Source organism: Methylobacterium gossipiicola (assembly GCF_900113485.1).
In the GTDB taxonomy this organism is placed as follows: domain Bacteria; phylum Pseudomonadota; class Alphaproteobacteria; order Rhizobiales; family Beijerinckiaceae; genus Methylobacterium; species Methylobacterium gossipiicola.
In genome coordinates this window covers 111,827-314,393 of record NZ_FOPM01000002.1, presented here as the reverse complement: position 1 = coordinate 314,393, position 202,567 = coordinate 111,827, and the positions used below count along the sequence as shown (strand labels likewise).

The window sequence follows — 202,567 nt, the reverse complement described above, 5'->3', positions numbered from 1 at the left end:
CGCGGCGACTTCACCGCCGATCTCCTCGAGGTGGTCGACGGCGAACGCCACCTCTTCATGCCGATCCGCATCCGCTACGGCGAGCCGTCCGGAATCCTGGCGTTCCTGTCCCGCGCCTTCGCGGTCGCCTATGCGGCCTCGCGCCAGCCCATCGTCACGTCCATCGGTGTGCCGGGGCGCCAGGGCTCGCCCGGCGCCACGATCATCACCGGCACGGTCCCGCCGGTGCCGGCCGACGGCAAGGATGGGGATTACTGGATCGAGGATCGGGCCGAGGCGGGCCTGGGCCGGCGGATGTACGGGCCGAAGGCCGGCGGGGCGTGGCCCGGATCGCCCTTCACCATCCAGGTGGCGCGCTATCAGGACGTGCCCGGCCTCACCGTCGCCCTGGGGGGGAAAGCGGCCATCGGCCATACTCCGGCGCCCGATGCCGATTACCAAGCCCTCGTCACCGACGTGCAAATCGGCTTTGCGGTCCTGACTGCCGCGCGCACGGTCACGCTGCCCGATGTGGATCTCTATCCCATCGGTCAAGTGCTGTTCATCGCGGACGAGTCGGGCCAGTGCTCCGTGGATCGCCCCATCACCGTCACGACCGGTGCCGGCACGAACGACACCATCGCTGGCCAAGTCGCCATCCAGATCACCGACGCCTATCAGGGCCTTGGCTTCCGCCGAGGCGCCGCCAACGTGTGGATCATCGCCCGATGAAGACGCTTCGCATCCTCGCAACGGCCCTGGCGCTCCTCCAGGCCGGTCCCGTGCTCGCCCTCGATCGCGTGCTGCCGGCCCCGCGCATCAAGGACAACGGCGACGTGCGCCTGTCCGACGATCTCAAGATCGGGCGATACCAGGGTGGCAAGTACATCGGCACCCCTGACGCCCTGACGATCCAGACCCTCAAAGCTCCCCTGTTTTCCGAGGCGGCCGGCGTGCTCGGTCGCGGCATCATCTTCGACAGCGGCGGAAGCGTCGACACGCCGACCACGTTCACGATGCCGGCGAACAAGCAGTTCGATTACATGGGGTGGCGCCAGACGATCCAGCAGACCGGCGGCTCAAAGGTCTCGTGGCTGGATTACGACCTGATCGTCAACGGCGGGCGCGCCGACGCACCGGGTGTTCCGGGCTCGAATGCTTACGCGAGCATCGGCAACCTGACCAACAACGGCCCCGGCACCGTTGCGGGGTACTATTCCCGCGTCACCATCGGGGCCGACAATACCGGCGGCAACGCCCTTGCCTACAAGGGAGGCGTCACCACACGGCCCGGCGCCGGATTGACTGCCGGGTTCCAGATGAACATCGACACGACGAGCGCCGCAAAGCCCGTCGATTACGGTTACTATCTCGGGACCAACAACTATGGCGGGTTCGGCTACGCGCCATTGAATTACGGATTTCTTGCTACTCAAAACATCCGCATTGAACAAGCCCTTGTCCAGGGCTTTGCAGGCGGTGCGGGCGATGCGCTTCGATGGTTGTCCGTAGACGGCAGCACCTATCTCGCCCGCATCGACAAAGCGGGGGCCGCCTCGTTCACTCGTCTGGATATTCCGAACGGACCCACGCTTCGGTCTGACCGGCTCACGATGCCGGTCCAGGGCGTCGTAAGCCTGCCCAATGCCAACCGGGAGTTCCAGTTTCAGGGCGTGGACGCTGGCGACCGCTTCCGCGTGATAGCCGGCGGCGTGGGCGAGGTCATCTCGCTCGATGCCAACCAAAACCTCGGCGTTGCCGGGTTCACGGACCGCCAGGGTGCCACCAAGTCGATCCTCATGCCGAACGGCACATGCGCCACGGCGGCGCCGACCGGCGGCGGTGTCCTGTGCGTCGAGGGTGGCGCGCTGAAGTATCGGGGCTCCTCCGGCACGCTGACGACCATCGCGCCGCCGTAGCCCGCTCGCCGCGCCGCCCGGCTCGCGCCTGACAGGCCCACTGCGCCGCGCCGCGAGGCGGGTCGCAAGGTGAGGGCCCTTGAGGCTGTTTTAGGCCCCTAATTTGACATAAAACCTAATCCACAAAACAACTTAGCGTGCGGGCCCCTCGGCCCAGTCTGCGAACTACCGCGAAATCTGCGGTAGTTGCCCTGCGCGCCGCCTCCCGCCGCGCCTGAGATACCCCTGACAATCTGGAGAGAACCATGACGATCGCTGAGATCCAGCGCGCTCTCTTGGCGCGCGGGTACGACCTCGGGCCGGCGGGCGCGGACGGTGACGCTGGCCCCCGCACCATCGCCGCCGTGACCGCGTTCCAACGCGCGGCTGGCCTCGTGCCGGATGGCATCGCCGGCCCCCTGACGCGAAAGGCCCTCGCCGTAGCCGATGTCTCGGAAAAGCGAGCCGAGCCCGAACAACCGGGTTGGCTGACTCTCGCGGCGGCTGAGCTCGGTGTGAAGGAGGGGCCGGGCGCGGCCAACAACCCGCGCGTGGTGCAGCTGTTCGCTGATGCCGGGTTCGCCGGGATCAAGCAGGACAGCGTGGCGTGGTGCGCGGCGGCCGTCGGCGCCATGCTGAAGCGGGCCGGGTTCAAGCCTTCGGGCAGCCTCGCGGCGCGTTCCTACGAGGGCTGGGGCGTCGGCCTGAAGGAGCCGGTGCTGGGCTGCGTCGCCACGAAGAAGCGGGGCAACTCGGCCTGGCAGGGTCATGTCGGCTTCGTCGTCGGCGCGAACCGCGACCAGATCTTCCTGCTCGGTGGCAACCAGGGTGACGCTTGGTCGGTGGCGGCCTTCAAGCGTTCCGAGTTCACGTCATTCCGCTGGCCCGCCGATCTACCGATCCCGGCGGCCTCCAAGCTGCCCACCACTGTGGTGGGCGCTCTCTCCGGCGTGTCGGAGGCGTGATGCGCCAAGATCGCCCCGTCTTCCCGGCCGCACCCCGCCGCGCCGCCGACCCACTCCCGCCAACTGAGCCCCTGCCGCCGCCGCGCTACCCCGAGAACCCGTCCCCGTGGGCGCGCCTCGGCCGGTGGCTGTTCGACCGGCTCACGCGGCGCTGAAGCCGGTCCAGCGCCGCCTTACCCTGGCGCGCAAGTCCTTCCCGAGCCGGCCGGGTCAGCCGCGCAACTCCCCACATCGAGAGCACGACCATGAACAGCGAACAGCTGACCTCCCTGCTGCGCACTGTCCTCCAGTTCGCGGGCGGCATCGCCGTCGGCCGAGGCTGGATCGACGCCGAGACCTCCACCGCCATCATCGGCGCTCTGGTGACCATCTCCGTCACGGCCTGGAGCCTCTACACCCGCCGTTCCGCCGGCCTCGTCGCGTCCGCCGCCGCAGTGCCCGGCGTCACCAGCATCACGGCGGCGCCCAAGATCGCGAACGCGGTCGAGAGCGCCAAGGTCCAGGCGGCGCACTGATGCCGTTCTGGGCCAGCGCCGGGATCAGCTTCCTCGTCCGGCTGATCACCGAATACCTGGCCAACCGTCGTGCCGAAGCCGCCCTGCGCGACCTCGGCGCGGCGACGCAGGCCAATGCCGCCCGCGTCGAGGCCGAGCGCCAGGAAGCCATTGCCCGGCGCGCGGGCGAGGCCGCCGCCGACGAATCCGACGATCCTCGTGACCTCCGGAGAGACCCATGACCTTCACCTGCGCCGCCGCCGGGTTCTTCGTGTTCACCTGCACCGCGCCCGATCCGGTGCCGGCGGCGGCCCGGTTCTGTGAGACCTCCGCCCTGGTCCGGTACTCGGCCCAGGACACGGCCGAGACGCGGCGTCAGCTGCGCGTGGCGAACGCCAAGTTCCGGGCCGTGTGCGGGGACCGCTGATCCGTGGCGCCGGAGGCCGACCCCATGGGCGCCGTGGCTATCGCCGGCCTAATCAAGGACTACGGCGTTGTCGGCGCCCTGGCCCTATCCCTCGCGGCCATCGCCGTGCTGGTGAAATGGCTGAAGGAGTCGTGGCAAGCCCGCCTCGACGACGGGCGGGCCATGGTGGAGCGCGTCGCCACCGCCATCGAGCGGTCCTCGGCAGCAGGGATCGCGCATACCGAGGCGGTCAAGGAGCTCCAGGACGGTCAGGCCGCCACGCTCAAGACCGTCACCGAAGCCGCCCTCACCAGCGCCGCCAACGACAAGGCCATTCTCAAGGAGATCGAGCGGAGTGCGGGAGGGCGTACGCCATGATCCTCGAACGCCTCCGCGAGCGGGTCTGCCGGGCGCTCTGCCTACACTGCGTCGAGCGCCACGACGTGATCAAGGAAGACCGCCTGGACCGGGCGGAGAAGCTGCACATCATGTCGGCGCAGGACGCCGCCAACGCGAGCAAGAGGACCGGCCTGCGGGTCGGCGACATGAGGAGGGTCGCGAACTCAGCGGTCGACCGCCTCCGACACGAGCGGATCGAAAGCGAGGGCGCCGAACCATGATGCCGCGATACGACGACACTTCGCCGGAGACCATCAAGAAGCAGATCGTGTTCGCCACCATCGTGCTCGTCGGCACGGTGTTCATGCTCAACTTCTTCGTGCCGAACGCCGATCTCATCCTGGCCGAGCGCATCTTCCAAGCGTCGGTTGCCGCCACCGTGGTCGTTGTCTACTGGCCCGATGCCAAGGCCGCGTGGCGGTCGGAATCGCCCGAGCGCGGGGACTACCTCATCGTCGGCGTCACGCTCGGGTGGTGCGCGACGTTCTGCCAGGCGATCTTCTCCGTGGTGTTCCGGCTCGCCGGGATGCCGCTGTGGTTCACGAACATCGACGCGAACTCGCTCTGGATCCTCATGAGCGCGATTTCCGGCATCATGCATATCGTGGCGCCGGGGGCGGTCGATGGCGTCGTGCCCCGGCGCAACCGGATCGTGCTGGGCCTCGGCATGGGCGTCGCCGTCATGGGCATCTGCATCGTGCTGTGGACGCGGCCGGATATCTCCACCTACCTCGAAGCCTGCCGGTTCTTCCTCGAGGACACCGCCTCGTGGTTCCTGGGGCTGCTGGACCGGGCGGCTGCCGGGGCGTGGTCTTGGTTCGCGTGACCTGCGCCACCCTCGAACAAGACCTCACCGCCGTCTATGCCCTGATGGCGTTTCTGGTAGGGATGATCACGGGCGGGGTGGCGAGGCGGTAGGCCGGAACCACCCGACGGTCTGAGCCGTTCACCCTGCATCTTCCTCCCGAGGATCGCCTTTCGCCCGCCCGGCTCACGCCGTGGCGGGCTTTTCGTCAGCGTCGTTAAACCGCCGCTAACCAAGCGTACATAACCCAAAGGATGTCTGCCGACGGATTGCGGCGGATCGCCATATCCTGTTAAGCGTTGTCAACCCACATTTCCGGCGACTCAACAGGAATCGTTTATGCTCCGGGAGGACGTCATGCCCCCACTTGATCGCGAAATCGCAACCTTCAATGCCAAGCTGCCAGAGCTTCTGGCGGACGTTGGTAAATTCGTTCTGATCAAGGATGATCGAATCGAGGGTAAGTTCGAGACCTACGCCGATGCTTTGAAAGCCGGCTATGAGTCTCATCGCGCGGGAGAGTTTCTCGTCAAGAAAATTGCGCCTGCTGAGCAGGTCGCATTCTTTACACGTGATCTTGTGTTCGAATGCCGTCAATAACTCTGCCGTTCGGGCAAGCTGGTCCCTTGGTCCAGATTAATGTCGGCTTGAGCAAGCCCCATCGTGAGGCACTGATCGCCGCTGGGCAGCCGGTGCCGAATTTCGTGCTGGGCACGTTTCTAGCTGATACCGGCGCTTCGGTGACATGCGTAGACCCAGGCTTGGTTGCTCCCCTGAGCCTGACACCCACTGGCGTCGCTAACATGATGACGCCATCAACGAATGGCGGCACGCATAGCTGCTATCAGTACGACGTGGCTCTCTTCATACCTCCGACCAAGCCGACGGACCTCGGCCATTTCGTTGATGCCCTGCCCGTGATGGAGACACACCTCCGCTCGCAGGGGATAGACGGGCTCCTCGGTCGAGATGTCCTGCAAAGCTGCGTTCTTATATCAAATGGCCCTTCTGGTATCTGGACGCTGGCCTTCTGATAGTAGACGTTACCCTCAATCAAAGCCCCGCCGGCCAGAGCCATGCGAGGCTTTTTCGTTCTAAGCCTCCATCGCCTTCATTAGCTGCCGCCGAACCTCGGCTATCTTCTCCAGCAGCAGGCGCTCCACGGCGATGTCGACGTCACCCATCATCGCCCGACCAGCCAGATCGGCACGGCGCCCGTGGGCCGACCTCTCAACGGCGTAAGTCTGACGACCGAAATCTAACGACCCCACCGCCCGATCTGATCACGGGGCCAGCGGGATGTGACGTCAATCTCACACCCTTTGGCCGGATCCGCCAGCGAGGCAAAAGCCTCCGTCTCATTCATGCAATTCGGAGCGTGCGGGCTCCATTCTATCTCTAGCCGCTCCATTGACTGAATCGATATCGACTATCAATCTAATCTGTTTGAGTGATGGTGCGGTGCGAAGCATATTCCTCTCATGAAACGGGGACTGGCCCCGGATCACGATAGGAAACAACCCGATGACCGTCCGTACCTTCGCTCTCGCTACCCTGGCGTCCATCATCCTCACCGGCGCTGCGGCAGCCGACGAGCGCATTAACGTCACGCCGACGCTGTACCGCGATCAAGCCCGCGTCACGGCTGCCGTGCGTCCTGCTTCCGAACTGACGACGACGCCTTCCCTGACCCCTGGGGCACCTGCGCCCCGGCGCGTCGTCGCTGAGGTTTTGGCTCGATAGGCCGGGCTCACCTCTCGGTGTCCGGGAGCCATCACACCAGAGCGGCAGGGCCTTCGCCCTGCCGTTTCACGTTCGGATCACCCGTTGAGCTTCGAGGTGTGGCAGTCCGGAAGCGTCAGGCCAGACGGGCTGAGGATCGAACGTGATCATGATCGGCGGAACCGATGGCCGCCAATTGTCGTCTCCTCCGGCACCACCCCGTAGGAATATTCAATGATCGACCTCAACGCCGCCACCGCTGACGAACTCGATCAAGTTCCCGCCCTGAAGGGCCATGGCTTCGAGATCGTGCGCTACCGCGAGGAACGCGGACGCTTCACCAGCCTTCGTCAATTGAACGAGGTGCCGGGCTTGGCGGGCAAGGTCGATGAGATCGATGCGGCGGTCACGGTTGGCGAGGGGTAGGCGCTGGGCGGGCTCCGTTTGGTATCCCCGCTGCTTTTCAATCCAACCCACGCACCCTCGGGGGCTTTTCGAAGAAAAGCAGAGGGCTCACCGCATCAGGCCGCCGGGTCTCTCCGAGCTCCCTGCGCCACGATCCGCATCATGGCATCCGGCAACGGGCGCTGCAGCTCCAGGGCGATCTCCGTCGGCACCGCGAGCCACGTGCTCCATTCCTCGGGCGTCGTCAGCAGCACCGGCATGGCCTTTGGGTGAATCGGTCCGACCACACCGTTCGCCTCGCACGTGAGGAACGCGAACAAGCGATGCTCTTCCTCGACGCGGTCGGGGTTCTCGGCCTTGGTGCCACGCACGCCGGTCCAGGGGCGCCAGATGCCCGCGAAGGCGAATAGGGGGCGCTCCTCGTCGAGAGCGAACCACGTCGGGGTCTTCTTCGGCTTGGTGTCGGCGTACTCGCTGAAGGACGACACCGGCACGAGGCAGCGGAACTCGGGCTTGAGCCACGGCCGCCAGTGCGGGCTCTTCACGTTGCGCACGTTCGTGACGGGATGCTCACCGAACTGCTTCGGACCGGGAATACCCCAGCGGAACATCTCCATCACCCGTGCGCCGTCCTCACCCACACGCACGATGGGGGCGCGCTGATCCGGAAAGATGCCCGGCATCGCCGGCAGGTTGCCGGTGTGATCGGCCGAGACGTCGAAGACGGTTCGGATCTCGGCCTGGGGAGTCACGAGGCTGTAGAGGTTACACATCCGCTCACGTCCTCGAAGGCAGCCCGTTCCTCGCCGACGTGCCCGTGGTATCGAGCTTGGCTCGGCAGCCCACACCGTACACGTTGGGCTGTCGGCTTCCGACCTCGCGCTGATAGCGGCAGGTTTGGGGGAGCTGCAGGTAGACGTCCAGCACCGAGGCATGGTTGCCGAATCGCCGCCGCAAGCCCTCAAGACCATAGACGCCCCGGCGGTCGCAGGGGCCGCAGGTGATGACGAGTTGCGCTGCCCGAACGTCGCAGAGGCGTTCCACTTCAACGCCGCTCGCTCGCGAGGTCGCCACGGACGAAGCCGTATGAAACGAGGCGCTCGGCCTCCGCAAACTTTTCCTCGAGCACGAGGAGATCGTCGATGGCATCCCGCAGGGCACGACCGGCATCGCCACCGGCCGCTTCCTCGTAAGCCAATGCGATCATCTCGGCTTGGCTCATCGATGCCATTTCGGCGATCTGGGCAGCGGTCATGGGTGGGCTCCTCCTGAGAACAAAGAAGGAACATACGGTTCGAGTTCCGCGGTCAATCAGGAATTCAATCCCTTGTGCGAACCGGGGAAAACCGCAAACGAATCGTCACCAGGGGATCGTCACGCCCGTTCCCGCTAAGGAGAGGGGAGGGCGGGGGCAAAACCGCTTTGGATGGTGCGGGCGCTCGGGGAAATAAACCTTATCGGTCAAAGGTCGGTTTCATCCCGCACCTTTGCTTAGATGCATTGAATTTACTCGGATATTTTACATCTTTCCTGGGCACCAATGTTCTGAGAAGCGTCTACGCCTCAGAAACTTAAGCCGGATGAGGTAGTTGCGACAGGCAGACCGTGCCACAACGGCGTGCCACATGCTCCTCAGGCTTCCCCGTCCGATGAAGCGGTCAGGTTCTTCTCTCCCGCAGTTCAAGCAGCGCATTCCCGCTGACGTTCAGCCACTCGCGGTAGGCCGTACCCTTTCGGTGCAGCTCGGCGCCGAGACCACGCACATCACCATCACACCCCGTATGATGATCGACGTCAGGCTGTGATCATCTCGCGGATGCGGGCCGCCAGGACGTCGACGGCGAACGGCTTGGTCAGCACGGCCATGCCGGGGGCGAGCTGGCCGTCGCCGAGCAGGGCGGTCTCCGCGAAACCGGTGATGAACAGGATTTTCAGATTCGGCCGGCCGACCCGGGCGGCATCCGCCATCTGCCGTCCATTCATGCCGCCGGGCAGGCCGACATCCGTCACCAGCAGGTCGATGCGCGCATCCGATTGCAGCACCCGCAATCCGCCGGCCCCGTCCGCAGCCTCGACGGCGGTGTAGCCGAGATCGCTCAGGACATCGGTCACCAACATGCGCACGGTCGGCTCGTCATCCACGATCAGAACGGTCTCGCCGGCCACGGCCTGGGCCATCGGGTGCCGCTCGGGCGCGTGGTTCGCGTCCGCCACCCCGTGATGCCGTGGCAGGGAGAGGCAGACCGTCGTGCCCTGACCGACCTCGGAAACGATCCGCACCTGCCCGCCCGACTGCTTGGCGAAGCCGTAGACCATGGACAGGCCTAGCCCCGTTCCCTCACCCATGGGTTTGGTGGTGAAGAACGGGTCGAACGCGCGGGCGACGACCTCCGGCGACATGCCGGTGCCGGTGTCGGACACGCTCAGCGAGAGGTATTGCCCCTCGGGCAGATCCTGCATCTCCCCCTGCGCGCGGTCGATCCGGCGATTGGCGGTCTCGATGGTGATCCGGCCCCCGTTCGGCATGGCGTCGCGCGCGTTGATGCAGAGGTTGAGGAGTGCGTTCTCGAGCTGCGACGGGTCGACCAAAGCGGGCCAGAGATCGTCCGCTCCCCGGTGTCGCACGTCGATGGCCGGGCCGACGGTGCGCTGGATGAGGTCGAGCATGCCGTCCACGAGGTTGTTCGCGTCGGTGGCCTTGGGCGCCAGGGTCTGGCGGCGCGAGAACGCCAGAAGGCGGTGGGTCAGCGCCGCGGCCCGCTGCGCGGCGCCCTGGGCGGCGGCGATGTACTTACCGACATCCTTGGACCGGCCCTGGCCGAGGCGGGTCTCGATGAGTTCCAGGGAGCCCGAGATGCCCGCCAGCAGATTGTTGAAGTCGTGCGCCAGCCCACCGGTGAGTTGGCCCACCGCTTCCATCTTCTGGGACTGGCGCAGGGCCTCTTCCATGCGGGCGCGTTCGTCGCCGGCTTGGCGCAGGCGCTCGGCCGCGTCCCGCAGGTCGCGCGTCCGTTCCTCGACCCGGACTTCCAGTGACATGTTGAGCCGGCGGATCTCGTCCTGCGTCCGACGCTGGCGGAACGCGGCGACGCCGAGCAAAGCGGTGGCGAGGAGCCCGCCGCCGCAGACGAGCCCGATCTCCGAGAGCGCCGACGCCCGTTGCGGGGAGACCCGTTGCTCGAACACCACGGTCCAGGTCCGGCCACCGATGTCCAGGCCCGCCTCACGGCTGAGGCGGCCGGCCGGCGCATTCGCGGTGCGCGCGGAGCGGTGCAGCAGCGTCGCTTCGCTCGGGCGTCCATCGTAGATGGCGAAGGCGGCGTCCTCCTCCGCCCGGGCCGCCACGATGCTGTTGAACAGGTCGTTGGCGCGAAACGCACCGAAGACGAAGCCGAGGAACCGTTGCCGCCGCACCGCGAGATCGGCCGGCACGGTCCCGCCGGCATAGACCGGCATGGCGACGAGGAAGCCGGCCTGCTTGTTCGCGTCGATTTCCTGCACGAGCTCGATGCGGGCCGAGACGGCCGGCAGGCCGGTGTCGCGGGCACGCTCGACCATGTCGCGGCGGACCGGATCGGACATCACATCGTAGCCGATGGCCGCGAGGTTGCGCGGGTTCGGCGGCTCGGCGAACAGGACTGGGCTGATCAGGGGATTGTCGGAGGCCGGGCGCACGCGGAATCCGGCGACGCCCAAGGCTTCGGCCTGCGCGGCGAACCGCTCGCGCTCGGACGCCGGGAGGGTCGGCGTGAAGCCGATCCCGAGCACGCCGGGATAGAGGGGTTGGAACTCGATCCGTTGCACGTAGGCCCGGAACTCGGCCAGGGTAACCCGGTCGCCGCTGGCGGCGAACAATCCTGCGCCGCCGCGCAGCAGGGCGGTGTAGGTGCGGAACTGGTCCTCGACCGTGCGCAGCTCGATCTCGGTGGCGTGCTGGAAGTTGAGGCTGTCGCGCAAGTCCGCCGCCCGCCGGATCAGGGCGGTGCTCACGCCCGTCGCGAGCAATCCCGCCACGAGGATCGCGTGGGGAATCCAGCGGGCCGCCCTGGGGGCCGGAGGGAGCAGAGTGGCGGCGTCCGTGACGCGACCCGGCGATGGAGAGAGATCGTTCAAGGAAAGACCGGGGGGGCGCGGCGACCCGTCGAGCGGGACGATGCTGAAAGGCTGGCCCACCATGGCGTCGCCGCGGCGGATGGGTGAGCTTTACCCGAACGGCGCGCCGTGGGCGATCCGCATCGGGACAGCGCCTCGGCCGGGCGTTCCCGCGATCGCGGCGCAGACCGATCGAAGCATCCTGCCTCAGAGCCGATGAATTCGCGCGCCTGGGTTTCGCCACGACGCCCGGGCGTCGGTCAGCGGCCGCCTCGGTTCGTCCTCAGGCGACAGGTTCGGCCCATATCCTCATAGCCTGCGGGACAGCGGCGCACGCACGCCCCGGCGGCGTATTTCAGGGGCGGACGGCAGGCCCGGCTGAACCGCTGCTCCTGAAACAGGAAGTCCTTGGAGGGACTCTGCGCCTGCGCCGGCATCGCTAGGCCCATGGACACGATGGCCGGCAACGCGACGATGACGGTCGTCAGCGCGGCGCGGAATGGAAAGACCCACGGGCGTTCCGGGGAAGCGAACATGCTGGCGATCCGGTCTGTCTCGACTGGTCAAGGCCGAGGGTTGTACTGGGAAAGGCGGGGTCGGGGAGAGAAGACCTCAGCACGTCGGAGCGCCGGTGCCCCGGCCGGCGGCGCCGGGCGTCGCGCCTGAACCGGCATCGTTGGCGCCCGTGTTGTTCGTGGTTCCCGAGCCGCCTTCCGCGGCCTGAGCCGCCGCGCCGAGGACCAACGTGGCGGTGACGATGAGCGCGAGGGCCTTCATGATGCATCTCCCTGGGCGTTCGGCTGTCCGCCGGTCCGTGGTAACGCGTCTGTGAGATGCGGCGTTCCGGCATCCGGATCCCGCATCGGGACGGACGAAGCGATGGGGCCGACCCGGCGCCGACGCCCTCAGGTGTGTTCGTCGCCTTGGCTCTCCTCCATCGCCGCGTCGTATCCGGCGATCCACCGGGTATGCGGCTCCGTCCCCTCGGCGTAGGGACAGTCCTGGCGGCGTAAGCCCTTCCGGGGGGCGTGGAAGCCCAGGGCATAATGGTCGAGGTTGTCGTCTGGAATCTCGGTCATGGGCGTCAAGGTAGGGCGCCGCCTCGGCGCTCCAAGGACGCGCGTGCGACCTCGGACCCGCCGGGTTCACGTCAGCAGATAGCGGTTCGGCTTGAGGGACGGGGGCCTCGGCTCGCCCAGGGCATCGAGGACGATCCCGTCGAGGGTGTGGAGGAGGGCGTCGAGGGGAAGGTCGTTCGGGTCGGTGCCGAATGGCTCCTCGAGTTCGTCACCGAGGGCGTCGAGGCCGAAGAACGTATAGGCGACGAGGGCCACGGCCAGCGGCGTCGCCCAGCCGAGGGAGGCGGCGAGCCCGAAGGGCAGCAACAGGCAATAGATCCAGGCTGTCCTGTACAGCAGCAGGGTGTAGGCGAAGGGCAGCGGCGTGGTGAGGATGCGCTCGCAGACGATCTGGGCCTGGGACAGGGCGGCAATGCGGTGTTCCAGCACCCCGAACAGCACGTCCGTGAGCGCGCCCGCCCTGTAGGCGTCGCCGAGATCGGCGGTGAGGCGCCCGAGCACGGCATCGGCCGCATTGGCTCCCCGGGCGACACTCTCCGCTTCGTCCGGCGAGAGCCAGGGGCGGGCGGCATCGGCTTCGTGTCCACCCCGCATCTGCGCATGGAGGGCATGGGCGAAGCCCGAGATCCGGCGCAGCACGCGGCGGCGCAGGTCGGCATGCTCGGGCTCCGGCAGCAGGGCCGACAACAGCCGGGCGATCCCCCGCGTCTCGCCGATGAGGGTGCCCCAGGCCCGACGCGCCTCCCACCACCGGTCGTAGCAGGCGCTGTTGCGGAAGCTGAGGAAGATCGACAGGGCGAGGCCGATGAGGGTGAACGGCCCGACGCCGGCCGTGATGGGAAAGGCTTCCGGCCAGCGGCTCTCGGCGGCCACGACGGCGACGGCGATGGCCGTGATCGCCAACACCTTCGGCGCCACCTGCGGCAGGATCGAGCCGCGCAGGGTGAACAGGATCGTGAGCAGACCCGGACGCGAACGGACGATCATTGGCCTGGCGTTTCGGTTCGGAGGGGGCGCGTCGCCTCAAGCCCCGGGGCGGGGGCGGAACGACCCGGAACGAAATCCCACAAATGGCTCGGGCGGGAAAGGTCGCCCCCTCCCGCCCGAGCCATGAACGCTCTCCCCTGAAAGGGGGGACCTGCCCACGAAAGGGCAGGGGCCTGTCTTGCCTAGGCCGCCGACGCGATGGCCGTGGAGGCGCGGCGGATTTTCTTGTCGAGCCCGTCCACGAAGGCGTGGGCATCCTCCTTGCGCTCGAACACGTGGGGCGCGAGGCCGCGACGGTTCAGGGCTTCTTCCATCTTGAGGCGCAGGAAGGCGCTCGTCGCGTAACGGGTCGTCGTCGCGTAGTAGTTTGCCGCGAGATACTGGATCATGCTCGCGTAGTCGTCGTACAGGTTCTCGTTGATCCGGAACCCGTCGTGGTTGACCACGCAATTGACCCGCTGGCCGGCCTTCTTGCAGGCTCCGACCAGCACCTTGCGCAGGTCGTCGATGTCGCTCTTCACGCGGGCGTGCCAGCCCTCGAGGTTGACGAACAGGATGTTGCGCTCGGAATCGTAGCTGACGCGCTCCGACAGGTTGAGGTTCAGGAGGTCGGCGAGGAGCTCCATCGGCTCGTCGCGGAACAGGCGGGCATCCATGAGCGCCGGCTGCCGGATGATCGGCCGGAAGCCCATATGGGGCAGGATGTCCCGCTCGATGTCGATGCCCGGCGCCACCTCAATGAGCTCCAGACCCTCGTCCGTGAGCTGGAAGACGCAGCGTTCGGTGACGTAGATCACCGGCTGCGAGCGCATCTGCGCGTAGGAGCCGCTGAATGTGATCTGCTCGACCTGCGGCAGGAATTTCTGCGAGCGGCCCTCGGTGACGATGCGCAGCTTGCCGTCCTCGATCACCGTCTCGAGGCCGCCCACCGTGAAGGTGCCGGCGAACACCACGCAGCGGGCGTTCTGCGAGATGTTGATGAAGCCGCCGCAGCCGTTGAGGCGGCCGCCGAACATGCTGGTGTTGACGTTGCCGTATTGGTCGCACTCGGCGAGGCCGAGGCAGGTCATGTCGAGGCCGCCGCCGTCGTAGAAATCGAACATCTGGTTCTGGTCGATGATGCAGTCGGCGTTGGTGGCCGCGCCGAAGCTCGATCCGGAGGCGAGCACGCCGCCCACGGCCCCGGCCTCCGTGGTGAGGGTGATGTAGGGGGTCACCTTCTCCTCGTTGGCCACCGCCGAGATGCCCTCGGGGGCGCCGACGCCGAGGTTGACCACGCCGTTGGGCGGAAGCTCGAAGGCCGCCCGCCGGGCGATGATCTTGCGGGCATCCAGCGCCATCTTCTTCATGCCGGCGACGGGCACGCGGATCTGGCCGGCGAGGGCCGCATCGTGCTGCACGCCGTAGTTCATGCGGTGCATCTCGGGTTCGGCCAGCACCACGCAATCGACGAGGATGCCGGGCACCCGCACGTCCTTCGGCAGCAGGAAGCCGTCATCGACGATGCGCTCGACCTGGGCGATGACGATGCCGCCGTTGTTGCGCGCCGCCATGGCCTGGGCGAGGCAATCGAGGGTCAGGGCCTCCTTCTCGAAGGAGATGTTCCCCGACGGATCGGCCGAGGTGCCGCGGATGAAGGCGACGTCGATCTTCGTGGCGGTGTAGAACAGCCATTCCTCGCCATCGACGTCCACCACCTTGACGATCTCGTCCTGGGTCACGCTGTTGACGCGACCGCCGCCGTGGCGCGGATCGACGTAGGTGTGGAGACCGACCTTGGAGAACAGGCCGGGCTGGCCGGCGGCGCAGGCGCGGTAGAGTTGCGAGATCACGCCCTGGGGCAGGTTGTAGCCGGTGATCTTGTTCTCCTGGGCGGCCTTCGCGACCTTCGGCATGCGGCCGAAATTGGCCGCGATGACCCGCTTCAGCAGGCCCTCGTGGTGCAGGCGCCCTGTGCCGAGGCCTTTGCTGTCGCCGGCCCCGGCGGTCATGATCAGGGTGAGGTCGCGGGGGGCGCCGGTCTCGACGAAACGCTTTTCCAGGGCGGCGTGCAGCGCCTCCGGAATGCAGCTCTGAACGAAGCCCGTGGTGGTCACCACGTCGTTTTGCCGGATGAGGGCGATGGCCTCTTCCGCCGAGATGACCTTATTTTTCTTCATCGCCCGCTCCCTCCCGCGTCCCCCACTTTCGATATCCGTCGGCAGGATTTATCCTGCCGATTTCGGTGTCGTGGAAGTCTTGTTGACTAGAGACAGGGTAGAGGTCGGCTTTCAACTTCGCAAGAGTGTCGCGTCGGCTGCTGCGGTGCGTTTTCCCTATGTTGCGCTGCACATATCACCTGCGCCCGGACTGCCGGGGCAGGGCATTTGAAGGCTGCGCCCGGACGGGTGACGGTTCCAGATCATGCCAAGACTGGGCCATACGGTGAAACGCGCTGAGTTATTCATTATTCAGTTTGGATGGCGCCGCTCAGGAGGCGGTCCTTGTCGACGCCGAGGGCGGTGGCGATCTCGGCGAGGGCGGCATGTTCGACGGCGCTGATCCCGGCCTGATCGGCGACATCGGCGGCGATGAGAAACACGGCCTCGCGCTGCACCGCCTCGCGCCCGGCGAGGGCCGCGACATGGCGCAGGTTCTCGGCCCTTCCGGCCCGCGTCCGCGCCCGATCCAGCCCCTCGAACAACTCGGCCTCGAGCTTGAGGGTGTCGTAACCCTTTTCGAGAATCGGGTTGGCCCGCATGCCGGCCAGCGCCGTCTCGACCTCTTCCTCGTCGATCTCGCTATCGGCCAGGATGACGTTGGCGGCGGCCGACACCGCCGCTTCCATGAGAAGCCGGTCGCCGACATAGGCGCCGACGCCCCGGGTGAAACGACCGACGAGATCCTGGAACAAGCTCATGCCGTCTCCTTGGCGACCGGCGCTCCGCGCCGGATGCGACCCCCGCCTTCGCGACCGAGGCGCTTCATATAAAGCATCGCCCCGACCGTGGTTTCCGGCTTTCGGGAAAAGACGCGGCTCGCGTGTCCCTTGGGCCGGGCGAAAGGTCGGCCGGGCGTCCGGGGGCGGGGTTCAGGAAACCGCCGCCAGCTTGTCGGCCATGGTCTGCGCCTTGTCGCGGCGGGACGAGAACGTCATGGTGAAGAACACCCGCTCGACGCCGAGTTCGGCGAGACGCGCCTCGCAGCGTTCGGCGAGGGCGCAGATCTCGCTCAGTTCTCCCTCGATGTTCGTGCCGTTGGCGTGCATTTCGGCCTGGAGGGGGCTGGCGTCGATGATCGCCTTGATCGCCCGGACATAGGGCGAGACCGAGGGGCCGACGCCCATGGGGACGATGCACAAATCCGCGACGACCTTCATCCCTGACCTCCCGGACCGCCGCCCATGGGCGGGCGACGACCGATTGTATCATGCTCCGTCGTCGGGCGAAGCGACCCCGGCGGGACTCGTCCGCCGGAATCCGGGGCTGCTCACTTCAGGCGGGCGGCCGCCCAGGCGATATGGCTGTCCATGAAGGTGGAGATGAAGAAGTAGGAGTGATCGTAGCCCTCGCGCATGTTGAGGGTCAGGGGGATGCCGGCGGCCTTGCAGGCCTCTTCCAGCAGCCAGGGGCGCAGACCGTCCTGGAGGAAGCTGTCGGCGGTGCCCTGATCGACGAGGAACTCGGAGAAGCGACGACCGTCGGCGATGAGCAGGGTTGCGTCGTGGGCGCGCCAGGCGGCCGGATCGGTGCCGAGATACTTCTCCAGGGCCGGCTTCGACCATCCGGCCGTGGACGGCTGGGCGATGGGGGCGAAGGCCGAGCAGGACTTGAAGCGGTCGGGATAAGTCAGCGCGATGGTCAGCGCCCCATGGCCGCCCATGGAATGGCCGAAGATGCCCTGCCGGCTCATATCGGCGGGAAATTCTTTGGCGATGAGGGCGGGCAGCTCCTCGGTGACGTAGCTCCACATCCGGTAGTTCGTGGCGTAGGGCGCCTGCGTCGCGTCCACGTAGAAGCCGGCGCCGGAGCCGAACTGCCAGTTGCCTTCCTCGTCGGGGATGCCGGGGCCGCGCGGGCTGGTGTCCGGGGCGACGACGATCACGCCGTGCTCGGCGGCGGCCTTGCGGTACTCGCCCTTGTCCATGACGTTGGCATGGGTGCAGGTGAGGCCCGACAGATACCACAGCACCGGCACCGGGCCGTGCTCGGCCTGGGGCGGCACGAACACCGCGAAGGTCATGGGGCAACCCGTGGTCTGGGCATCGTGCTTGTAGACGCCCTGCGTGCCGCCATGGGCGCGGGCCTTCGAGATGGTTTCCATGATGCTCTCCTGATGGGGCCGAGGTAATCGTCGTTGCTGAAATCCCGGCGGGGGACGTGTCTCCCCCTTGTCGGAAAGGGCGCCGAGGCGGCAGCCGAAGGTGAGGGGGGAATTTGGAAGGCGCCGCGTCCGGCGGCGCTCCCTCAGCGTTGCTCCGGCTTCGCCCCTCGCTCGCCGCAGACACGATGTGGTGCCCGCGATCCTCTCCCCGCGTGCGGGGAGAGGGGAATGCTTACCGACGCCGTCGAGAACACAGCGTTGGAAGTCGGCTCAGTAAACCACCACCGACCGGATCGACTTGCCCTCGTGCATGAGGTCGAAGCCGTGGTTGATCTGCTCCAGCGGCATGGTGTGTGTGATCAGATCGTCGATGTTGATCTTGCCCTCCATGTACCAGTCGACGATCTTCGGCACATCCGTCCGGCCGCGGGCGCCGCCGAAGGCCGAGCCCTTCCAGACGCGGCCGGTGACGAGCTGGAACGGACGGGTCGAGATCTCCTTGCCGGCCTCGGCGACGCCGATGACGATGGACTCGCCCCAGCCCCGGTGGCAGCACTCGAGGGCCTGACGCATGACGTTGACGTTGCCGGTGCAGTCGAACGAGAAATCCGCGCCGCCGCCGGTGGCGTCGAGGATCGCCGCCACGACGTGGTCGTTGCCGACTTCCTTCGGGTTGATGAAGTGAGTCATCCCGAATTTGCGGGCCATCTCCTGCTTGTCCGGGTTGATGTCGACGCCGATGATCTTGTCGGCCCCCACCATCCGGGCGGCCTGGAGCACGTTGAGGCCGATGCCGCCCAGGCCGAACACCACGACGTTGGCGCCGGGCCAGACCTTCGCGGTGTAGAGCACCGCGCCGATGCCGGTGGTGACGCCGCAGCCGATGTAGCAGACCTTGTCGAACGGCGCGTCTTCGCGAATCTTGGCCAGGGCGATGGCGGGCAGGACGGTGAAGTTCGAGAAGGTCGAGCAGCCCATGTAGTGGAACACGGTGTTCGCGCCGCCCGGGCTTCCGCCCGTGGACACGCACGAGAACCGTGAGGTGCCGTCCGGCATCACGCCCTGGCCCTGCGTCGCGCGGATCGCGGTGCAGAGGTTGGTGCGCTGCGACAGGCAGGACTTACAGCCGCGGCATTCCGGGGTGTAGAGCGGGATGACGTGATCGCCGGGCTTCAGATCGGTGACCCCGGCGCCGACCTCGCGGACGATGCCCGCGCCCTCGTGGCCGAGGATCGCCGGGAACTTGCCCTCGGAATCGAGGCCCGACAGGGTGTAGGCATCCGTGTGGCAGATGCCGGTGGCCATGAGTTCGACGAGAACTTCGCCGGCCTTGGGACCTTCGATATCGATCGTCTCGATGGTGAGGGGCTTCTTCGCCTCCCACGCCACCGCTGCGCGCGTCTTCATAATAGGGTTTTCTCTTGTGCTGAGCGATTTCGGGCGGCGTCGAACGGCCGACTCTTCGGTTCGCCCCATCGGCGGGATGGCGATCCGAACGGCCCGGAAATCTGGATCGCGTGATGCTGTTTATGGCGCGCTTATGCAACGCCTTGACCGTGCGGTCGTCGTCCGTGGGGGGCTCGGTGTGGCTTTGAGGCGGCAATGACCGCCACGCGACGGCCCGAACGCGCATCCGCCTCGTCGCCGGCGTCGCGCTCTTCCGGAGAGCGGCCCCACCGCGCGGCCGATTTGCGCGGGGTGCGGCCGGCGTAAGTCTAAGGTTCCGGCCGGGTTCGGTGTCGCCCGCCGACGGGGGTCGCATCCGCTTGCTCCCCCGTTCGTCCCCGGGCCGGAGTAGGGAACAGGACGGCGCCGGCGATGAGGCCGAGGATCGCCGCGAGGCCGAGCCGTCCCCGGCCCGCCGCCGGGCGGGTGGGATCGGGCGGCGTCGCGGGCCTCGGGGTGGGGGATCGCGAGCGGATCGGAGTCTCCATTGCCGTCAACGTCCGGCGGGCGCCCGCGTTGCCACGTCGCACCGCCCCGGCCTATAAACGCCGCCCCTTACCGTGTTCCCGCGCCGTCGAGGACGCTCTCCTCCGGCGCCGCCCCTTATCGAAGAGTCCGTCACGCCATGGCCGGCCATTCCCAGTTCAAGAACATCATGCACCGCAAGGGCCGCGTCGATGCGGTCCGCTCGAAGATCTTCGGCAAGCTCGCCCGCGAAATCACCGTCGCGGCCAAGCTCGGCCTGCCCGATCCGGCCATGAACGCCCGCCTGCGGGCCGCCATCATCGCGGCTCGGGCCGAGAACGTGCCCAAGGACAACATCGAGCGCGCCATCAAGAAGGCCCAGAGCGCGGATTCGGAGAATTACGACGAGATCCGCTACGAGGGCTACGGCCCCGGCGGCGCCGCCCTCATCGTCGAGGCGCAGACGGACAACCGCAACCGCACCGCCTCCGACGTGCGCTCGGCCTTCACCAAGTCCGGCGGCAGTCTCGCCGAGACCGGTGCCGTCTCGTTCATGTTCGACCATGTCGGCGTGGTTGCGTTCGACGCCCACGTGGCGGATGCCGACACCATGCTGGAGGCCGCCATCGAGGCCGGCGCCGACGACGTCCGCTCGGACGCCGATGGCCACGAGGTCACCTGCGCCCAGGAGGCCTACGGCGAGGTGTCGAAAGCCCTCGAGGCGCGGTTCGGCGAACCCCGCCGCACGGCCCTGATCTGGAAGGCACAGAACACCATCGAGGTCGACGACGAGACCGGCGAGAAGCTCATGCGCCTCGTCGAGGTGATCGAAGATCAGGACGACGTGCAGAACGTCTTCGTGAACTTCACCCTCTCGGATGCCCTGATGGAGAAGCTGGCCGGTTGACGGTTCGGCGGAGTTCGCGTCGAGAAAGCTTGGCAGCTTCGTTGCGTCGGGGATGGCCGCCCGTCAGACCGCGTGAGACCGCCCGTGCCGTATAGCCCAACCCCCGACCTGCAAACCGTGGTGCGGGAGATCGCCGAGGAGATGCGGGCGCGGCCCGACCGGGGCGAGGTCGCGACCTACATCCCGGAACTCGCTCGGGTCGATGCCGGTGCCTTCGGCCTTGTAGTCATCGACGCCGACGGCACGGTGGCGGCCGGGGGCGACGCCGACGTGGCGTTCTCGATCCAAAGCATCTCGAAGGTGTTCACCCTCACCCTCGCCCTCGGCATGGTCGGCGACCGCCTGTGGCGCCGGGTCGGGCGCGAGCCCTCGGGCAGCCCGTTCAACTCCATCGTCCAGTTGGAGCGCGAGCGCGGCATTCCGCGCAATCCCTTCATCAATGCCGGCGCCATTGCGGTGACCGACGTGATCCTGTCGGGGCATCAGCCACGCGAGGCCCTGGGCGAAATCCTGCGTTTCATGCAGTTCGTCGCCGAGGACCCGAGCATCACCATCGACGAGGCGGTGGCGGCGTCCGAACTCCGCACGGGGTTCCGCAACATGGCCCTCGCCAATTACATGAAGTCCTACGGCGTCATCGACAATCCGGTGGATTTCACCCTCGGCGTCTACTTCCACCACTGCGCCATCGCGATGACCTGCCGGCAACTGGCCATGGCGGGACGCTTCCTCGCGCATTCGGGACGAAGCCCATCGACGGGGTATTCCGTGGTCTCGGCCGAGCGGGCCCGGCGCATCAACGCCGTGATGCTCACCTGCGGTCACTACGACGGCTCCGGCGAATTCGCCTACCGCGTCGGCCTGCCGGGCAAGAGCGGCGTCGGCGGCGGCATCCTGGCGGTGGCGCCGGGGCGTGCCTCCATCGCCGTCTGGTCGCCCGGCCTCGATGCCTCGGGCAATTCCCATCTCGGCCGCATCGCCCTCGAAACCCTCACCAAGCGGCTTGGCTGGTCGATCTTCGGGCTCTGACCGGCCCGTCAGGATTTGCGCGAGCGATCAGCGTCCATGAGGGCGGCTTCGTGATAGCCGCACAGGGCGGGAACCACCGGACCGGCCGGTGCCGCTTTCGCGTCCACGACCGGGCGACCGGCTTCGCGACGGTCCAGACCGAGACGACCCCCGGTGGGAAAGGCATAGATCTTGGCGGTTTCGCGGGTGGCGGACGGTGTCATCGAACTCGGACTCCTTGCGTGGCGGGGCCGGTGATCCCTCATGGATACGGAACGCAACATAGGCCATCCCCGCCGGCATTGCGCGTGGGAATGCGAATAAAACCGCCATTTGCCGGAAATATGCGCAGGGCGATGATTGCAAATTTGGCGGGCGATAGTCCGTGATCCAAGATCCCAGGGCCGCGTATCCTGATTTCGCCTCAATGAGACTATGGGTTTGACCGTTAAATTCTGCTTATGATCGCAGCATTCGGGCTTATTGATCATAAAATAGGCATTATGCCCGCTTCGTGGGCGACCGTGGCGGCGAACTTGCCCGGATCGGAGCAAATCCCGCAGAAGCGGAGGTAGGACGGGTGACGGCGGCGTGTCGGGGTGAGAAGCGAAGTTGGCACAGGAAATGCCTAACGGGAGGCGGTAGTTCCCTGAGGCGCCGAAGGTCCGTGCTTGCCGCCGGTCCGTCTCTCGAACGAAAGCGAGACTTCACGATGACGAAGTACAAACTCGAGTATATCTGGTTGGACGGCTACACGCCCGTTCCCAACCTGCGCGGCAAGACGCAGATCAAAGAGTTCGACAGCTTCCCGACCCTCGAGCAGCTCCCCATGTGGGGCTTCGACGGCAGCTCGACCCTGCAGGCCGAGGGTGGCTCGTCCGACTGCATGCTCAAGCCCGTGCGCCACTTCCCCGATTCGACCCGTAAGAACGGCGTCCTGGTCATGTGCGAAGTGATGATGCCCGATGGCGTCACCCCGCACCCCTCGAACAAGCGCGCCACCATCCTGGATGACGACGGCGCCTGGTTCGGTTTCGAGCAGGAATACTTCTTCTACAAGGACGGTCGTCCGCTTGGCTTCCCCGCCACCGGCTATCCCGCGCCGCAGGGTCCGTATTATTGCGGCGTCGGCTACAGCAATGTCGGCCCCATCGCCCGCAAGATCGTCGAGGAGCACCTCGACCTTTGCCTCGACGCCGGCATCAACCACGAGGGCATCAACGCCGAGGTGGCCAAGGGCCAGTGGGAGTTCCAGATCTTCGGCAAGGGCTCCAAGAAGGCCGCCGACGAGATGTGGGTCGCCCGCTATCTCCTCCAGCGCCTGTGCGAGCAGTACGAGATCGACGTCGAGTACCATTGCAAGCCGCTCGGCGCGACCGACTGGAACGGCTCCGGCATGCACGCCAACTTCTCCACGGAGCACCTGCGCACGGTGGGCGGCAAGGCCTACTTCGAGGCGCTGATGGCCGCCTTCAAGGAGAATCTCGACGATCACATCGCCGTCTACGGCCCCGACAACCACATGCGTCTGACGGGCAAGCACGAGACCGCGGCCATCGACCAGTTCAGTTACGGCGTGGCCGATCGCGGCGCCTCGATCCGCGTGCCGCACAGCTTCGTCAACAACGAGTACAAGGGCTATCTGGAAGACCGCCGTCCCAACAGCCAGGGGGACCCCTACCAGATCGCGTCGCAGATCCTGAAGACCATCGCGTCGGTGCCGACCACCGCCGGTGTCTCGGCTGCGGCCTGAAGCGAACCCGCCTGACGCCTTCCTGCGGCGCGGTCCCTCACGGGGCCGCGCCATTCGCGTTTCGCGGGGCGGGGGTTGGCGAAGCCTCTCGTTCACGGCAGGGGGTTTCGTGAAACCCCTCGTTCACGGTATGTGCCTAACGCTCGACGTGAGGGCGATGGGCGCCCCAGGGCTTCACCGTGCATGACCGAACCCGTCCGCATCCTCGGCATCGATCCCGGACTGCGCCGCACCGGCTGGGGCGTCGTCACCGTCACGGGGACGAAGCTCGCCTATGTCGATTGCGGGGTGGTGACGTCGGACGGGGACCTGCCCCTGGCGTTGCGCCTGCGCGAGTTGCACGAGGGCATCAGCCGGGTGGTCCGGGGCTTTGCGCCCGATGAGGTCGCCGTGGAGGAGACCTTCGTCAACAAGGATGCCCAGGCGACGCTGAAGCTCGGGCACGCCCGCGCCGTCGCGTTGCTGGTGCCGGCCTTGGCTGGACTGCCGGTGTCCGAATACGCCGCGAACCTCGTGAAGAAGACGGTCTGCGGCGCCGGACACGCCGACAAGGTCCAGATTCAGGCGATGGTGAAGTTCCTGATGCCGAAGGCCGAGTTCAAGACGGCGGATGCCGCCGACGCCCTCGCCATCGCGGTCACCCACGCCAATCACCGCGCCTCGCAGGCGCTCACCCGCCGCCACGCCCCGATGCCGGGCGTGAGCGCCCTGGCTGCCGCCCGCATCGCCGCCGCCCTCGCGAAAGCCTGAGCCTTCAAGCCCGGGATCCCGTAGGGATCATCCCTTCGGCGGGTGTCGGGCGGAGCCCGACAACTTGCCTGGACCCGCGAAGGGCTTGGTCCTTGGAACCCGAACTTAAGGCACCGCCTTGAACTCGCCTTCGAGGCGCAGGGTCACCTCGTCGCCCACCATCGGCAGATAGGCAGTGATGCCGAAATCCGAGCGTTTGATCACTGCCCGGCCGTCGAAGCCGACGGTGTAGAGCTTGTCGACGGGGTGCAGGCCAGCTTGGTTGAAGGTGGCATCGAACGAGATCGGCTTGGTGACGCCCTTCAGGGTGAGGGTGCCGTTGACGCGTGCCGTCGTGGGGCTCGTCGGCTCCACGCTCGTGCTGACGAAGGTCGCCGTGGGGAATTTGGGGGTGTCGAAGAAATCCGGGCTTTTCAGATGCGCGTCGAGCTTGTCGTTGAGGCCGGTGATGCTTGGCGTGCCGATGGTGACGGTGATGCGGCTCGACCCCGGCGCCTTGGCGTCGAGGGTCGCCTCGGCGGAGACGTCGGTGATCGCCCCGTAATAGGTCGAGAAGCCGAGATGGCTGAGCGACCACGTGATCTTGCCGTGGGCCGAATCGAGGCGGTAGGCGCCGGAGCGGACCTGCGTCGGATCGGTGGTTGGGGCGGGCGGCGCCGCGTCCTGGGCGCGGGCGGCCCCCGACAGCATCAGGGCGAGAACGATGGTACTGCGCAGGGCAACGCGCGGGCTCGTTCGAGACTTTGTGACGACGGATCCGCGCTTCATGCTGTTCCCCTCTGCCGGCCGCCCGGCCATCCCCCGGACGGTGCTCCGTCCCCTCTGATAAGTGACTTCGCATGATCGGCAAGCTGAAGGGTGTGGTGGATTCCTACGGTGAGGATTTCGTGATCCTCGACGTCCAGGGCGTCGGCTACGTGGTGCATTGTTCGGCGCGGACGCTGCAGCGCTTGCCGCCCGTCGGCGAACCGGCGCAGCTCGCCATCGACACCCATGTCCGCGAGGACATGATCCGTCTCTACGGATTCCGCTCCGATCCCGAGCGCGAGTGGTTCCGCCTGCTCCAGACCGTCCAGGGGGTCGGCTCCAAGGTCGCCCTCGGTCTGCTCTCCGTGCTGGAGCCCGAAGCCCTCGCCTCGGCCATCGCCATGGGGGACAAGGCCGCCGTCGCCCGCGCGCCCGGCGTCGGCCCGCGCCTCGCTGCCCGCCTCGTGGCCGAACTCAAGGACAAGGCCCCGGCCTATGCGCCCATCGACCCCTCCGTCATCGCCCTGAACGGGTCCGTCGCGGATCGCTCCGCGCCGCAGCCCGTTGCCGACGCGGTCTCGGCCCTGGTCAATCTCGGCTACGCCCCGGTCCAAGCCTCCGCCGCCATCGCGGCCGTGCTGGCTGGTGCGGGCGAAGGGGCGGAAGCCAAGACGCTGATTCGATTGGGGCTTCGCGAATTGGCCCGGTGAGAGGCTTTGGAGAATTCCATCGCGCACAATGCGATTGTGCGCTTGACGTTTCGCCCGCCGCTTGTCAGAAAGGCGGGAGCACGCTAAGGTATTGAAAATGTTGCAGTTTTCAATTGTTCTAATCTAGCGTTCCATCGAAGAACGGGGTCATGACTCTGGATCTTCCCCACCGGCACGATGCCTAGCGCGAGTTCCGATTCCGCATGATCGTCTGCTCCTGTAACGTCCTGTCCGACAACGCCGTGCGTGCGTGCCTCCATCGCGGTCCCGATTGCCCGCGTACGCCGGCCCAGGTTCAGGCCTGCCTTGGGTGCAGTCCGAAATGCGGACGTTGCGCCCGGACCATCCGGTCGATCATGCAGACTGCGCTGCAGGCCGCCCTCGATGAGGCAACCCATGCGTGCTCCACGGGTTGCGCAACGGGCTGTAGTTTGGTCAAGGTCCAAACAGCGGAGGAGGGGATCGCCGCCTGAGCGTCCATACGGGACGCCACGTTCCCTTCCGGCTGCAATGCCTCAAGGGAGATTGGGCGGATGAAGGGTGATGCGAAGGTCGTCGAGTACCTCAATCGGGGACTGCGCAGCGAACTGACGGCGGTGAGCCAGTACTGGCTCCATTTCCGCATGCTCAATGACTGGGGTTACATCGATCTCGCCAAGTTCTGGCGCAAGGAATCCATCGAAGAGATGCAGCACGCCGATCGCTTCGTCGATCGCATTCTGTTCCTCGACGGCTTCCCGAACCTGCAGGAACTCGATCCGCTGCGGATCGGCCAGAACGTGCAGGAAATCATCGAGTGCGATCTCGCCGCCGAGACCGAGGCGCGCGCGCTCTACCTCGAAGCCGCGCAGTACTGCGACTCGATCAACGACCGCGTGTCGAAGAACCTGTTCGAAGCGCTGGCCGCCGACGAGGAGGGCCATATCGACTTCCTCGAGACGCAGCTCGAACTGATCAAGCAGATCGGCCTGCCGCTCTACGCGCAGAAGCACATCGGCGGCCTCGAGGCCATCGCGCCGGAAGCCGATTGATGTGATGCCCCCGCGGCGCCTCGCGCGCCGCGGGACGTTAGCCGGAAAAGACCCGCCGGTAAATTGCGTGAAGCGGGAGAGACACGCGGATCGCCGGAAGGTCGAGAGCCGCGTCCAGTCCGTCGAGGACGCGAAACCCGTTCTACACACCGTACACCGTCCACCCGGTCGTAGACTTCTAGATGGGGCCGGTCCCGCGCGACGACAACATAGTGCCGGAGCGCAGGAAATTGCTGGTAGATCCGCCATATTTCGAAGCGGTCGCGAGCTTCCGTTTCGGGGGAAAGCACCTCGAACAGCACCGTGGGATTGTCAAATGACGTCGCCCCCGGTTCGAGGTCGCCACAGGCGACCAGGACATCGGGCAGCATCGCCGCGTCGAGGGGGCGACTCTTGAGGTGGAATGTCTCCGTAAACACCCGGCAGGGCGAATTCACGTCCTCGAAGCGATTGCCGAGATGGCGCGCGACGTTCTGAACGATCTGCGCGTGCTCCCACCAGGCGCGCACCATCATCCGGACGACACGCCCGCCGATCAGTTCCCAGCGCTCGTTGCGCGGCTTGTCGGCCAGCAATTCCTCGGAATCGTCGAACGCCATGGTTTCGAAATCGGCGGAGGCGTTGCCCATGGCGCGCGTTCCCGGGCGGCCGGTCGCCGCTGGCGCGAATGTAGCGCGAAACGTCCCGGTGTGCGACATCGGCCCGGAGAACAGATGCTGGACATGAGGCCCCGCCGGGCCCGCCGGGAGCCCGTGTGAGCAAGCCGCCGAAACCCCCGAAATCGCCGACCCTGCACCCGCTGCCGGACTCGCTCCTGACCCCGGAGCGCCGGGAGGACGACCTCGAATCGTCGATTCGCCCCCTGAGTCTCGCCGAATTCATCGGCCAACGGGCGGCGCGGGCCAATATGAGCATCTTCATCGAGTCGGCGAAGAAGACCGGCTCGGCCCTGGACCACGTGCTGTTCGTCGGGCCGCCGGGGCTCGGCAAGACCACCCTGGCGCAGATCGTCGCCCGCGAACTCGGGGTGAACTTCCGCTCCACCTCCGGCCCGGTCATCGCGAAGGCCGGCGATCTCGCCGCCCAGCTCACCAATCTCGAAGAGCGCGACGTGCTCTTCATCGACGAGATCCACCGCCTCAATCCGGCGGTGGAGGAAATTCTCTATCCGGCCATGGAGGATTATCAGCTCGACCTCATCATCGGCGAAGGCCCGGCAGCGCGCTCGGTGAAGATCGAGCTGCCGAAATTCACCCTGGTGGGGGCCACCACCCGCGCCGGCCTGCTGACGACGCCGCTGCGCGACCGCTTCGGTATCCCGATCCGCCTCGAATTCTACGACGTGGACGAACTCGAACTCATCGTCCGGCGCGGCGCGCGGGTGCTCGGCCTCGGCATGTCGGAGGAGGGGGCCAACGAGATCGCCAAGCGCGCGCGCGGCACCCCGCGCATCGCCGGGCGTCTCCTGCGCCGGGTGCGGGACTTCGCCATCGTGGCCGATGCCCCGACGGTGACCCGCGCCATCGCCGACCGGGCGCTGCAACTCCTCGACGTCGATCCGGCCGGCCTCGACGTGATGGACCGCAAGTACCTCACGATGATCGCGAAATCCTTCAACGGCGGTCCCGTGGGCATCGAGACCATCGCGGCGGCCCTCTCCGAGCCGCGCGACGCCATCGAGGACATCATCGAGCCCTATCTCATCCAGAAAGGCTTCGTGCAGCGCACGCCGCGTGGTCGGATGCTGACGCCGCACGCCTTCCGCCACATGGGATTTCCCGAGCCGCGGCGGGAGGCGCCAGGACAGTTCGGACTGTTCGGCGGCCAGGACGAGCCGGAGGCGTAAGGCGCCGCGTATCATTAGGAGACCCGCCCTTGAGCGAAATCGAGTCCGCCGGAATCCACACCCTGCCGGTGCGCGTCTATTACGAGGACACCGACTTCTCAGGCTTCGTCTACCATGCGAGCTACCTGCGCTTCATGGAGCGGGGGCGTACGGAACTGCTGCGGGGCCTCGCCGGTGATCAGTCGGACCTGCACCGCGACGCCGCCGGCCTGCATTTCGTGGTCCGCCGGATGGTGATCGATTACGCCAAGCCCGCCCGGATGGACGATCTCCTCGCGGTCCGGACCTGGACTGCGCAGATGAAAGGGGCGTCCATGCACCTCGCCCAGGAAATCTGGCGCGGGGACGAACGCCTGGTGCGGGCCGAGGTGGTGGTGGCCTGCGTGCGTGACGGCCGGGCCATCCGCCTGCCCGACAGCCTGCGGATGGCCCTGAGTGGCGCATCGGGCGACATCTCAACCAAACCTTAACCTTGACGGGTGCCTAAACTGACGAACCGCAAGGGTTTGCCGCACCGCAATCACGGGATGGCACGGCCCTTACTTTCGACAGATTCGCGGACCATTGAGCGTTGAAATACCTCATGGTTCCGGTTGAAGCGCGACGGCCGGGCCACCGGTCCGGCGGCGGCCCCGACATGGGGTTTTGCGAGGATGTTGCGATGAACCCAGCCGATGCCATGCAGGCGATCCCGGCCCCCGACATGACCCTGCTGGGCCTGTTCCTGCAGGCCCACTTCGTGGTCAAGGTCGTGATGCTGGGTCTGCTCGGCGCCTCGGTCTGGTGCTGGTCGATCATCGTCGACAAGACCCTGCTGTTCCGCCGCACCAAGGCCGAGATGGATGCCTTCGAGGAGGCATTCTGGTCGGGTCGCTCCCTCGAGGAACTCTACCGCTCGTTCAACGACCGCCCGGCGGTCGGGCAGGGCGCCCTGTTCGTGGCGGCCATGCGCGAGTGGAAGCGTTCGTTCGAGGGGTCCGGCCGGCAGATTCAGAGCCTGTCCCAGCGCATCGACAAGGTGCTCGACGTCACGATCCAGCGCGAGGTCGAGCGCCTCGAATCGCGCCTGCTGTTCCTCGCCTCCATCGGCTCGGCGGGCCCCTATATCGGTCTGTTCGGCACGGTCTGGGGCATCATGACGGCGTTCACCTCCATCGCGGCGTCGAAGAACACCTCCCTTGCCGTGGTCGCCCCCGGTATCGCCGAAGCCCTGTTCGCTACGGCCATCGGGCTGTTCGCGGCCATTCCCGCGGTGCTCGCCTACAACAAACTTCAGGCCACCGTGTCGAAGCAGCAGTCGCGGCTCGAAGGCTTTGCCGACGAGTTCTCGGCCATCCTCTCCCGCCAGATCGACGAGCGCCTGTCGCTCGCCGCCTGACACGGCCGCGATAGCCAAACTCCAAGCTTAAACCGAGGGACGATCATGGGCATGGCCCACGGAGCGGCACAGGGCGGTGGCGGCCGGCGGCGGCGCGGACGGCGCCAGGGCGCCATCAACGAGATCAACATGACGCCGTTCATCGACGTCGTGCTCGTGCTGCTCATCGTCTTCATGGTGGCCGCGCCGATGATGACCGTCGGCGTGCCCCTCGATCTGCCGCAATCGAAGGCCGGTCCCCTCAATTCCGATACCAAGCCCGTGACCCTCTCCATCCGCCAGTCCGGCCAGGTGTTCCTCGGCGAGGACGAACTCGGCGACGACAGCATCGTGCCCAAACTCACCGAGGCCTCGAAATCCGGCTTCGAGGAGCGGGTGTTCGTGCGCGGCGACAAGCGGGTGGATTACGGCCGGGTCGCCCAGGTGATGGCCATCGTGACCGGCGGCGGCTTCAAGAAGGTCGCCCTCGTCACCGAGCCCGACCAGAAATAGCGGGCGCGCTGCCGTGAAGCATCCTTTCAAGCGCAACGAACCGGGCGTCTGGATCTCGGCGGGCGTGCACGTGGCCGTGTTGACGGTGGCGATGCTCACCGTCGCGGCTCCGGCCCTGCCCGACGCGCAGGAGGGCGTGCCCGTCGAGGTGATGACCGAACAGCAATTCTCGGAGCTGACGAAGGGCGAGACCAACGCCGACAAGCCCCAGACGGATGCGAAGCCCCGGGCCGACCGCAAGGCGGACAAGGTCGAGGAGCGTGAGCCCGAGAACGCCAAGGTCGACGCACCCGCCCCGCCGAAGCGTCCCGCCGACATGAAGGTGGCGAGCGCCGAGGAAATCCCCCTGCCCGCCGACGCGCCCGATCCGGAGGAGGCGAAGGCCAAGGCGGCCGAAGCGAAGGCGGCCGAAGCCAAGGCCGCTGAGGCGAAGGCAGCGGAAGCGAAAGCCGCCAAGGCGGAGGCCGCGCGTGCCAAGGCCGAAGCGGCGGCGGAGGCGAAGGCGGCCGAAGCCAAGGCTGCCGCCGCCGCCAAGGCGGAGGCGAAGGCGGCCGCCGTGAAGCGCGAGCAACTCGCGCAGCTCATCGAGAAGGAAGAGGCCGAGGCGGAAGCGAAGGCCGAAGCCGAGAAGGCGGCCGAAGCGAAGGCGGCCGAAGCCAGGGCCGCGAAGGCGAAAGCCGAGGCAAAGGCGCGCGCCGAGGCGAAAGCCCGCGCGGAAGCCGAGGCCGAAGCGAAGGCCGAGAAGGCAGAGGCCGAGAAAGCGCGCGCCGAAGCGAAGGCACAGGCCGAGAAGGCCGCCAAGGCCCTCGCCGAGAAGGCGGCCAAGGCCGAGGCCGAGCACCAGAAGGAGGTCGCCGAAGCCGCCGCTAAGGCCGAGGCAGCCGCGAAGGCCAAGGCGGAAGCCGCCGCCAAGGCGAAGGCCAAGGCGATGGCGGACGCGAAAGCCAAGGCCGATGCCGAGGCCAAGGCGAAGAAGCAGGCCGAACTCGCGGACAAGTTCAGCGCCGGCGATATCCGCCAGCTCCTCGCCTCGAAGTCCCCGTCGCAATCCACGGGCGCCACCGGCCGCGAAGTCCAGCGCACGGCCTCCCTCGGGGCCGCCTCCGGCAATGCGCCGCGCCTGTCGCCGTCGCTCCGCGAGGCTCTGGTCGGCATGCTGCAGCAGCAGATCGAGCGGTGCTACGTCGCGCCCCCCGGGGCGTCACAGGGCGTGATCCTGCCGATGCTCGACATCCGCCTCAATCCGGATGGGGGACTCACCACCGAGCCCCGGATCATGCGCGGCGGCGCCAACGCCGTCGACCGCTCCATCGCGGAGGCCGCGCAGCGCGCGGTGCGGCGCTGCGCCCCCTACAAGATCCCGGCCCAATACGCGCCGTATTACAACGACTGGAAGGCGATCAACGCGGAATTCGAGTTCTCGCGGGTCTGATGCCCCAGCCTCCTCCCACCGATCCGGGCCGCCCGCCCGTGCCGTGAGCCTTTCCGCGCGCCGGTCTTCACGGCGTGCCCGACGGACCTCATCCAGAACTCGGACCCCACCATGATCTCAACACCGATCCCGCGTCTGGCGCATCTCTTGGCCGTCCTGGCCCTGGCGCTGTTCGGCCTCGCCGGGCCGGCCCGGGCGCAGCTCAACCTGCGCATCGGCGGCGGCGCGTTCCAGCCCATGCCCATCGCCATCACGGACTTTTCCGGCGATCCGAGCCTCGGCCTGCTGGTGTCGAGCGTGGTGACCAACAACCTGCGCCGGTCGGGCTATTTCACCCCCGCCGAGAAGGCGAAGTTTCCCGAGGCGCCGGGCTTCGATGCGGTGCCGGGGTTCGACAAGTGGCGCGCGGCCGGTGTCCAGGCCCTGGTGACGGGGCGGGTGTCGCGCGAGGCTTCGGGGAAGCTCAAGGTGGAGTTCCGCCTCTGGGACGTGACCTCGGGCCAGCAGATGACAGGCCAGCAATACGGCGCCGACACCGCCAACGCGCGGCGCATGGGGCACCTGATCTCGGATGCGGTCTACACCAAGATCACCGGTCTCGGACCCTGGTTCGACAGCCGCATCGCCTTCGTGGACGAGTCGGGCTCGAAGGAGAACCGCCGCAAGCGCCTCATGGTCATGGATCAGGACGGGGCCAACGTGCGCGCCCTGACGAACGGTGAGACGGCCGTGGTCGCCCCGCGCTACTCGCCCGCCACCCAGGACATCGCCTTCATGACCCAGGCGACGGGCCAGCCGCCGCGCATCCAGGTGATCAACCTCGAAACCGGCTCGCGCCAGGCTTTGGGCAAGGCCGGCTCCATGAGCACCAGCCCGCGCTTCTCGCCCGATGGCCGACGCCTCGTCATGAGCGTGCAGGAGGGCGGCAACGCCGACATCGTGGTGATGGATCTCGCCTCGAAGGCGCAGACGCCGATCACCAACGGCAACGCCATCGACACCTCGCCGACCTACTCGCCCGACGGCAGCCAGATCGTGTTCGAATCGGATCGCGGCGGCTCGCAGCAGATCTACGTGATGAGCGCCACGGGCGGGACGCCGACCCGCCTTTCGTTCGGCGAGGGCTCGGCCTCGCAGCCGGCCTGGTCGCCGCGCGGCGACCTCATCGCCTTCACCCGCCAGCGCAAGGGGGGCTTCGCCATCTGCGTGATGAAGCCGGACGGTTCGGGCGAGCGCGTGCTCACGGAGGGCTTCCACAACGAGGGGCCGACCTTCGCGCCCAACGGCCAGTACGTGCTGTTCTTCCGCGATCCCGGCGGCCAGGGCGGCGGCAAGCTCTACATGGTCGACATTACCGGCAAGGTGGAGCAGCCCGTGCCAACGCCGTCCTACGCGTCGGACCCGACGTGGTCGCCGCTGCTGTCGGGGAAGTAAGCGTGCCTCACACAACTCCCGGTCCCGGGCGGTTGTCGCCTTGGGCCTGACGGCGCCCCGCGAGTTGTGTGAGAGACACCAAGACGCATACCCCATCCGTTTGAAGGCTTCGCAATGCGGATTTGGGCTTCGCTCACGCGCCGCGCGGACATCGTATCACCAGTCCGGTTCGAGACGGGACGGCTCCGGTGCCGCCTCCCGTCTCGCGGGGGCAAGACGCGCGGCCTCATCGCGCAGGGCGCGCGGCAAGGCGGCCAGGGCCGGATCGTCGAAACGCAGATGCGGCAGGTGCTTCGCCAGGAGACCAACGATCAATCCGGCTTGCGCTTCGTCTCTTCGGCGCTTTGCGGGATTTCGGTCGTCCCGCTTCGACAGCCAGAACTTGTGCAGGGCGAAGGCACGGGGATCTGGAACGATCATGGACGCGGGGTAGCCGCGCTGGTCCATGACGATCTCCGTGATCTTCGGGGCGTTGACGAGCCAATTCAGGCCTTCGATCTCGACGGCAGTCAAATCCCCCGCCTCCGATCCGATCCGTTTGCGTCCACGCGAGAGCATCGGATCTTTCGGGGCCGGAGTAATCAAATCGACGATATAGCCGTCACGGTTCGTCGCCCGAAATCCATCCTTGCCGATGATTTCGAAGGATCGATCAACCTTCCGGAGCAATCCGGCGACGCCCGTCGCGGCGACATCCGGGGCCAGCAGCTTCAGGCTTGCGCGGGCATCATACAAGAAGTCGATGTCTTCGGTTGCGAGGATCGCATCGGCGATCTGGACCCCGGCCATCCGCTCATAGGCATAGAGCGCATTCGTTCCCACCGTGAGAATGGCCGTCTCCGTGAGGCGTGCGTCCGATAGAGCCCGCAGGATGCGGGCGGCAATCACGGGAATTCGACCGAGATCGAGGGCGCGATTGACCGCTGCCATGCGATCCAATCGCTTCGCGAGGGATGTCATGCGCGCGCGGGTCCGAAGCCGACCGGCCCTGAAGCTGACCAGCGCCTCCTCCGTTTCCGGTGTCCGGGGGCCAAGCGATTTCCAGATGCCCCGCTGCCCGCGATAGAGGTAGGTGATGCCGGCGATCGTCTTCCAGGCCATGGAGCCGGCGAAGCGATGTTTCAGCTCGTCACGCGCCGCGCGATAGGCCTCGAAGGCCTGTTCCGTGTTGAGGGTCTGTCGCGTCTGCTCGCCATCGAGATCGCTGTAAGACATCGCACCAGCTCGGACATATGGGGGCGGACGGCTCAGAATTCATGGATTAAGTATATGACAAAAAAGAATTTATCCATATTCGAGTGAAAAATCGTCGTCCCAGGGATAACGCCGCTTTGTGCCGTTGGGCCAGCCCCGGTTCACCCGATCGGCAAAAGCCTGTCCCGCGCCCGGAGCGCCGGAAAGATCCGCCCCCAGGCGAAAGCGACCGCCACCGTGGCGAGGCCGCCCAGCGCCACCGCCGGCACGGCGCCGATGGCGGCGGCGAGGAGGCCGGATTCGAATTCGCCGAGTTCGTTGGAGGCGCCGATGAACACCGTGTTCACGGCCGAGACCCGGCCGCGCATGGCGTCGGGCGTCTCGCCCTGCACGAAGGTCTGTCGGATGTAGACGCTGATCATGTCGGCCGCGCCCGTGACGAACAGGCAGGCCATGGAGAACGGCAGGGAGGTCGAGAGCCCGAACCCCAGGGTGGCGAGGCCGAAGACGCCCACCGCCTGGAGCATCCGCAAGCCGGCATGGCGCTGGAGCGGGCGGTAGGCGAGGAGGATCGCCGTCAGCACGGCCCCCGCCGCCGGCATGCTGCGCAGGATTCCAAGGCCGAGGGGACCGACATGCAGCACCTCCGCGGCGAAGATCGGCAGCAGGGCGGTGGCGCCCCCGAGCAGCACCGCGACGAGGTCGAGGCTGATGGCCCCGAGCACCACGGGGTGGTCGCGGATATAGGTGAGGCCGGCCGACAGGGTCGCCCAGGTCACGGGCGGGCGTTCCGAAACGGGGGCGGGCCGGAAGCGGATGGCGGCGACGAGGGCGCTGGCGAGGGCAAAGCTGAGCGCTGCCGTGCCGAACACCACGGCCGGGCCGAGGGCATAGAGGAAGCCGCCGAGCGCCGGTCCGAGGATCGAGGCGCTCTGCCAGAGCGAGGCGTTCCACGCGATGGCCGACCCGAACAGCGGGCGGGGCACCAGCGTCGGCAACAGCGCCTGCAGGGCTGGGTTGGCGAAGGCGCGTCCGGTGCCGATGATCACCACGAGGGCGTAGACCGGCCAGACGGCGCCGGTGCCGTAATGGGCGAAAGCGAGGAGCCCGAGGTCGGCCAAGGCCAGGATCGCGTAGGCGACGGCCGCGATCATGCGCCGGTCATAGGTGTCGGCGACATGCCCGGTGATGGGAGCCGACAGCATGGCGGGCAGGAAGCTCGCGAGGCCGACGAGGCCCAGCGCCAGGGCCGAGCGGGTCAGATCGTAGACGAACCACCCCACCGCCACGGCCTGCATCTGGAAGGCGAGGCCCGTGAGGAAACGGGCGCTGCCGTAGCGGCGGAAATCGCCGTTGGCAAACACGGCCCAGCGGGGAGCGGCGGCGTCGGTCATGGGGTCCGTAGGATCGACGTGGGGATGATCAGCGCTCCGGTGTCGCGAGGGCGGCTTTGCGCGGCGCGGTCGGCAGGGCGGCCAGGGCATCGAGCACGAGACCCGAGGTCAGGATCTGCGGCAGGATCGTGGGTTCGCCCCGGCCCGCATAGAGGAGGTACAGGGGTACTCCGCTGCGGCCGTGACGGGCGAGGAAGGCGGTGATCTCCGGGTTCTGGTTCGTCCAGTCGCCCTTGAGATAGGTCACGCCGCGCGCCGACAGGGCATCGCGCACGGTCTTCGTGCCGAGGGTCGTCCGCTCGTTGACCTGACAGGAGATACACCACGCCGCCGTCATGTTGACGAGGACCGGCCGCCCCTGGGCCAGCAATCCGTCGAGCTTCGCTTGGGCGAACGCCTCCGTTCCCTCCGCTTGCGCCGCCGTGGCGGCGCGGTCCTGCGTCAGGCCGAGGGTGAGGAGGGCGAGACCCGCCAGAGCCGCCGCCGCCATGCCCCGGGCGATCCCGGCCCAGAGCGGGCGCGCTTCGCGGGCACGCTCCCAGGCCCAGGCGGCGAAGCCCACGAGGACGAGGCCGAGCAGGGCTGCGAGCAATCCCGAGGGGCCGACCTGCTGGGCCAGCACCCAGATCAGCCACGCGGCGGTGGCGTAGATCGGGAAGGCCAGCACGCCCTTGAGCGTGTCCATCCAGGCGCCCGGACGGGGGAGGGCCCGTAGCGCAGCGGGCCAGACGGTGAGGAGCAGGAAGGGGAGGGCGAGGCCGAGGCCGAGGCTCGCGAACACCGCTAGCCCCACGGCCGGCGCCTGCGTCAGGGCGAAGCCCACGGCCGAGCCCATGAAGGGCGCCGTGCAGGGGGTGGCGACCACGGTGGCGAGGACCCCGGTGAAGAACGAGCCCTCGAGGCCCGCCCGCCGGGTCAAGCCGTCGCCGAGGCCGGCGATGCCGCCGCCGAGATGGACGACGCCCGACAGGCTGAGGCCCATGCCGAACAGGAGGTAGGCGAGGGCGGCCACGACGACGGGGGATTGCAGTTGGAAGCCCCAGCCGATGCCGGCGCCGGCTTCCTTCAGGCCGATGAGCAGCCCGGCGAGGCCAAGGAACGCCGCGAGCACGCCGGCCGTGTAGGCAAGGCCGTGCAGGCGCACACGGCGCGGCGTCTCGCCGGAATGTTGCACGAGACTCAGGACCTTGATGGACAGGACCGGGAACACGCAGGGCATGAGATTGAGGACGAGGCCGCCGAGGAAAGCGAGGCCGACGGCGCTCCAGAGGGTGAGGGTGTCGTCCGGCGCTGGCGCCGCCACCGGGGCGACCTCGGCGGTGTTCGCCACGGGGGCGGCTGGGGCGGGTGGTTCGCCGAAGGCGTAGGCGCGCCGGACCGGGCCATCGGGTGTGGCCTCGTCGAAGGTCAGTACGCCGGGGAGGGAGGCGGGCGGCGGCGCGTCGGCGTCGCCCCGCACGAGGCCGAGATGCAGGCCGGCGGCATCGATCCGCACCTCCTGCGAGGCGGCATTCTCGATGACGGTCTCGGCATAGGGAAAGAACGCCACCGCGCTCACGCCGTCGCCCGAGAGGTTCGGCGCCTCCACCGTCAGGTCGAGGCGGGTCTTCGTGGCGGTAAGACGCGTCGGCCAGGGCGCGGGCTGGGGCAGGGCCGCGCGGGCCTTTTCGAACAGGAGGCGGGTCTGCGGATTGGCGCCGGTGCTGGTTCCGGCCTGAGCCACCGGCAGGGTGAGCTGGAGCTCCGCCGTGCCGGGAACGCATTCACGCTCGCAGACGAGGTAGCTCAAGCGCGCCCGTAGGGTCACGGGCTTACCCGGCGTCAGGGTCGCGGGCGGTGTCACGGCGCTGAGCAGGACCGTCTCGCCCTCGTAGCCGAAATTCATGAGCTGGGCGACGGGGATGCGGTGCGGCGCGGGCCAATCGAGGCCGCCGGCCGTGAAGCCCGCCGGAAGGGTCCAGGCGACGTCCGGCGGCAGGCCGGAATCGCCCGGATTGCGCCAGTAGACGTGCCAGCCCGGCCGCATCACCATCCGCAGGCCGACGCTGAACGGTTCGCCCGGCCGGATGGCGGCGGGCTCGGCGACGAGGCTCGCGGTCACGAGGTCGGACGGGGGCTTGAGCCCTTGCGCCGAGGCTCCGGCGAGACCGGTGAGAACGAGGGCCAGCGAGGCGAGGAACCGGATCATGGCATCCTTCGAGCGTCGCCCATGACGATGGGCGTCGGCCGTCGCTATAGCACGCCGCAGCCGGGTCGGAGCGCATCGACTTGCCGCGCCGCATGGGGCAGGGTTCGCCCGAAACGGACCTGGCGCGTCCTTCAGGAGATCCGCATGACCCTCAAATCCAGAACCGCCGTCGTGACCGGCTCCACCAGCGGCATCGGCCTCGCCATCGCACGGGCCTTCGCGCAGCAAGGAGCCGACGTGGTGCTGAACGGTTTCGGATCGCCCGACGCCATCGAGGCGGCGCGGACGGGCATCGAATCCGAGTTCGGCGTGCGGGCGATCCACTCAGCGGCGGACATGACCAAGCCCGACGAGATCGCGGGCCTGATCGCTCTTGCCGAGGAGACCTTCGGGGCCGTCGACATCCTGGTGAACAACGCGGGCGTTCAGTTCGTCTCGCCCATCGAGGAGTTCCCGCCGGAGAAGTGGGAACTCATCATCGCCCTCAACCTGTCGTCGGCATTCTACACCATGCGGGCGGCGATCCCCGGCATGAAGACGCGCGGCTGGGGGCGGATCATCAACACCGCCTCGGCCCATTCCCTCGTGGCCTCGCCCTACAAGTCGGCCTACGTGGCGGCCAAGCACGGCATCGCGGGCCTGACGAAGAGCGCCGGGCTCGAACTCGCCACCCACGGCATCACGGTGAACTGCATCTCGCCCGGCTACGTCTGGACGCCGCTGGTGGAGAGCCAGATCCCCGATACCATGAAGGCGCGGGGGCTCACGGAGGAGCAGGTGATCAACGATGTGCTCCTGAAAGCCCAGCCGACCAAGGAATTCGTCACCGTCGATCAGGTGGCGGCGCTGGCGGTGTTCCTGTGCTCGGACGCGGCGAGCCAGATGACCGGTGCCAACCTCGCCATGGATGGCGGCTGGACGGCGCAGTGAACGAGGAGGTCGCGCCGCCCCCGTAAGGGCGGCGCTGAAAAGTTCAGCGGCGATGCAGCAGCAGGGCGAGGCCGTAGCCGACGGCCCCGGCGAGCATCAGGGCGATGAAGGGGTTCTCCTCCACGCGGGTTTCGACCGCCCGGGTGCCATCGCGAAAATAGGTGCCGCCGCGATCCTGGAGCCGGTCGTAGGCGTCACCCGCGTAATCGCTCACGTTGTCGGCGAGGTCCCGCGCGGTGTCCTTGGCCTGCCCGTAGGCGTCCTGGGCGCGCCCCTGCGCCTCGCGAAAACGGCCCTCGACGGAGTCGCCGTGCGATCCGAGGGCGTCGCCCAAGGCGCCCTGTACGCGGCCGCCGAGATCCTTGGCGGTGCCGACGATGCGATCCGTGTCCACCATGGTCATTCTCCTGTGTACGCTTCGATGCGGGTTCGGTGCCGCCGGGGCGCAGCACGCCCGCATCCGACCTTCACAGAACGCCCGAGATCCGATCCGGCACCGCAGCGAGTGGATTTTCCTCAAGGGCTTCAGCCGCAGGGAGAACGCGCCCCTACACGAGGAGGCCGCGCGCGACCGCGACCAGGGCCGCCGCCAGGGCTTCGGCGGGCGGTTTGTCCCGTTGATACGGCCCGGGGCGCCCGACTTCGGCCAAGGGCGGGATGTGAATGAACAGAACGGGGATGTCCTCGGCGAGGGCGTGAAAATACGCGGCGTTGCAGAGGTAGCGCCCGGCATCGTGCGACGGGATCGCCGCGATGCCGTGGCGGCGCAGGCTCGCCAGCGCTTTCGCGGCACCCCCGGCCCGGCGCTCGGCCGGTCCGCCGGCCAGGAGTGTGAGACGCTGCGCGATCGCGCCGGAAGCGTCCGGGAACAGCCGGCTCACCCGGTTGCGGGCGCGGAACTCGACGCGGACCCGCTTGGCCCTCCGCGCGACGCCGAGCATCAGCACCGCACTCGGGCCCTCGGCGAGGGCGGGGAACAGATGCGTGGGAATCGCCCCATAGGACGTCGGCAGGATGAGAACGCGGACATCGCCCCCGGCGAGGCCGTGCCGGCGGGCGTGGATCCCGAGAAGGCGCGCCACGACGGCGCTCGGGTTGCGGGGCACGCCGGGAAACGGCCCGAACCCGGTGACGAGGAGGGGCTTGGCCCTCAAAGGCCGATGAGGGTGGCGATGGCCTCCGCCCCGGCGGCCGGCGAGGATTCGCCCCGTGCGACGCCAGCCTCGGCCTCGGCCGTCTGGCGGCGGACATCGGCCGAACCGACGAGGCGTTGATGCAGGCGCTCGTGGACCAGCGCCCACATCCACTTCACGTCCTGGGCCCGTCGTTTCTTGGCGATCTCGCCCGTAGCGGTAAGCTTGTTGCGGTGGTCGACCACCTTGTCCCACATCCCGTCGAGGCCCTTGTTGTTCAGGCCCGAGATGGTGACGACGGGGGGCGTCCAGGTGGAACTCGGTGCACTGAGGATATGGAGGGCGGCGCGGTATTCCGAGGCCGCCGCATTGGCCCGGCGCTCACCCTCGCCGTCGTCGGCCTTGTTGACGGCGATCATGTCGGCGAGTTCGATGATCCCCTTCTTGATGCCCTGCAACTCGTCACCGGCGCCGGGCAGCATGAGGACGAGGAAGAAATCCGTGAGATCGGCGACCGCCGTCTCCGACTGGCCGACGCCCACGGTCTCGACCAGGATGACGTCGAACCCGGCCGCCTCGCAGAGCAGCATGGTCTCGCGGGTCTTGGCCGCCACACCGCCGAGGGTGCCCGAGGAGGGGGAAGGGCGGATATAGGCGTTCGGATCGAGGGCGAGGCGGGCCATGCGGGTCTTGTCGCCGAGGATCGAGCCGCCCGTCCGGGTCGAGGACGGATCGACGGCCAGGACGGCGACCTTGTGCCCGGCGGCCGTGAGATTGGCGCCGAGGGCGTCGATGGTCGTGGATTTCCCCACCCCGGGCACGCCCGTGATCCCGACCCGGATCGCCCGGCCGGTCTGCGGCAGCACGGCGTCGATGAGGTCCCGCGCCACGGCGCGGTGATCGGCCCGCTTCGACTCGGCCAGGGTGATGGCGCGGGCGAGCGCCGCCCGGTCGCCGGCCAGGAGCCGGGTGCGCAGGGCGTCGATGTCGAGGGCGGCTGCGGGGGCGGGGGATGGAGCGGAGGAGAGGGCCATGCCCACTTCTTGCCGGGCCAGCCGGCATTCGTCGAGGGGGGCGTGCGATCGTATTCCGCGGGGTGTCGTGGATGCGCCCCCTTCGACCGGACGACCGTGGCGGGTGTGGGAGCTGCGCCACATGCGCGTCTCTGCCCGCAATCCACACGGGGCACGGCCACGGTCGTGCCCCGCCATGGTCACGATCGTCCGCGACAGGTTAGCCCAACGCGACGGCCGGTCCCCGGCCCCCACAGGTTGTCTGACCGCATGAACCGCTCTCCTCGGCCGTCCCGTCGCGGCCTCGTGCGCCTCGCCGCCCTCATGGGGGTGGCCGCCCTGACTCCGGGGCTCTCCGCTTGCGTCACCGACGAACTTTCCACGGCCTCGGCCGCCCCCGAACGTCAGTCGAACATCGATGTCAGCCCGATTCTCCTCGTCGCCACCACCCGCAAGCCCGTGGGCAATCCGCCGAAGAGCCCGTATTTCAGTTCCGACCGTGGCCGGGGCCTCAGCTTCGCGGAGGTGCGTCTCGCCGCGCCCGACCGCTCGCTCATCGGCAAGGTCTCGTCCGTCGTCACCGGTGATTGGGGAATCGCGGCCGTACCGCAGGTCGAGACCGGGCCGGGGGCGGCGGCGGCCTTCACCCAGGCTGCCTTCGGCCGCGATGTCCTCATCTACGTCCACGGCTACCGCGAGAGCTTCGAGTCGGCGGCGCTCAGCGCGGCGCGGCTCTCCGACGGCATCCGCTTCAAGGGCGCTTCGGCCCTGTTCACCTGGCCCTCGGCCGCCGCGACCTTCGATTACGGCTACGACCGCGAAAGCGCCCTTTGGTCGCGGGACGCCTTCGAGGATTTGTTGAAGGCCCTGGCGAATTCACCCTCCGGCGGACGCATCAACATCGTCGCCCATTCCATGGGGACGCTCCTGACCCTCGAGACCCTGCGCATGTTGCGGGCCGAGGCGGGCGAGGCGGCCATGGCCCGCATCGGCGCCGTGGTGCTGGCAGCCCCCGACATCGACATCGATCTCTTCACCACGGCCGTCGAGCGGCTGGGGCCCGACGTGAAGAAGATCACCGTGATCTCGTCCACCAACGACCGGGCGCTGGAACTCTCCGGGGCCATCGCGGGCGGCGTGGTCCGGGCGGGGGCGGCCGACCGCGAGCGCCTGGAGGCCCTCGGTGTCCGCGTCGCCGACGCGTCCGATTACGGCGGCGGCCTCATCAACCACGATCTGTTCCTGTCGAACCCGGAGGTTCAGGGCGTGGTGAAGCGCGCCATTGCCCGGGGCGGCGGCTGAGATCCAGTCCCCTCCGGGGGGCGGCGAGCGGGATGGCCACGGAGTGGGGCTTGGCGTGCACGCCGTTGCCCCCTACACGGGCGGCGGGACCCAGGTCGGCGTCTTCCGACGCCGCGCGGCCGGCGCATCCCTGCGCAACGACGTTCGAGAGGAATTCGCGATGTTCACACTCGAGATCGATGGCGTGGCCATCGCCGTCATCAACGGCTCCGAGGAGGTCGCCCGCGATCTCTTCACCTGCGACGGCTTCAAGGACGACATTCAGGCCATGAAGAGCGAGGGCAAGGTGCTGTGGAACGGCACCTCCCCGCTGAAGATCCGCCCCGCCACCGAGGAGGAGACGGAGATCTTCGAAGATGCCCTGGCCGAGGACGATTCGGAGGAGGACGAGCCCTTCGAGCCGGATGCCCGCCACGCCGAGGCCGCCTCGAACGACGACGATGCGGATGAGGACGACGCGGACGAGGACGACGAAGAGGAAGGCGAAGACGAAGCCGATATCGTCTTCCTCGTGGATATCGACGAGGATTCGGGTCTCGATTCCTGAAACCGTATCGGCCCTCCTTCCCTCGGGAGGAGGGTCGACCTCAGGTCCGCAGGCCGGCGGCGATGTTGTGATTGATGCTGATCAGGGCCGTGAGCTTGTCGGCGTTCGGCTCGATCAGCGTATCGACCATGCGGCGGAACACGAACACCGACAGCTGCGCGATGCTGGTCTTGATCGGCTCGGGCAGCGGGCTGTCCGGCTCGGTCGCGGCGCCGGCGATGATGGCCCAGACCTTCTGATTGAAATTGAGGGCGTCCGCGAGAACGTCCTTCTGATTCTCCCAATCGGCCTGCACCGCCTGAAGGCGAGCCGCGGCCTTGATCAAAACGGCGGCTTCTGCCTCGCGCGGCGACATGGCCGTCTGTGAAACTTTCGCGTAGGCGTTGGCACCGTACGACATACTGCTCTCTCCCCAGACACCGCACTAAGACTGAACTCGCGGCGGGAGGAGCCTATGGGGGGCATCGTTAACGGAGCGTAATTCGCGCCCTCGCCGTATTCATGCCGAGAAGCTTGAGCAGGGAGAGGCCGGTGATCGCGGGCCGGCTCATGCCGTGCGGCGAGCGCGGGATTTCCGAACCCATGATGAACTTTGTCTTCGGCACGGTGGCGGGCGCGCTCCTGGCCTCCCTGGTAACCATCGTCGCCGTGCGTCAGCCTAGCGTTCAGGCACGGCTCGGCCTCTTTCCCGTGTCCACGGCGCCGATTCTACCAGCGGCCCGGACGCCCGGGCCGGCGTCGGACCTGCACGCCGAGGCGCCCAAATTCTGCCCGGCGGCGCGGGGCGGGGTCGGCAAGGCCGATATGCTGTTCGACCACAGGCGGTTCTGGCTCGTGGCGCCTTGAGCGCGACGTCGGGCCTCGTCGGCGCCCTGACGGATGGGCGCCCCGTTCTCAAACGCTGCTGAGCAGGAACATCACCATGGTGGTGGCCACCGTGGTGCTAAGGAAGCCACAGAGGGCTGCGGCGAAGGACGGACCGGTCTCGGCGCGCAAAGTGGCGGTGGGGCCGAGGACGGCGTCGGAGAGAGTCATATTCGAGGACAGGACGTTGCGGTTCATGGGACGGGGACCTTTGGGACAGCGAGCTCTGCGCCGCCTGTTCAGACTTGTGAAACGATTGACGCCGGGCCTAAGTGCGGGGCCGCACGCGCTCAGTCGCAGCGGTTGACCTTCTTGGCGATGCGCAGGTTCCGGGCCTCACTGCGCAGATCGATGGCGACGACGCCGGCACCGCAATCCTCGAACGCGTCACGGGCATCCGCATAACGGTCGCCGATCTCGTCGAGGGTGTCGCAGACCCGGTCGTGGTTGCCGATCCGGGCTTCCTCGCGGGCCTGGAACTTCAGGGCGTTGGCTTCGTCGACCTTGCGTCGTCCCTCGAAACAGCCGGGAGCGGCGACGGCCGATCCGGCGACGGCCAGCATGAGGCCCAGGGACAGAAGCGGCGTGACACGAGCATGACGCATGGAACAACCTCGGCGGTGCACGTCTCGAGGGACAGGGTGTGCAGGTGAAGGGTGGACTTTCCGAAGTCTCGGAAGAGGGCCGACCAATCATCCCGCGTTCATGCCCCAAGAACCCATGACCTAAGGCGAAGGTTCCGTGCCTCGCCCGCCCGCTTTTCGGCCACGGCGGGAGGCCAGGATTGCGGGGAGATTCACCGGCCGGAACCCCTGCGCATCGACGCCCACGTCGTATTGCCTCCGGATCGGTGTGAGCTTGCCATGGGAGTGGCCGTGCAGGTCGACGGCACCCCGGCCCATGCCGTTCCAGGTTCGGAAGGCGTAGTGGCACAGCACCAGGGGGCGCTCGTCCACGACGATCTCGGCATAGTGCCCGACGCTGGCCCAGCCCGAGGCGGCGAGGGTCTCCGGCCCATCGTTGTTGCCGACGATGAGGTGCTTGGTGCCGTTGAGCGCCCCGAGCAGTTCGGCGATGCAGTCCGGGCTCGGCCGCAGGGCGACGTCGCCGAGGTGCCACACCGTGTCGACGGGGGAGACGACGGCGTTCCACGCCGCGATGAGCGCGGCATCGTGCGTGGGCAGATCGGGATAGGGACGCTTGTCGATCCGCAGGATGCGCGGATCGGAGAAGTGGGTGTCGCTCGTGAACCAGACGGTCATGTCAACCGAACCGCCATGCGAACCGAATGGTCATGGCGCCCCGGCGCTCACCGGCCGGGGCTGAAGCGCAGGGGTACGGTGACGGCAAGGCTCGGAATGGTCACGCCCGCCGGGGCGGCCGGCAGGGAACCGCGCACCGTGGCCAGGGCCGCGCTGTCGATGGCGCCGATGCCGCTGCTGCTGGACAGGCCCGAACTCAGGACCTGACCGGAGCGCGAGACCGTGAACCGCACCACGGCGACGCCGCCGCTGGTTCCCGCCGCCGCGTTGGCGTTCATGCGGCCACGGATCGCCGAACTCAGGGCGCCTTGCCAGGCGCGGAGCGCGTTCGCGTCGTTTCCACCGGCCGCCGCACCGGTGCTGCTCTGGCGCGAGGCGGAGGCCGAGTTCTGCCGGGCGCGGCCTTCGCTGGCCGCCGCTGCAGCGCGGCGCGCGGCCTCGCGGGCGGCCTTGGCCTTCGCCTCGGCCCGGGCCTCCTCCCGTGCCTCGCGGCGTTCCTCTTCGCGCTCGGCCTTGAGCCGTGCCTCGCGGTCGGCCTTGCGCTTCGCCTCGCGCCGCGCCTCGAGGATCTTGGCTTCGTCGGGCTTCGGCTTCTCCACGGGCTTCGGCAACTCCCGCGCCACGACGGCCGGGGGCGGCGCCAGGGCGGGGGCGGTCTCGCCCGTGGAGGTGATGACCTGATCCTCCGGCGGCGGCTCGACCGCCTCGGCGACGGGGGGCACGGGCGGTGCGTCCGGCGGCTCGGCGACGGTGGTGGCCTCGGGCGCCACCATCGCGGTGTCCGGCGGCGGAGGCGCCGTCGCCTCGGGCGGGGCGACCTCCGTGGTCTCCAGGGGCTTTTCCTGCTCCACGGTCTCGGGTGTTTCCACCGGATTGGCCTCGGGCGGCGCCGAGACGGAGGCCGCCTGCTCGGCCGGCGCCTGGGTCTCGACCTCCGCCATCTGCGGCGCGAGGTCGATGGTCACGATATTCTCGCCCGGAGGCGCCTTGGGCTCCGGCTGGAACAGCGTGAGGGCGACAAGGGCGGAGCCATGCAGGCCGAGGGCGACGAGGAAGGCCGTGACGAGCGTGGAAGAGCCGCGACCATCGGGATCGCCCGTCGGAGCCGGGGCGCTCATGCGACCTGCGCTGGGAGTTGCGCTCATGGGATCAGGGGGCCGTTCCGGTCGCGGGGGCTGCGGCGGGCGCCGGCGCCGACGGCAGGGCGCCGCCGGGCGACTGGGCGATGAGCGAGACCTTGGTGAACCCGGCCTGACCGACGAGGCCCATCACTTCCATGATCTTGCCATAGGGCACGTCACGGTCGCCGCGCACGAGCATCACCTGTCCCGGATCCTCGGCCGCGAGGGCGCGTAGGCGCGGCATGAGGGTCTCGGGCGTCAGCTCCTCCTTGGCGAGGTAGGGCTTGCCGTCCTTGTCGATGGAGATTTCCAGGGGCTTCTTAGCCTGGGCGACCTTCTGCGCCGTGGTTTTGGGCAGTTGCACCGGTACGCCCGTGGTCATGAGGGGCGCCGCGACCATGAAGATGATGAGCAGCACCAGCATCACGTCCACGAGGGGCGTGACGTTCATCTCGGACATCGGCGCGCCGTCGAGGGCATCCTCGTCGTCACCGCCGCCGCCGGAGCGGATCGAACCCATGGCCATGCATCGCCCTCCAGGGCTACGGGCGGGCAGCCGGTCGAGCGGCGCCCCCTCCTCGCGAAAAATGAAAATCGGTTCGGAGCCGGCGCCCATGGACGAGGCCGGCCGTGTTCCGTGCGTCCGGTCCCCGTCCCCGACGCGGGACGGTCGGTCGGCGGCTATTCAGCGGCGGCGGCGCGGCCATGCACCGTGCGGTCGCGGGCAAGGCGGTTGCCGAGGATGCCGATGGAGGAGACGAAGCTCGCCTGCACGCGACCGATATCGGTGGTGAGTTTGTTATAGGCCATGACGGCCGGGATCGCCACGACGAGGCCGATGGCGGTGGCGAACAAGGCCTCGGCGATGCCGGGCGCCACCACGGCGAGGGAGGTGTCCTGGCTTTTCGCGATGGACGAGAACGAATTCATGATGCCCCACACCGTGCCGAACAGTCCGATGAACGGCGCGGTGGAGCCGGAGGTGGCCAGAAGCGGCAGCCCCGTCTGCATCGCCTTGAGGCGTGTCGTGAGGGCGGCGCGCATGGCCCGCTCGATGCGGTCGCGTCGTTCGGCCCGGGTTTCGCTGCTGTCCTGGTCACGCCACGCCTCGATGGCGGCGGCCGCCACCTGGGCATCCATGCCCTTACCCGAGGCTTCGAGGCTGCCGCCCGAGCGGACCAGGGCGTCGAACGCCTTGGCTTGACGCTTGGCGACGGCGATCCGCACGATCTTCTCGAACACCACCGTCCAGCATGCGATGGACGCCACCACCAGCAGGATCATCACCGACTTCACGATGGGGTCGGCCTGGAGGAACAGGCCGAGGAACGACATGTCGTGGGAGACGCCTGCGGGCGCAGTGGTCGGATCCATGGGAATGTCTTTCGGTTCGGTTCGGGGCGGATCAGCGGACGAAGGGCGCGGAGGTCTTGCTATCGGTCTCGATGCGCTCGAGGCAGGTCTCGCGGCTGGCCTCGCCGCCTTCGCAGGTCAGCACATCGTTGAGGAGGACCCGGCCGATCTTGGCGCAGGCGAGGCCGGGGAAATCGAACAGCCGGACCACGGTCTTGCGCTCCTGCACGGGGCCGAGTTCGACGGCGAGGCGTTTCTGGGCAACGCTGTCCGTGTCGAAGGCGAACAGATCGACCTTGAGGGACTTCAGGGCCGGGCCGCGGCTGTTGTCGACGAGGAGATAGGTGCGGCAGGCTTCGCCGGCCTGCTCGAGGCGATTGAGTTCGAGCTTGAGGGGCGCGGGCTTCGTCTCCTGCGCCATCGCGGCGCCCGTGACGCTCCCCAGGACGACAATGCCGAGACCGGCGGTCCATCCCGCTTTCCGGAGCTGTTCCCTGACCACGCCGCGCACTCCCACCATGACAGTTCCGTTTCCTCGAACGATGAGCGGTGCCGATTCCGCTTCCGGCCCCCTCGCGAGCGACCGTGACGTCCGGCCGTGCGAGTCGCGACCGCTCGTCACGACCCCTGGCCCGCGTCTCGGTTCGAGGGGAACACGACCCGGCTCGACATGGACCGAAGCCCATGCGGCGACTATCCATGTCGTGCGACGCAATATCCGAGTTCGCGGCGGCAGATCAAGCACAGGACTGAATATCAGAGTAGTTCCAAACTGTTACCGGGGCTGGCACGGATTTGCCGAGGCGTCTTGCCGAAAGATCCCGCCGTTGTGTTCCGAAGCGTCCCGCCGTTTCCGTGGCGTGTCGGACCCGGCCCGGATATGCGCCTCTGCGGAAAAATCCGGATTTGCGTCGGGCGGCTCCGGATCGACCGGCGGGCAAGCCCTTGATGGGCCTCGGTTCCAATTCCATATCCCGTTCACCGGCGGGCGTCGCCGGAGGACGGCGCTGCCTCCGGCGGGCTTTCCGAACACGGCGCGGCGTCCCGCCGGGCCGAGTGTCTCTCCACGAAGTGCCTCTCTATCCTCTCCGGGGCTTCGCCAGAAGGACAATCATCCGTGACAGCGCGGCCTTCTCCGTTCGGACATCCTTTCCTCCTCGGCTTCGACGAGATCGAGCAGGCCCTGGATCGCGTTTCCAAGGCGGCCAACGATGGATATCCGCCCTACAATATCGAGCGGGTCGTCCGCAGCGAGCAGGAGCCCGACCGTCTGCGCATCACCCTGGCGGTGGCGGGCTTCACCCGTGACCAGCTCGACGTGATGCTGGAGGAGAACCAACTCGTGGTGCGCGGCCGGCAGGTGGACGAGAAGGCGCGCCAGTTTCTCCACCGCGGCATCGCGGCCCGGCAGTTTCAGCGGACCTTCCTCCTCGCCGACGGCATGGAGGTGATGGGCGCCGATCTCTCGAACGGTCTGCTGTCCATCGATCTCACCCGCCCCGAGCCCGAGCGGGTGGTGCGCAAGATCGCCATCGCGTCCCGCGACGACGTGTGAGGGGACGCCGGTTTTCGAGCCGGTCGGGACGGACCCGGCCGAACATCATCACGCTCTGCCAGAAGGAGAGCCGACCATGACTGCATTCAGCCAGAATCCCATCACCGGCGCAGACCTCGATCCGGCCGAGTTCGATGCCGCCGACCTCGCGGCCCTGGGCGAAGGCCATATCGCCTATGTCCGCGCCATGCGGTCCGACGAGGTTACACGCCTGTTCCCGCAGGCGCCGGAACTGACGCCCGGCCTCGACCTCTTCGCCCTGCTGTCCGCCAGCGGCGCCCCGATCCTGCTCGCCGATTCCCGCGACGCCGTGGTCGCCAACGCCATGGCCAACGACCTCCAGACCGTCAGCCTCCACTGATCCCGGCCACCGCCGCCAGCAGCCGCGCAAGGTCCTGCGGTCGCGACAGGCGGTGGTCGCCATCGGCGATGAGAGTCAGGACGGTACCGGCCGGGGGCAGGCGCTCGACGAGGCGCAGGGCGTGGGACCACGGCACGTCCGGATCGGCCATGCCCTGCAGGATGTGAACCGCGCAGCCTGGATCGATGGCGTCCCCCAGCATCCGGTGCCGACGCCCATCCGCGATCAAGGCACCGGTGATCGGCACCGGCACGTCGCTGTACTCGCTCGGCCGAGCCCAGAAGCCGTCGCGCTCGATGGTCGCGCGGATCTCCGGCGTGAATCGCGCCCACATCAGGTCCTCGGTGAAATCGAGGGCGGGGGCGATGAGCACGAGACCCGAGGGCGCGACCCCGTTTCGCGCCGCCAGGCAGGCGATCCAGCCGCCCATGGACGAGCCGACGAGGAGGGGGCGCTGCGGCGCGAAGGCCGCGATCACCGCCCGGGCATCCTCCAACCAGGTCGAGATCGTGGCCCCCGCGAAATCGCCGCTCGATTCGCCGTGGCCCGTATAATCGAACCGAACCAGGGCGCGGCCGGTCTCGCGGGCCCAGCCGTCCAGGGCCTCCGCCTTGGTGGCGCGCATGTCGGAGCGGAAGCCTCCGCACCAGACCAGCGGCGGACCATCGCCGGGGCGGACGAGCACGGCGATGCGGCGCGCGTCCGGACCGCTCCCGACATCCAGGAAGACCGGGGCCTCGGCGGCGGGTTGCGGCATCGGTTTATCCCCGTTGTTCTGAACCATCGAAAACCAATCCTTTGCCTTTGCCTTTCGTTTACCGGGCCGTAAAGCACCGCGCCCATGCTGGCCCCATGACCGACATGCGCGATGGACGCTCCTGCCCCCGCTCTCACCCTTCGCGCCCCGTCACGGGGCCGGATTGCGGGTTCGCGTCGTGACTGGCGAGCCGCGCGGCGGCGCGTTTCCGGTGGAATCCGCTCCCCTCTCGGGCCGGACCATCCTGCAGATCATCCCGGCCCTCGACGCGGGCGGGGCCGAGCGCACCACCGTGGACGTGGCGGCGGCCCTCGCGGCGGCGGGCGCGCGCGCCCTCATCGCCACGGAGGGCGGACGGTTGGTGGGGGAGTTGCAGGCGAAGGGCGGGATCTGGCTGCCCTTCCCGGCGGCCTCGAAGAACCCGCTCTCCATGGCCCTCAATATCGGCCGTCTCGCCCGCCTATGTCGGCGCGAAGGCGTTGAGATCATCCATGCCCGCTCCCGGGCCCCGGCCTGGGTCGCCCTCGGGGCGGCGCGCCGCCTCGAAATTCCGTTCGTGACCACCTATCACGGCAGCTATTCCGGCCGCACCGGCGTGAAGGTGCTGTACAATTCCGTGATGGCGCGCGGCGACGTGGTCATCGCCAACTCGCATTATACCGCCGACCTCATCCGGACCCTCCACCCCGAGCAGGCCGGCGACCGGGTTCGGGTGATCCACCGGGGCACGGACCTCGCCCTGTTCAAGCCCGGCGCCGTGGCACCGGCCCGGGTCGAGGCCCTGCGGCGGGCCTGGGGCGTCGCGCCGCACCAGCGCGTCGTGCTCCTGGCCGCCCGGCTCACGGCCTGGAAGGGGCAGCGCGTGCTCATCGAGGCCGCCGCGCTCATGCGCGACCGGGGCGTGAGCGACGTCGCCATCGTCCTCGCCGGCGATCCGCAGGGCCGCGTCGCCTACGAGCGCGAACTTGATGCCCTCATCGCCGTGCGGCGACTCCAGGGCATCGTGCATCGGGTCGGGCATTGCACCGACATGCCGGCGGCGTTTCGCGCCGCCTCCGTGGTGGCGGTGCCCTCCGTCGAACCCGAAGCGTTCGGCCGCTCCGCCGTCGAGGCGCAGGCCCTGGGCACGCCCGTGGTCGTGTCCGATCTCGGGGCCGTGCCCGAGACCGTGCTGGCCCCGCCCGAGGTTCCGGCGACCCAGCGCACGGGCTGGCGGGTTCCACCGGGCAACGCCCCGGCCCTGGCCGACGCCCTAACCGAGGCCCTGTCCCTCGGGGCCTCGGCCCGCGAGGCCATGACTCGGCGTGGCCGGGCGCATGTGGAGGCGCACTTCTCCCTCGAAGGCATGGTCGGCGACACCCTCGGGGTCTACGCCGACCTCCTCGCCGGGCGGGCGGGACTTCGGACCGCATGAACCAAACCGGTTCGTCAGAGTTGACTTGAAGAAAAGTTCAGCCAAGGTGTCGATCCGGATTCCGGAGCGATTGGTGGCCAGGAACAGCCTTGCGGGGTTGGTGTTCATAGGCTGCCGTTTCGTCGTTTCATCAGGAGATTGAAGCCATTCGTAGACCTATGAGAGCCATGCCGGCCCCGCAGAAGGACGGGCCGCGCGCCAACCGGGACATCCGTGGCGTTCGCGAAGTGCAGCTCATCGACGACACCGGTCAGAACCGGGGTGTGGTCGCCTTCTTCGACGCCCTCGCTCTGGCCGAGGAAGCCGGCCTCGACCTCGTCGAGATCGCGCCCAACTCCGTTCCTCCCGTCTGCAAGCTGCTGGATTACGGCCGCTTCCGCTTCAACGAACAAAAGAAGCAGAACGAAGCCCGCAAGAAGCAGAAGACGGTCGAGGTCAAGGAGATCAAGCTCCGCCCCGGCATCGACAAGCACGATTACGACACCAAGATGAAGGCCGTGGTCCGGTTCTTCGAGGAGGGCGACAAGGTCAAGGTGACCCTGCGCTTCCGTGGCCGCGAGATGGCGCACCAGGATATCGGCCTGCGCCTTCTCGAACGGGTGAAGAACGAGACCCAGGAGATCGCCAAGGTGGAAAGCGAACCGATGCTCGAAGGCCGCCAGATGATTATGATCCTGGCGCCGCGCTAAGGCGCGTTCGCATCGTCGTCGCACGATCCACGCCGCTTTCCTTCGGAAGGCGGCGTTTTTCGTGTGTCGTGTTTCATCAACGGCCCCGCCGTTGATCGCAGACCACCGGCGGGGGAGGGGCCTATTTAACCACCGAGACCTGCGCATCCCCAGTCCGTCGCAGGACGTTGACGGTGACGTCGCCGCCGTAGCGCTGAAGCCGAAGGTCCACGCGCGAATCGCCGAGCTTCAAGTTGAAGATCGAGACCCCGTCGAGGAAGGCCGGCAGCGTTGGGTTCCGCAGGCGGATGCGGTTGCGGTCGTGCTGGAGCTCGAGGCCCATGCAGGCGGCGAGGAACGCGAAGGGCGCCGCCGCCGCCCAGGCCTGGGGTGAACACGCCACCGGGTAGGCGACGGGGCCGCGCTGATGCCGCCGCATGAAGCCGCAGAACAGTTCCGGCAGGCGCTTCTGCTCCTGATACAGGGCGGTGTCGAACATGCCCTCGAAGATCCGCGACGCTTCCGGCTTGAGATCGTAGCGGGCGAGGCCCAGGGCCACGAGGGCGTTGTCGTGCGGCCAGATCGAGCCGTTGTGGTACGACATCGGATTGTAGCGCGCCTCGCCGCGCGCGATGGTGCGCACGCCCCAGCCGTTGAACCCGTCCTTCGACAGGAGGTTGGCGGCGACGCTGGCGGCCCGCTCCGGCAGGGCGATGCCGGTGAACAGGGCGTGGCCCGCATTCGACGAGCGCACGGCGCATTGACGCTTCTCGCCGTCCAGCGCCAGGGCATAGGTGCCGATGGCGTCGCACCAGAACGCCTTGTCGAAGTTCTCGCGCAGGGCGCGGGCTTCGTGCTTCAGGCGCTCGGCCAACTCCGCATGGCCGAGGAGCTTGGCGAGCTTGGCCATGCCGTTCTTGGCGGCATAGACGTAGCCCTGGACCTCGCAGAGGGCGATGGGACCCTTCGCCAGGTTGCCGTCGGTGTGGAAGATCGAATCGTGGCTGTCCTTCCAGCCCTGGTTCTCCAGGCCCTTGTCGGTGTCGCGGGCGTACTCGACAAAGCCGTCGCCGTCCCGGTCGCCATACTTGTTCATCCATTCGAGGGCGAGTTCGAGGGCCGGCCAGATCCGCTCGATGGTCTCCCGGTCGCCCGTGACGGAGTAGTATTCCCACGCCAGCATCACGAAGAGCGGCGTGCCGTCGATGGTGCCGTAATAGTGCCGGAACGGCACCTCGCCGAGCATCGCCATCTCGCCGCGCCGGGTCTCGTGCAGCACTTTGCCGGGCTGGGCGTCGGCGGCGGGATCGATGGCCTTGGCCTGGGTCGAGGCGAGGTAGCGCAGGACGCCCTTGCCGAAATTCGGGTCGATCCATAAGGCCATCATCGCCGTGATGATGCCGTCGCGCCCGAACACCGTGGAGTACCAGGGGATGCCGGCGAAGGGGTAGATGCCCTCCGGTGTGCGGCTCGCCAGCATGTAGAGGTCGGCGGTGGCGCGGCAGGCGGCTTCGTTGAACTGGTCATTCGACGAGATGATCGTGGTGATACCGGCGGTGAGCTGGCGCAGGTCCCGGCGCGAATCACGGTAGGCGCGGGCGAAGATCACGCCCTCGGCGAGACCCTTGGGGTGGCGAACGGCGGCGGAAGAGCCCGAGGCCCGCGACAGCCCGGCGGCGGCGTCCTCGCCGACCTTCTCGGCGGCCGGCGCGCTGGTATAGGCCCGGTGTGATTCGAACACCGTCCGGATGAACAGGGAGGCGCGCCCGCCCGGCGGCAGCGAGACCTCGAAGCTCGCCTTGCCGGGCTCGATGTTCTTCGGCTTGGGACCGAAATGCAGGCTCGTGGTCCGCACCACCTCGTCGAGGCCGACGTACCGGAACTGCACCTCCGTCTCGCTCGCCACCTCGACGGTGCGCTTGCCGCGCGCGGTACGGGCCGTGCCGCGAACCTCGAACAGGTCGCGGAAATCCGCGTCGAAGGTCACACCGATTCGCAGTGTCCAGTGGCGGGAATCGTAGTTGCGCAGGCCGATCCGGTCGTAGCACGCGCCCTTGAACAGGAACTTGGTGCGCTCGATGGCGATGAGCTCGCGCGGGATCGTGGTCGCGTCGTGGGCGTCGATGCGGATGTCGGGCGTCGTCATGTCGACGCTCAGCGCACCGTTGTCGTCCTGCATCACCGACGACAGGAGCAGCGGACGCTGGTCCTCGATGGTGAGGTGCAGGCGCGAGAGATAGCGGGTGTCCTGAAAGAACAGGCCCTCGGGGCCGGGCAGGACGCCGATATCGCCGTAGCTGTCGAGGACGGCGAAAGCCTCGCCGTACTTCAGCGAGCGCAGGGGGCGCTCGACCAGGGAGGTCTGCGCCTCGATGTGATACTGCGGCAGGACCGCGTCGGCATCCTGAAAGCCATGGCTCGACGGCCCATTCAGCGGGCCGTTTGCGTGTTCTGCATCCGCCGTGGAAGTGTCAGCTGCCATGCCCGAGCGTCTCCGGATGGGTGGGGGGTCGCGGTTGGATCTGGAATCGAAAGGCCGCCCGTCGCGATCTGCGACGCGGGCGGCCTCATCGTTGACAGGTAGTGCGGCAATCGTACGACGTCACCCCACGGGGCCGAACCGAACGCCCGGCCCGGGAGAGGTCAGGCCGGCATCGCCGCCACGGGGATCGGCGCCAGGGCCGAGCCGTTGAGATCGCCGTACCGGGGCGAGAAGCTCATCGCCTGGGGCATTTTGATCACGTCGCTCTGGGCCGCGAGGAGGCTCTCGTAGACGGCGACGTATTTCTGAACCATCCGCTCGGCGGTGAACTGGGTTTCGAAATGGCGACGGACGCCGGCCCGGCTCATGGCCTGCACCTTGTGGACGGCCGCCACGGCATCATCCATCGAATCGCACAGGACGCCCGAGACGCCGTCGGCGATCACTTCCGGCACGGAGCCGTTGCGGAAGGCAATGACCGGCGTGCCGGCCGACATGGATTCGATCATCACGAGACCGAAGGGCTCCGGCCAGTCGATGGGGAAGGCGAGCGCCAGGGCGTTGCCGAGGAAGTCCTTCTTCTGCTCCTCGTTGATCTCGCCGATGAACTCGACCAGCGGATGGTGGATCATCGGCTCGATGACCTCGTCCCAGTAATCCTGGTCGGCCTTGTCGACCTTGGCGGCGATCTTGAGCTTCACGCCCGACCGGATTGCCATCTCGATGGCGCGGTCGGGGCGCTTCTCCGGCGAGATGCGGCCGAGGAACGCGAGATAGCCGCCCTTCGCTTCTGGGTAGAACGGACAGTTCTGGGCCGGCAGGCCGTGATGGATGGTGGATGCCCAATTCACGTTCTTGGGCATCGGCTCGCGCTGGTTGTCGGAGATCGACACCAGGGGCATGCCCGTGAAGGTGCGGTAGACCGGCATGAAGTCCGGCACGTCGAGGCGTCCGTGCATCGTGGTGACGCACTTGTGGTTCAGGTCCTCGAACATCGGATATTGCAGCAGATCGATGTGGAAGTGCAGCACGTCGAACTCATGCGCGCGCTTGTGCACGTGGTGCAGCATGGCGAGGTGGCTCGCCGTGTGATCGCGGTAGCCGAGGAGGCGCAGGCCCTCCGGCGTGCAGGCCGCAAGCTTGGCCGAGGTCTCCGAATCACCGCTGGCGAACAGGGTGACGTCGTGGCCCTGGCGGACGAGCTCTTCCGTGATCCAGGATACGACGCGCTCGGTGCCGCCGTAGAACTTCGGGGGGACCGCCTCCGAAAGCGGAGCAATCTGGGCAATGCGCACGAAGCGTCTCCTTGAGGTCGAATGTGCGTCGACCTAACGCGATCCGGCCTGAGTGGGACATGAATGAAACCCACGGCCAAGGTTTATGGTTCCTCGGCTTTCGCGGTGCGACGGAATTTTTGCGTCGCGTCACGGATGTCCCCGTTATCCCGGGGTGAGATGCCTGCGCGGATCGGTCGTGTTGCCGGTTCTGCCCGCGAGCCTACCTCCCTGACATGTGCGAATTTGTGCAATGCGCGCCGCCCTTGTTTCACCTCCGGGGGTCGTCTAAGCCTCCCGCCGGCGCAGTCTGGGATTGGAGCAATTCCATCCGGCGGGGCGCCCCCGGGACATTGCGGTCGCCGGTGCACATGAGAGGTCCCGCATGACCGGCCTGATGGCGGATTATCTGCCCCTCATCGTTTTCATCGGCGTGTCGCTGTTCATCGCGGCGGCTTTGCTGGTGGCGCCCTTCCTCGTGGCTTACAACAGCCCCGATCCGGAGAAGCTCTCGGCCTACGAGTGCGGCTTCAACGCTTTCGATGACGCGCGCATGAAGTTCGACGTTCGCTTCTATCTCGTGGCGATCCTGTTCATCATCTTCGACCTCGAGGTCGCGTTCCTGTTTCCCTGGGCGATCACCTTCGGGGAACTCGGCTGGTTCGGCATGTGGTCGATGATGGCCTTCCTCGGCGTTCTGACCGTCGGCTTCGTCTACGAATGGCGCAAGGGCGCCCTCGAGTGGGACTAGCGCCCCCGAATCGTCGCGTCGCCCCATTGTCCGAAGCCTGATCCCGAGAAACCGATGGCCTTCAGCCCCGACCTCTCCCGAGCCCCAGCCATCGCGCCGGCCCCCAAGGGGATCATCGATCCCAACACCGGTCGGCCCATCGGAGCGGACGATCCGACGTTCCTGTCGATTAACAGCGAGCTTGCCGATCGCGGCTTTCTCCTCACCTCGACGGACGATCTCATCAACTGGGCGCGCACGGGCTCGCTGATGTGGATGACGTTCGGCCTCGCCTGCTGCGCCGTCGAGATGATGCAGATGTCGATGCCGCGCTACGATTGCGAGCGCTTCGGCTTCGCCCCACGCGGTTCGCCGCGCCAGTCCGACGTGATGATCGTCGCCGGCACGCTCACCAACAAGATGGCTCCCGCCCTCCGCAAGGTCTACGATCAGATGCCGGAGCCGCGCTACGTCATCTCCATGGGCTCATGCGCCAATGGCGGCGGCTATTACCATTATTCCTACTCGGTCGTTCGTGGCTGCGACCGGGTCGTGCCCGTCGACATCTATGTGCCGGGCTGCCCGCCAACCGCCGAGGCGCTTCTGTACGGCGTGCTGCTGCTGCAGAAGAAGATCCGCCGCACCGGCACCATCGAGCGCTGAGGGGCTGATGAGCAACGGCATCACCATTCGGGCGCACACCGCCTCCGCCACCGGGCCGGACGCGCTTGCCGCCCTGAGCGATCACATCGGCGCCGCCCTCGGCCCGGCGGTCGTGAGCCGCACCATCGCGTTCGGTGAACTGACCCTCGTGGTGCAGGCGAGCGACATCGTCTACGCCCTGACCTACCTGCGCGACGATCCGGACTGCGCCTTCCGCTGCTTCATCGACATCTGCGGCGCGGATTATCCGAGCCGCGCCAAGCGGTTCGACGTCGTCTACCACCTGCTGTCCCTGCGCCATAACGTCCGCATCCGCGTGAAGGTGCAGACCGACGACCAGACCTCGGTGCCGTCCGTCATCGACGTGTTCCCGGCGGCGAACTGGTTCGAGCGCGAGACCTACGACCTCTACGGCATCCTGTTCTCGGGCCATCCCGATCTCCGCCGCCTCCTGACGGATTACGGATTCGAGGGGCACCCCCTGCGCAAGGACTTCCCCCTCACCGGCTTCGTCGAGGTCCGGTACGATCAGGACGAGGCCCGCGTCGTCTACGAGCCCGTGAAGCTGACCCAGGAATTCCGAAACTTCGACTTCCTGTCGCCGTGGGAGGGCACGGACTACGTGCTCCCGGGCGATGAGAAGCGGTCCCATTGAGCGGCGGAGCGAGGCCATGACCGAGCACAACATCCGCAACTTCGCGATCAATTTCGGGCCGCAGCACCCGGCGGCGCACGGCGTGCTGCGCCTCGTGCTCGAACTCGACGGCGAGATCGTCGAGCGGGTCGATCCGCATATCGGTCTGCTGCATCGCGGCACCGAGAAGCTCATCGAGCACAAGACCTACCTGCAGGCGACGCCCTATTTCGACCGGCTCGACTACGTGTCGCCGATGAATCAGGAGCACGCCTTCTGCCTCGGCATCGAGAAGTTGCTCGGGCTGGAAGTGCCGCGCCGCGCCCAGCTCATCCGAGTGCTGTTCTGCGAGATCGGCCGTATCCTCTCGCACCTCCTCAACGTCACCACGCAGGCGATGGACGTCGGCGCCCTCACGCCGCCCCTGTGGGGCTTCGAGGAGCGCGAGAAGCTCATGATCTTCTACGAGCGCGCCTCGGGGGCGCGGCTCCACGCCAACTACTTCCGGCCCGGCGGCGTGCATCAGGACCTGCCGCCCGCCCTCATCGACGACATCGAGGCGTTCATCGACCCGTTCCTGCAGGTGGTCGACGACCTCGACAACCTCGTCATGGGCAACCGCATCTTCAAGCAGCGCAACGTCGACATCGGCATCGTCACCGTCGACGAGGCCATGGCCTGGGGTTTCTCGGGCGTGATGGTGCGCGGCTCCGGCATCCCGTGGGATCTGCGCAAGTCGCAGCCCTACGAGTGCTACGAGGAAATGGAGTTCGACATCCCCGTGGGGAAGAACGGCGACACCTACGATCGCCAGGTCATCCGCATGGAGGAGATGCGGGAATCCGCGAAGATCATGCGGCAATGCTGCGTGAAGCTGCGCGAGCCCGCCGGCCAGGGTCCCATCGCCGCCACCGACGGCAAGTTCGCGCCGCCGCCGCGCCGCGAGATGAAGCGCTCGATGGAAGCGCTCATCCACCACTTCAAGCTCTATACCGAGGGTTTCCACGTGCCGGCGGGTGAAGTCTACGCCGCCGTCGAGGCGCCGAAGGGCGAGTTCGGCGTCTATCTCGTCGCCGACGGCACCAATAAGCCCTACCGCTGCAAGATCCGCGCTCCGGGCTTCGCCCACCTCCAGGCCATGGACTGGATGTGCCGGGGCCACATGCTGGCCGACGTGTCGTGCGTGCTCGGCACGCTGGACATCGTGTTCGGCGAAGTGGACCGGTGAAGGGACGCAAGGTTTCGGACTGATGGCCAATCGCAGACTCGCCCCCGCCGCCGAGCAGCCCCAAAGCTTCGCGTTCTCATCCGAGAACGCCGAGTGGGCCAAGGGACAGATCGACAAGTATCCGGAAGGCCGTCAGGCCTCGGCCGTGATCCCGCTGCTGTGGAAGGCGCAGGAGCAGAACGGCGGCTGGCTGCCGCAGAAGGCCATCGAGGCGGTGGCCGACGAACTCGGCATGCCGCATATCCGCGTCCTCGAAGTCGCGACCTTCTACACGATGTTCGCCCTGGAGCCGGTGGGCCGGTTCTGGATTCAGCTCTGCGGCACGGTGCCGTGCGATTCCTGCGGCGCCCGCGAGCTGAAGGACTATCTGCACGCCCGTCTCGGCGCGCCGGGCCATGTGAGTGCGGACGGCAACTTCTCCTGGCTCGAAGTCGAGTGTCTGGGCGCCTGCTGCAACGCGCCCATGGCCCAGATCAACCAGGATTACTACGAGGACCTGACGCCTGAGCTTCTGGGTAAGCTCATGGACGACCTCGCTGCCGGACGCCCCGTCAAGGTCGGCTCGCAGATCGGACGCACCTCTTCCGAGCCGAAGGGCGGCCCCGATACGCTGACGGATGCGAGCCTGTTCGATGGTTCCCGCGTCGGTGCCTGGCGCAAGCGCTTCGAGACGGCCGATTCGAAGCAGGACGAGGCCGGCGGCAAGGCGGAGGCCGCCTCGTCCGAGCAGCGGGCCGCCGTCGATCCGAAGCCCGCCCGCCCCGATGCTGGCCGCGCCGTCGGCACAGCCACCACCGATGCACCCGCCCAGCGCAACGCCGCCGGGGAGACTCCGGTGCCGGCCGGCGCGAAGGCCGATGCGGCTGACACGACGGAATCGACGGCCCAGCGGAACAAGCCGGCGGCACCCGAGGCCATTGCCAAGGCCGAGGCGGCCGGTGCGGAGGCCGGCACGCAATCCGATCTGCCGCGCAACGAACCGCCGCCGCAGCCCGTCGCTTCGGGCGCGAACGACGATGCGGCCGCCACCTCCGCCCCGCAGAAGGGGAACTAGCATGCTCTCCGATCAGGATCGTATCTTCACCAACCTGTACGGCCTGCATTCGCCGGATCTGGCGGAAGCGCAGAAGCGCGGCGCCTGGGACGGCACCAAGTTTCTCCTCGAGATGGGCCGGGACTGGATCATCGAGGAGATGAAGCAGTCGGGTCTGCGCGGGCGCGGCGGTGCTGGCTTCCCCACGGGCCTGAAATGGTCGTTCATGCCGAAGAAGTCGGATGGGCGCCCGCATTATCTCGTGGTGAATGCCGACGAATCGGAGCCGGGCACCTGCAAGGACCGCGAGATCATGCGGCACGATCCGCATCTCCTCATCGAAGGCTGCATGCTCGCCTCCTTCGCCATGGCGGCGCATGCCTGCTACATCTACATCCGCGGCGAGTACGTCGCCGAGAAGCACGCCCTGCAGCGGGCCGTCGACGAAGCTTACGCGGCCCGCCTCGTCGGCAAGGACAACATTCACGGTTATCCGTTCGACATCTACGTCCACCACGGCGCCGGCGCGTATATCTGTGGCGAGGAGACGGCCCTGCTCGAAAGCCTCGAGGGCAAGAAGGGCATGCCGCGCATGAAGCCGCCCTTCCCGGCCAATATGGGCCTCTACGGCTGCCCGACGACGGTGAACAACGTCGAGTCGATTGCCGTTGCCGGCACAATCCTGCGCCGGGGTGGCGCGTGGTTCGCGGGATTGGGTGGCAAGAACAACACCGGCACGAAGCTGTTCTGCGTCTCCGGCCACGTCAACAAGCCCTGCAACGTCGAGGAAGAGCTGGGTATCACCTTCCGCGAGCTCATCGACCGGCATTGCGGCGGCATGCGGGGCGGCTGGGACAACCTGCTCTGCTCGATCCCCGGCGGCTCGTCGGTGCCCCTAGTGCCGGCCGAGCAGATCATCGACGCCAAGATGGATTTCGACACCCTGCGCAACCTCGGCTCCGGCCTCGGGACGGCGGCGGTCATCGTCCTCGACCGCTCCACCGATATCGTCGCCGCCATTGCCCGCATCGCCTACTTCTACAAACACGAGAGCTGCGGCCAGTGCACGCCATGCCGCGAAGGCACCGGCTGGATGTGGCGAGTGATGCTGCGCATGGCCGAGGGCCGGGCCCAGCGCCGCGAGATCGACATGCTCCTCGATGTGACGAAGCAGATCGAGGGCCACACCATCTGCGCGCTCGGCGACGCCGCTGCCTGGCCGATCCAGGGCCTGATCCGGCACTTCCGTCCCGAGATCGAGAAGCGGATCGACCGCTATAGCGCCAACCCGCATTCCGACCCGGTGCCGATGGCGGCGGAGTGATCCGCCCCGGCGGCGGAGTGATCCCCCGCCCGCACCCACCCGAATTCGAACCCGAGACCCACGCATGACCAAGATCGTCGTCGACGGCACCGAGGTCGATGTTCCCGCCGATTACACGCTGCTCCAGGCGTGCGAGGTCGCGGGCGCGGAGATTCCGCGCTTCTGCTTCCACGAGCGGCTGTCCATCGCGGGCAATTGCCGCATGTGCCTCGTCGAGTTGAAGGGGGCCCCGAAGCCCGTCGCCTCCTGCGCCTACGCGGTGAAGGATTGTCGGCCCGGCCCCAACGGCGAGCCGCCGGAGGTGCTGACGCGCTCAGGGACCACCAAGAAAGCCCGCGAGGGGGTGATGGAGTTCCTCCTGATCAACCACCCCCTCGATTGCCCGATCTGTGACCAGGGCGGCCACTGCGACCTGCAGGATCAGGCCATGGCGTACGGCGTCGATTCGACCCGCTACGGCGAGAACAAGCGCGCCGTCGAGGAGAAGTATATCGGCCCCCTCGTCCGTACGGCCATGAACCGCTGTATCCATTGCACCCGCTGCGTCCGCTTCCTCGCGGAAGTCGCCGGCGTGCCGGATCTCGGCGCCATTGGGCGCGGCGAGGACATGGAGATCACGAGCTACCTCGAATCCGCCATGGGCTCCGAGCTTCAGGGCAACGTCGCGGATCTCTGCCCCGTGGGCGCCCTCGTCCACAAGCCGCAGAGCTACGAGGTCCGTCCCTGGGAGCTGTCGAAGACCGAGTCCATCGACGTGATGGATGCGGTGGGCTGCGCCATCCGGGTCGACGCCAAGGGCCGCGAAGTCATCCAGATCGAACCCCGCATCAACGAGGCGATCAACGAGGAGTGGATCTCCGACAAGACCCGCCACGCCGTGGATGGCCTACGGATGCAGCGCCTCGACCGGCCGTATCTGCGCGAGAACGGCCGCCTGCGCCCGGCCTCTTGGGGCGAGGCTTTCGCCGCCATCGCGGCGAGGATGAAGGGCACCGACCCCAAGCGCATCGGCGCCATCGCGGGCGATCTCGCCGGCGTAGAAGAGATGTTCGCCCTCAAATCCCTGATGACCGCTCTCGGGGTGACGAATCTCGACGGCCGGCAGGCCGGCGAGGCCATCGATCCGGCCTGGGGCCGGGCGGCCTACACCTTCGGGACCACCATCGCGGGGATCGAGGAGGCCGACGCGATCCTGCTGGTCGGAACGAATCCGCGCCTCGAAGCATCGCTCGTCAACGTGCGCATCCGCAAGCGCTGGCGCATGGCGCCGCTCGCCGTCGGCCTCATCGGCGAGGCGGTCGACCTCACCTATCCCCACACCTATCTCGGCGCCGGCCCGGAGACTCTGGGCGAGATCGCTGCCGGTCGGCACAGCTTCGCCGAGGTCTTGAGGGCCGCGAGCCGTCCCCTCGTCATCGTGGGCACGGGCGCGCTCACCCGTCCGGACGGCGCCGCCATCCTGTCGGCCGCTGCGGCGCTCGCCAAGGACATCGGCGCGGTGACCGCAGACTGGAACGGCTTCGGCGTCCTTCAGACGGCCGCCGCCCGCGTCGGCGCCCTCGATCTCGGCTTCGTGCCGGGGGAGGGGGGGCTCGATGTCGCCGCCATGACGCAGGCCGGCGCCCTCGACGTCCTCTTCAACCTCGGAGCCGATGAGGTCGAGGTCGGTCCGGGCGCCTTCGTGATCTATCAGGGCACCCATGGCGACCGGGGCGCGACCCGGGCCGACGTTGTCTTGCCGGGAGCGGCCTACACCGAGAAGAGCGCCACCTTCGTTAACCTCGAAGGCCGGGTGCAGATGACCAACCGCGCCGGCTTCCCGCCGGGCGATGCCCGCGAGGATTGGGCGATCCTGCGCGCCCTGTCCGACGTGCTCGGCCAGCGCCTTCCCTACGATTCGCTGGTCGCCCTGCGCCGGGCCCTCTATACCGCCCATCCGCACTTCGCGGGCCTCGACGCCGTGGCGCCGAGCAACACCGTGGCGACGGTCGAGACCTTGGCGGGGCTCGGGGGGGCGCCCGACCGCGCGGCCTTCGCGCCGGCCGTACCTGACTTCTACCTCACCAACGCCATCGCCCGCGCCTCGCGGGTGCTGGCCGAATGTTCGAGCCTCGCACGCGTGCGTGGCCTCGAAGCCGCCGAATAAGGGTTTCCTGCGATGACCTTCTGGGAAGCCCTCGGCGCCGTCCTGCTCATGGCCCTCAAGAGCTTCGTGCTCCTGGCCCTGCTGCTCGTCTTCATCGCCTACGCCCTGCTCGCCGATCGCAAGATCTGGGCGGCGGTGCAGCTGCGGCGCGGTCCCAACGTCGTCGGGCCGTGGGGCCTGTTCCAATCCTTCGCCGATCTTCTGAAGTTCGTCCTGAAGGAGCCGGTGATTCCGGCCGGCGCCAACAAGGGGCTGTTTCTCCTGGCGCCCCTCGTCTTCGCCACCCTGGCGCTCGCCGCCTGGGCTGTGATTCCCCTCGCCGAGGGCTGGGCGCTCGCCGACCTCAACGTCGGCATCACCTACATCTTCGCCATCTCGTCCCTGGGGGTCTACGGCGTGCTCATGGGCGGCTGGGCCTCGAACTCAAAATACGCCTTCCTCGGCGCCCTGCGCTCGGCCGCCCAGATGATTTCCTACGAGGTCAGCCTCGGCTTCGTGATCATCTGTGTGCTGCTCTGCGCCGGCTCCCTCAACCTGTCGCGCATCGTCATGGCGCAGGACACGTCCCTCGGCATCCTCGGCTGGTACTGGCTGTGGTTGTTTCCGATGTTCGTGGTGTTCTTCGTCTCGGCGCTGGCCGAGACCAACCGCCCGCCTTTCGATCTGCCGGAGGCCGAATCGGAGCTCGTGGCCGGCTACATGGTCGAATACTCCTCGACGCCGTACCTGCTGTTCATGCTCGGCGAGTACGTGGCGATCATGACCATGTGTGCCCTCGGCACGGTGCTGTTCCTCGGCGGCTGGCTCTCACCGATCCCGTTCGCGCCCTTCACCTGGGTGCCGGGCCTGATCTGGTTCGCCCTGAAGGCCAGCTTCCTGTTCTTCATGATCGCCATGGTGAAGGCCATGGTGCCGCGCTACCGCTACGATCAGCTCATGCGGCTCGGCTGGAAGGTGTTCCTTCCGCTCTCCCTCGTCTCGGTCGTCGTCGTCGCCTTCGTTCTCAAGCTCACCGGCCTCGCGCCGGGTGCCTGACATCACCCACAGGGAGATCGTGGCATGAAGCTCGATCAGGTCGCCAAGGGTCTTCTGCTCAAGGAGTTCGTGACGGGGTTCGCCCTCGCCATGCGCTACTTCTTCAAACCGAAGGCCACCATCAACTACCCGTTCGAGATGGGTCATCGCGGGCCGCGCTTCCGGGGCGAGCACGCCCTGCGCCGCTATCCCAACGGCGAGGAACGCTGCATCGCCTGCAAGCTGTGCGAGGCGATCTGCCCGGCGCAGGCCATCACCATCGAGGCCGGTCCACGTCGGAACGACGGCACCCGCCGCACCACGCGCTACGACCTCGACATGGTCAAATGCATCTATTGCGGCATGTGTCAGGAGGCCTGTCCGGTGGATGCCATCGTCGAGGGACCGAATTTCGAGTTCTCCGTGGAGACCCGCGAGGAGCTTCTCTACGACAAGGAGAAGCTTCTCCTAAACGGCGACCGGTGGGAGCGCGAGATCGCGCGCAACCTCGCCGTCGACGCCCCTTATCGGTAAGGCGCGACGGCTCCGCGGTTGTGCACCGCAGGGGCGGGATCTATAGACGGGCGGCATCACCTGCCCGGCTGACGGCCTTCCCGGCCATCAAGGCGGCTCGCAAGGGCCATAGACGAATCAACGGCAGAAGGGGCTGTCCTCCGGACGGCTGATCTCCACAATCGCATGAGCGCAGCCGCAGCCTTCTTCTACCTGTTCGCCGGCGTGACCGTCGCTTCGGGTTTCATGGTGATCGCCTCGCGCAATCCCGTGGCCTCGGTGCTGTACCTCATCCTCGCCTTCGTGAACGCCGCCGGCCTCTTCGTCATGATGGGGGCCGAGTTCCTCGCGATGATCCTCGTCGTCGTCTATGTCGGCGCCGTCGCAGTCTTGTTCCTCTTCGTCGTGATGATGCTCGACGTGGATTTCGCGCAGCTGCGCCAGGGCTTCCAGCGCTACCTGCCCATCGGCGCCCTCATCGGCGCGGTGTTCCTCATCGAACTGGTGCTCGTCGTCGGCACCTGGAACATCGACCCCGACCTGCTCCAGGCGCCGCTCGGCCCGCTCGCCAGCACCGAGGGCCTGACCAACACCCAGGCGCTCGGCCGGGTGCTCTATACGGACTATGTCTTCTACTTCCAGCTCGCCGGCCTCATCCTGCTCACCGCGATGATCGGCGCCATCGTGCTGACCCTGCGCGACCGTCCCGGCGTCAAGCGCCAGAACATCGCCGTGCAGAACGCCCGCACCCAGGCCGCCGCCGTCGAGACCCGCAAGGTGCCGTCGCGCCAGGGCGTGGAAGTCTGATGCCGAACCACGGGAGACCCATCCGATGATCGGCCTGAGCCATTACCTCACAGTCGCCGCGATCCTGTTCACCCTCGGGGTGCTCGGCATCTTCATCAACCGCAAGAACGTCATCGTCATCCTGATGTCCGTGGAGCTGATCCTGCTCGCGGTGAACATCAACCTCGTGGCGTTCTCGACCCATCTCAACGACATCACCGGCCAGGTCTTCGCCCTGTTCGTGCTCACTGTGGCGGCGGCCGAAGCCGCCATCGGCCTTGCCATCCTCGTCGTGTTTTTCCGAAACCGCGGCTCCATCGCGGTGGAGGACGTGAACATGATGAAGGGCTGACGCACCCCGCGCGAAGACCCGACCGAACGGGGCCGTCAATGGCCCCGCGCGGTGACACGAAGACAGGGCTCGCTTGCTCGAGGCCCCGCGCGAAGCGCGCGGGGCCGGGCGCGACCCAGGAGGCCGGACAAGCCAGCGATGTATCACGCGATCGTCTTCTTTCCGCTCATGGGCGCGCTCATCGCGGGCCTGTTCGGCCGCCGGCTCGGCCCCAAGATGTGCGAGGCCATCACCACGGGCTTCCTCGCCTTCTCGGCGCTGTTGTCCTGGGGCGTCTTCCTCGACATTCCCGGCACGGATCACGCCACCCGCGTCCAGGTCGCGAACTGGTTCACCGCCGGTGACCTCGTGGTCGACTGGGCGTTCCGGATCGATACCCTCACGGCCGTGATGCTGGTGGTGGTGACCTCGGTCTCGACGCTCGTGCACCTCTACTCCATCGGCTACATGGAGGAGGATCCGCACCGGCCGCGCTTCTTCGCCTACCTGTCGCTGTTCACCTTCGCCATGCTCATGCTGGTGACCTCCGACAACCTCGTGCAGATGTTCTTCGGCTGGGAGGGCGTCGGCCTCGCCTCCTACCTGCTCATCGGCTTCTGGTACGAGAAGCCCTCGGCCAACGCCGCGGCCATGAAGGCCTTCATCGTCAACCGCGTCGGCGATTTCGGCTTCTCGCTCGGCATCTTCCTCGTCTTCGTGCTCACGGGCTCGGTGGCGTTCGACGGCATCTTCGCCCGCGCCGCCGAGATCAAGGACGCCACCTTCCACTTCCTCGGCTACGATTGGAGCGTCTGGACGCTCGCCTGTCTGCTCCTGTTCATGGGCGCCATGGGCAAGTCGGCGCAGTTCCTGCTCCACACCTGGCTGCCCGACGCCATGGAGGGCCCGACTCCGGTCTCCGCCCTCATCCATGCCGCCACCATGGTGACGGCGGGCGTGTTCATGGTGGCGCGCCTGTCGCCGGTCTTCGAACTCGCCCCCAACGCCCTCGTGGTGGTGACGGTCATCGGCGGAATCACGGCGTTCTTCGCCGCCACCGTCGGCCTCGTCCAGAACGACATCAAGCGGGTCATCGCCTACTCGACCTGTTCGCAGCTCGGCTACATGTTCGTGGCGCTGGGCGTCGGCGCCTACTCGGCCGGGGTGTTCCACCTCTTCACCCACGCCTTCTTCAAGGCGCTGCTGTTCCTCGGCGCCGGCTCGGTCATCCACGCGATGCACCACGAGCAGGACATGCGGAACATGGGCAATCTGCGCCGCTACATCCCGTTCACCACGGCGATGATGACCATCGGCACCCTGGCGCTCATCGGCTTCCCGTTCACGTCCGGCTACTATTCGAAGGACGCGATCATCGAGGCCGCCTACGCCTCGACGCGGCCGGGCCACACCCTGGCCTTCCTCGCGACCGTCGTCGCCGCCCTGTTCACATCGTTCTATTCCTGGCGCCTGTTCTTCCTCACCTTCGAGGGGCCGGCGCGCTGGGCCCATCACGGCGCGGCGCCTACCGACGCGCATCATGCCGTGGCGCATGCCGCGAACGAGGCCGATGGCGCCCCGGGTCACCACGAGGGCGTCGCCCACGACGACCATGGCCACGACGTCGAGCCCGCTTCGCACAGCGCCATCGAGCATCACGATCACGCCCATACGCCGCACGAGAGCCCCCTCGTGATGACGATTCCCCTGGGCATCCTTGCCTTCGGCGCCCTATTCGCCGGCCTGATCTTCAAGAACCGCTTCATCGGTGAGGGCATGGACCGGTTCTGGGGCCATTCCCTGGGCCACGGCCCCGACAACCACATCATGCACGACATCCACCACGTTCCGGCGCTGGTGTCCTACGCGCCCTTCATCATGATGGTCGCCGGCTTCGTCCTCGCGTTCTGGATGTATATCCGCCGTCCCGAACTGCCGGGCCAGCTCGCCGCTCAGCAGCCGAGTCTGTACCGGTTCCTGCTCAACAAGTGGTACTTCGACGAACTCTACGACCGGATCTTCGTCCGTCCGGCCAAGGATTTTGGCAAGTTCCTCTGGAAGGAAGGCGACGGCCGGATCATCGACGGAATGGGACCGAACGGCATCGCCGCCCGTGTGCTGGATGTGACGCGCGGCGTTGTCCGGCTCCAGACCGGCTACGTCTACCACTACGCCTTCGTCATGCTCGTCGGGGTCGCCGGCCTCATCAGCTGGTACATGCTCGCCGGCCTGCCCAAGGTCGGACACTGATGGTCGCGGATAAGAACGGGAGCGCCCGCTAGATGTTCGGCCTCGGAATCCTCTCCGGCCTTCTGATCGTGCCCCTGTGCGGCGCGGCCTTCATCCTCACCCTCGGGGATGAGACGGAGGCCGCCAAGCGCAACGCGCGTTGGGCGGCCCTCGCCGCCACGGTCGCCACCTTCCTCCTGTCCCTGGTGGCCTGGAGCCGCTTCGACACGAGTACGGCGAGCTTCCAGCTCGTCGAGAGCCATGTCTGGCTGAGCGAGGCGACCCGGTTCAAGCTCGGCGTTGACGGCTTCTCGATGCCGCTGATCCTCCTGACCACCTTCCTGATGCCGTTCTGCATCGGCGCGTCGTGGCTCTCCGTGACCAAGCGCGTGAAGGAATACTACGTCGCCTTCCTCGTCCTCGAGACGACGATGATCGGCGTGTTCCAGGCCCTCGATCTGGTGCTGTTCTACCTGTTCTTCGAGGCCGGCCTGATCCCGATGTTCCTCATCATCGGCATCTGGGGCGGCAAGCGGCGCATCTACGCGAGCTTCAAGTTCTTCCTCTACACCCTGCTCGGCTCGGTGCTGATGCTGCTCGCCATCATGGCGATGTACTGGCACGCCGGCACCACCGATATTCCGACCCTGCTGCAGACCCGCTTCCCCGTGGAGATGCAGACCTGGCTGTGGCTCGCTTTCTTCGCCTCCTTCGCGGTGAAGATGCCCATGTGGCCGGTCCATACCTGGCTTCCCGACGCCCACGTGGAGGCACCCACCGCCGGTTCGGTGATCCTCGCCGGCATCCTCCTGAAGATGGGCGGCTACGGCTTCATCCGCATCTCGCTGCCGATGTTCCCGGATGCCTCCCAGGCCTTCGCCCCGATGGTGTTCGCCCTGTCGGTGATCGCCATCATCTTCACGTCGCTCATCGCCATGGTACAGAGCGACATCAAGAAGCTCATCGCCTACTCGTCCGTGGCGCATATGGGCTTCGTGACCCTCGGCCTGTTCACCCTCAACGAGCAGGGGATCCAGGGCGCGCTGTTCCTCATGATCTCCCACGGCATCGTGTCGGGCGCGCTCTTCCTCTGCGTCGGCGTGGTCTACGACCGGATGCACACCCGCGAGATCGCCGCCTATGGCGGCCTCGTGAAGCGCATGCCCCTCTACGCGGCGGCCATGATGGTGTTCACCATGGCCAATGTCGGCCTCCCCGGCACGTCGGGCTTCGTCGGCGAGTTCCTCGCCATGATGGGCGCCTTCAAGGCCAATCCGACGGTGGCGTTCTTCTCGGTCTTCGGCATCATCCTGTCGGCCGGCTACGCCCTGTGGCTCTATGCCCGGGTGATCTACGGCAAGCTCGAGAAGCCGAGCCTCCAGGGCATCCTCGACCTCGACTTGCGCGAGAAGATCATCATCGCCCCCCTCGTCGCCCTGACGATCTATTACGGGGTCCATCCGGCGCCGATCCTCGACACCTTCGCTCCCTCCACGGAAGCGTTGATGCAGAGCATGAAGACCGCGCTGTCGAACACGCAGACGGCGGCTGCCCTCCCGCCCGCCGCGCGCTGAAAGCACCGCTCCGATGATCGCTGCCCAATCCGTCCTGCCCGCGCTCTGGCCCGCTCTGCCCGAGTTGATCCTCGCCGTCGGCGTCCTCGTCCTCGTCCTCTACGGATCGTTCCGGGGTGAGCGGTCGGCGGAGGGTGTCAGCGTCGGCGCCCTGCTGCTCATGATTCTCGCCCTGTTCGTGGTCATGTCGCAATCCGGCGCAAAGGTGACGACCCTGAACGGCTCCTTCATCGTCGACAATTTCTCGAAGGTGATGAAGGCGCTGATTCTGCTTGGCTCCGCCGCCTCGATCCTGCTGGCTCGGGACTACTTTCAGCGTGCCCGCATCGACCGGTTCGAGTTCCCGATCCTCATCGTGCTCTGCACGCTCGGCATGATGGTCATGGCCTCGGCCAACGATCTCATCTCCCTCTATCTCGGCCTCGAACTGCAGTCGCTCGCGGCCTACGTCATCGCCGCCTTCCACCGCGACAACCTGAAATCCACCGAAGCCGGTCTAAAATACTTCGTCCTCGGCGCGCTCTCCTCGGGCATGCTGCTCTACGGGTCGTCCCTCGTCTACGGCTTCACCGGCACCGTCTCGTTCCCCGGCATCGTCGCGGCCCTGAACGACACGACTGTCGGTTTCGGCCTCGTGCTCGGCATCGTGTTCGTGGCGGCGGGCGTCGCGTTCAAGCTCGCGGCCGTGCCGTTCCACATGTGGACCCCGGACGTCTACGAGGGCTCGCCGACGCCAGTCACCGCCTTCTTCGCCTCGGCACCCAAGATGGCCGCCATGGCGATGACGATCCGGATCTTCATCGGCGCCTTCCCGGACGTCACCGCCGTCTGGCAGCAGATCATCGTGTTCGTCGCCATCGCCTCCATGGCTTTGGGCTCGTTCGCCGCCATCGGCCAGCGCTCGCTCAAGCGCCTCATGGCCTATTCCTCCATCGGCAACGTCGGCTACGCCCTGGTTGGGCTCGCCGCCGGCTCGCAGGACGGTGTCCGCGGCGTGGTGATCTACATGATCATCTACCTCGCCATGACGCTCGGCGCCTTCGCGGTGATCCTGTCGCTCCGTCGCGGTGGTCAGATGTTTGAGACCGTGGACGACCTCTCCGGCCTGTCGCGGACCCACCCTGTCCTCGCCTTCTGCCTTGCCGCGATGATGTTCTCCCTCGCCGGTATTCCGCCGCTGGCCGGCTTCTTCGCCAAGTACTACGTCTTCGCCGCCGCCATCCAGGCGAACCTCGTGACGCTCGCGGTGATCGGCGTCGTCACCAGTGTGGTCGGCGCGTTCTACTATCTGCGCCTCGTCAAGGTGATGTACTTCGACGAGCCGGTGGCCGCTTACGAGCCGATGGCACCGGGCCTGCGCATCGTTCTCGGTTTCACCAGCGTCGTCGTGGTTCTGTTCTGGATCGTGCCGGCCCCCCTCGTGGGCGCCGCCGGTGCCGCCGCGAAGTCGCTCTTCGCCGGCTCCTGAGGCCGCGTCCTTGAGCGGGTATCGTCTGGGGGAGCGGGCGCGGGCGGCGGGCCATCGCCTTCACGTTCACGAGAGCCTCGGCTCTACGAACACGGAGGCCCTGGAGCGGGCGCGCGCCGGAGAGACCGGCCCCCTCTGGGTCGCGGCCCACCGCCAGCTTGCGGGACGTGGCCGGCGCGGAAATGCCTGGGCATCCGAACCGGGCAATCTCACCGCGAGTCTGCTTTGGCCGGTGGACGACGTCGAGCCGGCCGATGTGCCGACCCTGGGGTTCGTGGCCGGTGTCGGCCTGATGGCGGCCCTGGACAGGGTGGTCCGCGTCCCGCCACCGCGTCACATGGAAGGCGGGTCACCTCTCCCTGGGGGAGGGGGACAGGGTGCTGTTGGTGAACTTTTCGACGGGGGCATACCCCGCTCCATCGAGGAGAGGGAGCCCGGCGGGCTCGACGACGCGAAGGGTGGGGTAGGGCAGGCATCCTTCCGGTTGAAGTGGCCCAACGACGTCCTGGTCTCGGGCGCCAAGCTCGCCGGGCTCCTCCTTGAAGCGGAAACCCTCCCCGGCGGGCGTCGCGCGGTGGTGATGGGCTTCGGCGTCAACGTCGCGGCGGCACCGGAGGGCTTGCCTTATCCGGCAACCTGCCTCAGGCAGTTGGGGCACGCCACGCGCGCCGAGGATCTGTTCGTGTGCCTAACGAATGGAATCGTCGAGGCGGCGCGGGATTGGGACCGGGGCCGGGGATTTTCGCGAATCCGCGAACGCTGGATCGCCGACGCGGCCGGGATCGGCGCGCCGGTGACCGTTCGAACCGGCGACACCCATGTGCATGGAATTTTCGAGACGATCGACGAAGCGGGACGCCTCGTCATCCGATCGGACGAGGGAACGCGACGGACCGTGACGGCGGGCGAGGTGCATTTGGGAACGGCCGCGACGGCGGCTTGAGGTTTGGGTGAAGATGACGACAGGGCAAGACGAACTCGTCTTCGTGCCGCTCGGCGGCGTGGGCGAGATCGGCATGAATGCGGCATTGTACGGGTTCGGGCCGGCCAAGCGCCGCAAATGGATCATGGTCGATTGCGGTATGGGGTTTGCCGGGGAAGAGGGCTTCCCGGGGATCGACCTCATGTTCCCGGACCTGAGCTTCATCGAGGAGCGCAAGGACGATCTGCTGGGCATCTTCATCACCCATGCGCACGAGGATCATATCGGTGCCATCGGTGAATTGTGGCCTAAGCTCAAGGCGCCGGTCTACGCCACGCGCTTTGCGAAAAGCCTGCTGGAAGCCCGCCGCCTCAGCGAGCCGGGTGCGCCGAAGGTGGTGCTGAAGGAGATCCAGGCCGGACGCCGGGTTCAGATCGGTCCGTTCGAGATCGAGTACGTGCCCGTCTCGCACTCGATTCCGGAATCGAACGCCGTCGCCATCCGCACGCCGCACGGTCTGCTGCTCCATACCGGTGACTGGAAGCTCGATCCCACCCCGATCCTCGGCGATGTGACCTCCGAGGCCGCGTTCCGGGCTTTGGGTGACGAGGGCATCCTCGCCATGATCAGCGACTCGACCAACGTCGTGCGGGAAGGCCGCTCCCCGAGCGAGGCCGAAGTCGCCGCCACCCTGCGCGAACTCATCACCGAGGCGCCGAACCGCGTCGCCGTGACCACCTTTGCCTCCAACGTCGCCCGCATGCGCGCCGTGGCCGAGGCAGCCCAGGCCTGCGGCCGTGAAGTGGTCGCCGTCGGGCGTGCCATGGACCGGGTGATCGGCGTCGCCCGCGAATGCGGCTTCCTCGACGGCCTGCCCGATTTCCGTTCGGCGGACGCCTACGGATACCTGCCCCGCGACAAGGTGGTGTGCCTGCTCACCGGTTCGCAGGGCGAGGAGCGCGCGGCGCTCGCCCGCGTCTCGCGCGACGACCATCCCGACGTGACCCTGGCGGCGGGCGACCGGGTGATCTTCTCCTCCCGTGCCATTCCGGGCAACGAGCGGGCCGTGGGGGCGATCATCAACGACCTCGTCAATGCCGGCATCGAGGTCGTGACCGACCGGACCAAGCTCGTCCACGTCTCGGGCCATCCCCGGCGCGAGGAGATGGCAGAGATGTACGCCTGGACCCGGCCGCAGACGGCGATCCCCGTCCACGGCGAGGCCCTGCACCTCGACGAGCACGCCCGCTTCGCCCGGGCGCAGGGCGTGCCGAACATCGTGAAGGCCCGCAACGGCAGCGTCGTGCGCCTCGCCCCCGGCACGCCCGAGGTGATCGATCACGTCAAGGCCGGCCGCCTGTTCAAGGACGGCAACATCCTCATCGACGCCAAGGACCGGGCGATCCCTGAGCGGCGCAAGCTCGCGCAGGCCGGTCTCGTCTCGGTCGCCATCGCCATCGACGAGCAGGGCGAGGTGTTGGGTGAGCCCGCCATCGATATCATCGGCCTGCCCAATCGCGGTCGCGGCGGCCAGCCGATGCTGGACGTGGTGATCGAGTGCGTCGCCCGGACCCTGTCGGGCCTGTCGAAGGTCAAGCGCCGGGACGCCGAGGCCGTCGAGAAGGCCGTGGACCGGGCGATCCGCTCCGGCGTCAACGAAGCCTGGGGCAAGAAGCCCGCCTGTCACGTGCAGGTGGTGGAAGTCTAGAACCGCGTCGCGCCCTCTTCCCCTACAGGGAGGAGGGCTTTTTCGCGCATGCCATGAGCTTGGAGGGAGCCAACATGATCGGACGCCTCAATCACGTCGCCATCGCGGTGCGCGACCTCGACGCCGCCTGCGCGATCTATCGCGACACCCTCGGCGCCACGGTGACCGAGCCGCTGCCGCAGCCCGAGCACGGCGTCACCGTGGTGTTCGTGAACCTGCCCAACAGCAAGGTCGAGCTCATGGCGCCCCTGGGCGAGGGGTCGCCCATCGCGAGCTTCGTCGAGCGCAACCCGCAGGGCGGCGTCCACCACGTCTGCTATGAGGTCGACGACATCCTGGCCGCCCGCGACAAGCTGAAGGCGCAGGGCGCCCGCGTGCTCGGCACCGGCGAGCCCAAGATCGGCGCCCATGGCAAACCTGTCCTGTTCCTCCACCCCAAGGACTTCCTCGGCACCCTGGTCGAACTCGAGCAGGTCTGAGCCGCTTGAACGCCGTCCTCGTCAGCCTCGCTGCCTCCACCCTGCGGACGTTGGCCGTCATGCTGGCAGTCATCGCCCTCGTCGTCGTGGTGGCGGTGAGCCAGTTCCGGCTCACGGTGTTCGGGGCCGTCGCCCTTTACTTCGTGGTGTGGTGGACGCTGCTGTTCGTGATCCTGCCGATCCGGAACCAGGCCGAGACCGATCCCGCCCTGGTCGTTCCGGGGCAGGATCCGGGCGCGCCGGCGACGCCGCGTCTGCGAGAGAAGGCGCTCTGGACCACGCTCCTCGCCAGCGTGGTGTTCCTCGGGGCGATTCCCTTGTTCGAATTGGCTGGACTCTGAAGCTGTCCTGATGGCCATCCGCAGCCGGCGAAAGGTTTGCCGGCGTCCGGGCATAAAAAAAGCAAGGCCGAAGCCTTGCTTTTGACGAAGACGATTGTCGGAACAGCCTCGTTATCTCGCGCATCTTGACGGCGCGGCGGCTGATTGTTCCTCCCAAGACCCGGGCCTGTCGCGGCTTCTCAAGAGCCTTGCGACCAGCAAGCGTGCTTATAGGAACAGAAATTCCCATTGTCACGTCGGGGATAGGAAAAACCGGTGCTTTTCTACCGGATATGGCAGTCCGTCCGAGCGGTTTATCCGGGTTGCTCGCTTCGTATCGTCGAGGGCTTGTCGAAGGGGGGGCGGCTCCTGCCGCTTCGGTGCATCTCCTGAGGTCGCGAGGATCGCGTCACCGCGCGGAACGAACCGGGCGCATTCTGCGCTCAAGGGGATGCCGGTCCGATGGAGGGGGCGGGCGTCGCGCAGCCGAAGATCGCACCGCGCGCCTGCGTTTCGGGGCGATGCAGTCCAGGTGTCGCCCGGCTGCGCTTGTATTTTCCCGAAGCAATGTGTTGTGTGCCCCGGCGCGTCCGACGGTTCGGCACGCCGGTTCCAGGGCCTTCCATGCGTCTCTCCCGCTACTTCCTCCCCACCCTGCGCGAGACGCCCAAAGAGGCGGAGATCGTCTCGCACCGGCTCATGCTGCGGGCCGGCCTCGTGCGCCAGGAAGCCGCCGGCATCTACGCTTGGCTGCCGCTGGGTCTGCGGGTTCTGAACCGGGTCTGCGCGGTGATCCGCGAGGAGCAGGACCGGGCCGGGGCCATCGAGATCCTGATGCCGGCGATCCAGTCGGCCGAACTCTGGAAGGAATCCGGACGCTACGAGGCCTACGGCAAGGAGATGCTTCGCATCGCCGACCGTCACGACCGCGAGATGCTGTTCGGCCCCACCGCCGAGGAGGTCGTCACCGAGATCTTCCGCGCCAGCGTGAAATCGTACAAGGACTTGCCGAAGAACCTCTACCAGATCTCCTGGAAGTTCCGCGACGAGGTGCGGCCGCGCTTCGGCACCATGCGCTCGCGCGAGTTCCTGATGAAGGACGCCTACTCGTTCGACATCGATCAGGCGAGCGCCCGCCATGCCTACAACCGCATGTTCGTGGCTTACTTGCGCACCTTCGCGGGCCTCGGCCTCAAGGCCATCCCCATGCGGGCCGATACCGGCCCCATCGGCGGCGATCTCAGCCACGAATTCATCATCTTGGCCCAGACCGGCGAGAGCGAAGTGTTCTGCGATCGGCAGTACCTCGATTTCGAGATCCCGCCCGTGACCACGGATTTCGAGGATGTCGCCGGCCTCCAGGGCACCGTCGATCGCTGGACATCGCATTACGCCGCGACGAGCGAGATGCACGAGCCGGCCGCCTTCGCCGAGGTTCCGGCGGACAACCAGATGGCCGCGCGCGGCATCGAAGTCGGTCACATCTTCTATTTCGGCACCAAGTATTCCGAGCCCATGGGCGCCAAGGTCACCGGGCCCGACGGTATCGAGCGCCCGGTGCATATGGGCTCCTACGGCATCGGCCCGAGCCGCCTCGTGGCGGCCATCGTCGAGGCGTCGCATGACGAAGCCGGCATCATCTGGCCGGATGCCGTGGCGCCGTTCGATGTGGCGCTCATCAACCTCAAGACCGGCGATGCCGCCACCGACGCCGCCTGCACGGAGATCCAGGCGAGCCTCGAGGCCGCTGGCCTCACGGTGCTGTACGACGACCGCGACGAGCGGCCGGGGGCCAAGTTCGCCACCGCCGATCTCATCGGTCTGCCCTGGCAGGTGATCGTCGGTCCGCGCGGCCTCGCCGAGGGCAAGGTCGAACTCAAGCGCCGGGCCGGCGGCGAGCGCGAGACCATCGCGCCCATCGATCTCATCGCCCGCTTGAAGCGGGCCTGAGGCCGCCATGCGGGCGGCGTTGATGGAGCGGCTGAAGGGGGCCGGAGCCCTGTTGCGGGGCGGCGGCACACCCCCGTTCGCCGGGTTCGAGTGGATTCTGGCCGGGCGCTACCTGCGCGCGCGGCGGCGCGGCGGCGGCGTCTCCGTGGTGGCGTTCTTCTCGGTCCTGGGTATCGCCCTGGGCGTCGCCACCCTCATCATCGTGCTCTCGGTGATGAACGGCTTTCGCACGGAACTGCTGTCGAAGATCGTCGGCATCAACGGCCACGTCTTCGTTACCCCCATCGACCGTCTGTTCGCGGATTTCGAGGACCTGTCGGACCGCTTGTCGAAGGTCGCCGGCGTCCGCTCCGCGATTCCCCTGGTCGAAGGCCAAGCCTTCGCGTCCTCGCCCTATGGCGGCAGCGGCGTCCTCGTGCGCGGCATCCGGGCGGAAGATCTCGACAAGATCACCGCCGTTGCCAAGAACGTCCGGGGCGGCAGCCTGGAGGGATTCGACGACGGCAGCGGCGTCGCCATCGGCCGGCGTCTGGCCGAATCCCTTGGCCTCCAGGCCGGCGATTCCATCACCCTCTCGACGCCGAAGGGCGCGACCACGCCGTTCGGCACGGCGCCGCGCACGAAGTCCTACACCGTCAAGGCGGTGTTCGAGGTCGGGATGACCGAGTTCGATTCGACCTTCGTGTTCATGCCGCTGGCCGAATCGCAGGCGTTCTTCAACCGCGAGGGCGATGTCAGCCTCATCGAGATCTACCTCGACAACGCCGATGGGGTGGCGGCCATGCGGCCCGACCTCGAAATGGCGGCCGAGCGCCCGGTGCTGCTCACGGATTGGCGCCAGCGTAACCGCACCTTCTTCGGCGCCCTGGAGGTGGAGCGGAACGTGATGTTCCTCATCCTCAGCCTCATCGTGGTCGTGGCGACCCTCAACATCGTCTCGGGGCTCATCCTTCTCGTGCGCGACAAGTCGAGCGACATCGCCATCCTGCGCACCATGGGGGCGACGCCCGGCACGGTGATGCGGGTGTTCCTCATCAACGGCGCCCTCATCGGCATCGTCGGGACGTTGAGCGGCCTCGGCCTCGGCATCCTCATCACCCTCAACATCAAGCCGATCCAGCGCGTGCTGTTTCCCTCGGCCTGGGACCCGACGGTGCGGTTCCTGGCCGAGATCCCGGCCGAGATGAACAGCCAGGAAATCACCGTGGTGGTGGTCACCTCCATCGCCCTGTCGCTCATCGCCACCCTGTATCCGTCTTGGCGCGCCGCCCGGCTCGATCCGGTGCAGGCCCTCCGTTACGGCTAGGGTGCTTTCGCGCGAGGCAATGCCTGGTCCGTGTGAAGAGATCGCGACCCCACCACGACGGAGGGCGCCTTTCGTGCTTCATGAATCACGGAAGGCGCTTTAAGGGCACGAACCGAGCGGCCGCGAGCGGCTTCCCCAAGAGGACTTCCATGGACACGAAAGCCGAGGCGCCCGGCGCGCAGCCGGTCCCGGCCCTGTTCTTCGCCAAGGTCGAACGGCGTTATGCGCAAGGGGCGGGGGCACTCGACATCCTGCGCGGCGCCGAGTTCGCCCTGTGGCCCGGCGAACTCGTCGCCCTGGTGGCGCCGTCGGGGGCCGGCAAGTCGACGCTGCTGCACGTCGCCGGTTTGTTGGAACGGCCCGATGCGGGGGAGGTCTATGTCGGCGGGCGGCCCACCGCCGCCATGGCGGATTCCGAGCGCACGCGCATCCGCCGCGAGGAGATGGGATTCGTCTATCAGTTCCATCACCTCCTGCCGGAGTTCTCGGCCCTGGAGAACGTGGTGATGCCCCAGCTCATCCGGGGCCTGTCCCATAAGGAGGGCAAGGCGCGGGCGACGGAACTCCTGGAGTTCCTCGGCCTCAAGGACCGGCTGATTCACCGCCCCGCCGAACTCTCCGGCGGCGAGCAGCAGCGCGTCGCCATCGCGCGGGCGGTGGCGAATGGCCCGCGCCTGCTGCTGGCCGACGAGCCTACGGGCAACCTCGATCCGCACACCGCCGCCCATGTGTTCGGCATCCTCGTCTCCCTGGTGCGCGCCTCCGGCCTCGCCGCCCTGGTGGCGACCCACAACATGGAGCTTGCCGCCCGCATGGACCGGCGCGTGACCATCCGCGACGGGTTGATCGTCCCCCTCGACTGATCGGGGCCGGGGGCGATGACCTTGATCGTCGTTCCGGGGCGCGATCGGGGAACCCGGTCCCAGGGGCGCTGACGGCAGAACACCGTGCGGCACCTGTAGTTCTGCCTCCCGGGTTCCGCTGCGGACGCCGGGCCAGGGATCTTCCGACGGGCCAAGATCCCCCCATGAAATCGCCCTGCCTCGCAGGCGACGGAGCCTGCGCGGACTCGGAATGGAATAGACAAGCCGGTCACGGATCGTGGTTCCGGCTCAGTCGATGGATCGGTTCTGCATCGGCGAAAGTGGCCTGTACGGTTCGCATCCGGCCCGCCATCACGGCCCATTCGATGATCGTTTGCCGATGGACCGGTTGAGCAGCGCGATTCACCGCTCGTTGACTCCGATCGACGTGAAGCGCGATTTTTCCCTTTACATGGAACAAACGAGGAACAAAAATAGAACCGTCAACGAAAGGCAGGGCCGATGTTCAAGCGGATGTTCCTGACCGGCATGGTCGAACTCATGGCCTTTGGGCTCCTGGCGGGTGCCGTCGCGATCTGGGCCGTAGCCCTGTCGCCGTTAAGATAGGCGTTGCACCGGCGTCACGCGCGGGACCTCTCCACAGCGAATCGGGGCGATGGGTCGAACGCGGCCCAATTTCTTCATCTTGGCGCGGTCAGGTGGAGCATGGCGCGCATCCTCAAAGACCCCGGTTTCGTCCATCTCCACGTCCACTCGTCGTTCTCGCTCCTCGAAGGGGCGCTGAAGGTCGGGGACATCGTCAAGGCGGCGGCCGCCGACCGGCAGCCGGCCCTGGCGCTCACCGACACCAACAACCTGTTCGGAGCCCTCGAATTTTCCGAGAAGGCTTCGGGGTCCGGCCTTCAGCCCATCGCAGGCCTGCAGGTGACGGTGGCGTTCGAGACGCCCGATCCCATGGTGCGGGTGGCACCGGGGCAGGCGGGCTGCGCCAACGTCGTGGTCCTGGCGCAGGACGAGGCGGGCTACGCGAATCTCCTCAAATTGGCGAGCCGCGTCTATTTCGATGGGGCGCTCGGCGACGCCCCCCGTGTCGGCGCGGCCGGTCTCGCCGAATGCGCCGGCGGCCTCATCGCGCTCACCGGCGGCAGCACCGGCCCCCTCGATACGGCCCTGCGCCAGGGCCGGGTGGACCTCGCCGCCGCGCGCCTCGGCCAGCTGAAGGCCGCTTTCGGGGAGGACAATCTCTACGTCGAGATCATGCGCCACGGCCTGTCCGACGAGCGCGCCGTCGAGCGGGAGCTGCTTCGCCTCGCCGACGCCAACGGCCTGTCCATCGTGGCCACCAACGAGCCGTTCTTCGCGAAAACCAGCGATTACGACGCCCACGATGCCCTGCTGGCCATCGCGGACGGGCGCCTCGTCTCCGACGAGCGCCGCCGCAGGCTCACGCCGCGCCACGGCTTCACCACCCGGGCGCAGATGGCGGAACTGTTCGCGGATCTGCCGGACGCACTCAACGCCACCGTCGAGATCGCCATGCGCTGCGCCTATCGCGTGCGCACCCGCAAGCCGATCCTGCCGAATTTCGGCGTGGTCGCGGCCCTCGATGCCGCCGTGCCCGAGGCGGAGGTCGCGCCCCCCCTCGACGAACCGGAAGAGCTGCGTCGCCAAGCCATCGCGGGCCTCGACCTGCGTCTCGCCCAGCACGGCACCGCGCCGGGCATGACCGAACAGGTCTATCGCGACCGCCTCGCTTTCGAGCTCGACGTCATCGTCGGCATGAAGTTTCCCGGCTACTTCCTCATCGTGTCGGACTTCATCAAGTGGGCGAAGGAGCATGACATTCCCGTCGGCCCGGGCCGCGGATCGGGTGCCGGCTCCCTCGTCGCGTGGTCGCTCCTCATAACCGACCTCGATCCCCTGCGGTTCGGCCTGCTGTTCGAGCGCTTCCTCAACCCCGAGCGCGTCTCGATGCCGGATTTCGACATCGACTTCTGCGTCGATGGTCGCGAGCGGGTGATCCAGTACGTGCAGGAGCGCTACGGGCACGAGCAGGTGGCCCAGATCATCACCTTCGGTACCTTGCAGGCGCGCGGCGTGCTGCGCGACGTCGGCCGCGTCTTGGAGATGCCCTACGGGCAGGTCGACAAGCTGACGAAGCTGGTGCCACAGAACCCGGCCAATCCCGTGACCCTGACCCAGGCCATCGAGGGCGAGCCGAAGTTGCAGGCGGCCATGGAGGAGGAGCCCATCGTGGCCCGCCTCATGGAGATCGCCAAGAAGCTCGAGGGCCTGCACCGCCACGCCTCGACCCACGCCGCCGGCGTGGTCATCGGCGACCGGCCCCTCGAACAGCTTGTCCCCCTCTACCGCGATCCGAAGACCGGAATGCGGGTGACCCAGTTCAACATGAAATGGGTCGAGCAGGCGGGGTTGGTGAAGTTCGACTTCCTCGGCCTCAAGACCCTGACGCTGCTGCGGTATTGCACCGATCTACTGGCCAAGCGCGGCATCATCGTCGACCTGGCGAGCCTGCCGCTGGACAACGAGGCGACCTACGCGCCGATGAAGCGCGGCGAAACGGTGGGCGTGTTCCAGGTGGAATCCGCCGGCATGCGCAAGGCGCTCGTCGAGATGCAGGCCGACCGGTTCGAGGACATCATCGCCCTCGTGGCTCTCTATCGGCCCGGCCCCATGGCCAACATCCCGGTCTATTGCGAGCGCAAGCTCGGCCGCGACGCTGGCAACGAGGCGAGCTGGTATCCGCACGCCAAGCTGGAGCCGATCCTGCGCGAGACCTTCGGCATCATCGTCTACCAGGAACAGGTGATGGAGGTGGCCAAGGTCCTGGCCGGCTATTCGCTGGGCGAGGCCGACATGCTCCGCCGCGCCATGGGCAAGAAGATCAAGGCGGAGATGGACGCCCAGCGCGACCGCTTCGTGAAGGGCTGCCTAGAGCGCGGACTGACGGAAGCGAAGGCCAATGAGATCTTCGACTTGCTCGCCAAGTTCGCCGATTACGGCTTCAACAAGTCGCACGCCGCCGCCTACGCCCTGCTGACCTACCAGACCGCCTATCTCAAGGCGAACCATCCGGTGGAATTCCTGGCCGCCGCCATGCAGCTCGACATCGACGTGACGGACAAGCTCGCGGAGTTCCGCCAGGACGCGCAGCGCCTGAAGATCACCGTCGAGCCGCCCTCCATCAACACCTCGGGCGTGAATTTCGAGGTGCGGGAGGGGCGCATCATCTACGCCCTGTCGGCGATCAAGGGCGTCGGGCGCGGCGCCGTCGAGGCCGTGGTCCAGGCGCGCGGCGAGAAGCCGTTCAAGGAACTCGCCTGTCTGGCCCGCCGCATCAACCCGCGCCTCATCAACAAGCGGACGCTGGAAAACCTCGTCGCCGCCGGGGCGCTCGACGTGTTGGAGCCCGACCGGGCGCGGGCCTGGGCCGCCATCGAGCCGATGATGAAGCTCGCGCAAGGCGCGGCCGAGGCCGAGAGCACCGGCATCGTCGACATGTTCGGCGGCGTCACCTCCGCGGATGTCACCCTACGGGTGCCGGCCTATGACGGCTGGCCCATGGCGGAGAAGCTCAAGCGCGAATACGACGCCATCGGCTTCTTCCTCTCGGGCCATCCGCTCGACGAGTACGGCGATCTCCTGGGCAAGCTCCGGGTCCAGACCTGGGCCGAGTTCTGCCGCGCCGTGCGGGCGGGCACCACCAGCGTCGGCCGCGTCGCCGCCTCCGTCCTCGACCGGTCGGAGCGGCGGACGAAGACAGGCAACAAGCTCGGCATCGTCATCCTGTCCGACCAGACCGGGCATTTCGAGGCGATCATCTTCTCGGAAGGCCTCGGGCATTACCGCGAGATCCTCGAGCCCGGCAGCCCCCTGGTCCTCCAGCTCCAGGCCAACCTCGAAGGCGAGGATGTCCGCGCCCGCATCATGACGGCCGAACCCCTCGACGCGGCGGTGGCCCGCCACCAGAAGGGCATGCGCGTCTACCTGCGGGACGAGCGCCCGATCCCGTCGGTGCAGCAGCGCCTGCAGGTGCGCGGCGAGGGCGAGGTCTCGCTCATCCTGCTCCTCGACGGCGGCGACCGCGAGGTCGAGGTGAAGCTGCCGGGCAAGTATCAGGCGACGCCGCAGATCGCTGGGGCGCTCCGGGCCGTGCCGGGCGTGGTGCAGGTGGAGGTGAACTGATCCGGGGTTCCGAGGGGATCATTCCCTCGGCGGGTGTTGGGCAGCGCCCGACGTTTGTCCGGGGCTCTGCCCCGGCCCCGCGAAGGGCTCGCCCTTCGAACCCGGATTCAGCAAGCGGCCCGTGCCTCCAGCCGCTCGGCCACCAGCGCCTGGAGAGTCCACAGGTGCAGGTCCAAAATCCCCTCGCGGGCGCAGGCCTCGGCGGTGCGGAACAGGTATTCGGCGCTCGGGCCGAGATGCCCGGCGCCTGTCGCGATGCGGTCGGCGATCTCGGGCTCCGTGAGGCGGCCGGTGTAGCGGTCGCTGGCGCGGTTGACGACGAAGGTCAGGGCCGTCACCGGGCCTTGGTCGGTCTCCACCGTCACCCAGCGGCCGAGATAGCCGTTGCCGCGCATTTCCCGGCGCCAGACCGGCAGCAGGGTGGCGTGCGGATCATCGTCCGCGAGCCGGAAGGCGACGCCCCGGCACAGGCCGCCGCGATCCAGCGCCAGGACGAGGCCCGGCCGTTCGACGCTGCCGCGAAACCGGCGCTGCAGCAGACAGAACCGGCGGTGGTAGCCCCGCACCGTGCCGATCCGCCGTTCGGTGAAGGCGAATTCCGGTTGCCAGATGAGGGAACCGTAGCCGAACACCCAAAGACTCTCGCCCGCCTTCGGCCGCCGCGCGAGGGCCTGGGTCAGGCCGGGGCCGAGTTCGTCGTCGGTGAGAAATGTCTGTGCCGTCGGATCGTCGCGGACGGGGTCGGGATGGGCGCGGGCGATGAGGTCGAGGGTCAGGCTCAGGGGGCGTTTGGGCATACTCCATGGTTCCATCGTGCCCTGTCCGGAACAAGGCCCTCAGGCTCGGTTGCCGAGGGTCTCCAGTTCCGAAAACGGCTCCGTGCGATGGCCGGAGCAAACTTCCTCGTCGTCGGACAGCACGCTGAGTGCGCCGCCCGTGTCCCGAATCACCGCCTTGGCCCGCTCGCCCTTGTCGAAGGTCCGGCCCTTCATCCGGGTGGAGACGCAGTAGAGGGTGCGCCCGCCATCCTCGAACGGCCCGGCGATGCGGCTATGCTCGAACCGCACCGGAATCACCGACACCGCGCCGAAATCCGTTTGGCGCAGGGCGAGGGCGGCGATCCGGGTGCGCAGGGTCGCGCCGGGCGGCGGTGCCGGGTGGGACGTGCAGGCGGAGAGCAGCGCCAGCCCGGAGAGTAGCGCTGCAGCCGGAAATGCTCGTCCGCCTTGCCGCGTCGCGGGGAGGGGCTGTACGCGACGAAGACATGGTGCCATCCGAGGTCTCGCTCTCGAATCGGGAGGATCGCGCGAGCGTAGCCGTTTTCCCGCAGGGCGAGAACGACTGGCGCAGATGCTATCACATCGATCCCCGTCGTTTCCAACGCCGCCCCCACGGCCTAAGACGATCCGATGCAATGGACCGATGACGGCATCGTGCTCGGCCTGCGTCGGCAGGGTGAGACGAGCGTGGTGCTCGAACTCATGACCGCCGCCCACGGGCGCCATCTCGGCCTCGTCCATGGCGGGCGCTCGCGGCGGATGCAGCCCGTGCTCCAGCCCGGCAACCGCGTGCAGGCGACGTGGCGCGCCCGCCTCGACGAGGGCCTGGGCGCCTTCGCCGTAGAGCCCGTCGAATCCGTCGCCGCGCGCCTCATGGGGTCGGGCCTGGCCCTCCACGGCATCGCGCATCTCGCCGGCCTGCTCCGGCTCCTGCCCGAGCGCGATCCCCATCCCGAACTCTACGCGGCCGCCCGTATCCTCATCGACCACTTGCACGATCCCGACATCGCCCCCCCGCTCATGGTACGGTTCGAACTGGCGATCCTGTCCGAACTCGGCTTCGGCCTCGACCTCTCGGCCTGCGCCGCCACGGGGGGCAACGACGCCCTAATCTACGTCTCGCCCCGCTCCGGCCGGGCGGTGAGCGCGTCGGCCGGCGAACCCTACCGCGACAAACTCCTGGCATTGCCCGACTTCCTGCGGGCGCGGGAGCCGGGGACGCCCTTGCCGATGACGCCGGATGAGCGCGACGTTACCGCCGGGTTTACCTTGACGGGCTACTTCCTCGACCAGCACTTCTGGGGGCCGCGCGCGATGCAACCCCCGGACGCACGCACACGCTTCGTTGCCTTGGGCACCGGAAACGCCTAAGTCGTGTTCCTGATTTGTTCTGATTTGGGGCGTGGACGCCCCTGGAGATGGTGATGGGCCAGCCCTTCGAGCCGCCGTCGGGCTCCGACGGCATCGAGAGCGTCGAGCTGAAATCCGCGCTGGAGGATCGCTACCTCGCCTACGCGCTCTCGACGATCATGCACCGGGCCCTGCCCGATGCCCGGGACGGCTTGAAGCCCGTTCATCGGCGCATCCTGTTCGCCATGCGGCTCCTGAAGCTCGACCCGACCTCGGCGTTCAAGAAATGCGCCCGTATCGTCGGCGACGTCATCGGCAAGTACCATCCGCACGGCGACACGGCGGCCTACGACGCCCTCGTGCGCATGGCGCAGGATTTCGCCCAGCGTTATCCGCTGGTGGACGGCCAGGGCAATTTCGGCAACATCGACGGCGATAACGCCGCCGCCCAGCGCTACACCGAGGCGCGGATGACGGAGGTGGCCCGCCTCCTCCTCGAAGGGCTCGACGACGATTCGGTGGATTTCCGCCCGAACTACGACGGGCAGGAGGAGGAGCCGGTGGTGCTCCCCGCCGCCTTCCCGAACCTGCTCGCCAACGGCTCCCAGGGCATCGCCGTGGGCATGGCGACCTCGATCCCGCCCCACAACGCCGCCGAACTCTGCGACGCGGCGCTCTACCTCATCACCCACCCGGAGGCGACATCCGCCCAACTCCTCACCTTCGTGAAGGGGCCGGATTTTCCCACCGGTGGCATCCTCATCGACAGCGCGGACTCGATCACCGAAGCCTACCGCACGGGGCGCGGCGGCTTTCGCGTCCGCGCCCGCTGGACGAAGGAGGATCTGGGACGCGGCACCTGGACCATCGTGGTCACGGAGATCCCGTATGGCGTGCAGAAAGCCCGCCTCATCGAGAAGCTCGCCGAGCTGCTGCAGGAGCGCAAGCTGCCGCTGCTCGCCGACGTGCGCGACGAATCGGCCGAGGATGTCCGCATCGTTCTCGAACCGCGCGCCCGCAACGTCGATCCCGTCATCCTCATGGAATCGTTGTTCCGGCTGACGGAGCTAGAGGCCCGCATCTCGCTCAACATGAACGTGCTGGTGGGCGGCCTCGTCCCCCGGGTCATCGGTCTGGCCGAAGCCCTGCGCGAATGGCTCGACCATCGCCGCGTCGTGCTCCAGCGCCGCTCGCGCCACCGCCTCGGACAGATCGACCGCCGTTTGGAGATCCTGGGCGGCCTGCTCATCGTCTACCTCGACCTCGACGAGGTGATCCGTATCATCCGCGAGGAGGACGAGCCGAAGACCGCCCTGATGAAGCGGTTCGAACTCACCGAGGTGCAGGCCAACGCCATCCTGGACACCCGCCTGCGCGCCCTGCGCAAGCTCGAGGAGATGGAGCTCAAGCGCGAATTCGACGCCCTGACCAAGGAGAAGCAGGGGATCGAAGACCTGCTCGGCTCCGACAAGCTGCAATGGGCCGACATCACCAAGCAGATCCGCACGGTGAAGAAGACCTTTGGCCCCGACACCAAGATCGGCGCCCGGCGCACCACCCTGGAGAACCCGCCCGACACCGCGGGAATCGACTTCACCTCCGCCATGGTCGAGCGCGAGCCGATCACCGTCATCGTGTCGGCCAAGGGCTGGATCCGCGCCCTCAAGGGCCACGTGGCCGATCTCTCCGGCGTCGCCTTCAAGGGCGACGACAGCCTCAAGATCGCCTTCCCGAGCGAGACGACGGCGAAGCTCTTGGTGCTGGCCTCCAACGGCAAGGTGTTCACCCTGGAGGCGGCCAAGCTCCCCGGCGGGCGCGGCTTCGGCGATCCGATCCGCCTCATGGTGGATTTCGACGACGGCACCGAGATCGTCGCGGCCTTGCCGTATCAGCCCGGCACCAAGCTCCTCGTCGCGGCCTCGGACGGGCGCGGCTTCATCGCCCCCGCCGACGCGCTGGTGGCCAACACCCGCAAGGGCAAGGGCATCATCGGCCTCGACGAGCCGGCGACGGCAGCCCTGCTGGTGCCTGCACAGGGCGACCACGTCGCCGTGTGCAGCGCCGACCGGCTGCTCCTCGTCTTCCCGCTCGCGGAAATGCCCGAACTGGTGCGCGGCAAGGGGGTGCGCCTGCAGCGCTGCCGCCAGACCACCCTGACGGATGCCTGCGTGTTCACCCTCGCGGAGGGCCTGCCCTGGCGCGAGACCGGCGGCGAGGCGCGGCTGGCCAGCGCCAGCGTCCTCGAGAAGTGGATGGGCCACCGCTCCGACGCCGGTACCCTGATGACGCGGAGCTTTCCGAAATTCGAGCGGTTCGGGAAGTGAGACACGGGGGATAGGACCGAAAATGGCGATGCCCGCCGAAGCGGGCATCGCCATTCTGGACCATCCAGTTTCGAAAGGCGCCCGGGGCGCCCCTCGTTTAGCGGCGGCGGAACTGACCGCGCATGGGCGGGCGCGGACCGGCGGAACGCTCGTCCTTGTGGCGGAACACGAGGCGGCCTTTCTCGAGATCGTAGGGCGACATCTCGACGGTGACGCGGTCGCCGGCCAGAGTCTTGATGCGGTTCTTTTTCATCTTGCCGGCCGTGTAGGCCACGATCTCGTGCCCCTGGTCGAGTTGCACGCGGTAGCGTGCGTCCGGCAGGATCTCGATCACGAGACCGTCGAACTGCATCAACTCTTCTTTCGCCATCCACACTCTCCAGCCGGACAGCCTGAACGGGGCGACCCGGGAAATAAAACGAAGCCGTTCGGCAGAACGCGGCGGGCGGCGGGTCCGATCCCATCGGATGCGCAACACCGGCGAGCGTTGCCCCGACATAATGTTCGGACTCGCGCGAAGCAAGCATTTCCCGTCGAACCCCGCCCGTCATCGACAAGAGATCGTCCGAACCGCCGCGTCCAGGACAGTCGTGGGGCGATTCTCTGTCGCGAAAGCCGCGATGTCAGGGCTCGACGGTGTTGCCGGCGTAGTCGAGCCGACCGTCCGGGGTGCGGCGCCAGACCTGCAGCGCGTAGGTAGGCCGGCGCGAATCGGCCTTCGGGTCGCCGTTCCCCTCGAAGGCGAGGGGCCCCAGGACGGTCTTCACCGGCTGTCCGCCGTGGAGGAAGGCGGCCACCGCCCGGCCCTCCGTCGCGCGCGCGCCGACGAGGCCGGCGCGCAGCACCTCCACGGCGGCGTAGCTCTGGGCCGCGAAGAGCTCGGTTTCCGGCGCCCGGGGTTTGGCCGCGGCGCCCTTGGTCTCGGGCAGGCGCGGGGTGGGGGCCAGGGTCATCACCGTGCCGTCGGCGGCGGGATTCTGGGACAGCTCCCGGTCGAGGAGCCCGTCGCTGCCGACAAGGGGGGCGGTGAGCCCGGCTTCACGCATGGCGCGCAGCAGGACGGTCGCCTCCGCCGCGAGGCCGCCAAAATACACCGCCTCCACCCGCGCCCGCTTCAGGCGGGCGACGAGGCCGGACGGGTCCTTGTCGCCCCGCGCCAGGGCCTCGAAGGCGGCTTCGCCCTGTCCCGATGCCTTCAGGGCGCGGGCGACCCCGTCGACGAGGCCGCGTCCGAAGCTCGTTTTGTCGTGCACCAGGCCGATGCGCTGGCCGGCGAAATGACTAACGAGATAGGCGCCCGCCACCGCGCTCTGTTGCGCCTCGTTGGGGCAGGTGCGGAACACGTTCCAGTGCCCGCGCGCCGTCAGGGGCGCCCAGGTGACGCCCGGCGTCACCGCGACGACGCCCGCTTCGGCGTAGACCGGCACGGCCGCGCTCGCCACGGCGGCGTTCAGGGGGCCGACGACGAGGCCGACCCGCTCCGTGGCGAACCGGCGGGCCACGGCGAGGCCCTGCTTCGGATCGCCGGCATCGTCGGCCACCACCAGGGCGAGGCGTCGGCCGTCGACCCCGCCGGCCCGGTTGATGTCGGCCACGGCCTGTTCGGCGCCCGCTCGCATGCCCTGCCCGAAGGCGGCATCCGGGCCGGTCAAGGGCGCCGACAGCCCGATGGCGATGGGGGCCGGCTCGGCCTGCGCGGCCCCGGCGAGCAGGGTGAAGGCCAGGGCCAACCGTCTCATCCGCGTCGTTCCCGCATGTCGTCGTCCCGAGAATAGGCCGTGGCGACCCGTGCGCAATGGCACGCCCGGGCGTATGGACCGCATTGTGGCCTCGTCGGCGGAGCCTAACTGTCCGTCACCGTGTTGCGAGGAGAGGGGCGGGTGTCCCGATCCGGAGTCTCCCATGCTCTCCACCGAAACCGATATCCTCAGCGCGGCCGAGGCGTGGCGCCGGGCCGGACGCGGCGTCGCCGTGGCGACGGTCATCGAGACTTGGGGCTCGGCACCCCGACCCGTCGGCAGCCACCTCGTCGTCGATGCCGACGGCAACTTCCTCGGCTCCGTCTCGGGCGGCTGCGTCGAGGGCGCCGTCATCACCGAGGCGATGGACGCCATCGCGGATGGCCGCCCGCGCGTCATCGCGTTCGGCGTCGCCGATGAGACCGCCTGGCGGGTCGGCCTCTCGTGCGGCGGGCGCATTCGTGTCTATGTCGAGCCCGTGACCTGAGGTCGCCACCATGCAGCTCGATATCCTCGCCCTCCTGAATGCCGAGCGCGCCGCCCGGCGGGCCGCCATTCTGATCACCGACCTCGATGGGGGCGACCAGCGCGTGGTGCGCGAGGCAGAAATTGCCGCCGATCCCCTTGGCGATATGCTTGCCCAGCGCCTCGCCTCGGGCCGGAGCGGCCTCGCCGAGGTCGAGGGCCGCCCACTCTTCCTCACCGTCCAGGCGCCCCCCGTGCGGCTCGTCATCGTCGGGGCCGTGCATATCAGCCAGGCCCTGAGCCCGATGGCGTCGGCCCTCGACCTTGCCGTCACGGTCATCGATCCGCGCACGGCCTTTGCGACGCCCGAACGCTTTCCCGGGATCAGCCTCGTGCCCGAATGGCCCGACGAGGCCCTGGGGGGCGCCGTGCCGGTCCTCGACCGCTACTGCGCCGTCGCCGCCCTCACCCACGATCCGAAGATCGACGATCCCGCCCTCGCGGCGGCCCTGCGGGCGGAATGCTTCTACGTCGGCGCCCTCGGCTCGCGAAAGACCCACGCGGCCCGCGTCGCCCGCCTCGGCGCCGCGGGATTCTCGCCCGAGGCCATCGCCCGGATCGCCGCCCCCATCGGGCTCGACATCGGCGCCATCAGCCCGCCCGAGATCGCCGTCGCGATCCTGGGCCAGATCGTGGCGGCCCTGCGGACGCCGCGCGGGGGAACCCCGGCATGAGGTTCGGTGCCGTGCCGACCCGCGAGGCGGCGGGTCTCATCGCCGCCCACACCGTGCGGGCGCACGACGTGACCTTGCGCAAGGGGCGGCCGATTCCGGCGGAGGACGCGGCCCGTCTCGACGCCGCCGGCATGGGCGAGCTTGTGGCCGTGAGCCTGGAGCCGGGCGATGTCGGTGAGGATGCGGCCGCCGGCCACCTCGCCGCGCGCCTCGCCGGGCCGGGCCTGCGGACGGAGCCGCCCTTCACCGGCCGCTGCAACCTGTTTACGACGCGGGCGGGCCTCCTCCTCATCGACCGGGCGGGCATCGATGCCGTGAACGCCGTCGACGAGGCCATCACGGTGGCGACCCTGCCGGCCTATCGGCCGGTGGTGGCCGGCGAGATGGTGGCGACGGTCAAGATCATTCCCTACGCCGTCGCGGGCACGGCGCTGGACCACGCCAGCCGGATCGCCCCGGACGCAGCCCTTCGGGTCGCGCCCTACGGCCGGACCCGAGTCGGTGTGGTCTCGACCCTGCTGCCCGGCCTCAAGGACGCGACGGTGGACAAGACCCTGACGACCCTGCGGGCCCGCCTCGCGCCCACGGGGGCGGCCATCGTCGCGGACCTGCGGGTGCCGCACGAATCGGACGCCGTGGGCTCGGCCATCCGGACCGTGGCGGCCGAGGGCGCCGACGTCGTGGTGGTGTTCGGCGCCTCCGCCATCACCGACCGGCGCGACGTGATCCCGGCCGGGATCGAGGCCGCCGGCGGCCGCGTCGACCACCTCGGCATGCCCGTCGATCCGGGCAATCTCCTGCTCGTCGGCCGGCTCTGCGACGTGCCCGTCATCGGTGCTCCCGGCTGTGCCCGCTCGCCGAAGGAGAACGGGTTCGATTGGGTGCTGCACCGCCTCCTGGCGGGGCTCGCCGTCACCCGCGCCGACATCGTCGGCCTCGGCGTCGGCGGCCTTCTCATGGAGATCGTGTCGCGGCCCCAGCCCCGGTCCGGCGGGACTCCGGCCGACGACGATGCCTGATTTCGGGCTCGTGCTCCTCGCCGCCGGGCGCGGCACCCGGTTCGGACCGGCGCCGAAGCTCCTGCAGAGTCTCGAACGGGAACCCCTCGTGCGCCACGCGGCGCGGGCGGCCCTTGGCTCCCGCCTCGGCCCCGTGGTGGCGGTGCTGGGCGCCCACGCGCCGGCCGTGCGCGCCGCCCTCGATGGGCTCGCTCTCACCTTCGTGGAGAACCCGGCCCATGCCGAGGGCCTGTCCACCTCCCTGCGCGCCGGCCTCGCGGCCCTGCCGGGGGCGGAGGCCGTCCTGGTGCTGCTGGGCGACATGCCGCGCATCGGCGCCCATCATCTGCGCGCCCTGGCGGACGCCTATGTGGAAGGCGATGCCGCGGTGGTGCCCGTCCATGCCGGGCAGCGCGGCAACCCGGTGCTGCTCCACCGGCGGCGCCTCGCCGCCGAGCTCACGGCCCTCACGGGCGACCGGGGCGCTGGCCGCCTCCTCGCCGAGCGTGGGGACGTGCGCGAAGTCCCTCTCGACGCCGCCGTGCTGGCGGATGTCGATACGCCCGCCGCCCTGGCGCGCCTCGCCTGATCGCGCCGCTCAGGACGCTGCTTGCGGTCGAGCCCGTTTCGCCTCGGCCCGACATCGGTCGGAGCAGTAGCGGACCTCGTCCCAGACTCGCTCCCATTTTTTGCGCCACGCGAACGGCTTGCCGCAGGTGGCGCAGATTTTCGTCGGAAGGTCGGCTTTCTTGCGCATCCGCGCCATGGGGATCTTGCTCCGAGACGCGGAAGGAACGCGTCCCCACCGAGTCCGGTCCCCAGCGCATCCGGGCCTGGGACATACGAACGCAGGCCCTCACCGCCCCAGATGCCCGGCCTCCGTCACGGCCACGGGGCTCCAACGGTTGAGTTGGATAAAGCCGTCGCGGGCCGCGACGACGATCTGACGGCGGTAGCGATGGATTACCGTGCCGGGCTTGTGGCGGTGGGCTTCGCGCCAGCCCTCCGCTGCGGCCACGTAGATCCGGTTGTCCCCGAGGCGCGCGATGGTCTCGATGGTCCCAAAGGCCCTGACCCGGCGCAGGATCGCGTCGACGTCGCCGCGAAAATCGAGGGTGCGGTCGGCATCGGTGGCGCGAGGCCAGTACGAGCCTTCGCCCTGGGGTTGTGCATTGCGCCAGTGGGCGGGCAGGTCGCGCGCGATGGGACCGGTGGCGAGGCGACGGGCGGCGAGCTGGCACTTCGTGAGCAGGCTTTCGTGGGTCTCCCGGTCGGAGAGGGCGAAGCGCTCCTGGGCGAGGATGCCGCCGGTGTCGAACCCCTCCTCGGCCAGCACATGGGCGGTGACGCCCCATTCGGTGTGTCCGTCGGCCACCGCCTTGAACAGCGGGTAGGGACCGCGCCCCGTGGGCAGGGGCGAGGGATGAAAGTTCACCCCGTAGGCCGCGAGCCCCTGCCAGCCCCGGATCAGCCAGGGGTAGCCCGCCACCACCAGGGCCCAATCCCGTCCGTGCGCCTGGGCCAGGGCCTCGAGATCACCGACCGTGATCCGCGAGAGTTGCATCGGCAGGCGACGCTGGCGGGCCTGCGCCACCACGGTCTCGTTGTGATCGTAGAGTCCGTCGCAGGGGCGGGTGAACAGCTTGATCGGGGTCCAGCCCGCCTCCACGAGGCCGTCGAACACGCCGCCGAGGAAATCGATGCCGGCAAAAGCGAACTTCATGGGGACTCTCGCTGGAAGAAAGGCGACTCCAGGAATGGGACGATCTGGGCTGAATACGTTCCGCATTCTCCTATGCGCCCTACCTAATCCCGCTGCAACGAAATCGGAGCGGGCATGAAACGGGTCATTATCTACGGTGGGACCGGCGGCATCGGGCGGGCGACGGCCGGGGCCCTGCGTCGGCGCGGCTATGCCTTGCATCTGGCCGCCCGCGACGGGGCGCGCCTCGCGGCGGCGGCGGCCGAACTCGGCGACACCACCGTCACGGCCGGCGACGTCACCGATCCGGACTTTTTCGCGCGCGTGACGGAGGAGGCCGGCGGTGACCTCGGTGGTCTCGTCTATGCGGTGGGCACCATCAACCTGAGACCCCTGGCCCGCCTGACGGCGGCGGATGCCGAGGCGGATTTTCGGATCAATGCCCTCGGGGCGTTCCTGGCGATCCAGGCCGCCGCCCCCGTCCTCAAAGCCGGCGCCGGCGAAGGGGGCGCCGGCGTGGTCCTGTTCTCGACGGTGGCGGTGGCGCAGGGCTTCACCGGCCACGCCTCCGTCGCCATGGCCAAGGGCGCCGTGGAAGGTCTCGCCCTTTCGCTCGCGGCGGAGTTGAGCCCCCAGGTTCGAATCAACGTCGTGGCGCCGTCCCTGACCCGCACGCCCCTCTCGGCCGCCATCACGGGGAGTGGAACCCTCGCGTCCGGCATCGCGGCGATGCATGCGCTCCAGCGCCTCGGGACCCCGGAGGACATCGCCGGTCTCGCGAGCTTCCTCGTGTCGGAGGAGGCGGGCTGGATCACCGGCCAGATCATCGGCGTCGATGGTGGTCGCTCCGCCCTGCGCACGAAAGGCTGATCCGGCGTCCATGCGAGCGCCGGATCGGCAAGCCCGCGCGGCGCTCGAACGTCGCCGAACCGTGACGCGGACAGGGCTTCACCAGGGTGTCCAGGCGGTGAGGCTCACATACGGCGCCGGTTGGCCCTGGGGTTCGAACTGGAGACCGACGGAGCTGCGCAGGCTGAAGCGACCGAGGGTGAAATCCGTCGCATGGAGGCCGAGATTCCACTTCCGGTAGCCGGTTCGATCGACGTAGAGGGCGAGTTCGGGGCCGAGATAGGCGCCCCAACCGGAGCACGGCTCCACCCGCCAGCCCCAGGACAGGCGGCCCCAGGCGGCGGTGCGGGACGTGTCGAGGATCGCCGTCGCGGTCAGGAGTGTCGCCTCGCCGGGGCGGGCCCAGATCTCGCCCTGGAGTCGGGCGCCGACGCGAATCGGGTCCAGGCGCGTCACGCTGCCCGCCGTCAGGGCGGTGAGGGAGCCTTCGACGCCCGCATAGGCGGCGATCACGCCCCAATCCCGGAACCATTGGTAGCCGAAAACCGCCGCCCCGGTGGCGGTGTCGCGCCGGCTCGTCCCCTCGCGGCGCGTCCCTGCTCCGAGGGTCGCGAGCCCGACGAAGCCCTGACGATCGATCCGGTCGAGGGCGAGCTTGGCGCCGCCGGTGAGGAAGGTGGACGGACCGGCTTCGAGCGTGCCGAACAGGAGGCGGGACGCCGGCTCGGTCTCGGCTCGCGCCGCTCCACGATTCGGGGAAGCGACGGCCAAGCCCGCGATGGTATAGAGCAGTGTCGTTCGGAGTGCCCGTCCCGATCCCGTCACATCTCGCGATCCTCGCAGCGTGCAACGAAGTATCTTCGGAATTTGTGATTGTACGAGTCCTGCGGGACGCCGGGGCGTATTTGTTCACGCCAAATTGCTGGGGTGAAACGATCCCATTCTATACCTTAGGTTTTCTTTCTAGACAAAATGACCTTGAGTTATATTTTGGCGGACGGTGTGGTGCGGCACGGGGGCCGGGCGCCCTGGCGCCCGTCCGCTTGGCGCCCGTCTCGGACTAGGCTACAGCCCGCGACAGGACCGTCGCCATTGGCCGAGCTCTCTTGTCTCCAGGTGCCCGAACTTCCGAAGTGCTCACCGTCCTCTCCGAACAGGAGAGTGAGCGGCTGACCGTCGGCGACATCGTCGCGGTGCTGAAGGACCGTGCCTTCGCGTTGCTCATCGTGATCCTCGGCTTGCCGAACTGCTTGCCGATGCCGCCGCCGATCCCCCTCGTATGCGGGTTGCTGTTGCTCCTCGTGGCGGTCCAGATCACCGCCGGCATGTCGGCGCCGTGGCTGCCGAGCACGCTCCTGCGCCGCTCCGTGGCCCGCAAGGATGTCGAGCGGGCGGCCAATCGGGCGGTGCCGCTGCTGCGGCGCCTCGAACAATGGTCGCGCCCGCGCATGAGTCTGTTCGAAACCGGCCTCGGCCTGCGCGGCGTCGGGCTGATCCTTCTCACCCTGTCGCTCGCCCTCATCGTGGCGGCGCCCATCGTCGGGCAGATCCCGCTCGGCCTCGCCATCTGCCTCGTGGGCCTCGGCCTCGTCGAGCGTGACGGGGTGGTGGTGATCGCCGGCCTCGTGGTGGGTGCCGTGGGGGTCCTGCTCAATGCCGGCTTCGTATACGCCCTGGTGTCGGGCATCATGAGCCTGTTCAACCTGTAGCGGGTTTGGCCGGAACCGCCCGCTATCCTTCGAGGTGGCGCGGCCGGATGAAGCGCCGAATGAGGCCGCCGCGCGGCCCGAACAGCAGCGACACGCCATAGAGCGCCCCCGCCGCCAGCACGATGGCGGGCCCCGTCGGCAGGTCGGCCCGGTACGAGAGGGTCAGACCGGCCAGACTCGACGCCATGGCGCAGGCGATGGAGACCGGGATCATGCCGCCGAGATCCGTCGCCCAGAAGCGGGCCGTGATGGCGGGAAGCAGCATCAGGCCGACCGCCAGCAGGGTGCCGAGGGCCTGAAAGCCACCGACGAGGTTCAGCACCACGAGGCCGAGAAAGGCGTAGTGGACCGGGCCGCCCGCCCGGCTCACGGTGCGCAGGAACAGCGGGTCCACGCATTCCATCACCAGGGGCCGGTAGAGGGTGGCGATCCCGAACAGCGTGACGGTGGCGATGCCGCCGAGCAGCAGCAGGGCCGGGTCGTCGAGGGCCAGAACGGTGCCGAACAGGATGTGCAGCAGGTCGATCTGCGAGCCGCGCAGCGAGATCAGCACAACGCCGGCGGCGAGCGAAATCAGGTAGAACGCCGCCAGACTCGCATCCTCCTTGATGAGGGTGGAGCGGGTCACCATTCCGGCGAGCAGCGCGACGGCGAGGCCGGCGGCGAGACCGCCCAGCGTCATGGCCGGCAGGGACAGGCCCGCCACGAGGAAGCCGATGGCCGCCCCCGGCAGAACGGCATGGCTCATGGCGTCGCTCATGAGGCTCATACGTCGCAGCATCAGGAACACCCCCACGGGAGGGGCCGACAGCGACAGGGCGAGGCAACCCACGAGGGCGCGCCGCATGAAGCCGAATTCGAGGAAGGGGCCGAACAGCGCGTCGATGAGGGTGGCGGTCACGGAGCGTTCCGGTGGTGGTGGCTCTGCCCAGGCCCGTGGTGATGGCCGTGCTCATCGCCGTGCGTATGCGCGTGGAGGGAGGCCGGAGGGCCGGCCGGCCCGTCGCAGATCGCCGCGTCCTCGTCCCAGGCTTCCGACAGAGTCTGGGCGCGGGCGAGGTTGCGCGGGGTCAGCACCGCTTCCGTCGGCCCCCACGCCACGGGTTCGCGGGCGAGCAGCAGGGTCTCGGGGAAATGCGCGCGCACCTGTCCGAGGTCGTGCAGGGCCGCCACGATGGTGCGGCCCTGGCCGTGCCAGGTCGCGATGAGGCGCAGGAGGTCGGCGCTGGTGCGCCCGTCGACGCCCGTGAACGGCTCGTCGAGGAGGATGACGCGGGCGTCCTGCACGATGAGGCGCGCGAACAGGGCCCGCTGGAACTGTCCGCCCGACAGGGTGCCGATGAGCCGGTCCTCGAAGCCGACGAGTCCGACGGTGCCCAGAGCTCCGATCAGGCGGTCGCGGTAGGGGGCGGCCCGGCGCCAGGGACCGATATGGCGCCACAGGCCCATGGCGACGAGGTCGAGGACCCTCAGGGGGAACCCTCGGTCGATCTCGGCCGATTGCGGCAGATACGCGATGGCGTCGGCCAGCCCCGGCCGGTCGATGCGCCCGTCAAGGCACGGCACCTCGCCGACGATGCCCTTCAGGAGGGTCGACTTGCCGGCGCCGTTGGGGCCGACGAGCGCCAGCAGGGCGCCGGGCCGAATGGTCCCGTCGAGGTGGTGCACGGCCGGGTGGCGGTCGTAGCCGAGGGTGAGGCCATGAAGCGCGATGGCGCCGCCCGGCGCGGTCATGCCAAGACCCACAGGATGGCGCCCCATAGCAGGACGACCGCGAGGGCCGCCGTGGCGAAGCGGAGGGATGCCCCCGCCTGGAACAGCGAGCGGCGGGGCAGGGGGCTGGAACGGGTCACGGAGGGGCAATCGAACCGAACGGGCGCATCGGCTTACGTTGCGCGCTGATACACTGTAACATCGTGAGACTTCAACGGGCCGGCTCGAACCGACCCGCCCTCACCGTCAATCACTGGGATCGGGAGCCCATGCACGACCACGCGGGCACGCAGGCCGGATCGGGAGGATGCGGACATCACCACGGCCCGGAAGAAGCCCTGGCGCGGGCCGAGGCCGTCTGCCGGGCGCGCGACCTACAGTTCACCCGCCTGCGCCGGGACGTCCTCGAAGTGGTGGCGTCACAGGCGCGACCGCTCGGGGCCTACGACATCGCCGAGCGCCTCAGCGCCACGGGCAAGCGGGTGGCGGCGGTCTCGGTCTACCGCGCCCTCGACTTCCTGACGGAGAACGGCCTCGTCCACCGCATCGCCAGCCGCAACGCCTTCGTGTCCTGCGGCCATGCGCACTCGGACGGCGCCGGCCTCGTTTTCCTCATCTGTCGCTCCTGCGGCACCATCGACGAGACCACCTCGCCCGAGGTCGAGGATGGGCTCGGCCGCACCCTGGCCAAGCTCGGTTTCAAGCCGGCGAGCCGGATTCTCGAGGTCGAGGGCGAGTGCGGTGCGTGTCTCGAACGGGCCGCGGCCGAGGACTGAGCGTTCCAAAACGGGACGGTCGCTCAAAACGCGTTGTTGTAGGCGCGGGGCGAGATGACCGTCTGGACCATGATGCGCAGGTCGAGCCAGATCGACCAGTTGTCGATGTAGTACAGGTCGTGGGCGACCCGGCGCTCCATGTCGAGGTCGGTCAGGGTCTCCCCGCGCAGGCCGTTCACCTGAGCCCAGCCGGTGATACCCGGCATCACGTTGTGACGGCGCGCGTAGTGGGCGATGCGCCGCTCGAAGCTGCGGTCGTGGGCCAGAGCGTGCGGGCGCGGCCCGACCAGGGACATCTCGCCGCGCAGGACGTTGATGAGCTGCGGCAACTCGTCGATGTTGGAGCGGCGCAGCACCGCCCCGATGCGGGTGATACGGGAATCGTTGCGCGAAGCCTGCCGGAAGACGGTGTCGCCCTCCGTCTTCATGCTGCGGAACTTGTAGACGCCGAAGGCCTGCTGGTTGAAGCCGTAGCGCCGCTGTCGGAAGAACACCGGACCCGGACTGTCGAGCTTGATCAGCACCGCGACGGCGGCGAAGAGCGGCGCCAGCATGACCAGGGCGGTGGCCGCGAGGGTAAGGTCGACGGCCCGCTTCAGCAGGATCTCGCCGGCCTGCAGCGGACGCCGGCCGATGCTGAGGCCGGACAGGCGGCCGATGCGGCCGACCTTGATATCGGGAAAGCGGTCCATCACCGAGCCGGGGCGCAGGTGCAGGGCGGCGGGCACGCGCAGGAACGCGTCGATACAGCGCTCGATGTCGCTCGCCTCCGTCCACGGGACCAGGATGAACACGTCGTCCGGGCGCAGGAAGCGTACCACCGACACGGCGAGATCGAGGTCTTCGGCCATCTGCGTGGCGCGGCCGAAGGCGTCGGCCTTCTCGTCGGCGCGGCGCAGATAGCTCGTGCCGATGACGCGAAGCCCGAGGGCCTCCGGATCGTTGTGGGCATAGAACCGGGTGATGTCCTCCTCGAACCCGACGAGGTGGATGCGGTTGATGGAGGCCGAGCCCGGCCGGATCGCGCCGCGCACGAGGGCGGTCATCCCGGCGCGGACGCCGAGCATCACCGGCAGGCCAGCGAGGAAGAAGCCGAGGGAGACGAGGCGGGAAAAATCGTTGGTGGTCTTCGTCGCGAAACCGAGGATTAGCACGACGGCCCAGGCCGACACCCACAGGGTCGCGGTGCGCCGCAGGTAGGGGCCGTACGAGAGGGCCGTCTCGATGCTGTACTCCTCCCGTGCCAGCCGGGTGAGGAGCACCAGCACGGCCACGAGTCCCGCGATCTGCAATCCGCCGCTGGTGCCGTCGGGCGGAAAAGATCCGGGCACGCCGAGGGAGTACGCGATGTCCACGGCATAGGCCGTGCTCAGGATGGCCAGGAGATCGGCCACCGCCATGGATACGCTGAGGCCGAGGCGAAAGGCGGCGCGCCGCCGCTGGGGAAGAAGGGCTGCCCAAACGTCCCGTCGGGCAAGCTTGTTCAACGGGACGGCTTGCGGTGCGGCGGCGAAGACTTTCTGGACCGGTTCCTGAAACATCCGAATGCCATGTCCCGTCGTGAAGCGGAAAGTGTTCAGGATCGACGCAACAGGCCCGTCGGTCCCGGATTCTTCGCATCACGGCGCAAGCTTCGGACCTCGTATCCCCGGGCGGGCGTGAGCCGGATGGTCGAGACGCAACAGATTATGTCGTGTGTGGGACTGCGTTCTCTGCATCGGCCTTAAGAAAGGCTTTGGCTTTCAGCAATCGTCCTCAGACTTATCCACCGGAAAGTCTTCGAATATGGCGCGGATGAGACGTCGAGGACGCGATCGAAACGCATCGCGCAGGTGCGCTGTCTGCCGTGGTCTGGCTGCCATGCACGGCCCATTTATGCCATGATTATGACATGAAATGAGAGCAGCGCCGGCATTCGGAGTGCCGGCATGGAATGGTTTCTTTCATAACATTTGAGTGTGTCGGTTCATTTCGTCAGCGGTGTGACAAGGCTGTTTTCGGGGAATCCGGGAGACGTCGGAAAGCGTTCATGGTGAACATCAACGGCCAAGTCGCCGCGCGCGAGCGAATCGACGCGGCGACGCCCTTCGCCCCGTCGCCGCCAATCCCGTCGCCCTCCGTTTCAGTCGCGAGGGTCGGTCCGTCCGTTGCGGTGCTGGCGGCTCTGAGCCTGTCGCATCTCCTCAACGATCTCATCCAGTCCCTGCTGCCGGCGATCTATCCCCTGCTGAAGGCGCAGTTCCGGCTCGATTTCGGGCAGATCGGCCTCATCACGTTTGTGTTCCAGCTCACCGCGTCGGTGCTTCAGCCCGTCGTGGGCCTTTACACCGATCGCAAACCGCTCCCGTTCTCCCTGGCCATCGGGATGGGCTCGTCCCTTTTCGGCCTCCTGCTTCTTTCGGTGGCCTGGGAATACGCCCTCCTGCTCTTCGCGGCCGCCCTCGTCGGATTCGGTTCGGCGGTGTTCCATCCCGAGGCGACGCGGGTCGCTCGGCTCGCCTCGGGCGGGCGATACGGTTTGGCACAGTCGGTGTTCCAGGTCGGCGGCAATGCCGGAACGGCCCTCGGTCCCCTGCTCGCGGCCTTCGTAGTGGTGCCGCACGGGCAGGGAAGTGTCGCGTGGTTCTCCCTCGCGGCTCTGGCCGGCATCGGCGTCCTCGCCTTCGTCGGTCGCTGGTACGCCGGGCGGCTTCGGGCGACGACGCGTCCGGCATCCCGCGCGGGCGTCCGGGCCGCGCCCCTGTCGCGCGGGCGGGTCGGGCTCACCATCGCCATCCTGCTGACGCTGATCTTCTCGAAATATTTCTACCTCGCGAGCTTCTCGTCCTACTATACGTTCTATCTGATCCAGCGATTCGGCGTGTCCGTGGCCCAGTCGCAGGTCTACCTGTTCGTCTTTCTCGGCGCCGTGGCTGCGGGAACGATCCTGGGCGGCCCCATCGGCGACCGGTTCGGCCGCAAGCCCGTGATCTGGGGCTCGATCCTCGGTGTCCTGCCCTTCACCCTGGCCCTGCCGCATGCCGGCCTGACCGGAACCGTGCTGCTCACCGTCCCCATCGGGATGATCCTGGCCTCGGCGATGCCGGCGATCCTAGTCTATGCGCAGGAATTGCTGCCCGGACGGATCGGCCTCGTCGGTGGCCTGTTCTTCGGCTTCGCGTTCGGGATGGGCGGCCTCGGCGCGGCGATCCTGGGCGAGGTGGCGGACCACGCCGGCATCGTCACGGTCTACGCCCTCTGTGCCTACCTGCCGCTCATTGGACTCGCGGCGGCATTCCTGCCTCGGATCGTCCGATGACGCCGCGCCGGGCCGGCCCCGCACGGCATCATCCGTCCGCGTCAGTCCGGCGTGGCCGCCGACCCGTTCAAGGTCTGGATCGTCTCGAACCCCTCGAATTGCGGGTGCCCGAGGTAGAGGGGCTTCGTGGTCGGGACCCGGCCGTGAGCCTTGCGGAACTGCTCGGAGCGGGTCCAGGCCTCGAAATCGGCCTTCGAGGCCCAGATCGTGTGCGAGGCGTAGAGCACATGGTCTTCATGCTCCGGTCCCCGCAACAGATGGAATTCCACGAAGCCTGGCATCTCGCCGAGCTGACTGTCGCGTCCGAGCCAGACCTGCTCGAAATCTTGTGTGGACTCCTTGACGACTTTGAAGCGATTCATCGCGATGTACATGATACTGGTCCGTGCTGTCCGCGCGGGGCGGGGGTCCCCCACCCTAGCCCAGGTGAAGTCGGAACCCAAAGGATGTGGCGTGGCGCCGCCGGACGGGGTGGATGTCGCGAGCGAGTCGCTTGCTTTCCGTGACGGCTTTATGGTCAATCTGAATGGATATAGAATTTCGTTAGAAATCGCATACAAAGTCACGGTCGGTGCTGCGGGTGACGCAGGGATGAGCTGCTTCAAAAACTTGAAAGAGCGCGTCGCCTCCAAGAATCGGCCCCGAACACGGACGGATTTGCGCGATATCGTGCGGGTTTCTTCCTTTTGTCTGCTTCCTTCGCCGATCCAGACGGTGGTGCTCGCGAACTTCAGGGACTGAATCGAAATATGATGCCCAAACAGACCACCGATGTTGACCGCCTCGTCGGATTGCGGATCACTGCCCTTCGCAAGGCCCGCGGCTTGAGCCAGACGGCCCTCGGTACCGCCGTCGGCGTGACGTTCCAGCAGGTTCAGAAGTACGAGAAGGGGCAGAACCGCGTCGGCGCCGGTCGCCTGCGCGAGATCGCCCGGCTCCTCGAAGTCCCGGTCTCGGCGTTTTTCGAAGAGGACGACGCCGACGGCACCCAATCCGACGTATTCGGATTTCTCAGTGCTCAGGGCGCCATCGAATTGCTGCGGGCCTACGCGTTGATCGACAACGCGGATCTGCGCCGCGACGCCCTCGCCATCGTCCGCACCATCTCGAAGATGGGCAAGGTCTCGACGCCCGACGTCGTCGTCGAATAGGCCGGGCCGTCGCCCGTCGGACCTCTGGAGACGTGATCCGATTCCGTCGGATCACGTCTCCAGAGGCCGATCCGGGACCATTGTTATCCTTGTCTCACGAATGCCGTTCGATTTCTCTGGAATGGCGGCGTTTCGTTGTCCTCCAGCGACATACGGGTCAGCCGATGAGGTGGAAGAAGCTGCCCGTCACCCGGCCGGCGCGGTGGCCGGCGAGTCCGATGGCAACGCCCTCCGCATCCGTGACACGGGCGAGGGCGATGTCCTCGCCGGGCGGCGGTGTGCGCTCGCTGGCATAGTGGAACTCGTGGCCGACGAGGCGGGTGCCGGCTCGTCCCAGGGGGCCATCCGCCAGCAGGGTCGCGACGCGGTAGCCGAGGTGCAGCTTGCGCATCCGGTATGAGGTCGCCACCGGCAGCAGGCCCGCCATCGGATGCGTGACGCCCTCGGCATCCTCCAGGCTTTCGCCCAGCACCATGTAGCCGCCGCACTCGCCGTGGACGGGTTTGTCCACGGCGAAATCGCGCAAGGCCCCGAGGAAGGTCGCGGCTCCGGCGAGGCGCCCGGCATGGAGTTCGGGGTAGCCGCCCGGCAACCAGGCGGCGTCGCAGCCGGCGGGCGGCGCCTCGTCGGCGAGCGGCGAGAACGGCACGAGTTCGGCGCCCCGCGCCCGCCAGCCCGCCGCCATGTGCGGATAGAGGAACGAGAAGGCGGCGTCGGACGCGACGGCGATGCGCTGGCCCGGCGGGGTCGGCAGCGCCGCATCGGCGTCGGGACGGGGCGTCGCTCCGGCTGCGGCGGCCAGGATGGCGTCGAGGTCGAGGCCGGCTTCGGCGAGATCGGCCAGCCGGTCGAGGCGGGCGTCGAGGTCGCCGGTCTCGCGGGCCTGGACGAGGCCGAGATGCCGCTCCGGCAGGGTCAGGTTGGTGTCGCGCATGAGGGCGCCGAGCACCGGCAGGCCGATCTTGGCCAGACCCGCTTCGACGAGGCGGCGATGGCGCGGGCTCGCGACCTTGTTGAGCACCACCCCGGCGATGCGGATGCGCGGATCGTAGTGCACGCAACCGAGCGCCACGGCGGCGGCCGATTGCGCCGCCCCCGACACGTCGAGGACGAGGAGCACGGGCCAGCCGTAGCGGGCGGCGATGTCGGCATTGGCCCCCGTGCGGCCGGCCCCGGCCACGATCCCGTCGAACAACCCCATGGAGCCTTCCGCCACCACGAGGTCGGCGTTCGTGCCGGCGAGGCCCGCCACGGCGTCGAGCATCGGCTCCGCCATGGCGAAGCTGTCGAGGTTGAAGCTCGGAAAGCCCGTGGCGGCGGCGTGGAAGGCGGGATCGATGTAGTCCGGTCCGCATTTCGCGCCCCGCACGGCGATCCCGCGCCGGGTCAGCGCCCGCATGAGCGCGAGGGTGAGGGTGGTCTTGCCCGAACTCGAACGCGGGGCGGCGACGAGGAGGCCCGGCACGCTCACGCGCGCTCTCCCCTGACCGTCGCGGCGTTCGGCCGGAACCGCCGGTCGTAATCGGTGGCGTAGAGGGCGCTCTCGCGAAACTCCACCGGGTCGAGGGCGGGGCCGACGAGGATGAGGGCCGTGCGTTCGAGCTTCGCGTCCGCCACCTGTCCGGCGAGGGTCGCGAGGGTTCCGGTGAGGACGCGCTCGTCGGGCCAGGTGGCGCGGAACACCACCGCCGCCGGACATTCGGCGCCGTAGAACGGCGTCAGCTCGGCCACCACGGCGTCGATGACATGGATCGAGAGGTGCAGGGCCAGGGTCGCGCCCGTCGCGGCGAAGGCCGCCAGGGTCTCGCGCTCCGGCATGGCGCTGGCCCGCCCCGACGTGCGGGTGAGAACCACGGACTGCGCCAGACCCGGTACGGTCAGTTCGCGCCCGAGCACGGCGGCCGCGGCGGCGAAAGACGGGACGCCCGGTGTCACCGTGTAGGGAATCCCGGCTTGCCTGAGCCGGCGGGTCTGCTCGGCGAGGGCACTCCAGATGGAGAGATCGCCCGAATGCAGCCGGGCGACGTCCTGGCCCGCCGCATGGGCGGCGGCGCATTCGGTGATGATCGCGTCGAGGTCGAGGGGGGCGGTATCGACGATCCGCGCGCCCGGCGGGCACCAGCTCAAGATTTCCGGCGCCACCAGAGAGCCGGCATGGAGACAGACGGGGCAGCGGGCGATGAGATCGCGGCCGCGCACGGTGATGAGGTCGGCGGCACCCGGGCCGGCGCCGATGAAATGGATGGTCATGGCGCCTGAGTGACGGATTCCCCGGGGAGTGCAAGGGCGCATGTCGCCCCGGCGCTGGCGATGCGGGGGCCGAGGAGGGTGGCGCCGGGGCCGGCCGCCGCGAGGGCGGCGGCTTCCGCCACGGAGCCGACGCCGCGCGTGGCCGTGATACGGGCCGAGCGCGTGACGACGCGGTCGTCCACGGCGATCAGGTCTTCTGCCGGAACGCCGATCAGGGGAACGCGCAAGGCGGCGGCGGCGGCGCGGATAGCCGGTTCGTCCGCCCGGTCGGCAGCAGTGACGAGGCAGCCGAGGGGGAGGGGCTGCGGCACCAGGGCTCGCGCCACGAGGGCGAGGATCTCGTCCGCCGCCGTGGCACGGCGAAAGCCGATGCCGGCGACGACTCCGCCGGTCACGGCTTCGTCCAGACCCATTGCGTCACCGGCATCGCCGTGCGCCAGCCGTGGAGGTGTCCCACCGGATCGGCTCTCGCCACTGAGAGGCGCTTGAGCGCGCCGCCATGTTGGGCGAAGGCGGCGAGCAGCACGGTCTCGCCCTCCAGGGTGACGACGTTGGCGACGAGGCGGCCGCCGGGAACGAGGGCGTCCCGCGCCCGGTCGAGGAGCCCCGGCGCCGTGACGCCACCGCCGATGAACACCGCGTCGGGGCGTTCGAGGTCGGCCAGGGCCTGCGGGGCGGCGCCCTCCACCACGGCGAGGCCCGGCACGCCGAGATGGCTGGCGTTGCGCCGGATGCGGGCGGCGCGGGCCGGGTTGGCCTCGATGGCCAAGGCCCGGAGACCCGGCCGGCGCAGCATCCATTCGATGGAGATCGAGCCGGCCCCGGCGCCGATGTCCCAGAGGAGCTGGCCGGCGCGGGGCCGCAGGGCCGCCAGGGTCACGGCGCGGATGTCGGATTTGGTAAGCTGGCCGTCGTTCTCGAACCAGGCATCGTCGAGGCCCGGCGCCAGGGGCACCACCCGCGCATCGGGGGCCGCCGCCACCGCGATGGCGAGGGTGTTGAGCGGATCGATCCCGTCGAGGGCAAAGGTTTTCGCGGTGGCTTCCCGTCGCCTCTCCCGCGGGCCGCCCATGGCCTCGAGCACCGTCAGGGTCGATTCCCCAAAACCCCGCTCCGTCAGGAGGGCGGAGACGGCCGCCGGGGTCGAGCCGTCCCAACTGAGGACGAGGAGGCGGGCGCCGGGCTGGAGATGGGGAATGAGGTTCGGCAGGGCCCTTCCGTGCAGGGTGAGGCAGGCGGTCTCGGCGACCGCCCAGCCCAACCGGGCGCAGGCGAGGCTGAAGGCCGAGGGTTGGGGAAACACCCGAAGTTCGTCGGCCGGGACGAGGCGGGCGATCTCGGCGCCGATCCCGTAATGGAACGGGTCGCCCGTGGCGAGGATACAGGTGGGCTGTCCGCGCCGCGCCAGGATACCGGGATAGGCGTCCGAGATCGGGCTCGGCCAGGGCCGCGTCTCGGCATCGAGCGGCCCGGCAAGCTCCATGTGGCGTCGCCCACCATACACGCAGGTGGCTTCGTCGAGGGCGGCGGCGGCGGCGGGGCTCAAGCCCGCGCGGCCATCCTCGCCGATGCCCACGAGGGTGAGCCAGGGTTGGCTCGACACGGGCTCAGGGCTCATGGACAAGGCTTTCCATGCTCACGCGTTGTCTCATCCTCGGCGGCACCGGCGAGGCCAGCGCCCTGGTGCGGGCCCTGCCCCCCGGCCTCGACGTCATCCTGTCGCTCGCCGGTCGCACCCAGGCGCCGAAAGCCGAACCCGTTCCGACGCGCATTGGCGGCTTCGGCGGCGTCGAGGGGCTTGCCGCCTACCTCGCGCAGAACCGCATCGGCTGCGTGATCGACGCCACCCACCCGTTCGCCGCCCGCATGAGCGCCCATGCGTGGGAAGCCTGCACCCGCACCGGTACGCCGCTGCTCGCCATCCGCCGCCCGGCCTGGGACCCGGTGCCGGGGGACCGCTGGACGGTCGTTCCCGACATGGAGGCCGCCGTCGCGGCTTTGGGAGACACGCCCCGCCGGGTGTTCCTGACGGTTGGCCGCCAGGAGGTCGGGGTGTTCGCGAACGCGCCGCAACACGACTATGTCGTCCGCTCCATCGAGCCCGTGGACCTGCCGGTGCCGCGTCTCACGGCGTTGTCCGCGCGCGGCCCCTTCGCGGAGGCCGACGAGGGGGCGTTCCTGAGCGAACAGGGCATCGCCGTCCTGGTCAGCAAGAATTCCGGCGGGGCGGCCACCTACGGCAAGATCGCCGCCGCGCGCGCCCTCGGCTTGCCCGTCGTGATGGTGGCGCGACCGGAGAAGCCCGAATGCCCGAGCGTGCCCGAGGTGGCGGGCGCCTTGGTCTGGCTCGCCGCCCTTTGAAGGGGACGTTTGCGCGGCGGAAGAACCAAGGCGGCGCCCCGCCTTTTCGCATTCGCCGACTCTCTTTCCGGATTTCTTCGAATCCGTATTCGCAGAGGCCTCCAGAGTGGCGCAGGGCGCAACGCGCTCCCTCTCCTGGAAGGAGAGGGTGGGGGTGAGGTGTGTGACCTTTTCGGAGAAGCCCCGCACCTCACCCTGTCCCTCTCCTTCCAGGAGAGGGGACCCGCGCCGCCCGCGTGTCGCGTGAAGCCGCGCGCCGAAAGTGGGGGGAAGGTGGTGTGCGTGAACGATCCGAATGGGATTGCGATGGGATATGTCCAGGCCCGAGCGCGGTGAGCCGTACCAGCCGCGCGTGAGGTGAAGACCGTCGCCCCCGACGGACAACGACCGACCGGCCGATCTCACGCCGGCACGCTGCGCGGGGTGTAGACATACGGGCGCACCCCGTCCCCGCGCGGAATCAAACGCGTGCCCGAGGCGCCGATGATCACCATGGTGGCCATGTCGGCCGTGGTCTCGCGGGCCTCCGCCAGGGTGAGGACCCGGATCGCCTCGTCGGGGCGCGAGACCGCGCGGGCGAAGATCACCGGGGTCTCGGGGGCGCGGATCTCGGCCGTCAGCGCCAGCGCCCGGCCGAGCTGCCACGGCCGGGCCTTCGAGATCGGGTTGTACAGGCTCACCACGAAGTCGGCCCGCAGCACCGCCTCCAGCCGGGCGGTGACGACCTCCCAGGGCTTGAGGTTGTCGGAGAGGGACAGGGCGCAGAAATCGCCGCCGAGGGGCGCGCCGAGGCGGGCGGCGGCGGCCAGCATGGCGGTGATGCCGGGTTCCACCGTGATGTCGAGGGTCCGCCACGCGGGATGACCCGCCTCCACGGCCTCGAACACGGCCGCCGCCATGGCGAACACACCGGGATCGCCCCCCGAGACAACGGCGACGTGGCGGCCGGCGGCGGCGAGTTCGAGGGCGTGGCGGGCGCGGTCGACCTCGACGCGGTTGTCGGTGGCGTGCCGGGTCAGGCCCGGCCGCTCGGGCACGCGGGCCACGTAGGGAATGTAGCCGATGAGGTCCTGCGCCCGGGCAAGCGCCGCCTCGGCGGCGCGGGTGAGGAGATCGGGATCGCCCGGCCCGAGGCCGATGACCGTGACGGAGCCGGTCACGGCCGGCGGCCTTCGCCGGGCAGGAGCACCATGGAGAAATAGGGCGCCGTGTCGTCGGGCTTCTCGTGCAGGGGCACGACGCGCTCGCCCGCCATGGTGCCGCGCTCGACATAGACGGCGCGCTCCAGCACGCCGGCTTCGGCAAGCGCCGCGCGGACCTTCGGCAGATGGCGCCCGAGCTTCATGATCACGGCGGCGTCGGTGCGGGCGAGGCGCTCGACCAGGGCCGCGTGCGGCAGGGTGGCGGGCAGGACGGTGAGCACGTCGTCGCCCCAGGTGATGGGGGTGCCGGCCCGCGTCCAGCAGCCCGACATGCCGGTGACGCCCGGCACCACCTCCACGGGGAAACGGTCCTTGAGGCGGCGCCACAGGTGCATGAACGAGCCGTAGAAGAACGGGTCGCCCTCGCTGAGGATCGCCACGTCGCGCCCGGCGCCGAGATGGTCGGCGAGCTGCCCGGCCGCGTCGTCGTAGAACGTGGCCAAAGCCGCGACGTAGTCGGGATGCTCGGGGTGCAGTTCGGTGGTGTAGGGGTAGACGAGGGGAAATTCCCGCGCCGGCTCCGGGGCCAGCACCGCATCCGCGATGGTACGGCCGTTGCCGCGCCGGCCCTTCTTGCAGAAATGCACGAGAACGGGCGCCGTTTGCAGGACCTTCATGGCCCGCACGGTGAGGTAATCGGGCTCGCCCGGCCCCATGCCGACGCCGAACAGGGTCCCGGTGAGTTTCACCACCGGGCGCGCGGCTTCGTCGTGAGGCGCGGCGGGGGGAGGGGAAGCGCCCGCGTCCATCACTCGATCTCCTGCGCCAGGGCGTTGATGGCCGCCGCCGTCATGGCGCTGCCGCCGCGCCGGCCATGCACCACCACGAAGGGCACCCGGCCATCGCGGGCGAGTGCCTCCTTCGACTCGGCGGCGCCGACGAATCCCACGGGAATGCCGATGACCGCCGCCGGCGGGGCGACGCCCTCGTCCAGGAGTTCGAGGAGCCGGAACAGGGAGGTCGGAGCGTTGCCGACCGCCACGACGCTGCCGGGCAGGTGCTCGCGCCACAGTTCCATGGCGGCGGCCGAGCGGGTGGTGCCCATGCTGGCGGCCATCTCGGGCACGCGCGGGTCGCTCAGCGTACAGATCACCTGATTGTTCGCCGGCAGGCGTGCGCGGGTGACGCCGTCCGCAACCATGCGGACATCGCAGAGGATCGGTGCCCCGGCCTTCAAGGCGGCCTCGCCCGCTCGCGCGAAATCGTCCGAGAGTTCGACGTCGCGGGGCAGGTCGGTCATGCCGCAGGCATGGATCATCCGCACCACCACCCGCTCGGCGGTGCCGTGGAAGCGGGCGAGGTCCGCCTCGGCGCGGATCATCGCGAAGGAGCGGGCGTAGATCGCCTGCCCGTCGCGCAGATAGTCGAGGCGCGAACTCATGTGTCGGAGATCCTGAAGGCGTGAGCGAGGGAAGTGGCCGAATCCGCACTCCTTACGCGGTCCAGCGCGGCCTCGAAAGTGAGTTGGATCGCCGGCTCGGCATCGGGGCGCCCGTCGAGGACGATGCCGTAATGCCCGCCCCGGCCCACGAGGGTGAGGGCGGCCGAACCCGGATGGGCGCAGCCCTTGGCGCAGCCGGACACGTGGGCGTCGATCCCCGAACCCCGCAGGGCTTCGGCGAGGCGGGCCGCATCGGCCAGCGTCGGCGTCGAGCCGGAGGCGCAGGCGGGCGCGCCGGGGCAGGCCGCGACCCGTCCGCGCGGATCCTCGGCCGCGTCGATGAACCCGTATGCGCCCAGGGCGTCGCGGGCCTGCCGGGCGGCGTCGCGATCCGGTGAGACGAGGACGGCGCCACGGGTCGCGCTGAAGGTGAGGTGGGGGGCGTCGAGGCGTTCGCTCCAATCGGCGAGGTGCAGGAGGCCGTCCGCCGTGCAGCGCCCGAACGCAGCCTCGACGGCCAGCGCCGTGCGGTCTCCGAGCGCGTGCAGGCCCGGCGTCAGGGGCGGAAGGGCGGCGGGCGCCGCCATGGGGTCGGCGGGCCTCGCCTCCCGCCAGAGGTCGAGGTCGCGCAGGCGCCGGGCGCCGCTCGCCGCCAGGGCGCGCAGCCACTCGGCGACGGCGGCGAGGGCTTCGGTCGATGACACGGGTGCGAACCAGACCAGACCGTCCGACCCGGCGAGGGCGGGGGCGATCCGGTCGGGACCGAGGACGCGTAGGGCGATGTCGGCTTCCACCGCGCCGAGGCCGAAGCCGTCCGCCGCTTCGAGGAGCACCAGGGTTTTTGCCGGCAGGCTGGGAACCGCGCGCCCGGCCGCCTCGACGGCGTCCGCCAAAGTGTCGTGGTCGAACAGGGGGGGCGTCAGGGTGAGGCGCTGCGGGCCGCCATCGGCCCGTACGTCGCCGAGGCCGACGGCCGCGAGGTGGTCGGCGAGGGGGCCTCGCGTCTCAGGTGTGACGCCGCGGATCTGGAGATTGGCGCGGGCGGTCACGTCGATATGGCCGTTGCCGAAACGTCGCGCGCCTTCCGCCACGGCCCGCGCCTGAGCGGCGGTGAGGCGACCGAGGGGCAGGTGGACGCGGGCGAGGAGGCCGTCGCCCGTGGGCATCGGCCGGGCGAGGCTCGGGCACCAGCCGCGTCGGTTCGGGGCTTCGGGCAGGGCGCGGCGGCCGGGGGAGGGGGGCGCGGTGGGGCAGGCCGTGCTCATTCCGCCGCCTCGGGCATCAGTTCGTCCGCCGCCATGGCGTTGCGGCGGGTCTGCCACATCCCCCGGCGGCGGGCCTCGTCGAAGCGTTCGAGGATGGCGCGGGCGGCTTCCGGATTGGCGGCGCGCAGGGTCTCGAAGGTGTCAGGATCGGCGATGAGGGCGCCGTAGAGCCGGTCGAGGTCGGCATCCGACACGGCGTCCGTGGTGGCGGCGAGGACGAACACCGCATCGACGCCCTGCGCCAATTCCTGGGCCCCGCGATAGCCGTGGCGCAGCTGCGCCGCGATCCAGCGCGGATGGCTGAGCTTGCCCCTGATCAGCCGGGCCGCCTCCTCGCGAGCCGTGCGGGTCTTCGGGGTGTCGGGCGTCGCGACGTCGAGGCTGTAGAGGGCCGGTTGCGCGCCACTCAACGAGGCGGCCGCCGCGAACCCGCCCATGGCCTCCACGGCGGCGTCGCCGTCGAGGAGGTCGCGCTCGGCGACGTCGAAGGCGTGCACATAGGCGTCGGCCTGCGCCACGCGGGCGGCGAACCCGGCATCGGCGCGGTCTTCGGCGCCGCCATAGGCGTGCGAGGTGGCGTCGAGATAGGCGCGGCCGAGGTCGTCCCGGCTCTCCCAGGCACCGTCGAGGGCAAGGCCGCCGGCCCCGGCGCCGTAGCGGCCCGGCGCGGCGCCGTAGACGCGGGACCCGGCCTCGCCCCGCCGCCGGGCGGCGGCGAGGGGGTTTTCGGAATCCTCCTCGTCACGGCCGGCGACCGCTTCGGCGGCGCGGGCGAGGAGCGCCAGGGTCTCGGGGAAGGTGTCGCGAAACGCGCCCGAGACCCGCACCGTCACGTCGATGCGCGGCCGGTCGAGGAGAGCGAGCGGCAGCACCTCGAAGCCGGTGACGCGGGTCGAGGCGTGGTCCCAGACCGGGCGGACTCCCATGAGGGCGAGGGCATGGGCGACGTCTTCGCCGCCCGTGCGTAGGGTCGGCGAGGCCCAGAGATCCATGACGATCCGGGCCGGATACTCGCCCTCGTCCTGCAGGTAGCGCCGCACCACGGCGTCGGCGGCCTTGGCCCCGAGGGTGGTGGCCGCCCGCGTCGGCAGGCTGCGCGGATCGAGGGTGGTGAGGTTGCGGCCCGTGGGCATCACGTCCGTCCGTCCGCGCGACGGCGAGCCGGCGGGACCGGGGGGCACGAAGCGCCCGTCGAGGGCGGCGAGCAAACCGTCGCGCTCGGCCGTGGCGCAGGCGGCGACGTGCGCAGCGACATCGGGGGCGGCGCGGCCGAAGACATGGAGGCCGACGCGGGTGGTGACCTCGCCGAGGTCGCACAGGTGCGCGTCGAGGGCGCTCAAAGCGTCGGGCATGGCCGTCTGCGCGTCGATGCCGGCGGCGGCGAGCAGCCCGGCCGATTCGGCCTCCTCCAGGATGGTGCGGGCCAGGATCGCGGCGCGGCGCGGATCGAGGATGCTCGCGGCCGAATATTCTTCCACGAGTTCGCGTAAGTGGGCCGCGTCCGGGTCGAGGCCGGCGCATTCGATCTGGGGCGTGAGGTGGCCCAAAGCCACCCCGCCGAGGCGCCGCTTGAGGGGCGCGGCCTCGCCCGGATCGTCGACGATGAACGGGTAGATCACGGGCAGGGACCCGATGGCCCGCGCCGGCCAGCAATCGGGCGACAGGGCCACGGCCTTGCCGGGCAGCCATTCCGTGGTGCCGTGGGTGCCGAGGTGGATCAGGGCGTCGAAGTTCCTTCGCAGTCCGAGGTGGAACGCGAGGTAGGCATGGGTCGGGACGGCGTCGGGGTCGTGATACCCGGCCTTGCGGTCAGTCGACCGCCCCCGGTCGGGTTGGAGGAACAGGGCGACGTTGCCCGGCTGGCCTGTACCACCCGCAGACTGATCCCGGTGTGAGCGCTTTCCATTGGCTGAATCGAGCGCGAGTCCCCTCTCCTGGGAGGAGAGGGACGGGGTGAGGTGGGTGGATTCTCTGGAAAGGTCACACGCCCTACTCCAACCCTCTCCTTCGAGGAGAGGGGGCTCCGTGCGGGCGTTACCTTGCGCCGAGGCTTCCCCCGAAGCGTCTTTCCCACGGTCGGTCGCCAAAATCATGGGAAAGTGAAACCCGCCGTCCCGGCACAGGGGATCGGCTTCGGGCTCCCCCCAGGCTTCGATCAGCTCGGCGCGCGCGCTCTCCGGCAGCCCATCGAACCACGCCCGATACGCGTCGAAGCCCACGAAAAAACCGCGCGGCCCGTGCGTGAGGGCGCGCATCAGCCCATCGGCGTCGGGCAGGGGGCCGGCGGCGTAACCCGCTTCGCGCAGGTCCGACACGATGGCGCGCGCGCTCTCGGGCGTGTCGAGTCCGACGGCGAAGCCGGCCCGGCCGCCGCGCGCGGGGTAATCCGAGAGCACCACGGCGAGGCGGCGGTTCGGACGAGGCGTTTGCGCGAGCCGCACCCAGGCCGCCGCCCGGTCGGCCAGGGCGGCGATGCCTTCGGGGTAGGGCCGGGCCCGGCGCTCGGAGAACCCGTCGATCTCCGGGCCGTCCTCCTTGAACGAGATGGGGAAGCCCGAGAGGCGCCCGTCGAATTCCGGCAGCGCGACCTGCATGGCGAGGTCCGCCGCCGCCAGCCCCCGGGCCGAAGCCTCCCAGGCGGCCCGCGCCGCGCCGACGGTGTAGGCCTGGATCACCGGGCAGTCGGCGGCGTCGAGGACAAAGCCCGCATCCTCGCGGGCGGAGAACGCCGTGGCGGCGATGAGGATGGCGGGTCCGTCGGCCGCGAGGGTTTCACGCAGGACGCCCAAAGCCGCCGGGTCCTTGAGGCTCGACACCGCCACCATCGTCACCCGGAAGCCCCGCGCCTGCAGGGCATCGCCCAGGGCGGCCAGGGGCGCGGTGTCGCCCGACAGGATGGCCGAGCGGTAGACGACGACGAGGGCGAGCGGCGCCGCACCGGCCCAGAGGGGGCGCCCGGCGGCGGCCGCGCGGTCGCGGTCGATGGGGCCGCAGCCGGGGCAGCAGACGAAGCCGCGCGGCAGGGCCTGGGGCTCCTCCACCGCCACGGGAAACCCGATCTCGGCCGCCAGGCGCCCGAGCATCCGGCGCAGGTTCTCAGCGCCGCCCGCCCGGAAATAGGCGTCGAGGACCGGGGCGAGGGCGGGGGCCGTCGAGAAGGCGTCGAGGCGCGGATCGGGCCGGTCGTCGCCCGGCAGGACCACGAGGGTGACGCCGCCCGCCCGCGCGGCCGCCGCCGCCCGCTCGATGCCGTAGCGCCAGTAATCGAGACCGCCGAGGCAGCGGATCACCACGATCTTCGAGCGCGCGATCACCCCATCGACGTAGAGATCCACCGACATGGGGTGGCGCAGCTTCGCGAGCTTCGCGAGGCGTAAGGTCGGGCGTGGAGGCGCTTCGGGAAAACACGCGACAGGCTCCCTCCCCTGGAAGGAGAGGGCTGGGGTGAGGTGCGGGACATGCTCGGAGATGTCACACACCTCACCCTGCCCCTCTCCTTTCAGGAGAGGGGACCCGCGCGCGACGGTCTCGGATGCGGAGGGTGAAAAGGCCTGTGCGTAGGCGCCCGCGACCCCGAACAGGTCGGAATCCGTGAACGACAGAAAGACGATGTCACCCGGTGCCTGACCGAGATCGATGGCGGCTTCGCCCTCGTCGAGGGAAACCGTATCGACGCGGATCAGGTGCATGGGTTCATCCCGCCAAGGTTCATCCCGCCAAGGCGGCGGCCACCGCGTTCCGATCGAAGCCCTTCAAGCCGATGACGACGAGGCGGCCGTCACGAGCCTCGGTGCCCTTCCAGGGGCGGTCGTAATGGTGGGCGATGCGGGTGCCGACGCCCTGGACCACGAGGCGCATGGGCTTGCCGGTGACTTCCGCGAAGCCCTTGATGCGCAGGACGCCGGGGGTCTCGGCGGCACGGGCCACGCGGATCGCCAGATCCTCTGCGGTCTCGGTGGCGCGGACCGGCAACGCGACGGTGTCGAAATCGTCGTGGTCGTGGTCCTCGCCCTCCCCGTGATGCGAGGGCCGGGCGTCGAGGTCGTCTTCCGCCGCCGCGCCGAGGCCGAGGACCACGCGCGGATCGAGGCGGCCATGCTCGGCCTCCACCATCTTCACGGCGCGGGGCAGGTGGGCGTTCACTTCCGTGCGGACCTTCTCGCGGCCAGCCTCGTCGAGGAGATCCGCCTTGTTCATCACCACGAGGTCGGCGCAGAGGAGCTGATCCTCGAACACTTCTTCGAGGGGATTGTCGTGATCGACGTTGGCATCCTCGGCGCGCTGGGCGGCGGAGGCCGCCGGATCGTCGGCGAAGAAGCCCGCCGCCACGGCCGGGCCGTCGATGACCGCGATGACGCCGTCCACCGTCACCCGCGAGCGGATCGCCGGCCACTGGAACGCCTGGACCAGGGGTTTCGGCAGGGCGAGGCCCGAGGTCTCGATGAGGATGTGTTCGGGCGGGTCGGCCCGGTCCAAAAGCTTGTTCAGGGCCGGCACGAAATCGTCGGCGACGGTGCAGCAGATGCAGCCGTTGGCGAGTTCGACGATGTCCTCGTCGCCGCAGCCCTCGATGCCGCAGGCGGCCAGGAACGAGCCGTCGAAGCCGATGTCACCGAACTCGTTGACGATGATGGCGAGGCGCTGGCCGTTCGCGTTCTCCACGAGGTGGCGCACGAGCGTCGTCTTGCCGGCCCCGAGGAAGCCGGTGACGATGGTGCAGGGGATCTTGTCCACGAGGCTCATGGGGCGTCCGGGGTCGCGAGGGGCGGGATGCGGGCAACGACGCCCTTGCGGAATTCTTGCGGTCGCGCCTTCCATGGCACGATGCCGTCGGGCGTCTGCCCGTAGAGGCCGACGCCCTCCAGGATGGTGCGGGCGGAGTCGGCCGGGTCGAGGTCGCCGTAGACGTAGGTCCAGCGCCCGCGCGAGGCCACCGCGACGGTGCAGGGCCGCTTGCACACGGAGAGGCACTCGACGCCCTCGATGCGCAGGCCCGGGCCGGCGTGATCGCCGGCCGCGTCCCGAAGGGCGTCGAGGAGTCGGGCGCCCGCCCGAGGCTCGTCCGCCTCGCCCGCCACGCGGCAGGTGGTGCAGACGTAGAGGGTGACGGTGTCGTCCGAAGGATCGGGCGAGGTTTCAGGCAAGGGATCAGGCATGCGCCGTCGCCTTGCGCTCGAACAGGCCCCAGGCCCAGCCATAGGCGAGGCCGATCACCGCCCAGAACACGAAGGCGATGCCCAGCGACCGCGCGGCGAACTGCGCGGCGTAGCCCGCCGGCAGGGCGGAGGCGGCGTGGCTCGTTTCCGGCGCGCCGGCGAGATGCGGCGCCACGAGGAGCACGAGGCCCCCCGCGATGGCGATGGGGGAACGGCGCAGGGCGATGAGGTAGAGACCCATGGCGGTGGCCGCCGCCGTCATCACCCACCAGAACTGGCGCTCGGCGAGCGGCGCCGCCTCCATGCCGGGCAGTTCCGGCGGCAGCCCGAGGGCCGGCGCCAGGGCCACGGCGAGGAAACCCGCGATGGCGAATCGTAAGCCCGTCTCGGGCGTCGGCTCACGCCCGCAGGCGAGGAGTACGGCGCCGAGGAGCAGGGCGTAGCCGACGCCGCCGACCAGGGTGGCCAAGGCCGTGAACGCCATGCGGGGCAGGCCGGGACCCGGCTGCCATTCGGGCGCGACTTCGCCGCCGGACACGGACGGGTCCTTCGACCCATGGTCGTGTCCGCCATGGACACGCACCACGAGGGAAGCAAACTGGGGGGCGGTGGTCGAGGCCTGCGTCTCGTAGCGCTCGGCCGCGATGATCAGCGGTGAGGTGAGCGCGAATTGCAGGCCCGCCGCGACGACAGCCGCGAGGAAGCCGGCGACCAGGGCCGCCGACACGAGCCGGATGATCATGGGGTGTCTGCCTGTGGCGCGGTGCGCTCAGTGGCAGGGAAAGTTCTGGGTATGACGGAAGTCGTGCGCCGCGTTGTGCAGGGCCATCGCCGGAGCGAAGCCCGCCATGAACACGAGGCCGAGGCCGAGGAAGGCGGCGACGAGCACGGCGCCGAGGCGCTCGTTGGTGCGGGTGCCGGCAAGAGCGAGGGTGTTGGTGGTCATCGGTGCGTCTCCTGGCCGCCCCGCCGGCGGCCGCGATTGAGGTGAGGATGGTGGTCCCCGGTGCCGGACGGCAGGTCTCCTGGCTCGCGGGTCGTCCGGTCCTGCCGCCTTCCCGGATCGCTCCAGTGGCCGATGGCAGACCCGTCTCCGCTCACAGTTGCGGGGGCAGCCGTGGTTTCGGGGCTCGTCGCCCCTCACCGCGTTCCCTTTTCACCCCGTCACCGGGGCACCGTCCTAATCGTGAGCTTCTACGCCCTTCGCGGACCGGTGACAACGCGGGGGGCGCCGTTTCCGGCTTCTTTGACCCCCGGCGCGTGTTTTGGGTTAAAGCAGCCCGATGCCGCAGCCTCCTCCTCACCTGACCCTGGTCCTCGGCGGTGCCCGTTCGGGCAAGAGCGTCCATGCCGAAGGGCTGATCGAGACCTGCCCGACGCCGTGGCTCTACCTCGCCACGGCGCAGGTCTGGGACGACGAGATGCGCGACCGCATCGCCCTCCACCGCGACCGGCGTTCATCCTCCTGGATTACGCGGGACGTGCCCCTGGCCCTGCCAGAGGCGGTCGCTGCCGCGACGGGGCCCGTGCTGGTGGATTGCCTCACCCTGTGGCTCACCAACCTCATCCTGTCGGAGGCCGACGTCGAAGCCGCCACGGGGGCGCTCATCGAGGCTTGCGCCGTGGCCCCCGGGCCCCTGGTGCTCGTCGGCAGCGAGGTCGGCCTCGGCATCGTTCCCGACAACGCCCTCGCCCGCCGGTTTCGCGACGCCGCCGGGCGCCTGCACCAGCGTTTGGCCGCCCAGGCCGACCGTGTGGTGTTCATGGTGGCGGGGCTGCCGATGATCGTGAAACCGCAAACATCCCCTCTCGCGCCTGGAGATCCCGCATGAGCGACGCCGACCGTCACCGCGAAAAGATGGAGAAGCGCAAGGCCGTGCAGGATGCGGAGGTGGCGGGCAAGACCATCGAGAAGGGCCTGCTCATCGTCAACACCGGTCCCGGCAAGGGCAAGACCACGGCGGCCCTCGGCCTGATGCTGCGGGCGCTCGGCCATGGCTGGCGCGTCGGGGTGGTGCAGTTCATCAAGGGGGCCTGGGACACGGGCGAGAAGCACGCCCTGAAAGCCTTCGGGGACCGGATCGACTGGCACACGCTGGGCGAGGGCTTCACCTGGGAGACGCAGGACAAGGCCCGCGACATCGCCGCCGCCGAGCACGCCTGGGCCAAGGCCCTCGACCTCATGGCCGATCCCAGCATCCGCCTCGTGGTCCTCGACGAGCTGAATATCGCCCTGCGGTACGATTACCTCGACCTCGAGGCCGTAGTGACGGCGTTCCGGGCACGCCGGCCCGATCTCCACGTCATCGTCACCGGCCGCAACGCCAAGCCGGCCCTCATCGAAGCCGCCGACCTCGTCACCGAGATGGGGGCGGTGAAGCACCACTTCGCCGCCGGAGTGAAGGCGCAGGAGGGCATCGAGTTTTGAAGCGGGTGGCCCTCATGCTGGCGATCCTGACGACGGCGGCCCCGGGCGTCCATGCCGAACCCGCCCCGGCCTGGCCCGACACCTATCTCGGCCGGGTCGAGGCGATGGCGGTGATGCAGGATCTCAACGCGCGGCTGCTGGCGAGCCGCAGCGCCACCGCCACCCTGGAGGCGTGGTGCGGCGCCCACGGCATGGCCGAACCCGCCCGCCTCGCCGCCGAGCTTCAGCGCGGCCTCGACAAGCCGGCGTCGCCCGAAACGCGCGCCCGCCTCGCGGTCGGCCCGGACACGCCCCTGCGCTATCGCCGGGTCCGCCTCGCCTGCGGCGACCATATCCTATCGGAGGCGGACAACTGGTACGTGCCCGACCGGCTTACGCCCGCGATGAACCGGAGTCTGGAGACGACCGACACGCCGTTCGGCCGCGCCGTCCAGGCCCTGGCGCCGACCCGCCAGACGGTGGCGTCGGAAGCCCTGTGGCAGCCCCTGCCGGGGGGATGGGATCAAGCCCCGGAGCCGGCCGCGACCTGCGGCGCCCTCGCCATCCCGGCGCAGCTCTTCCGCCACCGGGCGGTGCTGTTCACGGGCGAGCGGATGCCCTTCGCCGAGGTCGTCGAGACCTACGGCTCGGCGATCCTCGATTTTTCCCGCCCCGTGCGTCCGTCCGACCCCGCCTGCACCCCGTCGCCGGCCCGGTGACGCCGTGATAGGGGCGTTGCCTCGTCTTGCCCGAACTCGGAAGCCACCCGCATGACCCGCGCCATCATGATCCAGGGCACGGGCTCGGATGTCGGTAAGTCCCTGGTCGTGGCGGGCTTGTGCCGCGTCTTCGTGCGGCGCGGCCTGCGGGTGCGGCCCTTCAAGCCGCAGAACATGTCGAACAACGCCGCCGTCACGACTGACGGCGGCGAGATCGGCCGGGCGCAGGCGCTCCAGGCGCGGGCGGCCGGGGTGGCGCCCTCCGTCCACATGAACCCGGTGCTGCTCAAGCCCCAATCCGAGACCGGAAGCCAGATCGTGGTTCAGGGCCGGATGGTGGGGCAGGCGGGTGCCCGCGACTACCAGGGCTGGAAGCCGCGCCTCCTCACCGCCGTGCTGGAGAGCTTTTCGCACCTCAAGGCAGAGGCCGATCTCGTCATCGTGGAAGGCGCCGGCTCAGCATCGGAGGTGAATCTCCGGGCCGGCGATATCGCCAATATGGGCTTCGCTCGCGCATCGAACACACCGGTGGTGCTGCTGGGCGATATCGACCGGGGCGGCGTCATCGCCAGCCTCGTCGGCACCAAGGCGGTGGTCGCGCCCGAAGACGCGGCGATGATCCGGGGCTTCCTCGTCAACCGGTTCCGGGGCGATCCGAGCCTGTTCTCCGACGGCATGGCTCTCATCGCGCGGCACACGGGCTGGCCAGCCCTCGGCCTGATCCCGCATTTCCCGCCTGCCGCCCGCCTGCCGGCCGAGGACGTGCTCGGCCTGATCGGCTCCGAATCCGGGGCGTCCGGCCGCAAGGTCGTGGCCGTGCCGGTGCTGCCGCGCATCGCCAATTTCGACGACCTCGATCCCCTGCGGGCCGAGGCGAACGTGTCCGTGGTGCTGGTGCGGCCGGGCGAGCCGATCCCCGTCTGCGACCTCGTGCTACTACCGGGCTCGAAGACCACGCTGGCCGATCTCGACGTGTTCCGGGCGGAAGGCTGGGACATCGATCTTTCCGCTCATGTCCGCCGGGGCGGCAGGGTGCTCGGCCTGTGCGGCGGCTACCAGATGCTCGGGCGGACCCTGTCCGACCCGCACGGGATCGAGGGCGCCCCCCGGACGGTGCCGGGCCTCGGCCTCCTCGACGTCGCGACCGTGATGACACCGGTCAAACGCCTGGAGGCCGTGACGGGCACCACCCTGGCGGACGGGGTTCCGTTCGCCGGCTACGAGATGCATGTGGGCGACACCACCGGCCCCGATGCCGGGCGCCCCCTCGTGCGCCTCGCCGATGGCCGAACGGACGGGGCGGTCTCGGCCGATGGCCTCGTCGCCGGCACCTACGTCCACGGCCTGTTCGCCGACGACGCCCAGCGCGCCGCCTGGCTCACCCGCCTCGGGGCCGCGCCGGGCGGCCTCGCCTACGAGGCCGGGATCGAGGCGGTGCTCGAAGCCCTCGCCGACCACCTCGAAGCTCATGTGGATTGCGATCGCTTGCTTGATTTGGCGTCGTAGTCCGATCGGGCATTCCTACGGGATCGCCACCGCGTATTCGCGCGGTGCGCCATTGAGGGCGCTGTCGAACACCACCAGCACCCGGCCGGGGCCGAGGCGGACGATGCCTTCGGGTTTCGACCGCGCATCGTCGTCGTCGAGGGGCGCGATCGTGCCGAGCGGCGTGACCTTGCCGGAGGGCAGTTCGGCGAGGAACAGGCCGTAGGGGACGCTCAATCCGTTGCGGGTCGGCCCCGAGAGCACGAGGAGGCGACCGTCGGGTAGGGCGGTGAGGTCGCGGATGCCGGCATCCGGCCCGAGGGCGAGGGGAATCGTCACGGGTTTTGCCGCGAGCGGCCCGTCGCCCGGGGCGAACAGGGGGGCGACCGGCACGGAGACGAGGAAGGCGGCGCCGTCGAGAACCGGCGCCCGCAATCCCGCATAGAGCGTGTCCCCCACAACCGCGAGGCCCTCGACGTTGAGGCCGGACAGGGGCTTGCCGCCCTCGCGTGGTTCGAGATCCTTCAGGACGTAAGGTCCCACCGTGTCGGCCGCCCGCAGGGCATCGCCGAGGCGATAGGTGGTCTCGACGCTGGCCCCCGTGCCGGCGGCGTCCGGGTGCAGGCGGGCGAGGAGGGCCGTCGAGAGCTTGAACTCGCGCCCCCGCCGGCTGCAGCCATGCGAGCCGGTGACGTAGAAATCGGGGGCCGCGTAGGCCACGGCCTCGCCGTCGAGTTCGCGGTACGCGCCTTGGCCCAGGGTGCAATCCCCCGTGGTCGGGGGCGCGCCGACGGCGGCCTTCGGCGGCTTGCGGCCGGCGATGTCCACGATGGCGCCGGGCTTGAGCGTGGTGCCGTCGAGGGTGACGAACTGGGCGCCCGCCGCCTCGTCGTCCACCACCATGCAGGTGCGTGGGCCCGATGGGGCCGGTGCGCAGGCGATACCGGAAACATCCTCCGCCGGCTTGCCCTCGCCCTTCTTGTTGACCTCCCCCATGAGGCCGGGGGCGACGGTGTAGGGCTGGCCGACGGGCCGCAGCACCTGGGCGCCGGCCGGGGACAGGAGCGCCAGCCCCGAGGCCAGGGTGAGGAGGGAACGACGCATCATTGGGGGGCTCCGGTGGAGGGGCAGGTTCGGGATCATGACACGCTGAGCGCGAGGGCACCGAGGGCGAGGGCCGTGAGGCCGAACAGCAGCCCACAGGCCGTGCGGTAGAGAGCGAGGGCCCGCTCCACGTCGGCCGGTCCGGCTTCGGCGCGGCCATCCCCCATCCAGGCATCCTCGACCCGCGTGGCGCCGTAGACGCGCGGACCGGCGAGGCGCAGGCCCAGCGCCCCCGCCATGGCGGCTTCGGGCCAGCCGGCATTGGGCGAGCGATGGCGGCCGGCATCCCGCAGGAGGGCGCGCCATGCCGCCCCCGCCGAGGCGCCGGGATGGAACAGGGCGGCGACCACGAACAGGCCGCCGGCCAGCCGGGACGCCGGCAGGTTCACGAGGTCGTCGAGGCGCGCGGACGCCCAGCCATAGGCTTCGTGGCGCGGGGTGCGATGGCCGATCATGCTGTCGGCGGTGTTGATCGCCTTATAGAGGGCGCCCCCCGGCAGGCCGCCGACGCCGATCCACAAGGCCGGGGCCACGATCCCGTCGGAAAAGTTTTCCGCCAGACTCTCGATGGCGGCCCGGCAGATGCCGGCCTCGTCGAGGCTTTCGGGGTCGCGCCCGACGATCATCGACACGGCGACGCGTCCTCCGGTCAGACCGTCGCGACGCAGGTCGGCGGCGACGCGGGCGACGTGGTCGTGGAGGCTGCGCTGGGCCGGCAGGCTGGCACACACGAGGGCGAGGGCCGCGAGGCCGCCCCATGGACCGAGGAACGACGCGAGGGCGGTGAGCCCGGCGGTCACGGTGCCGACCCCCGTCAGAAGGACGAGAAGGCCGATCACCCCCATGGCCCGGCGCCGGTTCGGGCCGCCCCGGTTCAGGCGCCCGTCGAGGCCGGCGATGAGGGCGCCGATCCAGGTGACAGGGTGGCCGAGCGCCCTGTAGAGCCGGTCCGGATAGCCGCATGCCGCTTCGACGGCCAGCGCGAGCAGCAGGACGATGAGCGTGTCGGGCGGATGGGTGAGGGCGGTCCAGGGCATTCGGTGTCGGTGAGCGGGGCGCCCCCCATCGCGCATGGCGGCGATCTCGACGCGGCCCGCACCCTGTTTCCGGATGCGCCCGCGCCGTGGATCGACCTCTCGACGGGGATCAATCCCGTGCCCTATCCCTGTCCGCCCCTGGAGGCCAGTGCGTTCCGGCGCCTGCCGTCGCCCGCCGACCTCGCGGCCCTCAAAGCGGCGGCGGCCACGGCCTACGGCGTCGCCGATCCGGCCGGGATCGTGGCCGCGCCCGGCACCCAGATCCTCATCGAGACCCTGCCGCGCCTCGTGGCGCGAGCCCGCGTCGCCGTGGTGGGGCCAACCTATGCCGAGCACGCGGCCGCCTGGGCGCGGGCCGGGCACGCCGTCGTCCCGGTGACGGATCTCGACGCGGCGGCCGACGTGGTGGTGGTGGTCAACCCCAACAATCCGGACGGGCGGAGCTGGGACGCCGCGACCCTCCTCGCCTGCGCGGCGCTGCAGAACGCGCGGGGCGGGCTCCTCGTGGTGGACGAGGCCTTCGCGGATCTCGAAGCCGTCGAGTCCCTGGCGCCCCGTCTCCGGCCGGGCCTCGTGGTCCTGCGCTCCTTCGGCAAGACCTACGGGCTCGCCGGCCTGCGCCTCGGTTTCGCCCTGGCGGAGCCGGATCTCGCCGCCCGCCTCGCCGAGGCGCTCGGACCCTGGGCGGTGTCCGGCCCGGCGCTGGCTATCGGCGGCGCGGCCTTGGCCGATACCGCGTGGCGTGAGGCCGCCACGGTGGCGCGGGGCGCCGATGCGGACCGCCTCGACCGAATGATCGCGCGCGCCGGCGGAACGGTCGTCGGCGGCACCCGCCTGTTCCGCACGGCCGATTTCCCGGACGGGCCGGGCCTGTTCGGGCGCCTCGGCGCCGCCGGAATCTACGTCCGGCGGTTCGAGGCCGCTCCGTCCCGCCTGCGCTTCGGCCTGCCGGCGGACCGGACCGAATGGTGCCGGCTCTCGCGGGTTCTCAAGTAGCCTTCGCCCGCCGCTCCAGGAGCGCGACGAGGAGACCGCTCCCCGAGAGCAGGAGGCCCACGACGCAGACGCCGGACCAGCCCGCCATCAGGAAGGCTTGGCTGCCCGCGAAGGCGCCAAGCGCTCCGAATACGAACATCACGGTGAACAACACGGTGTTGACCCGTCCGCGCGCCCCCGGAACCAGGGCGTAGACCCGGGTCTGGTTGGCGATGAGCGCGCCGTTGAGGCCGATATCGATAAGGAGGACGCCCAGCCCCACGGCGAGGAGCGAAACGGTGCCGCCGGCCCACAGGACCGCGAAGGCCGCCACCACGAACAGGGAGCCCGCCACCACCACGGGCCGGGCGCCGCGCCGGTCGGTGTAGCGCCCCGAGACGGGGGCGATGAGGGCACCGACCACCCCGATCACGCCGAACAGGCCGGCGCCCGCCGCCGTCAGGTCGAAGGGCGGCGCCTCCACCAGGAGGGCGAGGGTGGTCCAGAACGCGTTGAAGCTCGCGAACAGCAGGCCCTGGCACAGGCTGGCGCGGCGCAGAACCGGCTGTGTCCGCACGAGGTGGAGGATCGACACCATCAGGGCACGGTAGCGAAGCGGCTTCGTCTGGGCCGTGCGCGGCAGGGTCGCGGCGGCGATGGCCGCGATGACCAGCGCCACGGCGCCGGCGGCGAAGAACACCGCGCGCCAGCCATAATGGGCGCCGACGAATCCGCTCACCGTGCGGGCGAGGAGAATGCCGCTGAGGAGACCGGTCATCACTTGTCCCACCATCCGCCCGCGCGTCGCGTCGGGGGCGAGTTCGGCGGCGAACGGCACCGCCTGCTGCGCCGCCGAGGCGAGGAAGCCGATGGCGAGGCTCGCGGCCGCCAGGGAACCGAGATTCGGGCTCAGGGCCGCCGCGATGAGCGCGACGGCGAGGCCGAGCATCTGCATCAGGATGAGGCCGCGCCGGGGCAGGCTGTCGCCGAGGGGCACGAGGCAGAGGATGCCCAGCCCGTAGCCGACCAGGGAGGCCGTGGGCACGAGGGTAGCGGCCCGGTCGCCGAACTCAGCCACCAGCAGGGCGAGGAGCGGCTGGTTGTAATAGATGTTGGCGACGGCGCCCCCGGCGATGAGGGTGAGGCCGAGGCGGGCCTTGAGGGTGAAACCGTGGCCCTCCGGATCGGGCGTCCCGCTCATGACGCGCGCCGGGAGGCCGCCGGGCGGGGGGCGAGCGTCGCTGTCATGCTGGTGATGTTCCGGTTCTAATGAGGACCGCGTGAGTACGGCGCCGCCTGCCGCCGCCGCAAGTCCGACGGAGAGGCCGGGCCGGACGTGTCGTCGCAGGTCCGTTACCAGGGCGTGAGTCCGATCGCATCTCTTCGAGTGATGATTCGCATAAATCGGCGGCCAAGGAGTCGAAATTGCTCCGGCAAAGCTCGGGCAACACCTTGGAAAACGCGGGGATTTGCGATCTGATCACCAATGAGGCCAACGAATCGCGCCCGTTTCGATGGTGCGCGGTGCGGGTCTCGACGACGGAGTGACGAATGCCGAATTATCGTGTCGAGTTCGCGAAGGAAATCCTGGGCGTTCCCTTTCCGGTCGGGTCCGTGGCCATCGTCCGGGCGCGCGACCCCATGCGTGCTCTACGGGCCGCCGAACTGCGCTTCGCGCGCCAGCATGGCGTCGAGGATTGGCGCGAGCGCGCCGACCGGGCCGATCTCGTTCCGGGCGGAGCGGGCTGATCGGTTTCGTCCCGCTCTGGCCCTTCGAGCTTGGCCGTCATAAGGTGTTCGCCGAGGCGTGCGCGGATGCGCGCGGCAGGATCGCCCGGTTCGGGCATCGATACGGGGACGGGCGGTTTCCATGGCGGCGATCTCTTTCTTCGGCGATCTGCTGCAGACCATCAGCGAGCGGGGCCGAGACCTCATCGGCCTCGGGCGCGGTGATCTCGGCGCGCGCGCCAGCGCGCAGGAATTGCTCAAGCTCTGCGAGGATTTGATCTCCCGCCGGGGCGAGGCCTCGGGCGTCGCCCTCGCGCGGCTGATCCTCGACCGCTACGCCAGCCTCGCCCGGCCGGAGCGCGCGGATTTCCTGCGCATGGTCGCCACGGAGTTCGCCGCCGACCACGAGGCCGTGGACGAGGCCATCGCGGCCTACCGGGCGGCGCCGAGCCGGGCCGCCCTCGGCGTCCTCCACGACGCGGCCGAGCCGCGCAGCCAGGAACTCATACGGCGCCTCAACCTCGCCCGCGACGGCACCCTCGCCCTCGTACGGATGCGCGAAGACTTGTTCGGCCTGCGCCGGGCCTTGCGCGACGAGGAGGCCGACCCGGACGTCATCGACGCCGCCGATAGCCTCGACAGCGATTTCGAACACCTGTTCGCCTCGTGGTTCAACCGGGGCTTCCTCGTGCTGCGCCCCATCGACTGGACCACGCCGGCCCATATCCTGGAAAAGATCATCCGCTACGAGGCGGTCCACGCCATCGCCGATTGGGACGACCTGCGCCGCCGCATCGCGCCGCAGGACCGGCGCTGCTTCGCCTTCTTCCACCCGGCCCTCGTCGACGAGCCGCTGATCTTCGTCGAGGTGGCGCTGACCGCCGGCATCGCCCCGGCCATCGCGCCGATCCTGGCGCATGAGCGCGAGCCCTTGCCGGCACGCGAGGCCACGACGGCGATCTTCTACTCCATCTCGAATTGTCAGAAAGGATTGGCGGGCGTCACCTTCGGCAACTTCCTCATCAAGCAGGTGGTGGAGGACCTCGCCCGCGAGATTCCCTCGCTCAAGACCTTTGTGACCCTGTCGCCGGTGCCCGGCTTCGCGGCGTGGCTCGACCGCGAGCGCCGGGCCGACGCGCCCCAGGGGCTGACCCGCGAGGATGTCGAGGCCCTGCGCCTCATCGACGAGCCGGATTGGCACGCCGACAAGGCCAAGGCGGAGATCGTCCGCAAGGCGATGATCCCGGCGGCCGCCGCCTATTTCCTGCGGGCCAAGAACGAACGCGGCAAACCGCTGGACCCCGTCGCCCGGTTTCACCTCGGCAACGGCGCCCGGCTGGAGCGCCTGAATTTCCTCGGCGATGTCTCGCGGAAAGGGCTGGCCCAGTCGCGCGGTCTCATGGTCAACTACCTCTACGACCTGTCCGCCATCGAGAAGAACCACGAGACCTTCGCCAATCTCGGCACCGTCGCGGCGTCCAGCGCGGTCAGCCGCGAGTTGCGCAACAACCTGCCGCCCGCCCGCGCCGTCGCCCTGGCGGACGCCTGAAAGCAGTCCGAACCCCGCATGTCCAACCATCTGTTCGACCTCGTTCGCGCGAACCTGCCCGCCGATCCCGCGGGCAAGACTTTCATCGAGACGGGGGAGGGCGCGCGCTTCACCTATGCGGACCTCGTGGCGCGCTCGGGCGCCTACGCGGCGTCCCTCGTCGGGCTGGGGGTGAAGCCGGGGGACCGGGTGGCGGTCCAGGCCGAGAAGAGCCCGGAGTTCCTGTTCCTGTATCTCGGTGCCGTGCGGGCCGGCGCCGTGTTCCTGCCGCTCAACACTGCCTATACCGCTCCCGAGATCGCCTACTTCCTCGGGGACGCCGAACCGGCCCTGTTCGTGTGCGATCCGGGCAAGCGCGAAGCCCTTGAGGCAGTGGCGAAGGCGGCCGGCGTCGCGCAGGTGCGGACCCTCGACGCTGCCGGACGCGGCAGCATGGCTGAGGCCGCCGACGCGGAAGCGCAAGACTTCGCCGACGTGGCGCGCGGCCCCGACGATCTGGCCGCGATCCTCTACACCTCGGGCACCACCGGGCGCTCCAAGGGCGCCATGCTCACCCACGAGAACCTCGCGTCGAACGCCCGGACCCTGGCGCAAGCCTGGCGCTTCACGGCCGACGACGTGCTCATCCACGCCCTGCCGGTGTTCCACACCCACGGCCTGTTCGTGGCGACCAACGTCATTCTCGTCACGGGCGGCACCCTCCTGTTCCTGGCGAAGTTCGACGCCGCCCAGGTGCTCCGCCTGATGCCGCGCGCCACCGCCATGATGGGAGTGCCGACCTTCTACACCCGCCTCCTCAAGGAGCCGGGCCTCGATGCCGACGTGACGAAGACCATCCGGCTGTTCGTCTCGGGCTCGGCGCCGCTGCTGGCCGAGACGCATCGCGACTGGCAGGCCCGCACCGGCCACGCCATCCTCGAACGCTACGGCATGACCGAGACCAACATGAACACCTCGAACCCGTACGAGGGCGCGCGGGTGGCCGGCACCGTGGGGCCGGCCCTGCCCGGCGTCGCCGTCCGGGTCGTGGACCCCGAGACGGGGGCGACCCTCGGCACCGACGCCGTCGGCATGATCGAGGTGAAGGGAGCGAACGTGTTCCAGGGCTACTGGCGCATGCCCGAGAAGACGGCGGCCGAGTTCAAGGCCGACGGGTTCTTCATCACCGGCGATCTCGGCAAGATCGACCGTGAAGGCTACGTCCACATCGTCGGACGCGGCAAGGACCTCATCATCACGGGCGGCTACAACGTCTACCCGAAGGAGGTCGAGAACGAGATCGACGCCCTGCCGGGCGTGGTGGAATCGGCGGTGATCGGGGTGCCGCATGCCGATTTCGGCGAGGGTGTCACGGCCGTGGTCGTCGCCCGCGAGGGGGCGCCCGACGAGGCGACGATCCTGCGCACCCTGGAGGCGCGTCTCGCCCGCTACAAGTGTCCGAAGCGGGTGCTGTTCGTCGACGAGTTGCCCCGCAACGCCATGGGCAAGGTGCAGAAGAACGTCCTGCGGGACATCCACGGGAAACTCTACGGCGCCTGAGGCGGCGCCTCGGGAACGTCCGCCCGCGCGTTGACGTTGGGACCGGCGTAAGCTCAAGCTTGGCTTTTCTGCCCGACGGTTCCCGAAGCGATGTCCTCCTCCCCCGAACCGGCGCCCGCCCCGAAGGGCGCCGCCCCCGTGCTGTGGACCCTGGCCCTCGGAACCGCCCTCGTCGTCCTAGCGGCGGGGAGCCGAGCCCGGCCACGAGGGGCAGGTTCGGCGGTCGCTCCGCCGGAGCCCGGCCGAACCGAGGGCGCGCAATCCCACACGGGCCCCGCCGCCGAATGGGTTGCCGCCACGCAGCCCGAGCGGGGCCGCGATGCGCGCACCCCCCTCGAGATCACCCGCCTGGGCTGGAAGGACATCCTCGTTCGGGTCTACCGCGAGTTCATCGCGGATCGGGTGCTGTCGGTGGCCGCCGGGGTCACGTTCTACACCCTCCTGTCCCTGTTTCCCGCCATCGCCGCCCTGGTCTCGTGCTACGGCCTCGTCGCGGACGTGAACTCCATCAACGAGCATCTGGCGAGTCTGCAGGGCGTGTTGCCGTCGGGCGCCATCGAGATCGTCGGCGATCAGGTCAAGCGCATCGCCGCGAAGGGAACCGGCACCCTCGGGGTGACCTTCTTCACCAGCCTCTTGATCTCCCTGTGGAGCGCCAACGCCGCCATGAAGGCGATGTTCGATGCCCTGAACGTCGTCTACGAGGAGGAGGAGAAACGCTCCTTCGTGATGCTCAACCTGCGCTCCCTCACCTTCACCATCGGGGCGCTGCTGTTCACGATCTTCGCCCTGTCGAGCATCGTCGTGCTGCCCATCGTGTTCACCTTCGTGGGCTTCAGCGATACGGCTTGGCTCCTCGCCCTCCTGCGCTGGCCGGCCCTGCTCCTCGTGGTATTGGGCGTCCTGTCGCTGCTCTACCGCTACGGCCCGAGCCGGGAACACGCACGCTGGCGCTGGGTGGGGACCGGCAGCGTCGTCGCGGGTTTCCTCTGGCTCCTCGCCTCGATCCTGTTCTCCTGGTACGTCTCGAGCTTCGGCAATTACAACGAGACTTACGGGTCGCTCGGCGCCGCCATCGGCTTCATGACCTGGATCTGGATTTCCACCACCATCGTGCTCGTGGGCGGCGAGATCAACGCCGAGATGGAGCACCAGACCGCGCGTGACACCACCACGGGCGCGGAGCTTCCCATGGGCGCGCGGCAGGCCCGCATGGCCGATACCCTCGGGGCGGTGGCTTAGCCACCGCCCCGGGGCGCGACCTGACGTCTGGAATGCCAGGTCTCCCAGGACTGGGGGCGGAACCCCATATAGGCGGCTGACGGATGCCCCGAGAGCTTGAATCATGACCACAGCGAATCCTGAGACCCGCACCGAAGCCGAGTGGCGGGAGATCCTCACGCCGGAGCAGTACCGGGTCCTGCGCGAGCACGGCACCGAGCGCGCGGGCACGAGCTGCCTCAACGCCGAGAAGCGTCCGGGCATCTTCCACTGCGCCGGCTGCGACGCGCCGCTGTTCGAGAATGGCACGAAGTTCGAGTCCGGCACCGGTTGGCCGAGTTTCTTCGCCCCGTTTCCCGACGCGGTGGAAACCCAGGTCGACCGCTCCCATTGGATGACCCGCACGGAAGCCCATTGCGCCCGCTGCAAGGGCCATCTCGGCCATGTATTCGATGACGGCCCGCCGCCCACCGGCCTGCGCTACTGCATGAACGGTGTGTCCCTGCGGTTCGAGCCGGAGGCTTGATCCGGTTTACCCTCGATCGGAACGGGAACCGTCTCGCGGTGCCCTTGCGGCGCTTGAGCGTCGCCGAACGCCGTCGTTCCGGAAGGAATCGAACGGCGTTCGTGTGAGGGGCGCCGGGAGGGGCGGTTCCGCCGCGAAGGTGGGGACGAAGGCTCCGATCGAAGCGTCGAACGGGCGTAGAGCCTTGATTTCCGCGATGTTTTGCTTAGTCCCGTAGAGACTGTTTTTCGATGAGTACGGGGCATCCGTCGTCGGGTGTCGCCTCAAACCGTTCCGGTCGCGCGACCGGAGCGTCCTCCCCCATCAGTCCGGCGGAACATGAGACCGTGGGACGAACGAATCCCGGAGAGTCCGTATGAGCATCGTTCGCCGGTTCCTCGTCGCCCCCTCCCTCGTGCGCCTCATCCGCAAGGAGCGTGGCGGCGCGCGGATCACGGAGGGCTACTTCGCGCCCCAGGGCGGCCGCGTCTCCTACGTGCGGGTCGATGGCCAGCAATGTCACCTCGTCCTCGTCAATACGGGGCCGGACGGGGTTTCGAGCGAGGAGCGCACGGACGTGCCGCGCGCCCACGGCGACGCGCTCCTCGACGTCTGCGGCGGCAAGGCCCTGTATGACCGCACGGTGCTCGCCCTCGGTGGCGGGCGCGAGGCGCGGATCGACCGCTACGTCACCCCCGGTGCCCTCGACCTCGTCAGCGTGGTGTTCGAGGAGATCGGGGATGCCAACGCCTTCGCCGTCCCCGCCTGGTTCGGCCCCGAGGTGACGGGTGATGCCGCCTACGAGCGCCATGCCGTCGCCCTGCAGGGTGTGCCGCAGCCGGGCGAGATCGCCCTGAGCAACGCGGCCCTCGAAGCCGTCCTCGACCTCGTCGAGCCTCGCTTCGGCTTCGGCCGTTTCGGCGGCGGCACGCCGAAGCCCGCGGAGGACGATGGCATGAAGGCCCTGCGCCGGCCGTCTCCCCCGCCCGCCGCTCCGCCGGCCCCCGCTCCCGTCGAGCCGGCGCCGCAGGATGCCGGCCCCACCGACGCGCGGATCGACGAGGTGATCGAGAGCCTGTCGCAGGCCCTCGGCAACCCGCAGCCGCAGCCGACGGAGGGTGAGGCGGCCCAGCCGGCTCGCGCGGAGGAGACGGCCGAGTTCGAGCGCTGGACCGTTCGGCCGCGCCGCAATCAGACCTGATCGTCGGTCGAATCGGTCCTCGGAGGCGCGCGGCGCGCGTCTCCGAAGGTGGTCGCACGTACGGGAATGTCATTGTCATCCCGAACCGCGTGATTGAGTGGCACCCGCAACTTCGCTAGCTTCGCCGGCAAGAAGCAGAGAGATGCGCGGGTTCCGGCGCGCACGGGCGAGGAAACGATGTCCCAGGCGATAACTCACGGCACCGTGGCCGAGCCCCCCCGCGTGGCCGAGCCCTGGTACAAGGTTCTCTATATTCAGGTGCTGATCGCCATCGCGCTCGGCATCCTGCTCGGCTACGTCGCTCCGGAATGGGGCAAGTCGGTCAAGTGGCTCGGCGACGCCTTCATCGCCCTCATCAAGATGATGATCGCGCCGATCATCTTCTGCACCATCGTGCACGGCATCGCGTCCATTGGCGACCTGAAGAAGGTCGGCCGCGTCGGCCTCAAGGCCCTGGTCTATTTCGAGGTGGTCTCCACCATCGCGCTCCTCATCGGCGTCCTCGTCGGCGAGGTGGTTCGCCCCGGCGCCGGCTTCAACGCCGACGTGACGAAGCTCGACGGCAAGTCGGTGGAGAAGTACGCGAAGCTGGCCGCCGACGATTCGGTGACCGGCCATATCATGGCGCTGATCCCGAAGAGCTTTTTCGACGCCTTCGCCACGGGCGACCTGCTCCAGGTGCTGCTGATCTCGATCCTCACGGGTGTCGTCGTCACCGGCATGGGCCAGCGCGGCGAGGCCATCGCCCACGCCATCGACACGGCGGGGCAAATCTTCTTCCGCATCATTGGCCTCGTGGTGAAGCTCGCGCCCATCGGCGCCTTCGGCGCCATGGCGTTCACCATCGGCCAGTACGGCATCGGCAAGGTGGTCGATCTCGCTTGGCTGGTCGGCACCTTCTACGTCACCGCCTTCCTGTTCGTGGTGCTCGTGCTGGGCGGCATCGCCCGGGTGGCCGGATTCTCGATCTTCCGCTTCCTCGCCTACATCAAGGACGAACTCCTCATCGTCCTCGGCACCTCGTCGTCCGAGACGGTGCTGCCGCACATGATGACGAAGATGCGCCGGCTGGGCGCCTCGGATTCCGTGGTCGGCCTCGTGATCCCGACGGGTTACTCGTTCAACCTCGACGGCACCAACATCTACATGACCCTGGCGACCCTGTTCCTCGCCCAGGCCGTCGGCGCCGATCTGTCCATCAGCCAGTACGCCACCATCATCATCGTGGCGATGCTGACCTCGAAGGGGGCGTCCGGCGTCACCGGCGCCGGCTTCATCACCCTCGCGGCGACGCTCTCGGCCATTCCCAACAACCCCGTGCCCGTCGCCGCCATGACCCTGATTCTGGGCGTCGACAAGTTCATGTCCGAGTGCCGGGCCATCACCAACCTCATCGGCAACGGCGTCGCCACCGTGGTGGTGAGCCGCTGGGAGGGCGAACTCGACCGGGAGAAGCTGCGTCAGGTGATGGAGCACCCCGTCTCCATCGGCACCGATATCTCGGATCACGCGCCCAACATGGACCCAATCACCACGCCGTCCGCCGCCGCCGCGCCGACCCCCGCGCGGGTGCGGTGAGCGACCGCCTACGGCTCGGCATCGATCTCGGCGGCACCAAGATCGCCGGGATCGTCCTCGACGGGGCCGGGGCGACGCGGGCGGAAGCCCGGGTTCCGACGCCCCGCGACGATTACGACGCCACGCTCGCGGCCATCGCCGCCCTCGTGGCCGATCTCGAAGCCCGGTCCGGACCCGCGCGGAGCGTCGGGGTCGGGATGCCGGGCGCCCTCGCGCCGGAGACGGGCCGCGTCAAGAACGCCAACTCGACCTGGCTCAACGGTCGCCCCTTCGCGACCGACCTGGCCCAGCGCCTCGGTCGGCCCGTGCGCGTCGAGAACGACGCCAATTGCCTCGCGGTCTCCGAGGCCGTGGACGGGGCGGGCGCCGGGGCCTCCATCGTGTGGGCGATCATCCTTGGCACGGGTGTCGGCTCCGGCATCGCCCTCGACGGGCGGGCATTGGCCGGTCGCGGCCGCATCGCCGGGGAATGGGGCCATAACCCGCTGCCCCGCCCCCGCGACGACGAGCGACCGGGGCCGGCCTGCTATTGTGGCCGCAGCGGCTGTATCGAAACCTGGCTCTCGGGGCCGGGCCTCGCCGCCGACCATGCCCGCCGAACCGGGGAGGCCCTCCCGGCCGAGGCCGTCGTGGCCGCCCTGCGGGCGCATGATCCGCGCGCCGAGGAGACCTTCGCACGCTACCGCGACCGCCTCGGCCGGGCACTCGCTCATGTCGTCAACATCCTCGATCCCGACGTCATCGTCATCGGCGGCGGCCTCTCGCGCCTACCCGAACTGTTCGACGGTCTCGGCGACCTCACGGCGGCGCATGTGTTCTCCGATCGGTTCGACACCCCGATCCGTCCGAGCCTACATGGCGACGCCTCGGGCGTGCGCGGGGCGGCGTGGCTGTGGGACGACGGCGCGGACGCATTCTGACCTCAGGCGGACGCCCCTTGCCAGGGCTTGCGTTTGCACATAAAGATATCTTTATGTCTCACGCGAGTTCCCCAGTGCAATCGTCGGTGCCGTTCGCGCATGCCCTCGGGGTGCTGCGCGCGGCGGCCGAGGAGACGCGCCTGCGCATCCTCGCGCTGTTGGCGGAGGGTGAATTGTCGGTTTCGGACCTCACCGACATCCTCGGCCAGTCGCAGCCGCGCATCTCGCGCCACCTCAAGCTCCTGGTGGAAGCCGGCCTCGTCGAGCGTCACCGCGAGGGCGCCTGGGCGTTCTTTCGCCTCGTCGATGGCCGCGCCGGCCTCGTCGATCCGCTCATCGCCGGCCTCGATGCGGGCAGCCCGCCGCTCTCCGAGGACCGGGCGCGGCGCGACGCCGTCCGGGCCCAGCGCGCCGAGGCCGCTCAGACCTTCTTCGCCCGCCTCGCCCCGAAATGGGATCACCTGCGCTCCCTCCACGTCCCCGAGGCGACGGTGGAAGCGGCGGTGCTCGACGTGCTCGGCACCAAGCCGATCCACAACCTCATCGATCTTGGCACCGGCACCGGCCGGATGCTCGGTCTCCTCGCCGGGCGCGCCACCCGTGCCACCGGCCTCGATTCCAGCCACGCCATGCTGTCCGTCGCCCGCGCCAACCTCGAACGCGCCGGCCTATCGCGTGTCGATCTGCGGCAGGGCGACATCCACGCGCCGCCGTTCGGTCGCGGCAGCTTCGATCTCGTCCTCGTGCACCAGGTGCTGCATTACCTCGACGATCCGGCCCGCGCGCTTCGCGAGGCCGCGCGCCTCGTGGCGCCGGGCGGACGGCTCCTGGTGGTGGATTTCGCGCCGCACGGCCTCGAATTCCTGCGCGAGACCCAGGCCCATCGTCGTCTCGGCTTCGCGCCCGAGCAGGTGACGGGCTGGCTCAACGATGCGGGCCTCGGCACCGTCACCACCCGCGATCTCGCGCCGCCTCCGGGGGAAGCCGAGCACCAACTCACCGTCACGCTCTGGCTCGGGTCGGATGTTCACGCCCTGCCCGCGCGGACCGTTCTGCCCGAACGGGCCGTCGCCTGAGCGGCCCCCGCCCCCTTTCCCGCCTCGTCTGAACCGACCGACATTGAGGACGTCCCCGATGCCCACCGCCTCCCAACACCGCGCCAGCCGGGACGGCTACCGCCCCATCCGCGTCTCCATCGAGTTCTTCCCGCCGAAGACCGACGAGATGGAACAGATCCTCTGGAAGTCCATCGAGCGTCTCGCGCCGCTCCAGCCGAAATTCGTCTCGGTCACGTACGGCGCCGGAGGCTCGACGCGTGAGCGCACCCACAACACCGTGGCGCGCATGGTCCGCGAGACCACGCTGAAGCCCGCCGCCCACCTCACCTGCGTCGATGCCACCCGTGAGGAGATCGACGCCGTGGTGCAATCCTACTGGGATGCCGGCGTGCGCCACATCGTGGCCCTGCGCGGCGATCCGCAGGACGGCATCGGCACCGCCTACCGGCCGCATCCCGGCGGCTATGCCACCACCGCCGATCTCGTCGCCGGCATTAAGCGCATCGGCGACTTCAAGGTCTCGGTCTCGGCCTACCCCGAGAAGCACCCGGAGGCGTCTTCGCTGGACGCCGATATCGACGCCCTGAAGGCCAAGGTCGATGCCGGCGCCGATCAGGCGATCACGCAGTTCTTCTTCGAGAACGACATCTATCTGCGCTACGTCGACAAGGTGCGCGCCGCCGGCATCGACATCCCGATCATCCCCGGCATCCTGCCGGTGCAGAACTTCAAGCAATCGGCGAACTTCGCCCGTCGCACGGGCGCCTCGGTGCCGTACTGGCTCGCCGCCCGCTTCGAGGGCCTCGAGAACGATCCCGACACCCGCCGCCTCGTGGCGGCGGCGGTGGCGGCCGAGCAGGTGCTCGACCTCGTGGACCGGGGCATCGAGGATTTCCACTTCTACTCGATGAACCGCTCCGACCTCGTCTACGCCATCTGCCACCTCCTCGGCCTGCGTTCGCAGGCCCCGAAGGTGGAAACCGCGAAAGCGGCCTGAACACCCGTCATCCCGGGGCGCGATGAGCGCACCCGGGGCTTTCCATACGCCCGCGTCGCCGGACGGAAGCGTTCGGCCGCCATCCCAGATTTTCCCGGACCGTCGCGGTTCCGGATCCCGGGTTCCGCTGCGCGGCCCCGGGAGGACGCCGAGAGAGCCATGACAAACCTGCGCCCCGTCGACGGACAAGAGATCGAAGCGGCCCTGCGGCAGCGGGCTGCGGAAAAAATCCTCGTCCTCGACGGGGCGATGGGCACCGTGATCCAGCGCCTCGGTTACGGCGAGGCGGATTTTCGCGGCCAGCGGTTCCTCGATCACGGCCACGATCAGAAGGGCAACAACGACCTGCTGATCCTGACCCAGCCCGATGCGATCCGGCAGATCCACCTCGACTACTTCCTCGCCGGCGCCGATGTCTGCGAGACCAATACGTTCTCCGGCACCACCATCGCCCAGGCCGATTACGGCATGGAATCGATCATCCACGAGCTGAACGCGGAGGGCGCCCGCCTCGCCCGCGAGGCCGCGGCCCTCGCCGAACAGCAGGACGGGCGCCGCCGCTTCGTTGCCGGCGCCATCGGGCCGACGAACCGCACCCTGTCGATCTCGCCCGACGTGAACAATCCAGGGTTCCGGGCCGTGACCTTCGACGAGGTCAAACAGGCTTACGTCGAGCAGGTGCGCGGCCTCATGGATGGCGGCGCCGAACTCATCCTCATCGAGACCATCTTCGACACCCTCAACGCGAAAGCCGCCGTGGCGGCCGCCTGGGCGGTGTTCGAGGAACGCGGCATGGTCCTGCCGATCATGATCTCGGGCACCATCACGGATCTCTCCGGCCGCACCCTGTCGGGGCAGACACCGGAAGCGTTCTGGAATGCCCTCCGCCACGCCACCCCGCTGACCATCGGCCTCAACTGCGCCCTCGGCGCCCGCGAGATGCGCGGCCACATCTCCGAACTGTCGCGCATCGCCGACACCCTGGTCTGCGCCTATCCGAATGCGGGCCTGCCCAACGAATTCGGCCTCTACGACGAGAGCCCCGAGGCCATGGGCAAGCTGGTGGGCGAGTTCGCCACCGCCGGCCTCGTCAACATGGTCGGCGGCTGCTGCGGCACCACGCCGGACCACATCCGCGCCATCGCGCAGGCCGTCGCGGGGGTGAAGCCCCGCGCCATTCCCGAGGTACCGCCCCTGATGCGCCTCTCGGGTCTGGAACCGTTCACCCTCACGAAGGAGATCCCCTTCGTGAATGTCGGCGAGCGCACCAACGTCACGGGCTCGGCCAAATTCCGTAAGCTCGTCACCGCGGGCGACTACGCGGCGGCCCTCGACGTCGCCCGCGATCAGGTGGCGGCGGGTGCCAGCATCATCGACATCAACATGGACGAGGGTCTGCTCGATTCCGAGAAGGCCATGGTCGAGTTTCTCAACCTCGTCGCCGCCGAGCCGGACATCGCCCGCGTGCCGGTGATGATCGATTCCTCGAAATTCCACGTCATCGAGGCCGGCCTGAAATGCGTTCAGGGCAAGGCCATCGTGAACTCGATCTCCATGAAGGAGGGCGTCGAGAAGTTCATCCAGGATGCGCGCGTGTGCCGGTCCTACGGCGCCGCCGTGGTGGTGATGGCCTTCGACGAGGAGGGGCAGGCCGACTCTTACGAGCGCAAGGTCGAGATCTGCACCCGGGCCTACAAGGTCCTGACCGAGGAAGTCGGGTTCCCGCCGGAAGACATCATCTTCGATCCGAACGTCTTCGCCGTCGCCACCGGCATCGAGGAGCATAACGGCTACGGCGTCGCCTTCATCGAGGCGACGCGGACCATCCGCGAGACCCTGCCGCACGCCCACATTTCGGGCGGCATCTCGAACCTCAGCTTCGCGTTCCGCGGCAACGAGCCCGTGCGCGAGGCGATGCACGCGGTGTTCCTCTACCACGCCATCCAGGCGGGCATGGATATGGGCATCGTCAATGCCGGCCAGCTCGCCATCTACGACGAGCTGCCGCCGGAACTGCGCGAGCTGTGCGAGGACGTGGTCCTCAACCGCCGCGCCGATTCCACCGACCGGCTCCTCGACGCCGCCGCGCGCTTCAAGTCCGGCGGCGGAGTCCAGGCCAAGACCGCCGACCTCTCGTGGCGTGAGGCGTCCGTCGAGAAGCGCCTGGAGCATGCTCTGGTCAACGGCATCACCGAATACGTGGTGGCCGACACGGAAGAAGCGCGCCAGCAGGCGGAGCGGCCCCTCCACGTCATCGAAGGCCCGCTCATGGCCGGCATGAACGTGGTCGGGGATCTCTTCGGCTCGGGCAAGATGTTCCTGCCCCAGGTGGTGAAGTCCGCCCGGGTGATGAAGCAGGCGGTCGCTTATCTCGAGCCCTTCATGGAGGAGGAGAAGCGCGCCAATGGCGGCGACGGCAAGCGCCAGGCCGCCGGTAAGATCCTCATGGCGACGGTGAAGGGCGACGTCCACGACATCGGCAAGAACATCGTCGGCGTCGTGCTGGCCTGCAACAACTACGAGATCATCGATCTCGGCGTGATGGTGCCGGCGGCCAAGATCCTCGATACGGCCCGGCGCGAGAACGTCGACATCGTCGGCCTGTCTGGCCTCATCACCCCCTCCCTGGACGAGATGGTGCATGTGGCGGCCGAAATGGAGCGCGAAGGCTTCGACGTGCCGCTCCTCATCGGCGGTGCCACCACGAGCCGCGTCCACACGGCGGTGAAGATCCACCCGTCCTACAATCGCGGGCAGACCGTCTACGTCACCGATGCGAGCCGGGCCGTCGGCGTGGTGTCGAGCCTGCTGTCGAAGGAGACGCGCGACGCCACCATCGAGGGCATCCGGGCCGAGTACCGGAAGGTCTCGGACGCCCATGCCCGTTCGGAACGCGACAAGCAGCGCCTGCCGCTGGCGAAAGCCCGCGCCAACCCGTTCCGGATCGACTGGGAGGGCTACGCGCCGAAGAAGCCGACCTTCACGGGGGCCCGTGTGTTCGCCTCCTACGACGTCGCGGACCTTGTGCCGTATATCGACTGGACGCCGTTCCTGCAGACCTACGAGTTCAAGGGCCGCTACCCGGCGATCTTCGAGGACCCGGCCCAGGGCCCGGCGGCCAAAGCCCTGTTCGACGATGCGCAGGCGATGCTGAAGCAGATCGTCACGGAGCGCTGGTTCAATCCGAAGGCGGTCATCGGCTTCTGGCCCGCGAACAGCATCGGCGACGACATCACGCTCTATACGGGCGAGAGCCGTTCGGAAAAGCTCGCCACCTTCCACGGCCTGCGCCAGCAATTGTCGAAGCGCGACGGGCGCGCCAACACCTGCCTGTCCGACTTCGTGGCTCCCGCCGGGAGCGGGGTGGGCGATTATGTCGGCGGCTTCGTGGTCACGGCCGGGTTGGAGGAGGTTCGCATCGCCGAGCGTTTTGAGCGGGCCAACGACGATTACCGCTCGATCCTGGTGAAGGCGCTGGCCGACCGCATCGCCGAGGCCCTGGCCGAGCAGATGCACGAGCGCGTGCGCAAGGAATTCTGGGGCTACGCCGCCGACGAGACCTATACGCCCGAGGACCTCGTTCGCGAGGACTACGCCGGCATCCGCCCGGCCCCCGGCTACCCGTCGCAGCCCGACCACACCGAGAAGACGACGCTGTTCGATTTGCTGAAGGCCGAATCGCGCATCGGCGTGAAGCTCACGGAGAGCTACGCCATGTGGCCGGGCTCGTCGGTGTCGGGCCTCTACATCGCCCATCCGGAGGCGCATTACTTCGGCGTCGCCAAGGTCGAGCGCGATCAGGTCGAGGATTACGCCGCCCGCAAGGGCATGGATCTCGCCCAAGTGGAGCGCTGGCTCGGGCCGATCCTGAACTACGATCCGGCGAGCTATCTCGTGGCGGCGGCGGAGTAACGTCGAACGTCTTTGGGATCCCGAAGGGATCATCCCTTCGGCGGATGTCGGGCTTAAGCCCGACATCTGTCCCCGGGCCGGCTTGTCGTTTGCCCGGGAGTGTGGCCCGGCGAGGCTTGACCGTGGCGGTGCTGGCCCTCCAATGCTCGGCCGGAACTCGGCACGGAAGGGCGCCTCGAAAGTGTACCGGCTGACCAGCGTCCTCGTCCTCGGCCTCCTGGCCTCGGGCTGCACCGGCTTCGCCTACCTGTCGAAGACCTATGTGGCGCTCACGCCCCAGGTGGTCACGATCGGCTGCAAGGACCCGTACGAGGTCTACGACCAGCGCCGCATCCGCAAGATGCTCATCGTCTCGAATTCCCTGCGGGAGATCACCGGCTGCGGGATCGATGACCGCCTCGACGGCGGCGACCCGGCCCTCACCCGCGCCAAACGTTTCCGCGAGGCGGCCCGCGCCTACCTCGACGAGACCGTGCGGGAGGATTGCAAGATCACCGGCGAGACCGTGTTCACGGATCTGCAGACCGAGTTCACCTATACCTGCGCCGGCCCCATCGAGCCACGCGACGCCAAGGTGCCGCGCCTGCCCGGCCGCTCCCGTGTCGGACTTTGATCGTTAGAGTTCCGGCGGCGTCGAGAACGTCCGCTCGATGGCGTCGCCCGCCGCCGACAGGAGGGCGCGGGCGAGGAGGCGGGCTTCCTCGCGGTCGAGGGCCAGGATCGCCGTGAACGGTTGTCCGGCGACATCGGGCAGACCGATCTCGAGCCGAACGCTGTCCGCCCCGGCGGCGACCGACAGGCTCCAGTCCCGGTCGTGTGCCCCTGCGCTCATCGTCCGTGATCCTTCCGCACCCCACCGTCCCCGCATACGCGGAACCGATTCCGCCCTCCATGACCGATCCCGTGCCGGGAGGCCAGGGCATTCCATCCGAGCCCCGCGATTGACGGCGCGCCGCCCCGTGGTGTTTGTGCGCCCCGAGCCGTCCGGCCCGTCGCCGGCCCTCTCCCTCCTAGGAAACACGCCCATGTCCGAAATCTGGTTCCGCACCGGCGAAGCCACCGTGCTGGCCGCCGAAGGTCAGTACACCGATGCCATGCCGGAGGTGCTCATCGGCTCCACCCGTGGCCCCGTCGGCCAGGCGTTTGCCGGCATGATGGGTCAGGTGCAGGGCCACACCCGCATGTTCGTGGTGCGCGACCTCAATCAGCTCGTGCGCCCGGCCACGATGATGACCACCAAGGTTACGATCCACACGGCCGAGTATGCCGAACTCCTCGGCGGTGTCGTCCAGGCGGCCACGGGCGACGCTATCATCGACAGCGTCATCGAAGGCGTGCTGCCGAAGGACGGCCTCGACGAGCTGTGCATGATCATCATGATCTGGCTCGACGAGCGCTGCAGCTCCGATCCGAACGTCGACCGCAAGGACCTCTACCGCACCAATTACGAGGCGACGAAGCTCGCCATCGCCCGCGCCATGAAGGGCGAGCCGTCCATCGACGAGCTCATCGCCAACCGCAAGACGGTGAAGCACTACGCCCTGGAAGACGTGATCGACTATTGAGTCGATCCGATCACGCACGCCTCGCTGCGGCGTGCGTGATCGCAGGCCGGGCCGCCGAACCGAAGCGGTCTGCTCTGGGTTGTCGGTCGGATACGCCGTGACGCGTCCGGTTCAGGAAACCCCCATGACCCCCAAATTCCTCGGAATCACCGCCCTTCTGGCCCTTGGCCTCGGCTCCGCCGCCCAGGCGCAGGGACTCGAACGGGGGGCGCAGGACGGGGCGGAGCGGGGCGGCAATATCGCCGGTCCCCTCGGGGCGGCGGTCGGAAGTGTCGTCGGCGGCGCCGTCGGCACGGCGAACCAGATCCTCGGCATCGACCGGCGCGAGCGCTTCCGCATCTACGCCCTGGGCGAGCGCCGGCCCTCGTTCGCGTATGCGGGCAAGGTCCAGGCCGGCGCCGTACTGCCGCCGGACCGCGTCGTCTACTACGACGTACCACCGGAATTCGCCCTCAAGGGCTACAACTACACCATCGTCAACGATCACCCGGTGCTCGTCGAGCCGGCGACCCGCCGCATCGTCGAGGTGATCGACTGATTCGCAGGGCCGGCCCCGTCGCGGGAGGCCGGCCCCATTCGGGCTCCCAAAGGAGTCAACCCTTCGGCGGGTGTCGGGCAGAGCCCGACGATCGTTCCGAAGTTCAGCGCTCGCGGCGCTCGCGCACCGCACCGCGCTCCATGTGTTCCTCGCGGCGCTCAATCCGGTCCTCCCGGCGATCCGGATCGACGCCCAGCACACCGCCCACGGTTCCGGTGGCGGCGCCTACCGCACCGCCGACGATGCCGCCGACCGGCCCGGCGGCGCGGTTGCCGTCCTCCGCGCCGCGCTCGGCGCCTCGGATGGTGCCCTGCGCCTGGGCCGTGGCCGACAGGGCCAGGGGGCTGAGAACGAGGGCGGTTGCGAGCATGAAGGTCTTCATGGCCGGCTCCTTGATGGCGTGATCGGGAAGCCCCCGGCGCGGCGCGCCGGTGAGCCTGTTCACGCAGTCAACGAACGAGAGCCGGATTGGTCCCGAACTTCGCGCCTCAGCAGCTCAGGCGACGACCTTCGCGCCGGCCGAACTTCTGATAATGCGCCAGCGCCGAGGTGAGCTGACCGTTGCGCAGGGCCTGGGCAACGTCGGGGTTGCAGCGGACGTAAGAGCGCTCGTCGAATCCGCCGCCGCCGCGATCGGCCCGGTCGAACCCCCGGCCCCGCGATCCCCGGCCGCGATCGTCGTCGTCATAGTCCCGTCCGCGGCGGTCGTCGTAGCGGTCGCGGTAGCCCGAATCGCGGCGGTCATAGCCATAATCCCGCCGGTCGTAGCCGTAGTCCCGGCCGTACCCTTGGGCCACGGCCAGATCCAGCGGAGCCACCAGGCTCAGGCCGACGGCCGCCGCTGCAAAGAGTGCCTTCATATGCGTCTTCTCCCCTGTCGCCCTGCCCAACGATCCAGACCGGTGTTCGGTTCGCGCCCGGTGGTGTTCCGGTCATGAGAATGGCCACGGAGGTGGCCCTTGGACAGGGGGCGGATGGACGATTCACCGGGGCTTTCAACGGGCGACTACGTAGATCGCCACGCCGCCGAAGCGTCCTGCGCTGGCGTGTCGAACCCTGCCCAGGGGGCCCGAGGAATGATTTCTCGGCACCCCCTCTCGCGCCTCAGGCGCCGGTTTCCGCGCGGCCGACGCGGCTGTGGCGGCGGCTCCAGGCGAAATAGATCACGAAGCCGATGACGAGCCACACGAGGAGCCGTGCCCAAGTCTCGCCATCCAGCGACACCATCATGGCAAAGCAGCTAAGGATGCCGAGGATCGGCACCAGGGGCACCAGGGGCGTGCGGTAGTCGCGCCGCGCCTGCGGTTGGGTCCGGCGCAGGATGATGACCCCGGCGCAGACGAGCATGAAGGCCAGCAGGGTGCCGATGCTGGTCATGTGGCCGAGCTGCGAGATCGGCAGGAAACCGCCCAGCGCGCTCGTGAACACCATGAAGAACAGGTTCGAGCGGTAGGGCGTCTTCCAGGTCGGGTGGATCTTCGAGAAGAAGCCCGGCAGCAGCCGATCCTGGCTCATGGAATAGAACACCCGGCTCTGGCCCAGCAGCAGGACCAGGATCACCGTGGAGAAGCCGGCGATGACCCCGAGGGTCACGAGGCTGCGCAGCCACGGGAACGGCGTCTGGGCGATGGCGGTGTTTACCGGGGCGGCGTCACCCTTCATCTGGGTGTAGGGGACGAGGCCCGTGAGCACGCCCGCGAAGGCGATGTAGATCACCGTGCAGATGGCCAGCGACCCGAGGATGCCGATCATCATGTTGCGTTGGGGGTTCTTGGCCTCCTGCGCGGCGGTCGAGACGGCGTCGAAGCCAACATAGGCGAAGAAGACGACGCCGGCCCCGCGCATGATCCCGCTCCAGCCGTACTCGCCGAAGGTGCCGGTGTTCTCGGGGATGAACGGCACGTAGTTCTGCGCCTTGATGTAGAACAGGCCGACCCCCACCACGACGGCGACCACGGCGAGCTTGATCGCCACTACGACAGCATTGACGCGGGCCGATTCGCGGATGCCGATCATCAGCAGCGCCGAGGCCGCCACGATGATGAGGATCGCCGGCAGGTTGACGAGGCCGTGGGCCGTCGCCCCGTCCGCGAGGGTGTAGGTCTCGAACGGCGAGTGTACGAGGGCGGGCGGCAGGTTGATGCCCAAGGTGTCGCGCAGGAACCGGGTGACGTAGCTCGACCAGCTCACCGACACGGTGGCGGCGCCCACGGCGTATTCGAGCACGAGGTCCCAGCCGATGATCCACGCCACGAGCTCGCCCATGGTGGCGTAGGCGTAGGTATAGGCCGAGCCCGCCACCGGGATCATGCCGGCGAGTTCGCTGTAGCACATGCCGGCGAAGGCGCAGGCGAGGGACGCGATGGCGAAGGAGATCACCACCGCCGGTCCGGCATGTTCCGCCGCCGCGATGCCCGTGAGGGAGAACAGGCCCGCGCCGATCACCGCGCCGACCCCGAGGGCGACGAGGCTCCAGGGGCCGAGGGTGCGGGCGAGCGTATGTTCACCGCTCTCCGCATCGGCGTTCAGGCGTTCGAGGGATTTCGTCCGGATGAGGTCGTCCGCCAAACCGCCGGCCATGCATCGTCTCGCTGTTCGGTCGTGTGAAAGTCGAATGACGTTACCGGAAAATGTCCTCCGCACCAGCCGGTTACTGCTCGGGCGGTCGCCCCGTCCCGTTCGATGATCGCGGCGCGGCGCTCAACCGCGTCGCGCCAGGGCGGCGGCGAGGGACCGGTCGGTGAGGTTCTTCAGGATCGCGTGCGCGGTCGCGGTGATCGCCGGGCCGGCGGCGTCCGGTGTGCCAGCCGAGTAGGGCGGTTGCGGCGCGTATTCGGCCACGAGCTGGCTGGCGCGGGCAAAGTCCGGATCGCGCAAGCGCGCCGCGAGGGCGAGGGCGAAATCGAGGCCGGCCGAGACTCCGGCCGCCGTCGCCCGGTTGCGGTCGAACACCACGCGCTCGGCCACGGGGATCGCCCCGAGGAGGGGCAGAACCCGGTCGCGCACGCACCAATGCGAGGTCGCGCGGTAACCGGTGAGGAGCCCCGCTGCCCCGAGGATCAGCGAGCCGGTGCAGATACTGGTGATCCAGGCCGCTCGCTCGGCCCGGTCGCGGAGGTACGCGAGGAGGGGCGCGTGGCCCATCTGATCGGGCGTGCCGTCCCCACCCGGCACCATCAGCACGTCGAGGTCGCGCGGGCCGGTCTCGAAGTCGGACGTGGCCACGAGTTCGAGGCCGGTGTCGCTCGGTACCGGTCCCTTCCGCTCCGCGACGAGATGGAGATTCGGCCCGGCGAGCCCGGTGAGGAACGTCTGGGGTCCGACCACGTCCAGGGCGGTCATGCCGGGAAACAGCACGATGGCGATGCGCAAGGGAGCCGGTCGTTCCGGTTCGGCGGCCCGCGCCGTGTTGCCAAGGGCGGCGGCCACCAAGCCCGTCGCCGTCAGGGCGACGAGATCGCGGCGGCTCGGGGGTCCATCCGCCGCCGGCCCCGTTGCGGGGCCGGCGCGAAGGTCCATGGGTTCAGATCGACTTGAGATGGGCAGCCAAGTGCTTGTTCATCTCGAACATGGTGCACTTGTCCTTACCGAAGACCTTCTTGAGCTTCTCGTCGGCGAGGATCTCGCGCTTGTTCTCGGGGTTCTGAAGCTCGTGCTTCTTGATGTATTCCCACACCTTGCTCACCACCTCGCCGCGCGGAAGGTTGGCGTCACCGACCACGGCCGCGAGCTCGGGGGAGGGCTTGAGGGGCTGCTGCAGGGCGTTCGGCTTGGCGCCATCACCCTTGGGGGCGGCGACCTTCTTGCCCTTGGCGGCCGGCTTCTCGTCGACGGTCTCGGCGGCGTTGTCCGCGCCCTTGGCGGCGCTTTTGGTGGTGGTCTTGGCCATGAATGTCCTCCGAAGGTTCGGCTGCCAGCGCCGGGTACGCCCACGGCACGGGGCCTCGGAGCGCATAGCTGCAACAACTAAGCAGTGCTGCGACCGTTCCAAGGGGAATCCGCCGCCAGGCCCCGCCCCGTCCACAGGGGGCGGGGCCTGTGAACGGGCCCGTTCGCCCGTGGGCTCGGCCGCCGCGCCGCCATCCCCCGGGGTACCCGCGCGCGGCACTCGCCCGGTGCTTGCAGACGTGTCATCCGCCATCGTCCAAGGCGGTCCATCGGGACGTTCACGGTGTGCGAAGGCAAACCACTGACCCGAAAGGAAAACTTCGGCGTCGCCTCCGTCTCGCTATGGGGCGGGGCTCACCGAGCCAGCCCGGCAGCCAGGAGCGCGCCCTGAAACCTGCGTTGTTCGGGACCGGCGCACGAAGCCGCGCCGGGGGACGAGATCGACCGGAATGGCCGTCCCCAAGAATCTTCGCCTCCTTCGAGGAATTTCTCCTCGAATCGATGCATCTGGCTCCCGGTGAGGCACCGCCGAAGGGGCTCGACGGGATCGGACCGGGATTTCGCCCGCCTTCGCCATCGAAGGCGGCTCCGCCGACTCGAGCGGGAACCGGGGTGGGTCACTCGGGCGTTGGCCGTATCCCGACATCCAGGAGCGCCCCGATGCCGACAGACCTTCCCCCCGAGCGTCATCTGCGACCGGCCGGTTCCCTCGAACTCGACCCGAAGGGTGAGGGCGTGGCCATCGACGAGACGCCCCGCCTCATCGCGTCCGACAAGGTCGAGGGCACGGCGGTCTATGACGCCGGGGGCGAACACCTCGGTACGGTGCACAATTTCATGGTGGACAAGGTCACGGGACAGGTCGCCTACGCGGTGCTGTCCTTCGGCGGGTTCCTGGGCCTCGGCGAGAGTTATCACCCGCTTCCCTGGCGGTCGCTCCGCTACAGCGTCGAACTCGGCGGCTACATTATCGATAGCGACCGGGACACCCTCGAGCGGGCGCCGACCCATGGGGCTGGCGAGGACCCCTTCGCCGATCCGGCCTTCGGCGGACGCATCGACGACCATTACGGCGTGCGACGCTCTCCGGCCTGACGCGCCGGTCCCGGAGGACCGGCCTCTGGACCAGGACCCTATAGGCTCAGAATTTGCCGCCAACGCCGACGCCGCCGGAACCCAGGCTCGGCGCCATGCCGCCGCCGGAGCCCGACCGACCCTCGGTGTTGCCCTCGATATCCTCGCGGCGGATGCGGCGCTCCTCGGAGGCGGCCGACCGGGTGGCGCCGCCGGCCGAGCGCGGCAGGTCGAGGCGCCGGGTCGGCGCGGTCTGGAGGGGGTTTCCGTCGGGATCGACGGCGGTCGAGCGCGGACCCGAGGCGTTCGGAACCGAGCCGCGCAGGGAGGGCGGCGGCCCGACATCGCTCGCCGGCATCACGCCCCCGCCCCCGCCCAGCGCCTGACAGCCCCCCAGGGCGGCGGCGAGGAGCGCCGTGGCGCTGGCGTTACGGAAGAAGGGCATCGGCAAAGGTCCTCGGGCAGGCGACGTCAGCGCGGTGGGCGCGTACGGTGTTTCAGGCTGTGTACGACGCCGATTCGGCGAAAACCAGACGCGCCGCCGCCCCAGGGTGATCGCGGCACGAATACATTTCGCTACGGTCTCGCCGCAGGGAACGATTGCGGAGCGCGGGGCGGAATGGCAGAGCGATGCGCCGGGCGGCCCGGCTCTTGCTGCGCCGGGCCGCCTCTCGCCAACCGGGGCGGCCTCGTCCGTCCGGGGCGGCGCCTTCACAACTTCGCCTTGGTCGTTGCGCAGGGACGGTGATCGCCGCGCGGGGGAGCCCGCCGGATGGGTCGGGTTCTGCGCAGGGGCCGGTGTGATCATCGCTCGGGGAACGCACGTGTTCAGATTTATCCGGATGATCGCCGCGACGACGATCGGCCTCGGGGCGGCCTCCGCCCTCGCCGGGGAAGCCCAGCCGAACGGCAAGCCCGTCGATGTGCCCGCCGCCGCTGCGCCGAATGCGGGTGCCGCGCCGCCGCTCGGGGCCACCCCGGTGCCGCCGGTCACCGCTCCGGCCCAGCCCGCCGCGCCCGCCGCTCCGGCGGCCCAGGGGGGCGCCCCCGTCCTACCCACGGGCACTCCCGCCACCGTCCTCGACACGGCGGATTACGAGGGCGTCCTCGGCAAGGCCGTGCGCAGCGCCAACGGCGAGGATATGGGCCGGATCATCGACATCATCCTCGACAAGGACGGGCGTCCGCGCGCCGCCATCATCGATTTCGGCGGCTTCCTCGGGGTCGGCTCACGCAAGATCGCCGTGGATTGGCGCGCCCTGCGCTTCACCTCGGATGGAAAGCCGAGCCGCCTCGTGCTGCAACTGACCCGCAATCAGGTGCGGGTCTCGCCGGAATACAAGCCGGGCGATCCCATCGTGGTCCTCGGCCCAGCCAGCCCCGCCGCGCCCGAGGGGGAGCAGCCCGCCGCAGCGTCTCCCGCCGCCGCAGCGCCGGCCGTGACCCAGGCCCCCGCGCCGACGCCGCCCGTCGCCCCGGCGATCCCCGCCGTCGCACCAGCGGAGAAAGCGGCCGATAAGCCATCCGAGGCCAAACCATCCGGGACCAAGCCGGCCGACGTGAAGCCGCTCGACGTGAAACCGTCCGAGAGAGCCCCGGACAAATGACGGTGCCCCTCCCGAAGGGCCGCCGCGCCCTAAGGCCGCGGGAGGTCGCCCAACCCGAGTTCCGGCCCCGCCCCACGCCACGGCGCGGGGGGGGCACCGATACGGTCGCGGAGGGCGCCGACATGAAGGCGGTTTCCCGCACCAGCAGTCGCGGCCTCGACGGGTTCGCGTTCTTCGTCGCCAATCTCCAGACGGGATTCGGCCCGTTCCTCGCCGTCTACTTCACGCAGGCGAAGTGGACTCAGTCGGATATCGGCTTCGCCCTCACCGTCGGCAGCCTCGTCAGCCTCCTGGGCCAGGTGCCGGGCGGGGCCTTCGTCGATGCCATGCGGTCCCTGCGCTTCGCCGCCGGGTTCTCGGTGGTGGCCATCGCGCTGAGCGCCTTCGCCCTCGCCCTGTGGCCGAATTTCCTCATCGTCCTCCTCGCCATGGCGGCGCATTCGGCGGCGAGCTGTATCCTCACCCCCGCCATCGCGGCCATCAGCATCGGTCTCGTCGGCCACGCCCGGGCGGGCGAGCGGCTCGGGCGAAACGCCAGCTTCTCGGCCCTCGGCAACGCCGTCGCGGCCGCCGGCATGGGAGCTTGCGGGTATTACCTCTCCAACGACGCGGTGTTCTACCTCACCGCCTTCCTGATGGTCCCCACCCTGGTGGCCCTGTCGTTCATCCGGCCCGAGGAGATAGGCCCCGTGACCGTGGCGAGCATGCCCTCGACGGGATCGGGGGAGCCGAAACGCGAGGGAGCTCTGCGTGCGCTTCTCACCAACCGGGCGCTCATGTGCTTTGGCGGCTGCATGACGTTGTTCTTTCTGGCGAACGCCGCGATGCTGCCCCTGGTGGGCAGCATGCTGACCCTGCGGGCGAGCGAGACCGCCACGGCCCTCATCGCCGCCTGCATCGTGGTGCCCCAGGTGGTTCTGGCTCTGTCCGGCCCGGCCGTGGGGCGCGCCGCCGAGCGCTGGGGCCGCCGGCCCCTCCTGCTCATCGGTTTCGCCGCCCTGCCGATCCGGGGGCTTCTCTTCGCCTATACCGACAGCCCCGAACTCCTCGTGGCGATCCAGGTGTTCGACGGGGTCTCGGCGGCGGTGTTCGGCGTGATGGTGCCCCTCGTGGTCTCGGACGTCACGCGCGGCACCGGGCGGTTCAACATCGCGCTGGGGGCCGTCGGCACCGCCATGGGCATCGGGGCGGCGCTCTCGACCTCCCTCGCCGGGATCATGGCCGACCGCTTGGGCAGCCATTCGGCCTTCCTCGGTCTCGCCCTCGTGGGCCTGGCCGGCTTCGTGATGCTCGCCCTCATCATGCCGGAAACCCGCCGGGCGCCCGCCCCCTGATTCGGGAGCGGCATCGAATTCGCTTGCCGCTCAAGCCACGTTCAGGTTTCTTCCGCATAAGAGACCGAGTTCGACGTAAGCCTGCAACGCTCGCGGGGGCTTTGCGTTGCGAACGGTGGGGGCACACAGTTTCGTGGGCGTGACGCGCCGACGACGTTCGAAAGACCACGGTCCGCAAGGCAGCCTCGGGCAGGGGCGGCTTTGCTTGGAAAACGGGCAAGCTTGCCCGGAAAACGGGATTGTCACCGCGATGGAAGACCTGTGCGTCTATGCCGACAGGCCGTTCGCCTTCGTCGCCCGCTACCTGCGCCGGCGAGCCCTGCCGCATCTCGTCATCCTGTGCGCCGTCCTCGGCGCCGTCGGATTCTCGGTCAGCACGGATTACGCCCTGAAGGGGGTCGTCGATGCCCTGAGCAAGGGTCCCGAGGCGGGGCTGATCTGGGGGGCGCTCGCCCTCCTCGTCGGCTTCATCGCCGCCGACAACATGCTCTGGCGTGTGGCAAGCCTCACGGGCTCGTTCACCTTCGTGGGCGTCACGGGAGATATCCGGCGCGACCTGTTCCGCCACATGACCGGGCATTCGCCTTCGTTCTTCGCCGACCGCCAGCCCGGTACCCTGGCGAGCCGCATCACCGCGACCTCGAACGCGATCTTCACCGTCGAGAACATGTTCGTGTTCAACGTGATGCCGCCCTGCGTCGCCGCGTTCCTGTCGATCCTCTACATCGGCACGGTCAGCCTCACGATGGCCCTTGTGCTGGCCGGCGTCTTCGCCGCCGTCGTGGTGCTGATGTTCAAGATGGCAGCGGCTGGGACGCCGCTGCACCACGATTTCGCCGCCAAGGCCGCGAGCGTCGACGGCGAGATGGTTGACCTCGTCGGCAACATGCCCCTCGTGCGCGCCTTTTCGGCGTTCAAGCGTGAATACGTCCGCTTCGACGGCACCATCGGGGTCGAGATGCGGTCCCGCCGCTCGTCGCTGCTCTACCTCGAGAAGCTGCGCATCGTTCACGCCATCCTGACGGTGCTCGCCGTCCTCGGCCTGCTCTACTGGGCCATCACCCTGTGGGAGACGGGGGCGATCTCCAACGGCCAGGTGGTCCTCGTCTGCACCCTCGGCATCCGCATCCTCGCCGCCACCCGCGACCTCGCCGTCGCCCTGGTGGACGCGACCCAGCATACCGCCCGTTTGTCGGAGGCCCTCCACACCCTGCTGCAGCCCCACGACCTCACGGACCATCCCGAAGCCGTGCCGCTGTCGGGCACGGGCGCCGAGATCACCTTCGACCACGTCGCCTTCTCGTATCCGGACGGGCGCGCGGTGTTCACGGATTTCGATCTCGTGATCCAGCCGGGGCAGCGCGTCGGGCTGGTGGGCAAGTCGGGCGGCGGAAAGTCCACCCTGTTCTCCCTGATCCAGCGCTTCTACGACGCGCAGGGCGGGCGCATCCTGCTCAACGGACAGGACATCCAGCGGGTCACCCAGGAATCCTTGCGCGAGGCCATCACGGTGGTGCCGCAGGACGTTTCGATGTTCCACCGGACATTGCGCGAGAACATCCGCTACGGCCGTCCCGACGCCTCCGACGAGGATGTGTGGAAGGCCGCCGCCGCCGCCCATTGCACCGATTTCATCGATGCCCTGCCGGAAGGCTTCGACACCATCGTGGGCGACCGGGGCGTGAAGCTCTCCGGCGGCCAGCGCCAGCGCATCGCCATCGCGCGGGCCATCCTCAAGGATTCGCCGATCCTGCTCCTCGACGAGGCGACCTCGGCCCTCGACGCGGAGTCCGAGGAGGCGATCCGGCACGCGCTCGCCAACCTCATGCAGGGCCGTACGGTCATCGCCATCGCCCACCGGCTCTCGACCCTGAAGGATTTTGACCGGATCGTGGTGCTGGAAGGCGGCCGCATCATCCAGGATGGCTCACCGGAGAAGCTGACCCATCTGGACGGGTTCTACCGCGAGCTGATGAAGAAGGAATCGATGTCCCTGGCCCTCGCCGCCGCCTGACCGGCAGGGACGCCCGTGCCCGGTCTCATCCGATCTCCGGTTGATTGCGTCGGACCGGCCGCGCGCGACGGGCTCCCTCTCTTCTCAGGGGGGACCCGTCACGCTGACCCAATGCGAGGCAGCCGGCCCGAACGGTCTTGGAAGAAAGCCCGACCCGCGACCTACGCAGTGGCCGATCCAAAGCTCCGGATCGCGTCGATGATCGCCTGGGCGCGGTATGGCTTGGTAAAGAACAGGCTGCCTTCCGCCATCCGTGGCGGGGTCTGGGTGAAGCCCGTGGCGTAGATGATCGGCAGGTTGGGCCGCAGCCCACGTGCCGCCTCGGCGAGTTGCCAGCCGTCCATGGCGCCGGGCAGACGGATATCGGTGAACAAGATGTCGATGGCCGCGTCCGCCGCGAGGAGGTCGAGGGCGGTTTCCGCCGTGGTCGCCTGGGCGACGGCGAAGCCCGCATCCTCGAGTTCGGCGGTCACCACTTCGAGCAGCATGAGCTCGTCTTCGACGACGAGGATCCGGGGCGCGGCGGGGTCGGTCAAAAGCGGCTCTCCGAGTCAGGCGAAGCGCGACGAGGGAAGGTGGGGCGCGGGCGTGAAGGCGTCCGGGATCGCCGGGGGCGGGGCCGGCTCGCGGTCGCGCGGCAGGTAGATCTCAACGGTGGTGCCCTGTCCGGGCCGGCTATCCAGGAGGATGTGACCACCCGATTGCTTGGCGAAGCCGAAGGCCTGGCTCAAGCCGAGGCCGGTGCCCTCGCCCACGGCCTTGGTGGTGAAGAACGGCTCGAAGGCACGGGCGCTGATCTCCGGGCTCATGCCGCAGCCCCGGTCGGTGACGCTGATGAGTACGTGATCGACGGCCCGAAGGCCGGCGCGGGTGGCGGCCTCGGCGGCCGGAACGTTGCGGGTGCGGATCGTCGCCCGCCTGCTGTCCGGGCGTCCCTGTGCCAGCATGGCGTCGCGAGCGTTCACCGCAAGGTTCAGGAGCACATTCTCGAGCTGGTTGGCGTCGACGCGCACTGGCCAGAGATCGGCGGCGAGCTCCATCTCCGGCGGCTCGGTGGCGTTGAGGGCGCCGCGCAGGAGTTCGGAGAGATCGCCGATGAGGATGTTGGCGTCGAATCGGGTCGGCTGGAGCGGCTGGCGCCGGGCGAAGGCGAGCATCTTCTGCACGAGGCTCGCCGCCCGCTCCGCGCCTTTGAGGGCGCTGCCGCGCGCCCGCTCGGCCGTGGCGTCGAGGGGGGCGCGCGCGAGGCGATCGAGATTGGCGATGACGACGCCGAGCAAGTTGTTGAAATCGTGGGCGACGCCGCCCGTGAGGGCGCCGATGGCCTCCATCTTCTGGGTCTGGCGCAGCATCTCCTCGGCCCGCTCGCGTTCGGCGATGGCCGTGCGCAGGGCGTCGAGGGCCTCGTCGCGCTCACGGATGCGGGCGACGAGTTCGGCATTGGCCCGGCGTAGGGTCTCGGGGGAGGGCAGGGCCAGGGCGCGCGGCAGCAGCTCCCAGAGCAGGACCGCGGTGAGCAGGGACGCCACCGCGGTGACGGCCTTCAGCAGGGCCTCGGCGGCGTAATCCGGCACCCAAAGAGTCCAGATCGCGAAGAAGTGCGTGGTGCCGCAGGCGAGGATGAAGCCCGCGAAGGCCCAGCCCATCCAGCCGAAGGCCACGTCGCTGCGCCGGGTGACGAACACGCCGAGCGCCACCGGAATGGTGAAGTAGGCGAGTCCGATCACGAAATCCGAGACGACGTGTGTCCAGATCAGTTCCGGGCGCCACAGGAGGCAGATACCGTGGGGGGAGAGATTGCTTCGATCAAGAAAGCTCCCGAGGGCATCAAGCATGGAACCGTTCCAAACCCCTCTCGGGAAAAGCCTGCCGTCTGACTGCGAATCGGGGGACGACGATGGCCGGTTTCCTCCGAGGGCGAAACCGCGCCTTTCGCGACGCCGAGGATTTTCGGCCGCGCCCGAGACGTTATCGTATGCGCTTGCCGTGACAGGACCCGGACGTGGATCAATTTTCCATTGGTCCGGGACGCCCGGTCACTCGACGATGAGCTTGTAGCCCTGGCCCGAGCGCAAAGCGGCCCCGCGTTCGAGGCCGTTGAGGACGAGGAAGCGCTCGCCGGCGCGGTCGGGCACCACCATGCGGTGGGTGAGACTGTCCACGGTGTCGGCGGCACCGGCCTGCACCACTTGGATGCGGAGGGGGCGAAGGGCCTGCGTCTCGGCGGCGCCGACCGCCTGGAGGCTCTCCGTCCAACGCCGGAAGGCGGCTTCGGGGTCGGTGGCGCCCTTGGCGGCCATGATCATCCGGAACGTCGCGTCGCCGACCCGGATGGCGGCGAGGCGGAAGGTCCAATCCTTGCCACGTGACAGGGCCGTCACCGCCGGGTGCCCGCCGATGGTCCGGCTTTCCAGGGACCCGGCCTCGAGGGCGTCGTTCCAAGTGGCTTTCAGCACGGCGTCGAGCCCCTGGCCGGCGGCGTTCTCGACCTGATCGAACAGCAGGCGGCGGCTGCCCTCCGGCGTGGTGCCGAGGACGGCGCTGCGGGTGTTCTCGATGGTGAACCCGTCCGGAACCTCGAAGGCGATGCCGAGGCCGGGATGGAGGAAGCGGTGGCCGCGCACGGCGCCGTCGCCGGGATTGTCGCCGTACGCGATGCCGTCGATGGCCGCGAGGTAGCGGGCGCGCTCGTCGACCCCGAGGCCCGGCGCGCCGATGAGGCGCGCCGCCCGCGTCACCAGGGTGATGCGCTCCTGAGTGCCCGGATGGGTCGCGAGCATGTCGGCCTCGCCACCCTGGCCGGTGCCCGCCTTCAATCCGGTGCTGCGGCTGAGGGCGCGCAGGAACCGCCCGGCGCCGAACGCGTCGTAGCCCGCCCGTGCGAGGGTTTTCACCCCGATGCCGTCCGCCTCCAGTTCCTGATCCCGCGAGAAGCGTGCGAGGGTGAATTTCGACTGATTCTGCAGCTGCGCGCCGGTGACGGGATCGTTGAGCACATCGGCCACCACCCGGCTCACGAGCTGCGAGCGGAGGGCCAGTTCCGTGCGGGCCGTGGCGTGGCGCAGGGTGACGTGGGCGATCTCGTGTGCGAGCACCGCGGCGATCTCGGACGTGTCGCTGGCGAGCGCCAGCAATCCGCGCGTCACGTAGAGTCTGCCGTTGGGCAGCGCGAAGGCATTGATCACCGGTGAATCGAGGAGGGTGACGGCGTACGCTTCCTCCGGCCGGTCCGTGGCCCGCACCAGCCGGTCAGTGACGTCGGTCAGGAGCTTCAGGGCGGCGGGCCACCGGTATTCGCCGCCGAACGAGGCCACGAGCTTGGCGTGGTCGGCATCCGCATTGGTGCGGTCGCGGCCGATGACGCGGGGGGCCTCCGCCGGCACGGCGACCACGGCCGGCTGCAATGTTGCGCCGGTCTGGTCGCCGATGCAGCCCGTGAGCAGGGCCGTGAGAAAAAGAACGCCCGCGCGCAGGCCGACGGAGCCGGCACCCGCCGTCGATCCGCGCGCGCCGCCCGAGGCCCGCGCCGTGCCGCCCATCATGGCCAACGTCATGCCGATCAGCGCCCCTGCGCCTGCGTCGCGTCCGAGACTTCGCGTTTCGAGACTTCGCGTTTCGAGACTTGGCTATCCAGGACTTCGATCATGTCCGCGCTCGCCACGTCGAGGGTCGGGCCGCGCCAGATCTCGACGATGCCCCTCACCCTCACGAGCCGGCCACGCAGGGTCGCCGCACTCAAACCACGGTCCTGCAATTGACGCCAAGTGCGTTTCGACACGGTTACCGTGAGGCCGTCGCCGCCGCGCCGGGCGAAGTCGAGATAGGTGCGCCGCGCCCGCTCCCCGACCCACAGGACCCGCCCGCGCGCCACGACGAAGCGGCCGAGCCGCGCCCGCAGGGCCACGCCGTCCTCGGCCGCGTGTTCGCCGGGAGAGGACGCGCCCTCGCGCCACAGGCCCCGCCCGGCCCCCCGCGCGGCGGCCTCCAGGGCGAGGAGCCCCGGCCGGCACAGGCTGTCGCGCTCGCCCGCATCGACCACGGCGAGGCCCGCTTCGATGAGGCCGCCGGCGAGATCGACGGTGCCGTCGGCCGCGAGGGCGTCGACATGGACCCGGCCCCAGCGGTCCGTCTCGCCCCGGGCCACGAGAGTGAGGGGTACGCCCCGGTGGGTCTCCAGCCACGCGGCGGCGGCTTCGGCGAGGTCCGGCGTCTCCGGCCAGCGCAGGCCGTCGAGGACGCCGCGCGTCCCCGACGCGAAGGCGAGTTCGCCGCGGGCGCCGATGGCCGTCAGCGCCGTGTCGGGCAGGGGGGCGGTCCGGCATTCGGGCGTCACCGCCCCGGCCGGCGTCACAGCGCCGACGATCGCCAGGAGGAGCGCACCGCTTCCGTCCCAGACGCGCCTCCGATCACCCATGCCGCACCGCTTTTCTCCGAATTCCGGCGCCATTGTGCGAGACCCCCGCCGGGGGACAAGCACGACCTCGCCCGCGGGGGCCGTTTCGGGCGCCCTGCGGCAGCCCCGCCACAGACTGTACCGGCACGGCCTCGGCGCGGTTGGCCTGCCCCGGGGTTGATGCTACGAAGGGGGCGGTGAGTCTCCGTAGCTCAGCTGGACAGAGCACAGGTTTCCTAGACACAATTGGGCGCCGCGAGGGGAAACCACGCGGTGGATCCGCTCAAATTCGGGGAAAGCCCGAGGGTCTGCCCAGGCAGGCCCCGCCGATCCCGAGCCAAGCCCGCTCATCCCCCGGGGAAATCTTTCCCGGAAGGGGGAGCGGGAAGGTGTAGAGACTAGACGGGCGGCACCTAACGGCTTCCTCGGAAGCCCATGGTGAAGGGATAGTCCAGGCCACGAACGTCCTCGCGAGGGGGCGGCGGCGGAAGCCGAAGTGGTATGAAACCTGGGGTCGCAGGTTCGAGACCTGCCGGGGACGCCACCATTTCTCAGCCCGTGTCGCGGGTGCCCGCGGATCGTGCGGGGCCTCCATCGAGGGAGTGCGGGGACGGCCCGCCTTTCGAAGAAGGCGCCGGCGGACGAGCCGTGTGACGGAAACGAGCAGCATGGCAGGCCAGAAGACCGACGCGCGGGACGTGCATGTGGGCCGGCGCATCGCCGAACAGCGCAAGAAGGCGTCCCTGACCCAGAAGCGGGTGGCCGAGCGGTTCGGCATGTCCGCCGCCCAACTCCAGAAATACGAGAAGGGCACGAACCGGATCAGCGCGATCCACCTCGACAGCTTCAGCCGGATGACGGGCGTGCCCGTGTCCTACTTCTTCGAGGATCTCGCCCATGCCGAAGAGGATGCCGCCGGCTTTTCCGAGCCGCCGCAGCGGCCCTACGCGGCCGAGGATAGCTGGGACGGCCTCGTGGAGGTGGTGGCCCGGCACGTGACCGAGCATTTCTCGGAGGAGCGGCGCAAGGAATTCGCGTCGGCGATCCGCGCCCTCGACGCCAAGCTCCGGGGATGAAAAGCAGTCATGACGTTCTTTATACCGAACGCGTTCGGTTTTTCGTCTTGACCCTTCAGAAGGCGGATGCGAGAAGCCGGCCTTCCGTCTAGCCGGGTCAGCTGCATCGCATGAGGCGCGCCCGAGAACCGGGTTTGCTGATCATGGCACGTTCCAACTACCTCTTCACGAGTGAGTCCGTCTCGGAAGGTCATCCGGACAAGGTCTGCGACCGCATCTCCGACACGGTGGTGGATGCCTACATCGCGGCGATGCCGGAGGCCCGCCTCGGCGTCGAGACCCTGGCCACCACCAACCGCATCGTCATCGCGGGCGAGGTCCGGGGTCCCGATTCGGTAACCTTCGAGCACCTGGAGCATCTCACCCGCGAGGCGGTGAAGGATATCGGCTACGAGCAGTCGGGCTTCCACTGGAAGAACAACGACATCGCCATCCACCTCCACGCTCAATCGGCCGACATCGCCCAGGGCGTCGATTCCTCCGGCAACAAGGACGAGGGCGCGGGCGATCAGGGCATCATGTTCGGCTACGCGTCCGACGAGACGCCCGAGCTCATGCCGGCGCCGATCTACTACGCCCACAAGATCCTCAAGGATCTGGCCGATGCCCGCCGGGGCAAGCAGGGTGATGCCGCCAAGCTCGGCCCCGATGCCAAGAGCCAGGTCACGGTCCGCTACGAGAACGGCCGCCCCGTCGGCGTGACCCAGATCGTGCTCTCGACCCAGCACTTGGACGAGAGCCTCGATTCCGCCGACGTGCGCGCCATCGTCGAGCCCTACATCCTGTCCGCTTTGCCGAAGGATTGGGTCTCGGAGGAGACGGTCTGGCACGTGAACCCCACGGGCAAGTTCGTCATCGGCGGCCCCGATGGCGATGCCGGCCTCACCGGCCGCAAGATCATCGTCGACACCTACGGCGGAGCAGCGCCCCACGGCGGCGGCGCCTTCTCGGGCAAGGACCCGACGAAGGTGGATCGCTCGGCCGCCTATGCCGCCCGCTACCTCGCCAAGAACGTCGTCGCGGCCGGCCTCGCGACGCGGGCCACCATCCAGCTCGCCTACGCCATCGGCGTCGCCAAGCCCCTGTCGATCTACGTCGACCTGCACGGCACCGGCCGGGTCGACGAGGCGAAGCTCGAGGATGTTCTCATGAACGCCTTCGACCTGTCGCCCCGCGGCATCCGGACGAAGCTCGGCCTCAACAAGCCGATCTACGCCCGCACCTCGGCCTACGGGCATTTCGGGCGGGCCCCCGACGCGGACGGTGGCTTCTCTTGGGAGCGCACCGACCTCGCCGACAGCCTCAAGTCGGCCCTGTCCTGATCCCATGACCATGGGGCGGGACGAACTCCCGCCCATCGCGGGCGGAGACGATGCGGTCGGTGAAGAGGCCGCCGACCGGGCCTTCTTCGGACGGCGCAAAGGCAAACGCCTGCGCGCCGCCCAGGAGCAGCGCATCGCCGAGGAACTGCCGCGTCTGCGCGTGGCCCTGCCGGCGGCGGGGACCCATCTCGATCCGCCTGATCTGTTTTCCGTTCCTGTGGATGAGGTCTGGCTGGAGATCGGGTTCGGCGGCGGCGAGCATCTCGCCGCCCAGGCTCAGGCCAACCCGCGCGTCGGCATCGTCGGTGCCGAACCCTTCGTCAACGGCGTGGCGAAGCTCCTGCGGGCCGTGGATGACGGTGGATTGCGCAACGTACGGGTCTGGGACGAGGACGCCACGGCGTTGCTGGCCGCGATCCCCGACGCCAGCCTGTCGCGGGTCTACCTGCTCTATCCCGATCCCTGGCCAAAGCGCCGCCAGCGCAAGCGCCGCTTCGTCTCCGACGAATCCTTGAGCGAGATCGCCCGGGTCCTAAAGCCCGGCGGCGTGTTCCGCTTCGCCAGCGACATCGACGACTATGCCGGCTGGACTCTGGTCCGGGCCGCCCGCTGCCCCGGTTTGGCCTGGACCGCCGCCTCGGCCGACGCGTGGCGTCGCCCCTGGGCGGACTGGCCCGGCACCCGCTACGAGGCCAAGGCCCTGGCCGTTGGACGCCTGCCGACCTATCTCGAGTTCCGGCGCGTCGCCGCCGATTGAGGCGCCGCGCTCACCGTGCAGGCGCCCTCCAGAACAAACCCTCTTGCCTTCCGGCGCCCGAAGCCCTTGCATGTATTCGGTGCGTCGTGTCCGGCCTTGCCGAAGCCTTCCCCCGCGATGGGGAAGTCTTCACGCGGGCGCCACCGTTGAGCGAGGGGGGCGGAGTGAGCGGCGCTGCGGATCAGAACGGAACCGAGGCGGCGTTCGCCGGAGCCGGGATCGGCCTCCTCACCCTGGATCTCCGGACCGGCCGCGTCGGGGCGGCCAATCCCCATCTCTGTGATCTGCTCGGGTATCCGGCCGACGGCCTGACGGGGCTTGCCCTCGAAGACCTCGGTGAGGCCGTCTTCCCCGTCCCGGCGGGCTTCCGGCCCTGGCGCCGCCGCGACGGCGGCGTCCTCGACGTTCGGGTCCGCCCCTCGGCTCCGGCGGACGGAATCCAGGTTCTCGTGGTCGACGGCCCCGAGGCGGAGGACGCCGTGTCGATCGCGGCGAGCCCGACCGACGACCTCGGCGAATGGCGCTTCGATCCACGGACGGGCTTCGTGGCGCTCTCGCGCCGGGCCGCCCGCATCCTGGGCGAAATCCCAACTTCCGGCCTGCCCTGGGCGAGCCTGCGCGGGCGCCTCGATGGGGCCGAGGCCGCACGGATCGAGGGCGAGGTCCGCAAGGCCCTGGGGGAGGGTGGGGCGTTCGCCCTGCAATGCCGCCTGAACCGGTCCGACGACGGGCGTGAGAGCCATATCGACGTGCGCGGTGAAGCCCGGTGGGACGGGCGGGGGGGAGCGGCCGGCATCGCCGGGACGGTGCAGGACATCACCGCCGAGGTCGTCACCCGCGCGGCCCTGCATGCGAGCGAGCAACGCTTGCGCATCGCCACCTCGCTCGCCGCATTGGGCATCTTCGAGTGGCATATGCTCGACGATCAGGCCGTTTGGGAAAACGAACGCATGTTCGCGATCTTCGGGCGCAGCGTCGCGGACGGCGCCGTGGGCAAGCGCGAGTTCCTCGAACACATCCTCCATCCCGACGATCGAGCTCCGTTTCGCACGGCGATTTCGCGGGCCCTTCGGGGGGATGCCGTGCTCCAGGCCACGGGCCGCATCCGGCGCCGGAGCGACGGCGCGTGGCGCATCATCGACCTCGCCGGGCGCTTCGAGCAGGACCCGCATCACCGGCTCCCGCGTCGGCTCATCGGCGTGGTCGCCGATGTGACCGAACGGCGGATGGCCGAGGAACGCCAGACCCTGCTGATCCGTGAACTGCATCACCGGGTGAAGAACACCCTCGCCACGGTGCAGGCCATTGTCGGCTCCACGGCGCGCACGGCTTCCAGCATCGAGAGCTTCTATGAAGCGTTCGTCGGCCGGATCATGTCGCTGGCCCACACCCATTCGGTCCTGACGGAAGACACTTGGCAGACGGCCTCCCTGCGCACCCTCCTGGCCAATGAACTGCGGCCCTATGCCGATGGCTCCCTCGGGGAGGGGGCGGCGGATGCCCGGATTCGCCTCGACGGGCCGGCCGTCGATCTCACCTCCGACGTCGCCGTGCCCATCGGCATGGCGATCCACGAACTTACGACCAACGCGGCGAAGTACGGCGCCCTCTCGACGTCGGAGGGGCGCGTGGCCATCACCTGGAGCCTCGAGTCGGACGGGACGCTGGACTTCGAATGGCGGGAGAGCGGTGGCCCCCCCGTGCCGCCGCCGACGCGTCAGGGCTTCGGCTCGCGCCTGCTCCAGCGGGTGCTGACGGCACAGGTGCGGGCCGAAGTGACGATGGCGTACCCCGTCGACGGGTTTCGCCTGCGGATGCTGGCGCCGCTGCCGGCGCGCAGTACGGTGCTGGCGTCCCTGCCCTGAACGAGGGGGCCTGCCCAGCGACGCGATGGGTTCGAATCAGGCGGCGCCCCGCGTGTCGCCCTCGCCCCCGGCCCGGACGAAATCCTTGAGTTCGTCGAGGGACGCGAAGGTGAAGCGTCCACGCGGCGTTTCCGCCTGGATGGAGCCGTTGGAGAACATCACGTAGGTGTTGCCCCCCGACTTATAGGTGCCGACCACGTCGGGTTGGTCTTCGATGGCCACGGGCTCCGGTTCGGGGGCGGGAGCGGGCGACGGCAGCGGCGTGAGATCGGTGGTGTCGAGGGTCGGATACAGGCGCAAGGGTTCGCCCGCCGCCTCGACGTCGAACACACGCGGCTTCGGATGATCGTCCTGCGCCAAGGTGTCCATCTCCGGGACCGGCGGAGCGTGGACCACGGGCTCGGAGGGCGGAGGCTCGACGGCCACCGTCCTCACCGGCGGCGGCAGGAGTTCCGGCGAGGTTTGGGGAAAGGGCTCGGGCAAGGGTGAAGGCTCGCGCGAGACCTCGGCGAGGAGGGGCTCGTGCGCGGGTTCCTCAAGGCGTGGTTCGGCGACCTCCGCTGCCGCCGGCTCCGGCGGCTGGATGAAGGTCGGCTCGGTCCCGCGCCCGCTGGGGCCGGCGCCCTGGGGGGCGTCGTTCGCCGCGGAGGCCGCGAAGGTCGCACCGGCGAGCCCCGCCGCGAATTCCGCTTCGAACCCCGCTCCGAGTCCCGCGAGGCCGTGGCTCGCCTTCGTGTCGCGCGTCGCGAGACCGTCGAGGCTCGGCCGCTGGCGGCCGGGCCTTTCGTCCGGCTCGGGATCGGCGACGGTCGGGCCGGACAGATCCGGCGCGAAAGGCCGGGCCGGGGCGGCCTCCCGGCTGGGCGCGATCTCCCGGCTGGGCGCAAGCTCGGTCGAAGCGAGGCGTTGGGTAAGGCTGCGAAGCTGTTGGGCCACCACCGCGAGGCCCAGGAGGACGGCGCCCGCCGAGGCCGAGGTCGCCCCCGCGACGGTCATGGCCATGCCGCTTTCCAGCCGCACGAAGGGAAACCCCTGGATCACCGCCGCAACGCCACCGACGATCATCAGGACAGCGAGCGCGAAAAGCGCAATGTTCATGGAACTCTCGAAAAACGTCCGCACCCGTAGTGCGGCGGGGACAGTAAGGCCCTGCGGACCATTTGCAAAATCCGTTGGCCGTGCACCCCCATGGCGCGCTGCGGCGTTGCCGCCGCGCTGGCATCGACTTAGGTATCGGCGCGTTGGTCGAGCGGGTGGTGGGCGGCTCGTCGCGCCCGCCGTCGCACCCTGACACCACGATCCGGAGATTTGCCGATGACCTTCACCCTGCCCGAACTGCCCTACGCCTACGACGCCCTCGGCCCGTACATGTCGAAGGAAACCCTCGAGTTCCACCACGACAAGCACCACAAGGCCTATGTCGATACGGGCAACAAGCTGCTCGAAGGCACGGGCCTCGAAGGCAAGAGCGTCGAGGAAGTCCTGGTCGCCGCCTACGGCAACAACCAGCCGCTCTTCAACAATGCCGGCCAGCATTACAACCACATCCATTTCTGGCAGTGGATGAAGCCCAATGGCGGCGGCGCCGTGCCGGGGGCGCTGGCCAAGAAGATCGACGAGGATCTCGGCGGCTTCGAGAAGTTCAAGGCCGATTTCATCCAGGCCGGCGTCGGCCAGTTCGGCTCGGGCTGGGCTTGGCTCGCCGTCAAGGACGGCAAGCTCGAGATCCAGAAGACCCCGAACGGCGAGAATCCCCTCGTGCACGGCGCCAAGCCCATCCTCGGCGTCGACGTGTGGGAGCACTCCTACTACATCGATTACCGCAACCGCCGGCCCGACTACCTCAAGGCGTTCATCGAGAACCTCGTGAACTGGGAGCACGTCGAGAAGATGTACGCCGAGGCCACGAAGTAAGGTCTTTCGTGTGACATGCCGCGCCGCGAGTCGTCAGGACTCGCGGCGTTGCCGTGTCGGCTTTCTGCTGCGCGGCCCCATCCCGCGTCGGCTCCCTCCCATTCAGGGGGGCAGACGTCCGTCGAGCGAGTTCCATGATCCGCAGCATCCTCTCCGTCGGCGGCTGGACGCTGGTGTCGCGGGTCACGGGCTTCGCCCGCGACGTGGTGATGGCCGCGATCCTGGGTGCCGGTCCCTTGGCCGACGCCTTCGTGGTGGCGTTCCGCCTGCCGAACCATTTCCGGGCGATCTTCGGCGAGGGCGCGTTCAACACCGCTTTCGTGCCGAGCTATGCCGGTCTGTCCGAGGCGGCCGAAGCCGGGGCGGCGAGGCGGTTCGCCGACCGCATCTTCACCCTGATGCTGCTGACGCAGATCGTCTTTCTGGCACTGGCCCTGCCGGCGATGCCCTGGGTGGTCAAAGCCCTGGCGCCGGGCTTCTCGGAGGACCCGGAGCGGTTCGCCCTGGCGGTGTCGCTGACCCGGATCACCTTCCCGTATCTTCTGTTCATGACCCTCGTGACCCTGTTCTCGGGGTTGCTCAACGCGCATCGCCGCTTCGCCGTGGCGGCGGGCGCCCCGGTGCTCCTCAACCTGTCGATGCTGGCGGCCCTCGGCCTCGCCGGGTTGTTTCCCAACGCCGCCTATGCCGCCGCCTGGGGCGTGTCGGTGTCCGGCGTCCTGCAATTCGCCCTGGTGTGGTGGGATTGCCGCCGCGCCGGCATCGCCCCGACGCTGGCTGCGCCGAGCCTGCGCGATCCCGCCATGCGGCGGTTCTTCAAGGTTCTGGGTCCGGCGGTGATCGGCTCGGCCGGCTTCCAGATCGCGTCCTTCGCCGACACCATCCTGGCGAGCTTCCTGCCCACCGGGGCGGTCTCGGCCCTGTATTACGCCGACCGGCTCTATCAACTGCCGTTCGGCGTCATCGCCATCGCGGCCGGCACCGTGCTGCTGCCGGAGATGAGCCGGCGGATCGCTGGCGGCGACGCCGCCGGGGCGCATGCGGCGCAGAACCGGGCGGCCGGGTTTTCGCTCGCCCTGTCGGCGCCCTTCACCGTCGCGTTCCTGATCCTGCCGGATCTCATCATGGCGGCCCTGTTCCAGCGCGGCGCCTTCGGGGCGGAGGACGCGGCGCGGGCCGCCTCGGTGCTGGCCGCCTACGGCCTGGCGCTCCCCGCCGTGGTGCTCCTGCGCAGCGCCCTGCCGAGCTTCTACGCCCGGCAGGACACCATGACGCCGCTCATCGCCTCGCTGACCGCCATCGCCATCAACGTGGCCCTCAAGATCGTGCTCACCGGCCCCTACGGCGTCACCGGCCTGGCGCTGGCGACCGCCATCGGCCAATGGGTCAACCTCGGCCTCCTCGTCGCCCTGGCGTGGCGACGCGGCTGGATGGCACCGAGCCGGGGCCTCGGCATCACCCTGGTCGGCGTCACCCTCGCCTGCGCCGTCCTCGCCGGCGTCGCCCGCTTCGGGCTGCCCGTGGTCGAGGGGGTGGTCCCGGCCCTGCCGCACTTGCGCGAGGTGGTGGTCCTCGGCGTGCTCGGCGCCGCCGGGGCCGTGGTGTATGCCGGGCTGCTGCTCGCCACCCTGCGGGTGTTCGGCCTGCGCCTGCGTCGGAGATAATCAGGCTGCCCGCACCGTTGCGAGGAAGTGCGAGACTTGACCGCGCAGATCCTCCGATTGCCGTGACAGTTCGGCGGCGGCCGAGAGCACCTGCGCCGCCGCCGTGCCCGTCTCCTCGGCCGCCGTTGCGACGCTGCCCATGGTGCGGGTGACGGCGTCGGTGCCGGAGGCCGCCTCGCTGACGTTGCGGACGATCTCCTGGGTCGCCGCCCCCTGCTCCTCCACGGCCGCCGCAATAGAGGAGGCGACCTCGCTGATCTCGCGGATGCGGGTGGTGATGCCGCCGATGGCCGTCACCGCCTGTGTCGTCGAGGCCTGGATGCGGCCGATCTGCCCGGTGATCTCGTCGGTGGCCCGCGCCGTCTGCGTCGCGAGTTCCTTCACCTCCGTCGCCACCACGGCGAAGCCGCGGCCGGCCTCGCCGGCTCGGGCCGCCTCGATGGTCGCATTGAGAGCGAGCAGGTTGGTCTGGCCCGCGATGGTCGAGATCATCGCCACCACGTCGCCGATCCGGCCGGCGGTCTCGCTCAGGTCGCGCACGAGGGCGGCGGTCTCGCTCGCCTCGGTCACGGCGAGGCGCGACAGGTTCGCCGAGCCCTGCACCTGCCGGCCGATCTCCGTGACGGAGGACCCGAGTTCCTCGGTGGCCGCCGCCACGGCGGTGACGTTCGTGGCCGCCACGTCGGCCGCCGCCGCGGCCTGCGTCGAGCGCCCCGCCGTGTCGGAGGCCGTACCCGAGAGGCTGCCGGCTGTGGCCTGAAGTTCGGTGGCGGCGGCGCTCACCTGGGCGACGATGCCCCCCACCGCCGCCTCGAACCGGTCGGCGAGGCTGAAGGTCGCCATCCGGCGCTGCGCCTCGGCATCGAGTCGGGCGACGCGCGTTTCCTCCTCCAGGGCGCGGGTCCTGACGATGTTGTCCTTGAACACCTGGACGGCCTCCGCCATGGCGCCGATCTCGTCGCCGCGCCCGGAGCCGGGCACCTCTGCCGCGACATCGCCCCGGGCGAGGCGTGCCATGGTCTGGGTCATCCGCCGCAGGGGACCACTGACGCCGAAGATGAGGAACGCCGCCGCACCGACGGCGCAGAGCAGCGCGACCCCAATGAGGATCACGGTGCCGGTCAGCGCCGTATCGTAGGTCTCCTGGGCCCGGCGGCCGCTCGCCCGCGCCGTGCGGTCGGTGAGGTCGATGAGCTTCTGCAACTCCGTGAGCACGGCGTTGACCCCCGTGGACAGGGCGGTGTTGAAGGTGCGCTGTGCCTTGGCGATGTCTCCCGCCCGCACATCGGCGGCGGCGGCGTCGCGCAGGGCGTTGTAGGCGGTCCACTGCTGCTCGAAGGCCGCGTAGATCGCGCGGGCTTCCGGCGTGGCGGGCCGGGCCGTGTAATCGGCCTGCACGGCGCGCATCTCGGCATCGCGCTTGGCGAGGGTGGCGGTCACCTCGGCGCGCAGGGCGTCCGTGTCGGCGCTGATCAGCCGGGCGCCGTTGGTCCGCGTCCGCAGGATCAGAACTTGCATCTTCGCGAGCAGTTGTGTGGTCGGTAGATGATCGTCGCGCATCTCCCGCGCGATGGTGTTCACGGCATTCAGATGGAAGAGGGATAGGCCGCCGAGGGCGAGGACAAGCAGACAGATCACACCGAAGCTCATGCTGAGCTTCGCACGAATGGAGAGGTTTCTCAGGGCCACGGATCGCCTCGACCGTTCGAATTTGGGTGAGCTTCGATCTGTTTGTCGATTACCCTAAAGTCTCGTTAAAAATACACGATCGATCCCGAGAGGCGTTGACGGGGGGGCGGCGTGTCAATTCGAGCGGCGGTCTGCGCCCTCAATTTCGGCCGAGGGCTGCCTCGAGAAGGCGCCGGGCATCCGGGCCGCTCCAATCGGCCGGTCCTTTCATCACCCCGAGGGTGCAGCCCTTCGCGTCGACGAGCATCGTCGTCGGCAGGCCCTGGGACCCCGTGTCCTTCTGCACCGCCGGCAGCACACGTCCGCCGGGATCGGCATAGTAGGCGAGGTGCGTGATGGCGTTGTCGCGCAGCCATTGCGGCGGCTTGTCGAGGTTGCGGGTCTCGACGTTGATGGCGACGACCGTGAAATCCCGCCCGCCCATCTCCGCCTGGAGCCGGTCGAGGGCCGGCATCTCGGCCTTGCACGGCCCGCACCACGTCGCCCACAGGTTCACCAGCCTCAGGCGTCCGTCGAGGGCCGCCAGCGTCGTGTCGGCGCCGTCCGGCCCCTTGAATGTCAGGGCGGGGGCAGGGCGCGGTGTCTCCAGGGCCTGCAGGGCCGCGACGGCGCCGCGCGCATGCGGGGCGAGCCGCGCGATGGCCTGGGGCGCGCCCGCGCAGGGGCCGGAGTTGCCGCCGGTCCGACCCGTCCCGTATACGGCAAGCCCTGCCCCGAGGGCGGTGACGAGGGCGGCTCCGGCCGCGAGGCGCGCCGTGCGAGCGGGCATCATCGTTGCGTCGCCGGTCGGGTGGACGGGGCTGCGGAGAGGAACAGTGTCAACATGAGCAACCGGATGTGGGGCGGGCGCTTCGCGAGCGGCCCCGCCGAGATCATGGAGGAGATCAACGCCTCCATCGGGTTCGACAAGCGCCTCGCGCCCCAGGACATCCGCGGCTCCCTGGCGCATGTGGCCATGCTGGGCGACGCCGGCATCCTGCCCAAAGCCGATGTGGCGGCGATCGAGGACGGTCTCAAGGCCGTGCGGGCGGAAATCGAGGCCGGCGGCTTCGTGTTCAAGCGCGAGCTCGAGGACATCCACATGTCCGTGGAGAGCCGGCTCACCGAGATCGTCGGCCCCGCCGCCGGGCGCCTGCACACGGCCCGCTCGCGCAACGATCAGGTCGCCACCGACATGAAGCTATGGGTGCGCGACACCCTCGACAGCCTCGACGCGCAGGCCGCCGACCTGCAGCGGGCCCTGGCCGAGAAGGCCTTGCAGCATGCCGGCACCGTGATGCCGGGCTTCACCCACCTGCAATCGGCCCAACCCGTCACCTTCGGGCACCATTGCCTGGCGTATGTCGAGATGCTGGCCCGCGACCGGGGCCGGTTCCGCGATGCCCGCGCCCGCCTCAACGAGTGTCCCCTGGGGGCGGCGGCGCTCGCCGGCACCTCGTTCCCCATCGACCGCCATGCCACGGCGGCGTCCTTGGGCTTCGACCGCCCGACGGCCAATTCCCTCGATTCCGTGGCCGACCGCGACTTCGCCCTCGAGGCGCTCGCGGCCGCCTCCATCTGCGCCGTCCACCTGTCGCGCTTCGCGGAAGAGCTCGTGGTCTGGACCTCGGCGCAGTTCGACTTCGTGCGCCTGTCGGACGGCTACACCACGGGCTCGTCGATCATGCCGCAGAAGCGCAATCCCGACGCGGCCGAACTCGTGCGCGCCAAGTCCGGCCGGGTCATCGGCGCCCTGACGGGCCTGCTCATCGTCATGAAGGGCCTGCCGCTCGCCTATTCGAAGGATATGCAGGAGGACAAGGAGGGCACCTTCGACGCCCTCCAGGCCCTATCCCTGTGCCTCGCCGCCATGACCGGCATGGTGAAGGATCTGGAGCCCAACGCTCCCGTCCTGGCCCGGGCCGCCGGCTCCGGCTACGCCACCGCCACGGATCTGGCCGATTGGCTGGTGCGCGAACTCGGCCTGCCATTCCGCGAAGCCCACCACGTCACCGGCCGCCTCGTCGGCACCGCCTCCGCCCGCCAGGTCGGCCTCGAAGACCTCACCCTCAACGAGATGCGGGCAGCCGAGCCCCGGATCACCGACGCCGTCTATGCCGTGCTCGGTGTGGAGAACTCGGTGTCGAGCCGCACCAGCTACGGCGGCACCGCCCCCGACAACGTGCGGGCCCAGGCCACGCGCTGGCTCGGCCTGCTCGGCGCCGACGACGAGAAAGGCTGAGAAAAGCCGGGCCGTGATGCTTGGCGTTCACGGCTCAGCTATGTGATCCTGCCTATGGGCGTCTCGCGAATGCCCCCTCGTGTTCGCGAGACGCCCCGAAATCTGCCCGAGCCCGTTCGGAGATCGCGCATGCCCGTCGAGAGTTGGATGATGCCGGACGACGTTCCCGGTCTCGCCGCGCAGGCCATGGACCGCATCGACGCCGTTCTCGCCCGCCTGGGCGAGGCCGAGCGCGTTGCGTTCTGGGCCTCCGTGCGCAAGTGCTATAACACCCCCTACAACGATCCGAAGCCGCGGGCACTGCCGACGCTTCAGGCCCTGACCTCGGAGGTGCGCGCAGTCCCGCTGCTGCAAGCCACGGCCGAGTCCACCGGTTCGGAGCGGTCGATCCCGATGGCGGCGATCCCGGTCCCGGGCCTCTCCGTCGACGCGCACGTCTCCTGACGGCGCTTCCCACAACATCCGGTTCGATACGGTCCCGCCCACAAGGTTTCTCATGCTCCTCGACGTCCGGCGCTGCTTCCTCCTCGGGCTCTCCTCGGTTCTCCTGTGCGGGCCGGCGGCCCTCACGGGGGCCGGGTCGCCCCTCGGGGCCGGGCTGGTCCAGGCCCAGGAGGCAGCGCCCGAGGCGGCGGCGGAGCCTTCGCGCAAGCGGCGGCGGACCCGTTCGGGCAAGGGCGGGAAGGCCGTGACGGCGCCCGGCATGCAGCAAGCGACGCCCTTGGCGATCTTCGGTGACTGGAACGTCTTCGCCAACGGCCAGGGCAAGACCCGCGTCTGCTACGCCATCGCCCAGCCGACCACGCGCACGCCGAAAACCCTCGCCCGCGACACGGCCTACCTGTTCGTCACCGTGCGCAAGGGCGAGAACATCGCCAACGAGGTCGCGGTGATGCTGGGCTTCCCGGCAAAACCCGCCGCTGCCCAAGCCGCGAACGCCAAGGTCACGGCCGCTCCCACGGACCCGGCCATTCACCTCGGGACGGCCCGCTACGGCCTCGTCATCAAGGATAACAACGCCTGGCTCCAGAATCAGGCCGAGGAGTCCCGCGTCGTCACCGAGATGGCGCGCACGGCCAAGCTCCAGGTCAAGACGACGTCCATGCGCGGCAACCCGACCAACGACGAATACGCGCTTGCCGGCTTCGCCGAGGCGATGAAGCGCGCCCGCGAGGAGTGCAAGTAGACGCAGGAACGTAGACGCAGGAACGCCGCGCCCCCGGAGGGACGCGGCGCCCAGGTCATACGAGTTTCGTTCGATCACCTCGTATCCGTGAAACACGTCAGGCTCCCTCTCCTGGAAGGAGAGGGAGCCTGCGTTTGCCAGAAGCCGAACAGGCCAACCTGAGACGCGCTCACACGGCGCGGAGGCGCTGCCCCTCCGACGAACGACCGCGGGAGCCCGACCGATTCCGGAATCGCTCGCGGGCGGCGCGGGCGGCCTGCTCAACGCTGCCGAACACTGTTCCGTCGAGGAGGTCGAAGTCGCGCTGCGACGAGAAGAACCGGACGCCGCCGCGTTCCGGCACGGCGATCCCGGCCGTGATCTCGCCGATTTCGATGATGCGGGTTGGCGCCGGTTCGGCGCGGCGCCGGGACGTGCTGTCGGCATGCAATTCGTTGCGGGCGCGCAGGGCCTGCAGATCGACCAGGGGCGGGGCCAGCGAACGCTGGTTCAGGGCACGGGCGGTGGTCTCTGCGTGAGGGTAGGACATGGGTCGAAACACTCCTGATGACGGCCATGCGGCCGGTTCCGGCGCTTGGCCGGGCTGAGATGGGCTGGACACTTCACGGCGGGATCAGCGTCGACAGCACATGCAGGGCATCGGGAGGGGTCGGCAAAACAGAATGGTCAGCACGGCAAGTCATCCTCATCGTATAAGGACCACGAGGCGCGGGCGCATCGTAGTGCTTTAGCGTTTGGTGACGCGGCGCAAGCTACACACTTCAAATCACCGCGGCGCGGCGGCGGTGGAAACCGCCGCCGAACACCCTTAAGATGCTGTGCGGCGGTGATTTCGTCAACGGATCGATCTTTCGAATGCACGGCCGACCGTGGCAGGAAGCGCTTCCTGCCAAGCCCGCCGCGACAGCTTCCTTCGGTTTGCCCTCAGGCGGCGGCAACGAGCCCCGTGAACCGGCGGAAATCGTCGAATACCCGCGTGGCCCCGGCGGCGGCGAGGTCGGCGCCGGTCCGGTCATGGGCCCAGTGGCCGCCGCCGCTGAAGCCGAGGACGCGCATGCCGGCGGCGCGGGCCGCCTGAACGCCCGGCACGCTATCCTCGACGACGAGGCAGGCGTCGGGGGCCACGCCCATGCTGGCCGCGGCGTAGAGGAACAGATCCGGAGCGGGCTTGCCGCGCGCCACCATGGTCGAGGAATAGATCCGGCCCTCGAACAGGGGCAGCAGCCCCGTGAGGCCGAGGGTATGGGCGAGCCGGACCGGATCGGAAGACGAGGCAACACAATGCGGCAGGGCGAGGCCCGCGACGGCATCCGCCACGCCGGGCATCGCCAGGAGTCCGGCATCGAATGCCCGCAGGGTGTCGGCCTTCACCGTCGCGACGAAGTCGTCCGGTACGGTGACGGCATAATCGCGCACGATATGGGCCATGATCGACGCCATGGAGGTGCCGGCGAAGCGCACCCGGACGGTGTCGACATCGATGGCGACGCCGATGCGGTTGAGGCCGAGGGTGAGGCGCATCAGGCTGATCGGTTCGCTGTCCACGAGCACGCCGTCGCAATCGAAGATGATGAGCGCCAAGGGGGCTTGTGGAACGGACGCATGCGGTTCGGACGCGGCGGCGATTGGATCGGTCAAGGTTCGTCCCCGGAGGCGGGCGTGGCGCGAAACCGGGGCGGTGTCGCATGGGCCGGGTCGCGCTCGCAATGCGGCACAGCTTGGCAACCGGCGCTTCGCTGGCAGGCTCGGCGGCACGGCTTGCACCGGCGGGCGGGCGCCCCTACTCAAGACCCGGCCGGTATTCGACCGGCGGGTGTGACCGGGCTCGATGCTTCGCTTCCTCAGCCGCTTCCTCGGCCTCGTTCTCCTCGCGGCGGGCTTCGTCGGCGTCGTCTATGACGGCGCCCGCTCCATCGCCAACAACGGCCTGCGGGTGACGACGGTGAGCGACCTGCTGTTCACCCTGTTCAAGGACCGGGCGAGCGCCCTCCAGGGCACCGTCGAGGGTGTCGCCCCCTGGCTGTGGCAGATCCTGGTGCTGCCCTTGACCCTCGCGCCCGCCGCCCTCCTCGGCCTCGGCCTCGGGGCGTTCCTGCTCTGGCTCGCCCAGCCCGGTCGCGAGCCGGTGGGGTTCCTCAGCCGCCCCTGACCATCCGGGAGCACCCCTGTTAATCCGCGCTCCCGCGTGCCGTCGCGCACGCGTCGATCGGGCGCGCGTTGGCGCGCCGTGCGGCGCACCCTATGATCTTGATTGGATCGTCTCGTGGACGATCGTCCGGCGTTTCGTCCTACGCATCCGGGTTTCCCATGGTCCGCCTCCTCGCCGCCGCCCTCGCCGTGCCCCTGCTGGCGACGGTCCCCGCCGTCGCCCAGACGCCCGGAGCAGCGGGGAGCCGCAACATCACGTCCACGGGCGTCACCAAGCCGCCGGGGCGGACGGGCGCGCCGTTCACGCGTTCGACCACGGAGGCCGACATGGCCAAGGCCCAGCGCGCCGCCGCCATCCGCGACAAGGCGTGGGATTCGAAGATGCGCACCACCATGGGCTCCATCTGCAAAGGCTGCTGAGGTCTTTGGAGCGGCCGCGATGATCCGCTTCGAAGGCGTCTCGAAGCGGTTTCCCGGCGCGTCCCGTCCGGCCGTGAATGCGATCAATCTCGTGATCCCGGAGGGCGAGACCTGTGCCCTCATCGGCCCTTCGGGCTGCGGCAAATCCACGACCCTGCGGATGATCAATCGGTTGGTGGAGCCGGATGCCGGCATCGTCCGCTTGGCCGGCGAGGACGTGGCGCAGGTCGATCCGATCCGCCTGCGCCGCCGCATCGGCTACGTGCTCCAAGGCGTCGGCCTCTTCCCGCACCGGACCGTCGCCCGCAACATCGCTACGGTGCCGGAACTCTTGGGCTGGCCCAAGGCCCGCATCGCCGAACGCGTCGATGCCCTGCTCGACCTCGTCGGCCTCAATCCGTCGGAGTTCCGGGGCCGACTGCCCGATGCCCTCTCGGGCGGCCAACGTCAGCGCGTCGGCGTGGCGCGGGCGCTCGCGGCCGATCCGCCGGTCCTGCTCATGGACGAACCGTTCGGGGCCGTCGATCCCGTGGCGCGCGGTCGTCTCCAGGCCGAGATCGGCACCATCCTGAAGCGTCTGCGCAAGACCGTCATCCTGGTGACCCACGACCTCGACGAGGCCGTGCGGATGGGCGACCGCATCGTGCTCATGCGCGCCGGTCGCATTGTCCAGGCCGATACGCCCGACCGTCTCCTCGCGCACCCCGTCGACGCCTTCGCGGCGGATTTCACCGGGCCGGACCGCGCCCTGCGGCGTCTGGCCGGGCTCACCGTCGGCGCCCTCGCGCAGGTCGAGCCGGCCGAGGGCGCCCCGATCATCGCGTGGGACGCTTCCCTGCGTGATGCCCTGGCGCTGCTTCTCGAAACCGGCACCGAGCGCCTCGCCGTGGCTGGGCCGAACGGTCCGATGAGCCTCAGCCTGGCGGCGATCAGGGCAACGGCGTCCGCCTGACCCAGCGGACGCCGATCTGTCTCAGCTTCCCGGCGTCAGCTTCAGGATCTTGCCGTCCGGGCCGTCCGTCACGGCGTAGACAGCCCCGTCCGGGCCGGTCTTCACGTCGCGGATGCGGGCCTCCAGGGGAATGCGCTCCTCGGTGACGACCTTGTCGCCGTCGAGCTTCAGGGCCACGATCCCCTGGCTGGCGAGGCCGCCGATGAGGAAGGCGTCCTTCCAGGCCGGGAACTTGTCGCCGGTGTAGAGCGCCATGCCGGAGGGGCCGATCACCGGGTCCCAATAATAGACCGGCTGGGCGGTGCCGGCGGCCTGCGTCTTGCCCTCGCCGATCTTCTCGCCCGAATACTCGATGCCGTAGCTCACCTCGGGCCAGCCGTAGTTCACGCCCGGGCGCGGACGATTGAGCTCGTCGCCGCCGCGCGGGCCGTGCTCGACGGTCCAAAGCCGGCCCTGCGGGTCGAGGGCGGCCGACTGGACGTTGCGATGACCGTAGGACCAGATCTCGGGCTTGGCCTTCTCGCCGCCCGTGAACGGGTTGTCCTTGGCGGCATTGCCGTCGGTATCGATGCGGAAGACCTTGCCGAGGCCGCTGGTGAGGTCCTGGGCCTGGACGCGGGGCTCCTTGTCGGAGCGCTCGCCCACGGTGACGAACAGTTTGCCATCCGGCGCGAACACGAGGCGCGAGCCGAAATGCTTATCGCCGTCGTAGGTCGGCATCTGCCGGAAGATCACCTTCACGTCGTCGAGGCGGGCGGCACCCTTGTCCTCCACGAGCTTGGCGCGGGCGACCGTGGTGCCGTTGCCCTTCTCGCGGGGCTCGGCGTAGCTGAAGTAGATCATGCGGTCGGCGACGAAACTTGGGCTCAAGGCCACGTCGAGGAGGCCGCCCTGGCCCTTGGCATCGACCTTCGGCACGCCGGGAATCGCCGGTCCCGCCGTTCCGTCCTTGGCCACGATGCGCAGGGTGCCGCCCTTCTCCGTCACCAGCATGCGCCCGTCGGGCAGGAATTCGAGGGCCCAGGGGCTGTCGAGGCCCTTGGCCACCGTCTCGACCTTGACCTTGGTGGCGGCGGCCGGCTTCGGCGCCCGGGTCTGGTTCGGCAGCAGCGGCTTGTAGGTGGTGTTCGGAGCCTCCGTCTCGGCGGGTGTGGTGCCGGCGGCGTCGGAGGCCGGCGCCGTGAACGCCTCGCCCTCGACCCGCGGCTGCCGGGGGGCGGTGCCCGTCTCCTGTGCGAAGGCGCTCGCGGGCAGCCCGGCGAGGGCGAGGGTGGCGAGCAAGGTCTGGGAGATGCGCTTCACGTCGGATTGTCCTCCAGGGCGGCGGCGTAGCCGTGTCAGGCGCTCCGGCGCCCAAAGCGACCGAAGACTCCCCACCCGGCCGCAACGGCCCGCGCGGGTGGAGGGGAGATGGGGCGAGGCCGGGTGTTTGACGAGGGTCGCCGCCGCCCGGAGCCCGGATGGGCCGCTGCCGGGCGGTGGACAAGGCCCCCGGCGGGCCTCGTCCAGCGCCACGCGGAAGGGACGGCGCCTTGACCGCCCCGCCCCGCGTCGCCAAGTCTCTGGCGGAGGCGCCGCTTGTGCGGTGCACCCCTTCCGGACCGCCCGGTCCGGAACAGGGCCGATGCGGCCCGCGCGAGGGGATGCGCTCCGGCGCGCAGTACGGAAAGGGACCGTCATGGCCACGGTGAAAGTAACGGACGCGAGTTTCGAGCAGGATGTTCTCAAGTCCGCCGAGCCCGTGGTGGTGGATTTCTGGGCCGAGTGGTGCGGCCCCTGCCGCCAGATCGGCCCGGCCCTCGAGGAGATCTCCACCGATCTCCAGGGGCGGGTGAAGATCGCCAAGGTCAACGTCGACGAGAACCCTGGCATCGCCGCGAAATACGGCATCCGCTCGATCCCGACGCTGCTGATCTTCAAGAACGGCGAATTGGCCAGCCAGAAGGTCGGCGCTGCCCCCAAGGGTGATCTCTCGCGCTGGATTCAGGCGAGCGCCTGACGCCCTGGCCTCGGCTCCGGTCGAACGGAGCCGAGGCCCATACCGTGCCCCGGTGCATGTCCCGCCGGGGGAGCGAAGCGGTCGAGCCTCGGGCTCCCGCGCCCTCCCGATCCCGCATGGTTTCGCGTTGGAGCCCCCTGGCGCGAACGGGTTCACCCCCGCGCCAGAGCCGCCACCGTCTGTTCCCGCAGCCCGTCCGATAGGGCGATGAGCGAGCCGTGGACGGGGTCGGGGCGATTGTAGGTGGTGGGCGTGCCGGAGAGGTCGCTCACCGAGCCACCGGCTTCCCGCAGGAGGAGGTCGGCGCCGGCCAAGTCCCAGTCGCGGGCATCCGACGAGACGAGTCCGACATCGATGGAGCCTTCCGCCACGCGGGCGACGCGCAGGGCCAGAGACGGCACCCGCTCCACCACGACGAACTCGGGCTTCACGCCGTCCCGGGTGGCGCCGCGCGCGAGCGTGTCCATCATCGGTTTGGGGCCCGTCACCCGGGCGCCCGGCAGACGGGATTGGGCCGAGACCCGGAGGGGGGCGCCGTTGCGCGTCGCGCCGTGGCCCGCCACCGCCTCGTAGAAATGGTCGTGCACCGGCGCGTGGACGAAGCCGAGCACCGGCTGACCCTCGCACAAGAGGGCCACGGAGACCGACCAGTCCGGATGCCCGGTGAGGAAGGCGCGGGTGCCGTCGATGGGATCGACGATCCAGACGAGGTCCGCCCCGAGGCGCTGGGCGTCGTCCGCCGTCTCCTCCGACAGCCACGCCGCCGCGGGCAACAGGGCGCCCAGGCGGATCTTCAGGAAGGTGTCGACGGCGACATCCGCTTCCGTGACCGGCGAGCCGCCGGTCTTGGACCAGATCCGTGCATTCGTCTGCCCGCCTGCCCGGTAGTGGGGAAAGGCGAGGCCGGCCGCCTCGCGGATCGTCGCGCGCAGGGCCGGCACGAGGGCGTGAATCGTCTCCGGGACTCTGGCGGGCATGCGGCTCCGTTCGGATCGTGGCTCAAGGGACAGGGGCTGGGGACGCAACGGGAGAGATGTCGAGGGCGAGGTCGGGCAGGGGCCACGGCGCCGTCATATCCGTTGTAGGGTGCCTGTCCGGCCGCCACAAGGATCGTCGCGCAGAGGTCGATACGCTCAAGTCTCGACGATCAGTGCAAGGAACCGTTGAGCATTCTTGGCATCAGGGCCCCGTCCATATTCGCTTAACGCTCACTCTTAAGGTCGCTGGAGGAGATCAGGGGCCATTCTGCTTGTCATAGACGGACGGTCTCACAGAGGCCGTTGCTTCCAACAGAGGGTCCGGGCCATGAACACTTTCGCAAACATGAACCATGTCTCGGCCGCCAGCGAGACCGCCACCCCCATGCCCGCCTTCGTCGCCGCCCGCCTGCCGGTGTTCGGCCGCGCCACCGCCCTGCGGCCCGTGGGCGTCGCCCTGGCCTTCTCCGAGGACGCGTCCGACGCCTGCGGCGAGGATCGCTTCGATCTGCTCCTGGTTAGGGCGGACGGCGCCGTCATCGAGCGGCTCGGCCCGTTCTGCGAGAACGAGGTGGTGGCGGTGTGGCGCGATGTGGCCGACAAATCCGGCCTGCCCCGGATGATCGTGAAGGAAGATGGCAGCCTCGCCACCGTCTCGCAGCAGATCGGACCCGTCGCCCTCGGCCGCACCCGCACCCGCCGCCGTCACGGCCTGCTTTCCGGCCGCCGTCCCCGTTTCCTCGTGCGCCGCAAGCCGGCCTCCCTGCCCGTGCGCCCCCTGATCCATCGCGGCGAGAGCGAGATCGTCTCCGGCGGTGCCTGCTGAGCGCTCAGCCTTAGCCTATCCAGACCCGCAAGGCCGCGTCGAGGGCGAGGCCGGCGAACAGGATCAGACCCGCGTCGCGGTTCGATCGAAACAGCATGAGGGCCTTGCGCCCGTTCCCCGCCTCCAGGCGAACCGTCTGCCACGCGAGATGGGCGGCGAACCCCGCGACGCCGAGGAACCCGATGGGACCGGCCCCAGCCGACAGGGCGGCGACGGCGACGAGGGCAGCGGCCCCGGCGTAACAGGCCCCGATGGCGGCCCTCAGGCGCGGTCCGAAGGTGCGGGCCGAGGAGCGGATCCCCGCGATGGCATCGTCCTCGATGTCCTGCACGGCGTAGATCGTGTCGTAGCCCACCACCCACGCGATGGTGCCGGCATAGAGGAGCCAGGCCGGGGCATCGAGGCGGCCGAACGCGGCCACCCAGCCCATCAGCGCGCCCCATGCGAAGGCGAGGCCGAGCACGAGTTGCGGCATCGACATCACGCGCTTCATGAACGGATAGATCGCCACGGGGGCGAGCGACGCGATTCCGACCAGGATGGCGGTGGCGTTGAATCGCAGCAGAACCGCGAGACCGACCAGGGTCTGGGCCACGAGGAACATCGCCGCGTGTCGCGCGCGCACCTGTCCCGAGGGGAGGGGGCGCGAGCGCGTCCGCTCCACCTGCGCGTCGAGGTCGCGATCGGCGATGTCGTTATAGGTCGAGCCGGCTCCCCGCATGGCGATGGCGCCGACGAGGAACAGGGCGAGGTGGACCGGGTTCGGCACCGTGCCCGACGCGATGGCGGCGAGCGATGCCGACCACCAGCAGGGCAGCAGCAGCAGCCACCAGCCGATGGGCCGGTCGATGCGGGCGAGGCGGAGATAGGGCCGCGCCCGCCTTGGCGCCCACCGATCGACCCAATGACCGGTCACGGCATCGGCGACGGGGCGCTCGAACGGGGGAGGGGGCGCTGACGTTCCGCTCATGCCCCGGCGTATGGCCGGGATTCCCGCCGGGACACAAGCCGGCGGATCACGAGAGGTCGATCAGAGGGCGCCCTGGGGCATCCGCATGGCGCCGGTCAGCCCCGGGCCGCCGAGGAGGCCGCCGCCACCGCCGCCGTTCTGGGCCTGGGCCCGTGCCTGAGCTTCCATCTTGGCGGCCTGTGCGGCGATGCCGCAGATCTTGGTGCGGATGCCGCCGACCTTGATGTGATCCGCCTTGAAACCTTCGGCGAAGGAATCCGGGATCGAGCACCATTCCTTGTTGGCGGTGATCCACTTCAGGCCCTCGGCGCCGTTGCTCTGCAGCTTGCCGAACAGGGCGCAGGCTTCCTGCGGGGTCATTTTCTTCTTCGAGTTCGAGGCGGCGTTGGCCTTGGCCACGAGGTCCTTCCGGGCCTGGAGGGTTTTCTGGATCGCGCCGCATTCGGGGGCCTGGGCGAAGGCCGCGCCGGCGACGAACGGGGAGCCTGCGAGGGCGACGGCGACCGCCGCGATGATCTTGAACGACATGCTCTGACTTTCCCTCAAAGTCTCCCCGGCGCCCCGGCGGGAGCCCTGCCCCTGACCGCCGACGCGTTTGGCCGATTCGCTGCAGCCTGGGCCGCGCAACCGAATCCCAGGCGTGCTTCGCCATAGGAATGTGGCTTCATTCCAGTCGCAAACCTCCGCCGCCGTTCGGTCGTGAGCAAAGGACACAAAGTTCGCGTTCGTAACCTTTCGGCAACATATCGTCCGGATGCCGCCGCGACGGGCGTTGACAGGGTGCGAGCGCCACGCGACCACCCCGGCATGGCCGCCTATGATTTCACCGCCCCCCGCCTGCACGTCGCGGACGATCTCGTGCCGGGCGCCGTCCTGCCCCTCGAACGGGCGCAGGCGAACTATCTCCTCAACGTCCTGCGGCGCGGCCCCGACGATCCGGTACTGCTGTTCAACGGCCGCGACGGCGAGTGGCGCGCCACCCTGGCGCAGAGCGGCCGCAAGAGCGCCGATCTCGTGGTGCGGGAACAGACCCGGCCGCAGACGCCGCGCCCGGACCTGCAGTATCTGTTCGCTCCCCTGAAGAGCGCCCGCCTCGATTACCTCGCCCAGAAGGCCGTCGAGATGGGGGCCGGGACCATCCGTCCGGTCTTCACCCGCTACACCCAGGGCGAGCGCCTCAACGTCGAGCGCCTGCGCGCCAACGCCCTCGAGGCCGCCGAGCAGTGCGGCATTCTCGCCCTGCCGGAGATTTCCGAAGCGGTACGCCTCCCCGTGGCGCTCGCCGCCCTCGCGCCCGAGCGGCTCCTCGTCTTCTGCGACGAGGACGCCCCCCTGTCGGATCCCATCGCGGCCCTGCGCGCGGCGGCGGACCCGGCGGCGCCTCCGCCCCTCGCCGTGCTGGTGGGGCCGGAGGGCGGTTTTGCCCAGGAGGAGCGCGCCCTGATCTCGGCCCGGCCCAACACGGTCGCCCTGTCCCTCGGGCCGCGCATCCTGCGGGCCGATACGGCGGCGGTGGCGGTGCTCGCTTTGGTTCAGTCGGTGCTGGGGGACACACGCTGAAGCCGTGCCGGCTTGCGTGCGTTGTTCGCATGGCGGCCGTGGATTAAGGAGACGACATCCCGATGGGGCGTTGCGCGACCCGGTCGGGCCGGCCCCTCACCCGAACGCTTTTGACGACGAGGCCAGCGCATGGCGCGCGATACGTCCGACACGACGCCGCTGACGAAGCGGGAGGAACTGATCGCGTGGTTCGCCGAGGGGGAGAAGCCGTCCGCGCGCTTCGCCATCGGCACCGAACACGAGAAGGTCCCGTTCTACCGCGACGGCAACCGGCCGGTGCCGTACGACGGGGATGACGGCATCCGGGCGCTCCTCGAAGGCATGGCGCGGGAGACCGGCTGGGACGCCATCGAGGATGCCGGCCATCTCATCGGCCTCGCCGGCCAGGAGGGCGGGGCCATCTCCCTCGAGCCCGGTGGGCAGTTCGAGCTCTCCGGCGCGCCACTCGCCGACGTCCACGCCACGGTCGCCGAACTGCACACCCATCTCGATGCGGCCAAGCGCGTGGCTGAGCCCCTCGGCATCGGCTTCCTCGACCTCGGCATGAGTCCGAAATGGACGCGGGGCGAAACGCCCGTGATGCCGAAGAGCCGCTACAAGATCATGGCCGCCTACATGCCGAAGGTGGGCGCGCTCGGCCTCGACATGATGCTGCGCACGGCCACCGTGCAGGTGAATCTCGATTTCGCCTCCGAGGCCGACATGGTCGCCAAGATGCGTGTCGCCCTGGCGCTGCAGCCCGTGGCCACCGCCCTGTTCGCCAATTCGCCGTTCACCGACGGGCGCCCCAACGGCTTCCTGTCGCGCCGCTCGGAGATCTGGCGCGACACCGATCCCGCCCGCACCGGCATGCTCCCCCGGGCCTTCACGCCGGGGTTCGGCTATGAATCCTACGTCGACTGGCTCCTCGACATGCCGATGTACTTCGTGAAACGCGGCGAGACCTATCACGACGTCACCGGCGCCTCCTTCCGTGATCTCATGGCGGGCAAGCTCGACGCCCTGCCGGGCGAGCGCGCCACGGTGTCGGACTGGGCCAACCACGCCTCCACGGCCTTCCCGGAGGTGCGGCTGAAGCGCTTCCTCGAAATGCGCGGCGCCGATGTCGGCGGGCCGGAGATGATCGCCGCCCAGGCGGCGTTCTGGGTCGGCCTGCTCTACGACGACGCGGCCCTCGCCGCCGCCTGGGACATCGCCAAGGGCTGGAGCGACGCCGAACGCGAATGCCTGCGCGCCACGGTGCCGCGCCTCGGCCTCGCCGCCCGCATCGGCGGCCGGCCCCTCGGCGCCGTGGCGGCCGAAGCCCTGGCGGTGGCGCGCTCCGGCCTCGCCGCCCGGGGCCGCCGCGACGCCCATGGCCAGGACGAGAGCCGCCACCTCCAGCCCCTGGAAGCCATCGTGGCCGACGGACGCTCGCGGGCGGAGGCGCGTCTGGCCGATTACGAGGGCCGTTGGCAACGCTCCGTCGAGCCGGCCTTCACCGAATGTGTGTTCTGAGCCGTCGGAGCGGTTTGGTCGCACGGGTGGATACGGCGAAAGGCGTGCTTCTTTTCACGAAGGCTTGACTGTGCTTGTTCGGGAACGGTTCAGGGGCGATGCCGTTCTAAGGGGTATCTGATCACCTCTTGGAGCATTTTGCATGTCTCGCATTCTGTCCCTCGCCCTGGCCGGCACCACGGCCATCGGCCTGTCCGCGGGCTCGTTCACGGCCGCCGAGGCCGCGCCGCTTCCCGCGCTCAACGCCGTCCAGGTCGGGGGCGGTAACGCCTCCGTCGAGAACGTGCGCTGGCGCGGCGGCTACGGCCATGGCTACTATGGGCGTGGCTATTACGGTCGTGGTTACGGCTACCGTCGCGGCCCCGGCATCGGCGGCGCCCTCGCGGCCGGCGCGGCGCTGGGCATCATCGGCGGCGCCATCGCGGCGAGCCAGGCTCCGCGCTACGGTTATTACGACAACGGCTATGTCGGCGCCGGTTACGGCTACGGCGCCCGCGCGTATGATTATGGCTACGCCGCGCCGGCTTACGGCTACGGCTACGCGGCTCCCGCCTACGGCTACAGCTATGGCTATCCCGCTTACGGCTACGGCTACTGAAGTCTGAGACGGCCCGGTTGCGCCGGGCCGTCTCACCGCCATCACCCGTCGGGAGCGCGTGCCCCGGCGGGTTTTTCGTGGGTCGAAGACGCCATGACCGGCCAGATATCCGCGACGATCGGAAACCCGCCAGACGAACTCGACCTATCCGGTCTGAAGTGTCCTCTGCCGGTCCTGCGTACGCGCAAGGCCCTGCGCACCCTGCCGCCCGGCGCCGTCCTGTCGGTCCTGAGCACCGATCCCCTGGCGGTCATCGATATTCCCCACCTCGTGCGCAGCGAGGGGCATGTCCTCCTGAGCCAGGAAAGCCGGGCGGGGGCGGCCCGCTTCACCATCCGGCGCGGGGCGGATTAGCCTCTTCCGCCCGGGGGCCACGCAGGCGATCGACCGGTCCTGCCTCATTCGTGCGCCAACCCCCTGCTAAGGCGCCTCTCGCGTCGGCCGGTCCAGGCGACGAGGGGGAAGAAGTATGGCGCCTGTCATCCGCGGCACTCGGATCCTGCACGACGGCTGGAGCCGGTTCCTCGTGGCCGAGGTGACGATGCCGGATGGGACCCGTCTCGCCCGCGAGATCGAGGATCATGGCCGGGCGGTGGCGGTGCTGCCCTACGATCCGGTCCGGGGCATGGCTCTCCTCGTCGAGCAGTTCCGCCCCGCCGCCCTCTATGCCGCGAGCACCGAATCCCTGCTCGAAGTCCCGGCGGGACTCCTCGACGAGGCCGACCCGGAGGAGGGGGCCCGGCGCGAGGCCTATGAGGAAGTCGGCGTGCGTCTCGGAGCCCTGGAACGGATCACCTGCGGCTGGAGTATGCCGGGGATTTCGACGGAACAAGTAGATCTGTTCCTCGCCCCCTACGGCGCCGATGACCGCTCCGGCCCCGGCGGCGGCTTGGAGTCCGAGCACGAGACCATCACCGTCCACGAGATCGGCCTCGACACCCTCGGGGCCATGAGCGACCGGGGCGAGATCACCGACATCAAGACGTTACTCCTCGTCTACGCCCTGCGATTGCGGCGCCCCGATCTGTTCGCGGGCGTCTGAACCGGCCTCCCGCTCTCCGGGCGGATGGCCGAGCGCCCCGGGCATGTCTCCGTCGCCACGCTCCTGATCCCCGCCCGATATCGTTCACCCGCGACGAGGCGGCCGTGGCGGCTCGCGCGTCGGGATTGTTCGGGGCGGGAAGATGGAGCATCGGGGGCCGGAAAGGGCGCGAAAGCCGACCGAACACGAAAAACCGCCGCCCACGCATTGGCGGACGGCGGCTTCGAGACGATCGGTCGGGTCCGGGAAGGACCGGGGGCCTCAGGCGGCGGCGGGAGCCTCGACCTCGGCGAGCTTCTTGTGGATCTCGCGCTTGATGAGGCGAGCGGTCTGCGACAGCTCGATCTCGCTGGCCTTGATGAGGAAGGCGTCGAGGCCGCCGCGATGTTCGACGGAGCGCAGGGCGTGGGCGGTGACGCGCAGGCGCACACGACGCTTGAGGGCATCCGACTGCAGGGTGACCTGGCACAGGTTCGGCAAGAACCGGCACTTGGTCTTGCGGTTCGAGTGGCTCACGAGGTGGCCGGTCTGCACGGCTTTGCCCGTGAGTTCGCAACGGCGCGACATAATTCTAATTCCCGGTTCGTTCCGCGTGTCCGACAGGGCGATGGCGGGACACCCGCGAAGGGCCTCTCGCACGCCAAGCCCGGTGGAGCGGCGTCTCATTGAAGGCGCGAGCCTATAGGGGACGGTGGCCCCCGTCGTCAAGGTACCGCGACCTTTTTCAGGCACGACCTCCGCCCGTCCGCCGTACCCCCAACGATGTATTAACCATGGGGAACGACGATGCGGGAACAAGGACGGAACCCGGCCCCGCCGTTACCGGGCCACCCGCCGTTCCCCGCGTTTCCAACCGAGTTCCCCTCATGTGCGCCCTGCACGTTCCGGCCAAGAGCCGTTCTCGCAAACGCCGTTCACACCGACGCCTCGTCGGCGCTGGTCTGTTGCCGGCCCTCCTGCTGGCGATGCCGGCGCAGGCGCGTCCGAAGCCGGCGGCCCCCGCCCACGTCACGGTGGATTACGGCATCGCGCTCGCCGGCATCTCCATCGGTACCGCCCAGGTGGCGGGGCAGTTCGAGGGGCCGCGCTACCGCATGGACGTATCGGCCCGGCTCACGGGCCTCGCCGGGGCGGTGACGGGCGGGATGGGCTCGGCCCGCGCCAGCGGTCTCATCGGCGCCGGGCCGCAGCCGAACGCCTTCGCGATTTCCACCAAGACCTCGAATTCGGGCATCGCCGTGCGCATGGCGCTGGCGCGCGGCAACGTCACCCAGGCGGAAATCACCCCGCCCCTCGTCGATATGGGTGATCGGGTTCCGATCACGCCCGACAACAAGCGCGGGGTCATCGATCCGGCGAGCGCCCTCATGATGCCGGCCATCGCCCGGGGCGAGCTCATCGACCCGGGCAATTGCAACCGCACCCTTCCGGTGTTCGATGGCGCCACACGGTTCGACGTGGTGCTGAGCTACGGTGAAACCCGCACCATCGAGAAACCGGGCTATGCCGGGCCGATCCTCGTGTGCAACGCCCGCTATCAGGCCATTGCCGGGCATCGGCCCGACCGGCCGGGGGTGAAGTTCATGGAGGACAACCGCGACATGTCCGTGTGGCTCGCCCCCGTGGAGGGCACCCGCGTACTCCTGCCGATCCGTATCTCCGTACGCACCACCATCGGCACCAACATCATCGAGGCGACGCGATGGACCCGCGGCGGCGGCTCCACCACGGCCGGCACGCCTCCGGCCGGCGCCTTGGCGAGCCTCGACGGACGGAACTGACACCCCATGCGCCGCAGCCTGCTCGCCTTCCTGGCCCTTTCGGCCTCGTCCACCCTGTGGGCGGCCCCGGCCCTCGCCGACCCCCTGACCAACGACCCGTCGGGATGCGGCGGCGATGCCTATTCCTCCGCCGAGGTGGTGGAGGGTCGCCGTCCCCGGCGCGGCCCGATCACTGCGATGCCCGACAGCATGTGTGCCGATCTCGCCCCCTCCATCCGTCCGCCCGGCGTCGATCTCTACGTCGCGCCGGGCTTGCCAGGCCCCTATGGTTCGGGCGGCGGTTACGGCCCCGGTCCAGGCTACGGCCCCCCCGGTCCAGGCTACGGACCTGGCCCGGGCTATGACCCGAGGGGCGGATACGACGCGGGCGGACCGGGGCCGGGCGGCCTTGGCGACGGCGGGGTCTACGCCCCATATGGGGAACGGCTTCCGCCCCGGCTGCGCCGGGGCGACTGAGGGATTTCCTGGGAAAAACCTCCGCGCGACTGCTTCCGGCTCGATGCCGGGCCGGGCGGGCGGAGGTGTCCAGGGATGATTTCGGCGCGGGGCCTCCCCCGCGCGACGCCTCCCCGTCGCCGGTTCGTCTCGCCGAAGGGACCGCCCCTCGCCCATGATCCGCCCCTCCCTTCCCCCGCAGGCCCGCGCACGCGGCGTCACGGCGGTGCTCGGGCCGACCAACACCGGCAAGACCCACCTCGCCATCGAGCGGATGCTCGCCCACCCCACCGGCATGATCGGCCTCCCCCTGCGGCTGCTCGCCCGCGAGGTCTACCTGCGGGTCGTCGCCAAGGTCGGAGCCGACAAGGTCGCGCTCGTCACGGGCGAGGAGAAGATCAAGCCCGACCGGCCGCGCTACTGGATCTCCACCATCGAGGCGATGCCGCGCGACCTCGACGTCGCCTATGTGGCCATCGACGAGATCCAGCTCTCCGCCGACATGGACCGGGGCCACGTCTTCACCGACCGCCTGCTGCACCAGCGCGGGCGCGAGGAGACACTGCTCATCGGCTCCTCGACCATGCTGCCCCTGGTGCAGTCGCTGATCCCGGGCGTGCACACGACGACGCGCCCACGCCTGTCCAAGCTGACGTTCGCGGGTGAAAAAAAGCTCGGGCGCCTGCCTCGGCGCACCGCCATCGTGGCCTTCTCGGCGGAAGAGGTCTACGCCATCGCCGAGCTGATCCGGCGCCAGCGCGGCGGGGCCGCCGTGGTGCTCGGCGCCCTGTCGCCCCGCACCCGCAACGCGCAAGTCGAGCTCTACCAGTCGGGCGAGGTCGATTACCTCATCGCCACGGACGCCGTCGGCATGGGCCTCAACCTCGACGTCGACCACGTCGCCTTCGCGGCGAACTGGAAGTACGACGGCACGCGCTTTCGCAAGCTCACGCCCCCGGAGATGGGGCAGATCGCCGGCCGCGCCGGGCGGCACCTCTCGGACGGCACCTTCGGCTCCACGGGGCGCTGCGCCCCCTTCGACCAAGAGATGGTCGAGGCCCTGGAGAACCACGATTTCGAGCCCCTGCGGATGCTACAGTGGCGCAATCCGGACCTCGACTTCGGCTCGCTCAAGCGGCTGCAGGAGAGTCTGGACGAGCACCCCCGCGAGCGCGGCCTCACCCGCGCGCCCATGGGCGAGGACCAGTCGGCCCTCGAAATCCTCATGCGCGAGGACGACATCCGCGACATGGCGTCGAGCCCGACGACGGTGAAGCGCCTCTGGGACGTCTGCGGCGTGCCGGATTATCGCAAGGTCCATCCCCAGACCCACGCCGACCTCGTCTCCCAGTTGTTCCGCTTCCTCATGCGGGGCATGGCCGGGCGCATTCCCAACGACTGGTTCGCCAAGCACGTGGCGATGATCGACCGCACGGACGGCGACATCGACGCCCTGTCCCAGCGCATCGCGCAAGGGAGGACCTGGACCTTCGTGGCGAACCGGCCGGACTGGCTGGTCGATCCTTTGCATTGGCAGGGCGAGACGCGTCGGGTAGAGGACAGGCTGTCCGACGCCCTGCACGAACGCCTTGCCAGCCGTTTCGTCGATCGGCGTACCAGCGTCCTGATGCGGCGCTTGAGAGAGAATACGATGTTGGAAGCTGAGATCACCGCCGGCGGGGACGTGACCGTCGAGGGACAGCATGTCGGCCATCTGCATGGCTTCCAGTTCGTCCCGGACCCCGGCGCGGAAGGCCATGAGGCGAAAACCCTGCGCAGCGCGGCCGAGAAGGCGCTGGGCGGCGAGATCGAGGCCCGCGCCGAGCGGTTCGCGACCACCGCCGACACAACCCTCGTGCTCAGCCACGACGGCGTCGTGCGCTGGACCGGCGACCCCGTGGCCAAGCTCACGCCCGGCGACAAGCTGTTCGAGCCCCACGTCCGCCTGCTCGCCGACGAGCAACTCACGGGCCCGGCCCGCGACAAGGTCGAGGCGCGCCTCGTCGCTTGGCTGAAGGCCCATGTCACCCGTCTCCTCGGTCCCCTCATGGAGATCGAGACGGCGGCCGACCTCACGGGGCTGGCCAAGGGCATCGGCTATCAGGTGGTCGAGTCCCTCGGCGTGCTCGAGCGCGCCAAGGTGATGCACGAGATGCGCACCCTCGATCAGGAGGGACGCGGGGCGCTCCGCCGCCACGGCGTGCGGTTCGGCGCCTATCACATCTTCCTGCCCGCCCTCCTGAAGCCGGCGCCCCGCACCCTCGCGGCCCAGCTCTGGGCCCTGAAGAACGGCGGCCTCGACCAGCGCGGCCTCGACGAGATCGCGCATCTGGCGAGCTCCGGCCGCACCTCCATCAAGGTCGATCCGGAGATCGCCAAGGGCCTCTACCGCGCCGCCGGCTTCCGGGTGTGCGGCGAGCGAGCCGTGCGCGTCGACATCCTGGAGCGCCTCGCCGACCTGATTCGACCGGCCATTGCCTATCGTCCCGGCACCACGCCCGGTGAGGCGCCGGTGGGGGCCGCCGACGGCGACGCCTTCGTCGCCACCGTGGGGATGACCTCCCTCGTCGGCTGCTCGGGTGAGGATTTCGCCTCGATCCTGAAATCCCTCGGTTACGCCCCCGAGACCCGGCCGGGTCCCGCCATCACCGTGCCGCTGCTGCCGGCGGCCTCGACACAGCCGGTGCAGGTCTCCGCCCCGGCCGCCGAGGGTGCCGAACCCGAGCCCGACGCGGCTTCGACGCAGGCCGGTGTAGAGGGCGAGGCGCAGGCCACGACGGACGAGCCCGCCGAGGCGACGGCGATCGAGCCCGGTTCCACGGCCGATTCCGTGACGGCCCCCTCCGTCGCCGAAGCCGTCGAGGCCGCGCCGGCCGAAACCGTTTCGTCCGAGCCTGAAGCGTCCGAGCCGGCTCCCGCCGCTTTGGATGCCGCGGAGAGCGTGGCACCGGAGCCCGTGGCCGAGGCCGCGAGCCTCGCCGATGCGGCCGAGCACCCCGTCGAAGAGGCGTCCGAGGCGACATCCGAGGCCGCCGCAGCGCAGGACGTGTCCCCCGAGGGCGAGGCGACCGAGGCCGAAACGGCACCCGTCGAAGTCGCCACCGTCGAGGTCTGGCGCCTCCAGCGTCAGCAGCGCAGCGCCCCGCGTCAGAACCGCCCCCGTGGCGGCGGGCGTGATCGGGACGGGGCGGCGGCGAACCGCGCCCCCGGCGAAGGGCGGCCGGACCAGCGTCGCGATCAGCGCCAGGGTGCCGGCGAGGGGCAGGGTCGTCCGCGCGGCGGCGCCGGCGAGCGGCCCGATGGCGGCCGTCGCGAGGGGGGGCGCCCGGAGAACGGGCGTCCGCAGCGCCGCGAGCGGTTCGAGCCCGGCCGGACCCGGCCCGAACGCCGCGACGAGTCCCGCGCCGCCCCGCGCGACGAGCCGCGTCCGCAGCGTCGTGAGCGTGCCCCGGATCCGGATTCGCCCTTCGCCAAGCTCGCCGCCCTGAAGGCGCAGCTGGAATCGGGCGGCGGGGACAAGCGTTGACCCGCTTCTGAGCGATGAAGCCGGGGCGCCAGCGTCTCGACAAATGGCTGTGGTTCGCGCGGTTCGCGCGGACCCGGACCCTGGCCGCGCGCCTCGTGGAAGCGGGCCACGTCCGGGTGAACGGAAAGCGGGCGGAGGCGGCGGCGACGGCCCTCGCCATCGGCGACGTCGTTACCGTGGCGGCGGCCCACACCACTGCCCTGGTGCGGGTGCTCGACCTCGGCGAACGCCGGGGCGGCGCCCCCGAGGCCCAGACGCTCTACGCCGCCCTCGACCCACTGCAGGGCTGACCCGGCGCCCTGGTGTTCGGTCCGTGACCCGCATACGACACCGGGCCTATCCGTTTCGCGGGGGAGTGCCGGTGCGCTTGTCAGTCCCTCGGACAGGGTCTAGAGCGACCACCATTGGATAAGAGCGGGCTTACGTCCCGTCCCACGTCAAAGCGTCAACGGATTCGCACCATCTTCGAGACGGCGGGCTTGGCCCGTCGAAGCCCGAAGGACGGGCGGATCGAGGACTGAAGGCCCCATGACCTACGTCGTCACCGACAACTGCATCAAGTGCAAGTACATGGACTGCGTCGAAGTCTGTCCGGTGGACTGCTTCTACGAGGGCGAGAACATGCTCGTCATCCATCCGGACGAGTGTATCGATTGCGGCGTGTGCGAGCCGGAATGCCCGGCCGAGGCGATCAAGCCCGATACCGAGCCGAGCCTCGAGACTTGGCTGAAGGTCAACGCCGATTACGCGAAGACCTGGCCGAACATCACCCAGAAGAAGGACGCCCCCGCCGACGCCAAAACCTGGGACGGGGTCGCTGGCAAGTTCGAGGCCCACTTCTCGGCGAAGCCCGGCACCGGCGATTGAGGCTGCGACGATCCGACGTCGGGGCCTCCGCAACGTCACCGCCTTCCGGATGCGGCGACACCGAATCCGGTCACCAAACTTCCCATCGGCTGGGGATTCGTGTGGGGCGCTCAGGTGAGCCTGCGCCGGCAATCCTTTGATTCGGCGGCACGAATGTGCTATGCCTACCGCCTGCCGTCGTTCGTACTCGATGTGCTTCCTCCGGCCCTCGCGAGATGGCTCTCTCAATCCTTGAGAAAATGAGGTCGCATGCGATCGACCGCCGGAGGCGCCCAGCGCCTTCTGCGGCCGATCCTTCGTTGCGCTGTGACGGCTGGCCCGGGAAACCGTGGGTTCGGCATCCGAGATGCCGGGTCGGCGGCAAGGGGCCGAGGCCGGGTGACCCACCCCGGGATTACCGTTCGGCGCGGCGATCGAGCCCGCGCGATGTTCTGGAGGCGCTTCTCGCATGACCACAGCCAAGAAGACGACGGCATCAGGCCGCCAAGGCTTCAAGACCGGCGAAGCGGTCGTCTATCCGGCGCATGGTGTCGGGCGCATCACCGCCATCGAGGAGCAGGAGATCGCCGGCTACAAACTCGAACTGTTCGTCGTATCGTTCGAGAAGGACAAGATGGTCCTGCGCGTTCCCACCGCGAAGGCCAACAGCGTCGGCATGCGCAAGCTCGCCGAGCCTGAACTGGTGAAGAAGGCCCTCGATCTGCTCACCGGCCGCGCCCGGATCAAGCGCACCATGTGGTCGCGCCGCGCCCAGGAATACGAGGCCAAGATCAATTCCGGCGACCTGCTGTCGGTGACGGAGGTCGTGCGCGATCTCTACCGGTCCGAGGCCCAGCCCGAGCAATCCTACAGCGAGCGTCAGCTCTACGAGGCCGCCCTCGACCGGGTTGTGCGCGAGATCTCCTCGGTGAACCGTATCACCGAGACCGAGGCCCTCAAGCTCATCGAGCAGAGCCTCGCCAAGTCGCCCCGTCGCGCCAAGGGTGAGGCGGAAGTCGAGGGTGATGCCGACGGCGACGACATGCAGGAAGAGGCGGCCTGAGCCGCCCGCCACCCACGTGAAGTTCGATCGGGCCCGGCGCAGCAGCGCCGGGCTTTTTCGTTTGGGCAACGGATTTTTACCTTCGACGACCTCGTCTGTACGGAATCGATCCGTTTCCAATTCTCACCCTCACGAAAAAGCGATCTGTTCCTCCCGTCCCGATCCGGGAACCATGCCGCAACGGTCCCGTTGTCAGTCGCCACGCGAGGGACCCGAGGCTGCCCCGACATACGGGTCGCTCGCCCCAGCGGCAGAAGCGAACGTTTCAACGAGGCGGAGGCGGGGATGGCGGACATCGCTGGAATACGGCGCCAGTTCATACGCACGGCGATGGAAGCGCCCTTCCTTGCCCGGGACGAAGAACGTGGCCTCGCCGTTCGCTGGAAGGACAAGCGGGACGAGCGCGCCCTGCACGGTCTCATCGAAGCGCATATGCGCCTCGTCATCGCCATCGCGGGCCGCTTCCGGCATTACGGCCTGCCCATGGCCGACCTCATCCAGGAGGGCCATGTCGGCCTGATGGAGGCCGCCGCCCGGTTCGAGCCGGATCGCGAAGTCCGGTTCTCCACCTATGCCACGTGGTGGATCCGCGCCTCGATCCAGGATTACATCCTGCGCAACTGGTCCATCGTCCGCGGCGGCACCAGTTCCGCTCAGAAGACCCTGTTCTTCAATCTTCGGCGCCTGCGCGCTCGCCTCATGCAATCGACCGAGGAGCATGTCGGCGATGAAATTCATCGCCGCATCGCCACCGCCATCGGTGTGTCGCGCGAGGACGTCGCCCTAATGGACGCGCGCTTGTCCGGCCCGGACATGTCCCTCAACGCCCCCGTCGGCGAGGAGAGCGAGGCTTCGTCGGAGCGGATGGACTTCCTCGTCGATGGCGCGGCCCTCCCCGATGAGGCCGTCTCCGCTCAGGTCGATGGCGAGCGACGCCTGACCTGGCTCAACGAAGCCCTGGCGGTCCTGTCCGAGCGCGAGCTGCGAATCCTGAAGGAGCGCCGTCTCGCCGAGGATCAGGCCACCCTGGAGGCCCTGGGCTCTCGCCTCGGCATTTCCAAGGAGCGCGTGCGGCAGATCGAGAACCGGGCCCTGGAGAAATTGCGGCGTGCCCTGGCGGAGCGTTTCCCGCAGACAGCCGGCAACGTGTACGCTTAGGAATCTATCATCCGCTGCTGAATCGGCGAGCATATGGCGTAACTGCAACCAAATTGGGCTTTTTCACCGCCAGCCGTTGCACTAACCTTAAGTAGGTTGCTGCGATGGAAGCGATGCTTAAACTCACGACCCTCACCTGGAAGTCCATAACTGTCCTGCCGTCCCTCGTCGGCGCATCCGTTGGCTTCGCGTTGGTCGTCGCCCTCGTGTGTCAGTTGCCCTTGGAACTCGCGGTTGGTGTTCTCGTGTGCGCCCTGATCTTCGCGGAACTCGGGTACCTTTGCATCCTGATCCTGGCGAACCGCCGCGACGCGGTTCGTTCGGCCCTCGCTCCCTCGAAGCGGTGAGGGGAAGGGGGACGCATCCCACAACATGTTCCGTTTCCGGTGATGATTGGTCGGAGGCCGCGCCGCTGCCCTTTCGCGGGCACGCCGTCTGGCACATCGCCCTCGACCTCGATGCCGAGCGTCGCGCGAACGGCACGCGCCTTCTGAACGATGATGAGCGCGACCGAGCCGATCGCTTCCTGCGACCACAGGACCGAGACCGCTTCATCGCCAGTCATGCCGCCCTGCGGATCATCCTGGGGGGCCTCCTCGGTGCGAACCCCCGATCCCTGACCTTCGCGATCTCGCCGACGGGGCGGCCAAGCCTCACGGGATGGGATGCGCTCGCCCGGGGAGGCTGTGTCCCCCTCGACTTTAACCTCTCGCATTCGGGCGATCATGCCCTCGTCGCCGTCTCGACCACGGCGCGTATCGGTGTCGACATCGAGGCGCATCGCCCTCTCTCCGATGCCTTGCGGATCGCGCGTGCGCACTTTCATCCCCGCGAAATCGCTGCCCTCGAAGCCGCTGGACCGAACCGGGAGGCCGCCTTCTATGCGGCCTGGACGGCGAAGGAGGCCGTCGTGAAAGCGTCCGGCGCCGGTCTTTCGCAGCCCCTAGACGGCTTTGCCGTCACGATCCCTCCTGTCGCGCCCGCGCTCCTCGACGTCGCCGGCACTCCATCCACGGCCTGGACCCTGATCCGCCTCGCCCCCGCGCCGGGCGCGACGGGCGCCGTTGCCATCGAAGCTTCCCACGTCCCCTGCCGTCTATGGCGGCTCCCGGTGGATTGGATGAATCGGCCGATGGCGTGAAGAAAGCGCGCGAGACCCGAACGAGCCGCTTGCAGGCCGCCGCGAGCCTCGCTATAGGTCCGTCCGTCGGCGCAGCGCGCCGGCCTTCGGAGTGTAGCGCAGTCTGGTAGCGCACCACGTTCGGGACGTGGGGGTCGCAGGTTCAAATCCTGCCACTCCGACCAGCCCCCTTCAGAAGGGGTGGTCTTCCCGGCTCAGAGAGCACAAGCAAATCTTCAGAAGAATCCTTTAGACCTCGACCCGGCGGTGATCGGGCGGAGTCCCGTTGCGCATTCGTTACGGACTTGAACGTCGCCATGCTCGAACACGATGGTCATGGCATCCCCGACGGGCGTGACCGTGCTGCGGATCATGGCATCGCGCACTGGCCCTTCGATTCCCCCGCCCTGGACGTCCTGCCGCCGACCCTTCCCGACGGCCGCGCCTGGCCGAGTATTCATATCCTTACCCCCTCGCTATCCGACGCGCCCGGCTTTCTTGCCACGGCGGCGTCCATTACCGGCCAGACTTACCCGTCGGTTCAGCATCATGCCGTGCCGCCCGACCCCGAGGGCGCGGCGCGCGTCGAGGCTTTGCTGGCGGACGACAGCGCCGACTACCTCCTCGTCCTTCGATCGGGCGACCTGCTGGCGCCCGGTGCCCTCGCGGCGCTCGCCCTCGAAGCCGTCCTGACCGATGCCGAGGTGGTCGCCGGTCTGCGGGTGGTGTTCGGCGCCGCCGTGCTCGGCCTCGACGCCGTGGCGCAAGCCCCCGGTCACCTCGACGCGGCCGTCCCGGCCGGACACCTCGGAGCCTTCACCGGCGGCGAGTGCCTCCTGTCGCGGGCGATGGTGCGCCGGGCAGGCGGCCTCGACCTCCCCTGCGGGAGCCCCGTCGCCGACCTCTGGCCCCGCCTCGCCGGCAGCCGTTTCGCCCGGATCGGCCGTCCGGTCCTCCTGCAATACGAACCGGAACTCGATCCGTCCCCCCCGTCCCCCGGCCTCGCCATCGCCACCCTCACGGATCATGGCGCCGGCGGCGGCGCCGGCATCGCCCATCGACGCTTGGCGGCTGCCCTCGTCCTCGCGGGGCATCGTGTGGCGGAGCATCGTCTCGCGGGCGAGGCGGTTCCGGCGGGCGCCGAATGGCAGGACAGCTTTCCCCGAACGGAGGCTGCGATCCGCGACGGGGGCTACGACCTCCTCCTCGTCGGCAACATCCACGGCGCCACCCGCCGGTTGGCCCTGCTCGATCGACTCCGGCGGCACCTGCCCGTTGCCGTGGTGATGCACGATTTCTTTCCGATTACCGGACGCTGCGCTTTTCCGAACGGATGCACCCGCCTCGTCACGGGGTGCGACGCCCAATGTCCGACGCCGACGCAGTATCCCCACCTGGCCCCCGCGCGGATCGCCGGGGTGCACGCGGAGAAGCGCGCTCTTCTGACGGCCCCCGACGCGCCCCTACTGCTGGCGAATTCCTCTTGGACCCATGATTATACGCGTGGGAACGCTCCCGCCGGCACGGCCGTGGCCCGCATCGATCTCGCCTTTCCCACGGGTGTTTTCCGGCCGGGCGATCGCGCTGCCCTGCGTCGGCAACTCGGTCTGCCGGCCGGGGACGTGCTGGTGATGTTCGGGGCCGTCATCGCCGACGCCCCGGGCAAGGGTTTCCAGGACCTGATGCGAACCCTGCGCCGCATCGCCCGGCCGGGCCTCGGTTTCGTCGCCGTGGGGCGCCTCGACGATTCGACCTCCCTCGGTCTGCCCAATCTGTTCGTCGCCGGCCCCGTCGCCGAAGAGGCGGTTTTGGCGCAATGGTACGGCGCGTGCGACATCTACGTGACGGCCAGCCTCAACGAGACCCTGGGCCAGACGCCGGTGGAAGCGGGCCTATGCGGCATTCCCACCGTCGCCTACCGCGCCTCGGGTCTGACCTCGGCGGTGATCGACGGCGTCTCGGGGGTCCTCGTCCCCCAGGAGCCCGATGCCCTGGGGGACGCGCTCCTGACGCTCGTCGCGGATGAGCCCCTGCGCAAGCGACTCGGTGGCCTTGGTCGGATCGCCCTCGGGAATCGCTTCAGCGACGCGGCGGCGGCCCTGACGTTCAACGACCGGCTCGTTGCCCGTGGGCTCCTGGCGCCGCCGCCCGGGGGGCGCCAACGCTTTTCTCCGCGCCTGCTCGGGCGGTTCGCCTATGCCCGGGATCGCTACCCCGGTGAGACCGGGACGGTATCGGGGCCGTCCTCGACGCCCATCCGCCTCCTGCGCCGGGCCAAGCGCGCCGTGCTGGGGCGGGATCTTCCGCTCTGGGCCCGGCGCGGCCTCTATGCCGGTGGCCTTTTAATTAGAGCCGTGAGACGATTCCGATGAGCGTCGCAAAGCCTCCGCGCCCCGTCTATCTCGACCTCACCAACCTGCGCGGCCACGTCACCGGAATCGAGCGGGTCGCCCTCGACCTGTTCGCGCCGGAGAACCTCGCCCCCCACGCGGTTCGGCCGGTGCGCAGCGGTGGCATTCCCGCGATGGTGCTGGCCCAGCATTTCGGCCTGCCGGCCCGGGCGCTGCTCGACCGTTCGGCCCTGTTCGTGTTTCCGGGCTTCCCGCCGGGCCCCCTCAGCATCGCCTTCGGAGCGCGCTGCCTCACCTACGTCCACGACACCTTCCTGCTCACCCGCCCGCAGGATCTCAGTTGGAAGAGCCGCCTCTACATGGCACCGAGCTTTGCCTTCGCCATGCGCTTCGGGCGGCGCTTCCTCGTAAATTCCCGGACGACGGGCGCGGCCGTACGTGAGGTCTGCCGGCCGGACGCCCTGGTGGCCCTCCTGCGGCCGGGCGTGCGCGACGTGTTCGGCCTCGCCGGCATGGCCGCGACGGCGGCCTACCAACCGGGCAAGCCCTTGCGACTCCTCGCCATCGGCACCGTCGAGCCGCGCAAGGATTATCCGGCGGCCATCGCCATCGTGGCCGCCCTCAATGCCGGCGGCATCCCGGCGGAACTGCACGTGGTCGGCCGCGTCGGCTGGGGCCACCATGCCTTCCTCGACGCGCCGCCGCCCTTCCTCACCCTTCATGGTTACGTCGACGATGCCGGCCTGCGCCGCCTCGCCGAGAGCTGCCACGCATTGATCTCGACCTCGAAGGCCGAGGGGCTCGGCCTGCCCCTCCTCGAAGTCCAGCATGGCGGACTGCCCGTCGTTGCGCCGCAGGGGGCCGTATTCTCCGAAGTGCTGGGACGCTCGGCCCTGTTCATCGCGTCCAACGACGCGGAGGGCTCGGCCGCGCGCATCGCCGATTGGGCGAGGGCCCGTCTTCCGGAGGCGGCAGCGGCCTCACGGGCCAACGTCGTCCGCTGGAACGATCTCGCCCGCGCCGACGCGGCCCGGTTTCGCGACTTTCTCGACCGGGGAGCGGCGGCCTATGTCGACCCGGACGGCATCGTTCCTCCGCGCGCATAGCAGTCGGCCTCGCCACCGCGAGAGCGTGCGGAGTTTTCCCGTGAAAAGTGTCTGCTAACCATCTTTGAGGGTGCCGGGGGGCTTGACCCCTGATTCCGGCCTCGCCCGCACTGCCCGCTAGCGTCTTGTACACGAGCGGACGGTTAGCTGATCCCCGGTCGCCATGGCGCGATGCGCGATCCCTCATAGACCGGCGGACATGCGCGGGTCGAGGTTCGGGCAGTTTTGGCATGACGGCTGCGAATCACGCTGCATCTCCGGCGATCGAGACGGGTATGCGTGCCAGATCGGCACCAAGCCATCGAGGGAAACGGAACTGGAAGCGGGGCGACATCTCGGAAGCGGGACGGTCGGGAGACAGAAACGATGTTCGACTTCGGGACACGGATGCTGGGTGAGCCGGTCGCCGTGGGGCACGGATCTCCGGGCCTCGACAGCACGGAGATCCTGCGCCGCCTGCGGCGGGGCAGCGGCGTCATCGTGCTGTCCGGCGTCGCCGCCGTGGTTCTCGCCCTGGTGGGGCTCCACCTCGCCAATCCGACTTACACCTCGGTCCTTCAGATTCTCGTCGATCCCACCGACCTCTCGGTCATCGCCAACGACCTCACGACGCGGTCGCCGCAGGCCGATAGCGGCGTCTCCATCGCGGAGAGTCAAACGCGGGTGATCCAATCCGACAGCGTCCTGCGTCCCGTCGTGGAGCGCCTCGACCTCGCGCGCGACGACGAGTTCGTCCGGGCACCCTCGACCAATCCCATCGTGGTCGCGTTGAAGGACCTCCTCGACCTCGACATGCCGGCGGCCAGCCGCGACCCCGTCAATCTCGCCCTCGACACCCTTCGGACGAAGCTCGGCGTGCGCCGCGCGGAGCGGACCTTCGTCATCGACGTCTATGTTCAAACCTACGATCCCGAGAAGTCGGCGCGCATCGCCAACGCCATCGGAGAAGCCTATTTCGCCGAAGAGGCCCGGGCTCGAAACGATGCCGCCCGGCGGGCGTCGGACGCCCTCACGGCCCGGCTGACGAGCCTGCGGCGGGGCGTCGAAGAGGCCGAGGGCAAGGTGCTGAAATACCGCGAAGCGAATCGTCTCGTGACGACGAGCGGGCGTCTCCTCAGCGATCAGCAACTCGGCGACCTCAATCAGCAGCTCGTCACCGCCACCATCCGGACGGCCGAGGCTCAGTCCCGGCTGGATCAGGCGCGGCGGATGCAGGCAGGCGAGGCCGGCACCGCCCTGCCGGAGATGCTGCAATCCACCGAGATGCAGAACCTGCGGCAATCCTTCGCCGCCCTCTCGCGCAACACCGCCGAACTCGCCACGCGGCTCGGCCAGCGCCACCCCGCCATGGCCGAGCAATACGCCCAACTGCGTGATCTCCAGCGCCTGATCCAGCGCGAGAAGGAGCGGATCATCGAGACGTCGCAGAAGGATTACGACCGCGCCGCCGCGAGTGAAGCCGCCATCCGTAAGAGCCTGGACCGGGTGAAGGCCGAAACCGCCGGAAACGACCGGGCCAATGTCGGCCTGCGCGAGTTGGACCGGGAGCTCGATGCGCGCCGCGCCGTCTACGAGACTTTCCTGAAGCGCGCCCGCGAAACCTCCGAGCAGGAGCGCCTCAACAACGCGAACCTTCGGGTGATTTCGGCGGCGACGCCGGCTCGCCGGCGCGCCTGGCCACCCTCGCCCAAGGTGGTGCTGCCCCTCGCGTTCGTCCTTGGCCTCGCCGTCGGTGCCGGTCTCGCCCTCCTGCGCGGCGCGCGCCGCGAGACCGGGGTCATGCCGGCCCGCGCCCCTGTCGGTCTCGGCGCCCGTAGCTTCCGCGCCGCCGACGCGTGATATCGGTTTCGGTAGGGGCTTCGCGCTGCCGGGGCGCGAGAGGCTCCTTGTTCTTCGGGGGAGGGGGCCCGCGCCATGCGGAGGCCGAATGGATACCCGGCAACAGGACGGGTGAAGGGGTCCGTCGCGTGTCTCGCCGATCCGCATTCATCGCCATGGAACGGGATGAGATGCGGTTCGGAAGGGTCGACCGGGGGCGATCTTAAGCCGAGCGGTCCCGGCGCCGCGTCGTATCCAGTCCCACCCGGGCTCGCCGCCAGACCACGGCATGGGGGGCGGCGCCGAGGCGCAGGGCGGCGGCGATGACCCGGCCGTCGCGGCGGTTGAGGTCAACGGCGGCGAGGCGGCGACGGGCGAACAGCCGCATCACCACCCGGACGAAGTTCGCCTCGGAGGGATCGGCGATGATCGGGGCGGCAGCGTGCGCGGCATCGAGGACCAGAAACTCCTCCACGGCGTCGCGGATGCCGTTCGGCTCGGCGATGCGCTGCCGCACGGACGGGCTCGGTCCCCCGACATCGATGAGGGCGCGGTCGGGAATGCGGCCTAAGCCGGAGAGCGCGCCGAGGGCCGGGCGGGACGCCGGGTTCTGAAGCGGGATCGGGCCTAGATCGAGGGCGGCGTTCCAGCGCAGGGCCTTCAAACGGTCGGTCAGGACGTCGGTGAGGTCGGGCGTGAACCGGGCTTCGACGGCGGGCGTCACCGTGAGGTTGGGCGGCTGCCAGGGTAGGAAACGACCCCGGCCCCAAATCGGATGCGGCACCGTGAGGGCCACGGCAGCGCGTAAGGTACGCGCGGTGTCGGCCCCGGTCCAGGCGAGGGCGAACACCACGTCGCAGCCGCCGGCCCTGTGTTGGGCCGCCGCCTGAAGATAGTCGGGATCGGAAAAGACTGCGTCCGACCTGCCGATCCGAGTCAGGAGCGCCCGCCAGGCCGCCATGGCTTCGGGCGAGAGGTGCCCCGGGCGAACGAGGTCGATCCGCCACGTTGTGGTGTCGGCCACCCCACCCACACCGGCGCCACCCGGAATCACCGTGAAGTGCCGTCTCTCCATGCTGTCAAACTCCCGCCCGCGTCCCGTTTCGGGACGGCCCGGCCCGCCAGAGGCCCCTCGATCAGCGTCCGGCACCAAGAACGATGCCGCCTGTCCCGGTCCATCCGGGGACTGGCCGATCAGCCGCCGGGGATCGCCAAGGGATTGTCGGTCAGGGCCGCCATGTCGGGAGCATCGATGCGGGGACGGCCGAGGAAGGCGTCCCACAGGCCGGTGACGAAGGCTGGCTCGAGGTCGTGGACGATGAGGACGAGGCGCGAGCGCCGGTCGTCATCCGGCCAGGCCGGAAGATGCACCGGCGCGTGGACGATGTGCTGCACCCCGTGGATCACCACGGGGGATCCGGGATCCTCCGCCAGGGCGACGAGCCCTTTCAGGCGCAGGAGCTTGGGACCGTGGGCCGAGCGCACGAGGTCCAGGAACATCTCCAGCCGCGCGCGTGGAACCGGCACGTCGCTCGTCAGCGTGAAGGCCCGGATGGCCGCGTCGTGCCGGTTCACGTCGTGATGGTGGTGGCCATGGTGGTGATGGGTTTCGACGGCCTCCGCCCCGAGCCACGCGGCGACATCGGTGCCCTTGCCCTCGACCCCGAAGAAACCGCCGAGGAGGTCGGCGGGGGGGACGTCCGATCCGTGCAGGGTGGCGGCCGGGTTGAGGGCGCGCAGACGCGCCGTGAGCGCCTCCGTCCCCTCCGGGGCCAGATCGCCTTTGGTGACGACCAGCCGGTCGGCCACCGCCACCTGCCGCACGGCCTCCGGATGGGCATCGAGGGTGGCGCTGCCGTTCACCGCATCCACCACGGTGACGACGCCCTGCAGCCGGTACCGGATCACGAGATACGGGTGATAGATCAGGGCGTGGAGGATCGGGGCCGGATCGGCGAGGCCCGTCGTTTCGATGACGACGCGGCGGAACGGCGGGATGCGGCCGTTGTCGCGTTTGCGCAGGAGGTCTTCCAGGGTGGCGATGAGGTCGCCGCGCACGGTGCAGCACAGGCAGCCGGCGCCGAGCAGGATCATGTCCTCTTCCACCGTCTCGATGAGGAGATGGTCGAGGCCGATCTCGCCGAACTCGTTGACGATGACCACGGTGTCGGCGAGCGCGGGGTCGCGCAGCATCCTGTTCAGCAGTGTGGTCTTGCCGGCGCCGAGGAAGCCCGTGAGGACCGTGAGGGGGATCGGCGCCGGGGCGCGCGGATCGGTGGGGGCGAGGACGGACTCGGTCATGGCGACGGCCTAACCCGGCTGAGCGTCGGGCTCAATCCGGTCGATCCGTCTGAGAGACGACCGATGCTCGTCAAACTCACCCTGTCCTTCCGGGGTCGCCAACGGCGCCCCGGAAGGACAGCCGATGGTGCTACTCGGCGTCGGCCGCCTTCGCGGCTCGGGCGGGCCTGGCGCTCTGCTTCGGCTTCGCCACGGGTTTCGCCTCCACCTTCGCGGCGGGCTTGGCCTGGGCTTTGGCGGGAGACTTCGCTTGCGCCTTCGGCTGTTCCTTGGCCGATGGCTTGTGAAGGGTGTTGACCTTCAATTTCGGTGCGCCCTCCAGCAGCGGGGTCGCCTCGGCGGGGGCGTAGGCGCTGGCCGATGACGGCACGGCGGATTTTCCGCGCGCCAGGGCTTTCTTCGCCTCGGGTGTTTTCGCCTTGGCGTCCTTGGCCGCCGCGCGGCGGGCCGCGAGGGCGTCGAGGCGGGTCTGGCGGGCGGCGGCCTGGGCCTGGGCGCGCTCGGCCTTCTCGGCCTCGGCCTGGGCGGTCAGGATCGCGGCACCGTCGGCCGGATCGCGGCCGATCCAGACGGGGATCGGCTGCAGCGGCGCGCGGGCCGGAAGTGCCCGGCCGCGCATGGCGCCGTTGTTGAGGGTGGCCAGCGCCAGGGCCGAGCCGGGAGGGGCGGCGGCGGCGAGGATCTGGGCGTTGGAACTGTCGGTATTGCCGGCAATCGCCCCCGGCCCCTCGTCCACCGGCATCGGCTTCTTGCGGTCGCAGATATAGGGGCGCAGGTCCGGCGGTTCGGAGATGTTCGAGGCCGGCAGGGAATCGAGGGTCTGGGCGGTCCAGCCGGTGGTTTGGTTGAAGCCGTAATCGAACAGATCGGACGCCTTGAGGTCACGCTCGCGGGCGCTCGGCTGGCCCATCACCACGGTGATGAGGCGACGCCCGTTGCGGGTGGCGCTCGACACCACGTTGAAGCCGCCCGAGCAGATGAAGCCGGTCTTCATGCCGTCGGCGCCGGGATAGCGCCCGAGCAGGCCGTTGTGGTTGGCCATGATCGACTTGCCGAACTGGATGGCCGAAATGGAGAACAGGTCGCGATTCTCGGGGAAGTCGCGGATGAGGGCGCGACCGAGGATCGCCATGTCGCGGGCCGATGTCCATTGCCGGGCGTCGGGCAGACCGTTCGGGTTGGTCCAGCGGCTCTCGTGCATCCCGATGCGCCGGGCTGTGTCGTTCATCAGGGCGGCGAAGTTCTCCACGGAGCCGCCCAGGGTCTCGCCGATGGCCCAGGCGACGTCGTTGGCAGACTTCACCATGATGATCTTCAGGGCATTGTCGAGGGTGAGCTGCGTGCCCGGCCGGAACCCCATCTTGGAGGGCGGCTCGGCGGCGGCGGCGGCCGAGATCGTGATCAGCGAATTCATCGAGACCTTGCCCTGACGCACGAGGTCGAGGGCAACATAGGTGGTCATCAGCTTGGTGATGGAGGCGGGAAACCACGGGTCGGTGGCGCCCTGCGCGTAGATCACCTTGCCGGAATCGACCTCGACCACGAGGATCGGCGCCGTGACCGCGCCGGCCGAACCGGCTCCGAGCAGGCCGATACCGGCGGCGAAACCGAACGCGAGACGCCTCAACAGGGAGTTCGACATCGAGCCTGTTCTTTGCAAGGGACCGTTCCGGCCCGATGGGGATCGGTCCGCGCGG

Annotated in this window: 208 protein-coding genes, 1 tRNA gene and 1 riboswitch; of the genes, 125 read left to right on the top strand and 84 right to left on the bottom strand. The window is 69.1% G+C overall.

All coding sequences use genetic code 11. From position 1 onward, the window contains the following. The 14 genes from BM249_RS21550 to BM249_RS03050 all read left to right on the top strand — a co-directional run. Positions 1 to 711: hypothetical protein (locus tag BM249_RS21550; RefSeq protein WP_210186983.1), on the top strand; the 711-nt coding region annotated here is incomplete at its 5' end. 50 nt (positions 712 to 761) lie between these two features. Next, entirely contained in the window at positions 762 to 1,898 is a 1,137-nt protein-coding gene (locus tag BM249_RS03100; RefSeq protein WP_143103670.1) for a hypothetical protein, read from the top strand. Between the two features lie 245 nt (positions 1,899 to 2,143). Next, a complete protein-coding gene (locus BM249_RS03095; protein ID WP_091968813.1) occupies positions 2,144 to 2,842 on the top strand; it encodes an NlpC/P60 family protein in 699 nt (232 codons plus the stop codon). Then, positions 2,842 to 2,997 (top strand): hypothetical protein, encoded by a 156-nt coding sequence (locus BM249_RS21545; RefSeq protein WP_177232301.1) that lies wholly within the window; start codon positions 2,842 to 2,844, stop codon positions 2,995 to 2,997. The genes BM249_RS03095 and BM249_RS21545 overlap by 1 nt, the downstream gene beginning before the upstream one ends. Positions 2,998 to 3,087: 90 nt before the next feature. Beyond that, entirely contained in the window at positions 3,088 to 3,357 is a 270-nt protein-coding gene (locus BM249_RS03090; protein WP_091968810.1) for a Pam3-gp28 family putative phage holin, read from the top strand. Continuing rightward, positions 3,357 to 3,578: a peptidoglycan-binding protein gene (locus BM249_RS03085; protein WP_091968808.1), complete on the top strand. Its 222-nt coding sequence runs from the start codon at positions 3,357 to 3,359 to the stop codon at positions 3,576 to 3,578. The genes BM249_RS03090 and BM249_RS03085 overlap by 1 nt, the downstream gene beginning before the upstream one ends. Next, positions 3,575 to 3,763 (top strand): hypothetical protein, encoded by a 189-nt coding sequence (locus BM249_RS03080; protein ID WP_091968806.1) that lies wholly within the window; start codon positions 3,575 to 3,577, stop codon positions 3,761 to 3,763. The genes BM249_RS03085 and BM249_RS03080 overlap by 4 nt, the downstream gene beginning before the upstream one ends. Before the next feature lie 24 nt (positions 3,764 to 3,787). Continuing rightward, positions 3,788 to 4,120 carry a hypothetical protein gene (locus BM249_RS03075; RefSeq protein WP_091968805.1) on the top strand — a complete coding sequence of 111 codons (333 nt, stop codon included), beginning with the start codon at positions 3,788 to 3,790 and terminating at the stop codon, positions 4,118 to 4,120. Beyond that, positions 4,117 to 4,362 (top strand): hypothetical protein, encoded by a 246-nt coding sequence (locus tag BM249_RS03070; RefSeq protein ID WP_091968803.1) that lies wholly within the window; start codon positions 4,117 to 4,119, stop codon positions 4,360 to 4,362. The genes BM249_RS03075 and BM249_RS03070 overlap by 4 nt, the downstream gene beginning before the upstream one ends. Next, the gene (locus BM249_RS03065) at positions 4,359 to 4,967 is read left to right on the top strand and encodes a hypothetical protein (protein ID WP_091968801.1); all 609 of its coding nucleotides are present in this window, start codon (positions 4,359 to 4,361) and stop codon (positions 4,965 to 4,967) included. Before BM249_RS03070 ends, BM249_RS03065 begins: the two co-directional genes overlap by 4 nt. A 336-nt stretch (positions 4,968 to 5,303) precedes the next feature. Beyond that, on the top strand, positions 5,304 to 5,546 hold the full coding sequence (locus BM249_RS03060; RefSeq protein ID WP_143103669.1) for a hypothetical protein: 243 nt from the start codon (positions 5,304 to 5,306) through the stop codon (positions 5,544 to 5,546). 47 nt (positions 5,547 to 5,593) lie between these two features. After that, the gene (locus tag BM249_RS21115; RefSeq protein ID WP_143103668.1) at positions 5,594 to 5,980 is read left to right on the top strand and encodes a pepsin/retropepsin-like aspartic protease family protein; all 387 of its coding nucleotides are present in this window, start codon (positions 5,594 to 5,596) and stop codon (positions 5,978 to 5,980) included. A 490-nt stretch (positions 5,981 to 6,470) separates the two neighbouring features. Next, positions 6,471 to 6,689: a hypothetical protein gene (locus BM249_RS03055; RefSeq protein ID WP_091968796.1), complete on the top strand. Its 219-nt coding sequence runs from the start codon at positions 6,471 to 6,473 to the stop codon at positions 6,687 to 6,689. Between the two features lie 213 nt (positions 6,690 to 6,902). Continuing rightward, positions 6,903 to 7,094, top strand: coding sequence for a helix-hairpin-helix domain-containing protein (locus BM249_RS03050; RefSeq protein ID WP_091968794.1), 192 nt, complete (start codon positions 6,903 to 6,905; stop codon positions 7,092 to 7,094). A 95-nt stretch (positions 7,095 to 7,189) separates the two neighbouring features. Here BM249_RS03050 and BM249_RS03045 read toward each other — a convergent pair whose 3' ends face one another. The 12 genes from BM249_RS03045 to BM249_RS02985 form a co-directional block, all read right to left on the bottom strand. Continuing rightward, positions 7,190 to 7,846 (bottom strand): SOS response-associated peptidase, encoded by a 657-nt coding sequence (locus BM249_RS03045; protein WP_091968792.1) that lies wholly within the window; start codon positions 7,844 to 7,846, stop codon positions 7,190 to 7,192. A gap of 272 nt (positions 7,847 to 8,118) precedes the next feature. After that, positions 8,119 to 8,328, bottom strand: coding sequence for a hypothetical protein (locus BM249_RS03035; RefSeq protein ID WP_091968790.1), 210 nt, complete (start codon positions 8,326 to 8,328; stop codon positions 8,119 to 8,121). A gap of 539 nt (positions 8,329 to 8,867) precedes the next feature. Beyond that, the gene (locus BM249_RS03025; protein WP_425284781.1) at positions 8,868 to 11,186 is read right to left on the bottom strand and encodes a CHASE domain-containing protein; all 2,319 of its coding nucleotides are present in this window, start codon (positions 11,184 to 11,186) and stop codon (positions 8,868 to 8,870) included. A 239-nt stretch (positions 11,187 to 11,425) separates the two neighbouring features. Then, entirely contained in the window at positions 11,426 to 11,701 is a 276-nt protein-coding gene (locus BM249_RS03020; protein ID WP_425284780.1) for a hypothetical protein, read from the bottom strand. 76 nt (positions 11,702 to 11,777) lie between these two features. Further along, positions 11,778 to 11,942, bottom strand: coding sequence for a hypothetical protein (locus BM249_RS21540; RefSeq protein WP_177232300.1), 165 nt, complete (start codon positions 11,940 to 11,942; stop codon positions 11,778 to 11,780). Between the two features lie 128 nt (positions 11,943 to 12,070). Continuing rightward, on the bottom strand, positions 12,071 to 12,244 hold the full coding sequence (locus tag BM249_RS03015; RefSeq protein WP_091968787.1) for a ribosome modulation factor: 174 nt from the start codon (positions 12,242 to 12,244) through the stop codon (positions 12,071 to 12,073). A gap of 66 nt (positions 12,245 to 12,310) precedes the next feature. After that, positions 12,311 to 13,231, bottom strand: coding sequence for a bestrophin family protein (locus BM249_RS03010; protein WP_091968786.1), 921 nt, complete (start codon positions 13,229 to 13,231; stop codon positions 12,311 to 12,313). A gap of 182 nt (positions 13,232 to 13,413) precedes the next feature. Continuing rightward, entirely contained in the window at positions 13,414 to 15,390 is a 1,977-nt protein-coding gene (locus tag BM249_RS03005; protein ID WP_091968785.1) for an acyl CoA:acetate/3-ketoacid CoA transferase, read from the bottom strand. A 287-nt stretch (positions 15,391 to 15,677) separates the two neighbouring features. Beyond that, entirely contained in the window at positions 15,678 to 16,130 is a 453-nt protein-coding gene (locus BM249_RS03000; RefSeq protein WP_091968784.1) for a tellurite resistance TerB family protein, read from the bottom strand. Positions 16,131 to 16,301: 171 nt separating this feature from the next. Beyond that, positions 16,302 to 16,589 carry an MTH1187 family thiamine-binding protein gene (locus BM249_RS02995; protein ID WP_091968783.1) on the bottom strand — a complete coding sequence of 96 codons (288 nt, stop codon included), beginning with the start codon at positions 16,587 to 16,589 and terminating at the stop codon, positions 16,302 to 16,304. A gap of 110 nt (positions 16,590 to 16,699) precedes the next feature. Further along, positions 16,700 to 17,533 carry an S-formylglutathione hydrolase gene (fghA, locus tag BM249_RS02990; RefSeq protein WP_091968781.1) on the bottom strand — a complete coding sequence of 278 codons (834 nt, stop codon included), beginning with the start codon at positions 17,531 to 17,533 and terminating at the stop codon, positions 16,700 to 16,702. Between the two features lie 270 nt (positions 17,534 to 17,803). Next, positions 17,804 to 18,940, bottom strand: a complete 1,137-nt coding sequence (locus BM249_RS02985) for an S-(hydroxymethyl)glutathione dehydrogenase/class III alcohol dehydrogenase (RefSeq protein ID WP_091968779.1) — start codon at positions 18,938 to 18,940, stop codon at positions 17,804 to 17,806. A 664-nt stretch (positions 18,941 to 19,604) separates the two neighbouring features. Between BM249_RS02985 and BM249_RS02980 the strand changes: the two genes are divergently transcribed. Next, positions 19,605 to 20,351 (top strand): YebC/PmpR family DNA-binding transcriptional regulator, encoded by a 747-nt coding sequence (locus BM249_RS02980; protein ID WP_091968777.1) that lies wholly within the window; start codon positions 19,605 to 19,607, stop codon positions 20,349 to 20,351. Positions 20,352 to 20,435: 84 nt separating this feature from the next. Beyond that, positions 20,436 to 21,380: a glutaminase gene (locus tag BM249_RS02975; RefSeq protein WP_280142641.1), complete on the top strand. Its 945-nt coding sequence runs from the start codon at positions 20,436 to 20,438 to the stop codon at positions 21,378 to 21,380. 8 nt (positions 21,381 to 21,388) lie between these two features. Here BM249_RS02975 and BM249_RS02970 read toward each other — a convergent pair whose 3' ends face one another. Beyond that, a complete protein-coding gene (locus BM249_RS02970; protein WP_091968773.1) occupies positions 21,389 to 21,583 on the bottom strand; it encodes a DUF2735 domain-containing protein in 195 nt (64 codons plus the stop codon). Positions 21,584 to 22,071: 488 nt separating this feature from the next. On the opposite strand from BM249_RS02970, the gene BM249_RS02965 reads away from it, so the two are divergent. Both BM249_RS02965 and ruvC read left to right on the top strand, forming a co-directional pair. Further along, entirely contained in the window at positions 22,072 to 23,112 is a 1,041-nt protein-coding gene (locus BM249_RS02965) for a glutamine synthetase beta-grasp domain-containing protein (RefSeq protein WP_091968771.1), read from the top strand. A gap of 183 nt (positions 23,113 to 23,295) precedes the next feature. Then, positions 23,296 to 23,862 carry a crossover junction endodeoxyribonuclease RuvC gene (gene ruvC / locus BM249_RS02960; RefSeq protein WP_091968769.1) on the top strand — a complete coding sequence of 189 codons (567 nt, stop codon included), beginning with the start codon at positions 23,296 to 23,298 and terminating at the stop codon, positions 23,860 to 23,862. Positions 23,863 to 23,967: 105 nt separating this feature from the next. Here ruvC and BM249_RS02955 read toward each other — a convergent pair whose 3' ends face one another. Further along, entirely contained in the window at positions 23,968 to 24,552 is a 585-nt protein-coding gene (locus tag BM249_RS02955; RefSeq protein WP_244528561.1) for a YceI family protein, read from the bottom strand. Positions 24,553 to 24,701: 149 nt separating this feature from the next. Here BM249_RS02955 and ruvA point away from each other — a divergent pair, with 149 nt between their 5' ends. The 3 genes from ruvA (at position 24,702) to bfr (ending at position 26,350) form a co-directional block, all read left to right on the top strand. Continuing rightward, positions 24,702 to 25,319 carry a Holliday junction branch migration protein RuvA gene (ruvA, locus tag BM249_RS02950; RefSeq protein ID WP_091968765.1) on the top strand — a complete coding sequence of 206 codons (618 nt, stop codon included), beginning with the start codon at positions 24,702 to 24,704 and terminating at the stop codon, positions 25,317 to 25,319. Between the two features lie 203 nt (positions 25,320 to 25,522). Further along, positions 25,523 to 25,792 (top strand): (2Fe-2S)-binding protein, encoded by a 270-nt coding sequence (locus BM249_RS02945; RefSeq protein ID WP_091968763.1) that lies wholly within the window; start codon positions 25,523 to 25,525, stop codon positions 25,790 to 25,792. 60 nt (positions 25,793 to 25,852) lie between these two features. Further along, positions 25,853 to 26,350, top strand: a complete 498-nt coding sequence (bfr, locus tag BM249_RS02940; RefSeq protein ID WP_091968761.1) for a bacterioferritin — start codon at positions 25,853 to 25,855, stop codon at positions 26,348 to 26,350. Here bfr and BM249_RS02935 read toward each other — a convergent pair. Further along, the gene (locus BM249_RS02935; protein ID WP_244528554.1) at positions 26,296 to 26,979 is read right to left on the bottom strand and encodes a Uma2 family endonuclease; all 684 of its coding nucleotides are present in this window, start codon (positions 26,977 to 26,979) and stop codon (positions 26,296 to 26,298) included. The genes bfr and BM249_RS02935 overlap by 55 nt on opposite strands. Before the next feature lie 125 nt (positions 26,980 to 27,104). On the opposite strand from BM249_RS02935, the gene ruvB reads away from it, so the two are divergent. From ruvB to tolB, 6 genes are all read left to right on the top strand, one after another. Beyond that, positions 27,105 to 28,196: a Holliday junction branch migration DNA helicase RuvB gene (ruvB, locus tag BM249_RS02930; protein ID WP_244528553.1), complete on the top strand. Its 1,092-nt coding sequence runs from the start codon at positions 27,105 to 27,107 to the stop codon at positions 28,194 to 28,196. A 29-nt stretch (positions 28,197 to 28,225) separates the two neighbouring features. Continuing rightward, positions 28,226 to 28,666 carry a tol-pal system-associated acyl-CoA thioesterase gene (gene ybgC / locus BM249_RS02925; protein WP_244528552.1) on the top strand — a complete coding sequence of 147 codons (441 nt, stop codon included), beginning with the start codon at positions 28,226 to 28,228 and terminating at the stop codon, positions 28,664 to 28,666. A gap of 191 nt (positions 28,667 to 28,857) precedes the next feature. Further along, a complete protein-coding gene (gene tolQ, locus BM249_RS02920) occupies positions 28,858 to 29,574 on the top strand; it encodes a protein TolQ (protein WP_091968760.1) in 717 nt (238 codons plus the stop codon). A 45-nt stretch (positions 29,575 to 29,619) separates the two neighbouring features. Beyond that, positions 29,620 to 30,066: an ExbD/TolR family protein gene (locus BM249_RS02915; protein WP_091968758.1), complete on the top strand. Its 447-nt coding sequence runs from the start codon at positions 29,620 to 29,622 to the stop codon at positions 30,064 to 30,066. A gap of 13 nt (positions 30,067 to 30,079) precedes the next feature. Next, positions 30,080 to 31,498 (top strand): cell envelope integrity protein TolA, encoded by a 1,419-nt coding sequence (tolA, locus tag BM249_RS02910; RefSeq protein WP_244528551.1) that lies wholly within the window; start codon positions 30,080 to 30,082, stop codon positions 31,496 to 31,498. Between the two features lie 111 nt (positions 31,499 to 31,609). Next, complete coding sequence (gene tolB, locus BM249_RS02905) at positions 31,610 to 32,932, top strand: Tol-Pal system beta propeller repeat protein TolB (protein ID WP_091968757.1); 1,323 nt, start codon at positions 31,610 to 31,612, stop codon at positions 32,930 to 32,932. Positions 32,933 to 33,088: 156 nt separating this feature from the next. On the opposite strand, the gene BM249_RS02900 is transcribed toward tolB, so the two are convergent. The 3 genes from BM249_RS02900 to BM249_RS02890 all read right to left on the bottom strand — a co-directional run bounded on the left by BM249_RS02900 (position 33,089) and on the right by BM249_RS02890 (position 37,708). Further along, positions 33,089 to 33,820: a nucleotidyltransferase family protein gene (locus BM249_RS02900; RefSeq protein WP_244528550.1), complete on the bottom strand. Its 732-nt coding sequence runs from the start codon at positions 33,818 to 33,820 to the stop codon at positions 33,089 to 33,091. Positions 33,821 to 34,287: 467 nt separating this feature from the next. Continuing rightward, positions 34,288 to 35,520, bottom strand: a complete 1,233-nt coding sequence (locus BM249_RS02895; protein ID WP_091968753.1) for an MFS transporter — start codon at positions 35,518 to 35,520, stop codon at positions 34,288 to 34,290. Between the two features lie 28 nt (positions 35,521 to 35,548). Then, positions 35,549 to 37,708 (bottom strand): protein-disulfide reductase DsbD family protein, encoded by a 2,160-nt coding sequence (locus BM249_RS02890; protein WP_091968751.1) that lies wholly within the window; start codon positions 37,706 to 37,708, stop codon positions 35,549 to 35,551. A 144-nt stretch (positions 37,709 to 37,852) separates the two neighbouring features. Here BM249_RS02890 and BM249_RS02885 point away from each other — a divergent pair, with 144 nt between their 5' ends. Further along, complete coding sequence (locus tag BM249_RS02885) at positions 37,853 to 38,638, top strand: 3-hydroxybutyrate dehydrogenase (RefSeq protein WP_091968749.1); 786 nt, start codon at positions 37,853 to 37,855, stop codon at positions 38,636 to 38,638. Positions 38,639 to 38,681: 43 nt separating this feature from the next. Here the strand turns inward: BM249_RS02885 and BM249_RS02880 are convergent, their stop codons facing one another. The 3 genes from BM249_RS02880 to meaB form a co-directional block, all read right to left on the bottom strand. Then, entirely contained in the window at positions 38,682 to 39,035 is a 354-nt protein-coding gene (locus BM249_RS02880) for a CsbD family protein (RefSeq protein WP_091968886.1), read from the bottom strand. 151 nt (positions 39,036 to 39,186) lie between these two features. Beyond that, positions 39,187 to 39,792, bottom strand: a complete 606-nt coding sequence (locus BM249_RS02875) for a pyroglutamyl-peptidase I (protein ID WP_091968747.1) — start codon at positions 39,790 to 39,792, stop codon at positions 39,187 to 39,189. Further along, positions 39,789 to 40,805 (bottom strand): methylmalonyl Co-A mutase-associated GTPase MeaB, encoded by a 1,017-nt coding sequence (gene meaB, locus BM249_RS02870; protein WP_091968745.1) that lies wholly within the window; start codon positions 40,803 to 40,805, stop codon positions 39,789 to 39,791. Before meaB ends, BM249_RS02875 begins: the two co-directional genes overlap by 4 nt. A gap of 249 nt (positions 40,806 to 41,054) precedes the next feature. Between meaB and BM249_RS02865 the strand changes: the two genes are divergently transcribed. Together BM249_RS02865 and BM249_RS02860 are read left to right on the top strand one after the other, a co-directional pair. Then, positions 41,055 to 42,086, top strand: a complete 1,032-nt coding sequence (locus BM249_RS02865; RefSeq protein ID WP_091968743.1) for an alpha/beta hydrolase — start codon at positions 41,055 to 41,057, stop codon at positions 42,084 to 42,086. Between the two features lie 160 nt (positions 42,087 to 42,246). Next, positions 42,247 to 42,633, top strand: a complete 387-nt coding sequence (locus BM249_RS02860; protein ID WP_091968883.1) for a hypothetical protein — start codon at positions 42,247 to 42,249, stop codon at positions 42,631 to 42,633. 40 nt (positions 42,634 to 42,673) lie between these two features. Here BM249_RS02860 and flaF read toward each other — a convergent pair whose 3' ends face one another. After that, positions 42,674 to 43,033, bottom strand: a complete 360-nt coding sequence (gene flaF, locus BM249_RS02855) for a flagellar biosynthesis regulator FlaF (protein WP_091968741.1) — start codon at positions 43,031 to 43,033, stop codon at positions 42,674 to 42,676. Between the two features lie 182 nt (positions 43,034 to 43,215). Here flaF and BM249_RS02850 point away from each other — a divergent pair, with 182 nt between their 5' ends. Further along, positions 43,216 to 43,479, top strand: a complete 264-nt coding sequence (locus BM249_RS02850; RefSeq protein ID WP_091968881.1) for a hypothetical protein — start codon at positions 43,216 to 43,218, stop codon at positions 43,477 to 43,479. A gap of 48 nt (positions 43,480 to 43,527) precedes the next feature. On the opposite strand, the gene BM249_RS21535 is transcribed toward BM249_RS02850, so the two are convergent. The 7 genes from BM249_RS21535 to BM249_RS02820 form a co-directional block, all read right to left on the bottom strand. Then, on the bottom strand, positions 43,528 to 43,695 hold the full coding sequence (locus BM249_RS21535; protein ID WP_177232293.1) for a hypothetical protein: 168 nt from the start codon (positions 43,693 to 43,695) through the stop codon (positions 43,528 to 43,530). A 92-nt stretch (positions 43,696 to 43,787) separates the two neighbouring features. Continuing rightward, positions 43,788 to 44,102 carry a hypothetical protein gene (locus BM249_RS02845; protein WP_091968739.1) on the bottom strand — a complete coding sequence of 105 codons (315 nt, stop codon included), beginning with the start codon at positions 44,100 to 44,102 and terminating at the stop codon, positions 43,788 to 43,790. Between the two features lie 120 nt (positions 44,103 to 44,222). Beyond that, entirely contained in the window at positions 44,223 to 44,759 is a 537-nt protein-coding gene (locus BM249_RS02840; protein ID WP_091968737.1) for a metallophosphoesterase family protein, read from the bottom strand. A 47-nt stretch (positions 44,760 to 44,806) separates the two neighbouring features. After that, a complete protein-coding gene (locus BM249_RS02835) occupies positions 44,807 to 45,877 on the bottom strand; it encodes an energy transducer TonB family protein (protein WP_091968735.1) in 1,071 nt (356 codons plus the stop codon). Between the two features lie 31 nt (positions 45,878 to 45,908). After that, positions 45,909 to 46,406: a protein TolR gene (tolR, locus tag BM249_RS02830; RefSeq protein WP_091968733.1), complete on the bottom strand. Its 498-nt coding sequence runs from the start codon at positions 46,404 to 46,406 to the stop codon at positions 45,909 to 45,911. 155 nt (positions 46,407 to 46,561) lie between these two features. Next, positions 46,562 to 47,254, bottom strand: a complete 693-nt coding sequence (locus BM249_RS02825; RefSeq protein ID WP_091968731.1) for a MotA/TolQ/ExbB proton channel family protein — start codon at positions 47,252 to 47,254, stop codon at positions 46,562 to 46,564. Positions 47,255 to 47,285: 31 nt separating this feature from the next. Next, positions 47,286 to 47,654 carry a Tat pathway signal protein gene (locus tag BM249_RS02820; protein WP_425284782.1) on the bottom strand — a complete coding sequence of 123 codons (369 nt, stop codon included), beginning with the start codon at positions 47,652 to 47,654 and terminating at the stop codon, positions 47,286 to 47,288. 696 nt (positions 47,655 to 48,350) lie between these two features. Here BM249_RS02820 and BM249_RS02815 point away from each other — a divergent pair. Together BM249_RS02815 and BM249_RS02810 are read left to right on the top strand one after the other, a co-directional pair. Beyond that, entirely contained in the window at positions 48,351 to 48,788 is a 438-nt protein-coding gene (locus BM249_RS02815; RefSeq protein WP_091968729.1) for an Hsp20 family protein, read from the top strand. Between the two features lie 76 nt (positions 48,789 to 48,864). Beyond that, complete coding sequence (locus BM249_RS02810) at positions 48,865 to 49,149, top strand: BQ00720 family protein (protein WP_091968726.1); 285 nt, start codon at positions 48,865 to 48,867, stop codon at positions 49,147 to 49,149. On the opposite strand, the gene BM249_RS02805 is transcribed toward BM249_RS02810, so the two are convergent. After that, positions 49,136 to 49,906, bottom strand: a complete 771-nt coding sequence (locus tag BM249_RS02805) for an alpha/beta hydrolase (RefSeq protein ID WP_091968879.1) — start codon at positions 49,904 to 49,906, stop codon at positions 49,136 to 49,138. The genes BM249_RS02810 and BM249_RS02805 overlap by 14 nt on opposite strands. Positions 49,907 to 50,084: 178 nt before the next feature. On the opposite strand from BM249_RS02805, the gene BM249_RS02800 reads away from it, so the two are divergent. Both BM249_RS02800 and infC read left to right on the top strand, forming a co-directional pair. Then, positions 50,085 to 51,320 carry a glycosyltransferase family 4 protein gene (locus tag BM249_RS02800; RefSeq protein ID WP_091968724.1) on the top strand — a complete coding sequence of 412 codons (1,236 nt, stop codon included), beginning with the start codon at positions 50,085 to 50,087 and terminating at the stop codon, positions 51,318 to 51,320. Positions 51,321 to 51,487: 167 nt separating this feature from the next. After that, entirely contained in the window at positions 51,488 to 52,009 is a 522-nt protein-coding gene (gene infC / locus BM249_RS02795; protein ID WP_238223988.1) for a translation initiation factor IF-3, read from the top strand. 121 nt (positions 52,010 to 52,130) lie between these two features. Here infC and BM249_RS02790 read toward each other — a convergent pair whose 3' ends face one another. Together BM249_RS02790 and BM249_RS02785 are read right to left on the bottom strand one after the other, a co-directional pair. Next, positions 52,131 to 54,470 carry an amylo-alpha-1,6-glucosidase gene (locus tag BM249_RS02790; protein WP_091968722.1) on the bottom strand — a complete coding sequence of 780 codons (2,340 nt, stop codon included), beginning with the start codon at positions 54,468 to 54,470 and terminating at the stop codon, positions 52,131 to 52,133. Positions 54,471 to 54,631: 161 nt separating this feature from the next. Next, entirely contained in the window at positions 54,632 to 55,765 is a 1,134-nt protein-coding gene (locus BM249_RS02785) for a glycosyltransferase family 4 protein (RefSeq protein WP_091968720.1), read from the bottom strand. A gap of 364 nt (positions 55,766 to 56,129) precedes the next feature. Between BM249_RS02785 and BM249_RS02780 the strand changes: the two genes are divergently transcribed. The 22 genes from BM249_RS02780 (at position 56,130) to dnaE (ending at position 83,132) form a co-directional block, all read left to right on the top strand. Further along, complete coding sequence (locus tag BM249_RS02780) at positions 56,130 to 56,495, top strand: NADH-quinone oxidoreductase subunit A (RefSeq protein WP_056089121.1); 366 nt, start codon at positions 56,130 to 56,132, stop codon at positions 56,493 to 56,495. Between the two features lie 54 nt (positions 56,496 to 56,549). Continuing rightward, positions 56,550 to 57,137, top strand: a complete 588-nt coding sequence (locus BM249_RS02775) for a NuoB/complex I 20 kDa subunit family protein (RefSeq protein ID WP_091968718.1) — start codon at positions 56,550 to 56,552, stop codon at positions 57,135 to 57,137. A 7-nt stretch (positions 57,138 to 57,144) separates the two neighbouring features. Next, on the top strand, positions 57,145 to 57,792 hold the full coding sequence (locus BM249_RS02770; RefSeq protein ID WP_091968716.1) for an NADH-quinone oxidoreductase subunit C: 648 nt from the start codon (positions 57,145 to 57,147) through the stop codon (positions 57,790 to 57,792). Between the two features lie 16 nt (positions 57,793 to 57,808). Then, positions 57,809 to 58,999 (top strand): NADH-quinone oxidoreductase subunit D, encoded by a 1,191-nt coding sequence (locus tag BM249_RS02765; RefSeq protein WP_091968714.1) that lies wholly within the window; start codon positions 57,809 to 57,811, stop codon positions 58,997 to 58,999. A gap of 22 nt (positions 59,000 to 59,021) precedes the next feature. Beyond that, on the top strand, positions 59,022 to 60,053 hold the full coding sequence (nuoE, locus tag BM249_RS02760) for an NADH-quinone oxidoreductase subunit NuoE (protein ID WP_091968712.1): 1,032 nt from the start codon (positions 59,022 to 59,024) through the stop codon (positions 60,051 to 60,053). A gap of 1 nt (position 60,054) precedes the next feature. Beyond that, positions 60,055 to 61,356 (top strand): NADH-quinone oxidoreductase subunit NuoF, encoded by a 1,302-nt coding sequence (nuoF, locus tag BM249_RS02755; protein WP_091968710.1) that lies wholly within the window; start codon positions 60,055 to 60,057, stop codon positions 61,354 to 61,356. Between the two features lie 64 nt (positions 61,357 to 61,420). After that, positions 61,421 to 63,502 carry an NADH-quinone oxidoreductase subunit NuoG gene (gene nuoG / locus BM249_RS02750; RefSeq protein ID WP_091968708.1) on the top strand — a complete coding sequence of 694 codons (2,082 nt, stop codon included), beginning with the start codon at positions 61,421 to 61,423 and terminating at the stop codon, positions 63,500 to 63,502. Between the two features lie 12 nt (positions 63,503 to 63,514). Next, positions 63,515 to 64,537 carry an NADH-quinone oxidoreductase subunit NuoH gene (gene nuoH, locus BM249_RS02745; RefSeq protein WP_091968706.1) on the top strand — a complete coding sequence of 341 codons (1,023 nt, stop codon included), beginning with the start codon at positions 63,515 to 63,517 and terminating at the stop codon, positions 64,535 to 64,537. A 24-nt stretch (positions 64,538 to 64,561) separates the two neighbouring features. Then, positions 64,562 to 65,050, top strand: coding sequence for an NADH-quinone oxidoreductase subunit NuoI (gene nuoI / locus BM249_RS02740; RefSeq protein WP_091968704.1), 489 nt, complete (start codon positions 64,562 to 64,564; stop codon positions 65,048 to 65,050). Positions 65,051 to 65,215: 165 nt separating this feature from the next. After that, positions 65,216 to 65,836 carry an NADH-quinone oxidoreductase subunit J gene (locus BM249_RS02735; RefSeq protein ID WP_091968702.1) on the top strand — a complete coding sequence of 207 codons (621 nt, stop codon included), beginning with the start codon at positions 65,216 to 65,218 and terminating at the stop codon, positions 65,834 to 65,836. A 25-nt stretch (positions 65,837 to 65,861) separates the two neighbouring features. Continuing rightward, positions 65,862 to 66,167, top strand: a complete 306-nt coding sequence (nuoK, locus tag BM249_RS02730) for an NADH-quinone oxidoreductase subunit NuoK (RefSeq protein ID WP_056089088.1) — start codon at positions 65,862 to 65,864, stop codon at positions 66,165 to 66,167. 138 nt (positions 66,168 to 66,305) lie between these two features. Then, positions 66,306 to 68,396: an NADH-quinone oxidoreductase subunit L gene (gene nuoL / locus BM249_RS02725; protein WP_091968701.1), complete on the top strand. Its 2,091-nt coding sequence runs from the start codon at positions 66,306 to 66,308 to the stop codon at positions 68,394 to 68,396. Between the two features lie 32 nt (positions 68,397 to 68,428). Further along, positions 68,429 to 69,949, top strand: coding sequence for an NADH-quinone oxidoreductase subunit M (locus tag BM249_RS02720; protein WP_091968699.1), 1,521 nt, complete (start codon positions 68,429 to 68,431; stop codon positions 69,947 to 69,949). A gap of 13 nt (positions 69,950 to 69,962) precedes the next feature. Beyond that, positions 69,963 to 71,417: an NADH-quinone oxidoreductase subunit NuoN gene (nuoN, locus tag BM249_RS02715; protein ID WP_091968697.1), complete on the top strand. Its 1,455-nt coding sequence runs from the start codon at positions 69,963 to 69,965 to the stop codon at positions 71,415 to 71,417. Between the two features lie 10 nt (positions 71,418 to 71,427). Next, positions 71,428 to 72,360, top strand: coding sequence for a biotin--[acetyl-CoA-carboxylase] ligase (locus tag BM249_RS02710; RefSeq protein WP_244528547.1), 933 nt, complete (start codon positions 71,428 to 71,430; stop codon positions 72,358 to 72,360). Positions 72,361 to 72,373: 13 nt separating this feature from the next. Then, positions 72,374 to 74,047, top strand: a complete 1,674-nt coding sequence (locus BM249_RS02705; RefSeq protein ID WP_091968874.1) for a ribonuclease J — start codon at positions 72,374 to 72,376, stop codon at positions 74,045 to 74,047. Between the two features lie 74 nt (positions 74,048 to 74,121). Beyond that, positions 74,122 to 74,526 carry a methylmalonyl-CoA epimerase gene (mce, locus tag BM249_RS02700; RefSeq protein ID WP_091968695.1) on the top strand — a complete coding sequence of 135 codons (405 nt, stop codon included), beginning with the start codon at positions 74,122 to 74,124 and terminating at the stop codon, positions 74,524 to 74,526. Further along, a complete protein-coding gene (locus BM249_RS02695) occupies positions 74,523 to 74,867 on the top strand; it encodes a DUF1467 family protein (protein ID WP_091968694.1) in 345 nt (114 codons plus the stop codon). The genes mce and BM249_RS02695 overlap by 4 nt, the downstream gene beginning before the upstream one ends. Before the next feature lie 603 nt (positions 74,868 to 75,470). Further along, on the top strand, positions 75,471 to 76,796 hold the full coding sequence (proS, locus tag BM249_RS02690; RefSeq protein WP_091968692.1) for a proline--tRNA ligase: 1,326 nt from the start codon (positions 75,471 to 75,473) through the stop codon (positions 76,794 to 76,796). Between the two features lie 7 nt (positions 76,797 to 76,803). Continuing rightward, positions 76,804 to 78,102: a lipoprotein-releasing ABC transporter permease subunit gene (locus tag BM249_RS02685; protein WP_425284779.1), complete on the top strand. Its 1,299-nt coding sequence runs from the start codon at positions 76,804 to 76,806 to the stop codon at positions 78,100 to 78,102. Positions 78,103 to 78,251: 149 nt separating this feature from the next. Then, a complete protein-coding gene (locus BM249_RS02680; protein ID WP_091968690.1) occupies positions 78,252 to 78,965 on the top strand; it encodes an ABC transporter ATP-binding protein in 714 nt (237 codons plus the stop codon). 666 nt (positions 78,966 to 79,631) lie between these two features. After that, a complete protein-coding gene (gene dnaE, locus BM249_RS02675) occupies positions 79,632 to 83,132 on the top strand; it encodes a DNA polymerase III subunit alpha (protein ID WP_091968688.1) in 3,501 nt (1,166 codons plus the stop codon). Between the two features lie 107 nt (positions 83,133 to 83,239). Here dnaE and BM249_RS02670 read toward each other — a convergent pair whose 3' ends face one another. Both BM249_RS02670 and BM249_RS02665 read right to left on the bottom strand, forming a co-directional pair. Continuing rightward, the gene (locus tag BM249_RS02670; RefSeq protein WP_091968686.1) at positions 83,240 to 83,929 is read right to left on the bottom strand and encodes a gamma-glutamylcyclotransferase; all 690 of its coding nucleotides are present in this window, start codon (positions 83,927 to 83,929) and stop codon (positions 83,240 to 83,242) included. A gap of 39 nt (positions 83,930 to 83,968) precedes the next feature. Next, on the bottom strand, positions 83,969 to 84,406 hold the full coding sequence (locus tag BM249_RS02665) for a hypothetical protein (RefSeq protein WP_244528546.1): 438 nt from the start codon (positions 84,404 to 84,406) through the stop codon (positions 83,969 to 83,971). Positions 84,407 to 84,541: 135 nt separating this feature from the next. On the opposite strand from BM249_RS02665, the gene recO reads away from it, so the two are divergent. Further along, positions 84,542 to 85,282: a DNA repair protein RecO gene (gene recO / locus BM249_RS02660; RefSeq protein ID WP_091968683.1), complete on the top strand. Its 741-nt coding sequence runs from the start codon at positions 84,542 to 84,544 to the stop codon at positions 85,280 to 85,282. Between the two features lie 53 nt (positions 85,283 to 85,335). Next, positions 85,336 to 87,585, top strand: a complete 2,250-nt coding sequence (gene parC / locus BM249_RS02655; RefSeq protein WP_091968681.1) for a DNA topoisomerase IV subunit A — start codon at positions 85,336 to 85,338, stop codon at positions 87,583 to 87,585. A gap of 97 nt (positions 87,586 to 87,682) precedes the next feature. Here parC and infA read toward each other — a convergent pair whose 3' ends face one another. Both infA and BM249_RS02645 read right to left on the bottom strand, forming a co-directional pair. Then, the gene (gene infA, locus BM249_RS02650) at positions 87,683 to 87,955 is read right to left on the bottom strand and encodes a translation initiation factor IF-1 (protein ID WP_055947419.1); all 273 of its coding nucleotides are present in this window, start codon (positions 87,953 to 87,955) and stop codon (positions 87,683 to 87,685) included. A 253-nt stretch (positions 87,956 to 88,208) separates the two neighbouring features. After that, positions 88,209 to 89,324, bottom strand: a complete 1,116-nt coding sequence (locus BM249_RS02645) for a branched-chain amino acid ABC transporter substrate-binding protein (RefSeq protein ID WP_091968679.1) — start codon at positions 89,322 to 89,324, stop codon at positions 88,209 to 88,211. A gap of 163 nt (positions 89,325 to 89,487) precedes the next feature. On the opposite strand from BM249_RS02645, the gene BM249_RS02640 reads away from it, so the two are divergent. The 4 genes from BM249_RS02640 to BM249_RS02625 are packed head-to-tail and all read left to right on the top strand — an operon-like array spanning position 89,488 to position 92,110. After that, positions 89,488 to 89,811, top strand: a complete 324-nt coding sequence (locus BM249_RS02640; protein WP_091968677.1) for an XdhC family protein — start codon at positions 89,488 to 89,490, stop codon at positions 89,809 to 89,811. 10 nt (positions 89,812 to 89,821) lie between these two features. Then, on the top strand, positions 89,822 to 90,523 hold the full coding sequence (locus tag BM249_RS02635) for an XdhC family protein (protein ID WP_091968676.1): 702 nt from the start codon (positions 89,822 to 89,824) through the stop codon (positions 90,521 to 90,523). Next, on the top strand, positions 90,520 to 91,542 hold the full coding sequence (locus BM249_RS02630) for a molybdopterin-binding protein (protein ID WP_091968674.1): 1,023 nt from the start codon (positions 90,520 to 90,522) through the stop codon (positions 91,540 to 91,542). The genes BM249_RS02635 and BM249_RS02630 overlap by 4 nt, the downstream gene beginning before the upstream one ends. After that, the gene (locus tag BM249_RS02625; protein ID WP_091968672.1) at positions 91,535 to 92,110 is read left to right on the top strand and encodes a nucleotidyltransferase family protein; all 576 of its coding nucleotides are present in this window, start codon (positions 91,535 to 91,537) and stop codon (positions 92,108 to 92,110) included. Before BM249_RS02630 ends, BM249_RS02625 begins: the two co-directional genes overlap by 8 nt. 9 nt (positions 92,111 to 92,119) lie before the next feature. Here the strand turns inward: BM249_RS02625 and BM249_RS02620 are convergent, their stop codons facing one another. Next, positions 92,120 to 92,287 carry a DUF2256 domain-containing protein gene (locus BM249_RS02620; protein ID WP_177232299.1) on the bottom strand — a complete coding sequence of 56 codons (168 nt, stop codon included), beginning with the start codon at positions 92,285 to 92,287 and terminating at the stop codon, positions 92,120 to 92,122. Positions 92,288 to 92,377: 90 nt separating this feature from the next. Next, positions 92,378 to 93,244: a formyltransferase family protein gene (locus BM249_RS02615; protein ID WP_091968670.1), complete on the bottom strand. Its 867-nt coding sequence runs from the start codon at positions 93,242 to 93,244 to the stop codon at positions 92,378 to 92,380. Positions 93,245 to 93,358: 114 nt separating this feature from the next. On the opposite strand from BM249_RS02615, the gene BM249_RS02610 reads away from it, so the two are divergent. After that, on the top strand, positions 93,359 to 94,093 hold the full coding sequence (locus BM249_RS02610; RefSeq protein WP_091968668.1) for an SDR family NAD(P)-dependent oxidoreductase: 735 nt from the start codon (positions 93,359 to 93,361) through the stop codon (positions 94,091 to 94,093). A gap of 78 nt (positions 94,094 to 94,171) precedes the next feature. Here the strand turns inward: BM249_RS02610 and bcsS are convergent, their stop codons facing one another. Continuing rightward, entirely contained in the window at positions 94,172 to 94,897 is a 726-nt protein-coding gene (gene bcsS, locus BM249_RS02605; protein WP_244528545.1) for a cellulose biosynthesis protein BcsS, read from the bottom strand. Between the two features lie 281 nt (positions 94,898 to 95,178). Between bcsS and BM249_RS02600 the strand changes: the two genes are divergently transcribed. Further along, the gene (locus BM249_RS02600) at positions 95,179 to 95,781 is read left to right on the top strand and encodes an exopolysaccharide biosynthesis protein (RefSeq protein ID WP_091968664.1); all 603 of its coding nucleotides are present in this window, start codon (positions 95,179 to 95,181) and stop codon (positions 95,779 to 95,781) included. A gap of 22 nt (positions 95,782 to 95,803) precedes the next feature. On the opposite strand, the gene BM249_RS02595 is transcribed toward BM249_RS02600, so the two are convergent. The 3 genes from BM249_RS02595 to BM249_RS22105 are packed head-to-tail and all read right to left on the bottom strand — an operon-like array spanning position 95,804 to position 97,634. Continuing rightward, a complete protein-coding gene (locus tag BM249_RS02595; RefSeq protein ID WP_091968866.1) occupies positions 95,804 to 96,628 on the bottom strand; it encodes a metal ABC transporter permease in 825 nt (274 codons plus the stop codon). 50 nt (positions 96,629 to 96,678) lie between these two features. Further along, positions 96,679 to 97,515, bottom strand: a complete 837-nt coding sequence (locus tag BM249_RS02590) for a metal ABC transporter ATP-binding protein (protein ID WP_091968662.1) — start codon at positions 97,513 to 97,515, stop codon at positions 96,679 to 96,681. After that, positions 97,512 to 97,634, bottom strand: coding sequence for a hypothetical protein (locus BM249_RS22105; RefSeq protein ID WP_280142640.1), 123 nt, complete (start codon positions 97,632 to 97,634; stop codon positions 97,512 to 97,514). Before BM249_RS22105 ends, BM249_RS02590 begins: the two co-directional genes overlap by 4 nt. 129 nt (positions 97,635 to 97,763) lie before the next feature. Here BM249_RS22105 and BM249_RS02585 point away from each other — a divergent pair, with 129 nt between their 5' ends. Then, on the top strand, positions 97,764 to 98,270 hold the full coding sequence (locus BM249_RS02585; protein WP_091968659.1) for a Fur family transcriptional regulator: 507 nt from the start codon (positions 97,764 to 97,766) through the stop codon (positions 98,268 to 98,270). 23 nt (positions 98,271 to 98,293) lie between these two features. Here the strand turns inward: BM249_RS02585 and BM249_RS02580 are convergent, their stop codons facing one another. Beyond that, positions 98,294 to 99,811 (bottom strand): sugar transferase, encoded by a 1,518-nt coding sequence (locus BM249_RS02580; protein WP_091968657.1) that lies wholly within the window; start codon positions 99,809 to 99,811, stop codon positions 98,294 to 98,296. Between the two features lie 488 nt (positions 99,812 to 100,299). Here BM249_RS02580 and BM249_RS02575 point away from each other — a divergent pair, with 488 nt between their 5' ends. Further along, a complete protein-coding gene (locus BM249_RS02575; protein ID WP_091968655.1) occupies positions 100,300 to 101,568 on the top strand; it encodes an MFS transporter in 1,269 nt (422 codons plus the stop codon). A gap of 41 nt (positions 101,569 to 101,609) precedes the next feature. Here BM249_RS02575 and hmuQ read toward each other — a convergent pair whose 3' ends face one another. After that, positions 101,610 to 101,942 carry a heme-degrading protein HmuQ gene (hmuQ, locus tag BM249_RS02570; protein ID WP_091968653.1) on the bottom strand — a complete coding sequence of 111 codons (333 nt, stop codon included), beginning with the start codon at positions 101,940 to 101,942 and terminating at the stop codon, positions 101,610 to 101,612. Between the two features lie 79 nt (positions 101,943 to 102,021). Here hmuQ and BM249_RS21110 point away from each other — a divergent pair, with 79 nt between their 5' ends. Then, the gene (locus BM249_RS21110; protein ID WP_143103667.1) at positions 102,022 to 102,309 is read left to right on the top strand and encodes a hypothetical protein; all 288 of its coding nucleotides are present in this window, start codon (positions 102,022 to 102,024) and stop codon (positions 102,307 to 102,309) included. Positions 102,310 to 102,317: 8 nt separating this feature from the next. After that, positions 102,318 to 102,719 (top strand): helix-turn-helix domain-containing protein, encoded by a 402-nt coding sequence (locus BM249_RS02565; protein WP_091968651.1) that lies wholly within the window; start codon positions 102,318 to 102,320, stop codon positions 102,717 to 102,719. A 157-nt stretch (positions 102,720 to 102,876) separates the two neighbouring features. On the opposite strand, the gene BM249_RS02560 is transcribed toward BM249_RS02565, so the two are convergent. From BM249_RS02560 to cbiE, 4 genes are read right to left on the bottom strand one after another with little or no spacing between them, the layout of a single operon-like run. Continuing rightward, on the bottom strand, positions 102,877 to 104,190 hold the full coding sequence (locus BM249_RS02560) for a cobyrinic acid a,c-diamide synthase CobB (RefSeq protein ID WP_091968648.1): 1,314 nt from the start codon (positions 104,188 to 104,190) through the stop codon (positions 102,877 to 102,879). Beyond that, entirely contained in the window at positions 104,187 to 104,969 is a 783-nt protein-coding gene (cobM, locus tag BM249_RS02555; RefSeq protein ID WP_091968646.1) for a precorrin-4 C(11)-methyltransferase, read from the bottom strand. The genes BM249_RS02560 and cobM overlap by 4 nt, the downstream gene beginning before the upstream one ends. Further along, positions 104,966 to 105,382, bottom strand: coding sequence for a cobalamin biosynthesis protein (locus BM249_RS02550; RefSeq protein ID WP_091968643.1), 417 nt, complete (start codon positions 105,380 to 105,382; stop codon positions 104,966 to 104,968). Before BM249_RS02550 ends, cobM begins: the two co-directional genes overlap by 4 nt. Continuing rightward, entirely contained in the window at positions 105,361 to 106,587 is a 1,227-nt protein-coding gene (gene cbiE / locus BM249_RS02545; protein ID WP_091968640.1) for a precorrin-6y C5,15-methyltransferase (decarboxylating) subunit CbiE, read from the bottom strand. The genes BM249_RS02550 and cbiE overlap by 22 nt, the downstream gene beginning before the upstream one ends. A gap of 14 nt (positions 106,588 to 106,601) precedes the next feature. Here cbiE and BM249_RS02540 point away from each other — a divergent pair, with 14 nt between their 5' ends. Further along, a complete protein-coding gene (locus tag BM249_RS02540; RefSeq protein ID WP_091968638.1) occupies positions 106,602 to 107,330 on the top strand; it encodes a cobalt-precorrin-6A reductase in 729 nt (242 codons plus the stop codon). 401 nt (positions 107,331 to 107,731) lie between these two features. Here BM249_RS02540 and cobJ read toward each other — a convergent pair whose 3' ends face one another. From cobJ to BM249_RS02495, 9 genes are read right to left on the bottom strand one after another with little or no spacing between them, the layout of a single operon-like run. Then, the gene (gene cobJ, locus BM249_RS02535) at positions 107,732 to 108,490 is read right to left on the bottom strand and encodes a precorrin-3B C(17)-methyltransferase (protein WP_091968636.1); all 759 of its coding nucleotides are present in this window, start codon (positions 108,488 to 108,490) and stop codon (positions 107,732 to 107,734) included. Further along, positions 108,487 to 109,281: a precorrin-2 C(20)-methyltransferase gene (locus tag BM249_RS02530; RefSeq protein ID WP_091968634.1), complete on the bottom strand. Its 795-nt coding sequence runs from the start codon at positions 109,279 to 109,281 to the stop codon at positions 108,487 to 108,489. The genes cobJ and BM249_RS02530 overlap by 4 nt, the downstream gene beginning before the upstream one ends. After that, positions 109,281 to 109,913, bottom strand: a complete 633-nt coding sequence (locus BM249_RS02525; protein WP_091968632.1) for a precorrin-8X methylmutase — start codon at positions 109,911 to 109,913, stop codon at positions 109,281 to 109,283. Before BM249_RS02525 ends, BM249_RS02530 begins: the two co-directional genes overlap by 1 nt. Continuing rightward, complete coding sequence (locus tag BM249_RS02520) at positions 109,910 to 111,178, bottom strand: hypothetical protein (RefSeq protein ID WP_091968630.1); 1,269 nt, start codon at positions 111,176 to 111,178, stop codon at positions 109,910 to 109,912. The genes BM249_RS02525 and BM249_RS02520 overlap by 4 nt, the downstream gene beginning before the upstream one ends. Further along, the gene (gene cobN, locus BM249_RS02515; RefSeq protein WP_280142639.1) at positions 111,175 to 114,867 is read right to left on the bottom strand and encodes a cobaltochelatase subunit CobN; all 3,693 of its coding nucleotides are present in this window, start codon (positions 114,865 to 114,867) and stop codon (positions 111,175 to 111,177) included. The genes BM249_RS02520 and cobN overlap by 4 nt, the downstream gene beginning before the upstream one ends. Before the next feature lie 19 nt (positions 114,868 to 114,886). Then, positions 114,887 to 115,921 carry a cobalamin biosynthesis protein CobW gene (cobW, locus tag BM249_RS02510; protein ID WP_091968628.1) on the bottom strand — a complete coding sequence of 345 codons (1,035 nt, stop codon included), beginning with the start codon at positions 115,919 to 115,921 and terminating at the stop codon, positions 114,887 to 114,889. Then, the gene (locus tag BM249_RS02505) at positions 115,918 to 116,334 is read right to left on the bottom strand and encodes a DUF1636 family protein (RefSeq protein WP_091968626.1); all 417 of its coding nucleotides are present in this window, start codon (positions 116,332 to 116,334) and stop codon (positions 115,918 to 115,920) included. Before BM249_RS02505 ends, cobW begins: the two co-directional genes overlap by 4 nt. Then, positions 116,327 to 117,076, bottom strand: coding sequence for a CbtA family protein (locus BM249_RS02500; RefSeq protein ID WP_091968625.1), 750 nt, complete (start codon positions 117,074 to 117,076; stop codon positions 116,327 to 116,329). Before BM249_RS02500 ends, BM249_RS02505 begins: the two co-directional genes overlap by 8 nt. Before the next feature lie 27 nt (positions 117,077 to 117,103). Beyond that, positions 117,104 to 117,280 (bottom strand): CbtB domain-containing protein, encoded by a 177-nt coding sequence (locus tag BM249_RS02495; RefSeq protein WP_091968623.1) that lies wholly within the window; start codon positions 117,278 to 117,280, stop codon positions 117,104 to 117,106. Between the two features lie 52 nt (positions 117,281 to 117,332). Continuing rightward, positions 117,333 to 117,529, bottom strand: a riboswitch (cobalamin riboswitch). A gap of 88 nt (positions 117,530 to 117,617) precedes the next feature. Between BM249_RS02495 and cobU the strand changes: the two genes are divergently transcribed. From cobU to BM249_RS02475, 4 genes are read left to right on the top strand one after another with little or no spacing between them, the layout of a single operon-like run. Beyond that, positions 117,618 to 118,166 (top strand): bifunctional adenosylcobinamide kinase/adenosylcobinamide-phosphate guanylyltransferase, encoded by a 549-nt coding sequence (cobU, locus tag BM249_RS02490; protein WP_177232298.1) that lies wholly within the window; start codon positions 117,618 to 117,620, stop codon positions 118,164 to 118,166. Then, positions 118,163 to 118,762, top strand: coding sequence for a cob(I)yrinic acid a,c-diamide adenosyltransferase (cobO, locus tag BM249_RS02485; protein WP_091968621.1), 600 nt, complete (start codon positions 118,163 to 118,165; stop codon positions 118,760 to 118,762). Before cobU ends, cobO begins: the two co-directional genes overlap by 4 nt. Positions 118,763 to 118,776: 14 nt before the next feature. Next, entirely contained in the window at positions 118,777 to 119,460 is a 684-nt protein-coding gene (locus BM249_RS02480) for a hypothetical protein (RefSeq protein WP_091968860.1), read from the top strand. Positions 119,461 to 119,511: 51 nt separating this feature from the next. Next, a complete protein-coding gene (locus BM249_RS02475; RefSeq protein WP_177232297.1) occupies positions 119,512 to 120,966 on the top strand; it encodes a cobyric acid synthase in 1,455 nt (484 codons plus the stop codon). 15 nt (positions 120,967 to 120,981) lie between these two features. On the opposite strand, the gene BM249_RS02470 is transcribed toward BM249_RS02475, so the two are convergent. Next, a complete protein-coding gene (locus BM249_RS02470) occupies positions 120,982 to 122,052 on the bottom strand; it encodes a DUF3616 domain-containing protein (protein WP_244528544.1) in 1,071 nt (356 codons plus the stop codon). A gap of 32 nt (positions 122,053 to 122,084) precedes the next feature. Beyond that, on the bottom strand, positions 122,085 to 123,086 hold the full coding sequence (gene cbiB / locus BM249_RS02465; RefSeq protein WP_091968855.1) for an adenosylcobinamide-phosphate synthase CbiB: 1,002 nt from the start codon (positions 123,084 to 123,086) through the stop codon (positions 122,085 to 122,087). On the opposite strand from cbiB, the gene cobD reads away from it, so the two are divergent. Then, the gene (cobD, locus tag BM249_RS02460) at positions 123,063 to 124,082 is read left to right on the top strand and encodes a threonine-phosphate decarboxylase CobD (RefSeq protein WP_091968620.1); all 1,020 of its coding nucleotides are present in this window, start codon (positions 123,063 to 123,065) and stop codon (positions 124,080 to 124,082) included. The genes cbiB and cobD overlap by 24 nt on opposite strands. On the opposite strand, the gene BM249_RS02455 is transcribed toward cobD, so the two are convergent. Next, positions 124,075 to 125,262 (bottom strand): MFS transporter, encoded by a 1,188-nt coding sequence (locus BM249_RS02455; protein ID WP_091968619.1) that lies wholly within the window; start codon positions 125,260 to 125,262, stop codon positions 124,075 to 124,077. The genes cobD and BM249_RS02455 overlap by 8 nt on opposite strands. A gap of 350 nt (positions 125,263 to 125,612) precedes the next feature. On the opposite strand from BM249_RS02455, the gene BM249_RS02450 reads away from it, so the two are divergent. From BM249_RS02450 to BM249_RS02395, 12 genes are all read left to right on the top strand, one after another. Next, entirely contained in the window at positions 125,613 to 125,810 is a 198-nt protein-coding gene (locus BM249_RS02450; RefSeq protein WP_091968617.1) for a hypothetical protein, read from the top strand. A 121-nt stretch (positions 125,811 to 125,931) separates the two neighbouring features. After that, positions 125,932 to 127,338 carry a malonyl-CoA decarboxylase gene (locus tag BM249_RS02445; protein WP_091968615.1) on the top strand — a complete coding sequence of 469 codons (1,407 nt, stop codon included), beginning with the start codon at positions 125,932 to 125,934 and terminating at the stop codon, positions 127,336 to 127,338. Positions 127,339 to 127,356: 18 nt separating this feature from the next. Beyond that, entirely contained in the window at positions 127,357 to 128,877 is a 1,521-nt protein-coding gene (locus tag BM249_RS02440) for a malonate--CoA ligase (RefSeq protein WP_091968613.1), read from the top strand. Positions 128,878 to 128,967: 90 nt separating this feature from the next. Beyond that, entirely contained in the window at positions 128,968 to 130,119 is a 1,152-nt protein-coding gene (locus BM249_RS02435; RefSeq protein WP_091968611.1) for a YihY/virulence factor BrkB family protein, read from the top strand. 103 nt (positions 130,120 to 130,222) lie between these two features. After that, on the top strand, positions 130,223 to 130,624 hold the full coding sequence (gene msrB, locus BM249_RS02430) for a peptide-methionine (R)-S-oxide reductase MsrB (protein ID WP_091968609.1): 402 nt from the start codon (positions 130,223 to 130,225) through the stop codon (positions 130,622 to 130,624). Between the two features lie 355 nt (positions 130,625 to 130,979). Further along, complete coding sequence (locus BM249_RS02425; RefSeq protein WP_091968607.1) at positions 130,980 to 131,804, top strand: CYTH domain-containing protein; 825 nt, start codon at positions 130,980 to 130,982, stop codon at positions 131,802 to 131,804. Between the two features lie 177 nt (positions 131,805 to 131,981). Continuing rightward, entirely contained in the window at positions 131,982 to 133,382 is a 1,401-nt protein-coding gene (locus BM249_RS02420) for a dicarboxylate/amino acid:cation symporter (protein WP_091968853.1), read from the top strand. Continuing rightward, the gene (locus BM249_RS02415; RefSeq protein WP_091968605.1) at positions 133,379 to 134,302 is read left to right on the top strand and encodes an ROK family protein; all 924 of its coding nucleotides are present in this window, start codon (positions 133,379 to 133,381) and stop codon (positions 134,300 to 134,302) included. Before BM249_RS02420 ends, BM249_RS02415 begins: the two co-directional genes overlap by 4 nt. A gap of 53 nt (positions 134,303 to 134,355) precedes the next feature. Further along, a complete protein-coding gene (locus BM249_RS02410; RefSeq protein ID WP_091968603.1) occupies positions 134,356 to 135,378 on the top strand; it encodes an ArsR/SmtB family transcription factor in 1,023 nt (340 codons plus the stop codon). Between the two features lie 58 nt (positions 135,379 to 135,436). Continuing rightward, a complete protein-coding gene (gene metF / locus BM249_RS02405) occupies positions 135,437 to 136,357 on the top strand; it encodes a methylenetetrahydrofolate reductase [NAD(P)H] (protein WP_091968600.1) in 921 nt (306 codons plus the stop codon). A 159-nt stretch (positions 136,358 to 136,516) separates the two neighbouring features. Continuing rightward, on the top strand, positions 136,517 to 140,269 hold the full coding sequence (gene metH, locus BM249_RS02400) for a methionine synthase (protein ID WP_091968598.1): 3,753 nt from the start codon (positions 136,517 to 136,519) through the stop codon (positions 140,267 to 140,269). A gap of 142 nt (positions 140,270 to 140,411) precedes the next feature. Further along, positions 140,412 to 140,882 (top strand): hypothetical protein, encoded by a 471-nt coding sequence (locus tag BM249_RS02395; protein WP_091968596.1) that lies wholly within the window; start codon positions 140,412 to 140,414, stop codon positions 140,880 to 140,882. A 3-nt stretch (positions 140,883 to 140,885) separates the two neighbouring features. On the opposite strand, the gene BM249_RS02390 is transcribed toward BM249_RS02395, so the two are convergent. Further along, on the bottom strand, positions 140,886 to 141,101 hold the full coding sequence (locus tag BM249_RS02390) for a hypothetical protein (protein ID WP_177232296.1): 216 nt from the start codon (positions 141,099 to 141,101) through the stop codon (positions 140,886 to 140,888). A gap of 193 nt (positions 141,102 to 141,294) precedes the next feature. Here BM249_RS02390 and fae point away from each other — a divergent pair, with 193 nt between their 5' ends. Further along, positions 141,295 to 141,834, top strand: a complete 540-nt coding sequence (fae, locus tag BM249_RS02385) for a formaldehyde-activating enzyme (protein ID WP_091968591.1) — start codon at positions 141,295 to 141,297, stop codon at positions 141,832 to 141,834. A gap of 124 nt (positions 141,835 to 141,958) precedes the next feature. Further along, positions 141,959 to 142,372 carry a DUF1236 domain-containing protein gene (locus tag BM249_RS02380; protein ID WP_091968589.1) on the top strand — a complete coding sequence of 138 codons (414 nt, stop codon included), beginning with the start codon at positions 141,959 to 141,961 and terminating at the stop codon, positions 142,370 to 142,372. Positions 142,373 to 142,475: 103 nt separating this feature from the next. On the opposite strand, the gene BM249_RS02375 is transcribed toward BM249_RS02380, so the two are convergent. The 5 genes from BM249_RS02375 to BM249_RS21530 all read right to left on the bottom strand — a co-directional run bounded on the left by BM249_RS02375 (position 142,476) and on the right by BM249_RS21530 (position 146,261). After that, the gene (locus tag BM249_RS02375; protein ID WP_091968851.1) at positions 142,476 to 142,754 is read right to left on the bottom strand and encodes a hypothetical protein; all 279 of its coding nucleotides are present in this window, start codon (positions 142,752 to 142,754) and stop codon (positions 142,476 to 142,478) included. A gap of 106 nt (positions 142,755 to 142,860) precedes the next feature. Continuing rightward, entirely contained in the window at positions 142,861 to 143,232 is a 372-nt protein-coding gene (locus tag BM249_RS02370) for a hypothetical protein (protein ID WP_091968587.1), read from the bottom strand. Between the two features lie 244 nt (positions 143,233 to 143,476). Then, a complete protein-coding gene (locus BM249_RS02365) occupies positions 143,477 to 144,952 on the bottom strand; it encodes an amino acid permease (protein ID WP_091968585.1) in 1,476 nt (491 codons plus the stop codon). 120 nt (positions 144,953 to 145,072) lie between these two features. Continuing rightward, the gene (locus tag BM249_RS02360) at positions 145,073 to 145,891 is read right to left on the bottom strand and encodes a DJ-1/PfpI family protein (protein ID WP_177232295.1); all 819 of its coding nucleotides are present in this window, start codon (positions 145,889 to 145,891) and stop codon (positions 145,073 to 145,075) included. Between the two features lie 4 nt (positions 145,892 to 145,895). Beyond that, a complete protein-coding gene (locus tag BM249_RS21530; RefSeq protein WP_177232294.1) occupies positions 145,896 to 146,261 on the bottom strand; it encodes an SWIB/MDM2 domain-containing protein in 366 nt (121 codons plus the stop codon). Positions 146,262 to 146,920: 659 nt separating this feature from the next. Between BM249_RS21530 and BM249_RS02350 the strand changes: the two genes are divergently transcribed. Next, complete coding sequence (locus BM249_RS02350) at positions 146,921 to 147,355, top strand: PRC-barrel domain-containing protein (protein ID WP_091968583.1); 435 nt, start codon at positions 146,921 to 146,923, stop codon at positions 147,353 to 147,355. A 46-nt stretch (positions 147,356 to 147,401) separates the two neighbouring features. On the opposite strand, the gene BM249_RS02345 is transcribed toward BM249_RS02350, so the two are convergent. Then, positions 147,402 to 147,779 carry a hypothetical protein gene (locus BM249_RS02345; RefSeq protein ID WP_091968580.1) on the bottom strand — a complete coding sequence of 126 codons (378 nt, stop codon included), beginning with the start codon at positions 147,777 to 147,779 and terminating at the stop codon, positions 147,402 to 147,404. A 379-nt stretch (positions 147,780 to 148,158) separates the two neighbouring features. On the opposite strand from BM249_RS02345, the gene BM249_RS02340 reads away from it, so the two are divergent. The 3 genes from BM249_RS02340 (at position 148,159) to BM249_RS02330 (ending at position 152,289) form a co-directional block, all read left to right on the top strand. Next, the gene (locus BM249_RS02340) at positions 148,159 to 148,941 is read left to right on the top strand and encodes a PRC-barrel domain-containing protein (RefSeq protein WP_425284778.1); all 783 of its coding nucleotides are present in this window, start codon (positions 148,159 to 148,161) and stop codon (positions 148,939 to 148,941) included. Continuing rightward, entirely contained in the window at positions 148,938 to 150,275 is a 1,338-nt protein-coding gene (locus tag BM249_RS02335) for an MFS transporter (protein ID WP_091968576.1), read from the top strand. Before BM249_RS02340 ends, BM249_RS02335 begins: the two co-directional genes overlap by 4 nt. A 250-nt stretch (positions 150,276 to 150,525) precedes the next feature. After that, on the top strand, positions 150,526 to 152,289 hold the full coding sequence (locus BM249_RS02330) for an ABC transporter ATP-binding protein (protein ID WP_091968574.1): 1,764 nt from the start codon (positions 150,526 to 150,528) through the stop codon (positions 152,287 to 152,289). A 161-nt stretch (positions 152,290 to 152,450) separates the two neighbouring features. On the opposite strand, the gene BM249_RS02325 is transcribed toward BM249_RS02330, so the two are convergent. The 4 genes from BM249_RS02325 to BM249_RS02310 form a co-directional block, all read right to left on the bottom strand. Beyond that, positions 152,451 to 152,825, bottom strand: coding sequence for a response regulator (locus BM249_RS02325; RefSeq protein WP_280142638.1), 375 nt, complete (start codon positions 152,823 to 152,825; stop codon positions 152,451 to 152,453). A 15-nt stretch (positions 152,826 to 152,840) separates the two neighbouring features. Further along, positions 152,841 to 154,124 (bottom strand): sensor histidine kinase, encoded by a 1,284-nt coding sequence (locus tag BM249_RS02320; RefSeq protein ID WP_091968572.1) that lies wholly within the window; start codon positions 154,122 to 154,124, stop codon positions 152,841 to 152,843. Positions 154,125 to 154,325: 201 nt separating this feature from the next. Further along, complete coding sequence (locus tag BM249_RS02315; RefSeq protein WP_244528541.1) at positions 154,326 to 155,843, bottom strand: M48 family metalloprotease; 1,518 nt, start codon at positions 155,841 to 155,843, stop codon at positions 154,326 to 154,328. 5 nt (positions 155,844 to 155,848) lie between these two features. After that, complete coding sequence (locus BM249_RS02310) at positions 155,849 to 156,703, bottom strand: thermonuclease family protein (RefSeq protein WP_091968570.1); 855 nt, start codon at positions 156,701 to 156,703, stop codon at positions 155,849 to 155,851. Between the two features lie 647 nt (positions 156,704 to 157,350). On the opposite strand from BM249_RS02310, the gene BM249_RS02305 reads away from it, so the two are divergent. From BM249_RS02305 to BM249_RS02290, 4 genes are all read left to right on the top strand, one after another. Beyond that, on the top strand, positions 157,351 to 157,758 hold the full coding sequence (locus BM249_RS02305; protein WP_091968569.1) for a helix-turn-helix domain-containing protein: 408 nt from the start codon (positions 157,351 to 157,353) through the stop codon (positions 157,756 to 157,758). Between the two features lie 143 nt (positions 157,759 to 157,901). Continuing rightward, positions 157,902 to 159,080: a methionine adenosyltransferase gene (gene metK / locus BM249_RS02300; protein ID WP_091968841.1), complete on the top strand. Its 1,179-nt coding sequence runs from the start codon at positions 157,902 to 157,904 to the stop codon at positions 159,078 to 159,080. Between the two features lie 4 nt (positions 159,081 to 159,084). Next, the gene (gene trmB, locus BM249_RS02295) at positions 159,085 to 159,837 is read left to right on the top strand and encodes a tRNA (guanosine(46)-N7)-methyltransferase TrmB (protein ID WP_091968568.1); all 753 of its coding nucleotides are present in this window, start codon (positions 159,085 to 159,087) and stop codon (positions 159,835 to 159,837) included. Between the two features lie 164 nt (positions 159,838 to 160,001). After that, positions 160,002 to 161,702 carry a sensor histidine kinase gene (locus BM249_RS02290; RefSeq protein WP_244528540.1) on the top strand — a complete coding sequence of 567 codons (1,701 nt, stop codon included), beginning with the start codon at positions 160,002 to 160,004 and terminating at the stop codon, positions 161,700 to 161,702. 36 nt (positions 161,703 to 161,738) lie between these two features. Here BM249_RS02290 and BM249_RS02285 read toward each other — a convergent pair whose 3' ends face one another. Further along, a complete protein-coding gene (locus tag BM249_RS02285; RefSeq protein ID WP_091968566.1) occupies positions 161,739 to 162,800 on the bottom strand; it encodes a hypothetical protein in 1,062 nt (353 codons plus the stop codon). A 216-nt stretch (positions 162,801 to 163,016) separates the two neighbouring features. Here BM249_RS02285 and BM249_RS02280 point away from each other — a divergent pair, with 216 nt between their 5' ends. Both BM249_RS02280 and murJ read left to right on the top strand, forming a co-directional pair. Beyond that, entirely contained in the window at positions 163,017 to 163,616 is a 600-nt protein-coding gene (locus BM249_RS02280; RefSeq protein WP_091968563.1) for a superoxide dismutase, read from the top strand. Between the two features lie 134 nt (positions 163,617 to 163,750). Then, a complete protein-coding gene (gene murJ / locus BM249_RS02275) occupies positions 163,751 to 165,280 on the top strand; it encodes a murein biosynthesis integral membrane protein MurJ (RefSeq protein ID WP_091968560.1) in 1,530 nt (509 codons plus the stop codon). Here murJ and BM249_RS02270 read toward each other — a convergent pair whose 3' ends face one another. After that, positions 165,281 to 166,969: a methyl-accepting chemotaxis protein gene (locus BM249_RS02270; RefSeq protein ID WP_091968557.1), complete on the bottom strand. Its 1,689-nt coding sequence runs from the start codon at positions 166,967 to 166,969 to the stop codon at positions 165,281 to 165,283. It abuts the gene before it with no gap. 139 nt (positions 166,970 to 167,108) lie between these two features. Then, a complete protein-coding gene (gene tlpA, locus BM249_RS02265; RefSeq protein ID WP_091968837.1) occupies positions 167,109 to 167,738 on the bottom strand; it encodes a thiol:disulfide interchange protein TlpA in 630 nt (209 codons plus the stop codon). A gap of 54 nt (positions 167,739 to 167,792) precedes the next feature. Between tlpA and argH the strand changes: the two genes are divergently transcribed. The 3 genes from argH to BM249_RS02250 all read left to right on the top strand — a co-directional run bounded on the left by argH (position 167,793) and on the right by BM249_RS02250 (position 170,376). Continuing rightward, positions 167,793 to 169,190: an argininosuccinate lyase gene (gene argH, locus BM249_RS02260; protein ID WP_091968555.1), complete on the top strand. Its 1,398-nt coding sequence runs from the start codon at positions 167,793 to 167,795 to the stop codon at positions 169,188 to 169,190. A 129-nt stretch (positions 169,191 to 169,319) separates the two neighbouring features. Then, on the top strand, positions 169,320 to 169,634 hold the full coding sequence (locus tag BM249_RS02255; protein ID WP_091968553.1) for a hypothetical protein: 315 nt from the start codon (positions 169,320 to 169,322) through the stop codon (positions 169,632 to 169,634). 52 nt (positions 169,635 to 169,686) lie between these two features. Beyond that, positions 169,687 to 170,376 (top strand): invasion associated locus b family protein, encoded by a 690-nt coding sequence (locus BM249_RS02250; RefSeq protein WP_091968551.1) that lies wholly within the window; start codon positions 169,687 to 169,689, stop codon positions 170,374 to 170,376. A gap of 169 nt (positions 170,377 to 170,545) precedes the next feature. Here BM249_RS02250 and BM249_RS02245 read toward each other — a convergent pair whose 3' ends face one another. Both BM249_RS02245 and BM249_RS02240 read right to left on the bottom strand, forming a co-directional pair. Continuing rightward, a complete protein-coding gene (locus BM249_RS02245) occupies positions 170,546 to 170,905 on the bottom strand; it encodes a hypothetical protein (RefSeq protein ID WP_244528538.1) in 360 nt (119 codons plus the stop codon). 395 nt (positions 170,906 to 171,300) lie between these two features. After that, positions 171,301 to 171,948: an HAD-IA family hydrolase gene (locus tag BM249_RS02240; protein ID WP_091968834.1), complete on the bottom strand. Its 648-nt coding sequence runs from the start codon at positions 171,946 to 171,948 to the stop codon at positions 171,301 to 171,303. Positions 171,949 to 172,204: 256 nt separating this feature from the next. Here BM249_RS02240 and BM249_RS02235 point away from each other — a divergent pair, with 256 nt between their 5' ends. From BM249_RS02235 to BM249_RS02225, 3 genes are all read left to right on the top strand, one after another. Then, on the top strand, positions 172,205 to 172,525 hold the full coding sequence (locus BM249_RS02235; protein WP_091968549.1) for a PetM family of cytochrome b6f complex subunit 7: 321 nt from the start codon (positions 172,205 to 172,207) through the stop codon (positions 172,523 to 172,525). A 158-nt stretch (positions 172,526 to 172,683) separates the two neighbouring features. Beyond that, on the top strand, positions 172,684 to 172,944 hold the full coding sequence (locus tag BM249_RS02230; protein ID WP_091968546.1) for a hypothetical protein: 261 nt from the start codon (positions 172,684 to 172,686) through the stop codon (positions 172,942 to 172,944). Between the two features lie 19 nt (positions 172,945 to 172,963). After that, the gene (locus BM249_RS02225) at positions 172,964 to 173,896 is read left to right on the top strand and encodes an ABC transporter ATP-binding protein (RefSeq protein WP_091968544.1); all 933 of its coding nucleotides are present in this window, start codon (positions 172,964 to 172,966) and stop codon (positions 173,894 to 173,896) included. 21 nt (positions 173,897 to 173,917) lie between these two features. Here the strand turns inward: BM249_RS02225 and BM249_RS02220 are convergent, their stop codons facing one another. Then, on the bottom strand, positions 173,918 to 175,198 hold the full coding sequence (locus BM249_RS02220) for a PQQ-dependent sugar dehydrogenase (protein ID WP_091968542.1): 1,281 nt from the start codon (positions 175,196 to 175,198) through the stop codon (positions 173,918 to 173,920). Positions 175,199 to 175,574: 376 nt separating this feature from the next. Between BM249_RS02220 and trxA the strand changes: the two genes are divergently transcribed. After that, positions 175,575 to 175,895, top strand: coding sequence for a thioredoxin (gene trxA / locus BM249_RS02215; protein WP_091968540.1), 321 nt, complete (start codon positions 175,575 to 175,577; stop codon positions 175,893 to 175,895). Between the two features lie 152 nt (positions 175,896 to 176,047). Here the strand turns inward: trxA and BM249_RS02210 are convergent, their stop codons facing one another. Continuing rightward, positions 176,048 to 176,872, bottom strand: coding sequence for a 3'(2'),5'-bisphosphate nucleotidase CysQ (locus BM249_RS02210; RefSeq protein WP_091968538.1), 825 nt, complete (start codon positions 176,870 to 176,872; stop codon positions 176,048 to 176,050). Positions 176,873 to 177,200: 328 nt separating this feature from the next. Between BM249_RS02210 and BM249_RS02205 the strand changes: the two genes are divergently transcribed. Next, positions 177,201 to 177,698: a DUF6101 family protein gene (locus BM249_RS02205; RefSeq protein WP_425284777.1), complete on the top strand. Its 498-nt coding sequence runs from the start codon at positions 177,201 to 177,203 to the stop codon at positions 177,696 to 177,698. Positions 177,699 to 177,708: 10 nt separating this feature from the next. Here BM249_RS02205 and ubiA read toward each other — a convergent pair whose 3' ends face one another. Then, positions 177,709 to 178,668 carry a 4-hydroxybenzoate octaprenyltransferase gene (gene ubiA, locus BM249_RS02200; protein ID WP_091968536.1) on the bottom strand — a complete coding sequence of 320 codons (960 nt, stop codon included), beginning with the start codon at positions 178,666 to 178,668 and terminating at the stop codon, positions 177,709 to 177,711. Between the two features lie 60 nt (positions 178,669 to 178,728). Next, positions 178,729 to 179,196, bottom strand: coding sequence for a hypothetical protein (locus BM249_RS02195; RefSeq protein ID WP_091968534.1), 468 nt, complete (start codon positions 179,194 to 179,196; stop codon positions 178,729 to 178,731). A 279-nt stretch (positions 179,197 to 179,475) separates the two neighbouring features. Between BM249_RS02195 and BM249_RS02190 the strand changes: the two genes are divergently transcribed. The 5 genes from BM249_RS02190 to BM249_RS02170 all read left to right on the top strand — a co-directional run bounded on the left by BM249_RS02190 (position 179,476) and on the right by BM249_RS02170 (position 183,365). Then, complete coding sequence (locus BM249_RS02190) at positions 179,476 to 180,228, top strand: 16S rRNA (uracil(1498)-N(3))-methyltransferase (RefSeq protein WP_091968532.1); 753 nt, start codon at positions 179,476 to 179,478, stop codon at positions 180,226 to 180,228. A gap of 129 nt (positions 180,229 to 180,357) precedes the next feature. Beyond that, positions 180,358 to 181,725: a glutamate--cysteine ligase gene (locus BM249_RS02185; protein ID WP_091968530.1), complete on the top strand. Its 1,368-nt coding sequence runs from the start codon at positions 180,358 to 180,360 to the stop codon at positions 181,723 to 181,725. Positions 181,726 to 181,867: 142 nt separating this feature from the next. After that, complete coding sequence (locus BM249_RS02180) at positions 181,868 to 182,323, top strand: hypothetical protein (RefSeq protein WP_091968528.1); 456 nt, start codon at positions 181,868 to 181,870, stop codon at positions 182,321 to 182,323. A 93-nt stretch (positions 182,324 to 182,416) separates the two neighbouring features. Then, positions 182,417 to 182,677: a sulfurtransferase TusA family protein gene (locus BM249_RS02175; RefSeq protein WP_091968526.1), complete on the top strand. Its 261-nt coding sequence runs from the start codon at positions 182,417 to 182,419 to the stop codon at positions 182,675 to 182,677. Positions 182,678 to 182,792: 115 nt separating this feature from the next. Further along, positions 182,793 to 183,365, top strand: a complete 573-nt coding sequence (locus BM249_RS02170; protein WP_091968524.1) for an NUDIX domain-containing protein — start codon at positions 182,793 to 182,795, stop codon at positions 183,363 to 183,365. Between the two features lie 261 nt (positions 183,366 to 183,626). On the opposite strand, the gene rpmB is transcribed toward BM249_RS02170, so the two are convergent. Continuing rightward, positions 183,627 to 183,932: a 50S ribosomal protein L28 gene (gene rpmB / locus BM249_RS02165; RefSeq protein WP_091968522.1), complete on the bottom strand. Its 306-nt coding sequence runs from the start codon at positions 183,930 to 183,932 to the stop codon at positions 183,627 to 183,629. 299 nt (positions 183,933 to 184,231) lie between these two features. Here rpmB and BM249_RS02160 point away from each other — a divergent pair, with 299 nt between their 5' ends. From BM249_RS02160 to BM249_RS02100, 13 genes are all read left to right on the top strand, one after another. Then, positions 184,232 to 185,146: a DUF3108 domain-containing protein gene (locus BM249_RS02160; protein ID WP_425284776.1), complete on the top strand. Its 915-nt coding sequence runs from the start codon at positions 184,232 to 184,234 to the stop codon at positions 185,144 to 185,146. Between the two features lie 6 nt (positions 185,147 to 185,152). After that, the gene (locus tag BM249_RS02155; protein WP_244528537.1) at positions 185,153 to 185,602 is read left to right on the top strand and encodes a hypothetical protein; all 450 of its coding nucleotides are present in this window, start codon (positions 185,153 to 185,155) and stop codon (positions 185,600 to 185,602) included. A 154-nt stretch (positions 185,603 to 185,756) separates the two neighbouring features. After that, positions 185,757 to 189,107 carry a helicase-related protein gene (locus BM249_RS02150; protein ID WP_091968520.1) on the top strand — a complete coding sequence of 1,117 codons (3,351 nt, stop codon included), beginning with the start codon at positions 185,757 to 185,759 and terminating at the stop codon, positions 189,105 to 189,107. Positions 189,108 to 189,121: 14 nt separating this feature from the next. Next, positions 189,122 to 189,397: an RNA-binding S4 domain-containing protein gene (locus BM249_RS02145; protein ID WP_091968519.1), complete on the top strand. Its 276-nt coding sequence runs from the start codon at positions 189,122 to 189,124 to the stop codon at positions 189,395 to 189,397. Positions 189,398 to 189,635: 238 nt separating this feature from the next. Next, positions 189,636 to 189,974 carry a ferredoxin FdxA gene (fdxA, locus tag BM249_RS02140; protein WP_091968517.1) on the top strand — a complete coding sequence of 113 codons (339 nt, stop codon included), beginning with the start codon at positions 189,636 to 189,638 and terminating at the stop codon, positions 189,972 to 189,974. Between the two features lie 448 nt (positions 189,975 to 190,422). Further along, a complete protein-coding gene (locus BM249_RS02135) occupies positions 190,423 to 191,016 on the top strand; it encodes a CarD family transcriptional regulator (RefSeq protein WP_091968515.1) in 594 nt (197 codons plus the stop codon). Between the two features lie 285 nt (positions 191,017 to 191,301). Next, the gene (locus BM249_RS02130) at positions 191,302 to 192,174 is read left to right on the top strand and encodes an RNA polymerase factor sigma-32 (protein ID WP_091968513.1); all 873 of its coding nucleotides are present in this window, start codon (positions 191,302 to 191,304) and stop codon (positions 192,172 to 192,174) included. Between the two features lie 113 nt (positions 192,175 to 192,287). Continuing rightward, the gene (locus BM249_RS02125) at positions 192,288 to 192,521 is read left to right on the top strand and encodes a hypothetical protein (protein WP_091968511.1); all 234 of its coding nucleotides are present in this window, start codon (positions 192,288 to 192,290) and stop codon (positions 192,519 to 192,521) included. Next, positions 192,518 to 193,315: a 4'-phosphopantetheinyl transferase family protein gene (locus tag BM249_RS02120; RefSeq protein ID WP_244528536.1), complete on the top strand. Its 798-nt coding sequence runs from the start codon at positions 192,518 to 192,520 to the stop codon at positions 193,313 to 193,315. Before BM249_RS02125 ends, BM249_RS02120 begins: the two co-directional genes overlap by 4 nt. 87 nt (positions 193,316 to 193,402) lie before the next feature. Beyond that, positions 193,403 to 193,479 (top strand) — tRNA-Pro (locus tag BM249_RS02115). 132 nt (positions 193,480 to 193,611) lie between these two features. After that, positions 193,612 to 195,666, top strand: coding sequence for a glycosyltransferase (locus BM249_RS02110; RefSeq protein WP_091968509.1), 2,055 nt, complete (start codon positions 193,612 to 193,614; stop codon positions 195,664 to 195,666). Beyond that, positions 195,663 to 196,751, top strand: a complete 1,089-nt coding sequence (locus tag BM249_RS02105; RefSeq protein WP_091968507.1) for a glycosyltransferase — start codon at positions 195,663 to 195,665, stop codon at positions 196,749 to 196,751. Before BM249_RS02110 ends, BM249_RS02105 begins: the two co-directional genes overlap by 4 nt. A 366-nt stretch (positions 196,752 to 197,117) precedes the next feature. Beyond that, positions 197,118 to 198,590, top strand: coding sequence for a GumC family protein (locus BM249_RS02100; protein ID WP_091968505.1), 1,473 nt, complete (start codon positions 197,118 to 197,120; stop codon positions 198,588 to 198,590). A gap of 202 nt (positions 198,591 to 198,792) precedes the next feature. Here BM249_RS02100 and BM249_RS02095 read toward each other — a convergent pair whose 3' ends face one another. From BM249_RS02095 to BM249_RS02085, 3 genes are all read right to left on the bottom strand, one after another. After that, entirely contained in the window at positions 198,793 to 199,644 is an 852-nt protein-coding gene (locus BM249_RS02095; protein ID WP_091968503.1) for a GNAT family N-acetyltransferase, read from the bottom strand. Between the two features lie 119 nt (positions 199,645 to 199,763). Next, positions 199,764 to 200,870: a CobW family GTP-binding protein gene (locus BM249_RS02090; protein WP_091968501.1), complete on the bottom strand. Its 1,107-nt coding sequence runs from the start codon at positions 200,868 to 200,870 to the stop codon at positions 199,764 to 199,766. Positions 200,871 to 201,000: 130 nt separating this feature from the next. Continuing rightward, complete coding sequence (locus BM249_RS02085) at positions 201,001 to 202,512, bottom strand: D-alanyl-D-alanine carboxypeptidase family protein (protein ID WP_091968499.1); 1,512 nt, start codon at positions 202,510 to 202,512, stop codon at positions 201,001 to 201,003. Positions 202,513 to 202,567 lie beyond the last annotated feature (55 nt).

Excerpts from the sequence above, each read along its gene's own strand:
- BM249_RS03095 (WP_091968813.1), top strand. The coding sequence starts at position 2,144 with ATGACGATCGCTGAGATCCAGCGCGCTCTCTTGGCGCGCGGGTACGAC.
- BM249_RS21545 (WP_177232301.1), top strand. The coding sequence starts at position 2,842 with ATGCGCCAAGATCGCCCCGTCTTCCCGGCCGCACCCCGCCGCGCCGCC.
- BM249_RS03090 (WP_091968810.1), top strand. The coding sequence starts at position 3,088 with ATGAACAGCGAACAGCTGACCTCCCTGCTGCGCACTGTCCTCCAGTTC.
- BM249_RS03085 (WP_091968808.1), top strand. The coding sequence starts at position 3,357 with ATGCCGTTCTGGGCCAGCGCCGGGATCAGCTTCCTCGTCCGGCTGATC.
- BM249_RS03080 (WP_091968806.1), top strand. The coding sequence starts at position 3,575 with ATGACCTTCACCTGCGCCGCCGCCGGGTTCTTCGTGTTCACCTGCACC.
- BM249_RS03075 (WP_091968805.1), top strand. The coding sequence starts at position 3,788 with ATGGGCGCCGTGGCTATCGCCGGCCTAATCAAGGACTACGGCGTTGTC.
- BM249_RS03070 (WP_091968803.1), top strand. The coding sequence starts at position 4,117 with ATGATCCTCGAACGCCTCCGCGAGCGGGTCTGCCGGGCGCTCTGCCTA.
- BM249_RS03065 (WP_091968801.1), top strand. The coding sequence starts at position 4,359 with ATGATGCCGCGATACGACGACACTTCGCCGGAGACCATCAAGAAGCAG.
- BM249_RS03060 (WP_143103669.1), top strand. The coding sequence starts at position 5,304 with ATGCCCCCACTTGATCGCGAAATCGCAACCTTCAATGCCAAGCTGCCA.
- BM249_RS03055 (WP_091968796.1), top strand. The coding sequence starts at position 6,471 with ATGACCGTCCGTACCTTCGCTCTCGCTACCCTGGCGTCCATCATCCTC.
- BM249_RS03050 (WP_091968794.1), top strand. The coding sequence starts at position 6,903 with ATGATCGACCTCAACGCCGCCACCGCTGACGAACTCGATCAAGTTCCC.
- BM249_RS03045 (WP_091968792.1), bottom strand. The coding sequence starts at position 7,846 with ATGTGTAACCTCTACAGCCTCGTGACTCCCCAGGCCGAGATCCGAACC.
- BM249_RS03035 (WP_091968790.1), bottom strand. The coding sequence starts at position 8,328 with ATGACCGCTGCCCAGATCGCCGAAATGGCATCGATGAGCCAAGCCGAG.
- BM249_RS03020 (WP_425284780.1), bottom strand. The coding sequence starts at position 11,701 with ATGTTCGCTTCCCCGGAACGCCCGTGGGTCTTTCCATTCCGCGCCGCG.
- BM249_RS21540 (WP_177232300.1), bottom strand. The coding sequence starts at position 11,942 with ATGAAGGCCCTCGCGCTCATCGTCACCGCCACGTTGGTCCTCGGCGCG.
- BM249_RS03015 (WP_091968787.1), bottom strand. The coding sequence starts at position 12,244 with ATGACCGAGATTCCAGACGACAACCTCGACCATTATGCCCTGGGCTTC.
- BM249_RS03010 (WP_091968786.1), bottom strand. The coding sequence starts at position 13,231 with ATGATCGTCCGTTCGCGTCCGGGTCTGCTCACGATCCTGTTCACCCTG.
- BM249_RS03005 (WP_091968785.1), bottom strand. The coding sequence starts at position 15,390 with ATGAAGAAAAATAAGGTCATCTCGGCGGAAGAGGCCATCGCCCTCATC.
- BM249_RS03000 (WP_091968784.1), bottom strand. The coding sequence starts at position 16,130 with ATGAGCTTGTTCCAGGATCTCGTCGGTCGTTTCACCCGGGGCGTCGGC.
- BM249_RS02995 (WP_091968783.1), bottom strand. The coding sequence starts at position 16,589 with ATGAAGGTCGTCGCGGATTTGTGCATCGTCCCCATGGGCGTCGGCCCC.
- fghA (WP_091968781.1), bottom strand. The coding sequence starts at position 17,533 with ATGGAAACCATCTCGAAGGCCCGCGCCCATGGCGGCACGCAGGGCGTC.
- BM249_RS02985 (WP_091968779.1), bottom strand. The coding sequence starts at position 18,940 with ATGAAGACGCGCGCAGCGGTGGCGTGGGAGGCGAAGAAGCCCCTCACC.
- BM249_RS02980 (WP_091968777.1), top strand. The coding sequence starts at position 19,605 with ATGGCCGGCCATTCCCAGTTCAAGAACATCATGCACCGCAAGGGCCGC.
- BM249_RS02970 (WP_091968773.1), bottom strand. The coding sequence starts at position 21,583 with ATGACACCGTCCGCCACCCGCGAAACCGCCAAGATCTATGCCTTTCCC.
- BM249_RS02965 (WP_091968771.1), top strand. The coding sequence starts at position 22,072 with ATGACGAAGTACAAACTCGAGTATATCTGGTTGGACGGCTACACGCCC.
- ruvC (WP_091968769.1), top strand. The coding sequence starts at position 23,296 with ATGACCGAACCCGTCCGCATCCTCGGCATCGATCCCGGACTGCGCCGC.
- BM249_RS02955 (WP_244528561.1), bottom strand. The coding sequence starts at position 24,552 with ATGCTGTCGGGGGCCGCCCGCGCCCAGGACGCGGCGCCGCCCGCCCCA.
- ruvA (WP_091968765.1), top strand. The coding sequence starts at position 24,702 with ATGATCGGCAAGCTGAAGGGTGTGGTGGATTCCTACGGTGAGGATTTC.
- BM249_RS02945 (WP_091968763.1), top strand. The coding sequence starts at position 25,523 with ATGATCGTCTGCTCCTGTAACGTCCTGTCCGACAACGCCGTGCGTGCG.
- bfr (WP_091968761.1), top strand. The coding sequence starts at position 25,853 with ATGAAGGGTGATGCGAAGGTCGTCGAGTACCTCAATCGGGGACTGCGC.
- BM249_RS02935 (WP_244528554.1), bottom strand. The coding sequence starts at position 26,979 with ATGGGCAACGCCTCCGCCGATTTCGAAACCATGGCGTTCGACGATTCC.
- tolQ (WP_091968760.1), top strand. The coding sequence starts at position 28,858 with ATGAACCCAGCCGATGCCATGCAGGCGATCCCGGCCCCCGACATGACC.
- BM249_RS02915 (WP_091968758.1), top strand. The coding sequence starts at position 29,620 with ATGGGCATGGCCCACGGAGCGGCACAGGGCGGTGGCGGCCGGCGGCGG.
- tolB (WP_091968757.1), top strand. The coding sequence starts at position 31,610 with ATGATCTCAACACCGATCCCGCGTCTGGCGCATCTCTTGGCCGTCCTG.
- BM249_RS02895 (WP_091968753.1), bottom strand. The coding sequence starts at position 35,520 with ATGACCGACGCCGCCGCTCCCCGCTGGGCCGTGTTTGCCAACGGCGAT.
- BM249_RS02890 (WP_091968751.1), bottom strand. The coding sequence starts at position 37,708 with ATGATCCGGTTCCTCGCCTCGCTGGCCCTCGTTCTCACCGGTCTCGCC.
- BM249_RS02885 (WP_091968749.1), top strand. The coding sequence starts at position 37,853 with ATGACCCTCAAATCCAGAACCGCCGTCGTGACCGGCTCCACCAGCGGC.
- BM249_RS02880 (WP_091968886.1), bottom strand. The coding sequence starts at position 39,035 with ATGGTGGACACGGATCGCATCGTCGGCACCGCCAAGGATCTCGGCGGC.
- meaB (WP_091968745.1), bottom strand. The coding sequence starts at position 40,805 with ATGGCCCTCTCCTCCGCTCCATCCCCCGCCCCCGCAGCCGCCCTCGAC.
- BM249_RS02865 (WP_091968743.1), top strand. The coding sequence starts at position 41,055 with ATGAACCGCTCTCCTCGGCCGTCCCGTCGCGGCCTCGTGCGCCTCGCC.
- BM249_RS02860 (WP_091968883.1), top strand. The coding sequence starts at position 42,247 with ATGTTCACACTCGAGATCGATGGCGTGGCCATCGCCGTCATCAACGGC.
- flaF (WP_091968741.1), bottom strand. The coding sequence starts at position 43,033 with ATGTCGTACGGTGCCAACGCCTACGCGAAAGTTTCACAGACGGCCATG.
- BM249_RS02850 (WP_091968881.1), top strand. The coding sequence starts at position 43,216 with ATGATGAACTTTGTCTTCGGCACGGTGGCGGGCGCGCTCCTGGCCTCC.
- BM249_RS21535 (WP_177232293.1), bottom strand. The coding sequence starts at position 43,695 with ATGAACCGCAACGTCCTGTCCTCGAATATGACTCTCTCCGACGCCGTC.
- BM249_RS02845 (WP_091968739.1), bottom strand. The coding sequence starts at position 44,102 with ATGCGTCATGCTCGTGTCACGCCGCTTCTGTCCCTGGGCCTCATGCTG.
- BM249_RS02840 (WP_091968737.1), bottom strand. The coding sequence starts at position 44,759 with ATGACCGTCTGGTTCACGAGCGACACCCACTTCTCCGATCCGCGCATC.
- BM249_RS02835 (WP_091968735.1), bottom strand. The coding sequence starts at position 45,877 with ATGAGCGCCCCGGCTCCGACGGGCGATCCCGATGGTCGCGGCTCTTCC.
- tolR (WP_091968733.1), bottom strand. The coding sequence starts at position 46,406 with ATGGCCATGGGTTCGATCCGCTCCGGCGGCGGCGGTGACGACGAGGAT.
- BM249_RS02825 (WP_091968731.1), bottom strand. The coding sequence starts at position 47,254 with ATGGATCCGACCACTGCGCCCGCAGGCGTCTCCCACGACATGTCGTTC.
- BM249_RS02820 (WP_425284782.1), bottom strand. The coding sequence starts at position 47,654 with ATGGCGCAGGAGACGAAGCCCGCGCCCCTCAAGCTCGAACTCAATCGC.
- BM249_RS02810 (WP_091968726.1), top strand. The coding sequence starts at position 48,865 with ATGACTGCATTCAGCCAGAATCCCATCACCGGCGCAGACCTCGATCCG.
- BM249_RS02805 (WP_091968879.1), bottom strand. The coding sequence starts at position 49,906 with ATGCCGCAACCCGCCGCCGAGGCCCCGGTCTTCCTGGATGTCGGGAGC.
- infC (WP_238223988.1), top strand. The coding sequence starts at position 51,488 with ATGCCGGCCCCGCAGAAGGACGGGCCGCGCGCCAACCGGGACATCCGT.
- BM249_RS02790 (WP_091968722.1), bottom strand. The coding sequence starts at position 54,470 with ATGGCAGCTGACACTTCCACGGCGGATGCAGAACACGCAAACGGCCCG.
- BM249_RS02780 (WP_056089121.1), top strand. The coding sequence starts at position 56,130 with ATGACCGGCCTGATGGCGGATTATCTGCCCCTCATCGTTTTCATCGGC.
- BM249_RS02775 (WP_091968718.1), top strand. The coding sequence starts at position 56,550 with ATGGCCTTCAGCCCCGACCTCTCCCGAGCCCCAGCCATCGCGCCGGCC.
- BM249_RS02770 (WP_091968716.1), top strand. The coding sequence starts at position 57,145 with ATGAGCAACGGCATCACCATTCGGGCGCACACCGCCTCCGCCACCGGG.
- BM249_RS02765 (WP_091968714.1), top strand. The coding sequence starts at position 57,809 with ATGACCGAGCACAACATCCGCAACTTCGCGATCAATTTCGGGCCGCAG.
- nuoE (WP_091968712.1), top strand. The coding sequence starts at position 59,022 with ATGGCCAATCGCAGACTCGCCCCCGCCGCCGAGCAGCCCCAAAGCTTC.
- nuoF (WP_091968710.1), top strand. The coding sequence starts at position 60,055 with ATGCTCTCCGATCAGGATCGTATCTTCACCAACCTGTACGGCCTGCAT.
- nuoG (WP_091968708.1), top strand. The coding sequence starts at position 61,421 with ATGACCAAGATCGTCGTCGACGGCACCGAGGTCGATGTTCCCGCCGAT.
- nuoH (WP_091968706.1), top strand. The coding sequence starts at position 63,515 with ATGACCTTCTGGGAAGCCCTCGGCGCCGTCCTGCTCATGGCCCTCAAG.
- nuoI (WP_091968704.1), top strand. The coding sequence starts at position 64,562 with ATGAAGCTCGATCAGGTCGCCAAGGGTCTTCTGCTCAAGGAGTTCGTG.
- BM249_RS02735 (WP_091968702.1), top strand. The coding sequence starts at position 65,216 with ATGAGCGCAGCCGCAGCCTTCTTCTACCTGTTCGCCGGCGTGACCGTC.
- nuoK (WP_056089088.1), top strand. The coding sequence starts at position 65,862 with ATGATCGGCCTGAGCCATTACCTCACAGTCGCCGCGATCCTGTTCACC.
- nuoL (WP_091968701.1), top strand. The coding sequence starts at position 66,306 with ATGTATCACGCGATCGTCTTCTTTCCGCTCATGGGCGCGCTCATCGCG.
- BM249_RS02720 (WP_091968699.1), top strand. The coding sequence starts at position 68,429 with ATGTTCGGCCTCGGAATCCTCTCCGGCCTTCTGATCGTGCCCCTGTGC.
- nuoN (WP_091968697.1), top strand. The coding sequence starts at position 69,963 with ATGATCGCTGCCCAATCCGTCCTGCCCGCGCTCTGGCCCGCTCTGCCC.
- BM249_RS02705 (WP_091968874.1), top strand. The coding sequence starts at position 72,374 with ATGACGACAGGGCAAGACGAACTCGTCTTCGTGCCGCTCGGCGGCGTG.
- mce (WP_091968695.1), top strand. The coding sequence starts at position 74,122 with ATGATCGGACGCCTCAATCACGTCGCCATCGCGGTGCGCGACCTCGAC.
- proS (WP_091968692.1), top strand. The coding sequence starts at position 75,471 with ATGCGTCTCTCCCGCTACTTCCTCCCCACCCTGCGCGAGACGCCCAAA.
- BM249_RS02685 (WP_425284779.1), top strand. The coding sequence starts at position 76,804 with ATGCGGGCGGCGTTGATGGAGCGGCTGAAGGGGGCCGGAGCCCTGTTG.
- BM249_RS02680 (WP_091968690.1), top strand. The coding sequence starts at position 78,252 with ATGGACACGAAAGCCGAGGCGCCCGGCGCGCAGCCGGTCCCGGCCCTG.
- dnaE (WP_091968688.1), top strand. The coding sequence starts at position 79,632 with ATGGCGCGCATCCTCAAAGACCCCGGTTTCGTCCATCTCCACGTCCAC.
- BM249_RS02670 (WP_091968686.1), bottom strand. The coding sequence starts at position 83,929 with ATGCCCAAACGCCCCCTGAGCCTGACCCTCGACCTCATCGCCCGCGCC.
- BM249_RS02665 (WP_244528546.1), bottom strand. The coding sequence starts at position 84,406 with ATGGCACCATGTCTTCGTCGCGTACAGCCCCTCCCCGCGACGCGGCAA.
- recO (WP_091968683.1), top strand. The coding sequence starts at position 84,542 with ATGCAATGGACCGATGACGGCATCGTGCTCGGCCTGCGTCGGCAGGGT.
- parC (WP_091968681.1), top strand. The coding sequence starts at position 85,336 with ATGGGCCAGCCCTTCGAGCCGCCGTCGGGCTCCGACGGCATCGAGAGC.
- infA (WP_055947419.1), bottom strand. The coding sequence starts at position 87,955 with ATGGCGAAAGAAGAGTTGATGCAGTTCGACGGTCTCGTGATCGAGATC.
- BM249_RS02645 (WP_091968679.1), bottom strand. The coding sequence starts at position 89,324 with ATGAGACGGTTGGCCCTGGCCTTCACCCTGCTCGCCGGGGCCGCGCAG.
- BM249_RS02640 (WP_091968677.1), top strand. The coding sequence starts at position 89,488 with ATGCTCTCCACCGAAACCGATATCCTCAGCGCGGCCGAGGCGTGGCGC.
- BM249_RS02635 (WP_091968676.1), top strand. The coding sequence starts at position 89,822 with ATGCAGCTCGATATCCTCGCCCTCCTGAATGCCGAGCGCGCCGCCCGG.
- BM249_RS02630 (WP_091968674.1), top strand. The coding sequence starts at position 90,520 with ATGAGGTTCGGTGCCGTGCCGACCCGCGAGGCGGCGGGTCTCATCGCC.
- BM249_RS02625 (WP_091968672.1), top strand. The coding sequence starts at position 91,535 with ATGCCTGATTTCGGGCTCGTGCTCCTCGCCGCCGGGCGCGGCACCCGG.
- BM249_RS02620 (WP_177232299.1), bottom strand. The coding sequence starts at position 92,287 with ATGGCGCGGATGCGCAAGAAAGCCGACCTTCCGACGAAAATCTGCGCC.
- BM249_RS02615 (WP_091968670.1), bottom strand. The coding sequence starts at position 93,244 with ATGAAGTTCGCTTTTGCCGGCATCGATTTCCTCGGCGGCGTGTTCGAC.
- BM249_RS02610 (WP_091968668.1), top strand. The coding sequence starts at position 93,359 with ATGAAACGGGTCATTATCTACGGTGGGACCGGCGGCATCGGGCGGGCG.
- BM249_RS02595 (WP_091968866.1), bottom strand. The coding sequence starts at position 96,628 with ATGCGGCGCGCCCTCGTGGGTTGCCTCGCCCTGTCGCTGTCGGCCCCT.
- BM249_RS02590 (WP_091968662.1), bottom strand. The coding sequence starts at position 97,515 with ATGACCGCGCCGGGCGGCGCCATCGCGCTTCATGGCCTCACCCTCGGC.
- BM249_RS02585 (WP_091968659.1), top strand. The coding sequence starts at position 97,764 with ATGCACGACCACGCGGGCACGCAGGCCGGATCGGGAGGATGCGGACAT.
- BM249_RS02580 (WP_091968657.1), bottom strand. The coding sequence starts at position 99,811 with ATGTTTCAGGAACCGGTCCAGAAAGTCTTCGCCGCCGCACCGCAAGCC.
- BM249_RS02575 (WP_091968655.1), top strand. The coding sequence starts at position 100,300 with ATGGTGAACATCAACGGCCAAGTCGCCGCGCGCGAGCGAATCGACGCG.
- hmuQ (WP_091968653.1), bottom strand. The coding sequence starts at position 101,942 with ATGTACATCGCGATGAATCGCTTCAAAGTCGTCAAGGAGTCCACACAA.
- BM249_RS02565 (WP_091968651.1), top strand. The coding sequence starts at position 102,318 with ATGATGCCCAAACAGACCACCGATGTTGACCGCCTCGTCGGATTGCGG.
- cobM (WP_091968646.1), bottom strand. The coding sequence starts at position 104,969 with ATGACCATCCATTTCATCGGCGCCGGCCCGGGTGCCGCCGACCTCATC.
- BM249_RS02550 (WP_091968643.1), bottom strand. The coding sequence starts at position 105,382 with ATGGGTCTGGACGAAGCCGTGACCGGCGGAGTCGTCGCCGGCATCGGC.
- cbiE (WP_091968640.1), bottom strand. The coding sequence starts at position 106,587 with ATGAGCCCTGAGCCCGTGTCGAGCCAACCCTGGCTCACCCTCGTGGGC.
- BM249_RS02540 (WP_091968638.1), top strand. The coding sequence starts at position 106,602 with ATGCTCACGCGTTGTCTCATCCTCGGCGGCACCGGCGAGGCCAGCGCC.
- BM249_RS02530 (WP_091968634.1), bottom strand. The coding sequence starts at position 109,281 with ATGGACGCGGGCGCTTCCCCTCCCCCCGCCGCGCCTCACGACGAAGCC.
- BM249_RS02525 (WP_091968632.1), bottom strand. The coding sequence starts at position 109,913 with ATGAGTTCGCGCCTCGACTATCTGCGCGACGGGCAGGCGATCTACGCC.
- BM249_RS02520 (WP_091968630.1), bottom strand. The coding sequence starts at position 111,178 with ATGAGCACGGCCTGCCCCACCGCGCCCCCCTCCCCCGGCCGCCGCGCC.
- cobN (WP_280142639.1), bottom strand. The coding sequence starts at position 114,867 with ATGCACCTGATCCGCGTCGATACGGTTTCCCTCGACGAGGGCGAAGCC.
- cobW (WP_091968628.1), bottom strand. The coding sequence starts at position 115,921 with ATGAGCCTCGTGGACAAGATCCCCTGCACCATCGTCACCGGCTTCCTC.
- BM249_RS02505 (WP_091968626.1), bottom strand. The coding sequence starts at position 116,334 with ATGCCTGATCCCTTGCCTGAAACCTCGCCCGATCCTTCGGACGACACC.
- BM249_RS02500 (WP_091968625.1), bottom strand. The coding sequence starts at position 117,076 with ATGATCATCCGGCTCGTGTCGGCGGCCCTGGTCGCCGGCTTCCTCGCG.
- BM249_RS02495 (WP_091968623.1), bottom strand. The coding sequence starts at position 117,280 with ATGACCACCAACACCCTCGCTCTTGCCGGCACCCGCACCAACGAGCGC.
- cobU (WP_177232298.1), top strand. The coding sequence starts at position 117,618 with ATGCCGCAGCCTCCTCCTCACCTGACCCTGGTCCTCGGCGGTGCCCGT.
- cobO (WP_091968621.1), top strand. The coding sequence starts at position 118,163 with ATGAGCGACGCCGACCGTCACCGCGAAAAGATGGAGAAGCGCAAGGCC.
- BM249_RS02480 (WP_091968860.1), top strand. The coding sequence starts at position 118,777 with ATGCTGGCGATCCTGACGACGGCGGCCCCGGGCGTCCATGCCGAACCC.
- BM249_RS02475 (WP_177232297.1), top strand. The coding sequence starts at position 119,512 with ATGACCCGCGCCATCATGATCCAGGGCACGGGCTCGGATGTCGGTAAG.
- BM249_RS02470 (WP_244528544.1), bottom strand. The coding sequence starts at position 122,052 with ATGATGCGTCGTTCCCTCCTCACCCTGGCCTCGGGGCTGGCGCTCCTG.
- cobD (WP_091968620.1), top strand. The coding sequence starts at position 123,063 with ATGGGTGAGGGCGGTCCAGGGCATTCGGTGTCGGTGAGCGGGGCGCCC.
- cbiB (WP_091968855.1), bottom strand. The coding sequence starts at position 123,086 with ATGCCCTGGACCGCCCTCACCCATCCGCCCGACACGCTCATCGTCCTG.
- BM249_RS02455 (WP_091968619.1), bottom strand. The coding sequence starts at position 125,262 with ATGAGCGGGACGCCCGATCCGGAGGGCCACGGTTTCACCCTCAAGGCC.
- BM249_RS02450 (WP_091968617.1), top strand. The coding sequence starts at position 125,613 with ATGCCGAATTATCGTGTCGAGTTCGCGAAGGAAATCCTGGGCGTTCCC.
- BM249_RS02445 (WP_091968615.1), top strand. The coding sequence starts at position 125,932 with ATGGCGGCGATCTCTTTCTTCGGCGATCTGCTGCAGACCATCAGCGAG.
- BM249_RS02440 (WP_091968613.1), top strand. The coding sequence starts at position 127,357 with ATGTCCAACCATCTGTTCGACCTCGTTCGCGCGAACCTGCCCGCCGAT.
- BM249_RS02435 (WP_091968611.1), top strand. The coding sequence starts at position 128,968 with ATGTCCTCCTCCCCCGAACCGGCGCCCGCCCCGAAGGGCGCCGCCCCC.
- msrB (WP_091968609.1), top strand. The coding sequence starts at position 130,223 with ATGACCACAGCGAATCCTGAGACCCGCACCGAAGCCGAGTGGCGGGAG.
- BM249_RS02425 (WP_091968607.1), top strand. The coding sequence starts at position 130,980 with ATGAGCATCGTTCGCCGGTTCCTCGTCGCCCCCTCCCTCGTGCGCCTC.
- BM249_RS02420 (WP_091968853.1), top strand. The coding sequence starts at position 131,982 with ATGTCCCAGGCGATAACTCACGGCACCGTGGCCGAGCCCCCCCGCGTG.
- BM249_RS02410 (WP_091968603.1), top strand. The coding sequence starts at position 134,356 with ATGTCTCACGCGAGTTCCCCAGTGCAATCGTCGGTGCCGTTCGCGCAT.
- metF (WP_091968600.1), top strand. The coding sequence starts at position 135,437 with ATGCCCACCGCCTCCCAACACCGCGCCAGCCGGGACGGCTACCGCCCC.
- metH (WP_091968598.1), top strand. The coding sequence starts at position 136,517 with ATGACAAACCTGCGCCCCGTCGACGGACAAGAGATCGAAGCGGCCCTG.
- BM249_RS02395 (WP_091968596.1), top strand. The coding sequence starts at position 140,412 with ATGCTCGGCCGGAACTCGGCACGGAAGGGCGCCTCGAAAGTGTACCGG.
- BM249_RS02390 (WP_177232296.1), bottom strand. The coding sequence starts at position 141,101 with ATGAGCGCAGGGGCACACGACCGGGACTGGAGCCTGTCGGTCGCCGCC.
- fae (WP_091968591.1), top strand. The coding sequence starts at position 141,295 with ATGTCCGAAATCTGGTTCCGCACCGGCGAAGCCACCGTGCTGGCCGCC.
- BM249_RS02380 (WP_091968589.1), top strand. The coding sequence starts at position 141,959 with ATGACCCCCAAATTCCTCGGAATCACCGCCCTTCTGGCCCTTGGCCTC.
- BM249_RS02375 (WP_091968851.1), bottom strand. The coding sequence starts at position 142,754 with ATGAAGACCTTCATGCTCGCAACCGCCCTCGTTCTCAGCCCCCTGGCC.
- BM249_RS02370 (WP_091968587.1), bottom strand. The coding sequence starts at position 143,232 with ATGAAGGCACTCTTTGCAGCGGCGGCCGTCGGCCTGAGCCTGGTGGCT.
- BM249_RS02365 (WP_091968585.1), bottom strand. The coding sequence starts at position 144,952 with ATGGCCGGCGGTTTGGCGGACGACCTCATCCGGACGAAATCCCTCGAA.
- BM249_RS02360 (WP_177232295.1), bottom strand. The coding sequence starts at position 145,891 with ATGGACCTTCGCGCCGGCCCCGCAACGGGGCCGGCGGCGGATGGACCC.
- BM249_RS21530 (WP_177232294.1), bottom strand. The coding sequence starts at position 146,261 with ATGGCCAAGACCACCACCAAAAGCGCCGCCAAGGGCGCGGACAACGCC.
- BM249_RS02350 (WP_091968583.1), top strand. The coding sequence starts at position 146,921 with ATGCCGACAGACCTTCCCCCCGAGCGTCATCTGCGACCGGCCGGTTCC.
- BM249_RS02345 (WP_091968580.1), bottom strand. The coding sequence starts at position 147,779 with ATGCCCTTCTTCCGTAACGCCAGCGCCACGGCGCTCCTCGCCGCCGCC.
- BM249_RS02335 (WP_091968576.1), top strand. The coding sequence starts at position 148,938 with ATGACGGTGCCCCTCCCGAAGGGCCGCCGCGCCCTAAGGCCGCGGGAG.
- BM249_RS02330 (WP_091968574.1), top strand. The coding sequence starts at position 150,526 with ATGGAAGACCTGTGCGTCTATGCCGACAGGCCGTTCGCCTTCGTCGCC.
- BM249_RS02320 (WP_091968572.1), bottom strand. The coding sequence starts at position 154,124 with ATGCTTGATGCCCTCGGGAGCTTTCTTGATCGAAGCAATCTCTCCCCC.
- BM249_RS02315 (WP_244528541.1), bottom strand. The coding sequence starts at position 155,843 with ATGACGTTGGCCATGATGGGCGGCACGGCGCGGGCCTCGGGCGGCGCG.
- BM249_RS02310 (WP_091968570.1), bottom strand. The coding sequence starts at position 156,703 with ATGGGTGATCGGAGGCGCGTCTGGGACGGAAGCGGTGCGCTCCTCCTG.
- BM249_RS02305 (WP_091968569.1), top strand. The coding sequence starts at position 157,351 with ATGGCAGGCCAGAAGACCGACGCGCGGGACGTGCATGTGGGCCGGCGC.
- metK (WP_091968841.1), top strand. The coding sequence starts at position 157,902 with ATGGCACGTTCCAACTACCTCTTCACGAGTGAGTCCGTCTCGGAAGGT.
- trmB (WP_091968568.1), top strand. The coding sequence starts at position 159,085 with ATGACCATGGGGCGGGACGAACTCCCGCCCATCGCGGGCGGAGACGAT.
- BM249_RS02285 (WP_091968566.1), bottom strand. The coding sequence starts at position 162,800 with ATGAACATTGCGCTTTTCGCGCTCGCTGTCCTGATGATCGTCGGTGGC.
- BM249_RS02280 (WP_091968563.1), top strand. The coding sequence starts at position 163,017 with ATGACCTTCACCCTGCCCGAACTGCCCTACGCCTACGACGCCCTCGGC.
- murJ (WP_091968560.1), top strand. The coding sequence starts at position 163,751 with ATGATCCGCAGCATCCTCTCCGTCGGCGGCTGGACGCTGGTGTCGCGG.
- tlpA (WP_091968837.1), bottom strand. The coding sequence starts at position 167,738 with ATGCCCGCTCGCACGGCGCGCCTCGCGGCCGGAGCCGCCCTCGTCACC.
- argH (WP_091968555.1), top strand. The coding sequence starts at position 167,793 with ATGAGCAACCGGATGTGGGGCGGGCGCTTCGCGAGCGGCCCCGCCGAG.
- BM249_RS02255 (WP_091968553.1), top strand. The coding sequence starts at position 169,320 with ATGCCCGTCGAGAGTTGGATGATGCCGGACGACGTTCCCGGTCTCGCC.
- BM249_RS02250 (WP_091968551.1), top strand. The coding sequence starts at position 169,687 with ATGCTCCTCGACGTCCGGCGCTGCTTCCTCCTCGGGCTCTCCTCGGTT.
- BM249_RS02245 (WP_244528538.1), bottom strand. The coding sequence starts at position 170,905 with ATGTCCTACCCTCACGCAGAGACCACCGCCCGTGCCCTGAACCAGCGT.
- BM249_RS02235 (WP_091968549.1), top strand. The coding sequence starts at position 172,205 with ATGCTTCGCTTCCTCAGCCGCTTCCTCGGCCTCGTTCTCCTCGCGGCG.
- BM249_RS02230 (WP_091968546.1), top strand. The coding sequence starts at position 172,684 with ATGGTCCGCCTCCTCGCCGCCGCCCTCGCCGTGCCCCTGCTGGCGACG.
- BM249_RS02225 (WP_091968544.1), top strand. The coding sequence starts at position 172,964 with ATGATCCGCTTCGAAGGCGTCTCGAAGCGGTTTCCCGGCGCGTCCCGT.
- trxA (WP_091968540.1), top strand. The coding sequence starts at position 175,575 with ATGGCCACGGTGAAAGTAACGGACGCGAGTTTCGAGCAGGATGTTCTC.
- BM249_RS02210 (WP_091968538.1), bottom strand. The coding sequence starts at position 176,872 with ATGCCCGCCAGAGTCCCGGAGACGATTCACGCCCTCGTGCCGGCCCTG.
- BM249_RS02205 (WP_425284777.1), top strand. The coding sequence starts at position 177,201 with ATGAACACTTTCGCAAACATGAACCATGTCTCGGCCGCCAGCGAGACC.
- ubiA (WP_091968536.1), bottom strand. The coding sequence starts at position 178,668 with ATGAGCGGAACGTCAGCGCCCCCTCCCCCGTTCGAGCGCCCCGTCGCC.
- BM249_RS02195 (WP_091968534.1), bottom strand. The coding sequence starts at position 179,196 with ATGTCGTTCAAGATCATCGCGGCGGTCGCCGTCGCCCTCGCAGGCTCC.
- BM249_RS02190 (WP_091968532.1), top strand. The coding sequence starts at position 179,476 with ATGGCCGCCTATGATTTCACCGCCCCCCGCCTGCACGTCGCGGACGAT.
- BM249_RS02185 (WP_091968530.1), top strand. The coding sequence starts at position 180,358 with ATGGCGCGCGATACGTCCGACACGACGCCGCTGACGAAGCGGGAGGAA.
- BM249_RS02180 (WP_091968528.1), top strand. The coding sequence starts at position 181,868 with ATGTCTCGCATTCTGTCCCTCGCCCTGGCCGGCACCACGGCCATCGGC.
- BM249_RS02175 (WP_091968526.1), top strand. The coding sequence starts at position 182,417 with ATGACCGGCCAGATATCCGCGACGATCGGAAACCCGCCAGACGAACTC.
- BM249_RS02170 (WP_091968524.1), top strand. The coding sequence starts at position 182,793 with ATGGCGCCTGTCATCCGCGGCACTCGGATCCTGCACGACGGCTGGAGC.
- rpmB (WP_091968522.1), bottom strand. The coding sequence starts at position 183,932 with ATGTCGCGCCGTTGCGAACTCACGGGCAAAGCCGTGCAGACCGGCCAC.
- BM249_RS02160 (WP_425284776.1), top strand. The coding sequence starts at position 184,232 with ATGTGCGCCCTGCACGTTCCGGCCAAGAGCCGTTCTCGCAAACGCCGT.
- BM249_RS02155 (WP_244528537.1), top strand. The coding sequence starts at position 185,153 with ATGCGCCGCAGCCTGCTCGCCTTCCTGGCCCTTTCGGCCTCGTCCACC.
- BM249_RS02150 (WP_091968520.1), top strand. The coding sequence starts at position 185,757 with ATGATCCGCCCCTCCCTTCCCCCGCAGGCCCGCGCACGCGGCGTCACG.
- BM249_RS02145 (WP_091968519.1), top strand. The coding sequence starts at position 189,122 with ATGAAGCCGGGGCGCCAGCGTCTCGACAAATGGCTGTGGTTCGCGCGG.
- fdxA (WP_091968517.1), top strand. The coding sequence starts at position 189,636 with ATGACCTACGTCGTCACCGACAACTGCATCAAGTGCAAGTACATGGAC.
- BM249_RS02135 (WP_091968515.1), top strand. The coding sequence starts at position 190,423 with ATGACCACAGCCAAGAAGACGACGGCATCAGGCCGCCAAGGCTTCAAG.
- BM249_RS02130 (WP_091968513.1), top strand. The coding sequence starts at position 191,302 with ATGGCGGACATCGCTGGAATACGGCGCCAGTTCATACGCACGGCGATG.
- BM249_RS02125 (WP_091968511.1), top strand. The coding sequence starts at position 192,288 with ATGCTTAAACTCACGACCCTCACCTGGAAGTCCATAACTGTCCTGCCG.
- BM249_RS02110 (WP_091968509.1), top strand. The coding sequence starts at position 193,612 with ATGCTCGAACACGATGGTCATGGCATCCCCGACGGGCGTGACCGTGCT.
- BM249_RS02105 (WP_091968507.1), top strand. The coding sequence starts at position 195,663 with ATGAGCGTCGCAAAGCCTCCGCGCCCCGTCTATCTCGACCTCACCAAC.
- BM249_RS02100 (WP_091968505.1), top strand. The coding sequence starts at position 197,118 with ATGTTCGACTTCGGGACACGGATGCTGGGTGAGCCGGTCGCCGTGGGG.
- BM249_RS02095 (WP_091968503.1), bottom strand. The coding sequence starts at position 199,644 with ATGGAGAGACGGCACTTCACGGTGATTCCGGGTGGCGCCGGTGTGGGT.
- BM249_RS02090 (WP_091968501.1), bottom strand. The coding sequence starts at position 200,870 with ATGACCGAGTCCGTCCTCGCCCCCACCGATCCGCGCGCCCCGGCGCCG.
- BM249_RS02085 (WP_091968499.1), bottom strand. The coding sequence starts at position 202,512 with ATGTCGAACTCCCTGTTGAGGCGTCTCGCGTTCGGTTTCGCCGCCGGT.